The 230,686-nt window shown below is 62.9% G+C and carries 201 protein-coding genes, 1 tRNA gene, 1 other RNA gene, 1 pseudogene and 2 riboswitches (2 of these 206 cut by a window edge); of the genes and pseudogenes, 92 read left to right on the top strand and 112 right to left on the bottom strand.

The window, feature by feature from the left end; translation table 11 throughout:
* On the bottom strand, positions 1-65 hold the 5' portion of the coding sequence (locus EK373_RS17740; protein WP_129645056.1) for a CerR family C-terminal domain-containing protein. The gene continues 655 nt to the left of window position 1, outside the view; 65 of the gene's 720 nt are visible here — the first part of the coding sequence; it begins with the start codon at positions 63-65; the stop codon falls past the left edge of the window.
* A gap of 80 nt (positions 66-145) precedes the next feature.
* On the opposite strand from EK373_RS17740, the gene EK373_RS17735 reads away from it, so the two are divergent.
* The 6 genes from EK373_RS17735 to EK373_RS17710 all read left to right on the top strand — a co-directional run bounded on the left by EK373_RS17735 (position 146) and on the right by EK373_RS17710 (position 7,134).
* A complete protein-coding gene (locus EK373_RS17735; protein WP_129645055.1) occupies positions 146-1,171 on the top strand; it encodes an efflux RND transporter periplasmic adaptor subunit in 1,026 nt (341 codons plus the stop codon).
* The gene (locus EK373_RS17730; RefSeq protein ID WP_129645054.1) at positions 1,168-2,928 is read left to right on the top strand and encodes an ATP-binding cassette domain-containing protein; all 1,761 of its coding nucleotides are present in this window, start codon (positions 1,168-1,170) and stop codon (positions 2,926-2,928) included. The genes EK373_RS17735 and EK373_RS17730 overlap by 4 nt, the downstream gene beginning before the upstream one ends.
* Positions 2,925-4,064, top strand: a complete 1,140-nt coding sequence (locus EK373_RS17725; RefSeq protein ID WP_129645053.1) for an ABC transporter permease — start codon at positions 2,925-2,927, stop codon at positions 4,062-4,064. Before EK373_RS17730 ends, EK373_RS17725 begins: the two co-directional genes overlap by 4 nt.
* Positions 4,061-5,179: an ABC transporter permease gene (locus EK373_RS17720; RefSeq protein ID WP_129645052.1), complete on the top strand. Its 1,119-nt coding sequence runs from the start codon at positions 4,061-4,063 to the stop codon at positions 5,177-5,179. Before EK373_RS17725 ends, EK373_RS17720 begins: the two co-directional genes overlap by 4 nt.
* Before the next feature lie 7 nt (positions 5,180-5,186).
* The gene (locus EK373_RS17715) at positions 5,187-6,623 is read left to right on the top strand and encodes an efflux transporter outer membrane subunit (protein ID WP_129645051.1); all 1,437 of its coding nucleotides are present in this window, start codon (positions 5,187-5,189) and stop codon (positions 6,621-6,623) included.
* A 169-nt stretch (positions 6,624-6,792) separates the two neighbouring features.
* Complete coding sequence (locus EK373_RS17710; RefSeq protein ID WP_129645050.1) at positions 6,793-7,134, top strand: hypothetical protein; 342 nt, start codon at positions 6,793-6,795, stop codon at positions 7,132-7,134.
* Here the strand turns inward: EK373_RS17710 and ggt are convergent, their stop codons facing one another.
* The gene (ggt, locus tag EK373_RS17705; protein ID WP_129645049.1) at positions 7,135-8,865 is read right to left on the bottom strand and encodes a gamma-glutamyltransferase; all 1,731 of its coding nucleotides are present in this window, start codon (positions 8,863-8,865) and stop codon (positions 7,135-7,137) included.
* Positions 8,866-9,059: 194 nt separating this feature from the next.
* On the opposite strand from ggt, the gene EK373_RS17700 reads away from it, so the two are divergent.
* Both EK373_RS17700 and EK373_RS17695 read left to right on the top strand, forming a co-directional pair.
* Positions 9,060-9,686: a LysE family translocator gene (locus tag EK373_RS17700; RefSeq protein WP_129645903.1), complete on the top strand. Its 627-nt coding sequence runs from the start codon at positions 9,060-9,062 to the stop codon at positions 9,684-9,686.
* Positions 9,687-9,762: 76 nt separating this feature from the next.
* On the top strand, positions 9,763-10,461 hold the full coding sequence (locus EK373_RS17695; RefSeq protein ID WP_129645048.1) for a molybdopterin-dependent oxidoreductase: 699 nt from the start codon (positions 9,763-9,765) through the stop codon (positions 10,459-10,461).
* Here the strand turns inward: EK373_RS17695 and EK373_RS17690 are convergent.
* From EK373_RS17690 to EK373_RS17655, 7 genes are all read right to left on the bottom strand, one after another.
* Entirely contained in the window at positions 10,389-11,939 is a 1,551-nt protein-coding gene (locus EK373_RS17690) for a tetratricopeptide repeat-containing sulfotransferase family protein (protein ID WP_129645047.1), read from the bottom strand. The two genes, EK373_RS17695 and EK373_RS17690, sit on opposite strands and share 73 nt — an antisense overlap.
* Before the next feature lie 65 nt (positions 11,940-12,004).
* Complete coding sequence (locus EK373_RS17685; protein WP_129645046.1) at positions 12,005-15,064, bottom strand: TonB-dependent receptor; 3,060 nt, start codon at positions 15,062-15,064, stop codon at positions 12,005-12,007.
* Positions 15,065-15,400: 336 nt separating this feature from the next.
* Positions 15,401-15,814: a hypothetical protein gene (locus EK373_RS17680; protein WP_129645045.1), complete on the bottom strand. Its 414-nt coding sequence runs from the start codon at positions 15,812-15,814 to the stop codon at positions 15,401-15,403.
* A 58-nt stretch (positions 15,815-15,872) separates the two neighbouring features.
* On the bottom strand, positions 15,873-18,413 hold the full coding sequence (locus tag EK373_RS17670; protein WP_198683404.1) for a M36 family metallopeptidase: 2,541 nt from the start codon (positions 18,411-18,413) through the stop codon (positions 15,873-15,875).
* A gap of 152 nt (positions 18,414-18,565) precedes the next feature.
* Positions 18,566-19,045, bottom strand: a complete 480-nt coding sequence (locus EK373_RS17665; RefSeq protein ID WP_198683403.1) for a chemotaxis protein CheW — start codon at positions 19,043-19,045, stop codon at positions 18,566-18,568.
* A gap of 2 nt (positions 19,046-19,047) precedes the next feature.
* Entirely contained in the window at positions 19,048-20,766 is a 1,719-nt protein-coding gene (locus EK373_RS34030) for a methyl-accepting chemotaxis protein (RefSeq protein WP_129645044.1), read from the bottom strand.
* 7 nt (positions 20,767-20,773) lie between these two features.
* Positions 20,774-21,955, bottom strand: a complete 1,182-nt coding sequence (locus EK373_RS17655) for a putative porin (RefSeq protein ID WP_129645043.1) — start codon at positions 21,953-21,955, stop codon at positions 20,774-20,776.
* Between the two features lie 433 nt (positions 21,956-22,388).
* Here EK373_RS17655 and EK373_RS17650 point away from each other — a divergent pair, with 433 nt between their 5' ends.
* Entirely contained in the window at positions 22,389-22,904 is a 516-nt protein-coding gene (locus EK373_RS17650; RefSeq protein WP_129645042.1) for a hypothetical protein, read from the top strand.
* A gap of 8 nt (positions 22,905-22,912) precedes the next feature.
* Here the strand turns inward: EK373_RS17650 and EK373_RS17645 are convergent, their stop codons facing one another.
* Genes EK373_RS17645 through EK373_RS17620 form a run of 6 tightly spaced genes read right to left on the bottom strand, consistent with a single transcriptional unit; the run spans position 22,913 to position 28,800 of the window.
* On the bottom strand, positions 22,913-24,646 hold the full coding sequence (locus tag EK373_RS17645; RefSeq protein WP_129645041.1) for an ABC transporter substrate-binding protein: 1,734 nt from the start codon (positions 24,644-24,646) through the stop codon (positions 22,913-22,915).
* 25 nt (positions 24,647-24,671) lie between these two features.
* The gene (locus EK373_RS17640) at positions 24,672-24,947 is read right to left on the bottom strand and encodes a DUF2160 domain-containing protein (RefSeq protein ID WP_129645901.1); all 276 of its coding nucleotides are present in this window, start codon (positions 24,945-24,947) and stop codon (positions 24,672-24,674) included.
* A gap of 5 nt (positions 24,948-24,952) precedes the next feature.
* A complete protein-coding gene (locus EK373_RS17635) occupies positions 24,953-25,765 on the bottom strand; it encodes a carbohydrate ABC transporter permease (protein ID WP_129645040.1) in 813 nt (270 codons plus the stop codon).
* Complete coding sequence (locus tag EK373_RS17630) at positions 25,762-26,652, bottom strand: carbohydrate ABC transporter permease (protein ID WP_129645039.1); 891 nt, start codon at positions 26,650-26,652, stop codon at positions 25,762-25,764. Before EK373_RS17630 ends, EK373_RS17635 begins: the two co-directional genes overlap by 4 nt.
* Entirely contained in the window at positions 26,649-27,704 is a 1,056-nt protein-coding gene (locus tag EK373_RS17625; RefSeq protein ID WP_129645038.1) for an ABC transporter ATP-binding protein, read from the bottom strand. The genes EK373_RS17630 and EK373_RS17625 overlap by 4 nt, the downstream gene beginning before the upstream one ends.
* Before the next feature lie 4 nt (positions 27,705-27,708).
* Positions 27,709-28,800: an ABC transporter ATP-binding protein gene (locus EK373_RS17620; RefSeq protein ID WP_129645037.1), complete on the bottom strand. Its 1,092-nt coding sequence runs from the start codon at positions 28,798-28,800 to the stop codon at positions 27,709-27,711.
* A gap of 74 nt (positions 28,801-28,874) precedes the next feature.
* Between EK373_RS17620 and EK373_RS17615 the strand changes: the two genes are divergently transcribed.
* From EK373_RS17615 to EK373_RS17590, 6 genes are all read left to right on the top strand, one after another.
* The gene (locus EK373_RS17615; RefSeq protein WP_129645036.1) at positions 28,875-30,938 is read left to right on the top strand and encodes a protein kinase domain-containing protein; all 2,064 of its coding nucleotides are present in this window, start codon (positions 28,875-28,877) and stop codon (positions 30,936-30,938) included.
* 83 nt (positions 30,939-31,021) lie between these two features.
* A complete protein-coding gene (locus EK373_RS17610; RefSeq protein ID WP_129645035.1) occupies positions 31,022-31,393 on the top strand; it encodes a hypothetical protein in 372 nt (123 codons plus the stop codon).
* Between the two features lie 69 nt (positions 31,394-31,462).
* Complete coding sequence (locus EK373_RS17605; RefSeq protein ID WP_129645034.1) at positions 31,463-32,746, top strand: TolC family protein; 1,284 nt, start codon at positions 31,463-31,465, stop codon at positions 32,744-32,746.
* Between the two features lie 9 nt (positions 32,747-32,755).
* Positions 32,756-33,688, top strand: coding sequence for an efflux RND transporter periplasmic adaptor subunit (locus tag EK373_RS17600; RefSeq protein WP_129645033.1), 933 nt, complete (start codon positions 32,756-32,758; stop codon positions 33,686-33,688).
* A 10-nt stretch (positions 33,689-33,698) separates the two neighbouring features.
* On the top strand, positions 33,699-36,848 hold the full coding sequence (locus EK373_RS17595) for a CusA/CzcA family heavy metal efflux RND transporter (protein ID WP_129645032.1): 3,150 nt from the start codon (positions 33,699-33,701) through the stop codon (positions 36,846-36,848).
* Positions 36,849-36,869: 21 nt separating this feature from the next.
* Entirely contained in the window at positions 36,870-37,547 is a 678-nt protein-coding gene (locus tag EK373_RS17590; protein WP_198683402.1) for an exopolysaccharide biosynthesis protein, read from the top strand.
* Here EK373_RS17590 and EK373_RS17585 read toward each other — a convergent pair.
* Positions 37,467-38,804, bottom strand: a complete 1,338-nt coding sequence (locus tag EK373_RS17585; protein WP_129645031.1) for an MFS transporter — start codon at positions 38,802-38,804, stop codon at positions 37,467-37,469. The genes EK373_RS17590 and EK373_RS17585 overlap by 81 nt on opposite strands.
* A gap of 240 nt (positions 38,805-39,044) precedes the next feature.
* Between EK373_RS17585 and EK373_RS17580 the strand changes: the two genes are divergently transcribed.
* Positions 39,045-40,526 carry an FAD-dependent monooxygenase gene (locus EK373_RS17580; protein ID WP_129645030.1) on the top strand — a complete coding sequence of 494 codons (1,482 nt, stop codon included), beginning with the start codon at positions 39,045-39,047 and terminating at the stop codon, positions 40,524-40,526.
* A gap of 76 nt (positions 40,527-40,602) precedes the next feature.
* Entirely contained in the window at positions 40,603-41,730 is a 1,128-nt protein-coding gene (locus tag EK373_RS17575; RefSeq protein WP_129645029.1) for a glycoside hydrolase family 88/105 protein, read from the top strand.
* Between the two features lie 4 nt (positions 41,731-41,734).
* Here the strand turns inward: EK373_RS17575 and EK373_RS17570 are convergent, their stop codons facing one another.
* From EK373_RS17570 to EK373_RS17560, 3 genes are all read right to left on the bottom strand, one after another.
* Positions 41,735-43,819 (bottom strand): PAS domain S-box protein, encoded by a 2,085-nt coding sequence (locus EK373_RS17570; RefSeq protein ID WP_198683401.1) that lies wholly within the window; start codon positions 43,817-43,819, stop codon positions 41,735-41,737.
* Between the two features lie 89 nt (positions 43,820-43,908).
* Entirely contained in the window at positions 43,909-45,126 is a 1,218-nt protein-coding gene (locus tag EK373_RS17565) for a hypothetical protein (RefSeq protein ID WP_129645027.1), read from the bottom strand.
* Positions 45,126-45,785, bottom strand: a complete 660-nt coding sequence (locus EK373_RS17560) for a methylamine utilization protein (RefSeq protein WP_129645026.1) — start codon at positions 45,783-45,785, stop codon at positions 45,126-45,128. Before EK373_RS17560 ends, EK373_RS17565 begins: the two co-directional genes overlap by 1 nt.
* 182 nt (positions 45,786-45,967) lie before the next feature.
* On the opposite strand from EK373_RS17560, the gene EK373_RS17555 reads away from it, so the two are divergent.
* Positions 45,968-46,336, top strand: coding sequence for a LysR family transcriptional regulator (locus tag EK373_RS17555; protein ID WP_129645025.1), 369 nt, complete (start codon positions 45,968-45,970; stop codon positions 46,334-46,336).
* Positions 46,337-46,344: 8 nt separating this feature from the next.
* Here the strand turns inward: EK373_RS17555 and EK373_RS17550 are convergent, their stop codons facing one another.
* The 3 genes from EK373_RS17550 to EK373_RS17540 form a co-directional block, all read right to left on the bottom strand.
* Complete coding sequence (locus EK373_RS17550) at positions 46,345-49,617, bottom strand: amidohydrolase family protein (protein ID WP_129645024.1); 3,273 nt, start codon at positions 49,615-49,617, stop codon at positions 46,345-46,347.
* Positions 49,618-49,625: 8 nt separating this feature from the next.
* Positions 49,626-52,895, bottom strand: a complete 3,270-nt coding sequence (locus EK373_RS17545; protein ID WP_129645023.1) for an amidohydrolase family protein — start codon at positions 52,893-52,895, stop codon at positions 49,626-49,628.
* 113 nt (positions 52,896-53,008) lie between these two features.
* On the bottom strand, positions 53,009-53,446 hold the full coding sequence (locus EK373_RS17540) for a Dabb family protein (RefSeq protein WP_129645022.1): 438 nt from the start codon (positions 53,444-53,446) through the stop codon (positions 53,009-53,011).
* Positions 53,447-53,534: 88 nt separating this feature from the next.
* On the opposite strand from EK373_RS17540, the gene EK373_RS17535 reads away from it, so the two are divergent.
* The 3 genes from EK373_RS17535 to glcF are packed head-to-tail and all read left to right on the top strand — an operon-like array spanning position 53,535 to position 57,350.
* Positions 53,535-55,046, top strand: coding sequence for an FAD-linked oxidase C-terminal domain-containing protein (locus tag EK373_RS17535; protein WP_129645021.1), 1,512 nt, complete (start codon positions 53,535-53,537; stop codon positions 55,044-55,046).
* A complete protein-coding gene (glcE, locus tag EK373_RS17530) occupies positions 55,046-56,122 on the top strand; it encodes a glycolate oxidase subunit GlcE (protein ID WP_129645020.1) in 1,077 nt (358 codons plus the stop codon). The genes EK373_RS17535 and glcE overlap by 1 nt, the downstream gene beginning before the upstream one ends.
* Before the next feature lie 10 nt (positions 56,123-56,132).
* A complete protein-coding gene (glcF, locus tag EK373_RS17525; RefSeq protein WP_129645019.1) occupies positions 56,133-57,350 on the top strand; it encodes a glycolate oxidase subunit GlcF in 1,218 nt (405 codons plus the stop codon).
* 3 nt (positions 57,351-57,353) lie between these two features.
* Here the strand turns inward: glcF and EK373_RS17520 are convergent, their stop codons facing one another.
* From EK373_RS17520 to EK373_RS17495, 6 genes are read right to left on the bottom strand one after another with little or no spacing between them, the layout of a single operon-like run.
* On the bottom strand, positions 57,354-59,516 hold the full coding sequence (locus tag EK373_RS17520) for a malate synthase G (RefSeq protein ID WP_129645018.1): 2,163 nt from the start codon (positions 59,514-59,516) through the stop codon (positions 57,354-57,356).
* Between the two features lie 44 nt (positions 59,517-59,560).
* On the bottom strand, positions 59,561-59,962 hold the full coding sequence (locus EK373_RS17515; protein WP_407676203.1) for a RidA family protein: 402 nt from the start codon (positions 59,960-59,962) through the stop codon (positions 59,561-59,563).
* Positions 59,963-59,964: 2 nt separating this feature from the next.
* Positions 59,965-61,161, bottom strand: a complete 1,197-nt coding sequence (locus tag EK373_RS17510; protein ID WP_129645017.1) for an acyl-CoA dehydrogenase family protein — start codon at positions 61,159-61,161, stop codon at positions 59,965-59,967.
* Positions 61,158-61,982, bottom strand: a complete 825-nt coding sequence (locus EK373_RS17505) for an enoyl-CoA hydratase family protein (protein ID WP_129645016.1) — start codon at positions 61,980-61,982, stop codon at positions 61,158-61,160. The genes EK373_RS17510 and EK373_RS17505 overlap by 4 nt, the downstream gene beginning before the upstream one ends.
* A gap of 13 nt (positions 61,983-61,995) precedes the next feature.
* Positions 61,996-62,778, bottom strand: a complete 783-nt coding sequence (locus EK373_RS17500; RefSeq protein ID WP_129645015.1) for an SDR family NAD(P)-dependent oxidoreductase — start codon at positions 62,776-62,778, stop codon at positions 61,996-61,998.
* A complete protein-coding gene (locus EK373_RS17495) occupies positions 62,775-65,054 on the bottom strand; it encodes a bifunctional salicylyl-CoA 5-hydroxylase/oxidoreductase (RefSeq protein WP_129645014.1) in 2,280 nt (759 codons plus the stop codon). The genes EK373_RS17500 and EK373_RS17495 overlap by 4 nt, the downstream gene beginning before the upstream one ends.
* 83 nt (positions 65,055-65,137) lie before the next feature.
* Here EK373_RS17495 and EK373_RS17490 point away from each other — a divergent pair, with 83 nt between their 5' ends.
* The 3 genes from EK373_RS17490 (at position 65,138) to fdxA (ending at position 66,993) form a co-directional block, all read left to right on the top strand.
* Positions 65,138-65,632 carry a MarR family winged helix-turn-helix transcriptional regulator gene (locus tag EK373_RS17490; RefSeq protein WP_129645013.1) on the top strand — a complete coding sequence of 165 codons (495 nt, stop codon included), beginning with the start codon at positions 65,138-65,140 and terminating at the stop codon, positions 65,630-65,632.
* A gap of 345 nt (positions 65,633-65,977) precedes the next feature.
* Positions 65,978-66,547: an NUDIX hydrolase gene (locus EK373_RS17485; protein ID WP_129645012.1), complete on the top strand. Its 570-nt coding sequence runs from the start codon at positions 65,978-65,980 to the stop codon at positions 66,545-66,547.
* Between the two features lie 122 nt (positions 66,548-66,669).
* Complete coding sequence (gene fdxA, locus EK373_RS17480; protein WP_129645011.1) at positions 66,670-66,993, top strand: ferredoxin FdxA; 324 nt, start codon at positions 66,670-66,672, stop codon at positions 66,991-66,993.
* Between the two features lie 57 nt (positions 66,994-67,050).
* On the opposite strand, the gene EK373_RS17475 is transcribed toward fdxA, so the two are convergent.
* Together EK373_RS17475 and xerD are read right to left on the bottom strand one after the other, a co-directional pair.
* Positions 67,051-67,797: a DsbC family protein gene (locus tag EK373_RS17475; protein ID WP_129645010.1), complete on the bottom strand. Its 747-nt coding sequence runs from the start codon at positions 67,795-67,797 to the stop codon at positions 67,051-67,053.
* A 166-nt stretch (positions 67,798-67,963) separates the two neighbouring features.
* Positions 67,964-68,866, bottom strand: coding sequence for a site-specific tyrosine recombinase XerD (gene xerD, locus EK373_RS17470; protein ID WP_129645009.1), 903 nt, complete (start codon positions 68,864-68,866; stop codon positions 67,964-67,966).
* Between the two features lie 255 nt (positions 68,867-69,121).
* Between xerD and EK373_RS17465 the strand changes: the two genes are divergently transcribed.
* The 4 genes from EK373_RS17465 (at position 69,122) to EK373_RS17445 (ending at position 73,097) form a co-directional block, all read left to right on the top strand.
* On the top strand, positions 69,122-69,919 hold the full coding sequence (locus tag EK373_RS17465; protein WP_129645008.1) for a lysophospholipid acyltransferase family protein: 798 nt from the start codon (positions 69,122-69,124) through the stop codon (positions 69,917-69,919).
* 50 nt (positions 69,920-69,969) lie between these two features.
* Positions 69,970-71,040 carry a Glu/Leu/Phe/Val dehydrogenase dimerization domain-containing protein gene (locus EK373_RS17460; RefSeq protein ID WP_269813690.1) on the top strand — a complete coding sequence of 357 codons (1,071 nt, stop codon included), beginning with the start codon at positions 69,970-69,972 and terminating at the stop codon, positions 71,038-71,040.
* A gap of 167 nt (positions 71,041-71,207) precedes the next feature.
* Positions 71,208-72,386, top strand: coding sequence for an acetyl-CoA C-acyltransferase (locus EK373_RS17455; RefSeq protein WP_129645006.1), 1,179 nt, complete (start codon positions 71,208-71,210; stop codon positions 72,384-72,386).
* Between the two features lie 441 nt (positions 72,387-72,827).
* Positions 72,828-73,097 (top strand): hypothetical protein, encoded by a 270-nt coding sequence (locus EK373_RS17445; RefSeq protein ID WP_129645004.1) that lies wholly within the window; start codon positions 72,828-72,830, stop codon positions 73,095-73,097.
* 3 nt (positions 73,098-73,100) lie between these two features.
* Here the strand turns inward: EK373_RS17445 and EK373_RS17440 are convergent, their stop codons facing one another.
* Positions 73,101-73,910 (bottom strand): FadR/GntR family transcriptional regulator, encoded by an 810-nt coding sequence (locus tag EK373_RS17440; RefSeq protein ID WP_198683399.1) that lies wholly within the window; start codon positions 73,908-73,910, stop codon positions 73,101-73,103.
* 112 nt (positions 73,911-74,022) lie between these two features.
* On the opposite strand from EK373_RS17440, the gene EK373_RS17435 reads away from it, so the two are divergent.
* The 7 genes from EK373_RS17435 to zapE all read left to right on the top strand — a co-directional run bounded on the left by EK373_RS17435 (position 74,023) and on the right by zapE (position 82,662).
* Complete coding sequence (locus tag EK373_RS17435; protein ID WP_129645002.1) at positions 74,023-75,180, top strand: isovaleryl-CoA dehydrogenase; 1,158 nt, start codon at positions 74,023-74,025, stop codon at positions 75,178-75,180.
* A 93-nt stretch (positions 75,181-75,273) separates the two neighbouring features.
* Positions 75,274-76,062, top strand: a complete 789-nt coding sequence (locus tag EK373_RS17430) for an enoyl-CoA hydratase-related protein (protein ID WP_129645001.1) — start codon at positions 75,274-75,276, stop codon at positions 76,060-76,062.
* A gap of 132 nt (positions 76,063-76,194) precedes the next feature.
* Positions 76,195-76,956: an SDR family oxidoreductase gene (locus EK373_RS17425; RefSeq protein WP_129645000.1), complete on the top strand. Its 762-nt coding sequence runs from the start codon at positions 76,195-76,197 to the stop codon at positions 76,954-76,956.
* A gap of 99 nt (positions 76,957-77,055) precedes the next feature.
* On the top strand, positions 77,056-77,823 hold the full coding sequence (locus EK373_RS17420; RefSeq protein WP_129644999.1) for an SDR family NAD(P)-dependent oxidoreductase: 768 nt from the start codon (positions 77,056-77,058) through the stop codon (positions 77,821-77,823).
* Positions 77,824-77,881: 58 nt separating this feature from the next.
* The gene (locus EK373_RS17415; protein WP_129644998.1) at positions 77,882-79,495 is read left to right on the top strand and encodes an electron transfer flavoprotein-ubiquinone oxidoreductase; all 1,614 of its coding nucleotides are present in this window, start codon (positions 77,882-77,884) and stop codon (positions 79,493-79,495) included.
* A gap of 26 nt (positions 79,496-79,521) precedes the next feature.
* On the top strand, positions 79,522-81,477 hold the full coding sequence (locus EK373_RS17410; RefSeq protein WP_129644997.1) for an acetoacetate--CoA ligase: 1,956 nt from the start codon (positions 79,522-79,524) through the stop codon (positions 81,475-81,477).
* A 60-nt stretch (positions 81,478-81,537) separates the two neighbouring features.
* On the top strand, positions 81,538-82,662 hold the full coding sequence (zapE, locus tag EK373_RS17405; protein WP_129644996.1) for a cell division protein ZapE: 1,125 nt from the start codon (positions 81,538-81,540) through the stop codon (positions 82,660-82,662).
* Between the two features lie 77 nt (positions 82,663-82,739).
* On the opposite strand, the gene EK373_RS17400 is transcribed toward zapE, so the two are convergent.
* Positions 82,740-84,158 (bottom strand): tetratricopeptide repeat protein, encoded by a 1,419-nt coding sequence (locus EK373_RS17400; RefSeq protein WP_129644995.1) that lies wholly within the window; start codon positions 84,156-84,158, stop codon positions 82,740-82,742.
* A gap of 84 nt (positions 84,159-84,242) precedes the next feature.
* On the opposite strand from EK373_RS17400, the gene EK373_RS17395 reads away from it, so the two are divergent.
* Positions 84,243-88,169, top strand: a complete 3,927-nt coding sequence (locus EK373_RS17395) for a BTAD domain-containing putative transcriptional regulator (RefSeq protein ID WP_232831183.1) — start codon at positions 84,243-84,245, stop codon at positions 88,167-88,169.
* 40 nt (positions 88,170-88,209) lie between these two features.
* Here EK373_RS17395 and EK373_RS17390 read toward each other — a convergent pair whose 3' ends face one another.
* The 10 genes from EK373_RS17390 to gatC form a co-directional block, all read right to left on the bottom strand.
* Positions 88,210-88,845, bottom strand: a complete 636-nt coding sequence (locus EK373_RS17390; RefSeq protein ID WP_129644993.1) for a 3-oxoacid CoA-transferase subunit B — start codon at positions 88,843-88,845, stop codon at positions 88,210-88,212.
* Between the two features lie 40 nt (positions 88,846-88,885).
* The gene (locus EK373_RS17385; RefSeq protein WP_129644992.1) at positions 88,886-89,602 is read right to left on the bottom strand and encodes a CoA transferase subunit A; all 717 of its coding nucleotides are present in this window, start codon (positions 89,600-89,602) and stop codon (positions 88,886-88,888) included.
* Positions 89,603-89,808: 206 nt separating this feature from the next.
* Entirely contained in the window at positions 89,809-93,528 is a 3,720-nt protein-coding gene (gene metH, locus EK373_RS17380) for a methionine synthase (protein ID WP_129644991.1), read from the bottom strand.
* Between the two features lie 17 nt (positions 93,529-93,545).
* Complete coding sequence (gene metF, locus EK373_RS17375; protein WP_129644990.1) at positions 93,546-94,466, bottom strand: methylenetetrahydrofolate reductase; 921 nt, start codon at positions 94,464-94,466, stop codon at positions 93,546-93,548.
* A 39-nt stretch (positions 94,467-94,505) separates the two neighbouring features.
* Positions 94,506-95,417: an ArsR/SmtB family transcription factor gene (locus EK373_RS17370; RefSeq protein WP_129644989.1), complete on the bottom strand. Its 912-nt coding sequence runs from the start codon at positions 95,415-95,417 to the stop codon at positions 94,506-94,508.
* A 163-nt stretch (positions 95,418-95,580) separates the two neighbouring features.
* On the bottom strand, positions 95,581-96,621 hold the full coding sequence (locus EK373_RS17365) for a zinc-dependent alcohol dehydrogenase family protein (RefSeq protein ID WP_129644988.1): 1,041 nt from the start codon (positions 96,619-96,621) through the stop codon (positions 95,581-95,583).
* 9 nt (positions 96,622-96,630) lie between these two features.
* Positions 96,631-97,557, bottom strand: a complete 927-nt coding sequence (hslO, locus tag EK373_RS17360) for an Hsp33 family molecular chaperone HslO (RefSeq protein WP_129645898.1) — start codon at positions 97,555-97,557, stop codon at positions 96,631-96,633.
* Positions 97,558-97,665: 108 nt separating this feature from the next.
* Positions 97,666-99,117: an Asp-tRNA(Asn)/Glu-tRNA(Gln) amidotransferase subunit GatB gene (gene gatB / locus EK373_RS17355; RefSeq protein ID WP_129645897.1), complete on the bottom strand. Its 1,452-nt coding sequence runs from the start codon at positions 99,115-99,117 to the stop codon at positions 97,666-97,668.
* The gene (gene gatA / locus EK373_RS17350; protein WP_129645896.1) at positions 99,117-100,571 is read right to left on the bottom strand and encodes an Asp-tRNA(Asn)/Glu-tRNA(Gln) amidotransferase subunit GatA; all 1,455 of its coding nucleotides are present in this window, start codon (positions 100,569-100,571) and stop codon (positions 99,117-99,119) included. Before gatA ends, gatB begins: the two co-directional genes overlap by 1 nt.
* Before the next feature lie 12 nt (positions 100,572-100,583).
* Positions 100,584-100,874, bottom strand: a complete 291-nt coding sequence (gene gatC, locus EK373_RS17345) for an Asp-tRNA(Asn)/Glu-tRNA(Gln) amidotransferase subunit GatC (protein WP_129644987.1) — start codon at positions 100,872-100,874, stop codon at positions 100,584-100,586.
* Positions 100,875-101,114: 240 nt separating this feature from the next.
* On the opposite strand from gatC, the gene EK373_RS17340 reads away from it, so the two are divergent.
* The 10 genes from EK373_RS17340 (at position 101,115) to EK373_RS17295 (ending at position 111,316) form a co-directional block, all read left to right on the top strand.
* The gene (locus EK373_RS17340; protein ID WP_116812772.1) at positions 101,115-102,158 is read left to right on the top strand and encodes a rod shape-determining protein; all 1,044 of its coding nucleotides are present in this window, start codon (positions 101,115-101,117) and stop codon (positions 102,156-102,158) included.
* A 109-nt stretch (positions 102,159-102,267) separates the two neighbouring features.
* Positions 102,268-103,293 (top strand): rod shape-determining protein MreC, encoded by a 1,026-nt coding sequence (gene mreC / locus EK373_RS17335; protein ID WP_129644986.1) that lies wholly within the window; start codon positions 102,268-102,270, stop codon positions 103,291-103,293.
* A 40-nt stretch (positions 103,294-103,333) separates the two neighbouring features.
* Positions 103,334-103,813 carry a rod shape-determining protein MreD gene (mreD, locus tag EK373_RS17330; protein ID WP_157994399.1) on the top strand — a complete coding sequence of 160 codons (480 nt, stop codon included), beginning with the start codon at positions 103,334-103,336 and terminating at the stop codon, positions 103,811-103,813.
* A gap of 20 nt (positions 103,814-103,833) precedes the next feature.
* The gene (gene mrdA / locus EK373_RS17325; RefSeq protein ID WP_129644984.1) at positions 103,834-105,795 is read left to right on the top strand and encodes a penicillin-binding protein 2; all 1,962 of its coding nucleotides are present in this window, start codon (positions 103,834-103,836) and stop codon (positions 105,793-105,795) included.
* Positions 105,792-106,931 carry a rod shape-determining protein RodA gene (gene rodA / locus EK373_RS17320; RefSeq protein WP_129644983.1) on the top strand — a complete coding sequence of 380 codons (1,140 nt, stop codon included), beginning with the start codon at positions 105,792-105,794 and terminating at the stop codon, positions 106,929-106,931. Before mrdA ends, rodA begins: the two co-directional genes overlap by 4 nt.
* A 2-nt stretch (positions 106,932-106,933) precedes the next feature.
* A complete protein-coding gene (gene mltB / locus EK373_RS17315) occupies positions 106,934-107,911 on the top strand; it encodes a lytic murein transglycosylase B (protein ID WP_198683397.1) in 978 nt (325 codons plus the stop codon).
* Entirely contained in the window at positions 107,908-108,729 is an 822-nt protein-coding gene (locus EK373_RS17310; RefSeq protein WP_129644982.1) for a septal ring lytic transglycosylase RlpA family protein, read from the top strand. The genes mltB and EK373_RS17310 overlap by 4 nt, the downstream gene beginning before the upstream one ends.
* Positions 108,730-108,869: 140 nt before the next feature.
* Positions 108,870-110,105, top strand: coding sequence for a D-alanyl-D-alanine carboxypeptidase family protein (locus tag EK373_RS17305; RefSeq protein ID WP_129644981.1), 1,236 nt, complete (start codon positions 108,870-108,872; stop codon positions 110,103-110,105).
* 20 nt (positions 110,106-110,125) lie between these two features.
* On the top strand, positions 110,126-110,992 hold the full coding sequence (locus tag EK373_RS17300) for a D-amino acid aminotransferase (protein WP_407676202.1): 867 nt from the start codon (positions 110,126-110,128) through the stop codon (positions 110,990-110,992).
* A gap of 51 nt (positions 110,993-111,043) precedes the next feature.
* Positions 111,044-111,316, top strand: coding sequence for a YbeD family protein (locus tag EK373_RS17295; RefSeq protein ID WP_129644979.1), 273 nt, complete (start codon positions 111,044-111,046; stop codon positions 111,314-111,316).
* Between the two features lie 15 nt (positions 111,317-111,331).
* On the opposite strand, the gene EK373_RS17290 is transcribed toward EK373_RS17295, so the two are convergent.
* The 9 genes from EK373_RS17290 to EK373_RS17250 form a co-directional block, all read right to left on the bottom strand.
* Entirely contained in the window at positions 111,332-112,315 is a 984-nt protein-coding gene (locus EK373_RS17290) for an NADPH:quinone oxidoreductase family protein (RefSeq protein WP_129644978.1), read from the bottom strand.
* Between the two features lie 22 nt (positions 112,316-112,337).
* A complete protein-coding gene (lipB, locus tag EK373_RS17285) occupies positions 112,338-112,994 on the bottom strand; it encodes a lipoyl(octanoyl) transferase LipB (RefSeq protein WP_232831139.1) in 657 nt (218 codons plus the stop codon).
* Between the two features lie 24 nt (positions 112,995-113,018).
* Positions 113,019-114,023: a lipoyl synthase gene (gene lipA, locus EK373_RS17280; protein WP_129644977.1), complete on the bottom strand. Its 1,005-nt coding sequence runs from the start codon at positions 114,021-114,023 to the stop codon at positions 113,019-113,021.
* A gap of 148 nt (positions 114,024-114,171) precedes the next feature.
* The gene (locus EK373_RS17275; protein WP_129644976.1) at positions 114,172-115,431 is read right to left on the bottom strand and encodes a tetratricopeptide repeat protein; all 1,260 of its coding nucleotides are present in this window, start codon (positions 115,429-115,431) and stop codon (positions 114,172-114,174) included.
* A 262-nt stretch (positions 115,432-115,693) separates the two neighbouring features.
* On the bottom strand, positions 115,694-116,122 hold the full coding sequence (locus EK373_RS17270; RefSeq protein ID WP_129644975.1) for an ExbD/TolR family protein: 429 nt from the start codon (positions 116,120-116,122) through the stop codon (positions 115,694-115,696).
* A gap of 31 nt (positions 116,123-116,153) precedes the next feature.
* The gene (locus tag EK373_RS17265; RefSeq protein WP_232831138.1) at positions 116,154-116,597 is read right to left on the bottom strand and encodes an ExbD/TolR family protein; all 444 of its coding nucleotides are present in this window, start codon (positions 116,595-116,597) and stop codon (positions 116,154-116,156) included.
* A gap of 62 nt (positions 116,598-116,659) precedes the next feature.
* Positions 116,660-117,412, bottom strand: a complete 753-nt coding sequence (locus tag EK373_RS17260; RefSeq protein ID WP_129644974.1) for a MotA/TolQ/ExbB proton channel family protein — start codon at positions 117,410-117,412, stop codon at positions 116,660-116,662.
* Between the two features lie 114 nt (positions 117,413-117,526).
* Positions 117,527-118,084, bottom strand: coding sequence for an energy transducer TonB (locus EK373_RS17255; RefSeq protein ID WP_232831137.1), 558 nt, complete (start codon positions 118,082-118,084; stop codon positions 117,527-117,529).
* A 593-nt stretch (positions 118,085-118,677) separates the two neighbouring features.
* Positions 118,678-119,379 carry an energy transducer TonB gene (locus tag EK373_RS17250; RefSeq protein WP_198683396.1) on the bottom strand — a complete coding sequence of 234 codons (702 nt, stop codon included), beginning with the start codon at positions 119,377-119,379 and terminating at the stop codon, positions 118,678-118,680.
* A 123-nt stretch (positions 119,380-119,502) separates the two neighbouring features.
* Here EK373_RS17250 and EK373_RS17245 point away from each other — a divergent pair, with 123 nt between their 5' ends.
* Complete coding sequence (locus EK373_RS17245) at positions 119,503-121,803, top strand: catecholate siderophore receptor Fiu (RefSeq protein WP_129644972.1); 2,301 nt, start codon at positions 119,503-119,505, stop codon at positions 121,801-121,803.
* 22 nt (positions 121,804-121,825) lie between these two features.
* Positions 121,826-122,506 (top strand): Fe2+-dependent dioxygenase, encoded by a 681-nt coding sequence (locus EK373_RS17240; protein WP_129644971.1) that lies wholly within the window; start codon positions 121,826-121,828, stop codon positions 122,504-122,506.
* Here EK373_RS17240 and murU read toward each other — a convergent pair.
* Together murU and EK373_RS17230 are read right to left on the bottom strand one after the other, a co-directional pair.
* Complete coding sequence (gene murU / locus EK373_RS17235) at positions 122,503-123,180, bottom strand: N-acetylmuramate alpha-1-phosphate uridylyltransferase MurU (RefSeq protein ID WP_129644970.1); 678 nt, start codon at positions 123,178-123,180, stop codon at positions 122,503-122,505. The two genes, EK373_RS17240 and murU, sit on opposite strands and share 4 nt — an antisense overlap.
* Before the next feature lie 9 nt (positions 123,181-123,189).
* A complete protein-coding gene (locus EK373_RS17230; RefSeq protein ID WP_198683395.1) occupies positions 123,190-124,248 on the bottom strand; it encodes an aminoglycoside phosphotransferase family protein in 1,059 nt (352 codons plus the stop codon).
* A gap of 131 nt (positions 124,249-124,379) precedes the next feature.
* Here EK373_RS17230 and EK373_RS17225 point away from each other — a divergent pair, with 131 nt between their 5' ends.
* The 7 genes from EK373_RS17225 to EK373_RS17195 all read left to right on the top strand — a co-directional run bounded on the left by EK373_RS17225 (position 124,380) and on the right by EK373_RS17195 (position 131,782).
* On the top strand, positions 124,380-126,719 hold the full coding sequence (locus EK373_RS17225) for an LPS-assembly protein LptD (protein WP_198683394.1): 2,340 nt from the start codon (positions 124,380-124,382) through the stop codon (positions 126,717-126,719).
* A gap of 45 nt (positions 126,720-126,764) precedes the next feature.
* Positions 126,765-128,102 (top strand): peptidylprolyl isomerase, encoded by a 1,338-nt coding sequence (locus EK373_RS17220; RefSeq protein ID WP_129644968.1) that lies wholly within the window; start codon positions 126,765-126,767, stop codon positions 128,100-128,102.
* Complete coding sequence (pdxA, locus tag EK373_RS17215; protein WP_232831136.1) at positions 128,099-129,133, top strand: 4-hydroxythreonine-4-phosphate dehydrogenase PdxA; 1,035 nt, start codon at positions 128,099-128,101, stop codon at positions 129,131-129,133. The genes EK373_RS17220 and pdxA overlap by 4 nt, the downstream gene beginning before the upstream one ends.
* Positions 129,090-129,869, top strand: coding sequence for a 16S rRNA (adenine(1518)-N(6)/adenine(1519)-N(6))-dimethyltransferase RsmA (rsmA, locus tag EK373_RS17210; protein WP_129644967.1), 780 nt, complete (start codon positions 129,090-129,092; stop codon positions 129,867-129,869). Before pdxA ends, rsmA begins: the two co-directional genes overlap by 44 nt.
* 40 nt (positions 129,870-129,909) lie before the next feature.
* The gene (locus EK373_RS17205) at positions 129,910-130,341 is read left to right on the top strand and encodes a universal stress protein (RefSeq protein ID WP_129644966.1); all 432 of its coding nucleotides are present in this window, start codon (positions 129,910-129,912) and stop codon (positions 130,339-130,341) included.
* Positions 130,342-130,475: 134 nt separating this feature from the next.
* Entirely contained in the window at positions 130,476-130,922 is a 447-nt protein-coding gene (apaG, locus tag EK373_RS17200) for a Co2+/Mg2+ efflux protein ApaG (RefSeq protein ID WP_129644965.1), read from the top strand.
* Positions 130,923-130,936: 14 nt separating this feature from the next.
* Positions 130,937-131,782, top strand: a complete 846-nt coding sequence (locus EK373_RS17195) for a symmetrical bis(5'-nucleosyl)-tetraphosphatase (RefSeq protein WP_129644964.1) — start codon at positions 130,937-130,939, stop codon at positions 131,780-131,782.
* An 8-nt stretch (positions 131,783-131,790) separates the two neighbouring features.
* Here EK373_RS17195 and EK373_RS17190 read toward each other — a convergent pair whose 3' ends face one another.
* Complete coding sequence (locus tag EK373_RS17190; RefSeq protein ID WP_129644963.1) at positions 131,791-132,477, bottom strand: hypothetical protein; 687 nt, start codon at positions 132,475-132,477, stop codon at positions 131,791-131,793.
* A gap of 100 nt (positions 132,478-132,577) precedes the next feature.
* Here EK373_RS17190 and EK373_RS17185 point away from each other — a divergent pair, with 100 nt between their 5' ends.
* The 10 genes from EK373_RS17185 (at position 132,578) to glmS (ending at position 142,392) form a co-directional block, all read left to right on the top strand.
* Entirely contained in the window at positions 132,578-133,090 is a 513-nt protein-coding gene (locus tag EK373_RS17185) for a 3-hydroxyanthranilate 3,4-dioxygenase (RefSeq protein WP_129644962.1), read from the top strand.
* Between the two features lie 13 nt (positions 133,091-133,103).
* On the top strand, positions 133,104-133,919 hold the full coding sequence (locus tag EK373_RS17180; protein ID WP_129644961.1) for a cyclase family protein: 816 nt from the start codon (positions 133,104-133,106) through the stop codon (positions 133,917-133,919).
* Complete coding sequence (kynU, locus tag EK373_RS17175) at positions 133,916-135,190, top strand: kynureninase (RefSeq protein ID WP_129644960.1); 1,275 nt, start codon at positions 133,916-133,918, stop codon at positions 135,188-135,190. Before EK373_RS17180 ends, kynU begins: the two co-directional genes overlap by 4 nt.
* Positions 135,187-136,551, top strand: coding sequence for an FAD-dependent oxidoreductase (locus EK373_RS17170; RefSeq protein ID WP_129644959.1), 1,365 nt, complete (start codon positions 135,187-135,189; stop codon positions 136,549-136,551). The genes kynU and EK373_RS17170 overlap by 4 nt, the downstream gene beginning before the upstream one ends.
* A gap of 86 nt (positions 136,552-136,637) precedes the next feature.
* Positions 136,638-137,483: a PhzF family phenazine biosynthesis protein gene (locus EK373_RS17165; RefSeq protein WP_129644958.1), complete on the top strand. Its 846-nt coding sequence runs from the start codon at positions 136,638-136,640 to the stop codon at positions 137,481-137,483.
* Positions 137,484-137,829: 346 nt separating this feature from the next.
* The gene (bcsZ, locus tag EK373_RS17160) at positions 137,830-138,942 is read left to right on the top strand and encodes a cellulose synthase complex periplasmic endoglucanase BcsZ (RefSeq protein ID WP_198683393.1); all 1,113 of its coding nucleotides are present in this window, start codon (positions 137,830-137,832) and stop codon (positions 138,940-138,942) included.
* A gap of 158 nt (positions 138,943-139,100) precedes the next feature.
* Positions 139,101-139,493, top strand: a complete 393-nt coding sequence (locus tag EK373_RS17155; RefSeq protein WP_129644957.1) for a hypothetical protein — start codon at positions 139,101-139,103, stop codon at positions 139,491-139,493.
* A complete protein-coding gene (locus tag EK373_RS17150) occupies positions 139,493-140,194 on the top strand; it encodes a class I SAM-dependent methyltransferase (RefSeq protein ID WP_129644956.1) in 702 nt (233 codons plus the stop codon). Before EK373_RS17155 ends, EK373_RS17150 begins: the two co-directional genes overlap by 1 nt.
* Complete coding sequence (locus EK373_RS17145; protein WP_232831135.1) at positions 140,191-140,547, top strand: hypothetical protein; 357 nt, start codon at positions 140,191-140,193, stop codon at positions 140,545-140,547. Before EK373_RS17150 ends, EK373_RS17145 begins: the two co-directional genes overlap by 4 nt.
* 24 nt (positions 140,548-140,571) lie before the next feature.
* A complete protein-coding gene (gene glmS / locus EK373_RS17140) occupies positions 140,572-142,392 on the top strand; it encodes a glutamine--fructose-6-phosphate transaminase (isomerizing) (protein ID WP_129644955.1) in 1,821 nt (606 codons plus the stop codon).
* A gap of 14 nt (positions 142,393-142,406) precedes the next feature.
* On the opposite strand, the gene EK373_RS17135 is transcribed toward glmS, so the two are convergent.
* The 8 genes from EK373_RS17135 to EK373_RS17100 form a co-directional block, all read right to left on the bottom strand.
* Positions 142,407-143,300 (bottom strand): GGDEF domain-containing protein, encoded by an 894-nt coding sequence (locus EK373_RS17135; RefSeq protein WP_232831181.1) that lies wholly within the window; start codon positions 143,298-143,300, stop codon positions 142,407-142,409.
* Between the two features lie 178 nt (positions 143,301-143,478).
* Complete coding sequence (gene rluF / locus EK373_RS17130; RefSeq protein ID WP_129644953.1) at positions 143,479-144,180, bottom strand: 23S rRNA pseudouridine(2604) synthase RluF; 702 nt, start codon at positions 144,178-144,180, stop codon at positions 143,479-143,481.
* Between the two features lie 14 nt (positions 144,181-144,194).
* Positions 144,195-144,569 (bottom strand): YkgJ family cysteine cluster protein, encoded by a 375-nt coding sequence (locus EK373_RS17125; protein WP_129644952.1) that lies wholly within the window; start codon positions 144,567-144,569, stop codon positions 144,195-144,197.
* Positions 144,566-145,057 carry a type 3 dihydrofolate reductase gene (gene folA / locus EK373_RS17120; RefSeq protein ID WP_129644951.1) on the bottom strand — a complete coding sequence of 164 codons (492 nt, stop codon included), beginning with the start codon at positions 145,055-145,057 and terminating at the stop codon, positions 144,566-144,568. The genes EK373_RS17125 and folA overlap by 4 nt, the downstream gene beginning before the upstream one ends.
* A 3-nt stretch (positions 145,058-145,060) precedes the next feature.
* A complete protein-coding gene (locus tag EK373_RS17115; protein ID WP_232831134.1) occupies positions 145,061-145,591 on the bottom strand; it encodes an SET domain-containing protein in 531 nt (176 codons plus the stop codon).
* Between the two features lie 112 nt (positions 145,592-145,703).
* Positions 145,704-146,498, bottom strand: coding sequence for a thymidylate synthase (gene thyA, locus EK373_RS17110; RefSeq protein WP_129644949.1), 795 nt, complete (start codon positions 146,496-146,498; stop codon positions 145,704-145,706).
* Complete coding sequence (lgt, locus tag EK373_RS17105) at positions 146,495-147,382, bottom strand: prolipoprotein diacylglyceryl transferase (protein WP_129644948.1); 888 nt, start codon at positions 147,380-147,382, stop codon at positions 146,495-146,497. Before lgt ends, thyA begins: the two co-directional genes overlap by 4 nt.
* Positions 147,383-147,431: 49 nt before the next feature.
* Positions 147,432-148,664 carry a class I SAM-dependent rRNA methyltransferase gene (locus EK373_RS17100; protein WP_129644947.1) on the bottom strand — a complete coding sequence of 411 codons (1,233 nt, stop codon included), beginning with the start codon at positions 148,662-148,664 and terminating at the stop codon, positions 147,432-147,434.
* Between the two features lie 18 nt (positions 148,665-148,682).
* Between EK373_RS17100 and EK373_RS17095 the strand changes: the two genes are divergently transcribed.
* Entirely contained in the window at positions 148,683-150,755 is a 2,073-nt protein-coding gene (locus EK373_RS17095) for a thioredoxin domain-containing protein (RefSeq protein WP_129644946.1), read from the top strand.
* Between the two features lie 5 nt (positions 150,756-150,760).
* On the opposite strand, the gene EK373_RS17090 is transcribed toward EK373_RS17095, so the two are convergent.
* The 5 genes from EK373_RS17090 to EK373_RS17070 form a co-directional block, all read right to left on the bottom strand.
* Complete coding sequence (locus EK373_RS17090) at positions 150,761-151,165, bottom strand: TfoX/Sxy family protein (protein ID WP_129644945.1); 405 nt, start codon at positions 151,163-151,165, stop codon at positions 150,761-150,763.
* Between the two features lie 166 nt (positions 151,166-151,331).
* On the bottom strand, positions 151,332-151,781 hold the full coding sequence (locus tag EK373_RS17085; protein WP_129644944.1) for an HIT family protein: 450 nt from the start codon (positions 151,779-151,781) through the stop codon (positions 151,332-151,334).
* Positions 151,778-152,119 carry a DMT family protein gene (locus EK373_RS17080; RefSeq protein WP_129644943.1) on the bottom strand — a complete coding sequence of 114 codons (342 nt, stop codon included), beginning with the start codon at positions 152,117-152,119 and terminating at the stop codon, positions 151,778-151,780. The genes EK373_RS17085 and EK373_RS17080 overlap by 4 nt, the downstream gene beginning before the upstream one ends.
* Complete coding sequence (locus EK373_RS17075; RefSeq protein WP_129644942.1) at positions 152,116-152,829, bottom strand: 2-phosphosulfolactate phosphatase; 714 nt, start codon at positions 152,827-152,829, stop codon at positions 152,116-152,118. Before EK373_RS17075 ends, EK373_RS17080 begins: the two co-directional genes overlap by 4 nt.
* Before the next feature lie 27 nt (positions 152,830-152,856).
* Positions 152,857-154,095: a type III PLP-dependent enzyme gene (locus EK373_RS17070; RefSeq protein ID WP_407676201.1), complete on the bottom strand. Its 1,239-nt coding sequence runs from the start codon at positions 154,093-154,095 to the stop codon at positions 152,857-152,859.
* 296 nt (positions 154,096-154,391) lie between these two features.
* Here EK373_RS17070 and EK373_RS17065 point away from each other — a divergent pair, with 296 nt between their 5' ends.
* Positions 154,392-155,897, top strand: coding sequence for an AAA family ATPase (locus EK373_RS17065; RefSeq protein WP_129644941.1), 1,506 nt, complete (start codon positions 154,392-154,394; stop codon positions 155,895-155,897).
* A gap of 466 nt (positions 155,898-156,363) precedes the next feature.
* Here the strand turns inward: EK373_RS17065 and EK373_RS17060 are convergent, their stop codons facing one another.
* The 7 genes from EK373_RS17060 to gcvT are packed head-to-tail and all read right to left on the bottom strand — an operon-like array spanning position 156,364 to position 165,109.
* Entirely contained in the window at positions 156,364-157,410 is a 1,047-nt protein-coding gene (locus EK373_RS17060) for an L-threonylcarbamoyladenylate synthase (protein WP_129644940.1), read from the bottom strand.
* A 55-nt stretch (positions 157,411-157,465) separates the two neighbouring features.
* Positions 157,466-160,321 (bottom strand): trypsin-like peptidase domain-containing protein, encoded by a 2,856-nt coding sequence (locus tag EK373_RS17055; protein ID WP_129644939.1) that lies wholly within the window; start codon positions 160,319-160,321, stop codon positions 157,466-157,468.
* A 60-nt stretch (positions 160,322-160,381) separates the two neighbouring features.
* Entirely contained in the window at positions 160,382-160,753 is a 372-nt protein-coding gene (locus tag EK373_RS17050; protein WP_129644938.1) for a diacylglycerol kinase, read from the bottom strand.
* A complete protein-coding gene (gcvPB, locus tag EK373_RS17045; protein WP_129645886.1) occupies positions 160,750-162,210 on the bottom strand; it encodes an aminomethyl-transferring glycine dehydrogenase subunit GcvPB in 1,461 nt (486 codons plus the stop codon). Before gcvPB ends, EK373_RS17050 begins: the two co-directional genes overlap by 4 nt.
* Before the next feature lie 2 nt (positions 162,211-162,212).
* Positions 162,213-163,580, bottom strand: coding sequence for an aminomethyl-transferring glycine dehydrogenase subunit GcvPA (gene gcvPA / locus EK373_RS17040; protein WP_129644937.1), 1,368 nt, complete (start codon positions 163,578-163,580; stop codon positions 162,213-162,215).
* 8 nt (positions 163,581-163,588) lie between these two features.
* On the bottom strand, positions 163,589-163,984 hold the full coding sequence (gcvH, locus tag EK373_RS17035; protein WP_129644936.1) for a glycine cleavage system protein GcvH: 396 nt from the start codon (positions 163,982-163,984) through the stop codon (positions 163,589-163,591).
* Positions 163,985-164,026: 42 nt separating this feature from the next.
* A complete protein-coding gene (gene gcvT / locus EK373_RS17030) occupies positions 164,027-165,109 on the bottom strand; it encodes a glycine cleavage system aminomethyltransferase GcvT (protein ID WP_129644935.1) in 1,083 nt (360 codons plus the stop codon).
* A 52-nt stretch (positions 165,110-165,161) separates the two neighbouring features.
* Positions 165,162-165,285, bottom strand: a riboswitch (glycine riboswitch).
* 26 nt (positions 165,286-165,311) lie between these two features.
* A riboswitch (glycine riboswitch) is annotated at positions 165,312-165,399 on the bottom strand.
* Positions 165,400-165,466: 67 nt separating this feature from the next.
* Here gcvT and ispG point away from each other — a divergent pair.
* Genes ispG through EK373_RS17015 form a run of 3 tightly spaced genes read left to right on the top strand, consistent with a single transcriptional unit; the run spans position 165,467 to position 167,485 of the window.
* Positions 165,467-166,693 (top strand): flavodoxin-dependent (E)-4-hydroxy-3-methylbut-2-enyl-diphosphate synthase, encoded by a 1,227-nt coding sequence (gene ispG / locus EK373_RS17025; RefSeq protein ID WP_129644934.1) that lies wholly within the window; start codon positions 165,467-165,469, stop codon positions 166,691-166,693.
* A complete protein-coding gene (locus EK373_RS17020; RefSeq protein WP_129644933.1) occupies positions 166,690-167,028 on the top strand; it encodes a 4a-hydroxytetrahydrobiopterin dehydratase in 339 nt (112 codons plus the stop codon). Before ispG ends, EK373_RS17020 begins: the two co-directional genes overlap by 4 nt.
* A 13-nt stretch (positions 167,029-167,041) precedes the next feature.
* Positions 167,042-167,485: a hypothetical protein gene (locus EK373_RS17015; RefSeq protein WP_129644932.1), complete on the top strand. Its 444-nt coding sequence runs from the start codon at positions 167,042-167,044 to the stop codon at positions 167,483-167,485.
* On the opposite strand, the gene EK373_RS17010 is transcribed toward EK373_RS17015, so the two are convergent.
* The 7 genes from EK373_RS17010 to EK373_RS16980 are packed head-to-tail and all read right to left on the bottom strand — an operon-like array spanning position 167,486 to position 176,120.
* A complete protein-coding gene (locus EK373_RS17010; RefSeq protein ID WP_129644931.1) occupies positions 167,486-168,472 on the bottom strand; it encodes an alpha-L-glutamate ligase-like protein in 987 nt (328 codons plus the stop codon). It lies immediately after the preceding gene.
* The gene (locus tag EK373_RS17005) at positions 168,472-170,004 is read right to left on the bottom strand and encodes an inactive transglutaminase family protein (RefSeq protein ID WP_129644930.1); all 1,533 of its coding nucleotides are present in this window, start codon (positions 170,002-170,004) and stop codon (positions 168,472-168,474) included. The genes EK373_RS17010 and EK373_RS17005 overlap by 1 nt, the downstream gene beginning before the upstream one ends.
* A complete protein-coding gene (locus EK373_RS17000) occupies positions 170,001-171,638 on the bottom strand; it encodes an acyl-CoA dehydrogenase family protein (protein ID WP_129644929.1) in 1,638 nt (545 codons plus the stop codon). Before EK373_RS17000 ends, EK373_RS17005 begins: the two co-directional genes overlap by 4 nt.
* A 39-nt stretch (positions 171,639-171,677) precedes the next feature.
* The gene (locus tag EK373_RS16995) at positions 171,678-172,928 is read right to left on the bottom strand and encodes a UbiH/UbiF/VisC/COQ6 family ubiquinone biosynthesis hydroxylase (RefSeq protein WP_129644928.1); all 1,251 of its coding nucleotides are present in this window, start codon (positions 172,926-172,928) and stop codon (positions 171,678-171,680) included.
* Positions 172,925-174,175, bottom strand: a complete 1,251-nt coding sequence (gene ubiH, locus EK373_RS16990; RefSeq protein ID WP_129644927.1) for a 2-octaprenyl-6-methoxyphenyl hydroxylase — start codon at positions 174,173-174,175, stop codon at positions 172,925-172,927. Before ubiH ends, EK373_RS16995 begins: the two co-directional genes overlap by 4 nt.
* Positions 174,172-175,476: a Xaa-Pro aminopeptidase gene (gene pepP / locus EK373_RS16985; protein ID WP_129644926.1), complete on the bottom strand. Its 1,305-nt coding sequence runs from the start codon at positions 175,474-175,476 to the stop codon at positions 174,172-174,174. Before pepP ends, ubiH begins: the two co-directional genes overlap by 4 nt.
* 20 nt (positions 175,477-175,496) lie before the next feature.
* Positions 175,497-176,120 (bottom strand): UPF0149 family protein, encoded by a 624-nt coding sequence (locus tag EK373_RS16980; protein ID WP_129644925.1) that lies wholly within the window; start codon positions 176,118-176,120, stop codon positions 175,497-175,499.
* Positions 176,121-176,216: 96 nt separating this feature from the next.
* On the opposite strand from EK373_RS16980, the gene EK373_RS16975 reads away from it, so the two are divergent.
* The 6 genes from EK373_RS16975 (at position 176,217) to rpiA (ending at position 179,180) form a co-directional block, all read left to right on the top strand.
* Positions 176,217-176,471 (top strand): TIGR02449 family protein, encoded by a 255-nt coding sequence (locus EK373_RS16975; RefSeq protein ID WP_129644924.1) that lies wholly within the window; start codon positions 176,217-176,219, stop codon positions 176,469-176,471.
* The gene (locus EK373_RS16970; RefSeq protein WP_129644923.1) at positions 176,468-176,779 is read left to right on the top strand and encodes a cell division protein ZapA; all 312 of its coding nucleotides are present in this window, start codon (positions 176,468-176,470) and stop codon (positions 176,777-176,779) included. The genes EK373_RS16975 and EK373_RS16970 overlap by 4 nt, the downstream gene beginning before the upstream one ends.
* A 135-nt stretch (positions 176,780-176,914) precedes the next feature.
* A non-coding RNA gene (gene ssrS, locus EK373_RS16965) (6S RNA) lies at positions 176,915-177,101 on the top strand.
* A gap of 28 nt (positions 177,102-177,129) precedes the next feature.
* Positions 177,130-177,747, top strand: a complete 618-nt coding sequence (locus tag EK373_RS16960; RefSeq protein ID WP_322095828.1) for a 5-formyltetrahydrofolate cyclo-ligase — start codon at positions 177,130-177,132, stop codon at positions 177,745-177,747.
* Positions 177,744-178,205 (top strand): EVE domain-containing protein, encoded by a 462-nt coding sequence (locus EK373_RS16955; RefSeq protein ID WP_129644921.1) that lies wholly within the window; start codon positions 177,744-177,746, stop codon positions 178,203-178,205. The genes EK373_RS16960 and EK373_RS16955 overlap by 4 nt, the downstream gene beginning before the upstream one ends.
* A 321-nt stretch (positions 178,206-178,526) precedes the next feature.
* Complete coding sequence (gene rpiA, locus EK373_RS16950) at positions 178,527-179,180, top strand: ribose-5-phosphate isomerase RpiA (protein ID WP_129644920.1); 654 nt, start codon at positions 178,527-178,529, stop codon at positions 179,178-179,180.
* On the opposite strand, the gene EK373_RS16945 is transcribed toward rpiA, so the two are convergent.
* From EK373_RS16945 to rplM, 4 genes are all read right to left on the bottom strand, one after another.
* A complete protein-coding gene (locus EK373_RS16945) occupies positions 179,167-180,192 on the bottom strand; it encodes a quinone-dependent dihydroorotate dehydrogenase (RefSeq protein WP_129644919.1) in 1,026 nt (341 codons plus the stop codon). The two genes, rpiA and EK373_RS16945, sit on opposite strands and share 14 nt — an antisense overlap.
* Positions 180,193-181,048: 856 nt before the next feature.
* A tRNA-Gln gene (locus tag EK373_RS16940) sits at positions 181,049-181,122 on the bottom strand.
* A 12-nt stretch (positions 181,123-181,134) separates the two neighbouring features.
* The gene (rpsI, locus tag EK373_RS16935) at positions 181,135-181,527 is read right to left on the bottom strand and encodes a 30S ribosomal protein S9 (RefSeq protein WP_129644918.1); all 393 of its coding nucleotides are present in this window, start codon (positions 181,525-181,527) and stop codon (positions 181,135-181,137) included.
* Between the two features lie 22 nt (positions 181,528-181,549).
* Positions 181,550-181,978: a 50S ribosomal protein L13 gene (gene rplM / locus EK373_RS16930; protein ID WP_129644917.1), complete on the bottom strand. Its 429-nt coding sequence runs from the start codon at positions 181,976-181,978 to the stop codon at positions 181,550-181,552.
* A 184-nt stretch (positions 181,979-182,162) separates the two neighbouring features.
* On the opposite strand from rplM, the gene coq7 reads away from it, so the two are divergent.
* Positions 182,163-182,828 carry a 2-polyprenyl-3-methyl-6-methoxy-1,4-benzoquinone monooxygenase gene (gene coq7 / locus EK373_RS16925; protein WP_129644916.1) on the top strand — a complete coding sequence of 222 codons (666 nt, stop codon included), beginning with the start codon at positions 182,163-182,165 and terminating at the stop codon, positions 182,826-182,828.
* Between the two features lie 196 nt (positions 182,829-183,024).
* Positions 183,025-183,659: pseudogene (gene crp / locus EK373_RS16920) on the top strand (cAMP-activated global transcriptional regulator CRP); the annotation flags it as partial.
* Between the two features lie 200 nt (positions 183,660-183,859).
* On the opposite strand, the gene rpe reads toward crp, so the two are convergent.
* Together rpe and djlA are read right to left on the bottom strand one after the other, a co-directional pair.
* The gene (rpe, locus tag EK373_RS16915) at positions 183,860-184,537 is read right to left on the bottom strand and encodes a ribulose-phosphate 3-epimerase (RefSeq protein WP_129644915.1); all 678 of its coding nucleotides are present in this window, start codon (positions 184,535-184,537) and stop codon (positions 183,860-183,862) included.
* A 17-nt stretch (positions 184,538-184,554) separates the two neighbouring features.
* On the bottom strand, positions 184,555-185,379 hold the full coding sequence (gene djlA, locus EK373_RS16910; RefSeq protein WP_129644914.1) for a co-chaperone DjlA: 825 nt from the start codon (positions 185,377-185,379) through the stop codon (positions 184,555-184,557).
* 166 nt (positions 185,380-185,545) lie between these two features.
* Between djlA and EK373_RS16905 the strand changes: the two genes are divergently transcribed.
* The gene (locus EK373_RS16905; protein ID WP_129645885.1) at positions 185,546-186,418 is read left to right on the top strand and encodes a phosphoribosylaminoimidazolesuccinocarboxamide synthase; all 873 of its coding nucleotides are present in this window, start codon (positions 185,546-185,548) and stop codon (positions 186,416-186,418) included.
* A gap of 12 nt (positions 186,419-186,430) precedes the next feature.
* Positions 186,431-187,423 carry a sensor histidine kinase gene (locus EK373_RS16900; RefSeq protein WP_129644913.1) on the top strand — a complete coding sequence of 331 codons (993 nt, stop codon included), beginning with the start codon at positions 186,431-186,433 and terminating at the stop codon, positions 187,421-187,423.
* Here the strand turns inward: EK373_RS16900 and EK373_RS16895 are convergent.
* Complete coding sequence (locus EK373_RS16895; protein ID WP_129644912.1) at positions 187,389-188,207, bottom strand: ABC transporter substrate-binding protein; 819 nt, start codon at positions 188,205-188,207, stop codon at positions 187,389-187,391. The genes EK373_RS16900 and EK373_RS16895 overlap by 35 nt on opposite strands.
* Positions 188,208-188,248: 41 nt before the next feature.
* Here EK373_RS16895 and EK373_RS16890 point away from each other — a divergent pair, with 41 nt between their 5' ends.
* Positions 188,249-189,613 carry a YhjD/YihY/BrkB family envelope integrity protein gene (locus EK373_RS16890; protein WP_129644911.1) on the top strand — a complete coding sequence of 455 codons (1,365 nt, stop codon included), beginning with the start codon at positions 188,249-188,251 and terminating at the stop codon, positions 189,611-189,613.
* A gap of 16 nt (positions 189,614-189,629) precedes the next feature.
* Here the strand turns inward: EK373_RS16890 and pmbA are convergent, their stop codons facing one another.
* Complete coding sequence (gene pmbA / locus EK373_RS16885) at positions 189,630-190,988, bottom strand: metalloprotease PmbA (RefSeq protein WP_129644910.1); 1,359 nt, start codon at positions 190,986-190,988, stop codon at positions 189,630-189,632.
* Between pmbA and yjgA the strand changes: the two genes are divergently transcribed.
* The 4 genes from yjgA (at position 190,980) to EK373_RS16865 (ending at position 194,781) form a co-directional block, all read left to right on the top strand.
* Positions 190,980-191,624, top strand: coding sequence for a ribosome biogenesis factor YjgA (gene yjgA, locus EK373_RS16880; protein ID WP_157994398.1), 645 nt, complete (start codon positions 190,980-190,982; stop codon positions 191,622-191,624). The genes pmbA and yjgA overlap by 9 nt on opposite strands.
* 13 nt (positions 191,625-191,637) lie before the next feature.
* Positions 191,638-192,144, top strand: a complete 507-nt coding sequence (gene purE / locus EK373_RS16875) for a 5-(carboxyamino)imidazole ribonucleotide mutase (protein ID WP_129644908.1) — start codon at positions 191,638-191,640, stop codon at positions 192,142-192,144.
* Entirely contained in the window at positions 192,141-193,223 is a 1,083-nt protein-coding gene (locus EK373_RS16870) for a 5-(carboxyamino)imidazole ribonucleotide synthase (protein WP_129644907.1), read from the top strand. The genes purE and EK373_RS16870 overlap by 4 nt, the downstream gene beginning before the upstream one ends.
* 160 nt (positions 193,224-193,383) lie before the next feature.
* Complete coding sequence (locus tag EK373_RS16865) at positions 193,384-194,781, top strand: AAA family ATPase (RefSeq protein ID WP_129644906.1); 1,398 nt, start codon at positions 193,384-193,386, stop codon at positions 194,779-194,781.
* 10 nt (positions 194,782-194,791) lie between these two features.
* Here EK373_RS16865 and EK373_RS16860 read toward each other — a convergent pair whose 3' ends face one another.
* The 7 genes from EK373_RS16860 to EK373_RS33385 form a co-directional block, all read right to left on the bottom strand.
* Complete coding sequence (locus EK373_RS16860; protein ID WP_129644905.1) at positions 194,792-195,019, bottom strand: hypothetical protein; 228 nt, start codon at positions 195,017-195,019, stop codon at positions 194,792-194,794.
* A gap of 77 nt (positions 195,020-195,096) precedes the next feature.
* The gene (gene tldD, locus EK373_RS16855) at positions 195,097-196,602 is read right to left on the bottom strand and encodes a metalloprotease TldD (protein WP_129644904.1); all 1,506 of its coding nucleotides are present in this window, start codon (positions 196,600-196,602) and stop codon (positions 195,097-195,099) included.
* A 21-nt stretch (positions 196,603-196,623) separates the two neighbouring features.
* Positions 196,624-197,595: a carbon-nitrogen hydrolase family protein gene (locus tag EK373_RS16850; RefSeq protein ID WP_232831131.1), complete on the bottom strand. Its 972-nt coding sequence runs from the start codon at positions 197,593-197,595 to the stop codon at positions 196,624-196,626.
* Entirely contained in the window at positions 197,555-201,535 is a 3,981-nt protein-coding gene (locus tag EK373_RS16845) for a YhdP family protein (RefSeq protein ID WP_129644902.1), read from the bottom strand. The genes EK373_RS16850 and EK373_RS16845 overlap by 41 nt, the downstream gene beginning before the upstream one ends.
* A 24-nt stretch (positions 201,536-201,559) precedes the next feature.
* Positions 201,560-203,044: a ribonuclease G gene (gene rng, locus EK373_RS16840; RefSeq protein WP_129644901.1), complete on the bottom strand. Its 1,485-nt coding sequence runs from the start codon at positions 203,042-203,044 to the stop codon at positions 201,560-201,562.
* Positions 203,041-203,658: a Maf family protein gene (locus tag EK373_RS16835; RefSeq protein ID WP_129644900.1), complete on the bottom strand. Its 618-nt coding sequence runs from the start codon at positions 203,656-203,658 to the stop codon at positions 203,041-203,043. The genes rng and EK373_RS16835 overlap by 4 nt, the downstream gene beginning before the upstream one ends.
* A gap of 50 nt (positions 203,659-203,708) precedes the next feature.
* Entirely contained in the window at positions 203,709-204,653 is a 945-nt protein-coding gene (locus EK373_RS33385) for an O-acetyl-ADP-ribose deacetylase (protein ID WP_198683390.1), read from the bottom strand.
* 180 nt (positions 204,654-204,833) lie between these two features.
* On the opposite strand from EK373_RS33385, the gene EK373_RS16825 reads away from it, so the two are divergent.
* Complete coding sequence (locus EK373_RS16825) at positions 204,834-205,673, top strand: serine/threonine-protein kinase (RefSeq protein WP_157994397.1); 840 nt, start codon at positions 204,834-204,836, stop codon at positions 205,671-205,673.
* A 2-nt stretch (positions 205,674-205,675) separates the two neighbouring features.
* Here EK373_RS16825 and rlmH read toward each other — a convergent pair whose 3' ends face one another.
* Genes rlmH through holA form a run of 4 tightly spaced genes read right to left on the bottom strand, consistent with a single transcriptional unit; the run spans position 205,676 to position 208,396 of the window.
* Positions 205,676-206,146: a 23S rRNA (pseudouridine(1915)-N(3))-methyltransferase RlmH gene (rlmH, locus tag EK373_RS16820; protein WP_129644898.1), complete on the bottom strand. Its 471-nt coding sequence runs from the start codon at positions 206,144-206,146 to the stop codon at positions 205,676-205,678.
* A 21-nt stretch (positions 206,147-206,167) separates the two neighbouring features.
* Entirely contained in the window at positions 206,168-206,704 is a 537-nt protein-coding gene (gene rsfS / locus EK373_RS16815) for a ribosome silencing factor (RefSeq protein WP_129644897.1), read from the bottom strand.
* A 2-nt stretch (positions 206,705-206,706) separates the two neighbouring features.
* Entirely contained in the window at positions 206,707-207,354 is a 648-nt protein-coding gene (nadD, locus tag EK373_RS16810; protein ID WP_116812021.1) for a nicotinate-nucleotide adenylyltransferase, read from the bottom strand.
* 19 nt (positions 207,355-207,373) lie between these two features.
* Positions 207,374-208,396, bottom strand: coding sequence for a DNA polymerase III subunit delta (holA, locus tag EK373_RS16805; protein ID WP_157994396.1), 1,023 nt, complete (start codon positions 208,394-208,396; stop codon positions 207,374-207,376).
* Between the two features lie 328 nt (positions 208,397-208,724).
* On the opposite strand from holA, the gene EK373_RS16800 reads away from it, so the two are divergent.
* Positions 208,725-208,988 (top strand): DUF2946 family protein, encoded by a 264-nt coding sequence (locus EK373_RS16800; RefSeq protein WP_129644895.1) that lies wholly within the window; start codon positions 208,725-208,727, stop codon positions 208,986-208,988.
* A 112-nt stretch (positions 208,989-209,100) separates the two neighbouring features.
* On the top strand, positions 209,101-211,089 hold the full coding sequence (locus tag EK373_RS16795; RefSeq protein WP_129644894.1) for a TonB-dependent receptor: 1,989 nt from the start codon (positions 209,101-209,103) through the stop codon (positions 211,087-211,089).
* 90 nt (positions 211,090-211,179) lie between these two features.
* Here EK373_RS16795 and EK373_RS16790 read toward each other — a convergent pair whose 3' ends face one another.
* A complete protein-coding gene (locus tag EK373_RS16790) occupies positions 211,180-212,802 on the bottom strand; it encodes a methyl-accepting chemotaxis protein (protein WP_129644893.1) in 1,623 nt (540 codons plus the stop codon).
* 207 nt (positions 212,803-213,009) lie between these two features.
* On the opposite strand from EK373_RS16790, the gene EK373_RS16785 reads away from it, so the two are divergent.
* From EK373_RS16785 to EK373_RS16775, 3 genes are read left to right on the top strand one after another with little or no spacing between them, the layout of a single operon-like run.
* Positions 213,010-214,356, top strand: a complete 1,347-nt coding sequence (locus EK373_RS16785; protein ID WP_129644892.1) for a transaminase — start codon at positions 213,010-213,012, stop codon at positions 214,354-214,356.
* Positions 214,353-215,714 carry a glutamine synthetase family protein gene (locus EK373_RS16780; protein WP_129644891.1) on the top strand — a complete coding sequence of 454 codons (1,362 nt, stop codon included), beginning with the start codon at positions 214,353-214,355 and terminating at the stop codon, positions 215,712-215,714. The genes EK373_RS16785 and EK373_RS16780 overlap by 4 nt, the downstream gene beginning before the upstream one ends.
* Before the next feature lie 9 nt (positions 215,715-215,723).
* Positions 215,724-216,638 carry a LysR family transcriptional regulator gene (locus tag EK373_RS16775; protein ID WP_129644890.1) on the top strand — a complete coding sequence of 305 codons (915 nt, stop codon included), beginning with the start codon at positions 215,724-215,726 and terminating at the stop codon, positions 216,636-216,638.
* Here the strand turns inward: EK373_RS16775 and EK373_RS16770 are convergent.
* Positions 216,635-217,543, bottom strand: coding sequence for a DMT family transporter (locus tag EK373_RS16770; protein WP_198683389.1), 909 nt, complete (start codon positions 217,541-217,543; stop codon positions 216,635-216,637). The genes EK373_RS16775 and EK373_RS16770 overlap by 4 nt on opposite strands.
* Before the next feature lie 220 nt (positions 217,544-217,763).
* On the opposite strand from EK373_RS16770, the gene pip reads away from it, so the two are divergent.
* Positions 217,764-218,708, top strand: a complete 945-nt coding sequence (gene pip / locus EK373_RS16765; RefSeq protein WP_198683523.1) for a prolyl aminopeptidase — start codon at positions 217,764-217,766, stop codon at positions 218,706-218,708.
* Here pip and EK373_RS16760 read toward each other — a convergent pair.
* The 10 genes from EK373_RS16760 to EK373_RS16715 form a co-directional block, all read right to left on the bottom strand.
* Positions 218,701-219,195 (bottom strand): hypothetical protein, encoded by a 495-nt coding sequence (locus tag EK373_RS16760; RefSeq protein ID WP_129644887.1) that lies wholly within the window; start codon positions 219,193-219,195, stop codon positions 218,701-218,703. The two genes, pip and EK373_RS16760, sit on opposite strands and share 8 nt — an antisense overlap.
* A gap of 6 nt (positions 219,196-219,201) precedes the next feature.
* Positions 219,202-219,708 (bottom strand): LPS-assembly lipoprotein LptE, encoded by a 507-nt coding sequence (locus tag EK373_RS16755; protein ID WP_157994395.1) that lies wholly within the window; start codon positions 219,706-219,708, stop codon positions 219,202-219,204.
* 71 nt (positions 219,709-219,779) lie between these two features.
* Positions 219,780-220,865 (bottom strand): GGDEF domain-containing response regulator, encoded by a 1,086-nt coding sequence (locus EK373_RS16750; RefSeq protein ID WP_129644885.1) that lies wholly within the window; start codon positions 220,863-220,865, stop codon positions 219,780-219,782.
* A gap of 88 nt (positions 220,866-220,953) precedes the next feature.
* The gene (locus EK373_RS16745) at positions 220,954-221,721 is read right to left on the bottom strand and encodes a class II aldolase/adducin family protein (protein WP_129644884.1); all 768 of its coding nucleotides are present in this window, start codon (positions 221,719-221,721) and stop codon (positions 220,954-220,956) included.
* Positions 221,722-221,781: 60 nt separating this feature from the next.
* Positions 221,782-224,382 carry a leucine--tRNA ligase gene (leuS, locus tag EK373_RS16740; RefSeq protein ID WP_129644883.1) on the bottom strand — a complete coding sequence of 867 codons (2,601 nt, stop codon included), beginning with the start codon at positions 224,380-224,382 and terminating at the stop codon, positions 221,782-221,784.
* Positions 224,383-224,556: 174 nt separating this feature from the next.
* A complete protein-coding gene (locus tag EK373_RS16735; RefSeq protein WP_129644882.1) occupies positions 224,557-226,287 on the bottom strand; it encodes an ATP-binding protein in 1,731 nt (576 codons plus the stop codon).
* A gap of 258 nt (positions 226,288-226,545) precedes the next feature.
* A complete protein-coding gene (locus tag EK373_RS16730) occupies positions 226,546-228,255 on the bottom strand; it encodes a methyl-accepting chemotaxis protein (RefSeq protein ID WP_129644881.1) in 1,710 nt (569 codons plus the stop codon).
* Positions 228,256-228,492: 237 nt separating this feature from the next.
* Positions 228,493-229,395, bottom strand: a complete 903-nt coding sequence (locus EK373_RS16725) for an HDOD domain-containing protein (protein WP_157994394.1) — start codon at positions 229,393-229,395, stop codon at positions 228,493-228,495.
* A gap of 97 nt (positions 229,396-229,492) precedes the next feature.
* A complete protein-coding gene (locus EK373_RS16720; RefSeq protein ID WP_129644879.1) occupies positions 229,493-230,605 on the bottom strand; it encodes a protein-glutamate methylesterase/protein-glutamine glutaminase in 1,113 nt (370 codons plus the stop codon).
* 14 nt (positions 230,606-230,619) lie between these two features.
* Positions 230,620-230,686 carry the 3' portion of a chemoreceptor glutamine deamidase CheD gene (locus tag EK373_RS16715; protein WP_129644878.1) on the bottom strand. The gene runs 566 nt beyond the window's last position, so the window shows 67 of its 633 coding nt (coding positions 567-633); the start codon falls outside the window, past its right edge; its stop codon occupies positions 230,620-230,622.

Raw genomic sequence — 230,686 nt, 5'->3', positions numbered from 1 at the left:
GCCGGCGGGCGTTTGGCTGCGCGCCGTGGCTTGGACGCGGTCTTGTGGGTCTTGCGGGGACGCATGCCGACTCAGGTGGAGTTGAAATTCAAATTTGATTTTGAATAGACTGGCGGCAGTTTGCAACCCTGCTCGGGGACTGGCCGTGTCAAAAAGAACTATCGCCCTCGCCGTCGTCGCTCTGCTGGCGCTCGCCGCGCTCGGCTATTGGGTGTTCGGCGGCAACGACGACGAGTCCCGCATCGTTCTACAGGGCAACGTCGATCTGCGTCAGATCGAACTGCCGTTCAACGACAGCGAGCGCATCGCCGAAGTGCTGGTCGAGGAAGGCTCCAAGGTGAAGGCCGGCCAGGTGCTAGCGCGGCTCGATACCGGCCGACTCCTGCCCCGCGTCGCGCAGGCCGAAGCTCGCGCCGCCGCGCAACGTGAGGTGCTCAGGAAACTTCGCAATGGCGCGCGTCCCGAAGAGATTGCTCAAGCCCGAGCAGCCCTGGCAGCGGCGCAAGCCGAAGCCGCGAATGCCACGAGCCAATTGCAGCGTTTGCGCAGTATCAGCGACGAATCCAAAGGACGCGCCATCAGCCCGCAGGATCTGGAAGCAGCTATCGCGGCGGCACGCATGAGCGAAGCTCAGGCCGAGAGTTCGCGTAAAGCACTCGAGCTGACGCTCGCCGGCCCACGCCAGGAAGAAATCGACCAAGCAAAGGCGCAACTCGATGCGGCCGAAGCCGATCTCGCCCTGCTCAAACGACAACTTGCCGATGCGGAACTGCTCGCGCCGACCGATGGCGTGATTCGCAATCGCCTCATGGAGCCAGGCGAGCTGGCCAACCCGCAGCGGCCGGTGTTCGCGATTGCAATCACCACGCCGAAATGGGTGCGAGCATATCTGTCCGAAGTCGAATTGAGCCGTGTCGCACTGGGCGCACCGGCACGCGTAACCATGGACAGTGCGCCGAACGATCCGCTCGAGGGCAAAGTCGGTTTCATCTCCTCCACGGCGGAGTTCACGCCGAAAACCGTGCAGACCGAGGAGCTGCGCACCAGCCTGGTCTACGAGATTCGCGTCTTCGTCGACGATCCCGACGACCGGCTGCGGCTCGGCATGCCGGCGACGGTGACGATCACGCCCGTTGGCCAGCCAGCGAACACGCGAGAGTCCGGAAGATGAACGCCGCCGACGACTTCATCGTTCGTGGTGACAATCTCACCAAACGATTCGAACGTCCGAAGCTCGACCCGGTCACGGCGCTCAACCGCGTGTCGTTCGGCGCACGACCTGGCGCGTTGATCGCGCTCGTCGGTCCGGACGGCGCAGGCAAGACGACGCTGCTGCGTCTCACAGCGGGACTCATGCGGGCCGATGAAGGCACCCTCACCGTGCTCGGCCTGGACGCCGCGAAACAGCCGCAAGCGATCCAGGATCGCATCAGCTACATGCCTCAGCGCTTCGGTCTCTACGAGGACTTGAGCGTGCAGGAGAATCTCGATCTGTATGCGGACCTCCATGGCGTCGGCCCGGAGCAACGCGCCGAGCGTTATCCACGGCTCATGGAAATGACGGCACTCGCGCCCTTTCTCGACCGGCTCGCCGGCAAGCTCTCCGGCGGCATGAAACAAAAGCTGGGCCTCGCCTGCACGCTGGTGCGCTCGCCGGAGCTGTTGTTGCTGGACGAACCGACCGTCGGTGTCGATCCACTCTCGCGGCGCGAGCTGTGGGACATCGTCAGCGGGCTCGTGGAGAACGAAGGACTGTCCGTGATCGTCAGCACGTCCTATATGGACGAAGCAGAGCGTTGCGCGCACGTCGTGGTGCTGCACGAGGGCAACGTACTGGCGAACGGCACACCGAAAGAGTTGATGTCCCGCGCGACCGGTCATTCGTTCCTGGCGATGTCACAGCGCGAAACTCCCGCGCGCAAACTGCAAGCAGACCTCATCGATCGCCCCGACGTAATCGACGCCGTGCCTCACGGCGGCCAGGTGCGGGTGGTTCTGGGAGATCGCGAGCCGTTGTCGCTGCAGGACGTGACGTTCGAACCGACGCCGCCCATCCTCGAAGACAGCTTGATGATGCTGCTGCGTCACAAGACGGACGAGCAGCCTGCCGCGAACGCGGCGCTGGAGTTGAGCAAGAAGGCTTCACAGGATCATTCCGAGGTCGTCATCGAAGTGCACGACCTGGTGCGCAAGTTCGGCGACTTCACGGCGGTGAACCGGACCAGCTTCGAAGTGAAGCGCGGCGAAGTGTTTGGGCTGCTCGGCCCGAACGGAGCTGGCAAGACGACTACCTTTCGTATGCTGTGTGGCTTGCTGCCAGCAACGTCCGGCACATTGAAAGTGGCCGGCGCTGACCTGCGACGTGCACGCGCCGAGGCGCGACAGAACATCGGCTACGTCGCGCAGAAATTCTCGCTCTATGGCGATATCAGCGTGCTCGAGAACCTGCAGTTCTTCGCCGGCGCCTACGGTTTGCGAAATTCTCGAGCAGCACAACGCATCGAGTGGGCGCTCGACAATTTCGAGCTCAAGGAGCGCGTGACATCCACGGCAGGCTCGCTGCCCGGCGGCTTCCAACGCCGCCTGGCCATGGCCGCCGCCCTGCTGCACGAGCCCGCCATCGTGTTCCTCGACGAGCCGACGAGCGGCGCGGATCCTTTGGCAAGGCGCGAGTTCTGGCGGCGTATCGGCTCGCTCGCCGATCACGGCACGACCATCGTGGTCACCACTCATTTCATGGAAGAAGCCGAGTACTGCGATCGGATCATGATCCAGGACGCGGGCACGATGCTGGCGATCGGCACGCCGGAGGAAGTGCGCAGACAGGCCGGCTCGGGCGGCGAACCTGCGCACTCGATGGAAGACGCCTTCATCGGCATCGTCGAGCAAGCCCGAGAACGGGCGCAGCGACAGGACCACGCGGCATGAGCGACGTTCATCCACCTCGTCTGTCCTGGCGGCGCTTGCGCGCGCTCACGGTGAAAGAAACCCGTCAGCTGCTTCGTGACAAGAGCAACCTGATGGTCGGCCTGTTCCTGCCGTTCGTGCTGATTCTGGTGTTCGGCTACGGCTTGTCGTTCGACATCACCAACGCACCGGTGGCGATCGTCTCGCAGGACACCTCGCCCACTGCCAAGGATGTCGTCTCCGGCTTCCATTTGTCGCCCTACTTCACTGTGACCCAGTTGAATTCCATGGCGGAGGCGCAGAGCTTGATGCGCGCCGGCAAGGTCGAGGCGATCGTCTATCTGCAGTCCGACTTTTCTCGTCGACTGGCTGCGAGCGACGCGACCATCCAGGTGCTAGTCAACGGCGTCGACGCAAACCGGGCGCGCGTGCTCGAAGGGTTTGCGCAAGGCGCGATTGCACAGTGGAGCAACAAACGTGCAGTGTCTGGCGCCAGCATGGCCCCGGCGCCCGCGGTCAGGCTGGAAACGCGCTTGTGGTTCAACGAAGCCAACACCAGCACTCACTTTCTGGTGCCCGGTCTCATCGTGCTGATCATGACGCTGAATGGCGCGCTCTTGACGTCGCTCGTCATGGCCCGCGAATGGGAGCGCGGCACGCTGGAATCGCTGTTCGTCACGCCGATCAATACTGGCGAGCTGATCGCCTCGAAGCTCATTCCCTACTTCGGCGTGGGCCTGGCGGGCCTCACGATGTGCCTGCTCGCGGGCAAGTTCATGTTCTTCGTCCCCATCCGCGGCTCGTTGCTGCTGATCGTGTTGATCTCAATGCTGTACCTGCTGGTGTCGCTGAGCCTGGGCCTGCTGATCTCCGCTGCCACCAAGAATCAATTCCTCGCCTCGCAGATCGCGCTGATCACCAGCTTTCTGCCGGCGCTGATGCTCTCGGGGTTTATTTTCGATCTGCGCAGCGTGCCTGCGATCGTGCGCGCCATCAGCACTGTGCTGCCGCCGACCTACTACGTCGAAGCGCTGCAGACGCTATTTCTCGCCGGTAACGTGCCCGGCCTGCTGATCAAAGACACGGCCGTGCTGCTCACAGCAGCTGTCGTGCTGTTCGTGCTGATCCGGATCAACACAAAGAAGCAACTGGTATGAACGCGACGCTACATCGGATCGCGATCCTGATCCGCAAGGAGCTGATCGCCATCTTGAAAGATCCGCGCAGCCGCCTGGTGCTGGTGATGCCCGTGGTCCTGCAATCGCTGCTGTTTGGCTATGCGGCCACCTTCGATCTGAACGAGGTGCCCTACGCGCTGCTCGACACCGACCGCAGCAATGCCTCGACCCAGTTCGTGACTCTGCTCGACGGCTCGGGCGTATTCGATCGGGTGGCGAACCTGAGCAGCGCGAAGGAAATCGGCGAGACCATCGGCAAGAAACGCGCGTTGCTCGTCATCCATTTGCCCGCCGACTTCGAGCGCAACATCATTTCGGGACGCGGCGGCGTCGTACAGGTCATCGCCGACGGTCGCAACTCGAACACAGGCAACGTTGCCGCCTCGTATGTCACAGCGGCGGTCGATCGTTTCAACGCTCAGTGGAACGAGCTGCGCGGCGGCCCGACACCAGCGCTGCGAATTGAAACGCGCGCCTGGTACAACCCGAATCTGGAAACACGCTGGGCCATGATTCCCAGCCTGATCGGCGCGCTGAGCATGCTTCAGGTGCTGATGCTGTCCGCACTGTCGGTGGCGAGGGAACGCGAACAGGGCACGTTCGATCAACTGCTCGTGACGCCGCTGCGCCCGACGGAGATCATGGTCGGCAAAGCCGTGCCGCCGATCCTGATCGGGCTGGTGCAGTCCTCCATCATTTTCCTGATCGCGCGCTTCTGGTTCGGCATTCCTTTCCAAGGCTCGCTGTTCACGCTGTATTCCGGCCTGCTGCTGTTCACGACCGCGGCGGTCGGCATTGGCCTCGCGCTCTCGGCGTTCTCGAAGACCATGCAGCAGGCGATGCTGTACACGTTCGTCTTGCTGATGCCGATGATGCTGCTGTCGGGCCTGACCTCGGCGATCAGCAACATGCCGCCGGCCATGCAATACCTCACTTATGCCAATCCGCTGCGCTATGCCATCGATCTGGTGCGGCGGGTGTATCTCGAAGGAGCGAGCTTCGGCTATCTGCTCCACGACATGTGGCCGCTGGTGGTCATCGCGTTGGTGACCCTGCCGGCCGCCGTGTGGTTGTTCAGACACCGGCTCGTTTAGGTGCGTCATGCGAAGCAAGATCTGGATCATCCTCAGTTCGGCGCTGTTGAGCGCGTGCGCCGTCGGCCCCGACTTCAAGGAGCCGCAAGCCGACCTGCCGCAACAGTGGCGAGCACCGACGGCGACGAACGCCGCGGTCGAACACGAGTGGTGGAAGCAATTCCAGGATCCGACGCTCGATGATCTCGTCACACGCGCGCTTGCGAACAACGCGCAGGTGCAGATCGCGACGCTGCGAGTCGCGCAGAGTCGCGTAGTCCGTGGCGTCGAGGCGGGTGCGCGCTGGCCAGTATTGAACGCCAGCGCCGTCTATTCACGCGAGCGAACCAGCGAGAACGGCACCGCCACCCGCATGATCGACTTGATCGCCCCGCCAAGCGGTCGCGACCAGATCGTCTCGCTGCTCAGCGAACCCTTCAGTGTCTTCCAGGGCGGTTTCGACGTCGGCTGGGAGCTGGACCTGTGGGGTCGCGTGCGCCGCTCGGTCGAAGCGGCCAACGCCAACGTGCGGCTGAGCGAACAAGATCTGCGCGACGCTCAACTTTCTCTGGTTGGCGAAGTGGTGCGCGGCTATCTCGAATTGCGGGGCGTACAGGATCAGCTGCGCATCGCGAATGCGGACGTAGCCGCCAGCGCGGATCTGGTGGAGCTTACGCAGTATCGAGTCAAGGGCGGTCTCGTCGACGAGCTCGATCTCACCACGCAGCGCGCCCGTCTCGCCGAAGCGAGATCGAACATCCCGCAACTGAGACAACAGGAAACGCAGCTCGTGAGTGCCCTGGCAGTGTTGCTCAACGTGCAGCCCGGCGCTCTCGATGCGCAACTCGTCGCCACGCCGCCGACCTTCTCCGTACCCTCGACGGTGGCCGGCGGCGTGCCTTCAGAAATGGCCAGGCGGCGCCCGGACATTCAACGGGCCGAAGCCCAGTTGCAGGCGGCCACGGCTGAAATCGGCGTCGCCGTCGCGGACTTATATCCTCGCTTCACGCTGACCGGCAGCTTCGTCCAACAATCGCTGCACGGCTCGGATCTCACCGGCTGGGGCTCTCGGCAGTGGTCCATCGGGCCGAGCCTGAGCCTGCCGATCTTCGATGGCGGCCGTCGACGCGCCGCTGTCGAGCTTCGTAAGCTCGATCAACAGCAGGCTGCTGTTACGTATCAGCAAACGGTGTTGCGCGCATGGCATGAGATCGAGAATGCGCTGAGCGGCTACAGCGCCGAGCGAGAGCGCAATAGCGAGCTCGCCACCGCGCTCGCTCAGAGCCGCGACGCGTACGAGATCGCGCGAGTCCGCTACAACCACGGCATGATCAACTATCTTGCCGAGCTCGATGCGCGTCGCACGTTACTGCAAACCGAACGCGCCTTCAGTCAAAGCAACACTCAGCTGGGAACTCAGTGGGTCGCGGTCTATAAAGCGCTCGGCGGCGCCTGGACGCCCTGAGGCCGACATACCGCTTGGGCGTATGAGTACTGACTCGGTGCGGCCAGGGCGCCATTCAGCAGGAGATCGACTGCCGAAGTGACGCGAGCGTGCATCTCGGTCAGGTCGGGACGCCCTCTGCGTCAGCGTCTTTCACTATCCCGCCACGCCCGGCTTTCGAGGGCCGACATTGACGCTGGCCGGAGCGGTGTTTGGTTATCCTCTGCTCGCGTTTGGCTGCGCGTGCACCCTAGCTGCGTCGCTCGAGTGGGAGCGAGCCTTCGGCGCCTGGCGTGTGCCCGGCGCGGGAACGATCGCGATCCTCTCCTATAGTATCTATCTGTCGCACAAGCTGACCTCGCACGCCAACGAGCTGCTGTTCGGCAAGGAGTCGATGAGCGGCGCCGGCGGTTTTGCGCTCTACTTTGTGAGCAGCATCGCGGTCGGCGCGCTGCTCTGGCTGGCAGTCGAGCGACCGTTCCTGCTGCTCAGGGAGCGGATCCTCCAGCCGGGCCGCGCTCCGGATAGTTGATCAATATCCGATCGCCTTGCCGCGCTCGTTGCGCCCATCGCTGGCGCCGAGCCGCTGGCCCGTTGCGAGATCGATCTGGATGCACTCGCCGTCGCCGCCGAGGCCGAAGCTGACCGCGTGTCCGCGAGCTTCGAGCAGCTTGACCGTATCGGGCGAGAAACGATTGCGCTCCATGATGATCCGATCGGGCAACCATTGATGATGAAAGCGCGGCGCATTGACCGCCTGCTGGATGTCGAGCCCGAAGTCGGCGACGCCGATCAGGATGTTCGCGACGGTCGTGATGATGGTCGGGCCGCCCGGCGAGCCCAGCACCAGCCAGAGTTTGCCGTCTTTCAACACGATGGTCGGCGTCATGGCCGACAACGGCCGCTTGTTCGGCCCGACCAGGTTGGCATCGCTTTGGATCAGGCCGAACATGTTGGGCACACCGGCCTTCGCCGAAAAATCGTCCATCTCGTTGTTGAGCAGGAAGCCCAGCGACCCGATCGTCACCTTCGAGCCGTAGCTGCCGTTGAGCGTGGTGGTCACGGCGACTGCGTTGCCGTCTTTGTCGACGACCGAATAGTGAGTCGTCTGCGTCGACTCGGGCGCCGTCTTCACCGGCTTCTTTTTCGCGTACTCGGCGAGTGCTTTGGACACTTGCGGCCGCTCCAGCCGCGTCGACGCGCTGGCACGCTGCGGGTCGATGGAGGCCCGCCACTCGACGGCATATCTCTTATCGGCCAGCTCGATGACCGGCAGCGTGCTGAATTCCGGATCGCCCAGGTACTGCGCGCGATCGTAGAACGCGCGACGGTAGCTCTCTGCGATCAAGTGAATCGCCTCCGCCGAGCCAAAGCCCGCCTTCGCGAGATCGAAGCCTTCGAGGATGTTGAGCGTCTCGACCAGCGCGATACCGCCCGAGGACGGCGGCGGCGCACTGATCACCTCGAGACCTCGATAGCTGCCACGCACCGGCTCGCGCTCGACGACCTCATAGTTTTTCAGATCCTGCACCGTGATCAGACCGCCGCCCTGCTGCATGAACTCGGCGATCTCGCGCGCCATCTTGCCTGTGTAGAACTCATCGGGATTGGCAACGATGCGCTCCAGCGTGCGCGCCAGCTCGGGCTGTTTCAGCACATCGCCCTGATGCCAGCCTTTGCCGTCGTTCTGGAAGATGCGCTTGGAATCCGGGAAATTGGGCATGTGCTTGTCGTTGGTGAGCGCACGCGCCTCGGCCCAATCGAGCTCGAACCCTTCGCGCGCCAGCTTGATCGCCGGCGCGACGACCTGCTGCAGTGTCAGCTTGCCGTACTTCTTTTGCGCGTGAACCATGCCTTTGACCGAGCCGGGCACGCCAATAGCCTTGTAGCCGACCCGGCTGAGCATCGGAACCACATTGCCCTGCGCATCCTGATACATGGTCGCGGAGGCTTTGCCGGGCGCCTTCTCGCGGAAGTCGAGGAAGTGAGTGTCGCCCGAGCTCATGCGAACCAGCATGAAGCCGCCGCCCCCGAGATTGCCCGCGGCCGGATGCACGACAGCGAGCGCAAATCCGGTCGCGACGGCCGCGTCGATTGCGTTCCCGCCCGCCTTCATCATGTCGACGCCGGCCTGCGATGCCAGCTCGTGCACGCTCGCGACCATGCCATGGTCGGCACGCTCGGGCTGCATGCCCGCGCCGGAGCACAACGGCGCGACGATCAGGGTGAAAATAAATACAAAACATCGAGCTTGCAGCTTCATGCGGCGGGCCTGTCTGTCCGAAGGGCCCGCGCATTGTGCGGCAGTCGGCGCGGTAACTGAATACCCTGTTGGATAGCCAGCAGCAGACGCTTATGAATGCCTCACGGCAGGACCTCAACCCTGGCCGATTTGGAGCTGACCGAATTCGGGCAAGATCCTGTCGCGGCGACCCCGTCTTGCCCTATCCTGCGGCCATGTTCGAAACGCACGATCTCATGGTGTTCGTCGTCGCCGGGTTGCTACTCAACGTGACTCCGGGGCCCGATGTTCTGTACATCGCGAGCTGCAGCGTGCGGCAGGGCTGGAAATCGGGCGCGGTCGCTGCTTTTGGCATCACTGCCGGGTGCTTCATACATATCATGGCTGCAGCGTTCGGCTTGTCCGCGCTCTTGATGGCCTCTGCCACCTCTTTCGCTATCCTGAAAATCTGCGGCGCCGCGTATCTGATCTATGTGGGTGTCTCGCTGATGATCCAGCGGCCAGCGACGGCTACCAGCCCCGCAGCTGTGCCGACGCGCGTGCGCAAGGTGTTTCTGCAGGGGTTCTTGACCAACGCACTGAACCCGAAGGTCGCGCTGTTCTTTCTGGCCTTCGTGCCCCAGTTCATCAATAGCGGCGCCACCGAGAAAGCGGCTGCGTTCCTGTTCCTGGGCACGCTCTTCAATTTCAACAGCCTGCTATGGAACCTGCTCGTCGCCTGGTCCGCAGCGCAAGCCAGCGGCAAGCTGCGCAACAGCGGAATGGTCGCATGGATGAACCGCTGCATCGGTGGCCTGTTCGTCGCACTGGGCATCAAGCTGGCTTTCGCAAGATCGGCCTGAGCTGGTTCTGGGCCGTCGTTTCTTTCACCGATTTCTGCAGGTTGAGGAATGAAAACTGCTCACGCAGTATTCAACCATGCAGACTACTTCGGATGACACCGCCCGGCCGCGCCTGCCGCCGGGTCAACGAGTCCGCCCGGACTTCCCTCGATTTGGCATCGTGGCCTTCGCCAGGCAAAAGCTCCCGGCGAGCGGCGTTCGTATCGAAATTCTCGGTGCAATCGAGCACCCCCTCGTCCTGACAGCCGTCGAGCTCGCAACACTGCCGCGCGTAACGCAGCGGGCTGACTTTCATTGCGCTGCCGGCTGGAGTCATCTGTCGCTCGAATGGAGCGGCTTTCGATTCAAGGATGCCTGGGAGCAGCTGATTCTTCCCAAGGCGCGCCCGACCGCGCAGATCGAGCTGGTCGTACTTCGCTGCCAGGATCGCTATCGAACGGCGCTGCCGCTCGCCGATCTGCTGGCCGCCGACGTACTGCTAGCCGATCGACTGAACGGTGAGCCGCTCACCGTCGAGCACGGTGCGCCGATCCGCCTCATCGCTCCCGCGCACTACGGATACAAGAATGCGAAACATCTCAGCCACCTCGAGCTGCGACCGGACGAACATGGTTATCGTGCGCAGGTGCGCCTGTTGGATCACCCTCGTGCCCGGGTAGCACAGGAAGAGCGTGGCCAGTTCCTGCCCGGATGGATACTGCGTCACGCATTTCGTCCATGCATCGAACCGATCGTTCGCGCCATCAAGGCAATCGGCGATAGCCAGCGTTCGTAAGTCGCCCACTTGGGCCGATCGCGGATCTGAATACCGCCGCGCACCTGCACGGCGCTCGCAGTGACGACACCCCGACGCCGTGAGCCGAGCTCCAGCACCGCTGGATCGAACGGCAAACCGCAAAACCCCGTCACGCGTCGCAGTTGTGACTCCGGGTCCGTCAGGAGCTGCGCGTATTCCACGTCGAGTGTTCGGCCGGCAAAACGCGCGCGCCAGTGTCTCATCAAATCGGCGTACCCACGATAGTAGTCCGCCAGCTCGCGAAGGTCATAGCTGTACGGGTTCGCATCAGAAAAGAGCTCACGCAGGTTGGAGAAGCAAGTCTCCATGGGATCACGCACCATGTGCAGAATCTTCGCCTGCGGCAGAGCGTGCGCGATGAAACCGATGTTCAGGAAATTGGCAGGAAGCTTGTCGGTGAAGTATCGCGCCTCGCCCAGTCGCCATCGAACGCCGTCGAGATAGCGCTTGCCCGCAACACCGAGGTCGACGCTGCGCGCTCGCTCGACCAGGGTGGCATCGATCACGCCCTTGCAATGACGATCCGTCGTGTAGCGCATCGCGCTAGTGAAGTCATAGAGCTCGCCGAGTGCAGCGATTTGCGGATGCCCCGCGAGCATCTGCTCCAGTAACGTCGTCCCGGAGCGATGCATGCCCACGATGAAGATCGGCGTTGGACCGCCGTCGCCATGGGCCGTGCCGCTGCCCTCGAACGTCCGCAATACATCGAACAGATGCTGCGTTGTGCGAGGGTCATAGTTCAGACGCGATCGTTTCGCACGACAGCCCTGCATCAACGCCTGCCACGCCTCGTCATATTGCTGCAGGTCGTCGAGCTCCTTGTGAAGCGCGAACGACAGCAACGCAATGTCGTCCGTGGATCGTCCGGGACGCGCAAGTTCTTGCCGGATTGCGTAGACGTGATTGTGCTCGGCAGTCTGGCGCCGCAAGCCTGCTCGCAGCCAATAGCCTTGCGCGATCTCCGGAGCACGGCGGATGGCGCGATTCACATCTCGTTCGGCTTCGTCGAATCGTCCGAGATACGTGAGAATCTGCGTGCGCGCGAGCAGCGTCGTCGGATAGTCGGGATCGGCCCGGCGCGCCTCGTCGAGATAGTCGATCGCGCGCTCCGGAAGATTGAGATAACTCAGCTGCGCCCCGGCGGCGATCAGCAGCGGAATGGACATCCTGGCGGGCGGCCCTGCCCGTTCGATGCACGCCAACAGTTCCGCCCCCCTGTTGAATGTGCGCAAGCGTGGCAGCAGCTCGGTAAGGATCTTCGCATCCGTCGTTCCAGTTCGTGCGGCGGCGAGCGCGAAGTTCTCGGCGCGACGATAATCCCCTCGCAGCGAATGCACATACGACAGTTGCACTAGCGTATGGGGATCGTCCGGCGCCAGCGCGAGAACCTTTTCGTACGCAGCGATCGCTGCGTCCCACTCCCGTCTGCCAGCCAGCGCCTCCGCGCTCGCCAGCATCGAACGCACCTCATGAGAAACGGCCGCCTGACGGCGGCCGTATGAAGCAGATTCGCTCCCGTCGCTCAAAAGTTATAAACCAACGAGAACTGAAACTCGCGCGGCGACTGAAATGCCCGAGGCACGAGATAGGTGCTCACCGGAGCACCGGTCGCGCCATCTTCCGCACGATCGTCCACAGCGACGGCTTCTTGCTTGTTGAAGACGTTGAAAACATCCATTTTCGCGGTCAATCCTTCAGCCCAATGCGGAGTGTAAGCAAAGCTCAGGTCGACCTGATAGGTCCAGGGTAATCGACCCGCCGTGCCCCGTGGCCTCGGCTCCGAAGGACCGGCTTGTCCGCCTGCCGCCGTCGTGCCACAGCGGAAGAAGGAAGAACCGTAGGGATGGATGATGCCGTTATACGGATACAGCACGCCCAGACAGTTCTTCGGTCGTCCCGACTGCACCAGCAGGTTGGTGCCGAGCGCGAATTGATCGGTGAATGAATAGCTGCCGAACACCTTCAGCGAGTGCCGGCGGTCGTTCGGCAGATAACCGTACGAGTCCACGGCCAGCTCTTTGTAATCGAAGTCCTGGGTGACGTTGGTGTCGTCCTGGCCGATGTCGGATTTGACGCCGCCTTCGGTATTGCCTTTGCTGTAAGCAAGCGTGTAGGTGGCCTGCATGAACGTGCGGTCCCAATTGCCGTCCCAGAACAGCTCGAGCGCCTTGTAGGTGCGCCGCGCCTTCGGCGAGAGCAGAGCGCCATCAACTGTCGTCTGCTTCAACGTGCCATCGCCGTAAAGGCCGGTCAGGAAGATCGCGTCCTCGCCGGGGTTGAACATCCGGCAGAATGGAAAGCCGGCGTTCGGCAGCGCAGCCGCGCGCCCGTTGGCGTCGAACCAGAGCCCTTCATCTTCATCGAAGCTGAAACCTTCGCTCGTCAGGATCGCGGTGTAATCGCAATTGTCGTCGATGGCGGCTTTCAGCTCGCGATAGATGGCGCGGGCGCCGATGTTCTGATGATTGGTGATGCGCATCTGCGCACCGAAGATGAATTCATCCTGATACATCGGATCCAGGTTCTTCGATGCAATCGTCTGCGCGTTCTTCGGCGCGCCGAACTCGCCGTTGACGTATCGGAAGGTGCCGAGCGATGTCAGGCCCGTGGGCGCGCCAGTGACGGGATCGACCCCCGTGAACGTGTAATCGTTGCGGGTGAACAGCGAAGCACTCGCGCCGCGAATCGCAACACTAGCGGTCAATGGCAACGCATACCGGCCGGCATTGCCGTACACCTTCATCGATGAGTCGCCTTTCACGTCCCAGGCGAAACCGAGACGCGGCCCGAACTGGTTGTCGATCTCGACGTAGGTCTCGCCCTGGCCGTTCAAGTTCTCGAAGCTGTCCCAGCGCAAGCCGGCCGAGAGCAGGAAATTCTCGGTGATATTCCAGTTGTCCTCGACGTAGAACGCGCGTTGCTTGACCTCGACGCTGGCGCCTTGATTGACGATCTGCTCTCGCACCACATCGCGCCCGCCCGAGGTCGCGTAACGCCACTGACGGCCGCCTTCGATCGACTCGCCCGCCACGGACTCGAAGTCATCGAGGTCGTAGCCGAAGCGCAGCAGGTGTGCGCCCAGCTCCCATTCGGCATCGATGCGCAACTGATTGCGTTCGTCCCTGGCGTCCTCACGCTCGATGTTGCCCAGGTTCGGGAAGGTCGCAGTGATGTTGCAGGTACTCGCGTAAGTACCGGTGGTCGCGCGTCGCGCGGCTGAGCGAGCATCGACGATGACCGGGCAGCCGCTGGCTGGCGTGTCGAGATCGCCGCCGTATGCGACGCGCCGGCCGTCGGCCGTCATGAGGTGCAAACCTCGCGAGTACTCGCCATAGCCATACAACGCGGACACCGTGAACGAATCGCTGATGTAGCTCGTGTACTTGCCCACCAGGTTCGTGCCGCCGTTCTCTTCGTACTGAGTGCCGATCAAGCCGAGCCGATTGGCCGTCCCGAGAGTGTTTAGATAAACCTTGCTGGTGGTCTCTTCCTGGTCGGAGAAGCCAGTCAGCTCGAACGAATTCGCGTCGTTGATGTGCCAGTCGAGCTTTACCAGCCAGCTCGGCCGCTCGGTCTTGTCGTTGGTATTGTTGGCCTGGGTGACATTGCCCCAGCGGTCCTCTTCGTGCTCGCTGTAGCCGATCAACGCAAAGGCGAACAGCTTGTCCGTCACCAGCGCGCCGCTGGCCCAGACATTGGCGGTCCACTCGCCGGTCTCCTCTGCTGCGTTGATGGAGCGCACCGTGCCCAAGCTGCTCGGCTCGAGTGGATTGGAATAGATGGCATTCCTGGTCTTGGCGCGCAGCGATCCCGGCGACCAGTAGATGCTGGAGCCCGATTGGAACTCGTTGGTGCCGCGCTTCGTCGTCTGACTGACGACGCCGCCCAGCGAGCGGCCGAACTCTGCGCCATACCCGCCGGTTTTCACCTGCTGCTCGGCAATCGCCTCGAACGGGATCTTGGAGAAGTTCAGGCCGCGGAACGAGTTCGTCACGTTGAAGCCGTTCACGTAGTACTGATTCTCGGCGACCGAGGATCCGCCGAACGACGGCAACTTACCGTCCGCAAACGCGAAGTCGCCGCGCACGGCGCCGGGAGCCAGCAACGCCGCCGACGTGAGATCGCGCAACACAGGAATCTTCGAGAGTTGATCGGCGGACAGGATGGTGACCGACTCCACCGAGGAAACATCGATCGGATTGACACGCACTCCGGTCACGACGATGTTTTCCATCGTCAGGGTGCCGTCGGACGCCGAGACGAAATTCACCGGCGTACCTGTGCCGGCGCTGACCAGGACGCTGTCGCGGACCACGGTCGTACCGTCTGTATGGCGCAACGTGATTCGGTACCTGCCGGGCGACAGTGCAGGCACGCGATAAGAACCATCGGAGCCCACGGAAATTTCCCGGCGAAATCCTGTCCCTTCACCCTCGACTACGACAGTGTCTCCCGAGGCTGCCTGTCCGAACACGCTGCCGCCCGTGCTTTGGGCCCACGCCGGACTGCTCACAATCAGTGCGGCGGCACTGACCGCGAGCGCATTCCTCACCGCTACCGCGAGTGTGTTTCTCGTCAACATGATCTCCTCCTGAGAGCTGTTGTTTTGAACGTTGTTGCTGATCCCCCATTCTTATTGGCTCGACGTGTGTCGAGCATACAACTGCAATCTGGTCGTTAAAAGCTAAATTGCCGGCGTGATCCGGCTGTATACGGGCTGTAGAAAATCGGAATCGACGCGCGAACTTGGCGCGTTCGCAGGATTTTTTTGCAGCACAGCCACTAAGTCGTTGTCTGGATATTGTTAGTCAACGACGCCTGCGCGATGCTTTGTTGCAACGAGCGCTGCAAATTGGAGCAAATATATCTCGCAAACATTGATCCAAGATTGAGGACTTGGATCCAAAGATTCTGCCGTTTATTTCGAAGTCGACGCTTTCAAGGTGACCCGATACTCGTCGGCGGAAATTTCGCGCGTCGAGACGCGCTCAGGCTCGACCTTCACGACGAACAGCTGAAACTCGCCAACCGTTGCATGCTGGCCCGCCGTGATCTCATGTTGCTCGGCTGCGGCCACATCGATCCGAGTCGACAGTTGCACTTTGACCTCGCCTGCCCACACGCAAGTCAGATCGGTCGGGCAGCGCGAGTCCTCAACCACACGTACAAACTCCACGGTGAGTCCGTGCGGTTCGAACACGGCCTGCTGTCTCGGCGCCAACTGAATTTCCTGATCGAGACTCGCTGCACGAGACGCAGCGGCGCCGCCAGACTTGCAGGCGACGAGCGCGACAGCCAGCAGCAGCGGGACGAGAGCATGATGGTATTTCATAGCGAAAGAATAGCAGCGCGGGCCCGGGTGGGCCCGCGCCTCATTAGGACGACAATGATTACTGTTGCGTGATGCGCACGTCGTCGATGCCCGCTTCGACCAGGCTCGCCGTGCCTGCATCGGCCGCTTCGATCAACAAGCGCACGGTCTGCCCCGCAAACGCATTGAGACTGGCCGAAGCGGTGGCCCATGCGCCATCGACATCGGTTGCCGAGGCGAGCCGCTGGAACACCACGCTGGTTGTGGATGCGCCCACGACGCTGACACGCAGGAAGTCTGCACTGGTTGCATTACTGCCATGGGCAAGATACTGGCTGAACGTCAGTGTCAGCGTGCCCGTGGCCGGCAAGGCGATGGCCGGTGACCGAATCGAAGTGACACCGCCATCGACGTCATTCACACCGGCGCTCGCACCTGCCAGCCGAGCGGTGACGAGATCGTTGCTGCCACTGGTCGTGGCGCCGAGCTGTTTGGTACCGCTGGAAGCAGTCGCCTCCGGGTCGCCTCGTTCCCAGGCTCCGGAGATGGCGGTATCCGTGCCGTTCGGATTCGTCTGCCAACCCAAGCTGGTCTCGAAGGTGTCTTCGAACACGACGGTGCCGCCACCGCCCTGACAAGAGGCCGGAACATTGAAGCCGTTGGTCGGAGCCGTGCTGCCAGAGCCGCCGCTGACTGCGTTTGCGCCGAGACCAAACGCGGCGAAGGCTTCCCACACCCGACACACATCTTCGCCGCCGTAGTTATCCATTGCGGCCTGGATGATGCCGTCGCGCACCTGGGTGAAGGTCGGATTGCACGCGGTGTTCTTCAATCCTTCGTTTACATACAACATCATGCGCTGATTGCCTGCGCCACCCGACGCGTTGTACAGATTGGCACTGAAGCCCCATTGATCGACGAGCTTCCAATACACCTCCCACGCTGCCTGCGCCCACACCGACCCGACGCCGTGTGGCACCGCCATGCCGTTGATGCTCGCATAGGTCCAGGTGTTGACGGCTGGATCGGTGCTGTAACGCTGGGTGCGAATGCCAGCGCCGGTCGTGGCCTGACCTAGCGCATACGTTCCCATGCCACGCGGCGTGGCTCCGGTGTCGCTGGCTCTCGCGGTGTATGCAAGCGCCCACCAATCCGATAGTCCTTCGCCGGGCTGCTGACGATTCGTGAGGCAGTTGACGTTCGACGGTCCGCCGACCAGCCGATTGGATATGCCGTGGCCATACTCGTGCACGACGATGCCCGCATCCAGATCGCCGTCGCGGTCCGGATTGGGGCTGGTCCAGACATACATTTGCATGCGCGGCCGCGAGCCGTCGGCGGGCGTAGCGAAGTTGGCGTTGTTGGTTCCACCGCCGTCTTGCGCCTCCGCTCTTACCGAGTCGTTGCCGGCTCCGCCGCGACCATAGTTGTTGACCTGAAAGTTACCGGCCGCCTCGTCGAACCCATACTGATACTGAACGTCGTGAATGATGTTGTTCCAGTAGAACAAATTGGTCACGGCGCTCGGGCGATACGTGCTCGGCGCTCCCGACAGATTGATCGCGAAGTCGAAATTGAGCGCCGCACCGCCGCTCGGGCTGGAGCCGGAGTCCGGCGAGTTGTTGTTATCCGTATCGGTGTAGGCATGGACATTGTTGCCTTCGGTCGTGGTGAGCTCCGCGCCCGCCGCACCATTCGTGTCGTGCCATCCGAAGGGCGACGCGACGCTGTTCGCAGGATTCACCGCGAGCGTGCGACCGTCGGAAGGAGGCAGCGGGCTGGTGTGCGTCGGGCTCTCCACCGGCTGTGCATACACTCGATATTGATCGGCCACCGTTCCGTCGAAGCGCGTCCAGACCTGACCCGAGTCGGCGTCGACGGTAAAGTCCCAGGTGTGCTGCTGATCGAGCGTATCGATCTGGAAATTCCAAACCAGGCGCGCCTCGCCGCGACGGATCGGCAACAGCATCAAGCGGCCTTTGGGCGGCTTCACCGGCACGCCAACGCCCGAGAACTTCGCTGCCGCATCCACCGCTTCAGCGAGTTTCATCCTGGGACGCAGCGAACGCACCGACTGCGCCAGCCCCGGCAGGAATGAATTGTTCACGCTGATGATGCGGCCGTCCCGATTCACATTGACCTGCAGCTGCGCGTTGTACACCGGGATGCCGGCGTGACGCTGCTGCAAATAAATGTGCGTGGCGCCCGTCACTCGCGAATACACGACATCCGACACTGCATATCCCTGCAGGTCGGAGGGCTCGAGGCCCAGCGCAGCGACGTTGCTGCGAACGAACGCCATCGCCAGATCCATGTGCCGGCCGCCCGCCTTGCCCGTGAGATAGCCGCGCTGGCTGGACAGCGAGCTCACCGCTCCGGTGACCTCGTTGGACTCGACGGTGAGCTCTTCCACATTGGCGACCAATCCCTGAATCGATTCAGGCTGAACGGCATCGCTGGATCGGGAAGCGCTGAAGCCCCGGTTGAGATCGAGCCGCGCATCGAAGTGACGCTCGGCATCCTGCGTCGGTGATATTTCTTGAGCGTTTGCCGGCGCGAACCAGGACAGGCCGCAAGCGACTGACAGCGACGCGACGGTGAATCCTCGGCATCGGTTCATGATGCAACTCCTTCCGTGAGCAAACATTGAGGATGTGGGTCACGCGCGATTCAGCACGTGACGCCAGCTGCTGTCAATCGGGCACGGCCGATGTGAGTTGCAGCCGCGTGACACGTCCCAATGTCACGCGTTTGATTTGTCGACAAGCGGCGCTACGCGGCGAGTGCCACATGCTGGTCGTCGACCAACATGCCGTCGATGTCCAATAGCAGGATCATCCGCTCGCCCAGTGTTGCCAGCGTCGGAACGCTGCGCTGTTCGCCGCCCATGCCGGCAGGCGTCTCGCGAATGTCGCTGGGCTGCAGGTCGCTCACATCGGAGACCGCATCCACGACCAAGCCGAAATCCCGACGCCCGTCACCCACGCGCACCGTGAGAACGATGATCACGGTGGTAGCGGTCGCTTCGGCGCCAGGCAACCCGAGCCGTGCGCGCAGATCGATGATGGGCACGACGGCGCCGCGCAAGTTCAGGACTCCGAGCACGTGTGCCGGGGTTTCCGGCACCGATGTGACCGCCGACCAACCGCGAATCTCTCGAACGCGGAGGATGTCGACACCGAACACCTGCTCACCCAGCTGAAACGTGAGTATCTGCTGATGAGCCGGCGCGACGTTCATATCAGAGCTCATGCTCAGAACTCCTGCCAGGCCGCATCGTGCCCGCTCGCCTTCGCGACCGGCGCTGCCGCAGCCGAATGCTTGTGCGTCGGCTGCGCCTGCTTGGTCGGGCGACGCAACGGTGTCACGGCAGCGTGGCCAGCATGAGTGGCCGGTTTGCTGTGCGCGATAGCCGCTTCGCGAGTTCGGAACTGACCCACCTGCGCCACCAGGCCCTGCGCCTGCTGCTCCAACGCCTTGCTCGCCGCCGACGCCTCTTCGACCAGCGCCGCGTTCTGCTGCGTGGTCGTGTCCATCTGGGACACGGCGTTGTTCACTTGGTCGATACCCTGCGCCTGCTCTTCGCTCGCCGCGGCGATCTCGGCCACGATGTCACTCACGCGCTTCACGGCTTCCATGATGTCGTTCAGTGTGCGGCCCGACTCGTCGACCAGTTCCGAACCGGCCTTGACCTTGTCGACCGAATCGTTGATCAGATCTTTGATCTCCTTGGCGGCCGTGGCGCTGCGCTGAGCGAGGCTGCGCACTTCGCTGGCGACGACTGCAAAGCCGCGGCCCTGCTCGCCGGCGCGAGCCGCTTCCACCGCCGCGTTGAGCGCGAGCAGATTCGTCTGGAACGCAATCTCGTCGATGACGCTGATGATGTCGGCAATCTTGCGGCTCGAGCCGTTGATCTCCTCCATCGCTTGCACGGTCCGCTGCACGACTGCACCGCCCTTTTCGGCATGCGAGCGCGCGTTGGTGGAGAGCTGGTTCGCCTGGCGGGCATTGTCCGCGTTCTGTTTCACGGTCGCGGTCATTTCTTCCATGCTCGAAGCAGTCTCTTCCAGCGCAGCAGCCTGCTCTTGCGTGCGTTGACTCAGATCGTCGTTGCCGCGGGCGATCTGCAGCGTGCCCGTCGACATGGAGGTCGACAGCGACTTAGTCGTCGAGACGATGTCGTGCAGCTTCTCGATGAAGCCGTTGAGCGATGTGGAGATCTCACCGAACTCCGCGCTCAGCTGCGGCAGACGGTAGGTCAGGTCGCCATCGCCGGCGCGCAGGTCTTCGGTCGCGCGCAGCACCTGGCGCAACGGGTTGACGATGCTCCGGGCGATCAGCATCGCCAGCACGATCGACAACGCAATGGCGAGCGCACCGCCTCCCATGAGCACGACATCCAGGGTCTTGCGAGCGGCGGCAGCGGCAGCCGTGCGCTCGTCGAGGAGATCGTCCTCGACATCCACGATCTCAGCAAGCTTGGTGCGCATCGCATCCATGCCCTGCTTGCCATGCGCCTCGCGCTCGAACTGCACCAGCGCGTCCATGGGCTTGGCGCCAGCGTTCACTTCCCGTCGCAGGGCAAACGATGGCTCTACGGCTTTTTGCAGCCAGGACTGCTGCGAGCGCTGCAAATCCTCCAGCCGGCGCTGCTGCGCCTGGTTGTCCGAGGTGAGATCGCGGATCGCATTGAAACCTTCCTCGAACGCCTTCTGGCCGCTCTGGAACGGCTCGAGGAACGAGTCCGTGCCGGTCATCAGGTAACCGCGCTGGCCGGTTTCCATGTTGATCAGCGCCTGCAGGATCCGATCGGCCTGCTGGATCACCTCGTAGGTGTGAATGTTCATATCCTGCGACTGCAGCTGGTTGCCCTGACTGACCTTGGCAGCCGTGATCAGGCCCATCAGGATCGCCACGATGATGCCGAAGGCCACCATCAGTCGCGTGTTGATCTTCAAGTTTGCAAAGCTCATGACGTTCTCAGTAGGTGAAATCGATATCAAGCTGGATCAGGTCGAACGGCTGAGGCGCCGCCGAAGAAATGTTCACTTGGTTGTGCAGGTAAGACAGCGAGCTGCTCCAGCGGCCCGCCGGGTGGTACGAAAGCCGAAAGGCATGGCCGCGCGAGTCCGTGCTGCCGCCGCCGAAATCGCCGTCCATCAATTGGCCGAATAGCGCGTCTTTCTCGATGCGGGTGTAGTGATATCCGACGCGCCAGTGCTTCAGACGCGCAGCGCTCATGGAAACGCCGGCCGCATACGCAGTGTCGTTGGCCGATGCCGCGACGTTGCGCGCGAGGTGCACGAATGCGGTGAGCGAACCGGGATAGCTCTTCATCGTCAGCTCGGAGCTGAGCTCGGCAACATCGAAGTCGGTCAGCAGCTCGCCGCCCGCGTTCAAGCTGTTACCGTAAGGATTGACGCCGTCGAGAAACGGCTTCTGGCCTGCGACGTGAGTGAAGTCGGTGTAGGCGCCAGCAACCGTCAAACGTGTCGGCATGCCCTCGGCGCTCGCAAAACCGAGCTGCAAGCCGCTTTGCCGCGAATCGGCTGCATCCAACCGGGTCTGCAGCCAGAAGTGGTGAGCATTGGCGAACCAGCCCGAGTCGCTGCGATAAGCGCTCGACCAGCCTTCCGGACTGAAATCGCCGCCGATGAACACGCTCTGCGCCGGCTGCCAGTTCGGATAAGCGACCTTTCCGGCAGCCATGCGCAACTCCGGCGCGATGGACCACTGGAGGTATGCGAGGTCAACGCCAACACTTCGTCGCGAGTATCCGCCCGAGAATGTCAAATGTGCAGAGCGCGGGTCGCCCTCGCCCGTCGACAATCTGAGTCCGGTAAGGAGGGTATCGGTGATTTTTGCCTGCACGCCGAACCGAGCTCGAACGCGCTGCCGATCGTTATCCACGTCGCCGACATCGATGCTCTCGGCGCGATAGCGCGCGTCGCCGGAGAAGGCGATATTGCCGACGATCGTTCTGCCTTCGGCAGCGGGAGCCGAAGATTGCGCATCCGGCCCGATCCGTTCCTCCAGCGCCTTTACGCGCTCTCGGAGCGATTGCAGCTCCGCGGCCTGATCTTCGGTCGCTTCGGCAGCGTAGACATTGGACGCAAGACAGACGGCGACCGACGCCGCGATTGCGATAGCTCTACCACACATACTTCTTTCTGCCCAACCGTCTGCCTATGAACCGTACGGGTAGTTCATCGACACTGACCGGTAGCTATTGAGAGAGGCTGCGCTATTTCAGGCGGCGCCTTACGTGGGGAGACGCAGAGGGGTTGATGACTAAGTGGGGTCCCTCCCTGATGTCGAGCCGGGCCGGGCGCCCGGCGTGAAGTGCGTCACGAGTTGGAGTCCACCATACCCATAACGTGCACGCAGAATGCCCTCGTTGGCAGCCTGCACCGAGATGTCCTGCAGACTGCGGCTCGCCACTGGACCATGGCCCAATGCGCGGACACCGCGCAAATGCTTTCAATTCGGCATTGCCGTCGCTGCGCGGAGGCTCATGAGCATGTGCAATTCCATGTCGAACCCAGTGAGACTCAGCATCGCTGCTGTCGCCCTCACGGCGCTTGCCGGTTGCGAAATGACATCGCACCGAGTCGGGCAAAGCGCGACCGTACAGTTCGGGGTCGTGCAAAGCGCCCAGCAAGTGACGCTGGATTCGAACGCCGCGCAAGGAGCGCTCATCGGCGGAACGATCGGCGTGCTGGCGAGCGGAGGCGGCTCACGAGGGCGCGGCGCGGCGACAGGAGCAGTGCTTGGCGGTGCAGCCACAGCCGCCACTCAAGGCAATCGCACCGGCATTCAGTACACGGTGCAAATGTCTGATGGCAGCTCGGTACGCATCGTCAGCGATCAGCGCGAGATCAAGCCCAACGATTGTGTCGCCATCGAGCGGGTCGGCAACAGCGCGAATATCCGTCGCGCCTCCTCGGACTACTGCGATCCAGCCAACGCCGAGGCCATCCGCCAGGTGAGCGATGCGAACAGGTCGGAGGCCGGACACTGCCAGGCCGCGAAGGAGGAGCTCGCGGCGGCAGAGGATGAGCAGGCCGTGGACCTGGCCAGTCGCAAGGTCGAGCTGTTGTGCGACGACTGACTATCTCATCAGCGCGCCTTGCCGCCCTTCCACGCCTGTAACAGCTGCTCGTACGACACCGTTTCGCCCTTGGGCTTTTCGTTCGCGAGCTTCGCCCACGGCGCCGCCTTGTTCGACAGCCATTTGTTGGGGTCCTGCTTCGGATTCAGTTTCGGCGGGCAGTTCTTCATGCCGGCGCGTTCCAGCCGGGCGAGAATACGATCCATCTGATCGGCGAGATTGTCCATCGCCGCCTGCGGCGTGCGTTCGCCGGTGACGGCGGTCGCCACGTTCTGCCACCACAGTTGTGCGAGCTTCGGATAGTCGGGCACGTTGTTGCCCGTCGGCGTCCAGGCGATGCGCGCGGGGCTGCGATAGAACTCGATCAGGCCGCCGTACTTCGCCGCATTCTTCGTGAAATAGTCGTGTCGGATGTCGCTGTCGCGGATGAACGTCAGACCGACGATGGATTTCTTCAGGGACACGGTTTTGGCAGTAACGAATTGCGCATACAGCCACGCCGCCGCGAGACGATTCGGATCGTGGCCGCGAAAGAACGTCCACGAGCCCACATCCTGATAGCCGTTCTGCATGCCGTCCTGCCAATAAGGTCCGTGCGGCGACGGCGCCATGCGCCACTTCGGGGTGCCATCGGCATTCACGACCGGCAGACCTTTCCTGGTCATATCGGCAGTGAATGCCGTGTACCAAAAGATCTGCTGCGCGATCTCGCCTTGTGCCGGCACGGGGCCGGACTCCGAGAACGTCATGCCCATCGATTGCGCCGGGGCGTACTTTTTCATCCAGTCGATGTACTTCGTGAGCGCGTACACGGCGGCTGGTGAATTCGCAGCGCCGCCGCGCGCAACCGAAGCTCCCACTGGCGTGCACTTGTCCGCAGCGACGCGAATGCCCCATTCGTCCACCGGCATGCCGTTGGGAATGCCTTTGTCCGCGGCGCCGGCCATGGACAGCCATGCATCGGTGAAGCGCCAGCCCAGCGAAGGATCCTTCTTGCCGTAGTCCATGTGCCCGTACACGCGCTTGCCATCGAGCTGCTTCACGTCATTGCTGAAGAACTCGGCGATGTCTTCGTACGCGCTCCAGTTCACCGGCACGCCGAGCTCGTAGCCGTATTTCTTCTTGAATCGGTCCTGCAGATCCTTGCGCGCGAACCAATCGGCGCGAAACCAATAGACATTGGCGAACTGTTGATCGGGCAGTTGATACAGCTTGCCGTCGGCGGCAGTCGTGAACTTCCGTCCGATGAAGTCGTTGAGATCGAGCCCGGGATTGGTGAACGCCTTGCCCGTGGTCGCCATGAAATCCGACAGCGGCAGGATCGCCCCGTAACGATAGTGCGTGCCGATCAGATCGGAATCGGTGATCCAGCCGTCGTAGATGGATTTGCCGGATTGCATCGAGGTCTGCAGCTTCTCGACCACGTCGCCTTCCTGGATCAGATCGTGCTTGACCTTGATGCCGGTGATTTCCTCGAAGGCGCGCGCCAGCGTCTTCGCTTCATATTCGTGGGTGGTGATCGTTTCCGAGACCACGCTGATTTCTTTGATGCCTTTCGCGCGCAGCTGATTGGCGGCGCCGATGAACCATTTCAGCTCTGCCAGTTGCTGGTCCTTGCTCAGCGTTGCGGGTTGGAATTCCTGATCGATCCATTTCTTCGCCGCCGCTTCGTCGGCGCCCGAAGCCGCCGTGAAACACAAGGCCACCGCAGAGATCGCAACCCGGAGCACCCGATTATTCATGGTTCCTCGCTAGACTGAACTGCCCTTATCCCCAACGCATCACGCACACGAGACCGACCGCGCCGAGCATCGCGCCCCACCATTGAGTGAGGTCGGTGGCGCCAGTCCACGCCAGATTGATATACGCCGCCAGCAGCAGACCGATGAAGAGACGATCGCCGCGCGTTGTGACCAGCGGCAGCAAACCTTTGCGCGGCACCGTCGGCGAGCGCAGCTCCCAAATCGTCATTCCGATCAGCATCGCTGCGATACAGGCAAAGAAAATCGCCACCGGCGCAGTCCATGCCATCCACGACAGCAGGTCCATCACACCCTCCCCATCGCGAAGCCTTTGGCGATGTAGCGACGAACGAAATAGATGACCAGCGCGCCCGGCACGATCGTCAACACGCCCGCCGCTGCCAGGGTTCCCCAATCCATGCCTGCGGCGGACACCGTGCGAGTCATGGTCGCCGCAATCGGCTTGGCGTCCACGGATGTGAGCGTGCGCGCCAGCAACAGCTCGACCCATGAGAACATGAAACAGAAAAATGCCGTGACGCCGATGCCGGCTTTGATCAACGGCAGCAGAATCCGAACGAAGAATCGCGGGAAGGAATAACCGTCGATATACGCGGTTTCGTCGATCTCGCGCGGCACGCCCGAGATGAAGCCTTCGAGAATCCACACCGCCAGCGGCACATTGAAGACCATGTGCGCCAGGGCCACGGCGATGTGCGTATCGATGAGGCCGAGCGCCGTGTAGAGCTGAAAGAACGGCAGCAGGAACACTGCCGGCGGCGTCATGCGATTGGTGAGCAGCCAGAAGAACAGGTGCTTGTCGCCGAGAAAGGAATAGCGCGAAAACGCGTACGCCGCCGGCAACGCGATCGCCACCGACAGCACGGTGTTGATCGTCACGTAGATGATCGAGTTGATGTAACCGTCGTACCAGGATGGATCGGTCAGAATGCCGACGTAGTTCGCCAGCGAAAGGGATTCAGGAAACCAAGCGAACGCGCCGGTGATGGCCTCATTGCTCCGCAAGCTCATGTGCACGAGCCAGTAGATCGGAGCGAGCGCGAACAACAAGTACAGAACGAGCAGGATCCGGCGGCCCGGAAACGAACGCGCGCTCATGCCGACCTGCCCTGTTGCTCGTCCGCGCCGACGTTCTTCATGAAGTTATAGAGCACGAAACACAGCAGCAGAATGATCAGGAAATACACCAGCGAGAACGCCGCGGCCGGTCCGAGGTCGAACTGCCCCACGGCCTTCTGCGTCAGGTACTGCGAAAGGAAGGTGGTCGCCGTGCCTGGCCCGCCGCCGGTCAACACGAAAGGTTCGGTGTAGATCATGAAGCTGTCCATGAGCCGCAGCAGCACTGCAATCATGAGAACGCTGCGCAGTTTCGGCAGCTGGACATGGCGGAAGACGGCCCATCGCGAAGCTCCATCGATGCGAGCCGCTTGATAGTACGCCTCGGGAATCGCCCGCAGCCCCGCGAATGCAAGCAGTGCGACCAGCGGCGTCCAATGCCATACATCCATGACGAGCACCGTTATCCATGCATCCCAAGGGTCTTGCGCGTAGTTGTAGTCGAAGCCCATCTGCGTCAGCACGTAACCGAGCAAGCCGATGTCGGCGCGCGCGAAGATCTGCCAGATCGTGCCGACCACGTTCCAAGGCACCAGCAAGGGCATCGCAAGCAGGACCAGTACGAGCGACGAGCGCCACCCTTCTCTTGGCATCGATAGCGCCAGCGCGATACCGAGTGGGATTTGAATCGCCAGCACGGCGGCGCTGAAGATGAGCTGTCGGACCAGTGCGCTGTGCAGCTCGGGATCGCGCAACACCTCTTTGTACCATTCCCAACCGACGAACACGCTTTGCGACGGGCTCAGGATGTCCTGCACCGAGTAGTTCACGACGGTCATCAACGGAATCAGCGCCGAGAACGCCACGCTTACCAGCACCGGCAGTACCAACCACCAGGCGCGCTGGTTGACCGGCTTCGCAACGCTCATGCCACTCTCCGGTCGTCGGCGTAGAGCGCGCACTTATCTGGTGGCATGTAAGCGAACGCGGGCCCGATGCCGACCGGTTCGCTCGTGTGCCGAATCTTGCTCCATACCGTGCGCTTGCCGATCTGCAGTTGCACCATCCACTGCGTGCCCTGATCCTGAGCCGAAGTGACGATGGCCGGCACGCGATTCGGACCGGGCAATGAATGCACCTGCAGATACTCCGGGCGAATGCCGATGGCGAGTGTCGCGCCCGGCTCGGGCTGTTGCGTGCTCGACGTACTGATGGGCACACCTTCGATGCGAGGTGGCGCGCCGTCACAAGCGATGAAATTCATTCCCGGGCTGCCGATGAAATGCCCTACGAACCGGTGCGCGGGCGATTCGAACAACGCCTCGGGCGTGCCCACCTGGACAACTTCCCCCTGCGTCATCACGACCACGCGATCGGCGAAGGTCAGCGCCTCGGTCTGGTCGTGCGTGACATAGATGAGCGACAGATTGAGCTGCTGGTGCAACTGCTTGAGCTGGCGTCGCAGCAGCCATTTCACGTGAGGATCGATGACAGTGAGCGGTTCGTCGAAAAGGACTGCAGCGACATCGGGCCGGACCAACCCGCGCCCGAGCGAAATCTTCTGTTTCACATCCGCTGCCAATCCGTGCGCCCGCCTCGGCAGGTCGCTCTGCAGTTCGAGGATCTCGGCGATCTCGTGGACGCGCTTGCGCACCTCGCCTTCCTTCCAGCCGCGATTGCGCAGTGGGAATGCGAGATTGTCGTACACGCTCATCGTGTCGTAGACGACCGGAAACTGGAACACTTGCGCGATATTTCTCTGCTGCGGCTCGAGCGCCGTCACGTCCCGCCCGTCGAACAGAATTTTTCCCTGGGTGGGCGCAATCAATCCGGAAATGATGTTGAGCAGCGTCGTCTTGCCACAGCCCGACGGTCCCAGCAGCGCGTAGGCGCCGCCGTCCGACCACGACAAAGTCATTTGTTTCAGGGCCCAGCTCTGGCCGTAAGCGTGTGCAACGTCGATGAGCTCGATTCGTGCCATAGCTTCAATGAGGCGCGAAGATGAGCTGACCGCTCGCATCGAAGCAATAGATATGACTGGGCTCGACGTGCAAGGTGCAGCGCTCGCCGATAGTCAGTTCGTGCACCCCCGGCAGTTGCGCCACCAGCGACAGGTCGTGGTGCGAAACGTGCACATATGTTTCGGAGCCGCTGATCTCGGCGAGATCGACTCGGCCCGTGATCGACGCCCCGCCCGGCGCCGGACTCGCGGTGAATTGGTGAGCTCTGATGCCAAGAATGACGTCGCCCGATCGCTTGCTCAGTGCCGATAATGCTGGCGGCGCGAGCGGCAGGCGCAGATCGTCTCGGATGATGGCCATACCGCCGCTCAAATCGACCTGCGCCCGAATCTCGTTCAACGGCGGATCGCTGAAGGCCCGGGCGGCCGCGAGCGTCGCAGGTCGCCGGAATATATCCAACGTGTTGCCCTGTTGAACCAGCCGCCCGACATCGAGCACCAGCGTTTCGTCACCCAGCTGCAAGGCCTCCTGCGGTTCCGTCGTCGCATAGACGACGGTGGCTCGGCCGTTGGCAAACAGATTTCGCAGCTCGTTGCGCAAGTCCTCGCGCAGCTTGTAATCGAGATTCGCAAGCGGCTCATCGAGCAGCACCAGCTCTGCATCCTTGGCCAGCGCCCGGGCCAGCGCCACGCGCTGTTGTTGACCGCCTGAGAGCTCGGCGGGCCGACGCTCCAGCAAGGGGGTGAGGCGCAGCGTTTCGGCGATCGCCCCCACTCGTTGCCGGACAGTTGCATCCGGTCGTCCGGCGAGCCGCAAGGGCGAGGCGATATTCTCGAACACGCTGAGCGACGGATAGTTGATGAACTGCTGATACACCATGGCGAGATTGCGCCGGCGGACGGGCACGCCGGTCACATCTTTGCCGTCGACGAGGATGCGCCCGCTCGCGGGTTGCTCGAGCCCGGCCATCAGGCGCATCAGGGTGGTCTTGCCGGCGGATGTCGCGCCTAGCAGCACGGACATGCCGGCTTTTAGCGACAGGCTCATCGGATGCAGCCAGGTCGCCGAGCCAGCTCGATAGCTCACGTCGACCAACTGCAAGGGGGGTCCTGCCATGGGCCGATACTATAACGTCGCGCCGCCAGGGGCAGACTGGAATCCAATCGACGCGGGCGTCGAATACAACACAAATGAGCGCGGAACCGAGCCAGACAACGATCGCCGACGCGTGGACCCAATGGCAAAGCCAGGTCGTCCAGGGGCGCTTTGCTCTGCGCCGTTGCCTGGGCTGGTCGGACCAGGGGGCGGTGTTCCTCACCGAACACAAGGCCAAGAACCTGGCCGAAGCCGCGATCAAGTTCGTCCGGGCGGATGCGCCGCAAGCGCAGCCCCTGCTGGTGAGGTGGCAGGCGGCGGTCAATTTGTCCCATGCACACCTGGTCCAGCTCTTCGAGGTCGGCCGGTGGCAGGTCGCGGGGCAGGACTATTTATTTGTCGTGATGGAATATGGCGATCAGACGCTCGCCGAGATCCTGCGCCGCCGGCCATTGAGCGCCGAGGAAGTGCAGGAGTTGCTGCCTCCGGTCCTGGACGCTCTCACCTTTCTGCACCGACGCCAGCTGGTCCACAGCCAGTTGAAGCCGTCGAACTTTCTGGCGGTCGGCGATCTGCTAAAACTCGCCACCGACACGATTCGGCCGGCCGGCCAGGATCATGGAATATCCACCGCGGGCGATGTCTGGAGCCTGGGCGCGACACTGGTCGAGGCCCTCACGGCGCGACCGCGAATCTCGATCGACCAACAATTCGATGAGGCTTGGTTGCCGGCGGGGTTGCCGGCGACATTGGTGGAGACAGTGCGGCGCTGTTTGAGCCCATCGCCGGCCGAGCGGCCTTCGATCATCGAGCTGAGAGCTGAATATAAACTTGCGCCGCAGGCCGCGCCGGCTTCGAAACCCGAGCCGCAAGTACAGAAGGTGTCGCCGGTAGCGCCGCCGCCTGTGCCGAGTGCACCGCCGGCGGCAGTTTCGCCTCAGCATCCACAGATTGTCTCGCGAGTAGCCTCCCTAACTGAGGCCTTGCCGATCTTCCCGCGAGAGGTCCCGCCTCTTCAGCCTATACAGACCGCTTCGCGAGTGACGGTTTCATTTCACGCGCCACCGAGTGTTTCGCCCGGGATTGCTCCGCCTGCATCTGCAAAGGCTGCGTCGCAGGCAGCTGCGTCATCACAACCTGTATCGAGTCCGCCGCGAGAAGGCACGTCGCCTCAGGCTGCAAGCACGGCTTCGCGAGTAGCTGTTTCATCTCCGCCTGTTTCAAGCGCCCCACGAGACGTCACTCCGCCTCCGCCTGCAAACACGGCTTCGAAGCCAGCTGCGTCATCCCAACCTGTGCCGAGTGCTCCGCGAGACGCCGCTCCGGCTCAGGCTACAAACATTGCTCCGAAGGTGGCTGCACCAGCTCAGCCCACATCGAGTGCCCCGCGAGAGGCCGCTCCGCCTCAGGTTGCAAACATTGCTCCGAGAGTGGCTGACCCGGCACAGTCGCTGCCGAACGCTCAGCGAGCGGTCGATCAGGCTCAGCCTGCAAACATTCCCCCGCGAGTAGTCCCACCAGCTCAGCCTATAGCAACCACTCCGCGAATAGTTCCACCAACTCAACCGGCGCCAGGCACCCCAGTAGCCATCGCGCCACCTCGACCAGCAACAGCCACCTCGCAAGAGGCGGCGCCCACCGAGAATGCGCCCAAGCGACATATATTAGGTATCGCGGCTGGCGCGCTCTTGTTAGCGACCGCTGTATGGATCGGCCTGCAATCTACAAGCGAGTCGCCTGCTCCGTTGCAACAAGCCGCCGTCCCCGCGCCTGTGACGCCGCCGCCGGCACCTGAGAAGGTCGCGGAACCCGAGCCGACACTCTCCGTCGCTGTTTCTCCTCCGCCAGAGCAACCGGCCCCAGCGGCGGCAACCTCTTCCTCCATACTCAAAGACGTCCTGCCGACCGTTCCGCAGAAAATCCGGAGCGAGATTCAAGGCCGCATCTACGTAAGCGTGCGCGTGCTCGTCGACCCGACCGGCAACGTGATCGGCGTGCTCATGGAAAACGCCGGACCGAGCAAATATTTCGCTCGCCTTTCGGAACGGGCCGCGAGGGAATGGCAGTTCGTTCCCGCGGACACCGACGCTGCTCGTGTCTGGGTATTGGAGTTCGAGTACACGCGAGACGGGGCCGCCGTACGGACCCTCGAACAGTAGCCACCCCGGCGTTCGCCCGGGACGAACGTCACAACCGTCATCGCTGTCGTGAGAAACTGCGGTTCCTGAGGCATACTACTGCCATGCTCCGCCACTCCCCCATCGCCCGGCTCCTATGGCTGCTCGCCATAGCATTGCTATTGGTGCGAGTCGGCGAAGCCCACTTGCACCTGTGCCTGGATGGCCAGCAACAGCAGTCCGTAGCCATGCACGTCGAGGACGCGCCCGGCGATCACGAGGCCGGCGGGCACAACGACGTGGATGTAGATCTCTCGGTCTCGCCGTGGGTCAAGAAGATCGGCGTAGATGAACTGCCGATCATCGTGTTTGCGAGTATCCTGCTCGCGTTGCTCCTGCCGATTCTGCAGAGCACGGGCCGTCCGGCTCAGCTGCTCATTCCAAATCTCGCCTCTGCCTTCGACTTGCGTCCGCCGCTGCGCGGGCCGCCGCTCTAAACCTCCGATTCAAAGTCATTTCCTGTGACCTCGCGCGTGCGAACGCACGCGTGCTGTAGGAGGCTTTCGATGTTATTCGCACTTGCGCGCGCCTGTGCTGCGTGCGCCCTATTGTTTGTTGTTTGCTCAGCGGACGCGCAAGCGCAAGCTGAGTCAGTCAATCCGGATGGCGAGCTCACGCTAGCCCGAGCGATCGACGCCGCCATGCGCGGCAATCCCGACTTGCTGGCGAGCGCGTATGAACTCAGCGCGGCGCAAGCGCGAATCGTGCAAGCGGATCTGCGACCCAATCCTGAATTTGGCGTGGAGCTCGAGAACTTCGCTGGCAGCGGCGCGGCACAGAGAATCGATTCGCTGGAGACGACGCTGAGCCTGAGCCAGGTCGTCGAGCTGGGCGGTAAGCGAGGATTGCGTCGCGCCGCCGCCGAGGCGGATCTGGATTTCGTCGACATCGAACAGCGCGCCCGCGAGTTGGACATTCTTTCGGACGTCACCAGTCGATTCATCGATGTGGCCGCCGCCCAGGAACGCGTTCGCTTCGCGATACAGGCAACAGCACTCGCGCAGAGCACACTCGAAGCGATCGGCGCTCGCGTCGAAGCCGGACGATCTCCGGAAGCAGAACGCAGCCGCGCGCGTGTCGCGCTGACGCGGGCTGTCATCGAACAGCGCCAAGCAGAAAGCGAGTTACGCGCAGCGCGCTACGCACTCTCTGCCTCATGGGGTAGCCCCGAGCCCGCATTCACCATGGCCAGAGCGGAGCTGTTCGATCTGCGAGCAGTGGAATCTTTCCAGGCGTTGATGGATCGCCTGGAGGAGTCACCGGACTTCATCCGGTTCGCTTCGGAAGCACGTCTGCGTGCAGCGGAGCTGCGACTGGCGCGAGTCCGGGCTCGGCCGAATCTCACGTTCAGCCTCGGTGTACGACGTTTCGAACAGACCGACGACGCCGCTCTCGTCGCCGGCTTCTCCATGCCTTTGCCGATCTTCGACAAGAACCAAGGCGCGATTCGCGAAGCACAGATCCGCCTCGATCAAACGGACGCGCTACGGAATGCTGCTCGCGTCAAAGCTCGTGCGAGCCTGCTCGCTCTGTATCAGGAGATGAACACCGACCGCGCTCGCGTCGACACATTGCGCAACGAGGCGATGCCCCAAGCGCAACTCGCTCTCGATCAAACACGCAGCGGCTACGACCGAGGCCGCTTTTCTTTCCTGGAGTTGATCACCGTGCAGGAAGAGCTGCTCGCGGTGCAGGCCGCGGCCATCGACGCTGCTGCCGACTTTCATCGCATCCTGGCCGAGATCGAACGTCTCACCAGCGCCGCCCTTACCCGTCCGACTTCACCTTGAGTTGCCATCATGAATCAGAAATCACTATGGGTGCTGGTCCTCGCGCTATGGACCCTCGGCGGTTGCGGAGGCTCTGCCACGGAAGCGCCGTCGACGAAGGCCGAGGCTCATCACGAGCACGGCGAGCCGGGACACGTCGAGCTGACGCCCGAGCAGATTCAAGCGGCCGGAATCGTAGTTGCCGAAGCAGGTCCGGCCACCATCCGCGAGACATTGCCCGTCTATGGCGTCATCGCGCCGAACGCCGAGCGCGTCAGGGACGTGGCTGCACGCTTCCCCGGCGTGATTCTCGCCGTCACCGCGAAGGTCGGCGATGCCGTGCGCGCGGGTGAAACATTGGCCACGGTCGAGAGCAACGAAAGCTTGCAGAGCTACGCCGTCGTCGCACCGCTCAATGGCGTCGTCACTGCACGTCAGGCAAATCCGGGCGAACAGACTGGAGAGAAGGTGCTATTCACCATCGCAGACCTATCGAGCGTGTGGGTCGAGCTTTCCCTGTTCCCGCGCGACATGACAAAGGTGCGCGTCGGGCAAACGGTCCAAGTGGCAAGCAACGACACAGGCCTGAGAGCCGACGGCAAGATCATCTACGTCGCGCCGTTCGGCAGCAGTGCCAACCAAACATTGACGGCGCGCGTGCTGCTCGACAACGCCGATCGACGTTGGGCGCCCGGCCTGTATGTCTCCGCTCGAGTCACGCTGGGCGAAAACCCTGTGCCGCTGGTCGTGCGCAACGAAGCGCTGCAAACGTTGGATAACAGCAATGTTGTGTTCGTCCATGCCAGGCAGGGATTCGAGCCGCGACCGGTACGCATCGGCCGCGCCGACGGTCAATTGAGCGAAGTGACGGAGGGACTGCGGGCAGGCGAACGCTACGCCGCCGCGAACAGTTTCATCCTCAAAGCGGAGCTGGGCAAAGGCTCTGCCGAGCACGACGACTAGGAGCCGCCCGATGATCGACTCAATCCTGCGCTTTGCCATTGCCCGTCGCTGGGTCGTTCTGTTCCTGGTGCTGGTCGCAGCCGCGGGCGGCGTCTGGAATTATCAGCGCCTGCCGATCGATGCGGTGCCCGACATCACCAATGTCCAGGTGCAGATCAATACTCAGGCGCCGGGCTACTCACCGCTCGAAGTCGAGCAGCGCATCACGTACCTGGTCGAGGTCGCCATCGCGGGCCTGCCGCACCTGGAGTACACGCGTTCGCTGTCACGATATGGGTTGTCACAGGTCACCGTCGTCTTCGAGGACGGCACCGATATCTACTTCGCACGCAATCTCATCAACGAACGCTTGCAGCAAGCCAGGAGCCAGCTGCCCGACGGCATCGAGCCCGAGATGGGCCCGATTGCCACGGGGCTGGGGGAGATATTCCTGTACACCGTGCGCGCCGACGCGAATGCGCGCCAGCCCGATGGACGCCCTTACGACGCCACCGCGCTTCGTATGTTGCAAGACTGGGTGATTCGCCCACAGTTGCGACAAGTGCCGGGCGTGACTGAGGTCAATACGATCGGCGGCTTCGAACGGGAGTATCACGTCACTCCCGATCCCGCTCGCCTGCTCGCATTCGGCCTGACGTTCGACGACATCGTCACCGCACTCCAAAAGAACAATGCCAACGTCGGCGCCGGCTATATCGAGCGCAACGGCGAGCAGTATCTGATTCGCTCGCCCGGCCAGGTTGCCGACATTACTTCCATCGAACAGATGGTCGTTACGCGCCGCGGCGGCGTGCCGGTCATGGTTAGAGACGTTGCGGAGGTGGCGTACGGTAAGCAGCTGCGAACCGGCGCGGCAACACGCGACGGTGAGGAAACCGTGTTGGGAACGGCGGTGATGCTGATCGCGGAGAACAGCCGCACGGTGTCGAAGGCGGTCTCGGAAAAACTCGCCGGGATCAATGGAACATTGCCCGAGGGTGTCACTGCGGATCCAGTCTACGATCGCACGGTCCTGGTCGAAAAGACCATCGCCACCGTGCAGAAGAATCTGCTCGAAGGCGCGATCCTGGTCGTCGCAGTCCTGTTGCTGATGCTGGGCAACGTTCGTGCGGCCTTGCTGACGGCTGCGGTCATTCCGCTATCCATGCTGATGCTGGTCACCGGCATGGTGCAGACGAAAGTCAGCGCCAACCTGATGTCGCTCGGCGCGCTCGACTTCGGCTTGATCGTCGATGGCGCCGTGATCATCGTCGAGAACTGCATGCTCCGCCTGGCGCAGCGTCAGCATCATGTCGGACGGTGGTTGGATCTCGATGATCGCCTGCACACCGTGTTCACGGCGACGCGTGAGGTATTCACACCGAGCCTCGTCAGCGTGCTCGTCGTCATTCTCGTCAATCTGCCCATCCTCGCGCTCACTGGCGTCGAAGGAAAGATGTTCCAGCCCATGGCGTTGACCGTGATCATCGCGTTGGTCGCCGCGCTCATTCTGTCGCTCACGTTCGTGCCTGCCGCGGTCGCGCTGTTCCTGACCGGCAAGATCGACGAAAAGGAGAACGCGATCGTGCGGAGCGCGCGTCGCGCTTATGAGCCCATTCTCGATGGCGCGTTGAAGTTCCGCACGTTCATTCTGGCAGGCGCCGTGATCTTTGTCGGTGTCTGCGCATGGCTAGGCTCGCGAATGGGCTCGGAGTTCATACCCAATCTGGATGAGGGAGATCTCGCGGTTCAGGCATTGCGCATTCCTGGCACCAGTCTCACTCAATCGCTGGAAATGCAGTTCCAGCTGGAACGGGCGCTGCAGGAGATGCCGGAGGTCAAGACTTATTTCTCCCGGGTCGGCACCGCCGAAGTGGCGACCGATCCGATGCCGCCGAACATCTCCGACGGTTACGTCATGCTGAAGGAGCGCCGCGATTGGCCGGATCCGGACAAGACCAAGGCCGAGCTGGTGCAGGAGATCGAGCAGAAACTCGACGCGATTCCTGGCAACGCGTTCGAGATCAGTCAGCCCATCCAGCTGCGCTTCAACGAAATGATCTCCGGAGTGCGCTCGGACCTGGGCATCAAGATCTACGGCGACGATCTCGATCGCTTGTTGCGATCCGGTAACGCCATCGCGCGCGTCTTGAACAGCATCGATGGTGCGGAAGGTGTGAAGGTCGAGCAGGTGGCCGGCCTGCCCGTGCTGTCGATCGAACCCAATCGCGCCGCGTTGTATCGCTATGGCCTGAACGTCGCAGCCGTCCAAGACGTGCTTTCTGCTGCGACTGGCGGCGAATCAGCTGGCCAGATCTTCGATGGCGACCAGCGTTTCAATATCGTGGTTCGACTGCCGGAGCATCTGCGTGCGGATATCGCCAATCTGTCCCGGCTACCGATAGCGCTGCCCGAAGGCGGCTACGTGCCGCTCGGCGAAGTCGCTTCGCTCGAACTCGCGCCCGGACCGAATCAGATCAGTCGCGAGAATGGCAAACGTCGCCTGATCGTTTCCGCCAACGTGCGCGGCCGCGACCTCGGTGGCTTCGTCACGGAAGCCAGAGAAAAGATCGCACGACAGATCGAGTTGCCAGCCGGTTACTGGCTCGACTATGGCGGCACATTCGAGCAACTGAAGTCCGCCTCGCAGCGACTCGCGGTGCTCGTGCCCGTGACGCTCGTGATGATTTTCGCGCTGCTGTTGATGACGTTCGGTTCCTCGAAGGACGCCGCATTGGTGTTCAGCGGCGTGCCGCTGGCGCTGACCGGCGGAGTCGTCGCACTGTGGCTTCGAGATATACCGCTATCGATCACTGCCGGCGTCGGCTTTATCACGCTGTCAGGCGTGGCCGTGCTCACCGGCGTAATGATGGTTTCCGCATTCCGCGATCGGCTGGCCGCCGGCGCCCGGCTGGAGGACGCGATCCGAGAAGGCGCGATGATGCGCCTGCGCCCGATCATGATGGTCGCCCTGGTGGCCGCGCTCGGCTTTCTACCAATGGCGTTGAACACGAGCACGGGTGCGGAAGTCCAGCGACCGCTGGCCACCGTCGTCATCGGCGGCATTCTCTCGTCCACGCTGCTGACCCTGCTGGTGCTGCCAGGCCTGTACCGCATGGCGTATCGGCCCGACTCAGCGCGAATTGCGCCTGCGCCAACGCTGCAGGAGTCGCACTCATGAGCCCGCGTCATCCAGTAGACTATGGATTCCAAGTTCCCTGCTACGCCCCACGTTCTCATGGAATCCGCCGCTCCGGAGCGCACGGGCAGTCGCCACTCAGCGCTGTCCGAGCTGCTGTCTCAAGTCGCAGAAGATGAAAGCCGCGAGCGGGTCTCCACCGGAGACCTGCTGGCCATGGCGGGCGATCGCGCGTTTGGCGCATTGATCTTCGTATTCGCGCTGCCGAACCTGGTTCCGACGCCGCCGGGCACGTCCGCCATTCTCGGACTGCCGCTGATCATCCTGTCATTTCAGTTGTTATACGGTCGTCGCACACCCTGGCTACCGAAGGCGATTGCAGCGAGGTCGATTGCTCGCGCAGATCTTGCGTCGGTGGTGCGTCGAACCGCGCCCGTGCTGAAACGAATCGAACGGGTGCTGAAGCCGCGTCTGAGCTGGCTCGTCACCGCTGTTTCGGAGCGCCTGCTCGCCCTGCTGATGCTGATTCTTTCGGTCATCCTGTTCTTGCCCATTCCCCTGGGCAATATCTTCCCGGCCGCGGCGATGTGCATCATTGCGCTCGCGTTGATCGAGCACGATGGGCTGGCAGCATTGTTCGGCGTCTTGATCGGCGCCGGGTCAGTGTTGATTGTCTGGGGCGCCTTGCTCGCCGTGCTCAAGGCGATCCTGCTGGCGCTCGAGCACTTTGCCGGCGTCTGAAATCAACAGCACCGCACCGATCGCAAGCAGCACGGCGATGAACAGCAGGCTTGCGGCGTAGCTGTTCGTATAGGTCTTGGCAAAGCCAATCGCTGCAGGCCCGAGGAAGCCACCGAAGTTTCCGAGCGAATTGATCAGCGCGATGGCGCCCGCAGCCGCGGCGCCCTGCAAGCCTCGACTCGCCAACGCCCAGAACGATGGCAACCCCGAATAGATACCCACAGCCGCCAGACACAGCGCCACGAACGCAACGACGGGCTCGCGGGTCCAGCCACTGACGGTCAGCGCCGCAGCTCCCAGCAGCATCGGCAACGCGACGTGCCACGAGCGCTCTTCGGTCGCATCCGAATGCCTGCCCCACAGCACCAGAGCGATGCACGCCAGTGAATATGGAATCATTGTGAGCAGCCCGACCTGCACGTTGCTCATGCCGCCCAGCGACGCGATGATCTGCGGCAACCAGAAACTGAACCCGTACAAGCCGACGAGAATGCAGAAGTACACCAGTCCATTGCGCCACACACGCGGCAGCATCAGCGCCTCGCGCAAGCTGCTGGCATGACCGTGAGTGGAGCCGGAATGCTCGCGCGCCAACTCGGCCTGCAGCCATCGCTTCTCGTCGTCACCAAGCCACCTGGCATCTGCCGGGCGGTCCGGAAGTACTGCGAGCACCGCGACGCCCAGCACGATCGTCGGGATCGCCTCCAATAGAAACATCCACTGCCAGCCCCTGAGTCCCAGGGCCTCGATGCCGAGCAGCGAGGTCGAGATCGGCGCACCGATGACGCTCGACAGCGGCAGCGCAATCATGAACAAAGCGATGATCCGGGCTCGATGCTGCGAAGGGAACCAGCAGGTCAAGTAGAAAATGATGCCGGGAAAGAAGCCGGCTTCGGCAATGCCGAGCAAGAAGCGTACGGCATAGAAACTCTTCGGCCCCTGTACGAACGCCATCGCCGCCGACAGCACACCCCAGCTGATCATGATGCGGGCAATCCAAATGCGCGCGCCGAAACGCTCGAGCAGCACGTTGCTCGGCACCTCGCACAGGATGTAACCGATGAAGAAGATGCCCGAGCCGATGCCAAAGGCGGCCGCTGAGATGCCCAGATCGACATTCATGGTGAGCGCCGCGAAGCCGACGTTCACCCGGTCAAGGAACGCAAAAAAGTACAGCACGCCCAAGAACGGAATCAGTCGCCACGCGACCCTGCGCAGCGCCGCGCCGCCGATGCTGTTGTCAGCCGGTTGAGTCATCACGTATTTCCACGACTGAGCACGTTACGAGCATTGCTCCGACCGTTCGCATGCGACGTCGGCGTGGTGCAACGGTCGGATGATGAGTTATGTAGCAGGCGATCTCGCTAGCGGCTCGATCGTGATATAGGAATGCGACCTGCTCCCCGGCCACTTTCAGAGTATACGGCACGGGGGGTCTTGCCGTAAGCCCCGGGGCTTGTCCCAGCATCGCCCGCCATGTCCAACCTGGAGGTAGCGATGAGCAAGCATGCAGTGGTGATCGTCGGAGCGGGTCCGACTGGCATGATGCTGGCGGGCGAGCTGGCGCTCGCGGACGTCGATGTTGCAATCGTCGAGCGGCGGCTCACCCCGGAAATCATTGGTTCGCGAGCAGGCGGCCTGCATGCCCGAAGCATCGAGGTGCTAGATCAGCGCGGCATCGCGGAGCGGTTTGTTTCTCAGGGGCAGAAGCACAACGCCGTGCACTTCCATGTCCCACTGGATATCAGCGACGCACCCACTCGTCACAACTATGTGCTCGGGCTGTGGCAGACGCACATCGAGCGCATCATGGCCGAATGGGTCGACGAGCTGAAAGTGCCAATCTACCGCGGACGCGAAGTCATCGGGTTCTCACAAGACGACGGCGGCATCGATGTGGAGCTCTCTGATGGCGAAACACTGCGCAGCCAATATCTGGTCGGCTGCGACGGAGGACGCAGTGTGGTCCGCAAAGCGGCGGCCATCGACTTCCCTGGCTGGGATCCCACGACGAGTTGGTTGATCGCCGAGGCCGACATGCGTGACGAACCCCAATGGGGAATGCGCCAAGACGCCGCGGGCCTGCACGGGATCGGCAAGTTGGAGGATGGCCGAGTCCGCATCGTTCTCACCGAATCACAGCTAAATTCCGCCACCGAGCCGACGCTGGACGATCTGCGCCAGGCGCTCATCGCCGTGTATGGGACCGATTACGGAGTCCACACTCCAACCTGGATCTCCCGATTTACCGATATGACTCGCCAGGCCGCGGCCTATCGCGAGCGACGCGTGCTACTCGCTGGGGACGCCGCGCACGTGCATCCGCCGGTAGGTGGGCAGGGATTGAATATCGGCGTGCAGGACGCGGTGAATCTGGGATGGAAGCTGGCCCAAGTGATCAAACAAACCTCGCCAGCGACCCTTCTGGATACCTATCACGCCGAGCGCCATCCGGTCGCGGCCCGTGCACTCCGTAACACGATGGCGCAAATCGCGCTTCGCCGTACAGACGATCGCGCCAAGGCATTGACCGACCGCGTTTCTGAGCTGCTCCGCATGGACGAGCCGCGCAGACGCCTGGCTGCGGAGATGGCGGGCCTGGACATTCATTACGACTTCGGGCCGGTCGATACTGAGAGGCACCCGCTGCTCGGGCGCCGTATGCCCGATCTCGATCTGGCAACCGCGAAGGGACCACGCCGGCTCTTCACCCTGCTCCACAAGGCCCGAGCGCTGCTTCTCAACCTTGGGGACCCCGGCGGAATCGACATCGTCCCGTGGACCGATCGAGTTCAGATGCTCGACGCCAAGTACGAAGGCGCGTGGGAGCTGCCAGTGCTCGGAGCCGTCCCTGCGCCCAGCGCCGTGTTGATCCGGCCGGACGGCCATGTGGCCTGGGTCGGCGGCTCGAATCAGCCTGGACTTACCGAGGCGCTGATCCGCTGGTTCGGATCGCCCCGCCGGGTGGATTGCATGTAACAATCGCGCCTTGCACGCTTCAACCCAGAGATCTAGAACGCACTTGAGGATGCGCTGAATGAAGGCAGCCGCGCGTATGACCCTCGCCCTCCCCGTCCTGCTCGGCGCGCTGGCGATGATGTTTGCGAGTCTCGCAACAGCGGACACGAAGCCCATCGACGGCGCCGCAACGCTCGCGCTCATGGAAAAAGCCGCCGACTGGCAACTCGCCCATCTCGAGCCGGCGAGCACGATCAAAGTCATGCGTGAGGAAACACGCAATGCCCGCAGCTGGCAGCAGGGCGCTTTCTACGTCGGGCTGACGGCGCTTGCGGAGCGAAGCCAGTCGGAGCGCTTCCGTGCAGCGATCTTGAGCCACGGCCGGAGCCAGAAATGGCGCCTCGGGGACCGGACCTATCACGCCGACGATCACGTCATCGGCCAAAGTTATCTTTGGGCATCGACTCACGGTGCGGGGCCGAAAGCCATCGCGCCCGCGCGGCGCAGGCTTGACGCCATCATCGCCGCGCCGTCGCCAGCCAATCTCGCCGCACACGAAGCAACGCAGTGCTGGGATCGATGGTGCTGGTGTGACGCGCTGTTCATGGCGCCGCCCCTCTGGATCGAGCTGTCGCAGCTCACCAACGACCCACGCTACGCGCAGTTTGCTCACCAGGAGTGGAAGGCAACTCAGGACTATCTCTACGACCGCGACGAACATCTGTTCTACCGCGACAGCCGCTTCTTCGAGCGGCGCGATGAGAAAGGTCGCAAGTTGTTCTGGAGCCGTGGCAATGGCTGGGTATTCGCTGGAATCGCGCGCGTGCTCACATTCCTGCCGAAGGACGATCCGGCGCGACCCGCCTACGAAACGCTGTTCAAACAGATGGCCGCCAAGCTGCAAACATTGCAGAAACCGGACGGCTACTGGCCGAGCTCGCTGCTGGCCCCGGAAAACACGCCGCCCGAATCGAGCGGCACGGGATTCTTCGTCTACGGCCTCGCGTGGGGCATCAACGCCAACTTGTTGGATCGCTACACCTATGAGCCAGCCGTGTTGCGCGGCTGGCAAGCGCTGGAAAAAGCGGTGGATGCAGACGGCCGGCTCGGATGGGTGCAGCAAGTCAGCGATCGACCCGATCAGGTCTTGCAGTCCGATACGCAGTTCTACGGTGTCGGCGCGCTTCTGCTGGCGGGCTCGGCACTGCTCGATTTATATAAGTAGCGGCTCAGGCGTCGAGCAAATGTCGCACGCGCATCGCGAGCTGCGCGCGATTGAATGGCTTGGTCAGCAGCTCGGCGTTGCGCTCCAGCTTGCCCTGCTGAAACATCGCATCCTGCGCATACCCGGTCGTGAACAGCACCGGCAGCTCGGGGCGCATCCGGCGCACTTCCTGAGCCAGCTCGCGGCCACTCATATGAGGCAGGCCCACATCGGTGAGCAGCAAACGGATCTCGGGGTGAGCGGCGATCAGCCGCAGTGCTGACGGCCCATCGGCAGACTGCAGCACCGAAAATCCCAGATCCTGCAAACATTCGATGCTGTAAGCGCGTACATCGTCCTCGTCTTCGACGACGAGCACGGTCTCGCTGGAGTGGCCCCGTGGCACCTCGTCTCCCGGTCGCTCCATTCGCGCTTCCGCCGAAACATCGACGCGGGGCAGATAAATCTTCACCGTCGTGCCTTCGCCAAGCTCGCTCTGCAACTTCACCGTGCCGCCCGACTGCTTCACGAAGCCGAACACCTGGCTCAAGCCCAGTCCGGTGCCCTGCCCGATCGGCTTGGTGGTGAAGAACGGATCGAACGCGCGAGCAATCACTTCTGCTGACATGCCGATGCCCGTGTCCGCCACGCTGATCACTGCGTGCGGCCCAGTCAGCAGGTCTCCCAAGCGCAGGGCCTCATCCTCGCTCACATTCACCAGCTCGGTCGCGATGGTCAACGTTCCTTTGCCGGACATGGCATCGCGCGCATTCACCGCCAGGTTCAACAGCGCACTTTCCATTTGATTGGAGTCCACACTGACCTGACCGACGCCGGCGCTGAGCCGCGACTGCACAGTGATTGCTTCCGGCAAGGTGCGACGGATCAGCTCGAGCAGCGTCGTCACGAGCTGATTGACGCTCGTGGGTTTCGGATTGAGCGGCTGGCGGCGTGCGAACGCGAGCAGCTGATGCGTCAACCCAGCGGCACGCTCGGCGCCTCGGGCCGCATGATCGATCGCACGCTGCAGTCTTTCGTCATTGGCAGGCGAGCGCCGCTGAACTATATCCAGATTTCCAAGGATCACGGTCAGCAGATTGTTGAAGTCGTGCGCGACACCGCCGGTGAGCTGACCGATCGCTTCCATCTTCTGCGCTTGATTGAGCTGCTCCTGCATCAGGCGCCGCTCGGTCATGTCGCGCGTGATCTTGGCATAACCGAGGACTTGGCCATCGGGTCCGTGGATCGGATCGATCAGTACGCTGGCCCAGAAGCGCGAGCCGTCCTTGCGCACGCGCCAGCCCTCGCCTTCGAACTTGCCCTTGGTCGCAACCAAGCTGAGCGAGCGATCCGGCAGGCCGCTGGCGCGATCCTCGATCGTATAGAACTGCGAGAAATGCCGGCCGATGATTTCGTCCGCGGTGTAGCCCTTGATGCGCTCCGCACCGGGATTCCACGAGGAGACATAACCCTTGCGATCGATCATGTAGATCGCACAGTCGGTGACGCCTGCAACCAGCTGCGCGAATTGCCTTTCGGTGCGGTTCAGGTCACGCACCTCCAGTTTCAACCGCTCGTTCGCCTCACACAGTTCGCGCGACACGCGCGCCCGTTCGACCGCCTCCCAACAACGGCCCGCGACCAGTTGCAACAGCTCGACTTCTTCCTGCCGCCACTGCCGCGGCCGATTCTGGTGAACGGCCATGACCGAGCACAGCTGGCCAGCTCTGAGCAGCGGGATGGCAATCCCCGCGCAGACCTGCGCCCGGCGATAGCTGTCGATCTCGCCTTGCGTACGCGGATCCGTCTCCACATCCTCGATGATGAAGGGCTGTCCGGACCGGGCCAGTCGCAGAAACTCGGCGCCGAATTCGTACAGGCGATAATGGCCGACCAGCGACGGCACGCCGTCGCTGTAATCGCCGACGATGTCGAACGTGTTCCGATCGGACGCGACCTCGGCGTAAGCGCACCGGCTCACCTTCATGGACTGGCTGACCAGACGGGCTGCGACCTGCGTGATCTCGGCGGCATCCGTCAGCGGGCGGAGCGCTGCATCGAGTGCGAGCAGAAACTCGTATGGTGCTGTTCTGGGAGGCACTTCTCTCATTGGCGTGCCATATGCCATTTACGTCCCCACCACGCAAGTACACACGACACAATGGCAGGCTCGCCGGCAAGTTCCTTACGGCTCGGCCCTTAGAAGCTGTAGCGGGCTGCGAGCTGCAGCAGCCGCTCGGTCGCTCTGGCGGGCAAGCCGATTTCCGCCCGCTGGCGGAGCGAGCCGGCCAATCGGATGGCCTCGGCCGCCAGTTGCCAGTGGTCATCGAAGCTGAACAGATAGGCCACGGTCCAGGCATCCGCGTCCTGATGGCTATCGAAAAAGCGCGCGCCACGGACGGTCTCGGTGTTCATGCGGTCGTAGCGGGCCGTGTAGCGATGCCGTCCGTACTGTTGGCTCATCAACACGAACCACGACTCGAAATCGACGATGATGAAACCGCGCCCATCGGCACTTGCACCGACCGCGGTGTCGCCCTGCATGTATTGAGCGATGGCGGTGATCTCGAGCGGCAACTCGACTCGCGCACCGAATGAATCGAATCGAGTCAGCCAGGTGGGCTCGCGAGCATCTTCCTCAGCCGTGTCGCCTCGGTTGTCGTAGTGCAGAGCCCGAAGCACGTGGCTGCCGGAAATCCTCGTCTCGACGCCTGCGTAGTATCCATAGCGACCGTCGACCTCGTCGAAGAACTCGATGTTCGGAATGTTCGGGTCCTGCACCAACGGCCGCGGCAGCTCGCCGAACAGCGCGGTCTGCCGGTCGTGAACGCCCCAGCCGCGCTGAAACAACAGAATCCCGGCCGGATCGTTCCAGCCATACGCCGATGCGACGATGCTCACATCGAAGTTGCGCCCCGCCGGCGCACCGAGCGCAGTCAACGATGTTTCCAAACCGATGGTGCGAAACTCTTCGCCCATCCAGGTGTTGATGGCCGACGCGCTGATGCTGTACAGGCTGTCCCAACCGACGCTGCGATTCTCCAGGGAAATCGGCGCGTAGAACGCACCTGCCCGAGTTTTCCAACGCAGCGGACTGGAGGCATACGGACGCCACTCCAGATACGCTTCGGTGAGATCGATGGGATTGCGATCGCCGTCACCGGTCGCTCTCGCGGTAACGCCGTAGCGGACCGTGTCGACGATCTCGCCGGCCGCATCGATCATCACCGCACCGAGCCGCAAGCCGTCGTCGTCGCCACCGAAACGCAACTGACCGGTGCCACCTTCGGTAAACGAATCCAGCGGCGAATCGACCACGACCGCGCGCAGATCGATCTGCGCTGTGATTTCGTGCGCCAGTGCGGACTGACCGAGCATCCACATCGAGACCGCAAGTGCGAGAGACGACAGGCGCATCAGTAGTCTCGCACTCGCTTGTCTTTGATCGGCACAGGCTCGGGCCGCAGTGCGCGTTTTAGTTTGAAAGACGCGCGAGTCGCTTGGTCACCGAGCGCGATGCTCTGAGTGTGCAGCCACTCGTGCGGAGGCAGCAGTGGCGTCCATACCTGCAATTCGTACTCGCCGGCAGGCAGATCGCGCCCTGTCCAGACGCCGTCATCGCCCGTCGTGCCGAACCAGGGCGCATCGGTGACGTAGAGATAACCCACCATGTTGTCGTGGATGTTGCAACCGACCGTCACGATGCCCGGCCGGTCGAACACCACCGGCTCGCGCGGCCTGCCGTGATACAACGCCAGCTCGAAGCGTTTAGGCGGCGAGAACGAATACACCTGGTGCGCAACCGAATCGTTGTTGGCAAACAGCACCGGCGTGCCGGTGTGGATGGCGAGCACATAAGGCGAGAACTGTCGGTCGATCTGGTCCATCTCGGCCATGGCCGGCCGCCCCGGCGCGCTCACCGCTGCCTTCGGTGTTGCCACGACAACTACATTGTGGGCCGGACGACCCTGGACATCACTCACACGGACGGTGAGATCGGCAGCCGACGCTGCCTGGGTGCATAGCGCCAGACCCAGCAGAAGTAGTACTTCAATGTGATGCGACGGCAATCTCACGGGCCGGATTGTGCCCGCGGGCATGAGCGCATGGCATGCCCCACCGCACAAAATCAACGTCGGCAGCCTTGCGCGAGAGGTGACGAATCGGCACCATGCAGCCGACGGATACGCAGCTGTCGGCAACGCTCCGCGAATAATTCATGGAGGCTTCAGCAGTGCCCTACGGGGTGAGGTGATCCGTGCCAACCGCTTCCAGCAGTGCTCCCGCCAGCACTCATGAGACTGCCCAGTCCAGCGACTCCGCCGCCCAGTTGCTGTCGCGGCGAGCCCTTCCGCCCTTCGAGACGTTGCGGGCTTTCGATGCCATCGCCCGCTTCGGCGGTGTGCGTAAGGCGGCGCAGTACTTATGTCGAGACCACGCCGTGGTCAGCCGGCATTTGCGCGCCATCGAAGTCTGGACCGGGACCAAGTTGATTCAAAGAACCCCGGCCGGCAGCGTGCTGACCGAAGACGGCGTCCGTTATCACCGCGACATTGCCAGTGCGCTGGATCTCATCGCCCGCGCCACGGTCGACTTGATCAAGCGCGGCAGTCATTCTCAATCCTGAGCTGGCCGCTACTGCTCGGCCCACGACTTCTCCCAGTCGATGTCGTTCGCCGGGCGGTTCGCTTCCCAGAAGAACTTGCCTCGTGGCTTGTCGTAGTTGCCGATCTCATTCATGGTGTTCGCGTCGTACAGGCGCCCGTTGACCATGGTGTAGCGGACGCTGTTGCTGTTCTGGATATCCTCGAGCGGGTTCTTGTCGAGCACGATGATGTCGGCGAGCTTGCCCGGCTCCAGCGAGCCCAACTGCTGCTCCAACCCGTGCGTGCGAGCGCCATTCAACGTTGCCGAGCGCAGTACGTTCAAATTGCTCATGCCGCCCTGTGCGAGCAGCCACATCTCCCAGTGCAACGCGAGGCCGATCACGTGACCGTGCGAGCCGGCATTGACGATCACGCCTGCGTCATCGAGCTTCTTCACCGAGCGTGACACCGAGCGATAGCCCACGTCCCACAACTCGTCGGCGACCTTGATGGAAGTCATGCCGCGCACGTACGGCGGCGCATAGTGAGGCGTGCTCAGCGGGCTGTAGCCGCTGGTGACCACCTGCACGAACGTGCGCACCTTCGGATCCTCCCACACGCGCTGGTTTTGGTAGATGAAGTTCTCGCCCAGCAACTCGCCATTGAGCATGATCAGCGTCGGCGTGTGCGGCGTCTGCCCGTGCTTGAACAGCTGCACCACGTCATCGTAGTAGTTCGCGACCGGCAGATTGTGCTGCTGATTGGTGTTGCCATCGATCACGGCGGTGAGATCGAGGTAGAAATTGCTCTCGCCTTCCACGTCCACCATGACGCCGGCCTCGCGACCGGCCTTGATGAGCATCTGCCGCTGGCTGCGCATGGGCTGGCGATAGCTTTTCACGATCGTGCCGCCGAGCGCCCGCTTGCGCGCCATGAAATCCCGCGCGTCCTGATAGCTGAGAATCGGCACGTAGCCGCTGTCCACCTTGGCGATGCGGCCGAACGCAATCAGCCCTGACTCGATGGAACGCGGACCGACCATATCGCCGGTCAACGTCATCTCGGTCTGAGTGTAGGAAGGCAACTCCAGACTGTACGGATCGTAGTTGGTCGTCACACCGAAGGCGAGATCGGCGTATCGGGCCGACTGACGTTGCGGCATCAGACCCGAAGATGTGTAGTAGCAGTTGTTGATGTGGCCGTGCATGTCGAACAGGCCTGGCATCACCGTCTTGCCGGCCGCATCGATGATCTTCGCGCCGGACGGCACCGTGACTTCGCCCGCCGCTCCCACGGCGACGATGCGATTGCCCCGCACGACGACGGTCCCGCGCTCGATGACCTGATCGCCCGCCATCGTGATGATGCGTCCGTTGGTGAACGCCACGTGGCCTGCAGGGACATCGACCTGAGCTTCCAGACCCGCCGCGACTCGTTGCAACTGCGGCTTGACCGCCGCGTCGTCCGCGACGGCCGCAGTCACCAATTGATCGCCGACGGCCCAGTGCAAACGCTTCGAATCCGTCGACCACACAACCGCATAACCGCCGATATCGCTCAGCCTCGTCACGCGATTGGCGCTGTCGCTCCCGGTCGTCAGCGTCACAGGCTCGCCAGTCTGGTGATAGCGAGTCACGTAGTACTGCTGACGATGACGGAACGCGATCCAGTTGAGGTCTGGGCTTACTCGCGGCTCGGAGGTGTCGGCATCCAAGGTCTTCGCGTGAACACGCTTATCGAAGCCCTCGAGGTTCACGCTTTCCAGCGCGGCAACCATAGCGTGGTCGATGTAACTCTTGGTCGAGTAATAGATGCGTTGCCCGTCGGGCGAGAACATGGGCGCATCGCCCGGCGGCCCGATGTAGTGAGCTTCACCGCCGCTGGCGTCGATCCAATACAAACCGATTCTGGCCTCGCGACCGCCGAGGCAGCGATCGCCTGCATCGATGTTGAACACGATACGGTTGCCGTCGGGCGAGAAGGAAGGCACGCGCAACACGCCCGCGGTGCTGTAAATGGTCTTCGGCGCGCCGCCTTGCGCGCTCACGATCATCAGCCGACTACCACTCTCATCATTCCAGTCGACATAAGCGATCGTGCGACCGTCGCGTGAGAACGCCGGCTCGAATTCGAACGTACTCGCACGAGTCAAACGCGCGGGTTTGGCATCGTCATGCTTGCGCCACAAGCGGCCGAGCGCATTGAATACGACGACGCGATCGTCGGGCGAATACGCGAGCTGACGAATCGCACGAACCGTTATCGATTTCGGCGCGAGGTCGTGCGTGAAGCGCGGCGGCACGGTGATCTTGTGACGCGAGCGGACGCTGAAAGGAATTTGCTTCGCCGCGCCAGTATCCATGTCGACATTCCAGAGCTTGCCCTTTCCCCAGATCGCGACGTGTCGGTTGTCCGGGAACCAGCCGTACTGCGGGTAATAGCCGTCGATCCAGCTGTAGTCGGCCTGCTCGTCCCGATCCAGACCTGCGAACACGGGCAGTTGCTTGCCGGTGGCAATGTCATAAACAAACAGCACGGTTTGTTCCCGCACGCGGCGGACGAAGGCGATGCGCTGATCGTTCGGCGAGAGTTGCGAAGCGATGGCGCTGCCAAAGCCGCGAATCAGTTGCTTGGTTTCACCGCTGGCAAGGTCTCGACGCATCACGGCGAAGTTGCTGTGATTCGCATCCACATACACGCGCGACGGGCTCGATGGCGTCACCTTCTCCGTGTAGTAGAGATAGCGGCCGTCGCGCGAGAACTGCGGCTCGTTGACCGGCTCGTCATTGTCGGGCGCAGGCACGAGCAATCGCCCACTACCGCCGCGCAAGTCGTAGATGCGGAGCTCGGCAGCGTGATGCTTCTCTTCGGTCGCGAACTGCAGCGCGCCGGCGACCAGCGTGCCGTCGCCGTTCCAGGCGGGCGTGCTCAGCAAGCGGATCGATTCCTTCGTCACTTGTCGGGCGTTGGAGCCATCGGCGCTCGAGACCCAGAAGTTGTCGCTGCCGCCGCCATCGCTGATGTAGAGCAGCTGACGACCATCGGGACTGAAGCGCGGATTGCGCTGCATGGCCGCTCCACCGTGCAGCAGCCTGGCTTCGCCACCGGACGCCGGCATCACATAGATGTCGCCGAGCAGGTCGAACGCGAGCGTCTTGCCGTCAGGGCTGACGGCCACGCTCATCCAGGTGCCTTCGCTGACCTGGAACTCGGCGTCATACGACGGCTGGCCGGTAGCTTCGACGTTCCAAGGGGCTTCGGCGAGCGCGGGCGCCGCGAGGAGGGACAACAGCAATCTGCAGCAGAGATTCGTGGACTTCATTGATTCGCTCACTGCCCGGACCACGACGAGTTCCAATCGATGCCTTTGTAGTCATCCATTTCCCAGTAGAACCGGGTGCGGAGCCGTGGATGGTTGCCGATCTCGTTCATGGTCACCGAGTCGTAGAGCCGGCCATTGAGCAGCGTGTAGCGCACCGAGTTGCTGTTGCGAATGTCCTCCAGGGGATTGCGGTCGAGCACGATCAGGTCGGCGAGCTTGCCGACTTCCAGCGAGCCCAGGTGCTCGTCGAAACCCAGTGTGGTTGCGCCATTCCAGGTCGCCGCGCGCAGGATGCGGTGATTGCTCATGCCTCCCTGTGCGAGCAGCTGCATCTCCCAATGCACCGCCAGCCCGGCTATCTCGCCGTGCGAGCCAACGTTGATGCGAACGCCTGCGTCATCGAGCTTCTTGATGGAGCGTGACACCGAGCGAAAACCGATATCCCAAAGCTCATCTGCTACGTGGATGCTCGTCATATTGCGTGAGTGCACCGGTGCGCCGCCTGGCGTTTCCAGTGCGCTGTAACTCGAAGTCGCCTCCTGCGCAAAGGCCTTGATCTTCGGATCCTCCCAGGCGCGCGACTGTTGGTAGAGAAAGTTCTCGCCGAACAGCTCGCCGAACGAGACCACCAGCGTCGGCGTGTTCGAGCTGGTCGCGTGACTCATGAGCTGGATCACGTCGTCGTAATAATGTGCGACCGGCAGGTTGTGCTCGATGTTGCTGTGGCCGTCGAGCACCATGGAAATGCCGTTATGGAAGTGCCCCTCGCCTTCCACGTCGACCATGATGCCGCTCTCGCGCCCCGCCTTGACCAGCATCTGCCGTTGTTGACGGCCCGGCTGCTTGTAGCTCTTGACGATCCTGCCGCAGAGCGCTTGCTTGCGAAGCAGAGCCTTGTGCGCATCTTCGTACTCGCGCAGCGGGACGTAAGTGAAGTCGGACTTCCCGGCGCGGCCGTAGATGGGATTGCCCGAGCCGATCCATCGCGGTCCGACAGTGATGCCTGCCAGATCCGTCTCGCGGGTCTCGTAATTCGGCAGCTCGCTCGAGTAAGGATCGAAGTTGGTCGTCACGCCGAAGGCCAGCGCAGCGTAGCGAGGACCTTGCTTCCGCGGCATCACGCCGGAGTCGTAGCAGCAATCGATATGACCGTGCATGTCGATCAATCCCGGCATGATCGTTTTGCCGGAGGCGTCGATCACTTGCGCGTCGGCCGGAACCGTGACAGATGCACTCGGACCGACAGCAACGATGCGATTGCCTGCGACGACGACCGTGCCCTGCTCGATCACTTCATCGCCTCTCATGGTAATGATGCGCGCGTTAGTGAAGGCCAGCTTTCCTGTGGGAATGTCAGCCTGCAGTTTCAGGTCGATCTTGGTATAGGGCTGCGGCGCAGGCGTCGATGCCGCATCGGCGACATTTGCGCGATAGAGCGACGCGCCGAGTGTCCAATGCAGCGTCGAAGAGTCGTTCGACCATGTCAGGGAATATCCACCCAGATCGGTCAGTGCTCGCACCGGGACTTCGCTGCTGGCGGCACTGACCGTGAGCGGTGCGCCGAGCTCATGGAACGGCATCACGAAGTACTGCTGTGACTCGCGAAACGCGATCCAACGTAAATCGGGGCTCACGCGCAGCTCCAACGTGTCTGCGTTCAGTGTGTGTGCATGCTCTCGCTTGTCCAAGCCATCGAGTGTCACGCTGACCAACGAGTGCACCAGCTCCCGGTTCACCCGACCGACTTCGACGTAATAGATGCGCTGCCCGTCGGGCGAGAACATCGGCCAATCATCGCCAGCAGCAACGAAGCGACTCTCGCCACTGCGAGCGGGCACGACATAGATGCCCGGCTGCGTGCCATAGCCGCCCATGGCCTTGTCCGCTGCAGCGATCCGATAGACGATGAGCTTGCCGTCGGGCGAAAACGAAGGATTGCGAATGACGCCGCGGCTCGTCGCCACAGCGCGCCCGTTCCGGCCAACGGCGTTCGCGACTTTCAACGTGCTGCCGCGCTCGTCATCCCACTCGACATATGCGAACGAGCGGCCGTCGCGCGAGAACGCCGGATCGAACTCGAAGGCCTCGCTCTTGCTCAACCGTGTCGGCGCAGCTGTAAAAGCAGCCTGGTTCCACAGCCTGCCGAGCGCCGTGAACACCAGACGCTTGCCGTCGACCGATGGCGCAAGCTGTCGTATCGATCGAACGGTGACCGTGTCCGGCGCCGGGTTTTGTTCGAAGTGCGGCGCGCGCACGATGCGATGTCTGGCGTGCACACGGAACGGAATCTCCGTGGCCGTGCTGGCCTGTGTATCGACCTTGTACAGCTTGCCTTTGCCCCAGATCGCGATGTGACGATGGTCGGGGAACCAGTCGAAGCGCGGGTAATAGGCATGCTGCTGCACGAAATCGGCTTGCAGGTCCCGATCCAGCTCATCGAATACCGGCACTTGCGTGCGAGCCGCCACGTCATAGACGAACAGCACCGTCTTTTCCTTGACGCGGCGGACGAACGCGACCTTCTTACCATCGCGCGAGACCTGTGGCGAAGTCGCGCTGCCCCACCCTCCCAACAAATCTTCGGTTGCGCCGGACGCGAGCTCACGGCGCTTGATCACGTAGTTGGGATGGTTGGGATTGATGTAGATGTTCGGCTCGACGATCCGCTGGGTGTAGTAAACGAACCGGCCATCGGGCGTGAAGCTCGGCTCCTGCACGTCGCGTCGATTTGCCGGCATCTCGACCAGCACCGCGCCGCGGCCGCCGTGCAGATCGAACAAACGAATCTCCGATGCCTTCATCAGCGGGAAGGTCGAGTACGCCTGCACGACAGCGATGGATTGGTCTTGCGGCCCCCACGTCGGCGCACCCAGCATGTTGGCGGCGTCATGAGTGATCTGGCGCGCGTTCGAGCCGTCGCCGTTCGAGATCCACGCGTTGTCGAAACCGCTCGCATCGCTCTGATACAGCAGCTTGCTGCCGTCGGCGCTGAAGCTCGGGAAGACTTGCATGGCGGGCCCGCCATGGACACGCCGCGCCTCGCCGCCAGTGGCGGGCAACACATAAATGTCGCCGAGCAAGTCGAAGGCGAGCGTCGCGCCGTCCGGGCTCACATCGACGCTCATCCAGGTGCCTTCGCTGACAGCGAACTCGGCGTCTGCGAAGGGCTGACCGGTATCAGTGACGTCCCAGGCGCCGTCCCCGGCCAGCGCGACCGTGCTCGACAACAAAATACTTCCGGCCAGGCACAGCCGCTCGAGTCGCCGCCGTATTGTCATTCACGCTCCCCACGATCGTCGTCGCCTTCTTATAGCTATTCAGGCGACGGCCTGGGTTGCGTAGCGCGCGCCACAGCGGTGAGACCGGGTCACCACTATGGCGGCACGAGCGATCAGGGCGCGGGCTTCACGTCATAGACGACCACTTTTTCCCAAAGATGCTCGCAATCGGCGACGAATTTTTTGTGGATGGGATGCACCTGGTACGCGTTCTGGCCGGCCACATCGTCGAAAAACAAAATCTCCGAGGCGCTGTAGCTCGCATCGACGACGCCGCGCTGCTCGGTTTCCGCCGGCACGCCGACGTGAATGGCCTTGACGGTCTCGATCCCGCCCAGCGTCCGCAGCCCGGTCAGCAACCGGTTCAGATCTTCCTTGGACTTGGGGTTCTTGAGCCAGAAGAACACGTGATGGACCACCGGCGGAATTGCCGCCTTCGTCGTGCCTCCAGCCCCGCCAGAGGGCGCGGCGGCGGCGGCGTGAGCGGCTACGCCTGCACCTGCCAGCGCTGCAGCGGCGGTCAGGACTTCTCGTCGGCTATGGGTCGTCATGCTCGGCTTCCTTTTGCCTGAGTTAATCGAATTGTCGAGTATAAGCTGGCACAGGCGGTGTGCTCGCCAGTCATTTATCATTCGCGGCATGGACAGCACCACGCACGCCCCTGCACCGCCGGCTCGCTCGCTGCCCGTGGATGCAGACAAGCAGCGCAGCCTGGTCGCCGCACTGCGCACTTTGCTGCCCGACGACGCCGTCCTGTTTCGAGAGGAAGAGACCCGGCCCTATGAATGCGATGGGCTGACGCTGTTTCGTCAGCTGCCCATGGTCGTGGCCCTGCCGGAAACGGAGGACCAGGTCCGCCGCATCCTGCAGCTCTGTCACGAGCACCAGGTGCCCGTCATTCCGCGTGGCGCCGGCACTGGCCTGTCGGGCAGCGCTCTGCCCCACCCTGCGGGGTTGTTGCTCTCGCTGGCCAAGCTGAATCGAATTCTCTCGATCGATCCTCGCGCGCGAACCGCAATGGTGCAGCCTGGCGTCCGCAATCTTGCGATCAGCGAAGCAGCGGCGCGTCATCGTCTTTACTACGCGCCCGATCCGTCCAGTCAGATAGCCTGCACGATCGGCGGCAACGTCGCGGAGAACTCTGGCGGCGTGCACTGTTTGAAATACGGCCTGACCATTCACAACGTTTTGCGCGTGCGCGGCCTGACGATCGAAGGCGAAGTGGTGGAATTTGGGGGCCTGGCGCCGGATGCGCCCGGTCTGGACTTGTTGGCGCTGGTCATCGGCTCGGAAGGCATGCTCGCGGTCGTGACTGAAGTGACAGTGCGACTCGTGCCCGTCGCGCAGACAGCTCGTTGCATCATGGCCAGCTTCGCGGATATCGGCGAGGCCGGCGATGCGGTCGCCGCGTTGATCGCCAACGGCATCATTCCTGCGGGCCTGGAGATGCTGGATCAAGCAGCCAGCCGATTGGTAGAGCCGTTCGCCAACGCAGGCTATGACCTCGACGCCGCCGCCGTGCTGTTGTGCGAATCGGACGGCACGCCGGAAGAAGTCGCCGAGGAAATCGAACGAATGTCGGCGGTGCTGGTGGCCGCGCGCGCCACTCGAATTCAAGTCTCGAACAGCGAAGCCGAGCGCCTGCGCTTCTGGGCCGGACGAAAGAATGCTTTTCCTGCGGCCGGTCGCGCTTCGCCTGCTTATTACTGCATGGATGGCACCATTCCGCGGCGTCGGCTCGGCGAAGTGTTGAAGGCGATTCAAGCGTTGGAGCCGAAGTACGGGCTGCGCTGCCCGAATGTATTCCACGCCGGCGACGGCAACTTGCACCCATTGATCTTGTTCGATGACGCCGATCCGGAATCGGTCGCTCGTGCCGAAGCATTCGGCGCGGAGATCCTGGAGTTGTGCGTGCAAATGGGTGGCACTGTGACCGGCGAGCACGGCGTCGGCGTCGAGAAACTGGATCAGATGTGCTCGCAGTTCGATCGGCCCACGCTCGATGCATTCCTCGGCGTGAAGAGCGCGTTCGATCCTGCGGGCCTGCTGAACCCGGGCAAGGTCGTGCCCACCCTGCACCGCTGCGCCGAATACGGGCGCATGCGCGTGCACGGTGGCAATGTTCGATTTCCAGAATTGCCGCGCTTCTGATGGATCAAGCACTCAGTCAACTGTGCGAAACCGTGCGTGCCGCTGCGGAGGCGCGAACCCCGCTACTCATCCGAGCCGGCGGCACCAAAGATTTCTACGGCAATGAATCTTCCGACGCCGTGCTCGATCCGCGCAGCGTCACGGGCATCGTTGATTACGAGCCAACGGAACTGGTCATCACTGCGCGAGCTGGCACGCCACTCGCCGAGTTGGAGCAATTGTTAGCCAAGAACGGTCAGCTGCTCGCCTTCGAGCCGCCGCACTTCGGCGCCAACGCAACTATCGGTGGTTGTATCGCTGCCGGCCTGGCAGGTCCTCGCCGCGTTTCCTTCGGGCCGACCTATGGCGGCGTTCGTGACTTCGTGCTCGGCGCGAAGTTGGTCGACGGTCGCGGCCAATTGCTGAGCTTCGGCGGGACGGTGATGAAGAACGTCGCGGGTTACGATGTCTCGCGACTGCTGGCCGGCTCCATGGGCATTCTCGGCGTGATCGCCGAAGTATCGATCAAGGTGCTGCCCCGTCCAATGTCACATCACACGCTGTGCTTCGAGATGACCGAAACCGCGGCGATATACAAGCTCAATGAATGGGCAGGGCGACCGCTGCCGCTGTCCGCATCCATGTGGCATGACGGCGCACTCTATTTGCGATTGGCGGGCGCCTCAGCGGCGGTGCGCGCGGCACGTCATCATCTGGGCGGCGAGGAAATCGACAACTATCAGGCAGACGCCTTCTGGACCAGCATTCGCGAGCAGACGCATCCGTTCTTCGGGGACGACGCGCCGCTGTGGCGAGTATCGGTACCTACAACGGCTCCCAGTCTGTCCATGGTCGAGCCGCAGTTGATTGAATGGAATGGCGCGCTTCGATGGATGCGGACCCACCGTTCTGCCGAAGAGGTGCGCGAGTGCGCAGAACAAGCGGGCGGTCATGCGACGTTGTTTCGGAACGGTGATCGCTCGGCAGGTGCGTTCACGCCGCTCACGGCGCCGCTGGCTGCGATTCATCGACGGCTGAAATCGCAATTCGATCCGGCCCATATCTTCAATCGTGGCCGGCTCTATCCGGATCTTTGAGCAGTCGCCCATGAGAACGCAGCTCGCCGATTTCATCAAAGACACGCCCGAAGGCAAGGAGGCCGAGGAGATCGTGCGCCGCTGCGTGCATTGTGGCTTTTGCACGGCCACCTGCCCCACTTATCAGCTGCTCGGCGACGAGCTCGATGGACCGCGCGGCCGGATCTATCTCATGAAGCAGGTGCTCGAAGGCGTCGAGCCCACTCGAAGCACCCAGCTTCACCTGGATCGATGCCTCACCTGCCGCGCCTGTGAGACGACCTGCCCTTCGGGTGTGCAGTACGGCCGGCTGGTGGATATCGGACGCGACATCGTCGAGAAAAAGATCGAGCGTCCGTTCGGCGAGCAAGTGGCGCGGTCAGCGCTGAAGCATGGGTTGACGAGCAAGCTGTTCGGTCCTGCGATGCGCGCTGGCCAGGCCGTGCGCTCGTTCCTTCCCGAATCGATTCGCGCAAAGATTCCGGAACGACGCGACCCTGGCGCGTGGCCACAGCGTTCGCACGCTCGAAAGATGTTGCTGCCGCTGGGCTGCGTGCAGCCCTCGATGTCACCCAGCATCGATGCGGCGACGGCTCGGGTGCTCGATGCACTAGAGATCGAGGCGATCACTCCCGCGGCGAGCTGCTGTGGCGCCATCAAACATCACCTGAACGATCACGATGCGGCGCTGGTTGAAGTCCGCCGTAATATCGATGCGTGGTGGCCACATGTGGAGACCGGCGTCGAAGCCATCGTAATGAACGCGTCGGGCTGTGGCGCGATGGTCAAAGAGTATGCGCATTTGCTACGGCATGATCCGGTGCATGCCGAGAAAGCTCGGCGCATCGTCGCTCTGACAAAGGATCTGGCTGAGCTGCTGCCCCAACATGCGGCGCAGTTGACGAGCAAGCTCCGCGAGAAAGCACCGGAGCGCGTCGTGTTTCATCCGCCCTGCACTTTGCAGCACGGGCAGAAAATTCGCGGCGTCGTGGAGCAACTGCTCACCGCCTTCGGCGCCGAAGTGTTGCCGCTGTCGGAGAGTCACTTGTGTTGCGGCTCGGCGGGCACTTACTCGATCTTGCAGCCCGAGCTGAGTCAACGACTCCGCGATCGCAAGCTCGAAGCGCTGCACGCGCCGCAGCCCGATGTGATTCTCTCGGCCAACATCGGCTGCATCACTCATCTGGCGAATGGCGCACAAGTGCCCGTGCGCCACTGGATCGAATGGCTCGACGCGCGGCTCGCGTAGCGCTCAACCCGCCGCTTTCAATTCGCGACGTCGCTTGTGCAGGATGTACTCGGTGTAGCCGTTCGGCTGCTCGCGACCGAGGAAGATCAAATCGCTCGCCGCCTTGAATGCGATGCTGCCGTTTAGATCGTTGGCCATCGCCCGGTAGCTCGAGTCGCCGGCGTTCTGCGCATCCACGACCGCAGCCATCCGCTGCAATGTTTCTTTGACCCGCTGCTCCGTGCACACGCCATGGAGCAGCCAGTTCGCGACGTGCTGGCTCGAGATGCGCAACGTGGCGCGATCTTCCATCAAGCCGACATCGTGAATGTCCGGCACCTTCGAGCAGCCCACGCCCTGGTCGATCCAGCGCACGACATAGCCGAGAATGCCTTGAATGTTGTTGTCGAGCTCGCTCTGGATCGCTTCGGCCGTGAAGCCCGACTCGGCCAGCGGCGCACGGAGCAGATCGTCGAGGCCCGTCGCTTTGCCTGACTGAAGCTGCCTCTGCAATTCGTTCTGAACTGCCCGCACATCGACTTGGTGATAATGGAGTGCGTGCAGCGTCGCCGCCGTCGGGGATGGCACCCATGCAGTGTTTGCGCCGGCGCGAGGATGGCCCGCCTTCGCGGCCAACATGCCGGCCATCTTGTCCGGCATCGCCCACATACCTTTGCCGATCTGGGCACGACCGCGCAGGCCGGTGTTCAACCCCACCTCGACGTTGCGCTTCTCGTAGGCGACCAGCCAAGGTTGTGTCTTGATAGCGTCCTTGCGCATCACCGGCCCGCCTTGCATGGCGGTGTGAATCTCGTCGCCGGTGCGATCGAGGAAGCCCGTGTTGATGAACACGACGCGATGTTTCACTTTCTCGATGCAGGCGCTCAGGTTCAAGCTGGTGCGACGCTCCTCATCCATCACGCCGATCTTCACTGTGTGCTTGGGGAGCCCGAGCGCTTCTTCCACCCAGCCAAACAGATCGTTGGCCAGCGCGGCCTCCTCCGGACCGTGCATCTTCGGCTTCACCACGTACACCGAGCCAGTGCGGCTGTTTCGGCCGCCGCCACGCAGGTCGTGCAGAGCGATTGCGACCGTAACGAGCGCATCGAGCACCGTCTCGAAAATCTCTTTGCCTTCGTGAAGCACGGCGTCGGTGCGCATGTGATGGCCGACGTTTCGTACCAGCATCAAGCTGCGGCCGGGCAATGTGAGCTCTTTATGGCCCGGCGCGGTGTACACGCGATCCGCGTTCAGCTTGCGGGTCATCGCGCCCTTGCCCTTTGCGAACGTCGCTTGCAGATCGCCGGTCATCAGGCCCAGCCAGTTGCTGTAAACCGCCACCTTTTCGTCTGCATCGACGGCGGCGACCGAGTCTTCGCAGTCCTGAATCGTGGTGATCGCCGACTCCAACACCACGTCCGAGACACCCGCGGCGTCGGTCGCTCCAATCGGGTGTTTACGATCGATGCAGATTTCGACGTGCAGACCGTGATGCCTCAGCAGAATGCCTTGCGGGTCAGCGGCTGCGCCACGCCAGCCTTCAAGCGTTGCAGGAACCGCCAGCGTCGCGCGTGATCCGTCCTTGAGCGTCACGACCAGCTTGTCGCTCTCGATGGAATACCTGGTCGAGTCCTCATGCTTGCCATGAGTGAGCGCCGCGACTTCATCCAAGAACTTGCGCGCGTACCCAATGACCTTCGCGCCGCGATCCGCGTTGTATGGCGAGCCTGCCGGCAACGGCGCTTCCAACGCATCGGTGCCATAGAGCGCATCGTAGAGACTGCCCCAACGGGCGTTCGCGGCATTCAACGCATAACGCGCATTACTCAGTGGCACGACGAGCTGTGGACCGGCGATGTGCGCGATCTCTCTATCGACCTGCTCGGTGTCGACCTGAAATGCGGCGGGCTCGGCAACGAGGTAGCCGATGGACTCGAGAAACTGACGCTGCTGCGACACATCGATGGGCTTACCGCGCTGCTGTTGCCACCAAGCATCGATCTTCGCTTGCAGATCGTCGCGCTTCGCGAGCAGTTGCTCATTGCGAGGTGAGAATTCCTTGACGATGCGCTCCAGGCTGTTCCAGAACGCCTGTTCCTGCACGCCGGTCCCGGTCAGCGCCCGCTGGATGAAACCGTGCAGCACGCCGGCGATTTCCAGACTCCCCACCTTGACTCTTGCGCTCATCGTCGTGTCACTCGCAGCTGCCGACTGCAGGGACTATAACCGGCTCACCCGTCCGGTGCGACAGGGACAACCGCCGTCGCTTCGATTTCCACTTTGGCTTCCGCTTCCATCAGCGCCACGACTTGTACCACCGCCATCGTCGGAAAGTGGCGGCCAATGATCTCGCGATACGCCGCACCGATCTGCGGCAGCTCGGCGCAGTACTCGTCACGACTCGTCACGTACCAGGTAAGTCGAACAATGTGCTCCGGACGCGCATCGGCCTCGTTCAAGACGGCAACGATGTTCTGCAACGTCTGGCGGACCTGGTCGCCGAGTGTTTCGGGAAACTGTTGCCGCTCGTCCCAGCCCACCTGGCCGGCGACAAAAACCTGTCGGCCTTCGGCCGCCATGCCGTTCGAATATCCTTTGGGCCGTGGCCAGCCCGCGGGTTGCAGCACTTGAATGGTCACTTCAAGACCTCGCGCGCAATGATCAGCTTCTGCACTTCGGTCGCGCCTTCGTAAATACGCAGCGCTCGAATGTCGCGGTACAGACGTTCGACAATTTCTCCCTGCACGACGCCTCGACCGCCAAACATCTGCACCGCTCGGTCGATGACGGTCTGCGCACTTTCGGTGGCCGTCATCTTCGCCATGGCAGCGCTCTTGGTCACCGGTTGCCCGGTGTCTCGTTGCCAGGCGGCTCGATAAGTAAGCAAGGCGGCGGCATCGATGGCCGTGGCCATCTCGGCAATCGCAGCTTGCGTGAGTTGGAAATCCGCGAGCGTCTTGCCGAACATCGCTCGCTGCCTCGCGTAAGCAACGGCTTCATCCAATGCTCGGCGCGCGAACCCAAGCGCGGCCGCGGCTACGGATGCACGGAAGATATCCAGCGTCCGCATTGCGATCTTGAATCCGTCACCTTCCTCGCCGATGCGGCGACCGGCGGGGACTCGACAATTTTCGAATCGCAGCGTGCCGAGTGGATGAGGCGCGATGACGTCGATCCGAGCCTCGACGCTGAATCCTGGATCGTTCGGCTCGACCAGGAATGCGGTGATTCCCTGCGCCCCGACGGTGCCGTCTGCCCGCTTCTGGCCAGGCGACGTGCGCGCGAAAACGCAGTACATATCGGCAATGCCGCCGTTCGAGATCCAGGTCTTCGTGCCATTGAGCACGTAGTGATCGCCGTCGAGTCGTGCCGACGTTTGCATCGCTGCGACGTCGGAGCCTGCGTCCGGCTCGGACAGAGCGAACGCTGCGATCGCCGTACCATTGGCGACTCGCGGCAAATATTGACGCTGAAGGCCCGCATCACCGGCCAACGACAGAGCACCGCTGCCGAGTCCTTGCATGGCGAATGCGAAATCAGCGAGCCCATCGTGATAAGCCAGCGTCTCGCGAATCAAACAAATCGCGCGCGAATCGAATTCCTGCAAGGCCCCGCCATGCTCGGCTCGGACGCAGAAGCGCGTGATGTTGCCCTTGCCGAGCGCGGCGACTAACTTTCTGGCCTGCGCGTCGACTTCGGCTCGCGACTCTCCATGCGCGTGGCCGACCGCGTGTTCCGCGCTCCACGACGTCACCAAGTCGGCGAGCGCGCGATGCTCTGAGCCAAAGAACGGCCAGCTGAGTCGCTCGCCCAGATCGAATGGCACGCTCATCGGCCGACGAACTCCGGCCTGCGCTTGTGCGCGAACGCTTCGAAGGCGCGACGGAAGTCCTCGCTCTGCATGCAGATGGCTTGGGCCTGCGCTTCGGCTTCCAGCGCCTGCTCGATACTCATGTTCCATTCCTGGTTCAGCATGTTCTTGGTCATGCTGTGCGCAAACGTCGGCCCGGTTACCAGGGTGCGCGCCAGACGAGTGGCCTCCGGCAGCAATTTGTCCGCGGCGACCAGCTGATTGAAGAACCCCCAGCGCTCGCCCTCTTCTGCCGTCATCGCGCGACCCGTAAACATCAGCTCGGCTGCCCGCCCCTGACCGATGAGGCGCGGCAGAATGGCGCACGCGCCCATGTCACAACCGGCCAGGCCGACGCGAGTGAACAGAAACGCAGTTTTTGCGGCAGGCGTGCCGATGCGAAGATCCGACACCATGGCGATGATTGCGCCGGCGCCTGCACAGACACCATCGACCGCGGCGATTACGATCTGAGGACAACTACGGATCGCCTTGACCAGATCGCCCGTCATACGCGTGAACGTCAGCAGCTCCGGCATGGTCATGCGGGTCAGCGGACCGATGATGTCGTGCACGTCGCCGCCCGAGGAGAAATTGCTGCCTGCGCCGTCGATCACGATGGCCTTGATGTCGTTGTCGTACACGAGCGTGCGAAACAGGTTGCGCAGCTCGGCATACGACTCAAAGGTCAGCGGATTCTTGCGCTCCGGCACGTTGAGCGTCACGTAGCCGATGCTCTCTTCGACCCGCCAGAGGAAATGCTGCGCCTGATACGAGGACAGGTGCAATTGAGTGAATGACATGCGCTCTCCCGATCTACATGACTTCGCCGCCAGCGACGGCGATGCTCTGCCCGGTGATGCTTTCGGTGCCGGGCAGGCACAACCATGCGACGGCGTTGGCCACTTCCTCACTGCGAATCAAGCGGCGCTGGGGATTGTTTGCAACGAGCACCGCCAATGCTTCGGCCTCCGAACGCTGCGTCTTCGCCTGGATGTTGGCGATGGTCTCGCGAACCATGTTCGTGTCCGTGTAGCCCGGGCACACCGCGTTCACCGTGATGTTCTTACCGGCTACTTCCAGCGCCAATGATCGCGTGAGGCCAATCACACCGTGCTTCGCGGCGCTGTACGCGGCAACGTAGGGATACCCTTTCAACCCGGCAGTGCTAGCGACGTTGACGATGCGCCCGAAGTTCCGCTCCAGCATCGATGCTAGAACGTGGCGAATTCCGTAATAGGTACCGGTGAGATTGACCGCCAGCATGGTGTGCCACAGCGCGTCGTCGGTCTTGTGCACGGGCGCGCTCGACGCCTGACCGGCGTTATTCACGAGGATGTCTATCGGACCGAAGCGATTCGCGGCGTCTTCTATCGCGGATCGCATTTGCTCGCTGTTGCTCACGTCGGCAGCCACCCCATGAGCGTCCTGCGTACTCAGCTTTATCGCCGCTTCGACGACGGTTTCGAGTTGACGCCCGAGCAATGTCACTCTAGCCCCCTCGTCCAGAAGGCGCTGAGCGATAGCAACGCCAATCCCGCGGCTCGCGCCGGTGACCAGCGCATGCTTTCCCGAGAGCGGCTGCGTGTTCGTGCTCAAACTGCACCAATCATTTGTGAGGCGCGCGCGAGATTGCGTTCCAGCTGGCTCTTGCCAGAAAGGTAGGCCTTCGGCCAATGCTGTTCGGTCCAGTTCTGCGCCGCCGCCGCGTGCAATGTCCAGGAAGGATCCGCCAGGTGTGGTCGAGCGAGCGCGCACAGGTCGGCGCGGCCCGCGGCGATGATCGAATTCACATGATCTGCTTCGTAGATGTTGCCGACCGCGATGGTCGCGATGTCTACGCTATTACGCAGCAGATCCGAGAACGGCGTTTGATACATGCGACCGTACACCGGCTTCTGCCAAGGCACGGTCTGGCCGGTCGACACGTCGATGAGATCTGCGCCGGCCTCGCGGAGTGCGCGAGCGAACGTCACCAAGTCGGCTTCCGACAGGCCGCCTTCTGCCCAATCGCTGGCGGAGACACGAACGGACATCGGTTTATCCGCGGGCCACACCGCACGACACGCTTTGAAAACGGCCAGCGGGAAGCGCATGCGCTTTTCGATCTGGCCGCCGAACTCGTCATCCCGACGATTCGTCAGAGGTGACAGGAAGCTCGCGAGCAGGTAGCCGTGCGCCATGTGCAACTCGAGCATGTCGAACCCGGCCTGCGCACCAAGCTCCGCTGCGTGGACGAATTGCTGGGCAACTTCTTCCATGTCCTCGCGCGTCATGGCCCGCGGCATCTGACTGATCCCTTCCAGGTACGGCAGCGGCGACGGCGCGATCAGCTCCCAATTGCCCTCGTCCAACGGATGATCCGCACGCTCCCAACCCAACTGCGTCGACCCTTTGCGCCCGGAGTGCCCGAGTTGCAGCGAGAACTTCGCCGCCGAGTGCGCATGCACGAAATCTACAATGCGCTTCCAAGCATCGCGTTGCCGATCATTCCAGAGGCCCGTGCAGCCCGGGCTGATGCGACCGATCGGCGACACGCACGTCATCTCGGTTATCACCAACCCCGCGCCGCCGGCGGCGCGCGAGCCGTAGTGCATGAGATGCCAGTCGCCAGGGACGCCGTCGACGGCTTGATATTGCGCCATCGGCGAGACGACGATTCGGTTCACCAGCTCCATGCCACGCAGCTTGAACGGAAGAAACATCGGCGGCCGCGGCCCCTCAACCCCCGCCCGCTGCGCCAGATCTCGCTCGACATCGTCGACGAAGGCCCCGTCGCGCAGACGAAGGTTGTCGTGACCGATGCGCTGACTGCCGGTGAGCAGGCTATATGCAAACTGCAACGGCTCGAGGTGCACATAGCGAGCGACGTTCTCGAACCACTCCATTCGATTGCGCGCGGCGCTCTGCAGCTTCAATGCTTCAAGGCTGCGCTCAGCCTGATACGACTCGAGGCCCGCTTCGACGTCGGCCTGAGCGACGTGCTTCACGAGTGACGCAGCGTCTTCCATCGCCAGCTTCGTACCGGAGCCAATGCTGAAGTGGGCGGTGTGCGCAGCATCGCCGATCAGCACGATGTTGCCGGTGTGCCAGCGCTTGCACAGCACCCGACTGAAGTTGAGCCACGCCGAACCGCGCAGATGATTGGCGTTGCTCATCAACTTGTGGCCGTCGAGGTAGCGACCGAACAGTTGCTCGCAGAACTCGATGCTCTGCTGAGTACCGAACCGATCGATGCCGTGCGCCTTCCAGGTCTCCTCGCGCGTCTCGACGATCACCGTCGACAGCTCGTCGCTGAATTGGTACGCGTGGATCTGGAACCAGCCGTGCTCGGTGCGCTCGAATGCAAACGTGAACGCCGGAAAACGCTGCCGGGTGCCGAGCCAGATGTAGCGGCACCTGCGCGCGTCGATGTCGGGCTCGAACACCGAGGCGAAGCGCTTGCGGGTGCGGCTGTTGACCCCATCGGCTGCAACGATCAGATCGGCGTCGGCGAATCGGGCCGGATCTTCGATCTCGTGCTGAAAGGTTTGTTTTACACCTAAAGTAGCGGCTCGCTCCTGCAGCTTGTTGAGCAGCAGCTGGCGCGAAATCCCGCAGAACCCGTGCCCTCCGGAGCGCACCCGCTCGCCCTTGAAGTACACGTCGATGTCGTCCCAATGATGGAAGTTGCTGACGATGGCGTCGTGCGATTCGGGATCGGTGGCCCGAAATCCCTGCAGGGTCTGATCGGAAAAAACCACGCCCCAGCCGAACGTGTCGTCCGGGCGATTGCGCTCGTAAACCTCGACGCTGGCGCCGGGCAGCGCCTTCTTGAACAGGATCGCGGCATACAGGCCGGCCGGCCCGCCGCCCACACAAACGATGCGCTTCATGGCATTGCGCCGGTCACCCTAAGATGGCATCCATGGTACGGTTGATATATTTTAGGTGTCAACTAATCTCCCGGAACCTGCCGATGACCACCGCAACCCGCGCCTTTGCCGAGAAACTCGGCGGTTCTCCGCACAGCAGAAAGTCCTTGCGCCTGTGGCTGCGACTGCTCAGCTGCTCCATGATCATCGAACGCCGCATCCGCACCCGACTCGAAGCAGAGTTCGAAACGACTCTGCCCCGCTTCGATGTGATGGCGGCGCTCGAGCGTGAGCCGGATGGGTTGACGATGAGCCAGTTGTCGGCGGCGCTGCTGGTGTCGAATGGCAATGTGACGGGGATCGTGAATCGACTCATCGAGGAGCTGCTGGTCGTGCGGACGTTGGAGTCGGATGATCGCCGGATTGCGACCGTCCGCTTGACCAAGAAGGGAAGAGACGCGTTTCAACGCATGGCGCGTGCGCATGAGCAGTGGGTGGACAAGATGTTTGCTGGGGTGACCGAGTCGCAGATGGAGCAGCTGATGAAACTGCTGGCGTCGGTGCGACACTCGATCGATGAAAACAAGGATCAAGATTGAGATTAAGAGGCCACGTTCCCACCAAAGTCAGATCAGACAGCACGGACGCAAGCTTGAAGCCACTCTCATCCGCCAACGCCGCGTTCCTCAACCGCTTGATCACATCCGCAAGATCCGACCGCCCACGCATCTGCTCGATGCCAGCCAGTAGAGACAGCATCACGAACCAGCTCACTTTCGCCGTGTGAATGTGCCTTCCGCGTCGGAACAGCCTCCTCGAACCGGGGATGCATGAATTCAGTGACGTACACAACCTGATCCGCCCCTGCCTGTAGCCCCGAAGCGTTAGCCAGGACAACGCGCACTGTTGCACCCGGCGCAACGAAAGGGGACCATGCCCGCCTCATGAAGTTTTGCTCCAACTGTGCCAACCCGGTCAGCCTCAGCGTCCCTCCGGGTGACCATCTGCCCCGCTTCATGTGCGCCAATTGCGGCGCCATCCATTACGAAAACCCACGCATCATCGCCGGCTGCGTGATCGAGTTCGAAGGCAAAATCCTGTTGTGCAAACGGGCCATCGAGCCGCGCCGCGGTTTCTGGACCATACCGGCGGGCTTCATGGAAAACGGCGAATCGGTACAGCAGGCGGCGGCCCGCGAGGCGCTGGAGGAGGCGCTGGCCCACGTGCGCATCGGCTCGATGCTGGCCATCGTCAATGTGCTGCGCGCCCACCAGGTGCACATCATGTTTCGCGCCACGCTAACGCAGCCTTCGTTTGGCATTGGGCCGGAGAGCCTGGAATCGCAGCTATACGCCGAAGAGGAGATTCCGTGGCCCGATATCGCCTTCCTGAGCGGGGAGTTTGCCCTGCGGCGCTACCTGGACGACCGGGCCAAAGGCCGGGAACAGCTGCACTTCCGCGATATCGACTGGCAGGACGGCAAACCGGTCATGACCGACGGCCATTCCCAATAGCGCTGGCTCCCCTGGTTATATGCAGATGGCAACCCCGCCTCGCATCCCCGCGCCCCCTTTGGCACAATGCGCAGCCTCAAAGCGGCCGTGCCGCCCGAAGAGATTTTGCGGAGCTGTAGCCGATGACTTTCGTCGTCACTGAAAACTGCATCAAGTGCAAGTACACCGATTGCGTCGAGGTGTGCCCGGTCGATTGTTTCCACGAAGGTCCGAACTTCCTGGTCATCGATCCGGACGAGTGCATCGACTGCACGCTGTGCGAGCCGGAGTGCCCGGCCGAAGCGATTTTCTCGGAAGAGGAGCTGCCGGAGGGGCAGCAGCACTTCAAGCAGCTGAACGCCGAGCTGACCAAGTCGTGGCCGGTGATCACCGAGAAGAAGGCCATGCCCGCCGATGCCAAGGAATGGGACGGCAAGCCGGATAAGTTGAAGCTGCTGGAGCGCTGAGAGCAGCGCTGAATCGAACGCTCACCCGCGCGAGGCGGGTGAGCTGGGAATCCCGCTTTATTCCTTGCCTTCGAGCCGACTGACCATCTGGTCCGGCGCCAGGTAGCCGCCAATGTACTCGCCGGTGTCGGTGAAGATGGCCGGCGTACCGCGCACCCCGAGCTTTTCACCCAACTGGAACTGCTTCGCGACCGGCGTGGCGCACTGAGCCGCCTTCACTGCCTTGCCCGCCTTGGCGTCGGTGATGGCTTTCTTGCGGTCCATCGAGCACCACACCGCTTCCATCTTGGCCCAGTCCTCGGTGCCCGGGCCGGCGCGCGGATACGCCAGATAACGCACCTGCACGCCGCGATCGTTCAGCTGGGCGATTTCGCTGTGGAGCTTCCGGCAGTAACCGCACTCGACGTCGGTGAACACCGTAATGGTGTGCCTCACCTTGGCCGGCTTGAACACGATCATGTCCTTCTCATCGAGCTTGGCGAGCGCCTGCAGGCGGCCCTTTTGGCGGCCGTTCTCGGTGAGATTGGTGCGCGAATCGATCTCGTACATGTCGCCCGCGATGAGGAACTTGCCGTCGCCGCTGATGTAGGCGATCTCGCCCCCCATCTGAACTTCGTAGATGTCCTTCATGGGCGAGGCCCGCACCTCGTCGATCTTCATCTCGGGGAATTTCTTGGCGATCGCCGCGCGGATCGCCGCATCGGCCGCCTTGGCGGGCGCTGCCGGCTCGGCCGCCGCCACGGAAGTGGCCAGCAACGTCGCCAAAGACAAGTTGGCGAACAGACACAACAACAGTTTTTTCATGGGAACTCTCGTGACCCTCGCCGATTCGAGCCTGCGCGGCGGCGCAAGTTCAACGGGAATTCGGCTTGAGGAGGTAAACGGAGTCTACCAGCTGCCAGAGGACCCGCGAGAGTACGTTGGTTCAAGGCCGGGTCGCGGCCGCAGGCCGCGACAAAATCATGCCTTTTCAGCCTCTCGGGTGATGAAGGGCATGCAGCTCCTTCATGCGTTCCCGGGCCACGTGGGTATAGATCTGCGTGGTCGACAGGTCGCTATGCCCCAGCAGCATCTGCACGACGCGCAGGTCGGCGCCATGGTTCAGCAGGTGTGTGGCAAATGCATGGCGCAGTGTATGAGGCGACAACGCCTTCTGCACACCGGCCTTGTGCGCGTAGCGCTTGATGATGTGCCAGAACGCCTGGCGCGTCATGCGATCGCCGCGGCGCGTGGGGAACAGATAGTCGGTCTGGCGCTCCAGCAGGATTTCCAGACGCGCGCCGTTCATGAACTTCTGCAGCCAGGACACGGCTTCCTCGCCCAGCGGAATCAGCCGTTCGCGATCGCCCTTGCCGACGATGCGCAGCACGCCCTGGTTCATGTTCACCTGACTGGATTTCAGGTTCACGAGCTCCGACACGCGCAGGCCGGTGGCGTACAGCACCTCGAGCATGCAGCGGTCGCGATGGCCCAGCGGATCCTCGATCACCGGCGCCTTCAGCAGCGCCTCGACCTCTTCCTCGGTCAGCGACTTCGGCAGCGAGCGGCCGATCTTCGGCATCGCAATCTGCGCGGTCGGATCTTCCTTGATGGCGCCGTCGCGAATCAGGTAACGGTAGAATCGACGAAAGCTGGAGAGCTGGCGGGCGGTGGAGCGCGGACGCGCACCGGCTTCGACCCGGTGGGCGATGAACGCCAGCAGGTCGGCGCGCTTGGCGGCGACGCTCGATGTGCCTCGCGACTGCAGCCAACGATCGAGTGCAGTCAGGTCGGCGCGGTAAGCGGACAGCGTGTTGGGCGACAGACCGCGCTCCATCCACACTGCGTCGAGAAAGCGGTCGATGGCTGCCAACGACGGCGTCGTCTCCGGCATATCGTCGCCTGACCTCGAGTAAACTGATGCTTTGGTTACGCTGCTCATCGCCTTTAGGTGTACGCCGTGATCGCTCACGACAGACCGGTAAATCGATGGCGGCCAGTATGGAGACCGGGTCTGGCGCTGGGCGTGATTACAATCACAGAACCCCGGCGGGGTTTACATAAAAGAGACTTAGTTCACAGAAATCGACCGTTAAACGAAATCCATGCCAGCACAACATAAAATTCCCCGTGACATCTGTGTCGAGTTATGACTGAAGGCTGGCTGCGCGCGCCCTGGACCATTGTCCGGACAGTGCTCGAAATCATCTACGGTTTGTATGCGCTGGCGGTGTTCCTGCTGTTTGGCCTGAGCGCCTTCGTAGCAGTTTTACTGCCTTTCGGGATCAAAACACGTCGGCATATTGCTCACTTTGCCGGCCGTGCATTTTTTGCGGTCGCCGGCTTGCGACTGCGCGTGCTCGACGAGCATTTGTTACCTGGCGGCCCCTGCGTGGTGGTCGCCAATCACGCCAGCTATCTCGATGGCATCGTGCTCAAGGCCGCCCTGCCCGCACGCTTCTCGTTCGTCATCAAAAAAGAGTTCAGCCGCGTGCCGCTCGCCGGTCTGCTGTTGAGGCGCATCGGCTCGGAGTTCGTGGACCGTTTCAACCGCCACGCCGGTGGCATGGATGCGAGACGTCTATTGAAAGCCGCCGACGCCGGCCAGGCGCTCGCGTTCTTTCCCGAAGGCACGTTCCTGGCGGAGCCGGGACTCGGCAAATTTCACAGCGGCGCTTTCACCATTGCGGCGCGCGTCGATCTGCCGGTCGTGCCGCTGGTTCTGAAGGGCACGCGCTACATCCTGCCCTCCGGCCGGTTCCTGCCGCGTCCCGGGCGGATCGACATTCACGTCCTGCCCTCGATTGGCCCGATGCGGGATATGAAGCATTCGGACGCCGTCGTCCACACACGCGATCTGGCGCACGCACGCATCCTGGCGGAATTGGGCGAACCTGATCTGTCGTCGAACGACGGCATCGCCGCGCTGCATTCGAAGCGATCCTAAGTCGCACAACCCCGCCTATAATCATCGCCTGCGGTTTTCGAGGGATGGCGATGAACCTGTTCGAAGCGGTGGGCCGGCTCGGTCACGAGCAAGTGGTGTTCTTTCATCATCGCGAGAGCGGCCTGCGCTGCGTGATCGCGATTCACAACACTGCGCTGGGCCCGGCGCTCGGCGGCCTGCGCATGTGGCCGTACGCAAATGAAGCGGACGCGGTGCGCGATGTGCTGAAGCACTCCGCCGACATGACTCACAAAGCCGCGATCGCCGGCCTCAATCTCGGCGGCGCCAAAGGCGTGCTCATCGGCAATCCCGAAACGGATAAGAGCGAAGCGCTGTTTCGCGCGCTCGGCCGTTTCATTCAATCGCTCGGCGGCCGCTACATCACGACCGAAGATGTGGGCACCAACGCCGAGGACATGGAGCTGATTCGCCAGGAAACGCGCCACGTCGTCGGTGTGCCGCAATTGGTCGGCGGCAGCGGCGATCCATCGCGCTTCACCGCGTTGGGCACGTTGCACGGCATTCGCGCCTGCATGGAATTCAAGCTCGGGCACGCGGACCTGCGACGCACCAGCTTCGCCGTGCAAGGCGCCGGTCAGGTCGGCTATCACCTCGCGAAATCGCTGCGCGCCGCCGGCGCGAAGGTGTTCATCACCGATATCAATGAAGAACGCATCGAGCACGCCGTTGCCGAGTTCGGCGCCGAGGCGGTGCCGATGTCACAGATCTACGATGTCGAGGCGGATGTTTTCTCGCCGTGCGCGCTGAGTGCAGTGATCAACGAGGACACCGTGCCTCGACTGCGTTGTCGCATCGTCGCAGGCGGGGCCAACAATCAGCTCGAATCCGAAGAGCTGGGCACGGAGCTCGACCGTCGCGGCATTCTTTACGCGCCCGACTACGCCATCAACGCCGGCGGCCTGATGAACAGCGCGATCGAGCTGGAGGGATATAACGAGGACCGCGCCTTACGAAGCGTCGCGCGCATCCACGACATCATTAGTCGAATACTCAACCTCGCCGCGCGCAACAACATTCCCACCTGGCAAGCGGCGCGGCGCCTCGCCGAAGAGCGGATTGCGGCGCTCAGCCGCATTAAATTGCCTTACGGCGGCCGATAACGTTCGACTTTTTGCGGGTTGCGGGCGCCTTATTGCACTGCATACAAACTCGGCGTACGCTGGGTACTTGCAAGTAAGTTTAGGAGCCGCCATAAACTGGCGATGCGCTCCTGAGACGATCGTTTCGGTGCCCAATCGCCCTTTACTGACAGCAGTCGAGCATTCCCATGAGCGAACCGGTTTACATCGTTGCCGCCCGCCGCACTCCCATCGGTGCTTTCCAGGGCGCACTCAGTCCGTTGACCTCCCCGCAGCTCGGCGCGGCAGCCGTACAGGCCGCGATCAAGGACTCTGGCTTGTCGGCCGAGCAGATCGACGAAACCATCCTCGGTTGCGTGCTCATGGCCGGCATCGGCCAGGCGCCCGGTCGCCAGGCTGCGCTCGCCGGCGGCGTGCCGCAGAAAGTGCCGGCAACGACCATCAACAAGATGTGCGGCTCCGGCTTGAAGGCCGTGATGATGGCAGCCGATCAGATTCGCGCCGGCTCCGCCAACGTCGTGCTCGCCGGCGGCATCGAGTCGATGACCAACGCGCCTTATCTGATTCCGAAGGCCCGCGGCGGTCTGCGCATGGGTCATTCGGAAATTCTCGATCACATGTTCTTCGACGGTCTGCAGAGCCCGTTCGACGGCAAGATGATGGGCTCGTTCGCCGAGGCCACAGCCGCCAAGTACGGCTTCACTCGTCAGCAGCAGGATGAGTTCGCCGCCGAGTCGGTGCGTCGCGCGCTGGCCGCCGTCGAGAGCACGGCGTTCAACAACGAAATCGCGCCGGTCACGGTGAAAGATCGCAAAGGCGAGCGCGTCGTCGCGAAGGACGAAACGCCGTTCACTTGTGACATCAGCAAGATCCCGAGCCTGAAGCCGGCGTTCGCAAAGGACGGCACCGTCACTGCCGCCAGCTCTTCTTCGATCTCCGACGGCGCCTCTGCCCTGCTCATCGCGAGCGCCAGCGCGGTACGTCAGCACAATCTCAAGCCGCTGGCTCGCATCGTCGGTTACGCCAGCCACGCGCAGGCGCCGGAGTGGTTCACTACCGCGCCGGTCGGTGCGATTCAGTCCGTGCTCGCGAAGACCGGCTGGTCCGCGGGCGATGTCGATTTGTATGAAATCAACGAAGCGTTTGCGGTGGTGGCCATGGCCGCGATCAAAGATGTCGGCCTGGATCACGCCAAGGTCAACGTCAACGGCGGCGCTTGCGCGCTCGGCCACCCGATCGGCGCCACCGGCGCTCGCATCCTCACCACGCTGGTCCACGCGTTGCGTAATCGCAATCTGAAGCGCGGTGTCGCCTCGCTGTGCATCGGCGGCGGCGAAGCGACGGCGCTCGCAGTCGAAATCGTCTAATAACTCGAGTGTGTGTTCGGGGCAACGAATCCTTGCGGGTTCGTTGCCCCGATTTTTTATAAGCGCCATTCCCTAGCAACCAAGCGAGCCCCAGACGCCTTCCACGTTGATAAGTGGAGGCAACTATGCACGCAAGGCCCGGTCCTGTAGGGCTCGCAGGTGGTCATCGCTACCTCAGCCTCGATTCGACGAGACTGACCGAGCGCAAGCTTCGCGAGAGCCAGGAGCGGCTCCACGCCTTCCTGCTCGCGAGCACGACGTCGATGTACTGGAGCGAGATGCGCGAGCTCGACGGCCAGGGCTTCCTGCCCGATACGGCGGTCGCCGAGAACCGACTGGCTGCAATCGGTTGGACCCACTCCAGAGCCGTGCCCATGCTCGATGAGCAAGGGGAGCTCGTCGATGGTTCGGCGCGGCCACGGCCATCACAGAGCGCAACGCATGGAAGCCGCGTTGCGCGCCGGCGAAGAGCGATTCCGTTTGTTATATGAGGCGCAGCACACCGCGCACGTGGTGCTCTCTCCCAACCTTACCATCGAGGCCGTCTCCGAACAGTACTTCGATCTGCGCAAAGCGCGCGGCAGTCTCGGCATACGCGTGATAACCAGCCTCGCCGCTCAACTCAAGGGCACGCTCACAGTCCACTCCGCCCCTCCCGGAACCCGATTCGTCGTGGAGTTTCCGATCAAGGCTGCGGCCCCCATGGCCTGAGGGTTACACCGAAATCGGCGTATCCGGCGATATGCCCGCGACTTCATAGCCGCGCTTGAAGTCACGCACGTGTTTCGACATCCACTTTCTCGCCTCGTCCGCGTTCTTGTCTCTAACAGCATTGATGATGCGTTTCTGCGCATCTGTGATACGAGCTCGGGCCTGAGGGACGGTGTCGATCATTCGAGCCAGTGACGGCGCCAGGCATTGAGCCAGCGACTGCTTCGCCAGCACGAGCACTTGATTGCGCGACGCTGCGCCGAGCTGCTCGAAGAACAGCGCGACGATATTCACCGAGTCGGGATCGCCTTCCGGAGAATCGCGAAACGCCTCGCTGGTCTGCGTGAGCGCGACCAGGTCCGCTTGATTGCGGCGCACCGCCGCCAGTGCCGCGACTTCCGGCTCGATCACCATCATCGCTTCCCAAACATCGACGAACGACACCTCGTGCAACACCAGCGCGTGGCGCATGCCCGAAGCCACTTTCGCCGCTTCCGGCCGGCTGACGATCATCCGCTTTGCGCCCGGCGGCCGCGCCACCAGGCCGGCGTTTTCCAACTGACGCAGCGCCTCGCGCACCGTCGACCGGTGCACGCGAAATTGTTGCGCGAGCTCCAGCTCGGCAGGCAGGACATCGCCCTCTCGCAAAGCCCGCGACAAAATTTTATGTTCGATAGCCGAGGAAACTTTGATGTATGCAGGCGCGCGCTCCACCGGATCGAACAGCGCACCGTTGTCGGCAGTTTCAGGGGCGGCCAGTGCGGCGGCTCCTGCGCGGCGTGGGCGGGCGGCGGATATCGTCTTTTTTTTCATGACCATAGTGGAGACGCGAACGCGGTTATTGACTAAAAGACGGACTGTCGGACAATAGGGCAATTCGTAAGCCGGCGCCATCCGCCGGACCAGCACATGACCGGGGGCCGCCGTGGAAGATTTCGATTTCGGTTTGGGTGAAGATCTGGACGCATTGCGCGCCACGGTAGCGAAGTTTGCGAGCGAACGCATCGCTCCCCTCGCCGCCGATATCGACCGCACCAACAAGTTCCCGCGCGAGCTGTGGCCGGAACTGGGCGAGCTCGGCCTGCTCGGTATCACCGTCGAAGACGAATACGGCGGCAGCGGCCTGGGCTATCTGGCGCACGTCCTCGCGATGGAAGAGATCAGCCGTGCTTCGGCGTCGGTCGGCCTGTCGTATGGCGCGCACTCGAACCTGTGCGTCAACCAGCTCCGTCGTTGGGGCACGCCCGCACAGAAGGAACGCTACCTGCCCCGCCTGATCACCGGCGAGCACCTCGGCGCATTGGCGATGAGCGAGCCCGGCGCCGGCTCCGACGTGGTCGGCATGGGCACGCGCGCCGTGAAGAAAGGCGACAAGTACGTCCTGAACGGCAACAAGATGTGGATCACCAACGGCCCGACCGCCGAGACGCTCGTCGTCTATGCGACGCTCGATCCCGAACTCGGCCCGCGAGGCATCACGGCGTTCATCATCGAACGCGGCATGAAAGGTTTCTCGACCGCACAGAAGCTCGACAAGCTCGGCATGCGCGGCTCCGACACGTGCGAGCTGGTGTTCCAGGATTGCGAAGTGCCCGCCGAAAACGTGCTGCATCAGGAAGGGAAAGGCGTGCAGGTGTTGATGAGCGGTCTGGACTATGAGCGTGTGGTGCTGGCGGGCGGACCGCTCGGCATCATGCGGGCTTGCATGGATGTTGTCATCCCCTACACGCACGAGCGTCGTCAGTTCGGACGAGCCATCGGCACGTTCCAGCTCATGCAGGGCAAGGTCGCCGACATGTACACGACCATGAACGCCTGCCGCGCGTATGTTTATTCCGTCGCCGCCGCCTGCGATCGCGGCAAAGTCACGCGCTTCGACGCGGCCGGCTGCATCCTGCAGGCCTCGGAGAAAGCGACCTGGATGGCGCTGGAAGCGATTCAGGCGCTCGGCGGCAACGGCTATATCAACGATTACTCCACCGGCCGACTGCTGCGCGACGCGAAGCTGTATGAAATCGGCGCCGGCACCAGCGAGATCCGTCGCATGCTGATCGGCCGCGAGATTTTCGAAGCCACCGCCTAAGACCAGGCATGTGTCGCATGTAGTCAGGCATTGCATGCGACCTCTGCCCTAACGTATTTATTCCGCGCCACTAACGGCGCGAGATCTCATGCCATGTCGACCGTCACCACCAGCATCGATTCCCGAGGCGTCGCAACGCTGACCCTCAACCGCCCGGAAAAACACAACGCGCTCGACGGCGCGACCATGGGCGAAATGGTTGCAGCGCTGACCCGGCTCGGCAGCGATCCGAAGGCGCGCGTCGTCGTGCTCACGGGCGCAGGCGCGAGCTTCTGCGCCGGAGCAGACATCGGCCACATGCGCTCGATGTTGAATTTTTCCGAAGAGCAGAACGTCGCCGACGCGCAGGTCCTGGCAAAGCTGCTGCGCAAGCTCGACGAATTCGAGCTGCCCATCATCGCGCGCGTCAATGGCAATACGTTTGGTGGCGGCGTCGGCCTCGTGGCCTGCGCGGACATCGCCATCGGCGCGGCCTCGGCCAAGTTCGCGTTGACTGAAGTGCGACTGGGCATCGTGCCTGCGGCGATCTCTCCTTACGTCGTCGAGGCGATCGGCAGCCGTCAGGCACGACGTTTGTTTCTCACTGCAGCACCCTTCACCGCCGGAGAAGCCAAAGACTTGGGCTTGTTGCATTTCACCGCAGCGCCCGAGCAGCTCGATCAACTCGTCAACGAGCAGATCGATCATTTGCTGCGCGGTGGCCCGCAGGCCGTGCGTGCGGCAAAACAGCTGGTGAAGCGCGTCGCACACTTCCACGATCGCGATGTGCTCGGCGATGAAACGGCGCGTCTGCTGGCGCGCTTGCGCGTCAGCCCCGAGGGCAAGGAAGGTCTGTCGGCCTTTTTAGAACGCCGCAAGGCGGGCTGGGTGCCCCAGGATTGATGGCCACCGTTGTCGTAATGAAACTGGCCTGCGGAATAAGTGCGCCGGCCTGGATTTATCGTGGTTTACCTCTTTGTGCAGCGCAAAATTCGGGGTAACATTCGAGCCCTTTGATCGAGTCTGGGGAAGCCAATGCAGCTGGACGGAAAGCTCGTCGCCATCACCGGCAGCGGTCGCGGCATCGGTCGTGCGATGGCACAGGCATTCGCTCAGAAGCGCGCGAATCTGGCGCTGATCGATCTCAATGCCGAGGACCTCGCACAGACCAAGGCGCTGTGCGAATCCGCTGGCGTCCGTGCCGGGACTTATGTTTGTAACGTCACGAGCGAGCAGGACGTCGAGAGCGCGCTCGATCGGATCGTCAGCGACTTCGGCCGCCTCGATGTGATGATCAACAACGCCGGCATCACCAAGGATGCGCTGCTGGTCAAAGTGCAGGACGGCAAGGTGGTCGGCAAGATGTCCATGGATCAATGGCGTGCCGTCGTCGATGTAAATCTCACAGGCGTATTTCTCGGCGCGCGCGAAGCCGCTGCACGCATGGCCACGCTGGGCAATGGCGGCGTCATCATCAGCACCTCGAGCATTTCCCGCGTCGGCAACATGGGTCAGTCGAACTACTCCGCCACCAAGGCCGGCGTAGTTTCAATGACGGTAGTGTGGGCAAAGGAGCTCGCGCGCTACGGCATCCGCACCGGCGCGATCGCTCCGGGCTTTACGCGCACCGAAATTCTCGACACGATGAAGCCCGAGATGATCGAGCGCGCCGTCAGTGCCGTGCCGCTGCGACGCATGGCGGAACCGGCCGAAATGGCCCACGCCGCTATCTTCATCGCGGAGAACGATTATTTTTCCGGCCGCGTCATCGAAGTCGATGGCGGCCAGAGACTATGACGTCAGGACCGAAACCGGGCGTGTCGACTACCTTGACCGCAACGAATGCGATGGTCGTAAGACCAAGTCGATACGAAGATTTGAGTTAGAGGGGTACACATGAAGTTGAATGAAGTGCGAGCCGTCATCACAGGCGGCGCCTCGGGCCTCGGTCACGCAGTCGCGCAGCGACTGATCGCTGCCGGTGGCAAAGTCACATTGCTCGATGTGAACGAAGCCGCTGGCCAGGCCGCGGCGAAAGCGCTCGGCAGCAGCGCGTTCTTTTCAACCGTGGATGTCACCAATGAAGCCGGCGTAGACGCCGCCGTGGCCAAGGCCAAGAGCGACATGGGCGGCTTGAATCTCGCCGTGAATTGCGCGGGCGTCGCCTGGCCCCGTCGTATCGTCAACAAGGAAGGCGCCATGCCCGGCGACTTCTTCCGCAAGGTGGTCGAGATCAATCTGGTCGGCACGCTGCTGGTCGCGAAGGCCGCCGCCGCGCAGATGGGCACGAACACCCAGAACGAAGAAGGCGAGCGCGGCGTGATCGTGATGACCGCGTCGGTCGCTGCGTTCGACGGCCAGATCGGCCAGGTCGCCTACTCCGCGTCCAAGGCCGGCGTCGTCGGCATGACGCTGCCGATGGCGCGCGATCTTTCGACCGCCGGCATTCGCGTCATGACCATCGCTCCGGGCATCTTCAAGACGCCGATGATGGCGTCGCTGCCGCAGGAAGCGCAGGACTCGCTCGGCAAGCAAGTGCCGTTCCCGCCGCGCCTGGGCCGTCCTGAAGAGTACGCCGCGCTGGTCGCCCACATCTGCGAGAACTCGATGCTGAACGGCGAGGTCATCCGTTTGGACGGTGCGATCCGCATGGCGCCGAAGTAATAAAAGTTACGCTCAACAAAGACGAGACGCGAGCGGACACAGCCCACGAGACTCAGCCATGACCGAACGTGAAGTAATGGAATATGACGTCGTGATCGTCGGCGCCGGCCCTGCGGGGCTGGCCTGCGCGATCCGGCTCAAACAGCTCAAGCCCGATCTGAACATCTGCGTGCTGGAAAAGGCTTCGGCCGTGGGCGCGCACTCGCTGTCGGGCGCAGTGCTGGAATCCGGCCCGCTCGAAGCGCTGCTGCCGAACTGGCGCACCGAGTACACCGGCATGAAAGTGCCGGCGGCCGAGGATGACGTGCGGCTGATGACGCGCACCGGCTCGTTCAAGCTGCCGAACTGGGCGGTGAATCTCTCGCCCATGAACAATCATGGCAATTTCATCATCTCGCTCGGCCAGCTGACGCCCTGGATGGCTGCGCAGGCCGAGGCGCTCGGCGTCGATATCTTCCCGGGCTTTGCGGCCGCAGAAGCGGTGTTCGACGAGAACGGCGCAGTCAAAGGCGTGCGCATCGGCGACATGGGCATCGAGAAGAACGGCGAGCCCGGCCCGAACTACACGCCCGGCGTGGAAATTCACGCCGGCACGACCGTGCTGGCCGAAGGCTCGCGCGGCTCGATGTCCAAACAACTCATCGCCAAATACAACTTGCGCGACGGCGTCGATCCGCCGACGTTCGGCTTGGGCTTCAAGGAACTGTGGCAATTGCCGCCGGGCCGCGTGAAGCCGGGACGCATCGAGCACGCATTCGGCTGGCCGCTCGACACGGCAACGTATGGCGGCAGCTTCCTGTATCACCTCGACAACGATCGCGTGTACGTCGGCTACGTGGTGGGCTTGAACTACAAAGATCCGCGACTGAAGCCGTTCGAGGCGTTCCAGCAGTTCAAGAATCATCCGCGTATCAAGCCGCTGCTCGAAGGCGGCGAGATCCTCGCCGCGGGCGCACGCACGATTGCGGCGGGCGGCTATCAATCCCTGCCGCGCCTCGATATGCCGGGCGCCATGCTGATCGGCGATGCGGGCGGCACGCTCAATGTCTTCAAGATCAAGGGCATTCACCAGGCGATCCGTTCCGGCGCGCTGGCGGCTGAACACCTGGCCGAGCAAGGCAAGACCACGGGGTTCGACGCCCGCTGGCGGAACTCCGCTGGACACCGCGAATTGCACTCGGTGCGCAACTTCAAGCCGGCGTTCAAGCGCGGGCTGTACTTTGCGATGGTCAATGCCGGTATCGAATCGCTGCTGAAGGGCAAGGTGCCGTGGACGCTGCGCAATACCGCAGACTGGTCGTCACTGGAGAAGCTGAGCGACTATGCGTCACCGGATCGCGGCTGGGGCGATCGCACACTGCCACCGCGCGACCGTCTGGCGTCGGTGTTCTTCGCCGGCAACGTGCACGACGAAGCGCAACCGGCGCACCTGAAGGTGCTGGACACGTCGATCTGCGTCACTCGCTGTACCAAGGAATATGGAAACCCTTGCCAGAACTTCTGCCCGGCCGGCGTGTATGAAATGGTCGATGACGGCCAGGGCGGCCGGCGCCTGCAGATCAACGCGGCGAACTGCGTGCACTGCAAGGCCTGCGACATCAAGGACCCGTACGAGATCATCAACTGGACCACGCCCGAGGGTGGTTCCGGCCCGAACTATCAGAATATGTAGTCCAACGTTCGCGGCGGGTGACTGACATGGAACCCGCCGCGAAACCGATCTGGACTCCCTCCCCCGAGCGCATTGGCAAAGCCGCGCTCACCCGCTTCTCACATTACGTGCACGAGCGCTACAAAGCGCCCGTGCACGATTACGCGTCGCTGCACCACTGGTCGGTGGAGTTTCCCGAGCACTTCTGGAACGCGGTGTGGGATTTCTGCGAGATCCGCTGCTCGCAGTCCGCCCAGCAGACCATCGTCGACGGCACTCGCATGCCGGGCACCCAGTGGTTCGTCGGCGCGCTGCTGAACTACGCCGAGAACCTGATCCCGATCGGCGACGATTCGATTGCCATCATCTTCCGCAACGAAAGCGGCGAGCGTCGCGAGCTGACGCGACGTGAGTTGCGCAATGAGGTCGCCCGCGTTGCGGCCGGCTTGCGAGCCGCCGGTGTGAAGCTGGGCGATCGCATCGCCGGCTACCTGCCAAACATTCCCGAAACCATCATCGCGATGCTGGCTGCCACCAGCCTGGGCGCGATCTGGTCGTCATGCTCGCCGGATTTCGGCGCGAGCGCAGTCGTGGATCGGTTTGGACAGATCAAGCCACGCGTTCTGTTTGCCACTGACGGTTATCAGTACGCGGGCAAACGCATCGATTGTCTGCCGACCATCGCCGCCGTGTGCAAGCAGATCTCCAGCATCGAGCGGGTCGTGCTCGTGCCTTACCTGAACGCGGACGCGAAGGCCGATCAGGTACCGCACGGCGTCCTGTTCAAGCTGTTCGGCAAGGCCGGCGCGAAGCTCTCCTTCACGCAGCTGCCGTTTGAGCAGCCGGCGTTCATTCTGTATTCCTCCGGCACGACCGGCGCGCCCAAGTGCATCGTGCACAGCGCCGGCGGCGCCCTGCTCCAGCAGATGAAAGAAAACATTCTGCACTTGGACATGGGCGCCGGGGATCGTTATTTCTATTTCACGACCTGCGGCTGGGTGATGTGGAATGCGCTGGCGAGCGCCCTCGCAACGGGCGCGACGATAGTGCTGTTCGATGGCGCGCCGTTGCAGCCGGATCCGAAAATCCTGTGGCGCCTGGCGGCCGAGGAGCGCGTCACGATATTTGGCACCGGCCCGAGATTCCTGACCACCTGCGAGCAGCAGGGCCTGCGACCGCGCGAGGAGTTCGATCTGAGCGCGCTACGGACCGTGATATCGACCGGCGCGCCGCTCGGCCCGGCGGGTTATCGATACGTCTATCGGGACGTGCACCCCGACGTGCAGCTTTCATCCATTTCCGGCGGCACCGACCTCATGGCGTGCTTCGGCGCTGCCTGCCCGGTGCTACCGGTGTACGAAGGCGAGATTCAGGCACTCGGTTTGGGCATGAACGTCCAGGTGTTCGACGAGGCGGGCAAGCCGCTGATCGGCCAGCAAGGCGAATTGGTGTGCACCCGCCCGTTCCCGTCCGTGCCCGTCGGCTTCTGGGGCGACACGCAGACCGATCGTTTCGTGACCACGTATTTTTCGCGCTATCCGAACGTCTGGTGGCACGGCGACCTGGCGACCGTCACCTCGCGAGGCAGCCTGATCGTGCACGGCCGTTCCGATGCCGTGCTGAATCCCAGCGGCGTGCGCATCGGCACGGCCGAGCTGTATCGCCAGCTGGAGCAGATCGAGGAGGTGGTGGAGTCGGTCGCGATCGCTCAGGAATATCGGGGCGATGTGCGCATCCTGCTGTTCGTCCGGCTCCGCGACGGCTTGACCCTCGATGAATCCCTGCGCGACAAGATCTGCCGGACCATTCGCGACAACACCTCGCCGCGCCACGTGCCGTCCAAGATCATCCAGGCGCCGGACCTGCCCCGAACGCTCAACGGCAAGCTGGTGGAGCTGGCGATCCGCGACGTGGTCCACGGCCGCATGCCCAAAAACCTCGCTGCCCTGGCCAATCCTGAATCGCTGGACTTCTTCAAGCGCCGGCCGGAACTGAAGGACTGAACCGAAAGCCCCGCTCCGGTACTATTGGCGCCGAACAGGACGATTCAAAAAGCTCGAGCAGTGCCCGACCACCCTACGCCCGCGACCACCGTCGCCGCCCTCTACGAAATCGAATGCGCCCGCCTCGGGTATCAGCGCGATCCCGTGCAGGAGCGCGTCGTCGCGCACCTGGACGACTTGCGTCAGCGCCTGCTGGCGCCGCAGCCCCGATCAATAGTGAGGGGCGGCCTGCTCAAGGGCTTGTTGTCCTCGCGCAAGGAACATCAGCTGCACAAAGGCCTCTACATCTGGGGCGGCGTGGGCCGGGGCAAGACCTGGCTGATGGATCTGTTCTATCAATCCCTGCCGTTCAAGGACCGCCAGCGCAGCCATTTCCATCGTTTCATGCAGTCGGTACACGACGAGCTGAAGAAACATCAGGAGCGCGCCGACCCGCTGGAGCTGATCGCGGACAAGATCGCGAGAAAGACCCGCATCATCTGCTTCGACGAGTTCTTCGTCTCCGACATCGCGGATGCGATGCTGCTGGGGACCCTGTTCCGTGCCTTGTTCGATCGTGGCGTCACTCTGGTGGCAACCTCGAACGTGCCGCCCGACGATCTCTACAAAGAAGGTCTGCAGCGCGCGCGCTTTCTGCCGGCGATCAAACTATTGAAAGAGAACACGCAGGTCATCCACGTCGACAGCAAAACGGACTATCGGCTGCGCCTGCTGGAAAAGGCGACGACCTGGTTCGATTCGCACGACGCGAGCACCCCGCCCGCGCTGGTGAAGCTGTTTGAAGCGATGGCTGGCGAGCCTGGCGCCGTCGATGCGACGCTCACTTTGAATCATCGCCGCTTGCACGCGAAGCGCCACGCCGGCGATGTCATCTGGTTCACGTTCAAGGAACTGTGCGACGGCCCGCGCGGCCAGGCGGACTACATCGAAATCGCCCGCTGCTATCACACGGTGTTCATCAGCGACATCCCGTCGCTCGGCGTGGAATCCGAGAACCAGACGCGTCGTTTCATCACGATGGTCGACGAGTTCTATGACCGTGCGGTGAAATTGATCATTTCAGCCGACAAGCCGGTGACGGATCTGTATCACGGCGCAAAGCTGAAATTTGAGTTCGAGCGCACGCGGAGCCGGCTGATCGAGATGCAGTCGCAGGAATATCTGGCGCGACCGCATCAGGCCTGAAACAAACGCCGCGCTCGAGGCTCAGCCATCAGAGGGGGAACTGACGCGAGCCCCGAGCACGGACCCTCAACCAAACTTCAGCCCGACAGCGCCATCGTCCGCTGCGGCATGAACTGCGCCTTGCGGCGCGTTTCCGCACTCTCCATCGCCCGGGCTGCGGCGCCCATGTCACCGCCCAGCTCCATGACACGCGCAGTGAGCTGCCAGTTGGATGGGCTCGACGGCTTCAATTGAGTGCGCTCTGCAATCAGCGCACGCGCGAGCCGGATCTGATCCGAACGCAGCGCCGATTCCACCAAGGTGAGATGAATCAGATCGCGCTGTGCATTACTGCCACCGAAACGGCTCGCAATGGTTCGAATCGGTTGCAGCTGACGCACCACCTCGGAATAGTTGCCCTCGGCAAACGAAACCAGCGCCTGCGCCAGTGGCAGCCCCACATCGCGCGTCATCATGGCGTTGGTATCCGCGCCGCTGCACTTCTGCTCCATCGCGGCGATGGTCCGCCGCGCCAGGTCCATTCGCTGCGCGCCAACGAACGCCATCACCGCGTGCGCATCGTTGAATGCGTAGTAGGCGTGATCGACGAACGGCTCCCAGCAACTGGCCAGCGTACGCCAGCGATCGCCTACATCGATGCCGCGCAACTGCAGACGCCAGAGCATCGCCGACGCGTCGAGCATTTCCAGCGGCACCTGCGAGGGCGCTGGCCGGATCCGGCGGTCATAAAGATCCAACACCTGAGCGACATTGCCCGCGTCCAGATGAAACAACCCAAGGTGCCACCAGTTGTGGAACGCCAGGCCGTTGTCGTCGGCCCAGTCCCGCTCACGCGATGTGAGGAAATCGATGCCCTCGCGGATGCGGCCTTGCATCTCCATCACGTGGGTCACGGCGTGCACACCCCAGGCGTCGATCGGATTGATCTCGAGGGCGCGACGGCCGACGTCTTCGGCGCGAGAGTACAACCCCGTCTCCTCCAGGCCGAACGCATACATTCCGAGGACATAGTTGTAGCCCGGCGCGCTGGTGTCCCATTCGGGCAACACCTGGGCCACGCGATCGCGCAGCATGGTGCTGGAACCGTTGAAGAAATCACCGACGTGGGCAACCTGCAGCGCCAGCAGGTCCCGTGGATATTCCAACAGGATCTCGCCGTAACGGCGCACCGAGCCGGCGAAATCGCCGTGCAACCAGGCTCGCGCCGCGGCAGCATGCGCCCGCTCACGTTCGTTAGCCCGGCGACCCAACGATTCGATGGCTTCGATGCTCTCTGTAAGCAGTGGCGCCACCATGCGGTCGGTCGCCATGATCATCAGCCCGGCGCGCAGACAATGCCCCATGGCGAAGTCCGGATCGCTCTCCAGCGCGGCCTGAATCGTGGCCAACGGGTCGAGCCGGTAGCTCACCGACAGTTCCAGCGCCTGCTCGAACTGCGCCAGCTGTGCGGTGCTGCGGGTGGAAACCGGGCAACCGCGCGAATCTCGAAGCGACATGGGGGCCTCCTCTACGTTGTGGAACATATTTGTAGGCCCCCTGCGTGAGCTGAAAGTCTCGACAGCCGTGAAAAATGCGTGAAAATGGCGACCCTGGCGCTGGATAACAACAACATCGGACCGGGTCTGCCCGTGAGTGAACTGACGCTACAAGTCTTGGGCTCGTTTCATGTCCGCGACGCGAGCGGCGGCGAAGTCCGTATTGCCTCCCGCAAGGGGCGCGCCCTGCTCGCCTATCTGGCCTTGCGTCCCGGTGAATCTCACAGCCGCGACCGGCTCGCAAATCTGCTTTGGGAAGATGCCGACGAAGAACTGGCTCGCACCAGTCTGCGCCAGGCTCTCGCCGCCCTCAGAAAAGCTCTGCCGACGGGCGCGCAGGCGGCACTGCTCGCCGACACCGAATCCGTGGGCGTCGATGCCGGGTTGTTACAAAGTGACATCGTGGCCTTTCGCAACTCTCTCCTCGCCGGCACGCGCACTTCGCTGCAGGAGGCGATCAATCACTACCGCGGCGATTTGTTAGATGGCTTCGACGCGCGCTCGACCGCCTTCGATGAATGGCTGAGCAGCGAACGCGGCGTCTTGCGCAAACAAATGAGCGAAGCCCTGCAGCGCCTTACCGATCTGTGCATGGCCGCCGAGGACAACGACGGAGCATTGACCGCATGCGTCAAGCTCGTCTCTCTGGAGCCGCTCAACGAACCTGCACACCGTCGCATCATGGAACTGCAAGCGAAGCGCAATTCCTATGCAGAAGCCTTACGACAATACCGTGTGTGTCGCGATGTCTTGCGTCGTGAGCTGGATGTGTCGCCCGAAGCGGCCACTGAAAACTTATATCGGGAGTTGATGCGCAAGCGGCGTGCGGCCGTCGCCGAGCCGGCCGATGGCGAATCGTTCATTGATGAGTCGGTCGATGCCACCCCCGCACCGGCCGCACGCCAGGAGCTGCGACCGAGCCTGCGCGACGCGACGATTTTCGTTGCGCGACTCGAAGGCTTGTTGGAAACCGAAGCCCGACTCGACCCCGAAGAAGCGCACCTGCTCTCGAACGAGTTTCAATGTCGCGTGCAGAGCGCGGCACAGGAATTCGGCGGGCTCACCGACCGGCGCGTCGGCTCGAATGTCATGGCCGTCTTCGGTATTCCGCACTCCTATGGCAACGAAGCCGAACGGGCCGCTCGCGCCGCGTTGATGTTACGAGACATGGTGACTGCGAAGCCCTGGCCCGTAGCTTGCGCACTGGCGCTACGCATCGGCATCGCGCAGGGACAAATCCTCTGCGGCAGCGAAGTGTTTCCTCTGAGCGGGCGTCCGACGCACGAAGCGCACACGCTGGCTGCTCAAGCGCAGGACGGCGAGGTCTTGATCTCGGAAGAGATCCGCCAGTCGCTGGGTGAGCGCGTCAGTACTCAGCGCGTCGGCGCGGCGCTGCAGGCGCATTCCGAACCTGTGAGTGCCTGGTCGCTGAATGCCATCGGCGTCGATGGCGCCGCGACGGCCCAGCCATTCGTCGGTCGCCGTCCTGAGCTGGCAATGATTCTTGCCTCGCTCGATCGATGTATGTCTAGCCGCCACGGACGCGCCATCGTCGTGCGGGGCGAAGCGGGCATCGGCAAGACGCGACTGGTCGCTGCGGTCCGTGATGCTGCCATCGAACGCGGCGTCGGCGTTCACTCGGCACAGATTTTCGACTTCGGTCAGTCCCCTGGCCGGCGTCCGATCACGACACTGGCGCTGAGTCTGCTCGGCATTCGGCCCGACGCGCCCGCCGCCGAGCGCAAAGCGGCCGTGCAACGAATGGCGGCGCTGACAGGCGGCAGCATCCATCAAATCATCTTCCTCAGCGATCTGATCGATGCGCCACTGGAGCCGGAACTGGCGGCGCTGGAAAAAGCGATGGAAGTCGCCACTCGTCAGCGTGGCCGGACCCTCGCGCTCGCGCAAATCATCGAAGCGGCCGCCCAGCGCTCGCCGCAACTGCTGATCGTTGAAGACGTGCATTGGGCCGACACCGATGAACTGGCGCGGCTCGGCGAGATTGCGGCGGTGGTCGCCAATTGCCAGATCCTGTTCATCATGACGACGCGTCCCGAAGGCGATCCGATCAGCGCAAGCTGGCGCGCCCGAGCACGCGGCTGCCCGGTGACGACTGTCGACCTCGCCCCGCTGGCCGAAGACGAAGCGCAGGAGCTGGCGGCGCATTACCCGGAGCTGTCGAGCGAAACGATTCAGGAATGCATCGTGCGCGCCGAAGGCTATCCATTGTTTCTGGATCAGCTGCTGCGCTCGGCCAGCGCCGGGCAACACACGCTGCCCGGGTCGGTGCGCTCGTTGGTGCTGTCACGCGCCGACAGTTTGTCGGAGCTAGATCATCGGGCTTTGGAAGCCGCTGCAGTGCTGGGTCAGCGCACCGAGCTGGCGACCGTCCGTCGCATGCTCGAAGACGACAGCTACGAGCCCGAAAAACTCATCGCCACTACCTTGGTTCGCAGCGACGGCGTCGAGGTGGAGTTCGCACACGCGCTGTTTCGTGATGCCATCTATGAGTCGACGTTGAAGTCGCAGCGACGCGCATTGCACCGTGTAGCGGCGGATTGGTATGCGACGCGCGATCTTTCGTTGCACGCCGAGCACCTGGCCGCCGCCGACGACGATGGCGCGGCCGAGGCTTATATCAAAGCGGCCGAAGCCGAGCGCACGGCCCTTCGTTACGAAAGCGCGCTCAACCTGGCCAACAAGGCGAGCGCCGTCGCGCGTGAGCCAATGATGCTTCATCGCACCAGCGTGCTGCTCGGCGAGTTGCTGTTACACCTGGGGCGCACTCACGACGCACTGGCGGCGTATCGCGAAGCATTGGATTTCTCGATCGATCAGACTGGTCACGGCACCGCCTGGTTGGGTATCGCTTCGGCCCTGCGCGTGATGGATCGTCATGAAGAGGCGCTCGATGCACTGGAACGAGCGCAGAGTCTGTTCGCCGAAACGGCGGATGCGCAGACTCGCGCCCGCATGAGCACGCTCCACGGCAATCTTTGTTTTCCGCTCGGACGCTTCGACGATTGTTTGCACGCCCATCAGCAGGCGTATGAGTATGCGCAACAAGCCAACTCCCCGCTCGAGCTCGCGCGCGCCTTGGGTGGGCTCGGCGATGCCTATTACCAGCGCGGCAGCTTGCTGACGGCACGCAAACATTTCGTGCAATGTGTAAAGGAAGCCCGTGAGCACGGCTTGATCGGCGTGTTGCTCGCGAACCTTCCGATGGTCGGCATCACACAGGTGTATTGCGGCGAAGTCGCCGCGGGTCGCGGGAGTCTGCAGGAATGCCTGGAGATCGCGCGCCGCGTCGGAGACCTGCGCAGCGAGCTCATCTCGGTGGTGTGCCTCACCGCCGGTTTGATCCTGCAGGGTAAGAATGAGGAGCGCAGCAAGCTGGCGGCGCAGGCGCTGCAGCTAGCGAAACAACTGGGCGCACGCCGCTTTCATGCCGAGTGTCTGGGAATTCTTGCCAGCTGCATGACGCAGCCGGAAGTTCGCGATGAAGGATTACGGCTGGTCGAGGAAGGTTTGCAGCTCAGCCGCGAAATGGGCATGTCTTACTGCGGGGCTTCGCTGCTCGGAATTCTGGCGAGACTGACGCCAGATCCGGCGCGACGTGCGGCGGCGCTGGCGGAAGGAGAAGCATTGCTGGCCTCAGGCTGTGTGAGCCACAGCTATTTCGAGTTCTACCATCACGCGATGGAAGTGAGCATCGAACAAAGCGCCTGGCCAGCAGCACGCCGTTACGCCAACGATCTGGCCGTGTACACCGCGATCGAGCCTCTGGCGCCGACGAGTTTGCAGAGCGCGCGTGCCCGCCTCTTGGCCGACGTGGGCGAAAACATTATTACGCCGCGAACGCTTTCGGAGCTGGAAACATTGAAACAGCGCTGTCGCCAGATGGATGCGGTGGCGCTCGTTCCCGCCATCGACGCAGCGATCGCGCTGGTCGATCGAGCGCCCACGGCGTAAAAGAAAAGGCCTTCCGACGCGGAAGGCCTTTGTTTGGATCTTACGATTGATACGGCGCGCCAGTCTTCGCCTTCACTTCCTCGGCCGTGACGCCCGGCGCCAGCTCCACGAGCTTGAACGGCGATTTGCGATCCGGGCGCGCGAACACCGCGAGCTCCGTGATCAGCATGTCGACGACGCCCGCGCCGGTCAGCGGCAGATCGCACTTCTGCTTGAACTTCGGCGAGCCGTCCTTGGAGGTGTGTTCCATCACGACCACGACTCGCTTCACGCCGGCCACCAGATCCATCGCGCCGCCCATGCCCTTCACCATCTTGCCGGGCACCATCCAGTTCGCGAGATCGCCAGTCGCGGACACTTCCATGCCGCCGAGGATCGACAGGTCGATGTGACCGCCGCGGATCATTCCGAAGCTGTCGGCCGAAGAGAAGTACGAGGAGATCGGCAGCTCGGTGATGGTCTGCTTGCCGGCGTTGATCAGGTCGGGATCCTCTTCGCCTTCGAACGGGAACGGCCCCATGCCGAGCATGCCGTTCTCCGACTGCAGCACCACTTTCATTCCCTGCGGAATGTAGTTGGCCACCAGCGTCGGAATGCCGATGCCGAGATTCACATAGAAACCGTCTTTCAGTTCACGGGCCGCGCGGGCAGCCATTTGATCGCGAGTCCAGGGCATATGAGTAACCTATGAATTCTGTTGAGTGGGAGGCCGAGCGTCAGGCGGCAGTGCGCTTGCGCACCGTGCGCTGCTCGATGCGCTTGACGTAGTCCGTGCCCTTGACGATTCGCTGCACGAAAATGCCCGGCGTGTGGATCTGATCGGGATCCAGCGTGCCCGCCTCGACCAACTCTTCCACTTCGGCAATCGTGATGCGGCCCGCAGTCGCCATCATTGGATTGAAATTACGCGCGGTCTTGCGATAGATGAGATTGCCTTCGGTATCGCCCTTCCACGCCTTCACGATCGACAGGTCCGCGGTCAGGCCCGTTTCCAGAATGTATGTATCGCCGTTGACGACGCGCGACTCCTTGCCCTCGGCGACCAGGGTGCCCGCGCCCGTGCGCGTATAGAAACCGAAGATGCCCGCGCCGCCGGCGCGAATGCGCTCCGCCAACGTGCCCTGCGGATTGAATTCCAGCTCCAGCTCGCCGGCGAGGTACTGCCGCTCGAACTCCTTGTTCTCGCCGACGTAGGAGGAAATCATTTTCTTGATCTGGCGCGTCTTGAGCAGCATGCCCAAGCCGAAGTCATCGACGCCGGCGTTGTTGGAAACGACGGTCAGCCCTTTCGCCCCCGAGTCGCGCAACGCCAGGATCAGGTTCTCCGGAATGCCGCACAGGCCGAAGCCGCCGGACATGACGGTGAGCCCGTCGCGCACCACCCCCTCGAGAGCCGCGCGGGCGCTCGGATACACCTTCGATGCATTTGTCATAGAAATAGCTCGAGCCAGCGTTGAAACGGACCGGCATTGTACCTGCCGCTTTGCCGCACAGCACTGCTCTGCAGACTTGATGCACCATGCGCCGCGGTGGGACGCGACCCAATGGCTGATTTTTGCGGCAAAAGGCCGCCCCTCGCCGGTTCCGCCGCCCGGATTGCCCGGGCGGCGGCGAGGTTATAACTGGATGACGTCCGCGCTCAGGCCGCGTTGGCGTCCGAATCCGGGTCGTAGCCCAGGTTCGGCGATAGCCAGCGCTGCGCTTCCTCCAGCGAGATCTTCTTGCGCGCCGCGTAGTTCTGCACCTGATCGAAATCGATCTTGCCGACCGCAAAGTAATGCGAGCCGGGGTGCGACAGGTACCAGCCGCTCACGGCCGCGGTCGGGTACATCGCGAACGACTCGGTGAGCTTCATGCCCGCGTTCGCTTCCGGATCCAGCAGCTTCCACAGCGTCGCCTTCTCGGTGTGATCCGGGCAGGCCGGATAGCCCGGCGCCGGCCGAATGCCGCGATACTCTTCCTTGATCAGCTGATCGTTGGTGAAGCGCTCCTCGGGCGCATACCCCCAGAATTCGCGGCGTACACGCTCGTGCATGCGTTCGGCGAACGCTTCGGCGAAGCGGTCCGCCAGCGCCTTGAGCATGATGCTCGAATAGTCGTCGTGCGCCTTGGCGAAACGCTCCAGGTGCGGCTCGATGCCGATGCCGCCAGTCACCGCGAACGCTCCGATGTAGTCGCAGCGGCCAGAGGACTTCGGCGCGATGTAATCCGACAGCGCATCGTGCGACTGGCCCGCCGGCTTGCCCTTTTGCTGGCGCAGGAAGTGCAGCTTCGTGAGCACGCGGGTACGCGACTCGTCCGTGTAGATCTCAACGTCGTCATCGTCGACGCTGTTCGCCGGGAACAAGCCGATGACGCCACGCGCGGTGAGCCAGCGCTCACGCACGATTTGTTTCAACATACGGCGGGCATCGGCGTACAGATTGCTGACCTGCTCGCCGACCACGGGATCCGTGAGAATGTCCGGGAACTTGCCGCCGAATTCCCACGCATTGAAGAACGGCATCCAGTCGATGTAACGGGTCAGGTCTTCGAGCGAGAAGTCATCGAACGTACGGATGCCGAGGAACTTCGGCACCGGCGGCGCATACGAGTCCCAACCGCCGTTGAATTTGTTCGCTCGCGCTTGCGCAATCGTCAGCTGCGGCGCTTTGATCTTTTTGCCGGCGTGCTGCTCGCGTCGAACCGCATGCTCGGCCTTCGTCTTCTCCACGAAGTCACGACGCAACGCCGCCGTGACCAACTGCTGACAGACGCCGACCGAGCGCGACGCGTCCTTCACGTACACGACCGGTCCTTTGTACTGGGGATCGATCTTCACCGACGTGTGCGCCGGCGACGTGGTCGCACCGCCGATCAGCAGCGGCTGCTCGAAGCCTTGACGCTGCATCTCGCGCGCCACGTGGACCATCTCGTCCAGCGACGGCGTGATCAAGCCCGACAGACCGATCATGTCCGCGTTCTCGCGGCGAGCCGTCTCGAGGATGCGCTCGGCCGGAACCATCACGCCCAGATCGATGACCTCGAAGTTGTTGCACTGGAGCACGACGCCGACGATGTTCTTGCCGATGTCGTGCACGTCGCCCTTCACCGTCGCGAGAATGATCTTGCCGTTGGTCTTGGAGACGGCCCCCGACTTGGCCTTCTCTTCCTCGATGAACGGAATCAGGTGCGCGACTGCCTTCTTCATGACGCGCGCCGACTTCACGACCTGCGGCAGGAACATCTTGCCGCTGCCGAACAGGTCGCCGACGACGTTCATGCCGTCCATCAGCGGGCCTTCGATGACGTGCAGCGGCCGCTCTGCCTTCTGCCGCGCCTCCTCCGTATCGACGACGATGAACTCGTCGATGCCTTTGACCAGCGCGTGCTCCAGTCGCTTTTCCACCGGCAGATTACGCCACGCCAGATCTTCGGCCTTCTTCGCGCCGACTTCGCCCTTGAAGCGCGCAGCGATTTCCAGCAGGCGCTCGGTTGCGTCCGACCGGCGATTCAAAATCACGTCTTCGACGCGCTCGCGCAGCTCGGGATTGATGTCCTCGTAGATGGCCAGCTGACCGGCATTGACGATGCCCATCGTCATGCCGTTCTTGATAGCGTGATACAGGAACACCGAGTGCATCGCCTCGCGCACCGGGTCGTTGCCGCGGAACGAGAAGGAAACGTTGCTCACGCCGCCGCTGATATGAGCGTGCGGACAGGTCTTTCTGATCTCGGCGGTGGCTTCGATGAAGTCGACCGAGTAGTTGTTGTGCTCCTCGATGCCGGTTGCCACCGCGAAGATGTTCGGATCGAAGATGATGTCTTCGGGCGGGAAACCGACTTTCTCTGTCAGCACCTTGTACGAGCGCTGGCAGATCTCGACCTTGCGCTTGACCGTGTCGGCCTGGCCGGTCTCGTCGAACGCCATCACGACCACAGCGGCACCATACGCACGCACTTTCTTCGCGTGCTCGATGAACGCCGCCTCGCCTTCCTTCAAGCTGATGGAGTTGACGATGCCCTTGCCTTGAATGCGCTTCAGACCCGCCTCGATCACCGACCACTTGGACGAGTCGATCATGATGGGCACGCGCGAAATGTCCGGCTCGGACGCGATGAGATTCAGGAAGCGCACCATCGCGGCTTCCGAGTCCAGCATGCCTTCGTCCATGTTGATGTCGATGACCTGCGCGCCGCTCGCCACCTGCTGACGGGCGATATCGAGCGCGGCGTTGTAATCGTCCGCTTCGATGAGCTTGCGGAACTTCGCCGAGCCCGTGACGTTGGTGCGCTCACCGACATTCACGAACAAGCTGTCAGGCCCGATGTTCAACGGCTCGAGACCGGACAAGCGAGCGCGTTTCTCCAGCACGGGTGGCTTGCGCGGCTTGACGCCCTCCACCGCTTCGCGAATGTGCTTGATGTGATCGGGCGTCGTGCCACAGCAGCCGCCGACGATGTTCACGAAGCCGCTGGTTGCGAACTCCTTGACGAGTTCGGCCGTCTCGCACGCGTGCTCGTCGTACTCACCGAAAGCATTCGGCAAGCCGGCGTTCGGGTACGCACTGACGTAACAATCGGCAATGCGAGACATCTCTTCGATGTACGGACGCAGCTGCTTCGCGCCGAGCGCACAGTTCAGGCCGACAGCGAGCGGTTTTGCATGGCTCACGGAGTTCCAGAACGCTTCGGTCGTCTGACCGGACAGCGTGCGGCCCGACGCGTCGGTGATCGTGCCGGAAATGATGATGGGAATGTCGATCCCCGCCTCATCGATCGCCTGGCGCGCGGCGTAGATCGCGGCCTTCGCGTTGAGCGTGTCGAAGATGGTCTCGATCAGCAGGATGTCGACGCCAGCTTCGATCAACGCACGCGCGCCGATCAGGTAAGTGTCCGACAGCTGGTCGAAGTCGATATTCCGGAACGCCGGGTCATTGACGTTCGGCGAGAGCGAGGCGGTGCGGTTCGTCGGCCCCAACGCGCCGGCGACGAACTTCACCTCACCGGTCTTGGCGAAATATTCATCCGCCGCTTCGCGCGCCACTTTGGCGCCGGCCAGATTGATCTCGCGCACCAGGTGTTCCATCTGGTAATCGGCCTGCGAGGAATAGTTCGCCGTGAACGTGTTGGTCTCGACGATGTCCGCGCCCGATTCCATATATTTGGTGTGAATGGCCTTGATGATCTCCGGCCGCGTCAGCACCAGGACGTCGCTGTTGCCTTTCAAATCGCACGGCCAGTCCTTGAACCGTTCGCCGCGATAATCCGCCTCGGTGAGCTTGTAGCCCTGAATCATGGTGCCCATGCCGCCGTCGAGCATCACGATGCGCTCGGTCAACAGGCGCCGCAGGGTGGCAATTCGTTCAATGCGATTCATATCTGTATTCCCTTCGCTCAACCCGCAGCCGCCTGCGCCAACACCGGCCGCACGCCGAGCGCATGACAAATGGCATAGCTCATCTCGGCCCGGTTCAAGGTGTAGAAATGGAACTCTTCGACGCCGTGCTTCTGCAGTTCCTGCACTTGCTCGATCGCGACCGCCGCGGCGATCAGGCGACGCGTATCTGCATCGTCATCGAGACCGTCGAAACGATGACTCAGCCAATCAGGCACGCTCGCGCCACAGCGCTGCGCCATGCGCAACATCTGCGGGAAGCGCGTGATGGGAAGAATGCCCGGCACGATGCTGGCTTTGATGCCCGCAGCCGCACACTGGTCTCGAAACTTCAGAAACAATCCGGTATCGAAGAAGAACTGCGTGATCGCGCGATCCGCACCGGCGTCGATTTTCGACTTGAGATTCGTCAGCTCGAACGCCGCGCTCGGCGACTCGGGATGCGGCTCGGGATAGGTCGCGACCGAGATCTCGAAATTGGCAACCGACTTCAAGCCTTTCACCAGGTCGACGGCGTATGCGAACCCTTCCGGATGCGGGACGTACTTCGTCGTGCCCTGCGGCGGATCGCCGCGCAACGCCACGATGTGACGAATGCCGTTGGCCCAGTAGTCACGCGCGATATCCAGAATTTCTTCGCGGGGCGCGCCGATGCAGGTCAGATGCGGAGCGGCCGTCAGCGACGTGTTCTTCTGGATCTTGGTAACGATGTTGTGTGTGCGTGCGCGCGTCGAGCCGTCGGCGCCGTAGGTCACGGACACGAACCGAGGCTGCAACGGAGCCAGCCGTTCGACTGACTCCCACAGCGTCTTTTCCATCGCCTCATCCTTAGGCGGAAAGAACTCGAACGACACCGTGGGACGGCCGCGCAGTTTGCTCAGGCTGTTGCCGATCTGGTCCTTGAGCTTCTCGACTGACATGTTTCTTTCCTCAGTTCCTTTCGATAAGGAGGCGCGGCCTCATGCCGCCGCCGTGCTGCGCGCCACGCGCCGGCCGATTGCCACCAGCAGATGCCCTGCTTCGGTGTCGACGGGGCGTACGCGGGAAACTTCCAACCCTGCCTTGGCAAACCAGTCGCGCAGAGTGGAGATGGGATTGGCGGAAAACGCTGAGCTCAGCGAGTCGAAGTCTTCGATGATTACGGCGCGACCGCCGTGCTTGAGCGTTCGTGTGATTTCAGCAAGCGCCACGAGCGGTCGATCCGCACCTGCCAGCACTCGCTCGGCGACGACGGTATCGAACAGCGGCGCAGCGAATGGCAGGTCATACATGTCGCCTCGCTGCAGCTCGCAGTGGCTCAGCCCCGCGCCGTGTACTTTGGTTCTTGCGAGGCGCAGCGCTTCACTTGAGATATCTACGCCGACCGCACGCGTTGCTTTCGCGCCGAGGAGCTGGAGCATGTGGCCCGAGCCCGTACCCACATCGAGCAGCGCGCCGATCGGCTCGCTCGCCAGTTCCTCGAGAACGGTGGCATCTACCACATCAGACGCCTTCTCGAGCGACTCTCCCTCAGCGAGATGATCCGCCGCGAGGCGACCCCGCTCGGCGATGACCTCCTCCATACGGCGGCGGTCGCGGCGGAGAACGTCATCTTGTTCATCGACCAATGCGAGCAGCTGCCAGACGGTGTCTCGCGCCTCACCCGAGGCCGGAGCGCGGTAGTACACCCACAGCTGCTCACGAAATCGATCCAGCAATCCAGCGTCGCAGAGCAGCTTCAAGTGCCGGGAGACGCGCGGCTGGCTCTGCCCGATCACCTCGCAGATCTCACCCACCGTCAGCTCCGCCCGCGCCAATAGCGCAAGCAGCCGCAACCGAGTGGGCTCGGCAGTAGCTCGTAGCGCGGAGACGGCGGCTAGAAAGCTCGGCATTCCGATGTCAGTGACTTAAGGATATAAAGATATCTTTATATGGACGGGCGACACTATACGTGAGGCTCAGGGGCGCTGTCACTGCTAGCGGCACGATCCGTGAGGCAGCTCACGAGCCCTTGAGGGCTAATTCCTTACTAAACAATGGTCTAACTTCGGACGGTCAGTGCGTGAAGTCGTTGATCACTGTGATGCCAGTGCCGCGAAAAGAGTCCATAGCGGCGAGCACGGCGGGCGCCGCGGCCAGGGGGATGGTCTTTTCGACGAGGAGCTGTGGCTGCACGCGGCCGGTGAGTATGAGGTCGAGCATGGCGCCGTAGCGATGGGCCTGCATGCCGTGGCTGCCCATCACCTGCAATTCCTTGGCGATCACCAGTCCCATCGGCACCGGTGGGTCCGCATGCGCCCCGAGCATCAGCCCGACTTGGACGTGGCGGCCTTGCGGCCGCAGGCACGCGATCGAGTTGTAGCAGGTGACGCGGTTGCCGAGCGCATCCATCGAGACGTGCGCGCCGCCGCGGGTGTGCTCGAGGATTTCGGCTTTGACGTCGGCATTTGCGAGCACGCCCACCTCAGCACCGAGGCGTTTGGCGAAGTCGAGTTTCGTTTGATCGATATCGACCGCGATCACCCGCGCGCCCATGGCATTCGCGATCATGATGGCGGACAGCCCCACTCCTCCGCAGCCGTGAATCGCCACCCACTCCCCCGGCTGCACCCGCGCCTGATCGACAATGGCCCGGAATGACGTCGCGAACCGGCAGCCCAGGCTGGCCGCGGTCACGAAGCCGATGGAGTCGGGAAGTTTGACGAGATTGATGTCCGCGTAGTCGATCGCCACGAACTCCGCGAACGAGCCCCAAGCTGTGAAGCCTGGCTGAAATTGCACAGCGCAGATTTGCTGCTGGCCTTTCGCGCATTGTTCACAGCGACCACAGCCACTCACGAACGGGACGGTGACTCGATCGCCCACTTTGAAGCGCGTGACATCCGCGCCGGCTGCGGCGACGACGCCGGCTAGTTCATGGCCAGGTATGTGAGGAAGTCGGATGTCCGCGTCGTGCCCGATCCAGCCGTGCCAGTCGCTACGACAGATCCCGGATGCCTCGACTTTGATAACCACGCCGCCCGCCGCCGGAGCGGGATCGCGAACGTCAACGCAGTTGAGCGCGCCACCGAATGTTTCGAAGAGGACGGCTTTCACGAGACGGCGTCAGTGCCTTCGCTCCGGCGCGTCAGTCGTCGGCGTCGCTGCGTGGGCGAACAACTGCTCCACATCGACCGAATCGAATCGATACGCCCGATTGCAGAAATCACAGCGCACTTCGACGTGGCCCTGCTCGGCCAACACCGAGCGCACTTCTTGCGCGCCGAGCGCCTTGAGCATGCCGACAACACGTTCGCGAGAGCAGCGGCACTTGAAGAAGACCGGCGCCGATTCGAACAAGCGCACATCGTCTTCCGCGAACAAGCGACGCAGAATGTTTCGATCGCTCAGCGTCTGCAGCTCTTCGGGCTTCAACGTGTCACCGAGCAACTGCACCCGGTTCCACGCATCCTCGATCTCCGCCCGATTCATTTCATGCGCGCGCGAGCCGACAGTGCGTGATTTCACAGAGTCATCCGACAGCCTCTGCAACAACAACCCCGACGCGCCGTGCTCATCCGCGTGCAGCCACAACCGCGTCGGCAGCTGCTCGGACGTTTCGAAGTAATTGCGCAAGCAATCCGACAGCCGCTCGCCATTCAACGGCACGATGCCTTGATAGCGCTGGGACAAATCCTCGTTCTCGACCGTAACTGTCAAGCTGCCTTCGCCCGACAACGACGCGAGGTCCGGCCGAAAGTCTGCATCCTTGTAACGAGCGACCGCCCTCACGCCCAACGCATCCGAGCACTGCGCCAGCATCAGGTGCATCGGCCCCTGCCCCTTGAGCTGCAAACTCAGCATGCCATCGAATTTCAACGTGGCCGCGAGCAGCACCGAAGCCGCGACCGCCTCACCGAGCGTGTCGCGAATGACGGGGGGATATTCGCGATGCTCGAGCAATGCGCGCCACGATGCGTCGAGATGGACGATGTGGCCGCGAATCGGATAGTGCTCGAACAGGAATCTGTGCAGGCAATCGCGATCGTGCATGACAGGTGTAGTGGCCGGGGTGACAGGAAGGCGGATGATGTTACTCATCCGCCGTTACATTAGCCCGTCAGTTTCTTTTTCAATAGCCCGGCTTGTTTCCAAATGACCTTATCCGGCCAGCTTCTTTTTCAGTAAATCGTTGACCTGCGCCGGATTGGCCTTGCCGCCGGTGACCTTCATCACCTGGCCGACAAAGAATCCGAACAGCTTGTCCTTGCCCGACCGATAGTCGGCCAGCTGCTTGGGATTGGCCGCCATGACCTCGTCGATGGTCTTTTCGATGGCGCCCGTGTCAGTGATTTGCTTCAGGCCCTTCGCCTCGATGATGGCGTCGGCATCTTTGCCTTCCGCCCACATCGACTCGAACACTTCCTTGGCGATCTTGCCGGAGATCGTCTCATCGGCGATTCGCGCCAACAGGCCTGCGAGGCGCGCCGCGTCGATCTTCGACTCGGTAACTTCGACACCGTCCTTGTTGAGCGCAGCCGACAGCTCGCCCATCGTCCAGTTCGCGGCGAGCTTTTCGTTGCCTTCGAGATTCTGCGACTTCAACGCGGCGAGGACGCCCTCGTAGTAGTCGCCCATCTCGCGGCTTGCAGTGAGCACACCCGCGTCATACGCGGACAGGCCGAACTTCTCGATGTAACGAGCCGCTTTCTGATCCGGCAGCTCCGGCAGCGTGGTGCGCACGCTCTCGATGAAGTCCTGCTCGATCACCACCGGCAGCAAGTCCGGATCCGGGAAGTAACGATAGTCGTTGGCCTCTTCCTTGGAGCGCAGCGAGCGCGTCTCGCCCTTGTCCGGATCGAACAGGCGGGTCTCCTGCTTGATCTTGCGGCCGGCCTCGATCTCTTCGATCTGGCGCGCGACTTCGTAATTGATCGCCTTCTCGATGTAGCGGAACGAGTTCAGGTTCTTGATCTCGCAACGCGTGCCGAACTTCTCCTGGCCGATCGGGCGCACCGAGACGTTGGCGTCACAGCGGAACGAGCCTTCCTGCATGTTGCCGTCGCAGATCTCCAGGTAGCGCACCAGCGTGTGAATCTTCTTCAGGTACGCGACCGCTTCCTTCGCCGAGCGCATGTCCGGCTCGGAGACGATTTCCAGCAACGGCGTGCCGGCGCGATTCAAGTCGATGCCCGAGGCGCCGTGAAAGTCCTCGTGCAGCGACTTGCCCGCATCCTCTTCGAGGTGCGCGCGCGTGATGCCGACGACTTTGATGGTGCCGTCCTCGAGCAGGATCTGCATCTTGCCCTTCTCGACCACCGGCTTCTCGTACTGGCTGATCTGATAGCCCTTCGGCAGGTCGGGATAGAAATAATTTTTGCGCGCAAAGATGGAACGCGGCGAAATTTGCGCGCCGATCGCCAGACCGAACTTCACAGCCATGCGCACTGCTTCGCGGTTCAATACGGGCAGCACGCCGGGATAGCCCAGATCGACCAGGTTCGCCTGTGCGTTCGGCGCGGCGCCATACGCGGTGGCGGCACTGGAGAAGATCTTGCTGCGCGTTGCCAGCTGCGCGTGAATTTCCAAACCGATGACGGTTTCCCAGCTCATCATTCGTAACCCTTCGGAATATCCCGGTGCCACAGCGTCTCGTTCTGATAGCCGTGCGCGACGTTGAGCAATTTAGCCTCGGCGAAGTGCGGACCGATGATCTGCAATCCGACTGGCAGGCCACCGACGGAGCCGCAAGGAATCGACAAGGCCGGCAGGCCCGCGAGATTGGCGCCGATGGTGTAGATGTCGTTCAAGTACATGGTGATGGGATCGTCGACCTTGGCGCCGATGTCGAACGCCGGCGTCGGCGACGTGGGGCCCATCAACACGTCCACTTGCTGGAAGGCACGCGCGAAATCGTCGGTGATCAAGCGGCGAACCTTCTGCGCGCGCAGGTAATACGCGTCGTAGTAGCCAGCCGAGAGCACGTATGTGCCGGTCATGATGCGACGCTTGACCTCGGCGCCGAAGCCTTCGCCGCGCGAGCGCTTGTAAAGATCCACCAGATCCTTCGGGTTCTCGCAGCGATAACCGAAGCGCACGCCATCGAAGCGTGACAGGTTCGACGAGCACTCCGCCGGCGCGACCACATAATAGGTAGGCACGGACAGCGGCAGGTTCGGCAGGCTCACTTCGATGAGTTGCGCGCCGAGCCGTTCATACACTTGCAGCGCTTCGCGAATCAGCTTGCCGGTCGATTCTTCCAAGCCGCCTTCGAAGAACTCCTTGAGCAGACCGATCTTCAAGCCCTGCAGCGGCTGATCGAGCGCCGCGACGTAGTCGGGCACCGGCATGTCGACGCTGGTCGAATCGCGCGGATCGAAGCCCGCCATGTCACGCAGGACCAGCGCCGCATCCTTCGCGGTATAGGTGAGCGTGCCGGCCTGATCGAGGCTGGAGGCGAATGCGATCATTCCGTAGCGGGATACGCGCCCATACGTGGGCTTCAAGCCCGTCAAACCGGTGAGCGCCGCGGGCTGACGGATCGAGCCGCCCGTGTCGGTGGCAGTGGCTACCGGCGCCAGTCGAGCAGCAACCGCTGCAGCCGAGCCGCCTGAAGAACCGCCCGGTACCTTTTTCAGATCCCAGGGATTCTTCACCGGCCCGTAGTAGCTGGTCTCATTGGAGGAGCCCATCGCGAACTCGTCCATGTTGGCCTTGCCCAGCATGACGACGCCAGATTGCGACAGCTTCTCGACGATGGTCGCGTCGTACGGCGCGACGAAGTTGGCCAGCATGCGCGAGCCGCAAGTGGTCAATACACCGTCGGTGCAGAAGATATCTTTGTGAATCAGCGGCAGACCGGCCAATGCGCCCGCCTCGCCCGAGGCGAGCAGCTCGTCAGCTCGTTGCGCCGCGGCCAGCGCCTGCTCGGTAGTTACCGTGATCAAGGCGTTCAGCGTCGGGTTCAAGCGCTCGATTCGCGCCAGGAAGTGCTTGGTGAGCTCGACGCTGGAAAAGCGGCGCGCCCGCAGTCCCTCGTTCAGCTCGGCCAGCGTCAGGTGATGCAATTCAGTCATGGCTTACTCGATCACTTTGGGCACGAGATACAGATCCGCTTCGACGCGCGGGGCATTGCGCTGATATTTGCCGTGCTGGTCGCTGTCCAGCACTTCATCCGGCCGCATCCGCTGCACCTGGCCGGCGAGCGGGTGCGCCATCGGCTCGACCGACGCAGTGTCGGCGGCGTTGAGCTGTGCGACGAAGTCGAAGATCTTCGACAGGCTGTCCACGTACACCGGCACCTGTTCCTCGGTCAGCGCGAGGCGCGCCAGGTGTGCGATGTTTTTCACATCGTGATCGGTAAGACTCATAAACCGAATATTTCCGCTGGAAAGTCAGATGAGAATTTGCAGGCAGTGAGACCGCACACCCGCCGCGCAGTCAGGCGGTGGAGTAATGAGGAGCAAAAAAGACCGCAAAAATCCCTGGAAAAATGCGGCGTAATCATACACCTGAAAGCTTGTGCTATGTGAAACCCGTTGCTAGAGTACCGCAACTTTTTTGCCCCCCTTCCTTCGCGCCTCGACCCGTTCGCTCGACGCACAACAACCATGTTTAAAAACCTCCGCGGGTATTTCTCCAACGACCTGTCGATCGATCTGGGCACGGCTAACACGCTCATCTATGTCCGCGGCAAGGGCATCGTGCTGAACGAGCCTTCGGTGGTCGCGATCCGTGAAGAGCCGGGCCGCGCCGGCAAGAAGATCGAGGCGGTCGGTCAGGAAGCGAAGAACATGCTGGGCCGCACGCCCGGTCACATCACCGCGATTCGCCCGATGAAGGACGGCGTGATCGCCGACTTCACCGTCACCGAGAAGATGCTGCAGTACTTCATCGAGAAGGTGCACGGCAATCGCCTGATGCGTCCCAGCCCGCGCGTGCTGATCTGCGTGCCGTACGGCTCGACGCAAGTGGAACGTCGCGCGATTCAGGAATCGGCCGAAGGCGCCGGCGCCCGCTGGGTGCGACTGATCGAAGAGCCGATGGCTGCCGCGGTCGGCGCCGGTCTGCCTGTGCACGAAGCCCGCGGTTCGATGGTGCTCGACATCGGCGGCGGCACTTCCGAAGTCGCGGTCATCTCGCTCAACGGCATCGTGTACGCATCGTCGGTGCGCATCGGCGGCGACCGCTTCGACGACGCCATCATTAATTACGTGCGCCGTAACTACGGCATCCTGATCGGCGAGGCCACCGCCGAGAAGATCAAGATCGAGATCGGCTCGGCCTATCCCGGCCAGCAGGTCAACGAGATTTCAGTCAAAGGCCGGAACCTGTCCGAGGGCGTGCCACGTTCGTTCACGCTCAATTCGAACGAAATCCTCGAAGCGTTGCAGGAACCGCTGGCCGGCATCGTCGGCGCGGTCAAGGTCGCGCTCGAACAGACGCCGCCCGAACTGGGCGCGGACGTGGCGGAACGCGGCATCGTGCTCACGGGCGGCGGCGCCCTGCTGCGCGATATCGACAAGCTGCTGATGGAAGAAACCGGCCTGCCGGTAGTGGTATCCGAAGACCCGCTCACCTGCGTGGCCCGCGGCGGCGGCCGCATGCTGGAGCTGATCGACGAGCACGGCCCGGCGCTATTCAATCTGGAATAGCAGTTCCGGCGAACTATGAAGTCGTCGGCAGTTACGGGTTAGCGGTTGGTGTAAGACACCCGTGGTTTTGCTAACCGTCCATCGCTAACGGCAAACCACTTTCCCACCTATGGTGACTCTCAGCTCCGACAGCCGGAACATCATTGGCCGAGGCCCGCCGCTCGGCGCCGGCTTGTTTTTTCTTGGGCTGGTGTCGGTCGGCATCATGATGCTCGACCAGCGCAGCGACTATCTGAACACCGTGCGCCAGTGGCTCGGAGCCGCAGCCTCGCCGGTTTACGCCGTCGTGCAGACGCCCGGCCAGGCGTGGGAGTGGCTGACCGGCAGTTTCGCCGACCGCAACCGGCTCAAAACCGAGAACGCCGAGCTTTCCGAACAGCTGCGCGAGGCCCGGGTCAAGCTGCTGCAGTTCGATTCCTTGCGCGAAGAGAATGTTCGCCTGCGGGCCGTGCGCGAGGCGTCGGCCGGCGTCGGCGGGCGCACCATGATCGCCGAGATCATGCGGGTCGACGTCGATCCGTTCCGGCACCGCGTGCGAATCAACAAGGGCAGCGACGACGGCGTGTTCAGGACTCAGCCGGTGCTGGACGCGTTCGGCATCGTCGGCCAGGTCGTGCAAGTGGACAAATACTCCTCCACGATCATTTTGATCAGCGACTCCGGGCACTCCATTCCCGTGCAGGTGAACCGCAATGGCATCCGCTCGATCGCGGAGGGCGCCGGCGATCTGGGCAAGCTCAGCCTGCCATACCTGACCGTTGAATCGGATGTGAAGACCGGCGACCTGCTGGTGTCCTCCGGTCTCGATGGCATCTTCCCGGCGGGTTATCCGGTCGCCAAGGTGAGCAAGGTGGAGCGCAATCCGGCCGATACGTTCGCGCTGGTGGAGGCCAAGCCGCTGGCCCAGCTCGATCGCGATCGCGAGGTGCTGTTGCTGTGGGCGGAACCGCCGTCCCAGGTAGCAGCCCCGGCCGCGAAGCCCAGCAAGCCGGCGGCTACAGAATCCAAGCCCGCGGCCGAAACATCGAGTGCGCCGCCTGCCCCCGCGACTCCGTCTGCCGCCCCTCGAGAGCCGGCCGAGACGTTGCCGCCGGGAGCTCAGCCGCTGCCGCAGTCACAACCGCCCCAGGATTAAATGACGCCCCTCTCTGTAGCCAGGGCCCGGACGAGCCATCGTGAGTGACGGTCGTATCAGTCGCGCGCGCGTCACCTTCACGGTGATCCTCGCGATCATTTTCGCAGTGCTGCCCTTGCCCGAGCCGCTCGACGCGGCCCGGCCCGACCTGCTGTTGTTGCTGGTGATTTACTGGTCGCTGAGCGCACCACGCATCGCCGGTCTGCTGTTCGCCTGGTTCTGCGGGCTGGCCATCGACGTGCTCAAAGGCATCATCCTCGGGCAGCACGCGCTGGCGTTCCTTGTAGTAGCTTACTTTACGCACAAGTTTCAGCTGCGTATCCGTATCTTTCCGCTCTCCCAGCAGACGCTCACCGTGTTTGCATTTCTGTTCCTGTATCAGTTCATCGTGTTCTGGCTGGATGGCATCGTCGGCCAGCCGGTCACCACCTGGATGCGCTGGATGCCGGTGATCAGCGGTGCAATTCTTTGGCCCATCCTGGTCGCCGGCCTGGACACCTGGAATCGGCGGAACCGCTAATGTCCGCCTCGAGTTAGCGAATGGCTCGCTCCGTCCGCATCAAAGATCATCACGCCGAAAGCCAGCTGTTCGAGCAGCGGGCGGTCGTCGCGGCCGTGCTCATGGTGATCGCCATGGGCCTGGTGATCTCGCGCCTGGTGTGGCTGCAGGTCGTCAAATACGACTACTTTGCCGACCTCTCGCAAGGCAACCGGATCCGCATCGAGCCGATCCCGCCGAACCGCGGCCTGATCCTGGATCGCAACGGTCTGCCGCTTGCGACCAACGCGCCCTCCTACCAACTGGAATTGACCAAGGAACAGGTCGCCGACGTCGACGCCACACTGGCCGGCATCGCCGAGATCGGGCTGATCGACAAGGAGAACATCCCCACGATCAAGCGCGACCTGCGCGGCCGTCGCAGCTTCGACGCCGTGCCCATCAAGCTGCAGCTCACCGAAGTCGAGCTGGCGCGCTTCGCGGCCCGTCGCCATCAGTTTCCCGGAGTCGAGATTCGCCCGCGCCTGACGCGTTATTACCCGTTGGCGGAAAGCAGCGTGCACGCGATCGGTTATGTGGGCGCGATCAGCGAAGACGACAAGAAACGCCTGAACCTGGACGACTACGCCGGCACCACGCTGACCGGCAAGAACGGCGTCGAGTACGCGTACGAGGATCAGCTGCACGGCCGGGCGGGCTTCCAGCAATTGCTGGTGAATGCACAGGGCCGCAGCGTCGAGCGCATCGGCAACGAAGCCGCCAAGCTCGAGCGCAAGGAGCCGGTCGCCGGCAACGACCTGTTCCTGACGATCGACATGCGCGTTCAGCAGGCGGCGGAAGAAGCGCTGCGCGGCCAGCGCGCCTCGGCGGTCGCCATCGATCCTGCGAACGGCGACATCCTCGCGTTCGTCAGCACGCCGGCGTTCGATCCGAATCTGTTCGCTCGCGGCCTGACGCGTCCGGAGTATCTGGCGCTGACCGAAGATCCGGACCGGCCCATGTACGACCGCGTGATTCGCGGCGTGTATCCGCCCGGCTCGACCGTGAAGCCGATGATGGCGATGGCCGCACTCGAATATGGAATGGTGACGCCCGCCGACAGCGTTTTCTGCCGTGGCGCCTATCGCATGCCGGGCGTCAGCAGACCATGGCGCGACTGGAAACCCGGCGGCCACGGCCACGTCGATATGCGCAAGGCCATCGCCACTTCCTGCGACGTGTACTTCTACGACATCGCCAACCAGATGGGCGTGGATCGCATCCACGACTACCTCGCGCAGTTCGGCATGGGCACGATCACCGGCATCGATATTCCTGGCGAGAAGATCGGCTTGCTGCCCTCCACGGCATGGAAAAAGAAAGCATTCCGTCGCAAGGAAGCGCAGATGTGGTTCCCCGGCGATACGATCAGTATCGGCATCGGCCAGGGCTATATGAACGCGACGCCGCTGCAGCTGGCGCACGCCACCGCCACCATCGCCGGGCGCGGTCAGCGTTTCAAACCGAGATTGGTGCGCGCCGTGCGCAATGTGACGACTGGTCAGGTCACGGAGCTGAAGCCGTCACCTCTGCCCTCGCCGCATGTCAATGATCCCGGCGCGTGGGACGTTGCGATTGGCGGCATGTATGACGTCGCGAATGCTCCTTACGGCACTGCTCGTGGCGCAACCGCCAACGCGCTCTACAAGATCGCGGGCAAGAGCGGCACGGCGCAGGTGTTCACCGTCGCCGCCAACGAAAAGATGCGTAAACCCGGCGAGCTCGCCGAACATCTGCGTGACCACGCTTTGTTCATTGCGTTCGCTCCCGCCGACGCGCCGCGCATTGCAGTCGCGGTAGTCGTCGAAAACGCTCCGGCCGGCGGCTCGGGCTTCGCTGCCCCGATCGCCCGTCGAATTCTCGATACCTATTTGCTGACGCCGGAACAGCTGGCGGAGCAGGACGCGAAACGCAAGCCAACGCCACCGCCGCCGCCAGCGCCGCGACCAGGAGAGACCGAATGAGCCTGGACGCGATCGACAGCTCGCGCACTCAGCGCACCCTGACCGGCACGGCGCAGCTGCTGCTGGCGCTGCATCTCGACGGCCCGTTGTTCATCGCGCTGTGCATGGTCGGCGCGGTCGGCAGCATCGTGCTGTTCAGCGCGTCGGGCAGCAGCCTCGATATGCTCGAAGCGCAGTTGATGCGTTTCGCACTGGGCTTGATCGCGATGATCATGCTCGCTCAAGTGCCGCCGCGGATCATTCGTAATGCCGCACCGGTTGCTTACGTGATCGGCTTGATCATGCTGTTGCTGGTGATGTTTACCGGCGATATCGCCATGGGCGCGCAACGCTGGCTCGATCTGGGATTCGTACGTTTTCAGCCGTCGGAGCTCATGAAACTCGCGGTGCCCTTGGCCTGCGCATGGTTTCTCCACGAGCGGCCGCTGCCGCCCAGCCTCACCTCGTTGCTCGTCGTTGGGCTGGGGATCGGCATCCCGACCTTGCTCATCGCCGAACAGCCCGACCTCGGCACCGCGCTGCTGGTCGCTGCCGGCGGCGGCATGGTGGTGCTGCTGGCCGGCCTGCAAATTCGCTACATCCTTTCGGTGGTCGGCCTCCTCGTGCCGGTGGCGGTGGTGGCGTGGCACTTCCTGCTCCACGACTATCAAAAGCAACGGGTGCTCACCTTCCTCGACCCGCAAAGCGATCCGCTCGGCTCGGGCTACCACATCATCCAGTCGCAGATCGCGATCGGCTCGGGCGGCGTGTTCGGCAAGGGCTATCTCAATGGCAGCCAGGCGCAGCTGGAATTCCTGCCGGAGCGCTCCACCGACTTCATCTTCGCCGTGGTCGGCGAGGAATGGGGCCTGATCGGCCTGGTGACCGTGATTCTGCTGTTCATGTTTGTAATCGGCCGGGCGCTGTACCTGTCCGCGACCGCGCACGACACGTTCTCACGGCTCGCCTCGGGCAGCCTGGCGCTGACGTTCTGCGTGTATGTTTTCGTCAATACCGGTATGGTCACCGGCCTGCTGCCGGTGGTGGGCGTGCCGCTGCCCTTCGTCAGCTATGGCGGAACTGCAATGGTGACCCTCATGGCCGGTTTCGGTATTCTCATGTCTCTGTGCGCAAAGCGGAAACTGGTGAGTCGTTGAGATTGAATCTGCTATCCCTTACTCCGCTGCTCCTGTCTGCGGTCGCAGTGCCTGCGCAGGCCTTCGACATCAAGCGCCCCGAAGTGCGCTCCTTCATCGACACCATGACGCACGAGCACGGCTTCGAGAAAGCCCAGCTCGAGGCGCTGTTGAAGACCGCCGAGACCAAACAACCGATTCTCGACGCCATCAGCCGGCCCGCCGAGCGCGTCGTGCCGTGGTGGGAATATCGCGAGCGTTTCCTGACCGAGAAGCGCATCAATCAAGGCGCGGACTTCTGGCTCGGCCACGGCGAAAAGCTCAAGCAGATCCCCGATCCGCAGCTCGCCGACGTCGTGGTCGGCATCCTCGGCGTCGAGACTTCGTTCGGTCGCATCACCGGGCGCTACAAAGTGCTCGATGCGCTGGTGACGCTGGGCTTCGATTACCCGCCGCGTGGTGAATTCTTCCTCGGCGAGCTGCAGGAATTCCTGTTGTTGTCGCGCGAGGAGAAAGTCGATCCAGCAAGCGTGCTGGGCTCGTATGCGGGCGCCATGGGCGCGGCGCAGTTCATCTCCTCCAGCTACCGCAAATGGGCTGTGGACGGCGATGGCGACGGCCATCGCGACCTGTGGCACAGCTGGGACGACGTGATCGGCTCGATCGCGAATTACCTGGTCCAGAACGGCTGGATGAACGGCCAGCCGGTGGCGGTCGAGGCGACCCTGGAGGACCACGACCTGTCGCGATTCGACATCAAGTTGGCTTTGAACGAGACCGTGCAATCATTACGCGAGAAGGGCGTGAAGTTCGACACCGAGCTGCCGCCGGACACGCCTGCCATGCTGGTCGTCGGCCAGGGCAAGGACGGTCCGCTGTACCGGGTCGGATTCAATAACTTCTACGCCATCACGCGGTACAACCGCAGTCCGATGTATGCCATGGCGGTACACGACTTGGGCGAGGCGATTCAGAACTATATGAGGGATACCGAGAGATGAGGACGCGGACCTGGCGATCCGCAACGTCGAACTGGTTTTCTCTCGCATTGGCCCTGGTCGTCGCCGGCTGTTCGGCGCCGTCCGTGATTCAGCCGCCCAAACACCCGCCGTTGCCGCCGCCCTCGCCCATCCCGGCGGACATAGAAAACATTCCCGATCCCGTGCCCCGCGCCGAGCCCAAGTCGGCTCGCGGCAATCCGCCGTTCTACACCGTGCTCGGCAAGCGCTATTACGTGCTCAACAGTGCCGACGGCTATGTGGAGCGAGGCGTCGCGTCCTGGTACGGCCCGGGCTTTCATGCCGCCAGCACTTCCAATGGCGAGCGCTACGACATGTACGCAATGACCGGCGCGCATAAAACCCTGCCGCTGCCGGCGTATGTACAAGTCACAAACCTGAGCAACGGCAAGCACGTCGTGGTGCGCCTCAACGATCGCGGCCCCTTCAAGGAAGGTCGCATCATCGATCTTTCTTACACGGCCGCGGCCAAGCTCGACATGATCAAGGCCGGGACGACGTTCGTCGAAGTGCGCGCGCTCACGCCGATGCAAAAAGCCTCGCCGCCGCCGGCGCCGCCCGCGACGTCCGACTTGTATGTACAGGCCGGCGCGTTCGGCACCGAAGCAAACGCCTCCAAGCTGCTCGGACAGCTGCGCTCCAAGGGCGTCGACAACGCCTTCGTGCGCGAAGACCAGGTGGAGGGAAAGACGCTGTACCGCGTGCGCATCGGCCCGATTCCCAGCGTCAACGAATTCGATAAAGTGGTGAAGCGGCTGCGCATGCTGGGCTTCCCCGACGCACGCCTCGCCGCCAATTGATTCAGCGCCACCGCGGCGCCGTGCTCCGACACCGCTCGGGCACGCGAATGCCACAATTCACGCTTACTGTCGCTTAACTATTTTCTGGGGGGCGCGATCGGTAGAATCCGCCCCGCCTCGTCACCCACGCGAACTTCACCATGCCTGCAAGCAAGCCTGCCTTCCTGCTGAAATTCACTGCAACGTCAGTTCTGGCGCTGGCGCTGGTCGCGTGTTCAGATTCCGAGCAGCCCGCGGCCGAGCGCACCCTCGCGGCACCGCTGCCCGATGTCGCCGCGAGCACCGCGCCCGCCGGCATCAAGCCGCCGCCGATTCCGGCGCCGCCGCAGGTGCAGGCCAAAGGTTATATCCTGCTGGACTACGTCAGCGGCCAGACGCTCGCCGCCACCAACGATAACGAGCGCCTCGAGCCCGCCAGCCTCACCAAGCTGATGTCGGCTTACGCGGTGTTTCATGCGCTCAAGGATGGCCGCATCAAGATGACGGACATGGTGACGATCAGCCCGCACGCGCGTTCTCAGGACGGCTCGCGCATGTTCGTGGACGTGGGCACGCAGGTGAGCGTGGAGAATCTGATCCAGGGCATGATCGTGCAGTCGGGCAACGACGCCACCGTGGCGCTCGCCGAATTCGTCGCCGGCAGCGAGCCAGTGTTCGTCGATCTGATGAATCAGTACGCCCAGCAGATCGGCATGGTGAGCACGCGCTTCCAGAACAGCCCCGGCATGCCGCATCCGGAGCACTACACCACGGCTCACGATATTGCGCTGCTGTCGCGTGCGCTGATCAAGGACTATCCCGAGTACTACAAGTTCTACTCGCAGCGCCAGTTCACCTGGAACAAGATCACGCAGCCGAATCGCAATGGCCTGCTCGATCGCGATCCGACCGTCGACGGCCTGAAGACCGGCCACACCGAATCGGCCGGCTACTGCCTCGTCTCCTCCGCGCGCCGTGAAGGCATGCGCCTGGTGTCGGTCGTGATGGGCTCGCCCTCGGTGCGTGCTCGTGAAGACGCCAGCTCCGCGCTGCTCAATTACGGCTTCAACTTCTATCAAACGCGCCAGCTGTATCCGAACAAGTCGCCGGTGATGACCGTGAAGGTCTGGAAGGGCGAAGCAGCCGAAGTGCCGCTCAGCGTCGTCGAAGATATCTACACCACGATCCCGCGCGGCCAGGAAAACATGCTGAGCGCGGCCGCCGATGTGCCGGATCCGCTGTTCGCGCCGCTGTCGCCGGGCAAGGCCGCCGGTCAGCTGCGCATCACGTTGGGTGACAAGGTCATCGGCACCTATCCGTTGCACCCGACCGTGGAAGTGCCCGAAGCTGGCTTCTTCGGTCGTCTCGCCGACGATATGAAGCTCTGGTTGAAGTAATCCACGCCATGCCCGAGCCGCTGCCGCAGTGCTACCTCAACGGCGAGTACGTAGCACTGCGCGATGCTCGAATCTCGCCGCTCGACCGGGGTTTCCTGTTCGGCGATAGCGTGTATGAAGTGCTGCCGGTATTCGGCGGGCGGATGTTTCTTTTCCGCGAGCACTTCGACCGCCTGGCCCGCAGCCTGCGTGAGATTCGTCTCGAGAATCCGCATACGCACGAGCAGTGGCGCGGCATCCTCGAGCAGTTGATCGCCCGGAACGGCGGCAGCAATTGTTATGTTTACGTGCAGGTGAGCCGCGGCATGGAGTACGGCCGCAATCACGCTTTTCCCGCCGTGGTGAAGCCGACTGTGTTTGCGATGGCTTCGCCTCTACCCGTATTCACCGATGCACAGCGTGCGGCCGGTATGTCGGCGATCACAGTGGAAGACTTTCGCTGGGGTCGATGTGACATCAAGAGCACGGCGCTGCTCGCCAACGTGCTGATGAAGCAGCAAGCCGCGGACGCGGGCGTCAACGAGGCGATCATCGTGCGCGACGGTCAGGTCATGGAAGGCGCGTCGACGAGCGTGTTCGTCATCAAGAACGGTGTGCTCGCGACGCCGCCGAACAGTCACAGCATCCTGCCAGGCACGACCCGCGACGCGGCGCTGTCGCTGGCGACGAATTTCATGCCGGTGGAAATTCGCAGTGTCTCCCTCGACGAACTGCGCGCTGCCGACGAAGTCTGGATCTCCGCCGCGACCCGAGATGTGTTGCCCGTGACGCGCATCGACGGCGCCCCGATCGGCACAGGGCGCCCAGGCCCGGCGTGGCTTCGCATGGCCGATGCCTTCGCCCAACTCCGCCAGCAACTGGCCGGCACCCCGACCTACACGCCCTGAGCGGCGAATTGCGGCTTGACTTAGCGCCGCCCTGGCCGCATATCGAGCCCCATGACCGATACCAGCAAAGACACCCTGTTCGAGTTTCCCTGCGACTTTCCGCTGAAAGTCATGGGCCGCAAGACGGATGACTTCCGCAGCATCGTGCTCGGGATCGTGCAGAAGCACGCCGGCCCGATCGAGCCGTCCAATATCGAAGAACGGCCTAGCAGCAGTGGGAGCTATCTGAGCCTCACCTGCACGTTCACTGCGCAGAGCAAGGCACAGTTGGATGAGTTGTATCGGGAGCTCACCGCGCACGAGCGGGTAATGGTGGTGCTGTAAGCGCCCAATCTTCCTCTATTCCGCAGCGACGCGAATGACGACCTTCCCTGTCGAGCGCCGCGTATTCAGGACATCCAGCGCTTCGGTGAAGCGATCCAAGCCGTCGAGCTCGGTCACGTGCGGTTTGATCTTGCCGCTTTCGAACAGATCGAACAGCGCTTTCAGATTCGACGCGTGCACTGCCGGCTCTTTGCGCGTGTGAGCACCCCAGAACACGCCGACGAGTGAGCAGCCCTTCAGCAACGGCAGATTCAGCGGGATCGCGGGAATCTTCCCGCCGGCAAAGCCGATGACGAGATAACGGCCGTTCCAGGCCATCGCACGAACGACTTGCTCCGCGAAGTCCGCACCCACCGGGTCGTACGCGACGTCGATGCCGCGATCGCCGGTGAACTCCATCACCTTCGCTTTGATCGTGTCCTGCGTGTAATTGAAAGCGGCGTCCGCGCCGTGGCGCTTCGCCAGCTCCAGTTTCTCCGGCGTGCTCGCCGCGGCCAGCACTCGAGCACCGAGCGCCTTGCCGATCTCGATCGCAGTCAGACCGACGCCACCTGCCGCCCCGAGCACCAGCAATGTTTCTCCCGGCTGAATGTTTGCTCGCTGCACGAGTGCGTGATACGTCGTGCCGTAGTTGACGAGAAAGCCCGCGGCGGCAGCCATGCTCATCGAGCCAGGCAGCGGAATCAGCGCATGAGCGGCAGCGACACATTCCTCGGCGAGCCCGCCCTGCCCGGCCATCGCCAGCACTCTCGCGCCCGGCTTGAACTCCGTAACATCGGCAGCGACCTCAGTGATCACGCCGGCAACTTCATTGCCCGGCGTGTAGGGCGCCTCGGGCTTGACCTGATATTTGCCCGCAACCATCAGCGCATCGGGAAAGCCGAATCCGACCGCGTGCACGCGTATGCGAACGTGTCCCGGCTTGAGCGCCGGCGCGGCAATGTCTTTTACGGAAAGATCGGGAGGCGGACCGTAGCTACTGAGAACGACTGCGCGCATGTGAATCCCCGGCGATGAAGCATCAGCTGACATCCTGCGTCAGCCGCAACGATGCAAGCAGCCGCGGCGCTAACGCATCCGCAACTTCCTGCACACTTGCGTTCACGCCCAGCGAGCGCAGATCGGTTACTTCCAGGCCGCGATAGCCGCAGGGATTGATGCGCTGGAACGGCTGGAGATCCATCGCAACATTGAACGCGAGGCCATGATAGCTGCTGCCGCGGCGGATCCGCAGCCCGATGCTGGCAACTTTGCGTCCGTTTACATACACACCCGGCGCGTCGCGCTTCGCGACCGCCTCGATGTTCCACGATGCGAGCAGATCGATGATGGCGTTCTCCAATGCCATCACCAATTGACGCACGCCAAGACCTGCTCTTCTCACATCGAGCAACGGATAGACCACGAGCTGTCCCGGCCCGTGGTACGTCACCTGTCCGCCGCGATCGATCTGCACTACGGGAATATCGCCGGGCGCGAGCAGATGCTCGGGCGCAGCGTTCATGCCGAGCGTGAATACTGGTGGGTGCTCGAGAAACCAGATCTGGTCGGGAGTGCTGGCGTCGCGCTCGTTGGTGAACGTTTGCATCGCGCGCCAGGTGGGCTCGTACTCGACGGAGCCGAGCCAACGGATGAGCGATTGAGCGTTGCTCGTCAGGAGTTGGTCAGCGGCGGCCACGAGTCTTCACTAACTCCCAACCTCTCAACCACTGACCGCCGGCTTCAATCCAGCATTGTTTCTTTCCAGCGCGCGCTCGGCGCGATAGCTCGATCGCACCAGCGGACCGGACACGCACTCGAGGAAGCCTTTCGCCAGCGCCCACTCGCGATATTTCTCGAACTCCGCCGGCGTCACCCAGCGCTCGATGGCGAGGTGATTCGGGGTGGGACGCAAATACTGGCCGAGCGTGAGAATGTCCACGCCGACAGCGCGCATGTCATCCATCGCCGTGGCGATCTCTTCGTCGGTCTCGCCGAGGCCGAGCATCAGGCTGGTCTTGGTCAGCACGTCCGGGCGGAACTGTTTGGCGTGACCGAGTACCGCCAATGTTTGTTCGTAACTGGCGCGCGGATCGCGCACCGGATGAGTGAGGCGACGCACGGTCTCGACGTTCTGGGCGAACACTTCGAGGCCGCTGGCAACCACGGTCTCTACGTCGGCCATGACGCCCTGGAAGTCCGGTGTCAGTGCTTCGACAGCGGTGTTCGGATTGAGACGCTTGATCTCACGAACGCTCGCGGCGAAATGCGCGGCGCCGCCGTCGGGCAGATCGTCGCGATTCACCGAGGTGAGCACGACGTACTTCAGCTTCATCAGCTGCACGGTGCGGGCGCTATTGGCCGGCTCTTCGGCATCGAGCCAGCCATGAGGGTTGCCGGTGTCCACCGCGCAGAAGCGGCAGGCGCGCGTGCAAACGGCGCCCATGAGCATGATGGTGGCGGTGCCGGCATTCCAGCACTCACCGATGTTCGGGCATTTGGCTTCTTCGCAGACCGTCGCGAGCCGATGTTCTTTCACCGTGCTCTTGACCGAGTCGAAACCGCGGCCGGCGGGCATAGGCGCACGCAGCCAGGTGGGCTTGCGGCCAAACTCTACCGGGGCCGCCTGGGCCGACGCTTTGATCCCGTCCTTGATCGCGCTGAAGCCCTGCGGCGTACGGTACTTGTCGCCGCTGCGGATGATGGGGATGCCTTTGAATTCGGTCACTTCAGGCTCGCTGGAGGAAAGCCCTGGATGAGGGCTCGCGGGGTGGAATTCTAGCCCAAAACGCAAAAGCCCGGCTTTCGCCGGGCTTTTCAATCAGATCAGTGCCCGGCCGAGGCCGGGCTTCTTCGACATTACGTCAACTGATCGATCAGGCGGAGTGAGTGCGGATGACCCACAGCTCGCCCAGGTCCTTGAACTTGTTGCCGGCCTTCTTGAAGGCCTCGCGAGCCTGGTCCTTCTGGCCCTTCTTCAGGTACGCCATGCCGAGGCTGATCTGCGCCTCGTCGATATCGGTCACGCCACCCTTGGCAATGCCCTTCTCGAGCGCTGCGATGGCCTTGTCGGTCTCGCCGTAGCTCAGATAGGCCTGACCCAGGCCGACCAGCACCTGGCCGGTGCCAGCCTTGTCAGCTTCGGTCTGCTGCTGAGCCAAGGTCTTGCGGTCGAGGTTGGCCTGGTCCGTCGCGCTCTTCAGCAGACGGTCGTAGCGGCCCTGCTCGGTCTTATCGGTGCTCTTCAGCACGCCCGAGTCCATACCCTTCTGCACGATGGCCTGCGCTTCGCCAGGAACGCCGGCGTCGATCGCCAGCTGCGCCATTTCGACGTAGTCGCCCTTGTCCTTCAGCACGCCCACTTCGTTCATCAGGCGGTAGTAGCCGAGGCTGATGCGGTCACCGCCTTCCTTGCGGCGATAGATGTCGAGCAAATTTTCCCAGTATTCGGGTTTCGGATAGTAGCGAACCATCTTCTTGAGCGCGTCGCCGATGCCGTCCTTGTCCTGCGGCTGCATCTTGAAGTACGAGCTCATGACGATCTGGATCCAGTTCTCGTCGGGCTTGCGACCAGCCTTCTCGGCATTGTTGACCACGCCTCGCATGGTCTCGGCGGCGCCCTTGAAGTCGTTCAGCAGGTACTGCGACTGACCGAGCAGGATGCCCATGTCCTCGGTGTTCGGATGCTTCTCCAGCCACTTCTTGGACCACTGCGCGGCCTTGTTGTAATCCTTCTGCTGGAAGTACAGCTGGGCGACGGTCTTGGTGCGATCGTCGACCTGGTCGGCCGGCATCATGCCGGAGTTCAGCATGCGCTCGAACACCGGTGCGGCTTCGCCGAACTTCTTCTGCTGGATCAGCACGAAGCCCATGAATTCGTCGATCTGGTAGGCCTCGAACGGGGTCTTCTTCTCGACCGCGGCGGCCTTCTTGATTTCGGTGAGCGCCGTGTCCCACTGCTTCTTCTGCATGGCCTCCTGGGCGGCCTTGAGCGGCACGGCGACGGCCTTGGTGGTGATCTTGTTCTGCTGCTTCTCCTCGGCGGCGTGCGCCGCGGGAGCCAACAAGGTCACCGCGGGAACCACAGCTCCCATGGCGAGAGAAATCGCGACGGCAATACTACGTACTCGAGTCATATGGTTTCCCGATCTATAACAAAGGGCGCGAATCGACCCACTCACTCAATTCGTTCAATCGTTCGAGACGGTGCTTGCGCAACCATTCGTCTTTATGACCTCGGTGCGGGTCATAAATTCGCCGGCCGGCATCCCTAACGGCCCTCAAGCTACCGAAAGTGTGAGTCGTTGACTACAAACGGTCGGCGGCGGGAATTGTTTCCCGCCGCCTTCAAGAGCTTGTCCGACGGCAGCACAGCGGGCTGAACACCCGCTGAACCCATTATTCACCCATGAATTGTTCGTTGCCGACGAAGCCGATGCGCTGCATGCCGCTGCGCTGGGCCAGCGCCAGCACCTTGGCCACCGTATCGTAGTTCGCGCGACGCTCTGGGCGCACGTGCAGCTCGGGCTGCGGGTTCTTGGCCGCTTCGACGCGGAAGTAACCTTCCAGCTGATCCAGCTGCACCAGCGAACCGTTCCACACCACGCTGCCGTCCCAATCGATGTCGATGCGGATCGGCTCCATCTGCACGTCGGTGGGCGGTGGGTTGGACTTGGACTGCGGCATGTCCAGCTTCACCGCGTGCGTCATCACCGGCAGGGTGATGATGAACATGATCAGCAGCACCAACATGACGTCGATCAACGGCGTCGTGTTGATGTCCATCATGGGTTCGTCTGCACCGCCGCCGCCTACACTCATTGCCATGGCAAATACCTCTTCTAAGTAGCGCGGGGGGTTACTGCGAACTCGCGCCCGGCTCGGTGATGAACCCGACCTTCTGAATACCGGCGCGCTGCGCGGTCAGAATCACCCGGCCCACGTACTCGTAGCGAGTCTGCTGGTCGGCGCGGACGTGCACTTCGGGTTGCGGCTTCAACACCGCAGCGGTCTTCAGACGCTCGAGCAAGGCATTGGTGTCGGGCACCAGGCTCTGGCCCCAGTACATCTGGCCATCCTTGTTCACCGAAATATTGATGTTTTCCGGCGCGGTCTTGGTCGCCTCGTTACGCACCTTCGGCAACTCGACCGGGACGGTGTGCGTGATCACCGGGATGGTGATCATGAACACGATCAGCAGCACCAACATGACGTCGACCAGCGGCGTCGTGTTGATTTCGGACATGGCCTTCTCGTCGTTGTCCGACGCAGGCGGAGCAAACATGCCTTCAAATGAACTCATTACAACGTGCTCCGATTAAGAAAGGCCCCGGACCTGGATATTCAGGACCGGGGCCGTTCACATTACTTGCGGGTCACCGCAGCGGCGGGGGCAGCGGCCGGAGCACGGCCAGCGGTCGGCAGCGGACCGGTCTCGACGCGGGCGCCGCTGACCAGGTAGGCGTGCAGGTCGGAAGCGAAGTAACGCAGCTTCTCGATCAGGTCCTTGTTACGACCCAGCAGCCAGTTGTAGCCCCACACGGCCGGCACGGCGACGAACAGACCGATGGCGGTCATGATCAACGCTTCGCCGATCGGACCGGCAGTCTTGTCGAGCGAGGCCTGGCCGGCGAGGGAGATCTGGATCAGCGCGTTGTAGATGCCCCACACCGTACCGAACAGACCGACGAACGGAGCCGTCGAACCGGTGGTGGCGAGCACCGACAGACCGGTGTTCAGACGCTTGCTGATGGAGTCGACCGTGCGGTACAGCGACGCGGTGATCCACTCGTGCAGCGGGATCTGATCGGTCAGGCGGCCTTCGTGATGCTGGGCGGCGCGCAGGCCGTCTTCCACCATCATGCGGAACGCATTGTCCTTACCGGTGAGCTTGGCGGCGCCATCGCGGATGTTGCCGGCAGTCCAGAAGCCCTTCTCGACTTCCTTGTACTGCTTGAACAGGCGGCGCTGGTCCCAGGCCTTGGTGAGAATGATGTACCAGGAGGCCAACGACAGGATCACCATGATGATCAATGTGCCGTGCGCGACGACCCCACCCTGCTCCCAGAGTGCTTGTAGGCCGAAGGGGTTTTCGACGTTTTCGGTGTTCGGAGCCATGGAACGATGTCCTCTACGATTAAATCAATGACCTTGAGTCAGTTGGGTGGAGTTCTACTTGCCGTCTAGCCGGGCCCGCTCACCGCAGGCCCTTTGTCACGCGTTACCCGCGCCTCAGTCCGTGAGTTTGAATGTGACGGCGAACTGCCCCCACATCGGAACCGGTTTGCCATTCTCGGTGCCCGGCACCAGGCGCCAGGACCGTTTCACTTCGCGCACCGCCGCCTCGTCCAGACGGGGGAAGCCGCTCGACTGCTTCACTCGGGCTTCGCCGACGCGACCGTTCTCGAGCACATAGACCTCGAGGATGACCGTGCCCGCTTCGCCGGCACGGCGCGAAGAAGGTGGATATTCAGGCTGGGTCAGCGGCCGACGCGAGTCCGACTTCGGCGCCGTGCGCGCAACAGGCGCTGGCTGCGCGACCGGCGGCGGCGGCGCCGTCGGCTTGACGTTGGTGGTCTGCTGGATCGCGTTGGTCGGCGGCGCGTCCGGCGTGATCGCGATGTCGATCTCCGGCGGCGGCACGAACGGCGGCGGCGTTTCGATCTTCGGCGGCGGCGGCGGCGGCGGCTCTTCCTGCTTCGGCGCCTCTTCGATCATGCGGGTCTCGATGGGACCCAGGACGACGTCGATGATCTGATGGGAAAGACCGGAGTTCAGCAGCCAGAACATCCCGATATGCAATCCGATAATGATCGCGAGAACGAGACCGCGGCGGGTGAAAAACGAACTGTCCGTGGCTGGTGCGTAGGGCATGCTTTGCAGCTCAACAAAAATAAGACACGGGGCTCAAGGTTCAACCCCGCATGATTAGTGCGCAACCGTTAGTGGTCGTTCGATGCGTATGCTCATACGGCATACAACCCCCGTTTCTGCCCGGCCTTCGCGCCCGCGTCCCGTCCGGGAGGGCCGGAATAAGTCCGTAAATTCCGTATTGACGCGTTGTCCTACAGACCGCAGAAACGGCGGGCAAGGTATAAAGTTTCTGCGAGGAAGGCAAGCACTCCGAAACAGAATCTACCTACTTGTAAACTAACTTTGCTGATAAGAAACGCGACCCCAAATCCCCCGCGCACCATTGACGTGCTAGCTACCGAAGGCGTTGCAGCACTACTGTGCATACACGTCCGGTCACCGGACCGCGGGCCGATCGACTCATGGGCAACGATTACCGTAGTCGATTGTTCCACCCGATCATGAACGAGTGGAGCGGCTGTCACATTGCTGGTACGACAGCAAATACAGACAGCGCGCGGGGCGAATAGTTACGCCGAGCCCCGATTTAAAGCGAATTCGATCGGGATCAACACCAGCGCCCGGCGTGGCTCGCCGTCTTCCACATAGGGCCGGAAGGCCGCGCGTAACACGGCATCGCGCGCGGCATCGTCCAGTCGCGCATGGCCGCTGGACGTTTCTATTTCGATGCTGCTCGCTGCGCCCCGCTCGTCGATCACCACTCGCAGGACTACCAGTCCCTGTTCTCTCATGCGCCGTGACTGAGGTGGATATCGGGGTGAAGGCTCGCGGACATATTCAACCGTCGACACCAGCTTCGGTGTGCTCCGGTCCTCGGCTTGCGTGGCGGGCGGCGGTGCCGCCTGTACAGGAACAGTGATGGCGCGTGAAGCGGCCGGAGCATCGGTCGGAATCTCGATCACCGGCAGGTCGGGCACCGACACGATCGGTTGCGGCGTTACCACGCTCACTTGCGGCAGCTCGTGCCGTGGGGTGGGTTCAGGCTGAGATACGAAGATCGCGGTCAGCGGCACTTGCGCAACAGCCTGCTGGATCCGAGGCGCGATAGTGACCGCCAAATAGAGTCCGATCGCGTGCACGGCGAGGATCGTTGCGCCCACGCACAGGCGCTGCGAATGGTTTTCAGCGAACACGGGCGGCATCTCGCGCTCGACAACTTTCATATCTAAGGGAACAGCAGCGATGATGCCCGGGTGGATGCTCGGTTGCAAATGAGAAGCCTTCTCACCTAAAGTCGCGGCCACAAAACGACGTAGCCCGCTTCCGTCGGCGCCCTCGGGCGCCGCAGTCGCCAGCCAGAAATCACAACCTTTGTTAAGGGAGATCTCCGGCTTATGCGCGACTCGAACCCAGGCACGCGCGGCTGCACGCTCGCGGCCGCCATTTTCACTGTGTTACAGGCGTCGGCCCTGCACGCGGCCGAGGAGCAGCCGCAATCGATGCGGAAGATCTCGGTGGAGAGCACCGAGGAAGCCGCCAAGGTGGATGAAGTGAGCTCGCCCAAGTTCACGCAGCCGCTGCTCGATACGCCGCAGACGATTGCTGTCATAAGCAGCAAAGTGCTTCAACAGCAGCAGAGCACCACGCTCAGCCAGGCGCTGCGGAACACCCCGGGCGTGACGTTCCTGTTGGGCGAGAATGGCAATACCGCGACCGGCGATTCCATTTTCATGCGCGGCTTCGATACCCAGGGCAGCATCTTCATCGACGGCATCCGCGACCTCGGCACGATCTCGCGCGATACCTTCAACACCGAACAGGTGGAAGTCGCCAAGGGCCCGTCGGGTCCCGATAACGGCCGTGGAGCCGCGTCCGGTTACATCAACCTCGCGACCAAGGTGCCGCAGGCGGACAACTTCTCGCGCAGCACTGTCAGCTATGGCACGGCCGAGAACAGCCGCATCACCGGTGACCTGAATCATTACTTCGACAGCGCCGGCGCCGCGTTCCGCCTGAACGCGATGGTTCAGGACGGCGGTGTCGATGGCCGCGATCATGTGGAGCGGAACAGCTGGGCGGTCGCTCCTTCGCTCGCGCTCGGCCTCAACAGCGACACGCGCGCTTATTTCTATCTGCTGCACACGAAACAGGACAATCGCCCCGACGGCGGCGTGCCGACCATCGGCCTGGACGGCTTCTTCAACGCCGCGTTCGCGCCCGGCGGCGCCAACTCCGGCCTGCAGCCGGCGAAAGTCGATCGCGAGAACTTCTATGGCGCGCTCAGCGATTTCGATGATGTCGAAGGCACGATGTTCACCGCGCGCGTCGAGCACGACTTCAACGACAACCTGCGTCTGCGCAACACCTCGCGCTATGGCAAGTCCGAGCAGTCCTATCTGCTCACCGGTGTAAACGCGATCACGGCGACGGCGCCCGATCCCGGTGCATGGACCGTGTCGCGCTCGCGCCAGATCAAGTTCCAGGAAAACACGGTGCTCACCAATCAGACCAATCTGACGGCGACGTTTCAGACCGGCGCGCTCGAGCACTCGCTGACCAGCGGCCTGGAATTCATTTACGAGAAGCAGCTCAACCCGACTTACATCGGTCAGGGCACGATGGCGCCGGCCGGCTCGGCGGCGAACGCGAATCTGGCGAATCTCTACAACCCGAATCCGCGCGATCCGATCACCGGGCGCAACCTGGTGCGCAACGGTGTCTACACGAAGGGCGACACGACCACCTTCGGCGCTTATCTGTTCGATACGATCTCGTTCGCGGAACGCTGGGAAGTCACCGGCGGCATTCGCCTCGATGACTACACGACGCAATTCGAGAGCGCGACGCTGTCGACGGCCGACAACCAACCGACGCTTCCGGTCGGCACGCTCGTGCCAACCAATCTCGAGTCATCCGACACCTTGTTCGCGTACAAGGTCGGCGTGCTCTACAAGCCGCGCGAAAACGGCAGCGTCTATCTGTCGTACGCCACCTCGCAGCAGCCTCCGGGCGGCAACAACTTCACCTTGAGCACGGCGACCACCGGTAACAACGCGGTCAACAATCCGAACGTCGACCCGCAGAAGTCGAACAATGTCGAGCTCGGCACCAAGTGGGACTTGAACGATGGCGCATTCGCGGTCACCGGCGCGATCTTCCGCAGCGAGAACGAGAACGACCTCGTGCAGAACGATCCCACCGATCCGTCGGCCATTCAGCAACTCGGCAAGAAGCGCGTGCAAGGCATCGAGCTGGGCGTGGTCGGTCGCGTGACCGATGCGTGGGAGCTCAGCGCGGGCATCGCCAAGCTGGACACTGAAGTTCTCGAAGGCACGGCGATCCAGAACGGCGCGCAGATCAACTGGTCGCCCGAGCTCACGTTCACCAGTTGGACGACCTATCAGCTGCCGTTCGGCCTGACGCTCGGCGCAGGCGTGCGCTACGTGGACACGGTGTTCCGTCAAATCAACAACAACAGCGCGCCGGGGGCGAACCCGCCGAACACGCCGCAAGCGCCGGACTACTGGGTGGTGGATGCCATGCTCTCGTATGTCATCGGCGAGCATCTCACGGTCCAGCTCAACGGCTACAATCTGGCCGACGAGTTGTACGTGGCCAGCCTCAACAATGGCGGCTCGCGCTATTCGCCCGGGGCGCCCCGCTCGGCCTTGCTGAGCTTCAGCGTCGACTTCTAGGACGCAATCGAGTGCACGCCGCATGATCCTTCGCATCGCCAGGCTGCTCAGCACCGAGCAGGTGAACGAATGTCGGCGTGCCCTCGACGCAGCGGAATGGCTCGACGGCAAGGCGACCGTCGGCGAGCAAGGCGCACTGGTGAAGAACAATCGCCAGCTCGCCGAAAACTCGCCGGTGGCGCGCCGTCTGGGTGAAATGATCCTGACGGCGCTGTCGCGCAATTCGCGGTTCTTCTCGGCGGCGCTGCCGTTGCGTACGGTGCCGCCGCTGTTCAATCGATACGAAGGCGGCGAGCACTACGGCGCGCACATCGATGGCGCGGTCCGCGGCATTCCGGGCACGTCCTATTTTTTGCGCACCGATCTGTCATCTACCTTGTTTCTAAGCGAGCCGTCCGAGTACGAAGGCGGCGAGCTGGTGATCATGGGGACGCACGGCGAGCAGCAAATCAAATTGCCGGCGGGCGACTTGATCGTGTATCGCTCCGGCAGTCTGCACCGAGTCAATCCCGTGACTCGCGGCCAGCGCACCTGTTCGTTCTTCTGGACGCAGAGCATGGTACCCGACGATCGTCATCGCGAGCTGCTGTTCCAGCTGGACACCACCATTCAAGAGATCCGCGGGCGCTTCGGCGAATCGGATCAGAGCGTCGCGCTCACCGGGCACTATCACAATCTGCTGCGGATGTGGAGCCAGCTCTAAGCGGAGCGATCCCGATCGATCTGCTGCAGCTGTTGGGGCGTGCCGACGTTGTGCCACTCGCCGCGGTACAGCTCGCCACTGACCCTACCCTTGCGAATCCAGTCGAACATCAACGGCGCGAGTGGAAATTTTCCAGCCTGGCAGCCGGCAAAGAACTCCGGCCGCATCACGCCGATGTTCGCGTACGTGTAACGATCGCCACTGTCGGTGAGGCGCCCATCGACCAAACCGAAATCGCCGCGCGCGTGAAAGTCAGGATTCGGCACGACGACGAAATGCGCAACGTCGGTGCGCGACAGCTTTGCTCCGACGTCGCCGAGTGGATACTCGGTCCACACATCGCCGCTGACGACCACGAACGGGTCCGTGCCCGACGGGCCAGCGAGCAACGGCAGGGCTTTGAACACACCGCCGCCGGTTTCCAGAGCAGCGTCGCCTTCGTCACTGTAATGAATGCGCACGCCGAATTGCGAGCCATCGCCGATCGCCGCACGGATCTGCGGCCCCAGCCACGCCAGATTGATGACGATCTCTCGCATCCCGGCCGCGGCCAGCGCCTCGATGTGATATTGGATCATCGGCTTGCCAGCCACGGTCAGCAGCGGCTTGGGAGTGCGGTCCGTGAGCGGACGCATGCGCTCACCACGTCCGGCCGCGAGAATCATCGCGCGCATGGTGATGTCCTATAGCTTTGCCATCGCGGGGACGATGCGCTGTTCGATGAAAGTTGCCAGGAACTCCAGGTCGCTGTAGTTCTTGACCACCTGACGGACATAACTCAGCGTGCGCGGCAGATCCTTCAAGTATCCCGACTTGCCATCGCGGTGATACAGACGCGCGAAGATGCCGAGCACCTTCAGCTGGCGTTGCAAGCCCATCAGATCGAACCAGCGCTGGAACTGCGCGGGATTCGCGCCCACGTCGACACCGCTACGCTGCGCGGTGTCCCGGAAATATTTGATCCAGGCATGGATGCGCTCGATTGGCCAGGCTACATAGCTATCACGCAACAGTGACACCAGGTCGTAAGTGACCGGACCCAGCACCGCGTCCTGAAAATCCAGAATGCCCGGGTTGGCGCCATGCCCACCTTGGTCGTGGCTCACGCCATCGGTGACCATGAGATTGCGCGAGTGATAGTCGCGATGAACGAACACTCGCGGCTGCTGCAAGACTTCGGCGACCAGGGTGTCGAAGGTCCGGGCGATCCCCGCGAGCTCGGCCTCGGTCAACTGCAGGCCGAGATGCTTGCCGCAGAACCATTCAGGAAACAGCCCCATCTCACGGCGCAAGAGCGCATCGTCATAGGGCGGCAACTGCGCGGCGTGTTGACCCGCTCGCGCCTGAATAGCGACCAATGCGTCAATGGCGTCGCGATACAGCTGCTCGGCATCGGCGCCGGCGTCCAGATCGGCAAGATAGGTCCGCGAGCCCAGGTCGGTGTTCAGCAGGAAGCCCTTCGCATCGTCCAGGTGCAGCACCTGCGGCGCGTTGACCCCGACGTCCACCAGCATGGCCGAGACGCGGATGTAAGGACCCATGTCCTCTTTGCCCGGCGGGGCATCCATCGCAATCCAGGTTTGCCCCTGGCGCGAAACACGGAAATAGCGGCGGAAGCTGGCGTCGGCGGACGCCGTCGTCACCACGAAATCGCGCGCGCCGAACAGGCCGGCGAGCCATTGCTCGAGCTGTTGCAGCCGGAGGTCGGGTGCGGAAGAACCATCGTGTGAAGGTGACGACACGCGAAACGCTGCTCCAAAAAAGGTTGTGAAACGTAAATAGGCGGCCAGCGAAGAACGACGCTCATTATAATCGCCACCCGATGCACCGAACTGCGACACCCCTAACAAGCCTTTCAATTGCAATCGCCGCAGTGCTGGCCGCAGCGTCGCTTTCGGGCGCGGCCTCCGCGGCCGAGCGTGAGGCGAACCCTGCAAAGACTGCAGAGCCGGCGTCCGAAAACGAAGCACCCAAGTGCCCGGCGCCGAATCGGGAAGCGACCGGAACGAGCCAGCGCCGCGAGGCCAAGCCGCGCGCGGAGCTGCCTCAAGAGGTCGAGTTCGAAGCCGACGGCGTCGAAGGCACGCGCGAGGGTGAGTTGAAGCTCACCGGCAAGGTCGAAATCCGTCAGGGCGAACGTCGCATCCACACCCGCGACGCCACCTACAATCCGCAGGATGAGAGCTTTCAGGTCGATCAGGGCGTCGAGTACGACGACGGCCAGGTCACGGTGCGCGGCGAAGGCGCACACATCGATCGTCAGGGCGGCGCGGTCTTCGAAGGCGCTCAGTTCGAGCTGGCGGATCGTAATGCGCGCGGCTCGGCCGATCGTATCCGGGCGACTACCGAGGGCACGCTGTCGCTGGACCGGGTCAGGTACACGACCTGCCCGCTCGGCAACGAAGATTGGATGCTGACGGCATCCGACATCGACATCAGCCAACGCGCCGGCCTCGGCATCGGCCGCGGCGTGCGGCTGGACTTCAAGGGCGTGCCGCTGCTGTACACGCCGTTCATTTCCTTTCCGGTCGGCAACGAGCGCAAGTCGGGCTTCCTGTTTCCGACCATCGGCACCTCCTCGCGCAGCGGCTATTCGCTGGAAGTGCCTTGGTACTGGAACATCGCGGAAAACTACGACGCGACCCTCGCGCCCATCTACTACAGCAAGCGCGGCCTGAAGCTCGACACCGAGTTTCGCTACCTGAACGCGGCCGGCGCCGGTCAGCTGGACGTGCAGTACCTGCCCGACGATCGCGAGTTCGGCGAGGAGCGCAGCCTGGTCCATTTCGTGGATCAATCCGATTTCACGCAGCGCCTGCGGCTGAACATCGATGCAGCCAATGCCAGCGACGACCAATGGTTCGAAGACTTCGGGCTCGGGCCCGAAGGCACCAGCGTCACCTATCTGAACCGCTCCGCCAGCCTCACTTATCTCGACGACCGCTGGCTCGCGATCCTGCACGCGCAGAACTTTCAGACCATCGACTTCGCCACCGAGAACCGCATGCCTATCCCGCCGGCGCAGCGTCCATACACGATGCTGCCGCAGATGGCGGTGCGCGCGAATTTTCCGGATCAGCCGTTCGGCCTCACCTACGCCATGGATTTCGAGCTGGCCAACTTCCAGCACAACGTCGAGGGGCTGGATACCGGCTGGCGCGCCGACTTCGCGCCCGAGATCCGCATGCCGCTCAGAGGCGCCGGTGTTTATATAGAGCCGTCGGCGAGCTGGCGCTACACGCGCTACAAGCTGAGCGAAGAAGGCGCCGGCTTCGATGATGGCGACGATACATTCACGCGCTCGGCGCCGGTGCTGAGCGTCGATGGCGGCATGGTGTTCGAGCGCCTGTTCGGCTCGCGCAAACAACGGCTCAGCACCATCGAGCCGCGCTTCATGTATTTGTATGTTCCCTATCGCAACCAGGACGACCTGCCGGTGTTCGACACCGAGCTCGCCGATCTGAATCTGGTGCAGTTGTTCCGCACCAACCGTTACGTGGGCGCGGATCGGCTCGGCGATGCGAATCAGCTGGCGATCGGCTTCACCTCGCGCTGGCTGGATGCCGACACCGGCGAGCAATACATCGCTGCGACCGTCGGCCAGGCGTATTACTTCGATCGGCCCCGCGTGACGTTGCCGGGAGAAACGGTGGACGACCCGGAGACGTCCGACATCGTCGCCGAGATCGATCTGCGTGCCTACGGCAATTGGAATATCCGCGGCGGCATTCAATGGGACCCGGGCGAAACACGCTCCGAGCGCGGCCAGCTTCAGCTGCAATACCGGCCCGAATACGACCGGGTGATGAATCTCGGCTATCGCTTCCGGCGCGACCGCCTCGAGCAGGTCGACGGCTCGGTCGCCTGGCCGATCAGCAAGCAATGGAGCGTGTACGCCCGCATGGTGTATTCGCTGGAAGACAACGCCATCGACGACACCGCGCCGGTGGATCCGACGCTGCCACCCGACACCGTCGCCCGGCGCAACGAAAAGGGCGTGATCGACCAGTTCGCCGGCCTCGAGTACCGCTCCTGCTGCTGGCGCTTCCGGGTCGTGGGCCGTCGGTATGTGAGCGATCGCACCGGCGACCTGGACACCAGCGTGCTGTTCCAGCTCGAACTTAACGGGCTGTCCAATGTCGGAGTGGGTGCGAATACTTTTCTGGAGCGGTCGATTCGGGGATACTCCGTCGATCCTCCCGAGGATGAATGACGCCTCGCCTCAGAGGCCGCCCCAGTGGCCCAACCCTGGTTACGCATGAAACTGCTCCCTACTTCCAAAGTTACCAACGCGATCCGTGGCTGCCTGCTCGGCCTGAGCCTGCTCGGGCTGGCCGGAGGCGCCCTGGCCCAGACCCGCGAGCTGTCCAGCAACGGCGTGCTGCTCGATCGCATCGCTGCCGTCGTCAATGACGGCGTCGTGCTGAACTCGCAGCTCGAAGAGCAGACCGAAGAGATCACCGCCCGGCTGCGTCAGCAAAATACCGAACTGCCGCCGCGCAATGTCCTGCGCCAGCAGATTCTGGAGCGCCTGGTGGTCGAGGAAATCCAGATGCAGCGGGCCAACAAGCTCGGCATTCAGGTTTCCGACGAAATGCTGAACGGCGCGCTCGACGACGTGGCCAAGCGCAACAACATCGGCTTCGCCGAGCTGCCCCAGGCTCTCGCCCAGCAGGGCATCGACTACCGCACGTTCCGCGATGAGATCCGCCGGCAGATGACTTTGCAGATGCTCCGTCAGCGCGACGTGATCGGCCGCATCAACATTTCCCCGCGCGAGCTGGAGCAGTTCATGACTCGCCAGCAGGCCGCGCCCGACAAGAACGCCGAATACAACGTTTCGCACATTCTGATTTCCGTGCCGGTGAGCGCGTCGCCCGAGCAGATCGAAGCGCGTGAGAAGCGCGCCAGGGAAGTCTTCGACAAGGCCAGCGGCGGCGACGACTTCGCACAACTCGCGGTCACCTACTCGGACAGCAGCACGAATATCGAAGGCGGCTCGCTTGGCTGGCGCCGCGGTACGCAGCTGCCATCCATTCTCGCCGACACCATTCCCACGATGAAGCCGGGCCAAACGTCCGAGCCCATCCGCACGCCCAGCGGTTTCCACATCTTCCGCTTGAATGAAGTGCGCGGTGGCGTGCAGCAGTCGGTGGTGGCGCAGGTTCACGCACGTCACATCCTGCTGCGGACCAACGAGCTCGAAGACGACCAGACGGTCGAGCAGAAGCTCGCCGGCATTCGCACTCGGGTCATCGACGGCAAGGAAGATTTCGCCGCGATCGCCGCGGTGACTTCGCAGGATCCAGGCTCGGCCGCCGACGGCGGCGATCTGGGCTGGGCCGGTCCCGGTAGCTTTGTCCCGGAGTTCGAGAAACAGATCGACGCGTTGAAAGAGAACGAGATCTCGAAGCCGTTCAAGACTCAATACGGCTGGCACATCGTGCAGTTGCTCGGTCGCCGTCAGCACGATTCGACCGACGATCTGAAACGTCAGCGCGCGTTCGCCGAGTTGCGCGAGTCCAAGGCTGAAGAAGAAACCGAGCTCTGGCTGCGTCGCCTGCGCGACGAAGCATTCGTGGAATACAGGATGTGAACTCGCCGGCTCGGGCGCGCATACCGCGGCTCATCGTAACTTCGGGTGAGCCGGCCGGCATCGGGCCCGATCTGTGTCTCGCCATCGCCGCCCGCGATTGGCCCTGCGATGTGGTCGTCGCCGCCGATATCGAACTGCTGCAGCGACGCGCTCAGCAGCTGCGACTCAGCATCCGACTCCTTCCTTATGTCAGCAGCACCGTCGTGCCGGCTCATCAACCGGGATCGTTGCGTGTGTTGCACGTTCCGACCGCCGCGCCTGTCGAACCAGGCAAGCTGAACGTTGCGAACGCGCGTTATGTGCTGAACCTGCTCGATGCCGCCGCGCAAGGCTGCCTCACGGGCGAGTTCGATGCGATGGTCACCGCTCCCGTTCAGAAAAGCGTGATCAACGATGCAGGCGTGCCGTTCTCCGGACACACTGAATATCTCGCCGAGCACACCGGCGGCTCTCATCCAGTGATGATGCTGGCCACCGAGCACCTGCGCGTCGCGCTGGTCACCACGCATTTGCCGCTGCTCGAAGTGAGCGCGGCGATCACCGATGAAACATTGACGCGCGTCATTCGCATCCTCGATCACGATCTGCGCACTCGCTTCGACATCGCGCAGCCGCGCCTGCTGGTGCTGGGGTTGAATCCTCACGCCGGCGAGTCGGGCCATCTGGGACGCGAAGAAATCGAAGTGATCGAGCCGACGCTGCAACGGCTGCGCGCGGAAGGACTGCACCTCATCGGTCCTGCGCCCGCGGACACCGCTTTCACACCTCACATGCTCGATCAGGCCGACGCCGTGCTCGCGATGTTTCACGACCAGGGCTTGCCGGTGATCAAATATGCCGGCTTCGGCGATTGTGTGAACATCACGCTCGGCCTGCCTATCGTGCGCACCTCCGTCGATCACGGCACCGCGCTGGCTCTGGCCGGCAGCGGCAAGGCCGACGCCAGCAGCCTGATAGCGGCGATGCAAATAGCGCTGCAAATGACCCATGCACCAACCTCGCAAGCGATTCGGCCAGCACTTCCTGCATGACCCCGGCGTGATCGGGCGCATCGTCGCCGCGATCGCGCCCCAGCCGCAGGATCGTATGGTCGAGATCGGGCCGGGCCTGGGCGCGCTCACGCTGCCTTTGCTGGCCCGCCTGAACGAGTTGCACGCCGTCGAGATCGACCGCGATGCGATCCGCCATTTGCACCAGATCACCCAGAACGACCCGCGGCTGCACATCCATTCCGCCGATGTCCTGAAGTTCACGTTCGCTCATATATATGAAGGCGAGCGGCTGAGAGTGGTCGGCAATCTGCCCTATAACATTTCCACGCCGCTGCTGTTTCACCTGATCGAACAGCGCGAGCGCATCCTCGACATGCACTTCATGCTGCAAAAAGAGGTGGTCGACCGCATGGCAGCGGCGCCCGGCTCGGAGCATTACGGCCGGCTCACGGTGATGCTGTCGCCCTGGGTGCGGGTGGAATCGCTTTTCGATATCGGCCCCGGCGCATTCCGGCCGCCGCCGAAAGTCGTCTCGACTGTGGTGCGGCTGACACCGCACGAACAGCCCCTGCCGATCGGCGATCCCCGTCATTTCGCGACAGTCGTCGGCGCCGCGTTCTCCCAGCGGCGCAAAACCCTGCGCAATTCGCTCAAACCTTTCCTCGACGCCGACGATATAACTGCGGCCGGCATCGATCCGGGCCTGCGGGCCGAGGTGCTGTCGCCCGCTGAATTCGTTGCGCTGAGCAGCCGGCTGAGCGCCAAGCTCCTATAATCGATTCACTTCGCGTCGAACGCACTTCGAGGGGACTGCAATGCGCGACTACAAGAACATTCTGCTCGTGGTCGACCTGTCCGACGACAGTCAGATCATCGGCGAGCGTGCCAAGGCCATCGCCGCCTGTTATCAGTCCGAGATCACGCTGCTGCACGTGGTCGAATACGTGCCGGTCGAGCCCATGGGCGAAGCCCTGTTGCCGACGGTTCAGATCGAAGGCGAGCTGGTCGAGCGAGCCAAGCTGCGACTGGCGGAGCTGGCGAAGAAGCTGTCGTTGTCGAACAGCCGGCAGCTGGTCGAGACCGGCGGCATCAAGGCCGAGATCATTCGCACCGCGCAGCGTCTTCACAGCGATCTCATCGTGCTCGGCAGCCGCGAGCGGCACGGCCTCGCCATCCTGCTGAACTTCACCGAAGACACGATCCTGCACGCAGCGCCTTGCGACGTGCTGGCGGTACGGCTGCACTAGCAGACATAAGCCTCAGCAGCTCCTGCACTCCATGTGCCCGCTGCGCTCGGGCATCCCTGCCCGGCATGATTTTTCCGGCAAGATCTGGCCCCGAGACTGCTAGAATCGTTGCGGCTCAAGCCAGTCATCCGGATATGACAGATACCACGCCCCCAAAAGGTCGCGCCTCCGCCAGCCATTCGGACCGCGATGCCCCGCCCGCCCCCGATGCGATCCACAAGATTCGCGTCGACGTGAGCGCCAATTACGTGGGCGAGCAGTCCAAGCCGGACGAAGGCCACTATGCCTTTTCCTACACCATCACGATCCGCAACGAAGGCCAGGTGCCGGCGCGCCTGCTGACGCGTCATTGGGTGATCACCGACGCCAACGGCAAGGTGAAAGAAGTGCGCGGCGAAGGCGTGGTCGGCGAACAGCCGTATCTGTTGCCGGGCCAGGGCTTCCGTTACTCCAGCGGTGCGGTGCTCGAAACGCCGGTCGGCGCCATGCAGGGCAGTTATCAGATGCTGGCGGACGACGGCGCTCATTTCGATGCGCCGATCGCGCCGTTCACCTTGGCCATGCCAGGGTTGCTGCACTAAGCGCCGCCGCCCGCATGGCCGTCTACGCCATCGGCGATATTCAGGGTTGTGACCAAGAATTTTCCCAGCTGCTGACCCAGCTGAACTTCTCTGCGTCGCGCGACACGCTCTGGCTGGTCGGCGATCTGGTCAATCGCGGGCCCCGCTCGCTCGAAGTGTTACGACGCGTGAAGGCGCTGGGCAGCTCCGCCATCAGCGTGCTCGGCAATCACGATCTGCACCTGCTCGCATTGGCGCTGTCGCCCACCGAGCCGGTGAAGTCCAAAGACACGCTCAAGGAAATTCTCGACGCGCCCGACCGCGACGAATTGCTCGACTGGCTGCGGCATCGGCCGATGCTTCATCACGATGCCCGGCTCGGCTACACGATGGTTCACGCCGGACTGCCGCCGCAGTGGGATCTGGCGCTGGCGCAAGCCTGCGCGCGCGAGCTCGAAGAAACATTGCGGGATGAGCAGAGCTGTCGCGAGTTGTTCGCCCACATGTATGGCGACAAGCCGGATCGCTGGTCGGACGATCTGCAGGGCCACGAGCGGCTGCGTTTCATCACGAACTGCCTTACGCGCTTACGCTTCTGTCGCGCCGACGGCAGCCTCGATTTGAAGTTCAAGGGCGAAGTGAAGGACGCACCCAAACATCTCCTGCCGTGGTTCCGGGTGCCCGAGCGACGCTCGCGCGATATCCGCATCGTCTGCGGCCACTGGTCGGCGTTGGGTTATCACGACGCCGATGGCGTGCTCGCGATCGACACGGGCTGCGTCTGGGGCGAGAAACTCTGCGCCGTGCGTCTCGATCAGTTCCCGCCCGAGCCGGTGCTCGTGCCCTGCTCGTCCTCTGGGCTGAGCGTCGGCAGCGAGTAACACCGCCGCTACGTGCCCTTGTCTTCCGCAGCGTCGGGCTTCGGAATTTCCACCAGTGCATCGACTTCCAGGCGCGGCTGTCCCAAGGTCAGCTGATTCGGCGAGCACTGCACGTCGTCGCGCACCGTGCGTACCGCGAGCTTGGGCAGCACTTTTTTCTGTATTTCATCGATCAGCTCGCAATCGCCGGGCTGCAGATCCAGGCGCCCCCGCGTCAACGAGACGCGGCGCCATTGGGCAGGAAACTGCTCGAGGCTGTCGAGCGGGTGCTCGCTCTTCTTGCCTCGAACGCGCTGAGCCAGCTCGCGCACACTCTTGTTCTTATCGCGCTCGGCGAGCGCTTCCGGTGTGGCCTCGACGGGGCTGATGACTTGCATGACTACGCGGGGCATGCGAGCCACCGAGTACGGACAATCCGCCGACCGCGCCTTCACCCGCGCGTGCACGCCAAGCTCGCGCAAGATGCGCTCGAGCTTTGCTTCCAGGCTGGTGCAGGAATAGAAGGTGGTGAAGCTTTGAAAATAGAACGCGATTTCCTGGTGCTTCCAGATGGCCTGCACCGGATCGGCGGCGGCCACCTGCGCATCGGGCGCCGCTGCCGCAGCCGTCTGATCCTCGGCCGCCCCGGCCGCCGGCAAGCTGAATAGCAGCGTCAGCCACAATATTGGCGCTGAAGTTACGCATTGACGCGACATGAGCGGTGTCCTCCGCATGGCTCACAAGCATGGTCCGCGCCCGCCCCTTTCGCAAGCGAGGCCCGCCCGCCTGTATACTGGACACCCGCGGAGGACCAGCATGAGCCCGCTCAAAGCCTTCAATTTTCGCGACTGGATCGACAAGCACCGCGAATACCTCAAACCCCCGGTGAACAACCGGCTGGTGTTCCGCGAGTCCGAATTCATCATCATGGTGGTCGGCGGCCCGAATTCGCGCACCGATTATCACGAGGATCCAGGCGAGGAATTCTTCTATCAGCTCGAAGGCGACATGACCCTGCGCACGATGCAGGAGGGCGCCCGCGTCGATATTCCGATCCACGAGGGCGAGATCCTGCTGCTGCCCGCGCGCGTTCCGCATTCTCCGCAACGTTATGCAAACACGGTGGGCCTGGTGATCGAGCGCAAGCGGCGGCCCGAGGAACAGGACGGTTTCCTGTGGTTCTGCGAACACTGCTCCTACCCGCTGCACGCCGAATACTTGCACGTCAGCGACATCGAGAAGCAGCTGCCGCCGGTGTTCGAGCGCTTTTACGGTTCCCTGGAGATGCGCACCTGTCAGGCTTGCGGCGCAGTCGCGCACAAGCGTTGATCGATGACGTTCGATGCGTGACCTGGCCCCTGCTTCCAATGCGCTTGCTGTCGAGATTGCCGGCCGACGCTGGCGGGTGTCATCCGACGGTCACGACATTTCCATCCCGCTGCGCTTCAACGACGCTCAGCCGACTTTCTTCGGCGCGCCGGCCGCGAGCGCAGAACCGATAACGGCCGGCTCGTTCGTCGGCGACGTGCGGCACGGCGGCAGCTGCAATTGTTCCGTTCACACGCTTGCGCCTCACTGCAACGGCACGCACACCGAGTGTGTCGGTCACATCACTCAGGAGCGTTTGAGTGTGCGCGATCTCGCGATCCGGCACTTGAGCGCTGCATTGCTGATCTCCGTGACGCCCGAGGAGTCAGCGGAGATGGCTGGCGACCGTGTGATCTCAGTGGCTACGCTGCGCGAAGCAATTGGCCAGGCGACCTTGAGCGACTATCAGGCGCTGGTGGTGAGAACGTTGCCGAACGATTCATCCAAGCTCACCTGTAACTACGATGCTGGGCCCATGCCGCCGTATTTCAGCGTCGAAGCCATGCGCCACATCGTCGACCACGGCATCGATACGTTGGTGGTGGATCTGCCTTCCATCGATCGCGCGCAGGATGGCGGCAAGCTCGCAGCTCACCGGGTTTTCTGGGGCATGCCGGCGGGCAGCACGTCCGCGGCAACCGCCACACGCCAGCACGCCACCATCACGGAGATGGCCTTCATCGACGGCGCCGTCGCCGATGGCCCCTACCTGCTGAACTTGCAGGTCGCTCCCTTCGTCATCGACGCCGCGCCGAGCCGGCCTATTTTGTTACCTCTGTCACCCGCATGAACGTTTCCGTCGAGCGCAGCTTCGCCGAACAGCAGGATGCCGCCGATTCACTGGCGCCGCTGCGTGCCGAGTTCTTCATTCCACAACGCGAGCATGGCGGCGACAGCATCTATCTATGTGGCCACTCGCTTGGGCTGCAGCCCCGCGGCGTCGCGCGAGTGCTCAATGAAGAATTGCAGCATTGGGCCGAGCTCGCAGTCGAAGGCCATTTCGCATCGTCGCGTCCATGGCTGCCGTATCACGAACAGCTGACGGGTTCGCTGGCCAGGCTGGCCGGCGCGCAGCCGCTCGAAGTGGTCGCGATGAACTCGCTGACGGTGAACCTGCATCTGATGTTCACCAGCTTCTATCGTCCGCGTCCCGGACGAGAGGCCATCCTCGTCGAGCAGCAGGCCTTCCCGTCGGATCAGTACGCTGTCGCCTCGCAGATCAAGTATCACGGCTTCGATCCGAAGACGGCGCTGATCGAGATCGCTCCACGTGCAGGCGAAAGCATCCTGCGCACCGAAGACATTTGTTCGTTGATCGAGCGCGAAGGTCAGCGCATCGCCACGGTGATGTTGCCGGGAGTGCAGTACTTGACGGGGCAGCGTTTCGACATCGAAGCGATCACGCGCTGTGCCCGGGGCCAGGGATGCACGGTCGGTTTCGATCTCGCGCACGCCATCGGCAACGTGCCATTGAAACTGCACGACTGGAACGTCGATTTCGCCGTGTGGTGCAGTTACAAATATTTGAACGCCGGGCCCGGCGCAATCGGCGGCTGTTTCGTGCACGAGCGTCATGCGCGCTCAGTGGACCTGCCTCGCTTCGCGGGCTGGTGGGGCCACGACAAGCAGAGCCGGTTTCAGATGCCCGCTTCATTCCAGCCCATTGCGGGCGCGGAAGGCTGGCAGCTTTCGAATCCTCCCATTCTCGCCGCCGCGCCGCTGCTGGCCTCGTTGCCGCTCTTCGATAAGGCGGGCATGGACCGGTTGCGAGCGAAATCGCTGCACTTGACGGCCTATCTGCAAGCGCTGCTTCAGGCTCGCTTGTCGAAGGCGCTGGCGGTCACGACCCCGAGCGATCCCGAAGCGCGCGGCTGCCAGTTGTCCATCCGGTTGCACCGTTCAGCTGCCGAGGCTCGCGCCGCCTTCGACGCCCTCGCCTCACAAGGGGTGTTCTGCGACTGGCGCGAACCCGACATCATTCGCGTCGCCCCGGTGCCGCTCTACAATTCGTTCCTCGATGTGTGGCAATTCGTCGCCGCGCTGGAGCAGGCGCTGCAATGAGCGATGACAGACGTGACGAACCGATAACCGTTGTCGGCGCGGGGCTGGCAGGCACGCTGCTTTCCATCATCCTGGCTCGCCGCGGTCACCGCGTGCGCCTGTATGAACGCCAGGACGACATGCGACGCGTGCTCATCGATGCCGGCCGCTCCATCAATCTCGCCCTCGCGGCCCGCGGCATTCGAGCACTCGAGCTCGCCGGAGTCATGGAACACGTGACACCCGAGCTGGTGCCGCTGCCCGGCCGCATGCTGCACGACCTGAGCGGCGCGCTGACCTTTGTGCCTTATGGCCAGCGTCCGGAGGAAGTCATTTATTCCGTGTCACGGCCCGGCTTGAATTGCATTCTGCTCGATGCCGCCGAGCGAGCAGGCGTCGAGCTGTTGTTCCGCCATCCCGCGATCGGTGCGGACTTCGCGCGCAAGCAAGTGAAGTTCCAGGATCCCGCCGGTCAACCGCACGACATTCCGATGGAGCGCGTGTTTGCGACAGATGGCGCCGGCTCGGTATTGCGCCGCACCCTGGTGGATCAGCTCGGCATTGCGTGCACCGAAGACCTGCTCAAGCACGGCTACAAGGAACTCACGTTGCCGCCGTGGCCCAACGGTCAGCCGCGTATCGACAAGCACGCCTTGCACATCTGGCCCCGCGGCGGCTTCATGCTCATCGCGCTCCCGAATATCGACGGCAGCTTCACGGTCACGTTGTTTCTGCCGCTCAATGGGCCGGACAGTTTCGAGACGCTGACGACGCCGGCCAGCATCGAAACATTCTTCGGCAGGCACTTCCCCGATGTGAAACAGCTGATGCCGGAGCTGGCGGCGGAGTTTCTTCAGCACCCGACCGGCATCATGGGCACCGTGCGTTGCCAGCAATGGTCGTTCGAGGATCGACTGTTGCTGGTCGGCGATGCGGCGCACGCCATCACGCCGTTCCATGGCCAGGGCATGAACTGTTGTTTCGAGGACTGCCGCGAGTTGGACACTTTGCTGACGGGAAGTGACGACTGGGCACGCAGCTTCCGCGAGTTCGAAACATGGCGTCGACCGAATACCAACGCCATCGCCGACATGGCGATCGAGAACTATCTCGAAATGCGCGACACGGTGCGCGATCCGAAGTTCCACTTGCACAAGGCGCTGTCGCTCGAGCTGGAGCGTCGCCATCCGACGCGCTTCGTGCCCCGGTATTCGATGGTCATGTTCCGTGACAACATCCCCTACTCCGTCGCCTATGAACGCGGCCGCATTCAAAGTGAGATCTTGTCCACGCTGACACAGCAAGCCGACTCGCTCGCCACGGTGGACTATGACGCGGCCGCGAACATGATCGAAGCGAAGCTGCCGCCCTTGCCGAACTGATCTGTGCCGGCGTTCGCTCGCCGGACTGTGCATTTACCCGAGCCGCTGCTGCGTTTACAACAGCGGCATCGGTCATGGGATGGGTCATGGGCACTCTGAATTTCCGCATCGTCAATGTCTTCACGTTCAACGGCGGCACGCTCACCGGCAATCCGTTGTGTGTCTTCGAGGACGCCCGCGGCCTGGACACCGAAACCATGCAGGCGCTTGCGCGCCAGTTCAATTTATCTGAAACGACGTTCATCCAGCCTTCCAGCTCGGCCAACGCGCACGTGCGCATCTTCACGCCCAGCTATGAAATGCCGTTCGCCGGCCATCCCACGCTCGGCACTGCATTTGTTTGTCGCGCGCTGGGGCTGGGCAGCGATCGTCTGCGGCTGGAAATGAAGGCGGGCATTATTCCGGTCGAAGCCCAAGGCAATCGCTGGACGCTGCAGGCCAATCAACCGACGTGGCGCGCATGCGAGGCGCCGCGCGAAGCATTGGCGGCCATGCTCGGGCTCGAAACCGGCGACATCGGCGAGCAGCCGCTCTGGATCAAGGCCGGCAAGGAACAACTCGTCATTCCCTTGACCAGCGAGGCCGCGGTCCGGCGCGCCATGCCCCGGCCCGATCTGTTCGGCGCCGTAAAGAGCGAGGATGGCCACAGCATGGCTTATATCTTCGCCCCGCCGGCAAACGGCCGCACCTTGGCGCGCTTCTTCTTCCCGGACGGGCCCGCGATCCTCGAGGATCCCGCCACCGGCTCGGCAACCGCCAACTTCGGCGGCTGGTGGCTTGCCACGAATCAGCCCCTGCCCTGTCAGCTGCAAATATCACAAGGCGAGTACGTCGCGCGGCCGTCGACGCTCTACCTCCAGGTGGACGCACAACGACGCATCCTGGTCAGCGGCGACGTGATCGAAATCGCGCGCGGCACGCTGCAGTTGTAACAACGACAGCGAGGTTTTTGCCGCCATCTACGATCTCTTCCGGATTGGCAACCGCTTGCGCAGTCCCTAAGGTCCTGCCAAGGATTTCGGTAGCGCCTGGGAGCGTAGATGGCCGACACCGCGGTTCGCCGACGCCAAATTACCCCTGATCCTCCGCGATCTTGTGATCGTGCGCGGCGACACCGTACAGAGTTTCCAGGGTGACTCGGCCACTTTGTGGGCTCACTATCGTTATGGAACGATCGTGGATCCATCTGTGGCAGCACGTGGTGCTATTCATGGTCGTGACTTTGGCGGTCGTCGCCGACGGCTCGCAGTGACCGCCCGGTGCCTCTTGGGGGTGCTCGTGTTAAGCACTTCACTACTACTTGCCGACAGCGCCTTGGGCGCTGGCGTGAAATGCGAGGCGTGGCCGGCCTGGCAGCGCTTCAAGCTGCTGTACATGAGTCACGACGGCCGCATCGTCGACGCCAGCACCGAGGCCCAGATCACCACATCGGAAGGCCAGTCCTATGCATTGTTCTTCTCGCTGGTCAGCAACGACCGCGAGGCCTTCGACCGAGCCCTGCGTTGGACCCACAGCAATCTCTCCGGCAGCCAGCTGGACAAGAACTTGCCGGCGTGGAAATGGGGCCGCGCTGACGAAAGTTCCTGGCGCGTGCTCGATGGCAACTCGGCGAGCGATGCCGACCTCTGGATTGCCTACACGCTCGGCGAAGCGGCGCGGCTGTGGAAAGAGCAACGCTATTCCAGCCTGGGCGCCGAGATCGCAAGAAACATTCTGCGCCGGGCGGTGGCGACCGTGCCGGGCCTGGGTACGGTGCTGCTGCCCGGGCCGCAGGGCTTTGTTACAGACGACAGCTGGCGACTGAATCCCAGCTATGTACCGCTATCAGTGCTCCGCGGACTCGAAAGGCAGACCAAGGAACCACTCTGGGGCGAAATCATCCGGTCCTCGGAGCAAGTCATCCTCGGCGCTGCGCCCAAAGGTTTCGCGGCCGACTGGGTCGAATTCACACGCAATGGTTTCATCGCCGATCGTCGCAGCCGGGGCGTCGGCAGTTACGACGCGATTCGCGTATATCTCTGGGCCGGCATGTTGCCGGCATCCGATCCCGTACGCGACAAGATCGTCGACGTCTTGAAGCCGGCGCTGGAGAGCGTCGCCAAGCGCACCGCTCCAGTTGAAATCGTCGACACCCAAACACTGGAAACGCGCGGCGATGGCCCGCCTGGTTTTTCGGCGGCGTTGTTGCCGATGCTGGCCAACGCCAGAATGACCGCCGCCCTTCAGTCCCATCGGCAGCGAGCCGCCGAGGGCTCGTTACAGAACAATCGAAGTTATTACAGCGACGCACTCTCGCTGTTCGGGCTCGGCTGGCTGGAGCAGCGCTATCGTTTCAATCGCTCCGGCCTGTTGAGCGTGCGCTGGACTCCTGCGTGCGATCGACCGCACTAGCGATCGCCGGCAGAATAGCGACGCGCGCGCTGTTTCGGGGCAGGGCCTCTTTCCGCAACGTGCTGGAATTTCAAAGCCCCGCCCGCATACGGGAACCATCCAAGGCCGCGGGACATCTATCCCTCGATACCCACCACTATGAGCCCGGGTAACTCAGCATGACGTCGCGCTCTTCTGGTGCAGCCCTCGCCTCGCATTACGAGGACATGCCGCTGTCACTGGTGCTGTTCCGCTATCTGTGGCCGTTCTGGCTGTTCAAGGACGCCAGCCGCGGCGATCGCATGACGCGTGCCGCCGCTTACCGCCACAACCGCAGTATGCGAATCTATCTGCCGGGCTATCTGATGAAATGGATGTTCAATTGCGTCACCACGTTCGGCATCACGGCGGGTTTCGGCTCGCTCTCGACAGCGCAGGCGGCGAGCACCGAGCGCTCGCTCGATGTGTTCGCCATCATTGCCGCCGGCTGGGGCATCGTTTTCGCGTGCAGCGTCTGCGTGCTGTTCATCACCAGTTACATCTATTTCTATTTGAGCCGCAACGACGCTTGATGCGCTCACTGCTCGCCGCCCTGCTGCTGGTCGGCAGCGGCCTGGCTTGCGCCGCTGCTCCTGAACGCTACGAAACACGCGCCGCGCACGATCCCGACGGCATCGGCAAGTTCTATCTGGGCCGCGAAATCGCACACGTCATGGGGCCAGGCGGTGTGCCGTGGCTGGAACGAGCGCAGCGTGAGAGCGAAGAACGTCCGCAGCTGACCGTCGCTGCGCTGGAAATCAAACCGGGCCAGACCGTCGCCGACCTGGGCGCCGGTTCTGGTTATTACAGTTTTCGGGTTGCACCGCTGGTCGGTGAGCGAGGCAGCGTGCTCGCGATCGACGTCGAACCGCGCATGCTGAGGGTTATTTCCGAGCGTGCCCGACGCGACGGCGTGAAGAACATCACCACCGTGCTGGGCACGCCCAGCGATCCGAATCTGGAACCGAACAGCGTCGACCTGTTGTTCATGGTCGACGTCTACCACGAGCTCGAGTACCCCTTCGAAGTGATGACGAAAGTGCGCGAGGCGCTGAAGCCGGGCGGGCGGGTCGCGCTGATCGAATATCGCGCCGAGGATCCGGCGGTGATGATCAAGCCGGTCCACAAGATGACCGAGCAGCAGATCATCAAGGAGCTGACCGCGGCCGGCTTCCGCCACCAGAAAACCATTCGCACCCTCCCCCTCCAGCACCTCGTCCTGTTCCAGAAATGACGCTATCCTTGCCCGAAATCGGGCAGGATCGTTGGGAAATGACGCACGAGCCGGCAGACTTCGCCTCCGCATCGAATCCAAAGGGGGCGCAGGACGACATGGGAGAGCTGGTGGACTACCTGGCCCGCTCCAGCCGCCTGACTCCCCAGGAAGCGGCCCGACTGGTCAACGAAGTGCTGGCATTCATGAGCGAGATGCCCGAGGACTTCGTCCGCCGCCGCCACCTCGCCCTGCAGGCCCAGGGCCTTTCGAACCGAGCGATCTATCTGCAGATCAGCGACGAGCTGGCGGCGCGACGCTTCCGCGCGCCCGAGTACAGCGAGCGACAGATCCGCAGAATCATTTACGGCTGAGCGTTTACCAGGGCGGAATTCATCATGTGCGGCATCGTCGGTTATATCGGCAAGCGCGAAGCGGCGCCGATCCTCGTTGAAGGTCTGCGACGGTTGGAATATCGCGGCTACGACTCGGCAGGCATCGCCTGTGCGCGCAACGACAAGCTCACCATCTTCAAGAGCAAAGGAAAAGTTCGTGACCTGGAGCGCGCGCTGCCGGAACGGCTGAAAGGAACGACCGGCATCGCCCATACGCGCTGGGCCACGCACGGCGAGCCCAGCGATCGGAACGCGCATCCGCATACCGACACTCACGAACGTTTCGCCATCGTTCACAACGGCATTGTCGAAAACGCCGCGCAGCTGCGCTCGAAGCTTCAAGCCAGCGGCGTGACGTTTCGCTCAGAGACCGATTCGGAGGTGCTGGCGCATCTGATCGGCGCCATGCCTGCCGACACGCTCGAAGGGCGCGTGCGCGGCGCTTTGCGCCTCATTACCGGCACGTATGGACTGGCCGTGATCGATGCCGAGCGACCTGAGACCATCGTGGTCGCACGCAACGGCAGCCCCGTCGTGCTCGGCATCGGAGAGCGTGAAATGTTCATTGCCTCCGACCCCTCCGCGCTGGTGCGACATACGCAAAGCGTCGTGCACCTGGACGATGGCGAAGTCGCAGTGGTTCGCGCCGACGGCTTCGAGACCTCGACGCTCGATGGCGGCGCGACCGCCAAGAAGCCCTCGACGATTCCCTTTACCGACCAATCGTTCGACAAGGAAGGCTACTCGCACTACATGCGCAAGGAGATTGCCGAGCAGCCGGAATCGATCCGCCGCACTTTGAGCGGGCGGCTCGACACCCGCTTCCAGACAACTCACATCGGCGGCCTGGAAATGGCAGCGCGCGAGCTGCTGGAAATCCGCCGCGTCAAAATTCTCGGTTGCGGCTCGGCGTACATCGCAGGCTGCTTCGGCGCGCACCTGATCGAGCAAATGGCTCGCGTGCCGGCGCATGCGGAGCCCGCCTCCGAGTTTCGATATCGCAATCCGGTGATCGAGCAGGACACGCTGTACATCGCGGTCAGCCAGTCCGGAGAGACGTTCGACACGCTCGCCGCTGTCCAGGAAGTGAAGCGTAAAGGCGGCCGTGTCCTGGGCATCGTCAATGTCGTCGGCAGCACCATCGCTCGCGAATGCGGCCGTGGCATTTATTTGCACTCCGGCCCCGAGGTCGCGGTCGTTTCGACCAAGACCTTCACCTCCACGGCCGTCGCGTTTGCGCTGCTCGCCATCCACCTCGGCCGTATTCGCGACATGTCCACCGCGCACGGCTCGCGCCTGCTCAAGGCGCTGGAAGCATTACCCTCACAGGTGGAAGAAATACTGGCGATGGAGCCGCAGATCGCGAAACTGGCGCAGGAACTAGCGTCTCACGAAAGCGCCTATTTCGTCGGCCGCGCCGCCGGCTATCCGGTCGCGATGGAAGGAGCCTTGAAGCTGAAAGAGATCAGCTACATCCACGCCGAGGCCTACCCGGCTTCCGAACTGAAACACGGCCCGCTCGCCCTCATCAGTCCGGAAACGCCGACCGTGGTCATCATGCCCCGCGACGATTTGTTCTCGAAGAACATCTCCACTCTCGAAGAAATCCGCGCTCGCAGCGGCCCGATCTACGCCATCACCCACCGGGGCGAGCCCTTGCCCGTTCAGATCAATGGCATTCTCGAAGTGCCAAAGTCCGAGCCCGAGCTGGACCCGCTGCTGTTGAATATTCCTTTACAGCTGCTGGCGTATCACGTTGCGCTGGCCAAGGACCGGAATATCGATCAGCCAAGGAACCTGGCCAAGTCGGTGACGGTGGAGTGATCGCCTGAGCCGACTCAGGAACAGACTTTATTTCTTCCGGTGCGCTTCGCTTTATAGAGCATCTCGTCCGCGGTCTTGTACAGATCGGCCGATGACATGCTCTCTTGCAGCGAGCCCACGCCGACGGAGATCGTGACGCGGATGTTCTTGTCCTCGGCGACGAACGCGTGCGCTTCGACGAGCGAGCGCAGTTCCTCGCCGATCTTGGCGGCGTTGCGAAGTGAGGTCTCGGGCAGGATCACGCAGAACTCTTCGCCGCCGTATCGACCCAATCGATCGCTGGGACGCAGGCGCCGTTGCAGGATGCCGGCAAGGCCGCGCAGCACCGAATCGCCGGTGAGGTGACCGTGCGTATCGTTGACGCTCTTGAAATGGTCGATATCCAGCATCAGCACCGACAGCTCGCGACCATGACGGCGTGCGCGTGGAATCTCTTCTTCCAACAGCAAATCCAGCCGCTTGCGGTTGGCGAGATCGGTCAGGCCGTCGGTCACGGCCATGCGATGAATGATCTCGTGGTACTGCAGCTCGATGTCCGAGCCGGACAGATATTTGAAAATCGTGTCGCCGATCTTCAGGCGATCGCCCCGCTGCAACTGACGCTCGCGGACGGTGTGGACGTCATCGTTGATGAAGGTGCCGTTGGTGGACACCAGGTCGACGACGAACAGATTGCCGCCACGCTGCTCGAGGCGGGCGTGCCGGCGGGAGACGCAGTCGCTCGGCAGGACGATGTCGTTGTCACGTCCGCGCCCGACCGTGGTCTCGGACTTGTCGAGGACATAACGTCGGCCCAGGTCGGCCTGCACGGGCGCATGGATGACGACCAGGCACGCCTCCCCCGGCCGCCTGACGCGCAGCTCATCGAGCCCCGTGACCCGGGTTTGTACGTCGTAATCGTGGTCCACGGCGCGCAAGATACTGTGCGGCGCGAGGAAACGTCTAGCCGACCCGCATGGGTACATGGATGTACCCCACCGCCGTCCGGCGGCGAGCGAGAGGCAAAAGTCGCGCCTTTTGCCGGTTCGCACGAGGGTCGTGGCAGGATGCCCGATCCCGAGTTTTTTATGTTCCGACTGGCGGCCGCTAAAAATTGAATCCGGGCTTATGGGGCAGCAATCCGCGCACTTCGCTGTCCTTCAGCTCGCGCCACTGCCCCACTTTGAGACCGTCCAATGTCAAATTGATGATCCGCACGCGTTGCAGGCGCAACACTTTGTAGCCGAAGAACGAGCACATCCGCCGGATCTGCCGGTTCAAGCCCTGGGTCAGCACGATCCGGAAGGTCGCCGGCGCCACGCGTGTGACTTTACAGGGCCGCGTGACGGTGCCGAGGATCCGCACCCCGCTCGCCATGCCGTTGAGAAAGATCTCAGTCACGGGCCGGTCGACCGTTACGACATATTCCTTTTCGTGGGCGTTCTCGACCCGCAGGATCTCGTTGACGATGTCGCCGTTATTGGTCAGCAGGATCAGTCCTTCGGACTCCTTGTCCAGCCGGCCGATCGGAAAGATCCGCTCGCGGTAGTTGACGAAGTCGGTGATGTTTCCGGGAATCTCACGATCAGTGGTGCAGATGACGCCGACCGGCTTGTTGAGCGCGATATAGACGTGCTTCTGCTCGCCGCCGACCGGCTGGCCATCGACGCAAACAACGTCGCCTTCGTTGACCTTGGTGCCCAGCGTCGCGACCGCGCCGTTGATGGTGACCCGGCCCGCTTCGATGCGGGCATCAGCCTCGCGCCGCGAGCACAGCCCTGTCTCGCTGATGTACTTATTCAGCCTCACTACGAATCAAAACATCACGCAGATGGAATGAACTCGTCGTCGCCCTGGTGCTCACGCTCGAACTTCAGAAATTCGTGATAGCCGCAGCGATTGCCGTACGGATACTTGCGACAGACGTTCGGGCGGGCTTCATACACGGTGCAGCGGCGCTCGTCCGTATCGAAGAAGCGGCAGATGGTTTTGTAGATGTGATCTTTCTGGTGCCGCAGGATCTGCTCGTCCACTTCCTTGGTCTTGTAGTTGTAGGTGAACTTCTTTTTGGCCTCGGCCTGCGACAAACCGAAATGCCTGGCGAGCCGCGCGATGTCGTGCTCGCTCACCGCAATGCGCGAGTGGCTGCAGCAATACCCGGGACAGGTCGCACAGTTGTAACGCATCTTGGTGCTCATGGACCGACTCTCTCCAGCGTGCTGAAGGTGAAAGCGTGCGCGTGGCGCTCGTCGGCCGGATGATACTCCTTCGCGACCTCGCGCCACTCGTGTTCCGGCAGCTTGGGAAACACTACGTCGCCTGCGACATTCGCATGCACGCGCGTGAGATGGATGACCCGAACCTGTGGCAGCACTTGCCGATAGATATCCGCGCCGCCGACGATCACGATCTCCGGCGCCGGCTGCGCAGCGGCGATCGCCTCGTCGATGGAAGTCACAACGGTGCAGCCTGGAATCTCCAGCCCGGGCTGGCGTGAGATCACGACGTTCAAGCGCCCCGGCAAGGGCCGGCCGATCGAGTCGTAGGTCTTCCGCCCCATCACGATGGGCTTGCCCAGGCTGAGCGCCTTGAAGCGTTTCAAATCCTCGGGCAGCCGCCACGGCAGCTGATTACCGCTGCCGATGACGCCGTTGTCGGCCACTGCGACGATGATGGAAAGCACCATGCCTCAGCGCTTCTTGGCCTTCTTCTTGGCCTTTTTCTTATCGACCTCGCGCTTGTCGGTCGGCTCCTTGTCCAGCATGGTGCCGCGACATTTCTTCGCGCCGCAACGGCAGGCGTACAACGCCAGCTCGGCCGGATCGTCGGTGCTCTCCCAGGTGAGCTGATAGTCGTAACCCAGTTCTTCGCCCGGCTTGATGTTGCGAATGGCGTCGATGAACACGCGGCTGTTCTCGATCACTGTTTCGCAATTCGGCGCGCAGCTGTGATTGATGAAGCGCGCGTCATTGCCGTCGACGCCGGCATCGATCACGGTGCGATTGCTGGCGATGAACAGGAAGGTATGGCCGTCGTCATCGCCCTTCTTCTCGTAACGAGAGTCGGCTTCGCCGTGCGAGATACGCTCGCCGAGATATTCGAGGACGCGCGTGCCCTTCTTGATGGGCGCGATCGCATACACGCCACGACCGTGGATCGCGGAATTGCGGGCTTCGACCAGCGGCGAAGCCGCCAGCGACACCGCTCGTTTCTTGGGCAAGGGGCGGCGCGGCTTGGGCCGTGGCGCCGACTTCTTTTGAGAGCGAGTGGTTTTACCGGACGAGCGAGTCTTATTGCGCGACTGAGTGCGACGGTTCTGCTTGGCCATTTAATTAGACGGCGATGGGCGCTTTGATGGACGGATGGGCCTGGTAGTCGACGACCTGAAAGTCTTCGTACTCGTATTCGAAGATCGACGGCGGCTTGCGCTTGATCACGAGCTTCGGCAGTGGCAACGGCTCGCGCTCCAGCTGCTGGTCGGCCTGCTTCAGGTGGTTCAGATACAGATGCGTGTCGCCGCCGGTCCAGATGAATTCGCCGGGCTCGAGATCGCACTGCTGCGCGAACATGTGCGTCAGCAGCGCATACGAGGCGATATTGAACGGCACACCGAGGAACACATCGGCGCTGCGTTGATACAGCTGGCACGACAGCTTGCCCTCGCCCACCCAGAACTGGAACAGCGCATGGCAGGGCGTGAGCGACATCTGCTCCAGCTCGCCGACGTTCCAGGCGTTGACGATGATGCGGCGTGAATCGGGATTGCGGCGGATCAGGTCGAGCGTGCGGCTGATCTGGTCGATGGTCTTGCCGTCCGGGCCGGGCCACGAGCGCCACTGCTTGCCGTAGATCGGGCCGAGCTCGCCGTTCTCATCGGCCCACTCGTCCCAGATCGACACGCCGTGGTCGTGCAGATATTTGACGTTGGTGTCGCCCTTGAGGAACCACAGCAACTCATAAATGATGGACTTGAGGTGCAGCTTCTTGGTCGTGACCAGCGGGAAGCCTTGCGACAGATCGAAGCGCGCCTGATAGCCGAACACCGACAGCGTGCCGGTCCCGGTGCGATCGGTCTTGCGCAGGCCGTGCTCGCGGACGTGCCGGAGCATCTCCAGGTACTGCTTCATGACGCGGTCGCGAGCTGCTTGGCGCCATAGTTGCCGCTGGCCTGCTGGCTGCGATACGCCCACGCCATCAGGATGACGCCGAGCAGGATCATCGGCAGCGACAGGATCTGGCCCATGGTCACCCAGTCGAACAGCAGGTAGCCCCGATTCGCATCCGGCACCCGCACGAATTCCACCAGGAAGCGAAACGTGCCGTACAGGATCAGAAACAGCCCGGACGGCGCCAGGCGCGGCCGCGGCTTGCGAGTGAACAGCCAGAGCACGATGAACAGCACCAGCCCTTCGAGCACGCCTTCATAGAGCTGCGAGGCGTGCACGTGTAACACACACGGATCGACGCCGAAGCGCTGGCACAGGTTTTCGGCCTCGGCCCGCTGCACGGGATAGAGCGGCGCAGGATCGACGATGAAACCCCAAGGCACATCGGTGGGCTTGCCCCACAACTCGCCATTGATGAAGTTGCCGATGCGGCCGGCAAAGATGCCGATGCCCGGTAACGGCGCGAGGAAGTCGAGCACGTCGGCAAAACGGCGCTGCCGCTGGCGGGCGAATAGCACCACCGCGAGAACCACGCCGATCAGGCCGCCATGGAACGACATGCCGCCTTCCCAGATGCGGACGATGGTGAGCGGGTCCGCGATCACCTGCTCGCCCCCGTAGAACAGGATCCAGCCCAGGCGCCCGCCGAGTATCACGCCAATGGCCGCGAAGAAAATCAGATCGTCGACTTCGGCTGCCTGCCAGGTCGAGTCAGCGCGGGCCGCCCGCCGGCGCGCCAGCCACCACCCTGCCGCGAAGCCAATGACATACATGAGCCCATACCAGCGCACGGCCAGCGGGCCCACCGAGAAGATGATCGGATCGATCGCGGGGTAGGGAATCATGATCGGTGCGAGTATACCAATGCCCTGACTTCGCCCGCCCGGGCAGCTTTCAGTCGGTCACGACCCGGCAGAAATACGCCTTCAGGTAGCGCGTTTCCGGAATCGCCGGGTGCAGCGGATGATCGGGCGCCTGGCCGCCGACTTCCACCACCTGCGCGAAACGGCCGAGATGACGCGCGCCTCGCTGAATGGCGGTCAGCAAGTGCTCCGGCTCCAGGTGGTACGAGCAGGAGCACGACACCAGGAAGCCGTCGCGATCCAGCAACTGCATGGCGAGCTGGTTGAGCCGCTTGTACGCCGCCTCGCCTTTGGGCACATCTTTCTTGCGCTTGATGAACGCCGGCGGATCGATCACCACTACATCGAAGCGGCGGCCTTCGGCGTGCAGCTTCTCCATCACATCGAACGCATCGCCCTTGATCACCGAGGGCTTCAGGCCGTTGCCGGCCGCACTCGCCTGCAACTGCTCCAGAGCCGATGCCGAGGAATCCACGCAGGTGACCTCGGTCGCGCCCGCCTTGAGCGCGCCCAATCCCCAGGCGCCGAGATAACTGAAAACGTCGAGCACGCGCGCGCCGCCGACGTATTTGCGCAGGGCCAGGCGATTGGCGGCCTGATCGAAGAACCAGCCGGTTTTTTGCCCGCCGCCGAGCGGCACCTGGAAGCCGACACCGCCCTCTTCCACGAGCACGGACTCCGGCGCCTCGCCGAACACGGTCTCGACGTAATGCGACAAGCCTTCCAGATCGCGCACGCCAGCGTCGTTCTTCCACACCAGCGCCGTGGGATTGATGACCTTTTTCACCGCCGCTTCGATTTCTGGCCGCAAGGCCTCCATACCCGCCGTGGCGATCTGGCCGACGATCACGTCGCCAAATCTATCCAGCACCAGGCCTGGCAACGCATCGGATTCGCCATACACCAGTCGGTAGAACGGTTTGTCGTAGAGCGCCTGGCGCAATGACTGCGCCACCTGCAGGCGGTGCACGAACAGCGATTTGCCCGGCGGGTGCTGGGCGCTGCGCCCCAGGATTCGCGCGCTGATCAGCGACCGTGGATTCACATAGGCGTAGCCCATGAATTTGTCGCGATCGGAAACCACACGGCACAGCGCGCCCGGCTGAAAAGCCGTCAGCGGCGTGCGCGCAGTGTCCACTTCGTTGGAAAACACCCACAGGTGGCCAGCGGCTAGACGACGGTCCTCGCCACGCTTCAAGCGCAACTCGGGCAGCTCGGCGGGCGTAGAGAACGCGGGGGTCGGTGTATCGGGGGAGTTGTTCATTTAAAGTGGGCGCATTCTATGCACGAATCAACACATCGCAACCGTCTCGCGCAGGAGACGAGCCCGTACCTGCTGCAACACGCCGCCAACCCGGTCGACTGGCACCCCTGGGGCGCCGAGGCCCTGGAGCTGGCCCGCCGCGAAAACAAGCCGATTTTACTGTCGATCGGCTACTCCGCGTGCCATTGGTGCCACGTCATGGCGCACGAATCCTTCGAGGATCCGGCCAGCGCGGCGGTGATGAACGAGCTGTTCGTGAACATCAAAGTGGACCGCGAGGAGCGGCCCGACCTGGATCGCATTTACCAGATCGCGCAACAGATGCTGACCCAGCGCGGCGGCGGCTGGCCGCTCACGATGTTTCTATCGCCGACGGATCAGCGGCCGTTCTTCGGCGGCACCTATTTTCCCAAGGAAGCCCGCCATGGCCTGCCCGCCTTCACCGACTTGTTACAACGAGTCGCCGCGTTCTATAGCGAACGCCGTGCCGACATTGCCCAGCAGAGCGAGGCGCTACAACAAGCCTTCGACCAGCTGCACGCAGCGCCGGCGTCGGGCGACACGGCATTGACATTGGCGCCGGCACACGCGGCTCGCGAGCAGCTGGCTGGCGCGTTCGATCCGGAATTCGGCGGCTTCGGCGGCGCGCCGAAGTTCCCGCACCCAACCAACATCGAGTTCCTGTTACGACAGTGGCGCGCGACGGCCGGCGCCGAAGAACCTGATCTGCACTCGCTCTACATGGCGACGCTGACGCTCAAGCGCATGGCCGACGGCGGCATCTACGATCAACTGGGCGGCGGCTTCGCACGCTACAGTGTCGATGCTTACTGGATGATCCCGCACTTCGAAAAAATGCTGTACGACAACGGACAGCTGCTGCGTGTTTATGCGCACGCCGCGCTGGCGACCGGCGAACCGTTGTTCAGCCGCATCGCGAGCGAGACGGCCGATTGGATGATTCGTGACATGCGCTCTTCCGAAGGCGCCTATTGGTCGGCGCTCGATGCCGATTCCGAAGGTCACGAAGGTAAGTTCTACGTGTGGCAACCAGACGAAGTGTCGCGCGTGCTCGGTGCGGATGACTATGCCGTTTTCGCGCCCCACTTCGGCCTCGACCGCCCGGCGAACTTCGAAGGCCAGGACTGGCATCTGCACGTGTTCCGGTCGGAAGACGACATCGCCGCGGAGCTCGGCATCGAGCCCGCCGAAGTCACAAAACGCCTGGAGCGTGCGCGTCGCGCGCTGCTGGAAGTGCGCAACCGCCGTGTCTGGCCGGGACGCGATGAGAAGGTGCTGACTTCGTGGAATGGCCTCGCGATCAGTGGGCTCGCCGTTGCGGCTCGCGCCTTACGTCGGCCCGACCTGGCCGATGCAGCAGCTCGCGCCATCGATTTCATTCGTCAGCAATGCTGGCGCGATGGGCGTTTGCTCGCGACGTACAAGGATGGGCGGGCGCGCTTCGCGGCTTATCTCGACGATTACGCATTCCTGCTCGACGGCGTGCTGGAACTGATGCAAACCTGCTGGCGCAGCGAGGACCTGGCGTTCGCGACCGAGCTGGCCGAAGCGCTGCTGGCGCATTTCGAGGATCGCGAGGCCGGCGGTTTCTTTTTCACGGCCGACGATCACGAGCAGCTCATGCATCGCTCCCGATCGTTCAGTGACGAAGCGGTGCCCGCAGGTAACGCCATCGCGGCGCAGGCACTCACCAGGCTCGGCCTCTTGCTGGGTGAAACGCGATACCTCGATGCAGCGGCAAAGACGCTGCGCGCCGCTTGGCCCGCCTTGCAGCACTATCCTCATGCGCACACGGCTTTGCTCGTTGCTCTGGAAGAACATCTGGAACCGCCGGAAATCGTCATCGTGCGCGGCGAGCGAACCGAGGCCGAGAGCTGGCGTGACGAGTTGTCGAGAGTCTATGCGCCGCGGCGACTGGTGTTCGCTATTGCAGCGGATGCTGTCGGATTGCCGACCGCAATCTCGGATAAGAAACCTCTGGCGGAGACCGCGGCTTATGTGTGTCGCGGGATGACCTGCTCGGCGCCGGTGCGCTCGCTGTCTTCTCTGGTGGCGCTGACTCGCAGCTGACCCGGCTATTTCTGTTGTTTCGCGCGCTTCTTCGCCTGCTTCATGTGGCGGGAGCGCTCGATGCCCGCCATTTGTTTGGCGCGCGCCGACTCGATCGCCGCATTGAGTGCGCGCTCGCCCCAGATTTTCAGCTGTTCGGCGTCGTTGACGATCTCCTGCGGCACTTCGTGATGATCGGTAGTGAGATCGAACGCATTCGGATACGGCTTGAACTGCTGCATGCCCCGCGCGACATAATCGTCGAGGTTGCTCTTATCGGTGTGCAGATACAGTTTCTCGCCCATCACGATGGCGAGCAGACGGTCGTCGATGAACACACCGACGCCACCGAAAATCGCACGACTGGAAATGCGCCCGAGCGGCGCGAATTGTTCTGCGACGTAACTGGCCAGGCTCGACTTGACCCGCATATCGAGCTACTCACTCTTCGAAGAATGCTTCCAAGCAACGCAGAGTTTACATCGCGAGCCCCGAGTGTAAACCCGAGATCGTCACCAGGCGGCGACACTGTGCGCCAGTCGACAGGGACTTGCTGGGAAATCCGCCAAAAACGCGCGGGAAAGCACGCAGGAAAAATTATACGGCCGCGCCGAGCCGGACCAGGTGCTGGCGAATTAAGTCACGCAACTGCGCGTGCACCTGGACGTCGAACGCGGGCGCTCGCTGCCAGTCATAGCCCCAAGGATTCGCGGTGCGCATCGGCTCCGGCTCATCGACGAAGCGCGGATGCACGTGAGCGTGCAGCGCCGGCTCCACGTTTCCGAAGATCGCGTAATTGATACGCAATGCACCGGTGGCCGCCAGCACAGCGTCGCCCAGCAGGCCGAGCTCGGAGAGGAACAAATCGCGGTCGGCACGCGCCAGTGCGTTCAAGTGCGGGACCACGGGATCGGGTAACAGCAGACAGTAGCCCGTCAGCACCTGCTTCTGTCCCATCACCGCCCAGCCCGAGCGCAGGCGTGCGACCACGGTGGGATCGTTGCCGGCACGGCAGCCTTCGACCAGGCGATGAATGGCGGTGCTCATTTGCGAAATACGAAATAAACCGCACCCAGCATACACAGCGCCGCCCACAGGTAGTCGAGCTTGATCGGCTGGCGCATGTACAACATCACGAACGGCACGAACACCGTCAGCGTGATCACTTCCTGCAGGATTTTCAGCTGCGGCAAGGTCATGACCGTGTAACCGATGCGGTTCGCCGGCACCTGCAACAAATATTCGAACAGCGCGATGCCCCAGCTGACCAGCGCCGCGACGATCCACGGCTTTTGATTCAGCTCCTTCAGGTGCGCATACCAGGCGAACGTCATGAACACGTTCGATAGCGTCAGCAAGATGATGGTGCGGAGAACCGGGCTCATACGATTTCGATAGGGGGTTTGGGCACGTCGATCTTGCGCAGGCGCGGCGGTGACACGCCGGTCTCCAGCTGTAACACGAAATCGAACTCATCGACCCGCGTACACAGATCGAAATCACGCTCGGGCGCCCAATCGCAGGCGGGATCGAAGAACTTCTCCGCGCTCGACGCCTTGCGCAACCGCTCGCGAATGCCCATCGCGGTCATCGGCTCGCCCAGCAGACGAGAGCGCAGCAGCTCGGCGCACAGGTCGTCTTCGTCGCAGTTCTCGCGCGCCTCGTGCCCCATGCGCACCAGCGTGACGATCGAGGGCTGACGGGCCTGGATGTAACGGACGATCGCGCCCGCATTCACCAGCGCACCGGTGAGCACCTCGTCGGCCTGCCTGGCGTTGGTGAGGCCCTGGGTTCCGGCGTGCGTGGTGTGGATGAGGGTGCGTCCGGCGACATCGAGCTTCTCGAGGTCGGCGGGCGAATTGCCGCAGTCGAAACCGGGTAACGGGCGCGCGTGACGCTCGCCGATCAGAAACCAGTCCGGATGCTCACGCTTCAGTTGGCGCGCGTAGTCGACTTCAGCGACAGGAATGACGGCCGCCGCGCCGCGTGAGAACGCGTACGCGGCGACCGAGAAGGCACGAAACACATCAATGACGACCACGATGCCTTCGGCGCTCTGCGCGCCCGCGACGTGGTCTGCGACCTTAACCTGCAAGCGGCGACCTCATTCAGGCCGCCGCGCTCAGGCAGCGCGGCCTCGACCGCCGGCAGCCTTGCGCTGCAGGCGAACCACACGCCGCGCGTCGGCGGTCTCGTTCATCACGACGACCTTGGCGCGCTTGAAGAAGTTGAAGTCGGTGGCGCTGGCCCAGGTGTAGGCGCCCATCATGCGGCCCACGACCAGATCGCCCATCTCCAGCTCCGGCAGCATGATGCACTCGTCGATCACGTCGATGGAGTCGCAAGTCGGACCCGAGAGCACGCTCTCGTGCAGTTCCCCGCCTTCGCGCAGCACCGACACCGGATACTTGGCGTGGTCGAACATCTGACCGCTGTACGAGCCGTACAGACCGTCGTCCAGGTAGTACCACCAGCGACCGTCACGCTTGGCCTTGCCCATCACCGACGACACGGCGATGGCGGCAGGCGCGGCGATGAAGCGGCCCGGCTCGGCGATCACACGGACGTGCGGCGGCAGCTTGGCGAGCGCGGCACGGATCGGACGGCAGAACTCGTCGATCGGCGTCACGTCTTCGTTGTAAGCCACCGGGTAACCGCCACCGATGTCGAGCACGTCGAGCGACGGCAGGCCCGCCAGCACGGCTTCCGCCATGATGTTGGTGCACGCCTGTACAGCTTCGACGTACTTCGCCGGGTCGGTCGCCTGCGAGCCGACATGGAACGACAGACCTTTCACGCGCACGCCGAGGCGGCGCGCCTGTTCGATCAGCCCAAGCACGTCGCCAGGCGCGCAGCCGAACTTCTTCGACAGGTCGACGACGGCGTTCGGGCTACGGAACGACACGCGGATCAGCAGCTCGGCACGCTTGCGATAGCGCACGAACTTCTTCAGCTCGTCGGGATTGTCCGCGACGAACGTCGTGACGCCGTAGCGGAGCGCGTCGCGGATGTCGCTGTCGCGCTTGATCGGGTGAGTGTGGATGCAGCGGCTCGGGGCAATGCCCTGCTGCTTCACCAGCTCGACTTCGCCGGTGGTGGCGAGGTCGAAATATGCACCTTCATCGCGCAAGCACGCGACGACCGCAGCGTGCGGCAGCGGCTTGAGCGCGTAGTGAAGATCGACGCCAGGCAGCGCGGCCTTGAGGGCGCGGTACTGGCGGCGCACCTGCTCGCAGTCCACCACCAGCAGCGGCGAACCGAAACGGGCGACCAGCGCACGGATTTCGGTCTCCGTCAGCGTGGTGGAATCGAAGGCGTGGGCCGGAGAAACGGCGAGTGACTGCTTGGCTGCGCGGGGCAACACCTGTTGGGCACCTCTCAAAAAGCTGCGAACACTTAACCAACCAACAAGAGCGACAGATTTCGTGAACGTCTGAAGCTCTCACAAGTTCTGGTCGAGCGGCACTGCAGCTTACGCGTGGTGCTCTCTTACACAGGCCGGCGCGAAATTTAGCAAAAATGTCCGGCGATGCAAGAAGCGCGTCACAGTTTTTATCCCCGTGGACGAAAAAAATTCTGGCGCGCGAACTACAGCACGGGCTCGGGAGCGCTCTCGCTGCTCTCTTTACGTAAGGAATGCGGAGTTAGATTCACCACATGACAGCCACAACAACGACGACGGACACGCGCAGAGAGCTGGAAGCACTGCTGAAAAGCCGCGTGCCGCTCATCGTCATCGAGACGCGCGACGAGCCGCGCGCAGTCGCTCTGCTCTCCTCGCTGGCGCCGAAGCTCGCCGCCGCCGCGCACACGCCGGTGTTCCAGTGGACTGTCACGGAAGGTTTGCGCCGGCTCGACATTAGTTTGGGCGGCGCGCAGCAACACAATGCCGAGCCGACCGCGGTGCTGAAATCGATACGCTCGACGCCGACCGGCGGCGTGTACGTCCTGCTCGACTTCCATCCGTTTCTCGCCGATCCGGTGAACGTGCGACTGCTGAAGGACGTCTGCCAGGACTACGATCGCCTCGCTCGCACCGTCGTGCTGATCAGCCACGAAGTTCAGGTGCCGCGCGAGCTCGACCACTTCTGCGCTCGATTCAACCTCGCGTTTCCGGACCGCGCCGAGCGCCACGCGATCGTCGAACGGGTCGCGTCCGAGTGGACACAAACTTACGGTTCACGTGTAAAGACCGATCGCAAGTCGCTGGAACTGCTCGTGGAAAATCTCGGCGGACTTTCCACCGGCGACACCGAGCGACTGGCGCGCAAAGTGATTTTCGACGACGGCGCGCTGAAGCCGGAAGATCTGCCCGCGGTCATGCAGGCGAAGTATGAATTGCTAAACCGTGGCGGCGTGCTCGCGTACGAGTACGACACTGCGCAGTTCGCCGATCTCGGCGGCATGACGCGGCTGAAGGAATGGCTCCGCGTGCGGAAGCCCGCCTTCGACGGCAGCGCGCCTCAGCTCGAAGCGCCCAAAGGCATGCTCCTGCTCGGCGTGCAGGGCTGCGGCAAGAGTGTCGCGGCAAAATGTGCGGCCGGCATTTATGGCGTGCCTCTGCTCCGGCTGGACTTCGCCGCCATCCACAACAAGTACATCGGCGAGTCGGAGCGCAATTTGCGCGAGTCGTTGGCCACGGCAGAAACGATGGCGCCGTGCGTGCTGTGGATCGACGAGATCGAGAAAGGCGTCTCCGTCGGCGACGGCGACAACGGCACCTCTCGCCGGCTGCTCGGCACGTTCCTCACCTGGCTCGCGGAGAAGAAGTCGCGCGTGTTCGTGGTGGCGACGGCAAACGACATCTCTTCGCTGCCGCCCGAGCTGGTGCGAAAGGGACGGCTGGACGAGATCTTCTTCGTCGACCTGCCGAGCGCCGCCATCCGCGAAGACATCCTGCGCATCCACTCGAAGAAGCGCAGCCTCACCCTCGCCGACAACCACGTGCGGCAACTGGCCACGGCCTGCGAAGGATTCTCGGGCGCGGAGATCGAACAGGCCGTTGTGTCGGCCGTGTACGCCGCTCACTCGAGCGGCACACCCGCCACCGCCCCGCACGTCCTCCAGGAGATCCGCGCCACTCGCCCGCTCTCGGTCACGATGGCGGAGAAGATTTCAGAGCTGCGGGAGTGGGCAGCAGAGCGCACCGTCCCTGCTGACTAGCACTTCCCGTTCAGAGAAAAAGTTTTGCAGAGACGAGGACCGCACCCCGATCACGCGCTAGCCACATCGACGGGCAGCGCTCGGGTTAAGCACAGGGAACCCGCCCTCTTCGCCTGGCAGCCCGCACGCCGTCATCCTCGCGCTCGTCTCTGCGCGCGCCCAGCGAAGCGCAGGCGCCCGCTAGAGCGCACCAGACGCGAAGCGCCCCGCTCAATGCTCACCAACGCGGCCCGCGCTACAAAGCATCGAGTCGCGCATCTTCGAGCTGGGGAAAGGTGGGGTCTCGGGAAGTTCGCAACCGCGGTGACTCGGTCACCGCCGCCATTCGAGCAAGCCGTTGCACGTTGCCAGTACCGATGAGGACGCGCGTTGCAGCTCGCAGCGCGTTAGCGCGCACCGAGCGACACTGACCGTGAAGCGGCCACTGACTAAATCGTGCGGCAGCCATCGCGAAAGCGCAACGGCGTCAGCCGGGAGGCCCACCCTCTTCGCCGAAGTCGGCGACCCAGGCAGCGATGTCCTGGTCGTAAGTGACGATGTTCTCGGCGCTGGCCGAGCGGCGGAGACGATCGCGCACGGCGTCCCACTTCTCACCTTCGGGGACTTCCTCGACGAGGATGATCTTCGCCGACGCCTTATCGAGCGTGCGCAAATTCGCGTAAAGGTTGCGCGCGTAAATATCCGGCCGGATGCCGGCGTTGATCCATGTCATGAAAGGGTTCGCCCGTTCCGGCGGGCGCTGTGCCAGCACCGCGACCTTCTCATGATTCTGCGTGAACTCGTTCATCACCGTCTCGAGCCGGCGGCTCGGCACGACGTTGACCGGCGTCGCCGGCGAGTAGTGCCGCGACGTCGAGCCCGGCACGCGCGGCGTGTTCGGATTCGGGCCGATCTGGATCGTCGGCACGACGGCCTTCAGCTGCGACAGGCTGATGCTCCCCGGCCGCAACACCCGCGGACCGTCGGCGAGACAGCTGATGATCGTCGACTCGAGACCGACCTTGCAGTCACCGCCATCGAGGACGAATTTCAGCTCGTCGCCAAACTCCTCGCGCACATGTTCCGCGCGCGTCGGACTCACGTGGCCATATTTGTTCGCCGATGGCGCAGCGATGCCGCCGCCAAACGCATTGAGCAGCTGCTGCGCGACCGGATGATTCGGCACGCGAATCGCGACCGTGTCCTGCCCGCCGGTAATCACATCGTTGACCGCCGGCGCTCGCTTCGCGACCAGCGTGAGCGGGCCCGGCCAGAACGCATCGGCGAGCTTTTTCGCTTCCGGCGTCATATCTCGCACCCAGCGTTGCAAATAACGCGGATGATCGATGTGCACGATCACCGGATGCGTCGACGGCCGACCTTTGAGCCGGAAAATCTTACGCACCGCGTCCGGGTTGTTGGCATTCGCGCCCAGGCCGTACACCGTCTCGGTAGGAAATGCCACGAGCTCGCCGGCGCGCAGCGCTTCGACGGCCTCCTGGATCTCCTGTTGTAGAACTCGTCCTATAGCCATGGGAGCGATGATAGCAAGTAGGGCTCCAGCCGTTCGTCGCGCACGACGGACGGTCTCATTCGAGCGCCGTCCGGGCCCAGCCCTGCGGGGTCCGGCGCAGCTCGTAGGTCGGCCAGAAACGCTTGTCGAGCTTCAGTGTCATGACTTCGACCGATCCATTCCACGTCACCGTCCGCAGCCTGAGTGAGCTGCGGTCTTCGCGCCCGCTCACCGCCTGGATGAACTGATCCAAATCGGCGACAGGTTTGCCGTCGACCTCGACGATGCGCCGGCCGGCCCACAGCTGATAACGCGTCGCCGGCGAGCCGTACGAGAAATACGCGACGAACACGCCATCCGGATCGATGCCACGCTGCGCAGCCAGCGCACGGTGCGGCTTCTGCAGCACTGCGCCCGCCCACACCACGATGCGATCCAGATCGCGGCCGCCGAGCGCCACGGTCGGCACCTCGATGACCTGCACACCTTTGTCACGCCAGACGGTGACTCGCACCGACGGCTTCTGCACGCTTCGCTCCACTTCCCGGAAGCGATTCACGATCGCGCCATCGATATCCAGAATCAGATCGCCCGAGCGCAGTAGGCCGTCTGCCGGCGAGCCGCCGACCGTGCGCACCACGCTCAGCACCTGACGGCGCTCGGGGCTGTGTTGTTCCAAACGGCGGATCCAGTCGTCCGGCAAATCCTGTTTGCGCGCGACCGACAGCGGCACCGGCTGCAGCTCCGCCTCGAGGGAATGTAGCGCACGACCATCGCGCAGTAACGGCAACATCTCCTGCAACAGCTCGGCCGAGATGCCGCGATTCTCCTGCGCAGTCTCACGACCGGCCTCGTACGCGAAGCTGGCCCACGTGGCGATCACGGCGCCGCTCTTGTCCACCAGCACGCCGTCGTAGTCCGCCGGTCCGTTGACCAAAGAAATGGTTTCCAGATTGGAGTCCCGGAACTGCAGCGTGCGCGACAGCGGGAATCCCACGGGGTCTACCGAAGCGACCGTGGCCGAGCGCGATTGCACCTTGCCATCGGCACGCATGCCGACCGCCCACACTTCCTGGCCCGGCAGCACGTCCACCGATTTCAACGTGGCGGCCTTGGCGGGGGTGGCGCCGACCAATTTCGGGTCATAAGAAATCGCGGCGATATTGTGCAAAGGATGAATGTATTCGACACGGCCGGGCACTTCGATCGAGCCCGCGAACGTGATCCGCACATCGCCCAACGGTGACGGCACAGTATTACGGTCGACGATCACCAGGCCGCGCTCGGCATCCACGATCAGGCCCGTGCCGTAATAGCTGCGCTCGGTGATGCCCGACACCGAATACGGCATATCGAAATTCACCAGCACCAGCGACGGCGCAAGCTTGTTGATCAACGGGTCGGAGGTTTTCGCAAACGTCGTCGTGGCGGGCTCCGGCGTCTTCGCCAGGCCATCCGTGCCCCAGGCGGTGCACGGCCAGGACCCCTGCATGTCATCCCGTTTGCACACTCGGGCCGGGAACCAGCGGCGATCCATGCGCACGCTGCGCCACTGCGCGGTCTTCGGGTCGTCGATGGTGAAGAAGCGCACCGTCACGCGCTCGCCGTCGCCGAGCTTCGACAGCACATCTTCCAGATCGCCCAGGCCGCCGATGTCCTTGCTGCCGGCCTCGCTGATAACGGCGCCACGGGGCACGCCGGCGGCGCCGAGGATGTAACCCGGATTCGCGACATACACGCCTTTGATGGGAACATTGATGTGACGCGCCTGCTGCCAGGACAGGTTGTGAACGATCGCGTCACCGAACTCCAGGAACTCGTCCGGCATCACTTCATACAGGTCCTGGATGGGCAGCTCGCGCTCGAACTGCTGCCCGCCGCGCTCGATGGAGAGCTTCACGGTCTTGCCGACGTTGTCGTCGAGCGTGCTCGCCAGCAGCGAGAAATCGGCGGTGAGCTGGCCGTTGATGCGCACCAGAACGTCGCCCGGCTCGAGCACGTCCTCGGCAGCCGAGCCCCGCTGCACTTCCGACACGACCAGCATGCCGACGCTGTTCGGAAACTTCTTGCGCACCTCGATCTCGGACTCGTTGCGCAGCCCGAGGCGACGCACTTCGTCGAACGGCGTGTAACCGAACACCGTCTGCAGCGTGCCGCGCGCGACCGGCTTGTTCTTCTGAATCGCCTCGAGCGCGCGCGTCACTCGATCCAGCGGCAGATAGAAACTCGATGCCGCTGCGTTACTGCCGCCCGCGTTGAGCGCCAGCACGCGACCGTCGATGTCGATCACCGGCGAGCCGGACGAGCCGCCGGAGGTGCTCGAGGCGGCCTGGTAATAAAACGTGTTGAAGTCGTTGTACTTGCCGAGGCCGTAGTTCGGCGCCTCGCGATCCAGGCGTGCGAGCGTGCCGGCGAGAATCGACAGTTGTTCGCCGGCATCGTTGCCGATGACCCGGATTTCTCTGCCGACCTGGGCGCCCTGCGGGTGCAGCTTCAACTCGGTGGGCTTGATGAAGCGCAGCTTGGACGGGTCGTAACGATAGAAGCCGAAGTCGTGCACCGGATCGCGATACACCGGATACAACGTGACTTCCTCGCGGTTCAGGAACACCGCGGTGGCCGTCACCGGGCCGGGCGTCACGACGTGACGATTGGTGAGGATCAGGCCGCGCTGGGCGTCGACCACGAAGCCGGTCGCCTGACTCGACATATTCCATTCGGTGTCGAAGGCCCTGGCCAGGTCGACCTGAATGGTGACCACGCCGCTGGCGACGCGTTCCAGCGTGCGGGTCCAGCGTGAGTCCTCGACATCGGGGACCGGCACCGCGGCCGGCGGCACCGGCGAAGCGCTCGGCGCCGATCCGGGCGCCTGGGAGTGAGAAGGCAGGCAGGCAAGCAGCAGCAGTCCGGCAACGGCAAAAGTTCTATGCATGAGTGAACCGCGTTCGAGGCTGTTGGGAAGCCGCGACCGGAGGTCACTCGAGGCGGGCCGTCAGCCCAGCAGCAGGAACCCCCAGATCACGACCAGGACGCCGAAGGATAGCAGCACGGCGGTCGAGCCGACGTCTTTGGCCAGGCCGGACAGCTCGTGGCGCTCCAGGCCAATGCGATCGACCACGGTTTCGATGCCCGTGTTGAGCAGCTCCACGATCAGCACCAGCAGTACCGAGCTGACCAACAAGGCCTTTTCCACCGGCGTTCTACCCAGATAGCTCCCCAGCGGCAGCAACACCACCGCCAGGGCCACTTCCTGCCTGAACGCCGCTTCGCTACGGAACGCGCCCCGGAAACCCTTCCATGAATTGACGAAGGCGAGCAACAGCCGGCGCATGCCGGCGAGCTTGGGGCGCTCTATCGTTGTCATTCAGTGTTTCTCATTCCGTACGTCAGATCGAGTTGCTTGGCGGCGCGCACGTCGTCGAGACGCCGAACCGGCAAAGTATAAGGAGCACCCTTGACCTTGGCCGCGTCCTGTTCGGCCTCGGCCTGAATCGCGATCAGTGCATCGACGAAGGCATCCAGTTCCTCCTTGGCCTCGGTCTCGGTCGGCTCGATCAGCAGGCACTCCGGCACCAGCAATGGAAAGTACGTGGTCGGCGCATGGAAGCCGTAATCGAGCAGGCGCTTGGCAAAGTCCATCGCATTCACGCCCAGCTCCTTGGCCTGGCGTTTCATGGTGATGATGAACTCGTGGCTGGCGCGCCGCTCCGGATAGGCCGCATCGAAGCCCGCCTTCTTCAAGCGCGCCAGCAGATAGTTGGCGTTGAGCGCCGAGAATTCCGCAACTCGGTGCATGCCTTCGCGGCCGAGCATGCGCATGTAAACATACGCACGCAGCAGCACGCCGGCGTTGCCCATGAACGCGGACAGGCGGCCGATGGTCTGCGGCACATCCTTCTCGTCCAGCCAGCGATAGTTGTCCCCTTCCTTGCCCACGGTCGGAATGGGCAGGAACGGCAGCAACCGCTGACCGACGCCGACCGCACCCGAACCCGGACCGCCGCCGCCGTGCGGCGTCGAGAAGGTCTTGTGCAGGTTCATGTGGATCACGTCGAAGCCCATGTCGCCGGGACGCACCTTGCCCAGAATCGCGTTGAGATTGGCGCCGTCGTAATACAGCAGGCCGCCGGCGTCGTGCACGAGCTTGGCGACCTCTTGAATGCGACGTTCGAACACACCCAGCGTCGACGGATTGGTCAGCATGATGCCGGCCGTCTTCGGCCCGAGCGCCGCCTTGAGCGCATCGATGTCGATGTCGCCATTGGACAGCGATGGGATTTCGACCACCGTGCAACCGCACATGGTCGCGGTCGCGGGGTTGGTGCCGTGCGCGGCGTCGGGAACGATGATTTCAGTGCGTTCCAAATCGTTGCGTGCGCGGTGATACGCACGAATCATCGCAACGCCTGCGAATTCGCCCTGTGCGCCGGCCATCGGCGTGAGCGACACGCCTTTCATGCCAGTGACTTCCTTCAACATCTCCTGCAATTCATACAAGCAGGAGAGGAAGCCCTGGCTGACCGAGTTGGGCGCCAGCGGGTGACGGCCGAGAAATTCGGGCAGCATCGCGAATGCATTACACGCACGCGGGTTGTACTTCATCGTGCACGAGCCCAGCGGGTAGAAGTGCGTGTCGATCGAGAAGTTCAACTGCGACAGACGCGTGAAATGACGCACGGCCTGCAGCTCGGACACTTCCGGCAGCGCTGCGCGTTTGCGACGCCGAAACTTCTCCGGCACCTCGGCGGATGCGCCTTGCGGATACTGGCCGACGGCGCTGCGCCCGGAGCGCGAATGTTTGAAGATCAACGGTTCAGTGATGCTCACGGCTTGCGCTCCAGGACGGCGGCCAACGCAGAGGCATACGCATCCAGGTCCGCATCGGTGCGCATTTCCGTTGCACACACCAGCAGCGCGTTGCCCAGCTCGGGATAGAGTTTCGACAAATCCAATCCACCGACGATATTGCGTTTGGCCAAGGCGTCGAGCACATCGCTCACCTTGACCGGCAGCTGTAACACAGCTTCATGAAAACGGTAACCGTCGAACACGACTTTCACGCCAGGAATGCGCGTGAGCTTCTCGACCAGCTTGGCCGCCTGCCGTTGCGAAGTCGCCGCCACCGATTCCAGGCCCGCCGCGCCCAGCAGCGACATGTGAATCGTCGCCGCCGTCACCAGCAGGCCCTGGTTGGTACAAATGTTCGACGTCGCCTTGCTGCGGCGGATGTGCTGTTCGCGCGCCTGCAGAGTCAGCGTGAAGCCCTGCTTGCCGTCGAGGTCGACGGTGCGGCCGATGATTCGGCCCGGCATCTGCCGCACATGTTCCATGCGCGTGGTCATGAAGCCGAAGTACGGACCGCCCGAAGACAACGGGACGCCGAGCGGCTGACCGTCGCCGACCACGATGTCGACGCCCTTCGAACCCCACTCGCCCGGCGGCTTGAACAACGCCAGCGACAACGGGTTCACGACCGCGATGACCAGCGCGTTATTGGCGTGCGCCCAATCGGTGATCGCATCGACATCTTCCATCTGGCCGAAGAAATTCGGCTGCTGGATCACGACGGCGGTGAGATCCTCACCCTTGAGCGCTTCGAGTTTCGAGAACTGCAGCGTGCCCTTGCCCGCTTCGTACGGCAGCACGGTGAAGCTGAGGTTCTGACCCTCCACGACCGCGCGCGACACGGAGAGGTAAGTCGGATTCAACGTCGACGGCACGACGATGCGAGCCGACTTCGACTTGCGATGCGCGCGCACCGCCATCAAACAAGCTTCGGCGAGCGCCGATGCGCCGTCGTAGAGCGACGCATTCGAGACTTCCATGCCCGTCAGGCTGCTCATCATGGTCTGGTATTCGTACAACAGCTGCAGCGTGCCCTGGCTCGCTTCCGCCTGATACGGCGTGTACGCGCTGTAGAACTCGCCACGCGTGACGATCGCCCAGACTGCGGCGGGAATGTGATGCTCGTAAGCGCCGGCGCCCAGGAAATTCAGCGGGCGACCGTCCTGGTTCGCGCGCGCCTGCATCAGGCGCCCGACTTCCATTTCGCTCAGTGCATCAGGAATCGCGGCGAGCGATTTGATCCGCAGCGCCGCCGGGATTTCGTCGAACAGCGCATCGATGCTGGGCGCGCCGATGGCAGCCAGCATTTCGCCGATCTCGGTTTCGGTATGAGGGATGAACGGCATGGCGGCACTCAGTGGGCGGCGTCAGCGACGACCTTTTCGTAGGCCTTGGCGTCGAGCAGCTGTTGCAGCTCGCCGTTGTTGCTCGGCTTGATCTTGAACAACCAGCCGGCGCCGTACGGATCGCTGTTGACCAGCTCGGGCGAACCGCTCAGCGCGTCGTTTGCGGCAACCACTTCACCGGACACCGGGCTGTAAACGTCGGAAGCGGCCTTGACCGATTCGACCACGGCCGCAGCGCCGCCCTTGGTCAGCGACTTGCCCACTTCCGGCACTTCGACGAACACCAGGTCGCCAAGCGCGCCCTGGGCATGATCGGAAATACCGATGGTGACCGTGCCGTCGCTTTCGACGCGCGCCCACTCGTGAGAGTCGAGATATTTCAGGTCGGCAGGAATGTTCGACATGGGATGTCCTCGAGGAAACGAAATCGGGGGTAAAAAAACGAATCAGGAAACGAGGGGCTTGCCGTTGCGCACGAACGGATATTTCACGACGCGCGCCGGCAACAGCTTGCCGCGGATATCGACCTCGACGCGATCGCCCGTCGCCACCGGCACACGGGCAAAGCCAATGGATTTCTCCATGGTCGGCGAGAACGTGCCGCTGGTGAGCTCGCCGTCGCCCGCTGGCGTGACGACGCGCTGATGACCGCGCAGCACACCGCGATCGTCGAGAATCAGACCGACGAGCTTGCGCTTCAGGCCCGCTGCACGTTGCGCTTCGAGCGCGGCACGGCCGACGAAATCACGCTCGGGGGGATCGAATGCGACGGTCCAGGTCAGACCGGATTCGAGCGGCGACAACTTCTCATCCATGTCGTTGCCGTACAGATTCATGCCTGCTTCGAGCCGCAGTGTGTCGCGCGCACCGAGGCCGCACTGAGCAACGCCGGCGGCTTTCAGATCGCTCCAGAACTTCGGCGCTTCGCCCACCGGCAACATGACCTCCCAGCCGTCTTCGCCGGTGTAGCCGGTGCGAGCAATGAAATATTGGCCAAGCTCACGCCCCACGAACGTCTTCAATTGCAGCGCTTCGTCGGCGTACTTGCCGATCAATGTCGCTGCCTTCGCGCGCGCGTTCGGCCCTTGCACCGCGATCATCGCCAGATCGGTGCGCGGCTTGATGTCGACGCCGAACTTATCGGAGAAGCGTTTCAACCAGGCGATGTCTTTATCGCGCGTGCCGGCGTTCACGACCACGCGGAACCAGGACTCGTTGATGAAATAGACGATGAGATCGTCCACGACTCCGCCCTGCTCGTTCAGCATGCAGCTGTACAGCGCCTTGCCCGAGTCCTTCAGTTTGGCGACGTCGTTGGCGAGCAGATAACGCAGGTAGTCACGGACGCGCGCGCCGGTGACATCGGCGATGAGCATGTGGGAAACGTCGAACATGCCGGCGTCGCGACGGACGGCGTGGTGTTCTTCGATCTGGGAGCCGTAGTTGACCGGCATGTCCCAGCCGCCGAAATCGACCATACGGGCGCCAGCGGCGACATGGGTGTCGAACAAGGGAGTCTTGAGGCCCATCGAATGCTCCGGGATTGCCAGTGTAAAGGTCAGCGCGAACGCAGCCGCGTTCTACGCCCCCTCTGTCCTGTGACCTGAGAGATCCGGTGCCACTTGCAGTAGCGCACCTCTCCCCTTCGGTGAACTGCCGACGAGCGCCGCGGCGCGAATCGCAGTTTCTCTCCAGAGCCCGCCGAGTGGCGGGCGGAGCTCCGCCCTGTCCACTTGCACGCCGTTCATTTGCCTGAGCGTTTCCGGGCGGTTGCGCCTTCGGCGGCGGGGTCGATCCCGCTCTCTCCGGCCGTGCCTTGCGATGGGTGCGCGTATGGTAGCCGAAGCCAGCGATTCGTGTGCGAGGCGTTACAATAACGCCCATCTATGCGCCCAACCCGACGTCACTCCATTCCCGTTCGCATCGGCTCGGTCACTGTGGGCGGTCCCGCCCCGGTCGTCGTGCAATCGATGACCAACACCGACACCGCCGATATCGACTCCACGACCCAGCAGATCAAAGCCTTGGCTCGCGCCGGCTCCGAGCTGGTGCGCGTCACAGTCAATACCGACGAAGCCGCCGCGGCCGTACCCCACGTGCGCGACCGGCTCGCACAGATGGGCATTCACGTGCCCATCGTCGGCGACTTTCACTTCAACGGTCATAAGCTGCTCAAGGCGCACCCGGCCTGCGCCGAAGCGCTGGCCAAATACCGTATCAACCCAGGCAATGTCGGCCGGGGCAGCAAGCGCGACCCGCAGTTCGCCGAAATGATCGAAGTCGCGATCCGCAACGACAAACCGGTGCGCATCGGCGTGAACTGGGGCAGCCTGGATCAGGACCTGCTGACGCGGTTGATGGACGAGAACTCCAGGTCGGCCCAGCCGATGGACGCCCGCGATGTCACGCGCGAGGCCCTGGTCGTCTCGGCTTTGGAATCGGCGAAGCGCGCCGAGGAGCTGGGGCTGGGCTCCAATCGCATCCTGATTTCGTGCAAGGTCAGCGGCGTGCAGGATCTGATCGCCGTGTATCGCAACCTGGCGAAACGCTGCGACTACGCGCTGCACCTCGGCCTGACCGAAGCTGGCATGGGGTCGAAAGGTATCGTCGCTTCCACCGCCGGCATGGCCGTGCTGTTACAGGAAGGCATCGGCGACACGATTCGAGTGTCGTTGACGCCTGAGCCCGGCGGCGATCGCACCCAGGAAGTCATCGTGGCGCAGGAGATCCTGCAAACCATGGGACTGCGTTCGTTCATGCCCATGGTGGTCGCGTGCCCTGGCTGTGGCCGCACCACTTCGACGTATTTCCAGGAACTGGCGCAAAAGATCCAATCTCACATTCGCCACCAGATGCCAGAATGGCGCAAGCAATACGTCGGCGTCGAAGACATGACGGTCGCCGTGATGGGCTGCGTAGTCAACGGTCCGGGCGAGAGCAAACACGCCAACATCGGCATCAGCCTGCCCGGCACCGGCGAGCGCCCGGTCGCGCCGGTTTATGTGGACGGCGAGAAAGGCCCGACCCTCAAGGGCGAGCACATCGCTGAAGAATTCCAGTCGCTGGTCGAGGACTACATCGCCAGGACCTACGCGCGGAGGGAAACAGCATGACCTCACTCGCCGAACAACGCTGCAAGCCTTGCGAAGGCGGCGTCGCGCCGCTGACGCTCGATGAAGCGCAAGCGCTGATGAAACAGGTGAGCGGCGACTGGAAGCTCGCCGCCGACGGCAAGAGCCTCCGCGCGGAATGGAAGTTCCGTAATTTCTATCACACGATGAGCTTCGTAAACGCGGTGGCCCACATCGCCAATGCCGAAGATCACCATCCCGATATGGAAGTCGGCTATGGCTATTGCCGCATGAACTTCAACACTCACGCCATCGGCGGTCTGTCGCAGAACGATTTCATCTGCGCCGCCAAGGTGGATGCGTTACCCCGCACCTAGCCGGAGAACTCACATGCGCCGCGCTACGTTAGGTCGACTCGTTCAGCACCTGCGTATTTGGTCAGTCTGTTTCGCCGCCCTGCTCTACGTCACCCCCGCCGCGGCCGTCTCGGTAACCGCGCTGACCTATGATCCGGGCAAGGATCAGCTGGTCATGACCATCGCCTACCGTGGCACGAATCCGGATCATCAATTCAGGGTCGCATGGGATGCCTGCAGGCAGCTCGATGATGAGCGCATGCAGATTCTCGGACTGTTGGTGGATAGTCAGCCCGATGACCTGGCCCGCGAGGAATTCACCACGCCGCTGCACATCGATCTGCGGGATTTCAGCTGCCGACCGTCGAAGGTGACGATCAGAACGTCGGCGGGATTCTTTGCCTCGGTGGATGTGCCGGCGGCAAGGACCAAGGGGTCTCCGCTCCAGCCTAGTACCGATCCGCGCAACGCTCCTTAGCTAGGCGACACTCGCCACCGCTTCCGTAGCGAGCACCGGACCGACGGGATGGCGAAATTCGTGCTGAGCGAAGGCAATGCGCTCGGCGGCGGCAGCGGAGAAGTTGGCGCGCTCGTCGCAGATTTTCAAACGACGTAACAACCCCTGCCGATTGGCGATCTGGATCGCCAGCCCCGGCCGCGCATTCAACTCGAGCACCAACGGTCCCAGGTCGCGATCGAGCACGATATCGACGCCGATATAGCCCATGCCGGTCAGCTCGTAGCACCGCGCCGAAATATCCAGAATCACATCCCAGTCCGGAATCTTCAGCCCTGAGATCGCATGCGTGGTATCCGGGTGATGCGTGACGACCTGTGTCCCGACCACGCCATCCAAGGTGACGCCGCTGGCGAGATCGATGCCCGCGCCCACCGCGCCCTGGTGCAAATTCGCTTTGCCGTGCGACGCGCGTGTCGGCAGACGCACCATCGACATGATCGGGAAGCCGCGATACACGATCACTCGGATATCCGGCACGCCCAGATAACTGATGCGCTCGAACAGCGGCGAGAAGCGCACCATGTATTCGACGATGACCACATCCTGCACGCCGCCCAGACTGAACTGCCCGTTGATGGCGTTGGAAAGGTGGTGATACAGGAAATCGTCATCGAGCAGCGTGCCGCTGATGGTTCGATAACGCTGCGAGCTGCGGCCGGAGATGACGACGATGCCGTCCCCCGCGCTGCCGTGCGCTGGCTTGAGCGCGAACTCCGGATGGTCCTTGACGATCTCCGGCAGCCGCCGGATGTCATGCTGAGTCTCGATGACGCCGTACAACTGCGGAACCGCGATGCCGGCCGCCAGCGCCAGCCGTTTGGTTTTCAGCTTGTCATCGACCAGCGGATACAGCCGCCGCGGATTGAAACGCAGGATGTAATCGCCGTTGCGCTTGTTGAGCCCAAGCACGCCCTCGTCGGACAACCCTCGGTAGCGGCCAAACATCAGGGTTCGCTCCGCGATGGCGTCAGCGCCTTGAAGCGGCGCAACTCGAGCAATCGATAGCCGGTGTAACGACCGGCCAGCAGCGACATCGCGATCACCAGCAGCAACAGTTCCGGGAACACGAAGATCAAGTGTTCCAGCCACGCGATGCCCATGATGACGTAGGCGACCGCAGCCACCAGCAAGCTGCCGATGCCTTCCTGGATGGCCTCCGACGCGCCGCGCTCCTCCCACACGATCGACATGCGCTCGATCGTCATCGACAGGATGACCATCGGGAACAGCGCGATCGACAGGCCCGGCTGCAGCTCCAGTTTCTGACTCAGCACGCTGATGCCAGCCATCAACAGCACCACCACGGTGAGCACAGTGGTCAAACGCGGCACCAGCAGCAGCCGCAGCTTTTCCAGATAGAACCGGATCAGCAGTCCCAGCGAGACGATGATGGCAAACAGCACGATGCCCCACAGCAGCCGCGTCTCGCGAAACGCCAGCGCCACCAGCACCGGCATGAACGTGCCGAACGTCTTCACGCCGATGAAGTTACGCAGCAGCATGATCACCAGTGCGCCGATCGGAATCATCATCAGCACCGCGTACACCGCCTGGGTCGCAATCGGCAACGCAAACAGCGAGAAGTCCATGGCGTGCGAGCCGGTCAACTCGGCCCGGCGCTCGGCCACCACCATCGAATCCAGCAGGTTTTGCTGAACCGCGAGCGTCACATCCAGATTACTGCCGCCTTCGAGGCTGGCGATCGCTTCGTCGCCGCGCCACCAGATCAGGAAGTCCGGCGGCAAGCCCTGCTCCAGCGTCTTGGGATCGAAGTACAACCATTGCACGCCGTCGTGCACTTCCAGCAGCTGTTGGGACTGCACCGGCCCCGCCACGTTGCGCAGCTGAATGCCGTGCGCGATGCGTGCGGGAATCGAAGCGCCGGCCAGGAAGATGGTGGCCAGCTCGGCTGCGTCCGCCGGCGCACTGCCCCGGCTCATGAACAAACTGACGTACGGATCGCGTTCGGCGTGATTGATGTGACGAAGCAGCTCGGTCGTGAAGCTCGCGACATCGGCCGACTGCCGCCGCACTTCGGCGATCAATCCTTCCATGGCGATGCGCGACGGCTCGTCCAGCACCGGCTGTTCGGGAAACGGCGGCGTCGTGTCCTCGGCGATGCGGCTGGCATCGCGATACACCTGCGCTCGGTAGTACAGCGTCTGCGGGCCGGTCGCCTGGCGCAGCGTCCATTGAGATTCGCGTCCCGCCGGGGCGGACCGCGTGGCATGCCCGAAGCCGCGCGAAATGAAGTTCTCGTCCAGGATGGAAAAGCCGGGCGTCAGGTTGGGAATGCGCAACGTCGCTTTGACCGCCGCCGGACCCGGATCGAAGCGCACCGCCGCCTCAATGGTCCAGACGCGCGTCTGTTCCTGCGGCTGCAGCGGAAAGCCGAGCACTTGCGACTTGTACGCGAACAGCGCCAAGCCCATCAGCGCCAGCACCGCTGACAGCACATAGATGTGACGATTGTTCATTCGATCAGGCGGGCGGAATCTTCGCTATTGATATCGACCAGCAAATCCAAGGGCGCAGCGGCGAACCGGCAGGCCGCGGCTGCATCGCCAGCTTCGACCAGCAACGCCAGCTCCAGCGCGCGTCCCAGAGTCATCGCCAGCCGGCGGGCGTGGGCCTGCAGGCGGCGCGGGTCGTCATTGTGACTCAACCAGCTGAACACATGTTCGACGGCGGCAAGCGCCTGCTGGCCTGCCTCGGCCAGGCGACCTTCAGTATGGGCTGAGATACCTTGCTGGATTCGTTGTCGCAATGCCGGCAATCCGACGCTGAGCTCTCCACGCAGTACGGTATCCAACGCCAGCACGTTCGTGGTGCCTTCCCAGATCGGCAACACCTGCGTGTCACGTAACAGCAGCGGCAGACCGGTATCTTCTACATAACCGGCGCCCCCAAACGCTTCTATGCACTCGCTCACGACATGGACGGCTTGTTTGGCGGTCAGCAGCTTGGCGATCGGCGTGATTACCCGGAGCAATGCTTTCTGAGCATCATCGATCTCGCCCGCCTCTTGCCGGCCCATCAACTCGACCAGTTCGAAGGCCAGCAGGAACGCACCCCGCGTTTCCGCTTCCAGCCCCGCGAGGGTATCGACGTGTAACGGCAACTCCTCGAGCTTTGCACCGAAGGCGCGCCGCTGACGGGCATAAGCACGGGCCAACGCGAGCGCGCGACGCATGAAGCTGACCGACGTCACGCTGTTCCAGGCGCGGGTCACCGTCAGCATGGGCTCAATGTTTCGAGTGCCATGGCGGGTGTCGCCCACCAGCACGGCGCGCGCACCGTCCAACGTGAGCTCGGCGGTCGGAACCTTGCGAGTCCCCAATTTATCCTTGAGGCGCTCGACGCGGATGCCGTTCAAGGCGCCATCGTCGTTGTGAGTCTCGACGTAGAACATGGCGAGACCGCTGCCGCCAGGACCGTTGCCCTCGGGCCGGGCGAGCGTCAGCGCCATTTGTGACGTAATCGCCGAGGTGAACCACTTCTTGCCATACAGCCGCCATTGGCCCGACTCATCGCGCACGGCTTGCGTGAGCGAGGCGCCCACGTCGGAGCCGCCGGTCGCTTCGGTCATCCATTGACCGCTGGTCCAAGCCTCTGAAGGGTCACGGTGCGTCAAGCGTGTGACGGCGCGATCGATCAGCGCCTGGTTGCCCGACACTGTCAGCGTGCGGGCGGCGCCATCGGTCATGGCCAACGGACAGGTATAAACATCCGATGAGGGATGGAACAAATAAACGGCGGCAAACTGATGGATGCGGGAGTAGCGGCCGTGACGGCGCTCATACGGAATCGCGATGAGCCCCTGAGTGGCCGCGATCTCAGCGGCGCGACGCCACAGCGGCGACACTTCGATGCGATCGATGCGATTACCCCAGGCATCCCACTGCGTCAGCGTCGGCTCGTTGAGCCGGTCCTGCAGCTGCAGTCGATACAACTCACCGCCGGCCAGCTCGCCGAGCTCGGTGAGCGACGGCTCGATCTGCGCCAGCATCTCGGCCGGCAGGCGCCGCTGCAAATAGGCACGCAAAAAGGGATCGTCGCCATACTGGTTGCCCAGCTGCGGCGGGGATTGGATGAAGAGCGTGCTTTGCATCCCCCGGTCCACCCCTTAGTGACATTGCGCCCGTGCAGTTTAACGATGCGAGCGAACCAGCGCTGGCGCCGCGCCTCGAATTCCGAGCGCGCGCCCCATCAAGAAACGTTTCGCGAGCCCGTGCCCGTCGAGAATGCTCAAGCCGGTGCGACGCGCCCAGCCGAGAGTATCGGCACGGCTGCCAAACAGCTTGTTCAATCCATCGACCAGACCTAACGCCACCGCATTCTCGCTCTTGCGCCAGCGCTCGTAACGACGCAGGACGCGGCGCTCGCCAATGAATGCGGGAGCCAGGCCGCCATCCAGCTCCTCGGCCAGCACCTCGACCAACGCGGCGCCATCGAGGAACCCGAGGTTCACGCCCTGCCCTGCCAGCGGGTGAATGGCGTGAGCCGCATCGCCGACCAGGACGAATCGCTCGCGGCAATAGTCTTTGGCGTGGGTGAGTCGCAGAGGAAATTGCCCGCGAGGTCCGGCCAGCTCGACGTTGCCGAGCGTGCCGTCGAGCGCCAGCGTCAACTCTTTCGCGACTTGCTCTGGTGCTTCTCCCACCAGGCGCTCGGCATGTTCGGGCGTGGTCGTCCACACGATGGAGCTGCGCCCGTCGGCGAGCGGCAGGAATGCGATCGGTCCATCCGGCAGGAATCGTTGCCACGCCGTTCGGGCATGGGGACGCTCGGTGCGAACGTGGGTGACGAAGGCGCGTTGGTCGTATTCCCAGCCTCGCGTCTCGATGCCGGCGAGCTTGCGGCTCAACGAACCCGAGCCATCCGATCCCACGATCAGCGCGGCGTCGATGCGACGACCGTCGCTCAGGATCGCCGTGGCCCGATCCTCCTCGAACTCGAGCCCGCTCAGCTCACCTCGTAGCAACGTCACACGATTGCGAAAGGCGGCGCAGTCATAGATCGACCACAGCACGCGGCGGTTCTCGACGATATATCCAAGATTGGGCTCACCCGATTCGCCGGCGGAGAAGTGAATCGACCCCGGACCGCGCGGCTTGCCGGCAGCGTCCCAGACGCTCATGTCGTCGTACGCACAAACGTGTTGACGCGGTATCAGCTGCCACGCCCCGATCTCGCTCAGGATGCGCTCTGAAGCGCGTGAGATCGCGGATACGCGCAGATCGATATCGTCTACTGCATCGGGCGGCGGCAGCGCTGGCGGGTTCGATTCCAACACGGCGATGCGCAGGTCGGCGAAGCGACGATCGGCAGCGGCCAACGCAGCGACGCAGGCGCCGACCATGCCGCCGCCGATGACCAGAATGTGAAAGCCGTTCTTCATTTCAGCGGCGCGCCTCGCGCCAGACGTGGCACCCGACCCGCAGCCCCCAACGACAACTGCGATAACGCATCTTTCGCCGCCGGCATGAGATCGAACGCCAGCATGCCCGCATTACGTAGCAACTTGACCGGACCGAGCGGCTGAGAGAACACCCTCACCAATCCGTCGGTGAAGCGCACGATGTTGCTGCGATCGGCGGCCCGCCATTCGCGATAGCGCTGCAGCCACATGCCGTCGCCCGCATCGAACTCGCCTGCTCCTTGCGCGAGCCCATCCGCCAGCACCTCGGCGAGGCTCACTGCGTCTCGCAGGCCGAGGTTGAATCCTTGTCCTGCGATTGGATGGAGCGTCTGCGCGGCATTACCGACGATAGCGAGGCGCTCGGCGACGTATTCGTCGGAACGCGTCAACGACAGGGGATACAACTGCCGCTGCCCCACTCGCGTAAAGCGACCGAGGCGGAAACCGAACGTGTCCTGCAAGCGCGCCAGGAATTCAGCATCGTTCAGCAGCGTCATTTCTTTGGCGGTGTCGGGACGGAAGGTCCACACCACGCCCAACCGCCCTTCGGTCAACGGCAGCAGCGCCAACGGGCCCGCATCGGTGAAACGCTCGTATGCGACGTGATCGTGGAAGTGCTGTGAGAGCACGTTGCTGACCAGCGCGACCTGCTCGTAGTCCCAAGTGCTCGAGCCGATGCCGGCCGATTGCCGCACGGTGGAACGAGCACCGTCGGCGGCGATCGCGAGCTTCGCTTGCACGATGCGCACGCCACCCGCCATCGCGCATTCAATACGCTGGCTGTGCTGTTGCAATTGCATCGACTGCACTTTGGCCGGCGCGAGCACATTGATTGAGGGCTCGGCCTGCAGCCGGCGCCACAGAGCCGCGCCCATGATCCGATTCACGACGACGTAGCCCAGCGCACTCAGGCCCTGTTCCTTCGCATCGATGCGCGTGAAGCCGAAGCGCCCTTGATCGGAAACGTGAATGCGACGGATCGCAGTGGCCTCGCGCTCGATCAGCGGCCAGACCCCGAGCGCTTCGAAAATGCGGCGACTGCCGTTCGATATCGCGGTACTGCGATCGTCGAAGCTCGGTTGATCGACAGCGCCGAAGGGCGCCGCCTCGATCAGTGCGACTTTGAGCTGCAACTGGGCCAGCGCGAGCGCCAGGCTGGCGCCGACCAATCCGCCGCCAGCGATGGCGACATCGACGACTAGAGGCGTGGCGTCCGGGTCACTCATGCATTCATCAGCTTTTCGATGCCATCGGCGTCTTTGACCAGCCCGGCCGTCAGCACTTCGTTGCCGTCCTTGGTCACCACCACGTCATCCTCGATGCGCACGCCGATATTCCACCAACGCTTCGGCACGCCCTTGAGGCCGGCCGGAATATAAATCCCCGGCTCGACCGTCATGGCCATGCCGGGCTCGAGCACGCGCCATTGATCGCCGATCTTGTAGTCGCCGACATCGTGCACATCCATGCCCAGCCAATGACCGGTCCGGTGCATGTAGAAGCGGCGATAAGCGCCCTCCTTGATCAGGTTCGGCACCTTGCCTTTCAGCAAGCCGAGTTTTACGAGCCCCTGGGTGATGGCTTTCACCGCCGCCTCGTGCGGCTCGTTCCAATGATTGCCGGGTTTGGTCTTGTCGATCGCGGCGTGCTGCGCCTCCAATACGACTTCATACACGGCCCGCTGCTCGGGCGTGAAACGGCCGCCCACTGGGAAAGTGCGCGTGATATCGGAGGCATACAGCCGGTATTCGCAGCCGGCGTCGATCAACAGCAGATCGCCATCGCGCAACTCTTCGGAGTTCTCGTGATAGTGCAGGATGCACGTGTTGGCGCCGCCGCCGACGATGGGGTGATACGAGATATCCGCATCGTTCATCTTGAACTCGTGCAGCAGCTCGGCCATCACCTGGTATTCCTTGCGGCCCGGTTCGACGAACTGCATCGCGCGCTTGTGGGCAGCAACCGCGATTCGGGCCGACTCGCGCATGGCGTCCAACTCGGGGCGCGATTTGTACAAGCGCATGTCGTGGAGCAAGTGATCCAGCGCCACGAATTCCTGCGGAGGATGCACGCCGGTGCGCGCCTGCGTCTTGAGCGAGTTGACCCAGCCGATCACGCGTTGATCGAACTCCTGGTGCAGGCCCATCGTGTAGTAAACACGCGAGCAGTGCTCCATCAGTCCCGGAAGGATGTCGTCGATGTCGTTGATGGGGAACGCATCGTCAGCGCCGTAGTCGCGCACCGCGCCTTCCGGTCCGGCGCGTCTGCCATCCCATGTCTCGCGAGTTGGATCGCGCTCGCGCGTGAACAGCACATATTCGGCATGGGCGCGTCCCGGTATCAGCACGGCCACCGATTCGGGCTCGCCAAAGCCGGTCAGATAGAAGAAATCGCTATCGGGCCGATAGTGATAGCTGACGTCGCTGTTGCGCGTCTTTTCGGGAACCGCGGGCAGGATGGCGATGGCGCCGCGGCCCATCATCTTCATGAGCTGCCGGCGCCGGCGGGCGAATTCGTCTTTGCGCATGTTCTACGCTGGTGGGTTGATCAGTGCAGGGTGCCCGGATCGCTGTCGTCATCCGGATCGGCAGGCTCGCCGCCTTCGTCGCCCACATCGATGCGGTGGGCAGCGACGGGAATCAGTTCGTCGTGGATCAATTGCACGCCCACGCGCACGTATTCGACTACTTCGGCGTAGGCTTCTTCTTCGCTCTCGTTGCCGTCGCCGTCGAGCTCGACGCTGGCGCGGCCGATGTGCGTGAGGTCGTTGAGAATTTCGTTGACGTTGCCGGGCAGCTCTTCCTGCTTCACGGCCCGCTTGCCGACTTGACCGGTGCCGAATCCATACAGGAAGCCCTGGCACCACTGCGAGAGGCCACCGGCGCGCGTCGCCAGTGAAATATCGTCATCCGGCAGCAGCGCTTCGAATTCCAGGTCCTCGCCGCGCAGCGCATTGAGCGTGTCGGCGTACAACAGACGCAGTGGCTGCTGGCTCTGTTCGTCGTCGCGCTGCTCGGCATCCGGAATAATTTCTTCCAGCCAGCGTTCCATCGGATAGTCGGGCGACGTGCACAACGCGCCGACCAGACAACCGTGGGCTTCCGCGGCCGGCACCGACGAGCCCAGTCCTTCCAGGACGCGGGCGACTTCAGCGAATGTGACTTGCAACATCCCGCCTATCTTAGCACTGTGCCTCCCGGACGATTGATTTGACGGATTTCGGGCGCTGGTTTGACCGGTCGGGGAGCGGGCCGCATAATCGACCGCATGAATCCTTTATCGTCCACTGGCAGTACCGGGTCGTCCCGGGCGAGTGTCGATCAAGAGCTGAAACAGCTCGAACGACGCGTGGATGAGCTGGTCGCGCTGCTCTCCCAGTTGCAGGAAGAGAACCGCGCCCTGCGCCAGCGACAGGACTCGATGATGACGGAGCGCGCCACGCTGCTACAGAAGAATGAGCAGGTGCGCGCCCGGGTCGAAGCGATGATTGGCCGCCTGAAGGCGATGGAGCACAACGCATGAGCGACCGTATGGTCCGTGTCAGTGTGCGAATCCTGGAAAAGGAGTACCAGGTTGCCTGCCTGCCCGAAGAGCGCTCCGAGCTGCTCGACTCGGCGGAATTTCTCAACGGCAAGATGCGCGACATCCGCGACGCCGGCAATATCGTCGGCCTGGACCGGATCGCGGTGATGGCGGCGCTCAACCTGGCGCACGAGCTGCTCAAGCGCAATCGTAACGACGCCATCGAGAGCGAAGTCAGCGAGCGCGTCCGCGAGATGCGCGAGCGTGTCGAATCGGCGCTGAGCCGAGGACAACAATTGCCGTTGTAGGCATTGAAGCCCCGGTATCCACCCTGATATCGGGCACGGTGAGTCTCTCGCTCGGTGGGTCAATCGAAGCTTGGGATGAACTTGGGACTGCGGATGCGCGTTACGGACGCAGACTCGTAAATGGTTTTGTTATGGCGCTGCCTGCGGTGTTCGACGTGTGTCGGGTTACCTCTCGACCCTAACGTTAATACCCCAGGGATTCGGTTTCGTGGTAGCCGTGTGCAAGTCCGTCTCGAACGGAAAGCCTTAGCTATCATGGCTGCGTCCCACCTATTGCTCCGTGTCGAGAGCAATGGCTCATGACGGCACAGGCGGGTAGCGCCTCCTCTCTCTCTTCCGCATCGACGGCACTGCTGGAACGCCAGCAGCTGCGCCGGCAGATGCGGCAACTCCGTCGCGCGCTCTCACCCTCTGTACGCGACGAAGCCCATCGACGATTCGCCCGTCTGTTGAACGGGACGCATCGCTTGCGTCCTGGGTCTCGTATCGCGGTGTATTTCGCCTACGGTCACGAGGCCGATCTGCACTATGTGATCGACGTCGCACGTCGCCGCGGCTGCCTGCTGTACTTACCAGTCATCACCGACTTCCGTCATAGCCGCATGCGCTTCGTGCGTTATCGAACCGATAGCGTGATGCGCGTAAACCGGTACGGCATCGCCGAACCCGATCGGCGTCATACCGCAGCCATTCCGGTGCGCAAACTCGACCTGATACTGCTGCCGCTGGTCGCATTCGACGAGCGCGGCTGGCGTCTCGGCAGCGGCGCGGGCTTCTACGATCGCAGTCTGCATCACCTGCGCGCAGGACGCCGATGGCGCCGGCCGAAGCTCATCGGCGTTGGCTACGAGTGCCAGCGCGTCGCTCGTCTGCAACCCGATCGCTGGGATGTGCCGCTGGATGGGATGCTGACTGAACGCGGTCTGCGATACTTCACACATCACGCTCATTCCACGGAGTCGTCATGAACTACTGGTTGATGAAGTCCGAGCCTTCGGTGTTCGGTATCGAGCAGCTCGCGAAGGCCAAGAACAGCACCACCGGTTGGGATGGCGTGCGCAATTTCCAGGCGCGCAACTACCTCAAGGAGATGCGCAAGGGCGACCTGGTGTTCTTCTATCACTCGAGCTGCGAAATCCCTGGAATCGCCGGCGTTGCCGCCGTACAACGCGAGGCGTATCCCGACCCCACGCAGTTCGACAAGAAGAACGATCACTACGATGCCGACAGCGATCCGGAGCAGCCGCGCTGGTACATGGTCGATGTGAAGCTCGTCAGGAAATTCGACAGGGTCATCGCACTCGATGAGCTGCGTAAGCACGCCGACGGCAAGCTCAAGGACATGATCGTGCTCAAGCGCGGCAATCGACTGTCGATCACGCCGGTCACCAAGAGCGAATGGAGCTTCATCGAGTCGCTCGAATGAGCGTCGCACACTGCACCGATGCGTCGCCGATGCGCCTCGCGATGAGAACGGGCACAACAAAATTGCACGCGCCTCTTGCTTGCCATTTTTAATTTATGTATATACTGCGCCCGGACTAACTCGACATGGAGATCTAGTATCATGGCAACGAAAGCAAAGAAGTCTGCGAAGAAGAAAGGCGGCAAGAAGAAGGCTGCCAAGAAGAAGTAAGTTCTTCTGAGTAGATGACGATGAAGACTGTGCCCGCGAAAGCGGGCACAGTCGTTTCCGGACCCTGGAAAAATAGGCTTTTCCGAATACCTCGCCTGCGTGCCGCACACCATGAACGCCGATCAACTGAAGCAGCAAGCCGCCCTCGCCGCCCTCGCCCACGTCGAGGAGGACTCGATCCTCGGCATCGGAACCGGGTCGACGGTGGATCTCTTTATCGATGCGATGGCTGCGCAAAAGCTGCGCATTCGAGGCGCAGTCTCCAGTTCGGAGCGCTCGACGACGCGCTTACGCCGGCACGGCATCGATGTGCTCGACCTCAATACCGCAGGCGAGCTCGACCTCTACATCGATGGCGCCGACGAGTCGGATCCTCACCGACGGCTGATCAAGGGCGGCGGCGGCGCACTGACCCGCGAGAAGATCGTCGCCGCCGCATCGCGGCGCTTCATCTGCATCGCCGATGAATCCAAGCTGGTGAATGTGCTCGGCAAGTTTCCGCTGCCGGTCGAGGTGATTCCGATGGCGCGCTCGTATGTCGCCCGCCAGTTGGTTGCTTTGGGGGGACAACCGGTCTATCGAGAAGGCTTCGTCACCGACAACGGCAATCAGATCCTCGACGTGCACGGTCTGTCGATCGTCGACCCGGTGACGATGGAGAGCGAGCTCAATCAGCTCGCCGGCGTGGTGACCGTTGGCCTGTTCGCACGCCGCCCCGCGGATCTCGTGATCCTGGGCTCGCCAGCGGGCGTTAAGACTTTCTGACGGCGGTCAGGATCTCTGTGACCAACTTCGGACCGCGATAAATAAGGCCGGTGTAGATCTGAATCAGATCTGCACCTGCCTGCAAGGCAGCAACCGCCGCCGCACCTGAATCGATTCCTCCCACCGCGATCAACGGCACGTCCTTGCCCAGATGCTCACGCAGGACCGGGATGGACTGCAGCGCCAGTGCGCGAATCGGCGCACCGCTCAATCCACCTTGCTGCTCGCTATTCGGCACACCCTTCACCACATCGCGCGTGATCGTGGTGTTGGTGGCGATCATGCCGTCGATGCGCAACTCGCGAACCAGTCGCGCGATCGCGGCAAGATCGTCACTCGACAGATCGGGTGACACCTTCACCAATATCGGCAGCTGCTTGCCGGAGCTTGAGGTCAACTGCACGCGAGCTTCGAGGAGCGCATCGAGGATGGGACGCAACTGATCGACCTGCTGCAGCTGGCGCAGGTTGGTCGTGTTCGGTGACGAAACGTTGACGGTTACGTAGTCGGCGTGAGGGGCGACGACGCGAAAACATTCGACGTAATTTCGCGCGGCATCTTCGAGGGGAGTCGTCGCGTTCTTGCCGATGTTGATCCCGCACGGTCCTTTGAACTTGCGCTGCGCCAGTCGCTGCGCGATCACCTCGGCCCCTTCATTCGGGAAGCCCATGCGGTTGATGAGCGCGCTCGCTTCGGGGAGTCGAAACAAACGCGGCTTCGCGTTACCGGCTTGCGGCTGTGCTGTGACGGTGCCTGCTTCGATAAAACCAAAACCGAGTGCACCGAGTGCATCGATGTGCCTGGCGTTCTTGTCGAGACCGGCGGCGAGACCGACGCGGTTCGGGAAGCGAAGGCCCATGAGCGTGACGCCCTCTTCCGGCCTCGACTCATGCGCGCCGAGCATGCCGAGTGAGTTTGCCAGCTCGAGCATGGAGAAGGTCACTTCATGCGCTCGCTCACCTTCCAGCGAGAAGAGGAACGGACGGATGAGTGGGTAGAGGGAGTTGATCATCTTTGTTCGGCTTCGGCTTAGTTGATGGGCGCGGCGCGATTATCGAAGCTCGGTGGCTTGCGGAGAAGAGGCGTGGTGGCTCGCATCGCCAGGGGTGGGGTATCTCCTTCCGGCACCGGGCGCCGGCCGGAGCGCACTGCGCTCCTCGCCGCACGTCCATGATGAGCCCTGCTGTTTCGGCCCCGTCCCTGTGCCGAAAAGCTGCCGGAAGGAGATACCCCACTCCTGACGCTGCCGAAAGGTAAGAGCGAAATCAGACCACGCGAACTTCGTTCGCTGCTATCGCGCTCTAACGAGCGTCGGCGTTTCTCGCTGTCGCTTGTAACGGGGGGTGAATTTGGCGTCCGCTCGGAATTTGCCAACCCTTCGTTCCGAGAAATGTCGACTGCCACAGCACTAGGCAACTCTCATCCGAACTGAGCGCCTCTGCTCCGATCAAGCGGAGGGCGTCCGCACCGGACACCTCCGAGCGAGCGGCGGAGTAGAACTTCAAATTACTGCTGCGTTAGAAGTGGGCATCACATCTGGCACCCCGAGAAAGCTCAGCTGCCAAAGCAACGCTGTAGGCAGCGCCTGGGGGAGGGATGTTCTCCCCGGCAACTGGATCAAACAGGGACGTTTTTCCAGTAGCAGCTACAGGGCAAGTACAGCAAAGTCGCGCGCGTTAGCGCGAGCGAAGCGATGCGACGGCGTGCGTCGCGGTGCCGGGGAGGACATCCCTCCCCCAGGCGCTGCCCGCCACCGAGCGAAACGCCACCACTCCGAAATCCACAACGCCGAAAAGCAAAAAGGCCCGCCAAGGAAACACTGGCAGGCCCAGAAACGAACAAGCCCGCCGAAGGCGGGCTTGCTGTGTTGGTTGGGGGACTAGGATTCGAACCTAGGTTGACGGAGTCAGAGTCCGTAGTCCTACCGCTAGACGATCCCCCAGCAATCGAACGATTAGCGCTTCGAGAACTGAGTTCCGCGACGGGCCTTGCGGAAACCGACCTTCTTACGCTCGACTTCGCGGGCGTCGCGGGTCACGTAACCGGCGTCGCGCAGGGTCTTGCGCAGCGTCTCGTCGTACTCCATCAAGGCACGGGTCAGGCCATGGCGAATCGCGCCGGCCTGGCCGGTGATGCCGCCACCCTTGACCGTCACTTCCACATCGAAAGTGTTGTCCATGTTCACGGCTTCCAGCGGCTGACGGACGATCATGCGCGCGGTCTTGCGGCCGAAGAACTCATCCAGCGTGCGGTCGTTCACGCGGATGTTGCCGGTGCCCTTGCGCAGGAACACGCGGGCGGTGGAGGTCTTGCGGCGGCCGGTGCCGTAGTTGGTCTGGGTGGCCATGTCTGAATGCGTACCTTAAGAATTAAATCTCGAGCGCCTTCGGCTGCTGCGCGGTGTGCGGGTGCTTGTCGCCCGCGAACACGTGCAGCTTCTTGAACATCTTCCGACCGAGCGGGTTCTTCGGGAGCATGCCCTTGACCGCGAACTCGATGGCGCGCTCGGGGTGCTTGTCGAGCAGCTTTTCCAAGCTGGTGCTCTTCAAGTTACCCATGTAGCCGGTGTGCTGATGATAGAACTTGTCCGTCAGCTTGCGACCGGTCACGCGGATCTTGCCCGCGTTGACGATGACGATGTGGTCGCCGGTGTCGCAGTTGGGCGTGTAAGCCGCCTTGTGCTTGCCGCGCAGACGCGAGGCGACCTGCGAAGCCAGGCGGCCCAGGGTCTTGCCGGTCGCGTCGACCACATACCAGTCACGACGGACCGTTTGCGCATTGGCGAAGACGGTACTCATTGAAATCTCCGGGAAAACTCATGCGCCCCTGCCAGCCAGGGGGCGAAAAGGCCGGCAAGTCTAATGGACGACCGAGGTCAATGCAAACGCAAGTCAAGCGTTGGATTTGGGAAGGAATCCCCTAGCTCACCCCGGGACTGCCCGGGGCCCGGCCGGCGCAGAGGGACATATATAATGAATCCCCATGGAATTCTCGAGCTCCAACGGCCGTCGTTACACCCTCCTCGACCGCCTGCTGACCCCGGCCGACCAGACCCTTCGCACCCTGTTCGCGAGCCATGTGGCGGGCCGGCCGAATCCGGCCGAAAACCAGCCCGAAACGCCCGAAATTGCCGACAACCCGGCGACGCGCCGCCACGTGGCCGCGCTGATGCGGATCAATCATTCGGGGGAAGTTGCCGCTCAGGCGCTCTATCAGGGCCAGGCGTTCGCTTCACGAGCCGATGCAACCAGGGCTTCGCTGATGGAAGCGGCGCGCGAGGAGACTGACCATCTCGCCTGGTGTGCGGAGCGCATCCGACAGTTGGGAGGCCGGACCAGCGTGCTGAATCCGCTCTGGTATGCGGGCTCTTTCACGATCGGTGCCCTCGCCGGCCTGGCGGGCGACAAGGTCAGCCTGGGCTTCGTCGCCGAGACGGAGCGCCAGGTGGTCGAGCATCTGGGCGGACATTTGCAACGATTGCCGGCAGAGGATGTGCGCACGCGGGCCATCATCCAGCAAATGAGCGCCGACGAAGAACGTCATGGACGCAATGCTGAACTGGCCGGCGGCGCCGATCTGCCGGGGCCGGTTCGGGCGTTGATGAAGCTCACCGCCAAAGTCATGACGCGAACGGCGTACTGGCTGTGAAATGTGAGCCGATCGACACATTGGGGCTGAACGACATTGGGTCGGGCCGTCAAATAGTCGACGTAAAGTTTTGCCGTGCAAGCAAAAGCTTGCGATGTTGGGTCATACTGTATTAAAAGGCGCGGCAAGACATATTGTCGTCAAGTCATCCCACTAAAGTCATTTAGTTACAAGCACAAGGCGAATAGGGGCGGGTATGGAAGAGGGCGCAAGGCCATTGAGCGATATTCCGGCGATCAACCGGTTCCTGAGCTACTGCCGGATTCGCACGGTGCCCTCCAAGACCGTCGTCATCCATGCCGGCGACCTGCCCGATGTGCTGTATTACATCGTCAGCGGCTCGGTCGAAGTCATGATCGAAGACGAGGAAGGCAACGAGATGGTGCTCGCCTACCTCAACAAAGGTCAGTTCTTCGGTGAAATGGGCCTGTTCTACGAACAGCCCACCCGCAGCGCCTGGGTCCGCACGCGGCAGCAGTGCGAGCTCGCCGAAATGACCTATCCCCGCTTCCGTCAGCTCGCGGCCGAAAGCCCGGGCCTGGTGTTCGAGCTCGCCACGCAGCTCGCCACCCGCCTCGATCGCACCAATCGCAAGCTCGGCGATCTCGCGTTCGTCGATGTCACCGGTCGGGTCGCACACGCCATCATGGATCTTGCAGCGAGCCCGATGCGATGACTCATCCGGAAGGCATGCAGATCAAGGTCAGCCGCCAGGAGCTGTCGCGTCTGGTCGGTTGCTCGCGTGAGATGGCCGGCCGTGTGTTGAAGGTGCTGGAAGACCAGGGCCTGCTGCGCGCGACGGGCAAGACCATCGTCGTGTTCGGCGCTCGTCCGAAGATGAAGACCAAGCCGCCGCTGGCAGCTGCTGCGGGCCGCGCTGGCGCCGCTACGGCGGGCACGACTCCCGCCAATCGTCGCACCGACGATGACGACGACGATGATGACGATGACTTCGACGACGAGGACGAGGAATAAACCGAAAGGGCCGCGCAAGCGGCCCTTTCGTCGTCAGGCGTCAGCTTGGCCGTTAGTTATTTCGCTGCGGCGGCAATCGCCGCCTTCATATCGCTGATCGTTTTGCGGTAATCCTTCGAGCCGAAAATGGCCGAGCCCGCGACGAAGGTATCGGCGCCTGCGGCGGCGATCTCTCCGATGTTATCGACCTTCACTCCCCCATCGATCTGCAGCCGAATGTCACGGCCGCTCGCTGCGATCATCTCGCGCGTTTTCTTGAGCTTCGTAAGCGCGGATGGAATGAACTTCTGCCCGCCGAAGCCGGGGTTCACCGACATCAGCAGAATCATGTCGACCTTGTCGAGCACGTAGTCGAGCACATTCAACGGCGTCGCGGGATTGAGCACGATGCCGGGATGGCAGCCATGCTCGCGAATCAACCCGATGGTGCGATCGATATGCTCGCTCGCTTCGGGGTGAAAGCTGATCCAGGAGGCGCCGGCGGCCGCGAAGTCGGGAATGATTCGATCGACCGGCTTTACCATCAAGTGCACATCGATGGGCGCCGTGATGCCGTGCTTGCGCAATGCCTCGCACACCAGCGGCCCGATGGTGAGATTGGGCACATAGTGATTGTCCATCACGTCGAAGTGGATGGTGTCGGCGCCGGCGTCGAGCACCGCTTTCACTTCTTCGCCGAGGCGGGCGAAGTCGGCGGACAGAATGGACGGAGCGATCCAGGGTTGGTTGGGCATGAGAGGAACCTCGTGATCTATCGCATCGCGCGCGCTTCACGCAGCACTTCGTAGGCGGCACGCACTTGCCGGGTTTTCTCCTCGGCAACTTTCATCATCGACTCCGGCAGGCCGCGCGCTACCAGCTTGTCGGGATGATTCTGATTCATCAAGCGGCGATATGCCTTCGTGACTTCGGCATCGGACGCATCGCTCGTGACGCCGAGCACTTCGTACGCCTGCGCGACTCGATCGACTTTGGGGCGCGCTTCGTACGGCTGGCGGGAGGACTGCTGCATCCGCAGTAGCGCCTCCATCTGCACGACCTCGTAAGCCGACACGCCCAATGACGCCGCAACGCGCGCCATCACTTGTCGCGCCGCTGGAGCGAAGCTGCCGCTCCACAACGCGGTCTGAAGTTGAATCTGTATGAACATGCGCAGGACGTCGGGGCGGCCGCTCAGCATTCGACGCAGGCTGCGCAGCGTCGCCTCCAGCGGAAACTCTTTCTCCTTGCCCTGCGTGAACAATTGAATGGCGAACTCGACTTCCCGTTCGCCGAGCCGGAACTCGGCCATGATGGCGCGCGCCGCGCGAATCTCATTTTCGGAAACGTGACCGTCGGCCTTCGCCATGTGCCCCATGACCTGGAACGTGGCGCGGAAGAAAGCCTCCTGCACGCCCATGCCGGACATCTGAGCGGCGGCGGCATCGTCTTCGTCATTGCTGCCGAAGCGGCCTGCGAGCCCGTTTTCGGCCTGCACGTCGAACAAATGGCCGATGAAGGTGCCGAGCAATGCGCCGAACGGACCCGCAGTCACCACGCCAATCAGCGCGCCCAGTGCTTTACCTTGCCAGATCATCGACGCCTTGAAGCCCTCGTCACCCGCTGCGACAATCGCTGGGCCGAAAATGGCCCACGCGCGGTATGGTACCAGCCTCGTGCTGCACCACCATTCGCCCGACGGTTAACAGTGTTTTTCCTTTCAATTTTCATCGAGTAAACCAGTGACCCAGCCCTCCCCGCCCATGCTCGAGTCGCGTCTGAGCGGCCTCAAGCGCATCCACCAGGGCAAGGTCCGCGACATCTACGCCATCGACGACCAACAGATGCTGATCGTCACCACCGACCGCCTGAGCGCGTTCGACGTGGTGCTGCCCGATCCGATTCCCGGCAAGGGTGCAGTGCTGACCAAGATCTCGCGCTTCTGGTTCGAGCGCACCAAGCACATCGTGCCCAATCACATCCTGGACACGCCGCTGGAAAGCGTGGTGAAGGATCCGGCGGAGCGTGCGTCGATTGCCGATCGCAGCATGATCGTGAAGCGCCTCAAGGCGCTGCCCATCGAAGCGGTGGTGCGCGGCTACCTGATCGGCTCGGGTTGGAAGGATTACCAGCAAAACGGCGCCGTCTGCGGCATCCAGCTCCCGCCAGGATTGCGGCAGGCCGATCGCCTGGCCGAGCCCTTGTTCACGCCGGCGACCAAGGCCGAGCTCGGCGAGCACGATGAGAACATCGATTATGACCGCATGGTCGCAATCATCGGCCGCGGCCTCGCCGAACAAGTGCGAGCCACTGCGCTCGCGTTGTATCGCTTTGCTGCCGAATATGCGCTCACCCGCGGCATCATCATCGCCGACACCAAGTTCGAGTTCGGCGTCGACGAAGCCGGCCACCTGACGCTGATCGACGAAGCGCTGACGCCCGATTCGTCCCGTTTCTGGCCGACCGATACGTATCGGCCCGGCACCAGCCCACCGAGCTTCGACAAACAATTCGTGCGCGACTATCTGGAAACACTGGTGTGGGACAAGCGCCCGCCCGGACCCAAGCTGCCGGCTGAGGTCATCCAGAAGACCGGCGAGAAGTACGCCGAAGCACTGCGCCGTCTGACCGGATAACTCGCCGCGCGCATGCCAAGAACGATCGCACTGATCTATCTGGCGGCTGGCATCCTCTGGATATTCGTGACCGATCGCTGGCTGGCGTGGCTGGACCTGGATCCCGAAACGCTGCAGCTCTTGCACACCAGCAAGGGCTGGCTCGCCATCCTCGGCTCCGCGGTCCTGCTGTACATCCTGCTCCGTCGACACAAACGGCGCGACGATGCTGCCGTCTCCGCGCTGCTCGAATCCCAGCGCGAAGTGCAGCAGATGAATGCCGAGCTGGAAAAGCGTGTGGTCGAGCGCACGCGTCAGCTGCAGGCGGCGAATCGCGAGCTGGAGTCGTTTGCTTACGCCGTCTCTCACGACCTGCGCGCACCGCTGCGCAGCCTGTCGGGCTTCAGTCAGATCCTTCAGGAAACCGCCGCCGAACAGCTGGATGAAAAGTCGCTGCACTATCTGCGGCGCATTCACGATGCGAGTCAGCGCATGTCGAGCCTCATCGAGGCGCTGCTTGGCTTGTCGCGCATCAGTACGGCGGAGCTGGCCATTCGGCCGGTCAATCTCACCCAAGTCTGTATAGACGCCGCGGCAGCGCTGCGAGAGAAACATCCGAGTCACAACGTGCAACTCGACATCGCACCCAACATGCACGTCGAAGGCGATGCGCGATTGCTCCGTATTGCCATGGACTGTTTGCTCGGGAACGCCTGGAAATTCACGATCAAGGCCGAACAGCCAGCCGTGACCGTCGGCGTGCAAACCGGCGTCACCGGCGGTCACATCTACTTCGTACGTGACAACGGCGTCGGCTTCGACATGGCTTATGCGAACAAACTGTTCGTGCCGTTCCAGCGGCTGCACCCGGACGCGGAATTCCAGGGCAGCGGCATCGGGCTGGTGACCGCCCAGCGCGTCATCGCACGCCACGGCGGGCGCATCTGGGCCGAGGCCCAGGTGAACGAAGGCGCGACGTTTTATTTCACCATCAACGCGCCGCTCGGCTCGCCTGCCACGCCTTGAAGATGTTGTGAATCTCGGCAATGCCGTCGGTCAGCGCCGCCGGCCCGGGCTGCAAAATAATCGATGACTTGATCTCGTGCAGCTGCGCGTCGGCGACCGCCGGCACTTCGCCCCAGCCTTCGCGTGCAGCCACGCTCTTGGGCTGAAATTTCTTGCCGCACCAGGACCCCAGAATGATATCGGGCGCGCGCCGCACGACCTCCTGCGGATCGGCGATGATGCGATTCTTGGCCAGCGACTGACGGGAGTTGTCGTCGAAACAATCGTCGCCGCCGGCGACGCCGATCAGTTCCGACACCCAGCGGATCCCCGAAATCATCGGCTCGTCCCATTCCTCGAAGTAAACGCGCGGCCGGGTCGTGAACTGCGCCGCCGATGCGCGGATGCTGTCCAGATTCGCTGCGAGCCTCGCGCACAGCTGCGCCGCCTTGGCCTCGCAACCGATCATGCCGCCGAGGATGCCGATCATGCCGAAGATGCCGGCGATGTCGCGGTGATTGAAAATGTGAACGTTCAGCCCGTGGCGCACCAGGTCGGCGGCGATGTCGGCCTGCAGGTCGGAGAAGCCGAGCACCAGATCGGGCTCGAGTTCGCGGATCCGATCGACTTTGGCGCTGGTGAACGCCGACACCTTGGGCTTCTCCTTGCGGGCGCGCGGCGGCCGCACCGTGAAGCCAGAAATACCTACGATGCGCCAGTCCTCTTCCAGCAGGTACAGCGTTTCAGTGGTCTCCTCGGTGAGGCAGACGATGCGGGAAGGAAAGTTGCCAGAGGCGTAATTCATAAACTTGCTCGGTCGGCGCACGCGTGTCAGGCTGCGCTCGCATGATCGCGCCGCTGCTAGCTCGCCTGGAACAATGGCTGTTCGAGCCGCCGGAATCCATCATCGGCCGGCCGTTGTGGAAACTTACGCGCATCCTGCGCTATCCCTATGCGCTGATGCGCGATATCGCCCGAGGCGAGCTCACCCTTCGCGGCATGAGCCTGGTGTACACGACGCTGCTGTCGATCGTGCCCATCATCGCCCTGTCCTTCTCGGTGCTCAAAGGCCTGGGCTATCACCGCGAGCTCGAGCCGGTACTGTACAGCTTCCTGGAGCCGCTCGGCGACCGCGCCTACGAGATCACTCAACAGGTGATGTCGTTCGTCGACAACGTGCGCGGCGGCGTACTCGGCTCGCTCGGCTTGATCTTCCTGCTCTACACGTTGATCTCGACCGTGCAGAAGGTCGAGGAAAGCTTCAATTTCGTGTGGCGCGTCGAGCAGCCCCGCAGCATCGGGCGTCGCTTCAGCGAGTATCTGAGCGTCATGGTGGTCGGGCCGGCCGTCATCGTCGCGGCATTGGGATTGATCGCAACGCTCGGCAGCACCACGTTCGTGGAAACGCTCTCGCACTACCGGCCGTTCGACACCATGCTGCTGATCCTGGGGCGTATCACGCCCTATCTGCTGGTCTCGGCCGTGTTCACGTTCATGTACGGCTTCGTGCCGAACACGAAGGTGCGGTTGCGTGCGGCGCTGATTGGCGGCGCGTCTGCCGGAGCCGCATGGGCTTTCAGCGGCATGGTGATGGCGCAGTTCGTCGCCAGCACGACCACCACCATGGTCATCTACGCCGGCTTCGCCTTCGTCATCGTGGCGCTCATCTGGCTGTATGTTTCCTGGCTCATCCTGCTGCTCGGCGCGCAGCTGGCGTTCTATGTGCAGAACCCGCAGTACCTGCGCCCAGGACGCGAAGTGATCGCGCTGAATTCGAGCATGCGCGAGCGGGTCGCGCTGTCCATCATGTATCTCATCGTCTGCGACTACCAAACCGCAAAGCACAGCTGGACGACGAATCGCCTCGCCGAACATCTGGATCTGCCGGGCGCCGCGCTCACGCCACTCCTGGATGCGCTCGAACATCGCAAGCTGCTGCTGGTCGCGGAAGACGACAGCTGGGTGCCGGCGCGCGACCCGCACACGATCGAACTGGGCGACGTGCTGGATGCCGTGCGTCACGACATCGCCGGCCCGCGCCTCAGCAAGTGCAGAGATGTCGCACCGGCAGTGGAAGCGGCGCGGATTGCAGAGCAGGCGCTACAGAACAGCTTGAAGGGCAAGACGGTGGCGCAGTTGGTCGAACAGACCAGCGTCGTGCACCACACGCATGGCCATCACATACCCGGTCAGCACGCATCCAATCAATGAGACTTGATCTTCGCGACTACTCGCCCGCGATCGTCATCTTCTCCAGCAGCACCGAACCGGTCCGAATGCCGCCGCGCGCATCGACGTCGCTGCCGATGGCAACGATTTCCCGATACATGTCCTTGAGGTTGCCGGCGATGGTGATCTCGTTCACCGGATATTGAATCTCGCCGTTCTCGATCCAGAAGCCCGCGGCGCCGCGCGAATAGTCGCCGGTCACGCCGTTGATGCCCTGGCCCATCAGCTCGGTCACCATCAGGCCTCGGTTCATCTTCTTCAGCAGCGCCTGGAAATCATCGGCGCCGTGCGACACGATGAGATTGTGCACGCCACCGGCATTGCCCGTGGTGCGCAGGCCGAGCTTGCGCGCCGAGTAGGTGCTCAGGATGTACCCGGTGAGCACGCCATCCTTGATCAACTCGCGATCGCGCGTAACCACGCCTTCGCTATCGAACGGCGAGCTGGCGAGCGCCTTGGGAATATGCGGCCGCTCCGAAATCTGCAGCCACGATGGAAAGATTTGCTGACCGGCAGCGTCGAGCAGGAACGACGCGCGGCGATACTGGCTGCCGCCGCGAATTGCACCGAGAAAATGACCCATGAGCCCACGAGCCAGCTCGGGAACGAACAACACGGGTGCGGTCAGCGTCGACAGCTTCTTCGCGTTCAAACGACGCAGTGCGCGCGCCGCTGCCGTCTTGCCGATCGATTCCCCATCTTCGAGCTCGCGCCAATCGCGCACTGAGCTGTACCAGTAGTCCCGCTGCATCTCGCCATCCTCTTGAGCGACGACGACACAGCTCAGGCTATGAATGCTGCTGGGAAAGCCGGCGAGGAATCCCAGCGAATTGCCGAACACGCGCAGGCCTGTATGACTCGACAGCGTCGCGCCTTCGGAATTGCCGATACGCTTGTCAGCCTTGAGCGCCGCCGCCTCGCAAGCGACCGCGAGATCGCGCGCCGCATCGGGCTCGATGCCCCACGGATGTGACAACTGCAGATCCGGAATCTCAGTGGCGAGATCTTCGCGATCGGGCAAGCCCGCGCACTCATCTTCCGCCGTGAATCCAGCAATGCTGAATGCTTTCGCGACGGTCTCGCGAATTGCTTGCGGCCGCAGGTCGGCGGTGCTCGCCGTCCCCTTGCGCTTGCCACGATAGACGGTGATGCCCATGCCGCGATCGCGTTGATACTCGAGCGTCTCGACTTCGCCGAGGCGCGCGGTGACCGACAGCCCGGTGTCGACGCTGACGCCGACCTCGGATTCGGTGGCGCCGAGCTTGCGCCCCTCCTCGATCGCAAGGGCAACCAGGTCCTGCAGGTCCTGTTGCGAGTGGCTGAGCTGGGTGGATGAAGTGCTGGGAACTTGGGCCATGGCTTGATTGTATCAGTGCGCCTGTCGCCTCCGGCGCTAGTACCAGCCGACTTGCATGGTCGCCGCCATGCCCGCATCCTTGCGCCCCCAGAAACGGCCTGTCCTGACATGACCGACGACGCCGACCAAGACGGCTCCTACGACGAGCGCCCCAGTAAAAGCGCGCGCAAGCGGCAGAGCGACGACCTGCAAGCGCTGGGCGAGGCGTTGATCGAGCTGTCGGATAGCGAGCTGGACGCCCTGCCCCTGCCCGAACAACTGCGCGACGCCGTGCTGCTGGCTCGTCGGATCACCGCCCATGGTGGCCTGTACCGGCAGAAACAGTACATCGGCAAGCTGATGCGCAAGATCGACGCCGAGCCCATCAGAGAGGCGCTCGAAGCCAGGCGCGACCGGGAACGGGTCGAAGCGATCCGTTTTCATCGCATCGAGCAATGGCGCGACCGGTTATTGCGCGAAGGCGGCGAAGGCGTAGTCGCTCTGGCCGCCGAGTTTCCTCACATCGACAGCAAAGCCATCGGCAAACTGACCGAGCGGGCGCGCAAGGAACAGCAGCAGTCAGCGCAGAAGGTCACGCCCGCCGGTCGCGAGCTGTTCCGTGTCTTACGCGACGCCCTGTCGAACACAGCCCCCTGATACAATCCCCCTTATGAAACCGTTAGTTGGCATCATCATGGGCTCGAAGTCCGATTGGGAGACTTTGCAGCCTGCCGCGGACACTCTGCAGCGCCTGGGAATCGCATTCGAGACGCGTGTGGTCTCGGCCCATCGCACACCGGACTTGCTGTTCGAGTACGCCGAAACGGCGCGCGAGCGCGGTCTGGAAGTCATCATCGCCGGCGCCGGTGGCGCTGCCCATTTGCCGGGCATGACCGCCGCCAAGACCAGCCTGCCCGTGTTGGGCGTGCCGGTGCAGTCGAAGATGCTCAGTGGCATCGATTCGTTGCTGTCCATCGTGCAGATGCCCGCCGGCATTCCGGTGGGCACACTCGCGATCGGTCAGGCCGGCGCGACCAATGCGGCGCTGTTCGCCGCCTCCATCCTCGCCAACAAATACGAGCCGGTGCGTACCGCCCTCGACAAGTTCCGGACAGACCAGACCGCGACCGTGCTGGCCAATCCCGATCCGTCCATCACCTCCATTTCCCGGCCATGAAAATCGGCATTATCGGTGCGGGCCAGCTGGGACGCATGCTGGCCCTGGCGGGCTATCCGCTCGGCCTGCGTTTCGTGTTCCTGGATCAGAGCAGCGACGCGCCCGGCGGCCAGGTCGGCCGCATCATTCCGGGTGCCTTCGACGATGCGGCGAAGCTCGCGGAGCTGGCCGATGAAGTCGATGTCGTGACCTTCGACGTCGAGAACGTGCCGGTTGCGGCGGTCGAGCCAGTCGCGGCCAAGAAACCTTTCCTGCCGCCGGTGCAAGCACTCGGTGCGTCGCAGGACCGGTTGCACGAGAAAACATTGTTCCGGCAGCTGAAGATTCCGACGCCGGAGTTCATGGCCGTCGACTCGATCGAAGACCTGCGCGCCGCCGTTGAAAACATCGGCCTGCCCGGCGTGCTCAAGACTCGCCGTCTCGGCTATGACGGCCGCGGCCAGTTCTATTTGAAGAAGCCCGCCGACATCGAAACTGCCTGGCAGACGCTCGGCACCGTGCCGTTGATCTACGAAGGCTTCGTCGATTTCTCGCGCGAGGTTTCCATCATCGGCGTGCGCAGCACGCGCGGAGAAACTTTGTTTTATCCGCTCTCGGCGAACACACATTCGCAGGGTATTTTGCGTTACTCAATCGCGCCGTATCGCAATGCCTCTTTGCAGAAGCAGGCGGAAACATACATGCGCCGGCTGTTGAAACATCTCGACTACGCCGGGGTGCTCACCATCGAGTTCTTCGTGCGCGGCGGCAAGCTGATCGCCAACGAGATGGCGCCGCGCGTGCACAACTCCGGGCACTGGACCATCGAGGGTGCGCAGACCAGTCAATTCGAAAATCATGTGCGCGCCATTCTGGGATTGCCGCTCGGAAGTACGCGTCCGAACGGTCACTCGGCGATGATGAACTTCATCGGTAGCATTCCCGAGCTCGGGAACATTCTGCAGGTGTCGGGCGTACACTTTCACAGCTACGGGAAAGAACCTCGGCCCAACCGCAAGCTCGGACATTGCACCATCAACGCCCCATCGCCGACCGCCAGGGACAGGGCATTGCAGCAGTTGCTCCGGCTGAAGATGTAGCTCCAGCGGGAACCGGCGCATCGCCAGATTCTGGTGAATCGAGCCGGTGTTTTTGTGTCCGGCGCCGGTTCTTGCGTAAACTTGCACCGCCTCGATCGCGGGCTTCCGGGGCACCTCCCCACCAAGCCCTCGACAGGCCACGGACCAGATACCCAACCGCATGTATCTAGAACTGTTCAAGCTGCACGAATTGCCTTTCCGGCTCACCCCGGACCCGCAGTTCCTGTACCTGTCCAAGCACCATGCGCGCGCCAAGGCGTACATGGAGTCGACCATCTGGTTCACCGATGGCTTCGTCGTCATCACCGGCGAGATCGGCTCCGGCAAGACCACCCTGATCGAGACCTTCCTGAAGGAGCTGGAGAAGGATGTGGTGGTCGCACAGATCAATCAGACCCAGGTCACCGCGATCGAATTCCTGCAGAGCGTGCTGGTGCAGTTCGGCTTTTCGCCGTTCAAGATGAAGAAGGCCGAGTTGCTCTCGACCCTGAACGAGTTCCTGGTCGAGCAATACGCCAACGGCCGCCGCGTGCTGCTGATCGTCGACGAAGCGCAGAATCTTTCACATAAGGTGCTGGAAGAGATCCGCATGCTCTCGGGCGTGGAGACCACCAAGGAGAAGGTCCTGCGCATCATTCTCGCCGGCCAGCCGGAGCTGAACGACAAGCTCAACGGCCCTGGCCTGGTGCAGCTGGCGCAACGTATCCGCCTGCGCTTCCATCTGACCGCGCTGTCCAAGACCGATATGGCCGCCTACATCCAGCATCGCCTGGAAGTGGCGGGCTCGCAGGGCCGGCAGATTTTCGATCCGGAAACATTCCCGTTGATCTACCGCTACACCGGCGGCGTGCCACGTCTCGTGAACACACTCGCCGATACCTCGATGATGGCGGCATTCGCACAGGATCGGCCCTCCGTGACGGTCGACGATGTGAAAGCGGCAGTCGAAGAACTGCAGTGGGTCGAATACGCCGAGCGTTCCGTTAAGTTACAGGCACTGCACGGCATGCCGGGCAGCATGAATGGCGGCATGCACGGGGGCATGAACGGCGGTGAAGAACCGAGCACCGGTTCGCGCCGCATCGTGCTCGGCCGCATCCTGGTCGGCTTCAACGGCCAGACCATCGCCGAGCGCGAGCTCACGCCGGGACGGTTCATCATCGGCCGCACGCCCGACAACGATCTGCAGATCGACAGCAAATACATCAGCCGTCATCACGCGCAGATCATCACTTCGATTCACACCTCGGTGCTCGAAGACCTGAACAGCACCAACGGCATTTACGTGCGCTCCAAACGCGTCCGCCGCCGCATGCTGAACGACGGCGACGTCGTGCAGATCGGTCAGCACGAGATCATGTATTTCGACGAGCGCACCAACCGCAGCCGCACGCAGTTCCACGAAATGGACGACGACGCTGCGCCCTTGCACGACGGCCCGGATCGCGGTCACGCGGCGACGCTGGCGCAGGAAGGCGGCTCGCTGGCGGAACACGCCGAGCGTGAAGAGGACGAAGAGGAAGAGCAGCGGGCAAATGAGCTCGGGGGCGGCCGCTAGGCCACGGCCCTCAGATCTTGTCGTCGAGCGAGCGACTGTCGTACTCGGCCTGCTTGGTTCGATAGTCCTTCCGGCGCAGCCATAACACCAGCCCGCCCATCAGGCTGAGCGCGCCCACGCCAAGAAATATGCTGGGCCAGATTTCCGTCTCGATCAGCCACGCCCCGGCCAACAGACCGGCGCCTGCCAGCATGTACAGGTAGGGCAGCAGCTCGTAGATGGGACGAGAAATCCACATAAGGAAAAGGTCACGGCCAGCGACCGCGACATCCTAGCAGCGCGGCCACTGTCCGGGGAAACGGCAGACCGAAAGGACTAGGCTGCGGTACCGCCCACGGTCAAACCATCGACTCGCAGGGTCGGTTGACCGACACCCACCGGGATGTCCTGCCCTTCCTTGCCGCAAGTGCCGACGCCCTCGTCCAGCTTCAGATCGTTGCCGACCATGGACACGCGGCGCATGACCTCGGGGCCATTGCCGATCAGCGTGGCGCCGCGCACCGGCGCGCCCAGCTTGCCGTTCTCGATCAGGTAAGCCTCGCTGGCGGAGAACACGAACTTGCCGGAAGTGATATCCACCTGGCCGCCGCCGAAGTTGCGGCAATACAAGCCCTTCTGCACCGAGCCGATGATTTCCTGCGGGTCGTGCTTGCCAGCCAGCATGTATGTATTGGTCATACGCGGCATGGTCATGTGCGCGAACGATTCGCGACGACCATTGCCGGTCGGCGCGACGCCCATCAGCCGCGCGTTCAGCTTGTCCTGCATGTAACCGCGCAGGATGCCGTTCTCGATGAGTGTCGTGCACTGGGTCGGCACACCTTCGTCATCGATGTTCAGCGAGCCACGACGCGAGCCGAGCGTGCCGTCGTCCACGATGGTGCAAAGCTCGGAAGCCACTTGTTCGCCGATGCGACCGGAGAACGCCGAAGTGCCCTTGCGATTGAAGTCGCCTTCCAGACCGTGACCCACGGCCTCGTGCAACAACACGCCGGGCCAGCCCGGGCCGAGCACCACAGTCATCGTGCCCGCCGGCGCAGGGATCGCGTCGACATTCACCAGTGCGCTGCGCACCGCTTCGTGCACCAGCTCTTTCCAACGATCTTTTTCCAGAAATTTGGCAAAGCCGTAGCGGCCGCCCGTGCCCGCATAGCCCTGTTCGCGTCGACCGTCTTTCTCGACGATCACAGAAACATTCATGCGCACCAGCGGACGCACGTCGGCAGCGACGGTGCCGTCGCTCGCCATCACCAGCACGACCTCGTGCGCACCGGACAGGCTCGCCATCACCTGCGTGACACGCGGATCGATACGACGCGCCTCGCGATCGACGCGCTCGAGCAATTGCACTTTGTCGGTGTCGCTCAAGCCCTCGAGCGGATCGAACGGCAGATACAACTGATGACCCGAGGTCGAGCGCCAGGCCTGCATGGATTTGTTTGCACCGCTGCGCGCAATGGCGCGCGCCGCCATCGAAGCTTCGGTGAGCGCCGGCAAGACGATCTCATCGGAATATGCGAAGCCGGTCTTCTCGCCCGCGAGCGCGCGCACGCCGACGCCCTGCTCGATGCTATGAGAGCCGTCTTTGACGATGCCGTCTTCCAGCGACCACGACTCCTCGCGGCTCAGCTGAAAATACAAATCGGCGTAATCGACGCTGTAGCCCATGACGCTGCCGAGCACGCCGGCGATGCGGCTTTCATCCAGCCCCGACGGCGCGAGGATGGCCTGGCGCGCCACATCCAGCGGCTGCGAAGCGTCGAACGCCTTGGGCAACTCGAGATGCAGACGGTCGTGAACGGCAGTGGTCGTAGTGCTCATGCGCGTGGCGAGTCCTCGTAATCAATCCGCGGAGACTAAAGATGGCGGCGCGATTGTAAAACGCCGATGCGACAGGGCCGGGAAACGTTCGCGGAGTTCTTGTTGCACAGTGCGGTCGATTTCCGCCACTGCAAGGCCGGGGCCGGCGTCGGTAACGCGAGAGATGACCTGGCCCCAGGGATCCGCAATGAGCGAGTCTCCCCAGGTCTCCCGCCCATTCGGATGAATACCACTTTGCGCTGGGGCCAGGACGTAGCAGAGATTCTCGACTGCTCGGGCGCGGATCAACAATTCCCAATGAGCCTTACCTGTGGGTGCGGTAAACGCTGAAGGCAGGCTAAGGATTTCCGCCCCCTGCTCCGAGAGTACGCGGAACAGCTCGGGAAAGCGCACGTCGTAGCAGACCGCCATGCCAATTCTGCCAAACGGCGTGGGCACGACCGTCGGCTGACTGCCTGGAGCGACGGTGGCAGATTCCCGATAGCGCTCGTCGCGCTGAGGCGCGTCGCGGTTCGGAATGCCTACATCGAACAAATGTATCTTGTCGTAGCGCCCCAGGGCACGGCCGTGATCATCGAATACCAGCGATGCGGACGCGACGCGCTCGGGCTCGCTGTCGACGCGCAGCGGAATCGTGCCGCCGATGATCCACAAGCCCAACTCGCGCGCGCAGTGGCCCAGAAACGCCTGGATGGGCCCCTCGCCCGGAGTCTCGGCCACCTCTACTTTGTCGACCTCCTTGCGGCCCATGATGGCAAAGTTTTCAGGCAGCGCCGCGAGCATCACGCCTTCTGCACGCGCACGCTCCAACAGGGTGCGCGCGGTCGCGAGATTGGCTTCGACCTCGGGCGCTGAGGTCATTTGCAGTACAGCAGCGCGAATGGGAGTCCGGCAAAGGTCGCGCCTTTTGCCGGGCTCATCAAAAGGGCCTTGGCCGCTTTCGATCATAGGATTAGTTGTCACCCGTGACTTCCGCCTTGGCGTCTGCCGCATCGACCCGTTCCACCACTGGGGCATCCCAGGGTCCGGTGATTCGATAGTAGCCGCGGGTGATGCCCTTGAGGGGCTCCTTGAAGACTTGCGAGAACAGCAACACCGCCGCGCCCACGACCGGACCGCCAGCCAGCGCACCCGCCACTGGCAACGATGCACCGAGATTTCCTGTCACGACCGCAGTTTGGTCGTAGTCGCGCGAGCCCAGGCCGGTGCGGCCCGCGATGCCGATTTCTGCGGCCGGACCTCGCAACAGCAGATTGTTCGTGAATGCATTGCCGTCGCGTAATTCGAAATCGCCATGGATCGTGTCGAACGCCAGGCCTTTCTCCGTGAGATCGCTGAAGTCGAGCGCGAGGCGGCGCGGTAATGCGCCCACGCTGAACAATCCGAGCACGCGGCCTGCGCCCGGTTGCAAATTCACAATCTGCCCGGTCTCCGCCTCGATGCGAATGGCGCCCGACGCGTGCTCGAGAATGTTGCTGTCGTAACCGCCATTCCACGCCAGGTCCGCTTTGATCGCGCCACGCTTGGCTTCCAGGAACGGCGTGTAGTTCAGCGCTTTGAGCGTTGCCGCGACATCCTTGCTTTCGATGGAGGCGTTCAATGTCGAACGCGGTCCATCGACAGTGGTGAACCACTGCCCCTGCGCTTCCGCGCGCACCGATTCGGCGAGAATGGTTGCGTTGTCGAAGCGAATGCCTTGCGGAACTCGCGTCGCCTTCAAGTCAACCGCGCCAACGGCGCGAGTGCCGAGAAGCATGTTGGCCACATAGATCTGCATGTTCGGCAGATTGCGTGGATCCAGCGCGTCATCGTCATCCTTCGCAGCGCCTTCCTGAACCGGCGCTTTGTTGATGACCAGTCGTTCCATCGTCGCGCGCAACGGCTGCGATCCCGTGAACGACTCGGGAATCAACACCTGGCCCGCGGCGTTATCGCCGCTCACATCGACGCGCCAGCCGCTCTGAGTCGACTGCAGCACGCCACGCAGATCGGCGAAGCGATAGCCGAAAATTTGAAAGTCGGCGACGCGCACGTTCGCGGCCTGAAGATAGTCCGACAGCTTCGGACCATCGTCGTCGCGGGCCGCGGCACTGGCATTCGGCTGCGTGCCACGCAGTGCCAGCCAGTCATCCAGCACGAAACGTTGCACATTGCCTTCGATGCGGAGGCCGCGATGACCGGGCAGCGCCGGCGCCACGGCATCGGCCCGCACACCGCCGCGATCCAGCGTCCAGCCGGCGTCGGACTGACGCATCCGAATCAACGCCCGCACATCGCCGTAAGCGGTGCGCGACAGGATCTGCTCGTCGTCTATTTCCAAAGCCACCTGTAACGGCCGCTCATCCGCGACGCCCTTGCCCAGCGGCTGCGGCAGCGTCACACCGAGGCCACGCAGGTTGGAGTCGATCTTGATGTGGCGACGTTGGGCGGCTTCGCTAGCGCCGCTCGCGATCGGCATGCTCACGTGATAGTCGGTGTCACCAGCGAGCTTCACCGTCGCGGGCAACGAGAACAACGAATGCAGCTCGGTGGCCTGCGCGTGACCTTGCGCATCGAGCTGTGCAGCGGTGGCGCTCTGCTGATCGATCTTCACGGTGAGCGGGCCGCCGAGGAATCGGCCTTTCAAGTCAGCTGCGGCGATCAAAGTGTTCTTGACTCTCAGCTCACCGGTCAGCGCCTGCACCGGCGCCGAGACTTTCTGCATCGTCACTGTCGCATCGGCAAAGCGTGCAACGACATCGATCTTGCGATCGTCGAGTCGCTTCAACGGCAGATCCAAACGCACGTCCGCTGTCATCGCTCCGCGCCCGCCCAAGCGCGCGAATGTTTCACCGAGGCGTGGGCCGATCGGGCTATTGCGCAGGAACGACAGTCCGCCATCCAGATCGCCCGCAGCCGCCGCCTTGATCGACAGCTCGTTCTGCCTGAAATCGGGAATCTCGGCCGTCGCCTCGTTCATGCGCAGATTGCCGACCATCGCAGACGTCGCGTGCACGCGCATGCCTTGATTCCGGAACTCGACCTCAGCCATCAGCTCGCGCGCCGGCTGCCAGCCTTCCTGATAATCGAACAGCGCGTTCTCGACCTGCGCGCGCGCCAGGAATGTTCCCTCGTTCTTACGGAACGGAAACTGGCGCATCGGTCCCTTGTATGTGAACTCGGCAGTGGCAATGCGACCGTCGAGCAATGCTCGATCGAACCATTCGAGCGTCTTCGGCCCAAGCTTGTCGCCCGGCAGATATTTATAGGTCGAGCCGATCTTCAGATCCTGGCCCTGCGCGAATAGATCCAACACCGGCGATGTGCCATCGCTGGGAAGGGTCAGGTGCATGCGCGCGACGGCACGACCGTCGTCGCCCTGCACTTTCAGCTGATCGGTGCTTACGATCAGCCCCGCGTCATTGCGCTCCCACGACACCACGCCGTCGGCAGAGGCTGCGGCCAGCACGCTACGAAACGTTCGCGGCAGATTGAACTCGATGTCCTTGCTCGCCAGGTGCAGCTGGCCGGCGTGATCGTTGGCGTCGAGCCTGCCGCTGATGCCGGTGAGCCCCGGCGTTCGCAACACCGGCGCGAACCCCACGTTTTCCAGCTTTGTTTCAACCGAATATTTGACGGGCGCGTCGGGAGCGGTGCGCGCCAACGAGAACTTCACATCCGTCAATGTACCGGTGGTCTGCATCGCACGTACACGCGCAAGCGCTTCGCTTTCCGGAAAATAGACGAGCCAGGGCCAGACGTTGCCGAGCACGATCCGATCTGCTTCGCCGCTGACGTTGAGCACGCCCTGACCGTTGCGCGACCAGCGCGCCGCGATTTTCTTGGCTTGCCACGACGAGTCGGTGCGAGTTGCGTCGATGTCCGAGAGCGCGACGCTCCACTGATTACCCGCTTTCTGCGCATTCAATGCGAATGCCAGTCGAGAGTAGCTCAAGATTTGCGGCGCAGGCGGCGTGGGCTGCGGTTCTACAACCGGGGGTTCTGTCTCAATGGGATGCTTGGGGGTGCGCTTCGGCGCATCGTCCGGCACAGGCGGCACCAGCGGCTCGGCTGTCGGCAGCGGAATCGTCCACACCGGCAACTCCGTCGTGAGCTGGCCAACGTCGACTGCTGCTGACAGTTGCAGCAGCTCCGCGCCTTTCAATGTGCCGCTCACACGGATGGCGCCATGACCGCTCTCTGGCGCCGGCCACGCATCGGGCAACAAATCGGCCCAGCCCGCCAGATCCAGCCTGGCTCCTTGCACATTGAATGTGGAGAGCAGCGCAGCGGAATCTTCGAGCGCACCTTCAGCCGTCGCCGAGAACTTCAGTTCCTCGCCCAAGGTCTTTGGCAACGAAGCCGTACCGCTCAATTCCATCGAATCCGTGCTGCGCGCGAGGTCGAAGCTCACACCCGACAGCGACCAAGGTCCCCGCCCCGTGATGGCGTCGCGAAAACTGACCACGGCGTCGTGCACGACGAAGCGGCCGGTCGGCAACTGCTCCAAGGCTATCGGCTTGATGTCGCGCTCGGGCAGCGCGCTCTGACCCAGCAATTGAATCTTGCCTTCGCGCGTGCGGATCAGCGCGATCTCAGGCGCCTCGAGTGCGAAGCGCCCGCCCGTCAAACGGCGATTGACGATGGACGTCCACAGATCGAAGCCGACGCTGCCCCTTCGGGCTACGAATAGCGTGCGCGTCCGATCGGGTGTGCGCACAACGGCGTCATCGAACACCAGCTCCGGCCCGTAGAAACGCAAGCGCGCACTCAAGGTTCGGAATTCGACGATCAGGCCGCTGCGCTCGCCGATCCAGTCCTGCAGCTGTACTCGATATTCCGGCACGCGTCCGACGATGAAACCGAACGTGGCGAACAACAGGCCCACGAGCATGGCCAGCACCACGAGCGTGCCGAGCAGCCATTTAACAACTTTGCGTGGACTCAACGACATTACCGGACGGCATCACACTGACGATCACATCAACACCACATCGTACTGATCCTGCTGGTACAGCGCTTCGGTCTGAAGACGGATGGGCTTGCCGGTGTGCACTTCCAGCTCGGCCAGCGCCGCCGACTCCTCATCGAGCAGCCGCTCGATCACATCCTGGTGCGCGAGCACCATCAGTTCCTGGAACTGGAACTGGCGCGACTGTCGCAGAATCTCTCGGAAGATCTCGTAACAAACTGTTTCCGTCGTCTTGACGAAGCCGCGACCCTCGCACGTTGGACACGCCGAGCACAGCATATGTTCAAGGCTCTCGCGCGTGCGCTTGCGCGTCATCTCGACCAGGCCGAGCGGCGACACGGACGAAATGTGATTCTTCGCATGATCGGCGGCCAGCGACTTCTCCAGCGCCTGCAGCACCTGCTTGCGATGCTCCTCTTCTTCCATGTCGATGAAGTCGATGATGATGATGCCGCCCAGGTTGCGCAGGCGCAGCTGGCGCGCGATCGCGACCGCCGCTTCCAGATTGGTCCGGAAAATCGTCTCTTCGAGCGAGCGCTGGCCCACATACGCGCCGGTGTTCACATCGATGGTGGTCATCGATTCGGTCTGGTCGAAGATCAGATGCCCGCCACTCTTCAACGGCACTTTGCGCTCCAGCGATTTCTGGATTTCGTCCTCGACGCCGTACAGATCGAAAATCGGCCGCTCGCCCTTGTAGAGCTCGATGCGCTCGGTCATCTCCGGCATGAAGGTGCGCGCGAATTCGATCATGCGCTGATGCGTCTCGGGCTGATCCACTCCGACGTGTTCGATGCCGGTCGACACCACATCCCGCATGACGCGCACCGGCAACGGCAGATCCTCGTGCACCAGGTTGCCCGGCCGCGTGCTGGCCGCTTTCTCGCTGAGCACGCTCCACAATTTCTGCAGGAACATCATGTCGGCGCGCAACGCGTCTGGCGTCGCGCCCTCAGCAGCAGTACGCACGATATAACCGCCGGGTTCATCGGGCCGCACGAACAGGCTCGCGGCTTCGCGCAGACGCTGCCGCTCAGCCTCATCTTCGATGCGCGCCGAGATTCCGATGCCACGCCCCTTGGGCATGTACACCAGGTAGCGCGACGGAATCGTGATGAACGTCGTCAGGCGCGCGCCCTTGGTACCTAGCGGGTCCTTCAGCACCTGGACCAATATTTCGCCACCTTCGCTGACTAGTGTCTGAATATCCGGCGTACGCCCCTCGTCGACCGGCTGATCGGGGCTGCCGTTTTCGCCCACCGCCGGGTGCACGATGTCCGACGCGTGTAAGAACGCGGTGCGCTCCAGGCCAATGTCGACGAACGCCGCCTGCATGCCCGGCAGCACGCGCGACACCCGTCCCTTGTAAATGTTGCTGATGAGGCCGCGCTTGTTGGCCCGTTCCAGGAAGATCTCCTGCAGCACGCCGTTTTCGACCAGGGCGGCGCGCGCCTCGCGCGGGCTGATGTTGATGAGGATCTCGGCCGTCATCCTTGAACCTCACTGGCGACAACCTGGTGCGCAGCCAACAATTCGGCGGTTTCGAACAACGGCAACCCCATGATGCCGGAGTAACTGCCGGCGATATGACGGATGAACACGGCGCCGCGCCCCTGAACGGCATACCCGCCCGCCTTATCGGCCGGCTCGCCGCTGCGCCAGTACGCCCGCATTTCCGCCGGTGTCAGCTCGCGAAAAGTCACATCGCTGATGCTCAGGCGCACTTCGCTGCCGCGAGCGCTGCGGACGGCGACGGCGGTGTGCACCTGGTGCGTCCGCCCGGACAACAGCTGGAGCATGCGGACACAGTCGTCTTCGTTGGCTGGCTTGCCGAGGATGCTGCGGTCGACGACGACCGTCGTATCCGAACCGAGCACCGGCAACCGCTGCTCCTGAGGGAGGTGGTCCCAGAGCGTGTCGGCCTTCAGGGCGGCGAGCCTTGTGACATATTTTTCCGGCGCCTCGGCCCCGGCCACGGACTCATCGACGGCCACCGGGGCGACGCGGTGCGCGACCCCGATCTGGGTCAGCAGGGCGCTCCGGCGAGGGGACGCCGAGGCCAAGTAGATCAACGGCTTGGCGGATGAAGTTGCAGGTACTGACATGCGCCGAAGGATACAGGATGAGCTACCTCCTGTACCTCGGCTGGTGCCGGTTAAAACTGCTGGTTCGCCAGGAACACGTCCAGATCGGCGTCCGAGAAGAACACCAGCGACACCCGCTCGATCGCATCGGCCTGCACCAGGGCTTGCGTAATCGCAGTGGATGCCACCGCTGCTGCCTCGTCCTTCGGGTAGCCATAGGCGCCGGTGGAAATTGCCGGAAACGCCACCGAGCCGAGTGCATGATTCGCCGCCAGCGCAAGGGATTTCTTGTAACAGGACGCGAGCAGCGTATCGGGCTGCTGATCCCGCCCCCACACCGGACCGACGGTATGGATCACGTAACGCGCCGGCAGATTGCCTGCCGTCGTCAGCACCGCCTCACCAGCCGGCAGGCCGCGCGGATAGCAGGTTTCCCGCAGCTCCTGACAGGCCCGCAGGATTTCCTGACCGCCGCGCCGATGGATGGCGCCATCGACGCCGCCCCCGCCCAGCAAGGACGAATTGGCCGCATTCACGACCGCATCGACCTTCAGGCCGGTGATGTCGCCGGTCCGCACCTCGACCCGGCCGTTCAAGAATTCGTAACTCATGCTGGCCTCCGGGCGGTCCTGCCCACGCACCCAGCGCAGGGCCGCGGCGGGCTCCTCGAACATGCGCAACTTTATGTCAGCGCCGACCGCTTCGCTGATCAGGATCAGCACGTGGGCGGCGGCGGCGAGGTTGCCGGGCTTGAAAATTGCGGCCCAGCGCACTTCGCAGGGGACCGCGATGTGCACCAGGTAGTCGCGAAAGCGCTGGATTTCGCTGTAGTCCCAGTTGCCGTACGCCTCGCGGTAGTCGGCGATGGTGTGCATGCCCGGGACATATTCCGGATCGGCGCGTGCCTGATTCAGCAACTCCATCAACGATTCCGCCGTCAACTCGCCCCAGACTTTGAGTCTAATGAGGTTCGCGCTGGCATCGATCGAGTAACTGGACTCCATGACTATCGCCATACCTTCGATCCCATCCTGGCCAATGCCGTGGCCGGTTCCTATCATAACCTCGGCACGTTCGTTTGCGACTGCTGCAGCGGCAACGAAGGCGCTGAGGGATTCAACTTAGGATGTTCTATACATTGCTGCAACCGATGTCGAGTCAACCGTTCGAATTAGAGGATGTGGGTAGGGTCAAGGATGCGCCCCGAGGATAGAAAAACACCCGTCGGCCGGCAGCGCGCGGCGTTTCCGACCATTGCCGGCTATCGTTTCCTGCAAACCATCGCACGCTCGCCGAAGTCCGAAGTGCACGTGGCGTTGTCGGTGGAGCTAGGCCACAACGTGGCCGTCAAGGTGCTGCGCACCGGTCCGCTGTCGAGCGTCGAAGCCGGCGAAGAAGAGCGCTTCGAGCGCGAGCGCGAACTGCTGATGCGCATCAAACATCCGGCCATCGTCGATGTTTACGACTGGGGACACGGCGAGGACTTTCGTTACATCGTCACCGAGTATTTCCCCGGCGGCAGCCTCGAGCTGCGCATCCGCAACTTGATGACAGCGAAAGACAGCGTGGATATTTTTCTGCAGATCGCCGCCGCTCTGCAGGTCGTGCACGCCGCGAACCTGTGTCATCGCGACCTGAAGCCCGCCAACGTGATGATGCGGCCCGACGGGCGCATCGTGCTCATCGACTTCGGCCTGGCCAAACATCTGGGCACGTCGCACACCAATGTCGGCGAAATTCGCGGCTCGCCCTACTACATCAGCCCGGAGCAGGCCGAGGGCGCTGCGGTCGATCAACGCAGCGACATCTACAGCCTGGGTATCATGTTTTATGAAATGCTTACCGGACAGCGGCCGTTCAAAGGCACGTCGGTGATCGGGATCATACAAGCACATCGCAATGACCCGATTCCGGTGCTGCCGGAGCCGTTCAGTCGATTCCAACGGCTGATCGATGGGATGCTGGCTAAAGAGCCCGCTGAGAGATTTCCCACCGTTGCTTCTGCGGTTGCGGAGATGGCGCGGCTCAAGGTTTGAAGCTACGCGCGGTGGTATGGATGACCCTTGATGATCATCACCGCGCGATACAACGCCTCAGCAACAACAACGCGAGCCAGCGCGTGCGGCAAGGTCAGCGCCGATAGCGACCACTTGAACTCAGCTCTCGCATCGACCTCGGGCGCCAGGCCTTCCGGCCCGCCGATGCAGAAGACAACGTCACGACCGTCACGCGCGCGCTGCTGTAAAAACTGCGCGAGCTGTTCGCTGGAAATGTTCTTGCCGCCGACCTGCATGGCCACGACGTAAGCGCCCTGCGGGATGGCAGCGAGCATCTTCTCGCCTTCTTTGGCGATAGCTTGCGCCGGCGGGCTGGACCCGGCGCGCTGGCCGAGCGCGATTTCTTTTAGTTCGAGCTTGTAATCGCGCGTGAATCGGCCGGCGTATTCCTCGAAACCCGCGTTGACCCAGTCAGGCAGCTTGGTTCCTGCTGCTACTACGATCAACCGCATGAGTGGTTCATGGACCTGCGATCAGGCACTCTGCTCGGCCGCTTCGCGGCGCGCGGCGCTCACGTCCCACAGGCTTTCGAGCCGATAGAACTCGCGCACCTTCGGCAGCATGATGTGGACGATTACGTCGCCCATGTCGACCAGCACCCACTCGCCGTCGCGCTCGCCTTCCACGCCCATCGGCCGGAAGCCCGCCTTCTTGGCGTGCTCGACCACCCGATCGGCAATCGAACGCACGTGACGGTCGGAGTTGCCGCTGGCGATGATCATGGTGTCGGTGATGTCGGTGAGCTTGTTCACCGCCAGCACCTTCACGTTGACGGCCTTCATCTCATCGAGCGCGTGCTCCACGACCGAAACCACGGGCTGCTGCTTCGGAGCCGTGACCGCGGGCGCCTTGCTAGCAGCGGCCTTCTTTTTCGCGGCCGGCGCCGGCCCCTTGCTCGCGAGCTTCTTTCGGGCGGTGCTCAGCCGGGTCACATTGGTAGGCGCTTTGGAAGAAGCCTTCTTCTTGGCGCCGGTACTGGGTCGGGAAGTTTTCGCTCGCTTGACGGCCATGCTCACCTCTTGGGTTGCGACTTGTAACAGCCGGTCTGCTCGATGATCGCCCGAACCGAATCGGGCATCAGATAGCGCGGGTCGCGGCCCATCGCGATCAACTTGCGCACTTCAGTGGACGAGATTTCCAGCTGCGTTACTGCGTGAATGTAAATGCACCCGGCGCGCTGCTCGTGCAGATCGTTGATGCGGCCCGTGCCGCGATCGACCAACAGCTCGCCCAACGGCCCCATGCTCGGCGCGCGCCAGCCCGGGCGGTGGGCCACGACCAGGTGCGCCAGCTCCAGCAGTTCACGCCACTGGTGCCATTTCGGCAAGCCTAAAAATGCGTCCATGCCGACGATCAGGCACAGCGAGTGGTCGGGAAAGTCCGCTCGCAAGGTCCGCATGGTGTCGACCGAATAAGACAATCCCTCGCGGCGGATCTCGCGATCGTCGACGGTGAAGCCCGGCTGGCCCTCGGTCGCAGCCTTGACCATGGCGAGGCGCTGCTCGGCGTCCGCCACCGTGGTATCACGGTGCGGCGGCGTGCCGGCCGGCATGAAGCGCATTTCGTTCAAGCGCAGCGCTTGCAGCAATTCAAAGGCGGTGCGCAGATGACCGAAATGAATCGGATCGAAGGTGCCGCCGAAAATACCGATCGTCGTCATGCGGGGAAGGTCATGAAAGTCAGGCGGCGGTCGCGAGTCGAACGCCGGCGAGCCCGGCCACCAGGCGCTCGAATTCCAGCCAGGGGTCGCTGCGGATCACACCTTTGATCATGCGATCGGCGCGCTCGGCGCTGAGCAGCAGCTCGCGCACCGTCTTCGGCTTCAGCCGTGACAACGCATGTTTCATGGCCGGCTGACGATTGCGCCACACATAGAGTGCGTTCATGGCGCTGTCGGGGCTCTGGCCTCGACGCATCATGTGCTGGCAACGTGCGATCCACTGCAAATCCTTGTTGAGCGCCCACAGCACGATGGGCGGCTCGACATCCTCGCCGCGCAATCCTTCCAGGACGCGCAAGGCTCGCGCTGCATTTCCTTTCATCGCCGCGTCACCGAGCTGCAAAACGTCGAAGCGCGCACTGTCAGCGACCGCATCGACGATGGTGTCCGCGGTGACCGGGCCTGGCGGTAGCAACAACGCCAGCTTTTCGACTTCCTGGTGCGCGGCCAGCAGATTGCCCTCGACGCGCTCGGCCAGCAGCGACGCCGCTTCGGCATCGGCTTTGAGATTCTGTTTGGCGAGCCGATCGCGGATCCACGCCGGCAAACGCGCCAGCTCGAGCGGCCAGATCTGCACGACCACGCCGTGCTTTTCGATGGCGCTTACCCAACGCGAGCCCGTCACGCGGCCGTCCATTTTGCCGGTGACGATCAGCACAAGATTGTCTGGGGAAGGCTCGGTCGCCAGTTCGATGATGGCGTCCGCGCCCTGTTCGCCCGGGGTCGGATTGGTCATCCGGATCTCGATGATCTTGCGGTCGGCGAACAACGACATCGCTTTGCTGTTGGAGAGCAGCGCCTGCCAGTCGAAGCCGCGCTCGACCACGTGCAATTCGCGCTCGGTGAAACCCTGGCTGCGGGCACGCGCCCGCACGGCATCAGCCGCTTCATTGACCAACAGGGGCTCGTCGCCGGAGATCAGATAGATCGACGAGAGCTGCCGCGACAGGCTGGCCCCGAGGTTATCGCCTGACAGCTTCACAGCGGGGCGCCGGAGCACCGGCTTGAAGTTGCGGCGGACACGGAGGGAACGGTCAAAAACACTCGCGCCAAAATTGCTTGCGCCAAAATGAATTAGGTGAGGACGGCGACCTGATTGCGACGCTCGGATTATGGCCCAAGGCGGTCGGCCAGCGCCAGTTGGCCGGCCCACAGCTCAGGTTTTCGCCAGGATCGCGGCGTATTGTGCTTGGCAAGAGACAGGTCCTCCGCTAGCTTACGCGATTGAGGCGCTTCCCGGCCCTCAGGTTTCGACCGGCGCTATGTCCATTTTCCATCTGGCAAGAAATCCCTCGACATGGGTGCGAGCAATGCTCGTCACTCTGTTGCTGGCGTTTGCCGTGGACTCGGTCGCGCACGTCGTCCATCGCCACGACGATACGGTCAAAACATTCGGCGTTCACGGCCCGGCCTGCGGCTACTGTGCCGCCTTCGACGGGCTGATCGATGCCCCGAAACAGAGCTACGCGGCGGTTACCGCCGTCACTGTCACTTCTTATGTAGCACCCGTCGCTGAAGTTTCTGTTTCCTTCCGCCCCGCCGTCGCCGCGCAACCCCGCGCGCCGCCTCGATAACTCGCAGTCCGTTGCCCTCCCTCACGGAAGCGTGAGGTCGTTGCTCGTGCGCTGAAGTCCACCAATCGGACCGGCGCGCGAGGTCGCTGCAGTTATTCAGGAATGTTTTGTCATGCGTCGTTCTCAATTGTTGCGCGTGGGTGTGGCCGCGTTGCTGGTCAGTCATGCCGCTTTGTCTCAGGAAACCAAAACCGAGGAAGTCGTCGTCACCTCCTCGGCCTTGCGTGAAAACCCCCTCGATGTCGCGCAACCGACCACGGTCGTCGGCGGTGACGAACTGCGCCGGCAGATCGCTGGCAGTCTCGGCGAGACGTTGTCGAGCGAGCTGGGTGTCAGCTCCACCTACTTCGGCCCGAGCGCCAGCCGGCCGGTGATTCGCGGCCTCAGTGGCGATCGTGTGCAGGTCCTGCAAGACGGCCTGGCGTCGCTGGATGTTTCCAGTCTCAGCCAGGATCACGCCGTCACTCTGGAATCGGTGGTGTCGCAGCAGATCGAAATCATCAAAGGTCCGGCTGCGCTTCTGTATGGCAGCGGCGCGTCGGGCGGATTGGTGAATGTCGTCAGCACCCGCGTGCCGACGCAAGTCCCAACGAAGGCGATCACCGGCGCGGCAGAAGTTCGTGGCGACACCGCCAGTGAAGAACGCACCGGCGCTGTCAGCCTCGACGGCGGCGCGGGCAACTTCGCCTTCCACGCCGATTACTTCGATCGCGAAACCGATGATGTCGAGATCCCGGGCTTCACGCAGTCCGATGCCCTGCGTCGTCAGCTGATCGAAGCCGGCGAAGAACCGGACGGTGTCCGCGGCCACATTCCGAACACGGCAGGTGAAGCGAGCGGTGGCGCGGTCGGCGGCTCGTATATCGGGCAGAACGCGCTCGGCGGCTTGTCGTATAGCCGATACGAAACGACGTACGGCATCCCAGGCGAAGAAGAAGCCTTCATCGACATGAAGCAGGACCGCTTCGACGGCAAAGCCGAGCTCGATCTCGAAGGCGTATTCAACAAGCTGCGCCTGACGGGTGCGTACAACGATTACACCCACACCGAGTTCGAAGCGCCTGGCGAGCCCGGCACCGTATTCAACCAGGACGCCTACGAGCTGCGCTTCACCGCCGATCATGCATTCGGCTCTGGCTGGCGCGGCACGACGGGCCTGCAATACGTCGATGTGGACTTCGAGGCCATCGGCGATGAAGCCTTCGTGCCGAGCTCGAAGACCAAGACGCTGAGCCTGTTCGCCTTCGAAGAACGTCACTTCGATGACTTTACGGTCGAGCTGGGCGCGCGAGCCGAGCAGCAGAAGATCGACGTCGAAGCTGAATTGCCCAATTACGACGAGACTGCCGTCAGCCTGTCTGCCGGCGGCGTATGGGATTTCGCGGAAGATCATGCCGTCGCGCTGAACCTGACGCGCACTCAGCGCAATCCGCAGGCCGCCGAGCTGTACGCCAACGGCCCGCATATCGCCGCGCAGCGCTTCGAGGTCGGCGATGCCAACCTGGATCAGGAAACATCGGTGACGGCCGATCTGTCGCTACGTCACACGGGCGACGGCATCAACTGGACCTTGAGCGCCTACTACAACGACTACACCGATTACATCTATGCCTCCCCGACGGGTGACATCGAGGATGAGCTGCCGGTGTATGTCTATCTTCAGAACGGCGCGAAGTTCCACGGCTTCGAAGCCGAGTTGAACGTGCCGCTGATCGATGATGGCAACCGTCATTTGGGCCTGCGCCTCGCGTCGGACTATGTCCGTGGCAAACTCGATAACGGCGAAGACCTGCCGCAAATCCCGCCTCTGCGCTTCGGCGCAGGCGTGCACTACGACCAGGACGCGTGGCACATCGGTGCGCAAGCGTTCTACTACGACAAGCAGGACAAGGTAGCGACGAACGAACTGCCGACCGACAGTTTCACGCTAGCCGAAGTGGATGCGAGCTATCGAGTGCCGGTGGGAGCGACGAGCGTGTTCTTGTTCCTCCGCGGAACGAACCTGCTCGATGAGGACGCGCGGCAGCACGCTTCGCCGCTGAAGGACATCGCTCCGTTGGCTGGACGCTCCTGGCACATCGGAGCGCGGGCGGAGTTCTAGAAAAGCGTTAGCTGCACCACCGAGGATGAAGAGAAGAGGCCTCGGTGGTCCGCATCGCCAGGGCGATGCCGAACCACCGAGGCCGCCCTCTTACGCCGCGCGCGAATACGACTCGTGATGATCGACGCCAACCTGGCTCGAATACGAGGGCATGCTCTGGGCCGCATGCGTCTGCGCCCCAAACCGGAAGAACGACACCAACTCCTGCAATCGCTGCGCCTGCGCTTGCATCGACTTCGCAGCCGCAGCGGATTCTTCCACCAGAGCAGCATTCTGCTGTGTGGCTGTGTCCATGTTCGAGATGGCGTGATTGATTTGATCGATGCCGGTCGACTGCTCGGAGGTTGCGGCGGCGATTTCGGCGACGATGTTCGTCACCTTTACGACCCCGTTGACGATATCCGCCAGCGATTTGCCTGAATTACCGACCAGCTGCGAACCCGCGTCGACCTTGCCGACGGAATCGCTGATCAAACTCTTGATCTCGCGCGCCGCGGTGGCGCTGCGCTGAGCAAGGCTGCGCACTTCGCCGGCGACGACTGCGAAGCCACGACCCTGCTCACCAGCACGCGCGGCCTCGACCGCTGCGTTCAACGCCAGCAAGTTGGTCTGGAACGCGATCTCATCGATCACACCGATGATGTCTTCGATACGCTTGCTCGAAGAAGTGATCTCGCCCATCGCGCCGACAGCGCGCTGAACCGCCACGCCACCTTGGTCCGCCTGAGTACGCGTGCTGGTAGCAATCTGGTTAGCGTGCTTCGCGTTGTCCGCGTTCTGCTTCACCGTCGCGGCCATCTCCTCGATGCTCGCGGCTGTTTCTTCCAGCGCGGCGGCCTGTTCCTGCGTGCGCTCGCTCAAGTCATCACTGCCCTGCGACAGCTGACGCGCGGCGCGGTCCACTTCGGCGGCGCTTTCGCTCACCTGGGTCATGGTCTCCATCAACTTGGAATCCATGTCTGTCAGGCTGCGCAACAGCGCTGAAATCTCGTCATTGCCGGTGACGGCAACTTGATTGCCCAGCTCACCGCGACTCACGCGACGGGCCAGGTCTTCGGCGCGGGCCAGGCCGTTGGAAATATGCCTGGTCAGCAGCCACGCGAACCAGCTCGCCACCGCCAGCGCCGCGATGAAGCAGCCAAGCATGACATTGCGATCGCGATTCAACTCTTGCTGGGCCTGGACGATCGTTTCCGCCGCCGCCTGCTCGCGAGCCTTCGCCAACTGCTCGGTCGTCACGTCCATGCGGTCGATGACCGGCTCGATCGCTTCGATACGCACCTTGGTGGCCGCGTCGTACTCGCCGGCCAGCAGCAGCTCGATTTCTTTCTTGCCGGCGTCGACGATGGCGGCGCGCTGCGACTTCACCTCATCGAGCAGGCGACGCTCCTGCTCGCTCAGCGGATACTGGCCGAAGAGCTCGGTCAGCTCGTTGATGCGGCCGCGGTTCTCTTTCACCATGTCGTAGTTCGTCTTGGTGAACGCGGGGTCGCGATGCACGTAACCCTCCAGGCGATACTGCTGACTCTGCAGCGAGCGCTGGTAGATCTCGTTGATCTGCGTGATCGGCACCAGGTTCTCGGCGTGCAACTGCTGCATGCGGCGAGAGCTGGAATTGAAGGCGCTGAGCGCGACACCGCACACCACCAGCATGGCGACAGCCAGCACGCCCAGATTCACGTACATCCGGGTTCTGATCGTAAGCATCGACATGGAACTTCTGCTTGCCTGTGTTGAAAACGGGGGCGTCCCGCGAGTAAACGCCGGCCGTGGCAAGATGCGGGATATGTCCGACTTATCGGCCGCAGCCGTCGCGAATGCAGCGTCCCGACCTCGATTCAGGGAACGCCTGAGCCGACGCTGATCGATGGTCTATGATTTGCACCAGCCACTTAGTGCATCTTCCCAGGGGAAAACACTTTGTCCGTTCTTAGTGCGTCCGCCGCACCTCTGTTGGAGCGCGAGCAGCGCCGCTTCATCGAAGAGCATCCGGAAACGATCCGTCGCGACAAGGCTTTGCGCGCGCATTGGCTGAATGGCGTGCCCATGCACTGGATGACGGATTGGCAGTTGCCCGCACCTCTGATCGTGCGTGCCGCCTCCGGATCGAGCTTCGTGGATGTGGATGGCCGGACCTATGCCGACTTCTGTCTCGGCGATACCGGCGCCATGTTCGGCCACTCGCCACCCGCAGTCGCGAATGCGCTGAAAGATCAAGTGGCCCACGGCTTCACCTGTATGTTGCCGATGGAGCAAACCGCACGGGCCGGTGAGCTATTGACTGAACGCTTCGGCCTGCCCTATTGGCAGATCACTCAAACAGCCACAGATGCCAATCGCGCTGTCCTGCGCTGGGCTCGCGCGTTGACCGAGCGCAAGCTCATCCTCGTATTTGATGGCTGCTATCACGGCTCGCTCGAAGACACGTTGGTGCGACTCGCCGGGGGCAGAGTCGTCGCACGGCCCGGGCAGATCGGCCAGGTCGCCGACTTCGCCTCGTACGCACGTGTGGTCGAGTTCAACGATCTCGCCGCACTCGAGGCGGCGCTCGCCGATGGTCAGGTCGCATGCTTGCTCGCCGAGCCGGTGATGACGAATGCCGGCATGGTGCTGCCCCAGCAAGGCTTTTGGGCCGAAGTTCGCAAGCTCTGCACGCGCCATGGAACGCTGCTCGCCATCGACGAAACCCACACGCTCAGCAGCGGCCCGCGCGGGCACGCGCATCGGCTGGGACTCACACCGGACTTTCTGATTGCTGGCAAAGCGATTGCCGGCGGCATGCCGACAGCGGTTTATGGCTTTACGGCCGAGCTGGCGAAGCGGATGGAACGTCTGCTCGAGACCAAGCCCGCCGGACATTCAGGCATGGGCACGACGCTAGCGGCGAATGCGCTCGCGACCGCCGCGCTGGTCGCGTGTTTGCAGGACGTCATGACGAATGAAGCCTACGCACACATGTTGAATCACGCGGCCACGCTTGCTGAGGGTTTGCGGATGCGCATCGCCAAGCGAAGCTTGCCCTGGCACGTAACCACGGTCGGCGCGCGCAGCGAGCTGGTCTTTACACCAACATCGCCGCGAAACGCACGCGAGTCATTGACGGCTGCGTCGCCGATGCTCGAACGTCTGTTACATCTCTACCTGCTGAATCGTGGCGTGCTCGTCACGCCCTTCCACAACATGATGCTGGTGAGCCCGGTGACCACAGCCGAACAGGTGCAGGCGCTGCTCGACCACTTCGATGAGTTCTTGCACGAATTGTCATGAGCGTCGCCAACAACGAAGCCCGCCAGTTTCTCGACGCGAATCCCGACGTCGAAGCCATCGAACTGCTGATTACAGACCCCGGTGGCGTGCCCAGAGGCAAGCTGATCGCACGCGAGGAACTGCTCTCGCTTTACAACGAGGGCCGCTGCGTCGCCGGCTCGATCCTCGGTCTCGATGTCACCGGTGAAGATGTGGAGGAGACCGGGCTCGTTTGGTCGGTCGGCGATGCCGATCGTATCTGCCGTCCGGTGCCTGGCACGCTGGTGCGAGCGGGTTGGATGTCTCGCCCCGGTGCGCAAGTACTCATGAGCATGTACGAAGCTGACGGTCGGCCGTGCACTGCCGATCCAAGACATGCATTGGCGCGCTCCGTACGACGATTGCAGCAGATCGGATTGCGAGCCGTCGTTGCGGCAGAGATCGAATTTTATTTGGTCTCGAGAGACGCGCAGGGAAAGCTCGTGCCCGCGCCGGGACTGTTGTCACAACGCTCGCCGCAGCGGCTCGACTCATACGGGCTGGGCAAGCTGCACGATATGGCGCCGTTGTTCGACGACATCTACGCAGGCGCCCGCGTGCAAGGGCTGCCGTTACGAACGCTCATGTCGGAATATGCGCCGGGCCAATATGAGATCACGCTGCTCCATCGCGACGACGCCCTGCGCGCCATCGACGATGCGATCCTGTTCAAGCGCCTGATTCGCGCCACTGCGCTGAAACATGGCCTCACCGCCTGCTTCATGGCAAAACCTTTCGCGGAACAGGCTGGCAGTGGAATGCACATGCACGTCAGCGTGCAGGACGAGAACGGCGACAATGCATTCGCCGCCGACGATCCCGCCGGCACGCCGCTGCTACGCCATGCCATCGGCGGACTGCAAAGGACCATGGCGGAGAGCATGCTCATCTTCGCGCCCAACGCGAACTCGTATCGGCGCTTCCGCCATCAAAGTTACGCGCCGATGGCGCCGACCTGGGGCATCAACAATCGCTCCGTCAGCCTGCGCGTGCCGGCCGGTGCAGCGTCGAGTCGACACGTCGAGCATCGGGTCAGCGGGGCGGATGCGAATCCTTACCTTGTCGCAGCAATTGTGCTCGCCGGCGTACATGCGGGCATCACGGCCAAGCTCGATCCGGGTCCGCCCATCACTGGAAATGGCTATGAAAGCGGCATTACAGCCTCGTTGCCGCGGGATTGGCTGGGTGCCATCAAAGCCGCCGAAGGCTCGACGTTCCTGCGCGAAGCGCTGGGGGACGAGTTCCTGCGTGCATACGTCGCGATCAAGACCCAGGAATGGGACAAGTACAACGCGCTGGTGCCGGCGACAGACCACGACTGGTACCTCGATAGCGTATAAACTGCGCCGATGCGTTTCGATCTGACCGACCTGAAGCTGTTCCTGCACGTTGTCGAAGCCGGCAGCATCACCGCCGGCGCGGAGCGCATGCACCTGGCCGTGGCGGCCGCCAGCACCCGAATCCGCAACATGGAAATCGAGCTGGGCACGCCATTGCTGAACCGCGAGCGCCAGGGCGTTCACCCGACGCCCGCCGGCCGCACATTGGTGCACCATGCCCGGCAGATGTTGCAACAAGCGGAGCGCATGCGCGCCGAGCTGGGCGAGTACGCCGACGGCCTGAAGGGACATGTACGGCTGCTCTCCAACACCAACGCACTGACTGAGTTCCTGCCCGAGCCGCTCAGTAATTTCCTGACATCGCATCCCCAGGTGAACATCGACCTGGAAGAGCGCTTGAGCGATGAGATCGTCGCCGCCATTGCCGACGGCAAAGCCGATATCGGCATCGTCGCGGGCACCGAAGACGTGACCGGACTGGAAGTATTTCCGTTCCGTGTGGACCGTTTTGTGCTGGTCACGACGCCGACTCACCCGCTCGCCGAAAAGAAAAAAATCGCGTTCGCCGAGGCGCTGGACAGCGACTTCGTCGGGCTGGATCGCGCCAGCTCGCTGCAACGGTTTCTTTCCGACAAAGCCGAGCGCATCGGCCGCCGGCTCAAGCTTCGCGTGCAGCTGCGCAGCTTCGACGCGGTGTGCCGCATGGTCGAAGGTAATGTCGGCATCGGTGTCGTGCCGGAGACCACCGCCGCTCGCGCCATGCGCACGATGAAGCTGCACGTGATCGAGCTGAGCGATGACTGGGCGCCACGCAATCTGATGATCTGCGTGCGCAGCCTGCGGGATCTGCCGATCTACGCGCAGGACCTGGTGAAGTCGCTCGCGCAGCCGCTCGATATGGAAATGTGGGTCGCGAAGGCCTAAGCCGTCACCGCTACCGGCCGCTCCGATCGGCTGGTGATCCAGACCCCGAGCATCACCACCAGGCCGCCGATGATGGCGCGCGTCGATAACGGCTCGCCCAGCACCACCACGCCGGTGAGCACGCCGACGATGGGAATCAAGTTGGTGTAGACGCCGACCTCGCTCGCGTCGAGATGGCGTAACGACGCGTTGTACAGCAGATAAGCCATGCCGGAAGCGACGACGCCGAGATAAAGCAGCTCCACCCACCCGATCAGCGGCAATGGCGGCAACCCCTCGCCCGCAAGTTTCGCCGTGACGATTTCATAGCCGGCCAGCGGCGACAACAACAACGCACCAGCGCCGGTGACGGCCGTCGTGATCACCAGGGCGTCGAAACCAGCGACGCGTTTCGCCAGCGCGGTATACAACCCCCAGCACACCACCGAAGCAAACATCAATGAATTGCCGAATAAGCTCGACTGAGCGCCGTCCGAGCCGCTGCCCGAGAACACGATCAGTACACCCCCGACCGATAGCGCGATGCCCAGCCAGCGCAGCGAAGAAGCACGCTCACGCAGCCACAGCACCGCGACCAGCGCCGTCATCGCCGGAATGGACGCCTGAACCAACGCCCCCTGTGATGCCGACACGTGCACCATCGCCATGTTGAACACCAGGTAATACAGCGCCACGCCGATCAGGCCCATCGACCAGATGGCGCCCCACGGCAACCGAACTCCGGGCGTCTTTCGGGATAGCGCAAACGGCAACAACACCAGGGTGCCCACCGCGACGCGCACGAATGCCAGCGTGAATGGCGGCCAGAGAGTAATCAGCTCCTTGGTCACCATGAAAGTACTGCCCCACACCGTCATGGTGAGCAGCAGCAGGAGCATGGAGCGGGTGTGGTTCGCTAACGGCATACCGCCCATTGTCGCACGGGCAGCGCTTCCCTATATCCCCGAGACAGCCGAGAATTCATCTTTCTAAAGTTGGTCTCACGGAGCTCTAATGGCTACGAAGAAGCGGAAAACGACGCGTCGCTCGGCTCGCCCCGCCCCCGCCAGCAAACAACGCAATCACGCCCGGCACGCCGTGCTCGCCAAGCGCAAGCGCCCGGCCAAGGCCAAGACCGCTGCTGGCTTGCGCACTTTGTATCCAGCCATCAAGCCCAACAAATCCGGCCTGCTGCGCGTCTCGGACACGCACGAGATCTATTACGAGGAATGCGGCAATCCCAGGGGCAAGCCCGCGGTCTTCGTACACGGCGGTCCGGGCGCCGGTTGTGATGATCGCGCCCGCAGCTTCTTCGACCCCGACGCCTATCGCATCATTCTGTTCGATCAGCGCGGCTGCGGCAGGAGCAAGCCGCACGCCAGCCTCGAGGCCAACACCACCTGGGACCTGGTCGAGGACATGGAAAAGCTGCGCAAGCACCTGGGGATCGAGCAGTGGCTGGTGTTTGGCGGTTCCTGGGGTTCGACGCTGGGCCTGGCTTATTCGCAGACTCATCCTGAACGCGTCAGCGAGATCGTGCTGAGAGGCATCTTTACGCTGTCGCAGTTCGAGCTGCGCTGGTTCTATTTCGAAGGCGGCGCCAGCGCGCTGTTCCCGGATCATTGGCAGAACTACGTCGCGGCCATCCCGCCCGCCGAGCGCGGCGACATGATCAAGGCGTTCTACAAGCGCCTGACCAGCGAAGATCGCGACACGCGAGTGAAGGCCGCACGCGCCTGGTCGATTTGGGAAGCTGCGACCAGCTATCTGCACGTGAACGAAGATCAGCTGCACAAATGGGGCGAAGAGGATTTCGCGGTCGCCGTCGCGCGCATCGAATGTCACTACTTCATCAATCGCGGCTTCCTGGAAACCGAAGACCAGCTGATCCGCAACGTGGAGCGCATTCGTCACATTCCAGCGGTGATCGTGCAGGGCCGGTACGACGTGGTGTGCCCGATGCAGACCGCGTGGAAGCTGCACCAGGCGTGGCCGGAAGCGGAGTTCCATGTCGTGCCCGACGCCGGGCATTCGGCGTTCGAGCCCGGCAATACGCATCAGCTGATTTCGGCGACCGATCGATTCAGATAGTTCTTCTGCGCCAGGTCGGCCGCGCGTCGTTATCGATGACGCCGCGGCCGATCAGCCAGGCTCGCGCATCCTCGGCGTCCTGTTCGAACCACGCACGCGCGGAGCCGAGCCGGAACGTGTAGCCCCACGCGTCCATGTCATGGAACATGCGCTCGCGCCCGACGCCGGGCAGCTCGCCCGCCAGCACGATCTGTAAATAACAAACGCCGTTTTCTTCGTCGTAGTCGCCACCCGCGTCCTTGTGCAACTGCTCGCGACGCTCCTCGTCCATGCAGATGAAATGACCGGCTTCGTGCAGCAGCGAGTGCAGCGGCGTATCGGCGCGCCAATAGATCTTCGAGCCAACCAGGCCCGCTTCGCTGTCGCCCCAGTAAGAACCGGGAATGGTTTCATCGACGCCGAGCGCGATGCACTCCATTCCGTAGCGCTCGAGCAGGCCGGTCACGACATCGACACCGACGTCAGTGACTTTCAAGACGTCAGCCATAGGACCCTAGAGCGCCGCGAGACGCCTTACGACCTGACCCGCGAGGTCGCGAGCCAGCGCTTCACGCAGAATCGATTGTTCCTTCTGTTTCGCGAGCACGGCCGTTTCGTCGTAGCTGTAGTCGCGGGTGAGCTCGAGCTTCTCCGGCGCGATCAGCTCCTCGGTGCGGCCATTCACCGAGTATTCGATGGTGTAGAACACCTCGTATTCCTCGGGCGTGTTGCGACCGGACACGGTCAGCACGCGCTGTCCGCTCTCATCCTTGATGATCTTCAGGACCGCAGTGGCTTCATTTTCGTTGTTGGTCAGACGCGCGCCGGACGCCTCCAGACTCTCACGCAACGCCCGGTTGAAATCGGTGTAGCGATCCTGGGTGTCGACATAAGTCGTCGCCATGACCGGCGACAGTTTGGTCGTGCCCTGCAGGCGCCAGCCGCAGCCCGCCAGCAGAGAAGCCAGGCAGATGGAAAGCAGCAACCAGCGGGAACGACGGAAGGAGGCGGAAGGCGTCACAGATGACACTCGCGAGAGCGAAACAGGGCCGCCATGTTCGCGGGCGCCGCCCTCGCGGTCAATGTTTGGAGTCAGCGGACGGCGGTAAACGGCTGGGTGGCGCGCATCGCGGCCGGACTTTTCAGCACGCACTCGCTGTCTACTACATAGCCGTGACGGCAGACGATGCCGGCGTGCGTGGCCACGCTGCGCTGAACGGCGGCCAGTTGTTCGTTCCCTGAATGACCCGGACAACCCCGGCAATGCTCGGCCACCTTGAGCATTTCAGCCGCCTCGACCGGAGCGCTGTCGTTGCCGTCCCGCTCCAGCCCAGCGACGCCATAGCTGAAGACCAGCGGTATGGAAACGCTGCTGGCATAGCGGCTCAACGTCGCCATCATGCGCTCTTTGATCAGCGGCACTTCGGTAATGTTGGCCTCGGGAAACACTACCGCGAATACAGCGCCCACCGGCGCTTCCATGCGGCCGATCCAATCGACGTGCGCGCGGACCGAGGCGTCTATCGCCTGGACCACGCCCTTCAAAGTGGTCGCATCCGGCGCGCAATCGTCCGCAGGCGCGCCTTCTACGCGCACGCCCAACGTCAGCACCGCCAGCTGGCGACCGTAGCGCTGCCCACGACGGATTTCGGACAGCAGCCGGGTCTGCAATTCGCTGGGCGAGAACGCGCCGGACTCGACATCGATGCTCACCGACTGCTCCATCACCGCTTCCTGCGCCTCTCGCAGCGAGCGACGCAACGCCAGCGTGTTGAACGCGGCGTAGATGCGGGCGAACAACTCGGGATCGGAAACTCGCTTGGTGAGGTAGTCGTCGACGCCGGCGACGTAGCCCTGCTCGAAGTCAGTGCTCGCATCGCGCATGGTCAGCATGATGATGTAAGTATCTTCGGCCCCGCGCTCGCGCAGCGTCTGGGTCAGCGCCAGGCCATCCATCACCGGCATGTGCCAGTCGGTGACCACCAGCGGATACCACTGGCGGTCGAGCGCATCCAGCGCCTCCTGGCCATTGGCTGCGTGCTCGACCTCGAAGCCCGCGGCCCTCAGCCGCCGCGTGATCAGCTCGCGATCCTGTTCGTCGTCATCGACTACCAGGATCCGTGACGGCAACGCCCGCTGCAGCACCGACAGCCGCGTCGCCATGACACCCGCTTTCATCCGTATGTCTCTCGAAACCGTACAAAATTTGCACTACCCGCGTTGCTTTATCATTCACGAGTGCGGGTGGCAACCGCGGTTTGTACGTTTACTCCCGATAACCGGGGTCGATGCGGTCCATTTTTCTCAACAGCGCCGGCCAGACCAGTCCGGTGCCGGCGCCGCGCGTCACCTGCTTCACGTACTCGGGCACCGTGGCGAGAACCGATTCTGGGATAGCGAGCAACGGCCCGCCGGCCTGGGCCATGATCTGGATCTCACAAGCGCGCTGCAGGCTGTACATCGTCATGAAGGCATCGGAGATGGTGCGGCCGACGGTGAGCAAGCCGTGGTTGCGCAGGATCATGTGCCGTGTGTGGCCCAGATCCGCCTGCAACCGGCCCTTCTCTTCCTGGTTGAGCGCAATACCTTCGTAATCGTGATACGACAGGCTGAGCAGAATAAACGTCGACTGTTGTGAGATCGGCAACAAACCGCCGCGCTGCGCCGAGACTGCGATGCCCGCCATCGTATGAAGATGCAGCACACAGCCGGCGTCCTCGCGCACCTCGTGAATGGCGCTGTGAATCGTGTAGCCGGCGGGATTGATTTCGTACGGGCTCGGCAATGTTTTATTGCCGGCGAGGTCGACACGCACCAGGTTGGATGCGGTGACCTCTTCGAACATCAAGCCATAGGGATTGATGAGAAAGTCATGAGTGCCCGGCACGCGCGCCGAGATGTGAGTGAAGACCAGATCGTCCCAACCGAAATGCGCGATGAGACGATAACAGGCCGCCAGATCCACTCGCGTCGCCCATTCCTCGGCCGACACCTGAGCACGCACGTCCGCGACGGCACGTTCTGCAGCTGACATATGAAATCCCCCGGTGAGTCCTCACCGGAGGCTAACGCCGCTGCAGCAGGCCGGGCAAGTCTATACCACGACGTTTACGAGCTTGCCCTTCACCACGATCACTTTCCGGACCGGCTTGCCTTCGATCCACTTCTGCACAGTGGAGTCGGCCAGGGCTGCCGTGCGGATCTGCTCTTCGGTGGCGCTCGCTTCGAGCGTGATCTGGCTGCGCAATTTGCCGTTGACCTGGATCACCACGTCGATCGAGTCGCGCACCAGCGCGGCCGCATCCGGCTGCGGCCACGGATGATCGATCAGCGCATCGGTGTGGCCGAGCGCCTGCCACAGCACGTGCCCGGCATGCGGCACGATGGGCGACAGCATTTGCACGACGAACTCGAGCGCTTCCTGTCGCACGGCGCGGCCCTGCGGCGACTGGTCCTCGAACTTCGACAGCGTATTCATGAATTCCATCACCGCGGCGATCGCAGTGTTGAACACGCGACGGCGACCGATGTCGTCTGTCACCTTCTGCAATGTGCTGTGCGCAGCGCGCCGCACGTTGCGTTGCTCGTCGGTTAATTCGCCCGCTACCTTCGGGCTCACCAGGCCGGCCGTGACATGCTCGTGCACCATGCGCCACAAGCGGCGCATGAAACGCGACGCGCCTTCGACGCCGTCGTCGGACCATTCCAACGTATCTTCCGGCGGCGCCTTGAACATCATGAACAAGCGCACGCTGTCCGCACCGTACTGTTCGACCAGCTTGGTCGGATCGACGCCGTTGTTCTTCGACTTCGACATGGTGCGCATGCCTTCCCACTCGACCGGCTTGCCGTCCGAGTTCAAGGTCGCGCCGACGCGCGCACCCTTCGCGTCGACCTGCACGGTCACATCGATCGGATTGAAATATTCGATCGCGCCTTCGCCGCTGCGGCGGGAATAGATGTCGTTGAGCACCATGCCCTGCGTGAGCAGGTTCTGGAACGGCTCCTGCACTTTCACCAGCCCCATGTCGTGCATGACCCGCGTCCAGAAACGCGCATACAGCAAGTGCAGGATCGCGTGCTCGATGCCGCCGATGTATTGATTCACCGGCGACCAGTAGTTGGCGCGCTCATCGACCATCGCCTTGTCGTTCTTGGCCGAGGCGAAGCGCAGGAAGTACCACGACGAGTCGACGAACGTATCCATCGTGTCCGTCTCGCGGCGCGCGGGGCCGCCGCACTTCGGACATTTGCAGTCGAGGAACGACGGCGTCTTGTTGAGCGGATTGCCGCTGCCATCGGGCACCAGGCCTTCGGGCAACACCACCGGCAAGTCTGCTTCGGGCACCGGCACGACATCGCACTTCGGGCAATGAATCAGCGGAATCGGGCAGCCCCAGTAACGCTGACGCGAAATGCCCCAATCGCGCAGACGCCACTGCACGTGCTTTTCGCCCCAGCCCTTGGCCTCGAGGTCGGCGGCGATGGCGTCGATGGCCTTTCGATAATCGAGGCCGTCGTACTTGCCGGAATGAATCAGCGTGCCGTACTCGCCGTACCAGCCGTGCCATTCCTTATCGGTGAACGCCGGCTCCGCTCCCGCTACCTCGATCACTTGTTTGATGGGCAGGCCGTATTTCAACGAGAATGCGAAGTCCCGCTCGTCGTGCGCGGGCACGCCCATCACCGCGCCTTCGCCGTAAGTCATGAGCACATAGTTGCCAACCCACACCGGCACCTGTTCGCCGGTGAGCGGATGCTGGACGAACAAGCCCGTCGGCATGCCCTTCTTTTCCATCTGCGCGATCTCGGCTTCCTGCTCGGTGCCGAGTTTGCACTCTTCGATGAATGCGGCGAGCTGGGGATTCGACTGCGCGGCGTACGTTGCCAGCGGATGCTCGGCGGCGACGGCAACAAATGTCACACCCATGATGGTGTCGGCGCGCGTGGTGAACACGCTCAGCAAACGTTGCTCGCCCTGCAATTCATACGGGAAGCTCAGCCGCACGCCTTCGCTGCGGCCGATCCAGTTGGCTTGCATGGCGCGCACGCGCTCGGGCCAGCCGGGCATATCGTTCAGTGCATCGAGCAGATCCTGCGCGTAATCGGTGATGCGCAGGTAATACATCGGAATCTCGCGCTTCTCGACCAGCGCGCCGGTGCGCCAGCCGCGGCCGTCGATCACCTGCTCGTTCGCGAGCACGGTCTGATCGATGGGATCCCAGTTCACGACGCCGGTCTTGCGATAGGCGATGCCTTTTTCGAGCATCTTCAGGAACAGCCACTGGTTCCAGCGGTAGTACTCGGGCTGGCACGTGGCCAGCTCGCGATCCCAGTCGAGCGCGAAGCCCAGCGACTGCAGCTGGCGCTTCATGTAGGCGATGTTCTCGTAAGTCCACTTGGCCGGCGGCACGCGGTTCTTCATGGCCGCGTTCTCGGCCGGCAGACCGAAGGCGTCCCAACCCATGGGTTGCAGCACGCTATAGCCCTGCATGCGCAGGAACCGGGTGATCACGTCGCCGATGGTGTAGTTGCGCACGTGCCCCATGTGCAGCCGGCCGCTGGGGTACGGGAACATGCACAGGCAGTAATAGCTGGGCCGGCTGGGATCTTCCTTGACGGCGAAGGCCCGGCGATCGGTCCAAAAAGCCTGCGCCTCGGCCTCCACGGCGGAGGGATCGTATTGGGACTGCATGAGTAGCGGTTGGCGGTTAGCGGTTGGCGGTTGGCGGTTGGTTCGGAGGCAACCCGGCAAAACCGATGTCGCTTCCAACCAACTGCCGCTGAATTCGGGGCGGCAAGGATATCAGAGGCCGGACCAGAGCTACCCCGCCCTCCGAACTAACCGCCAACCGCTAACCGCTTCTCTTCACTCCATCCCGCGCAGGGTAAACCGGAACTCCGCGCCCCGGCCGGGGCTGGCTTCGGCCCAGATCGTGCCACCGTGCCGCTCGACGATGCGGTTGACGGTCGCCAGGCCGATGCCGGTGCCCTCGAATTCGTCCTGTCGGTGCAGCCGCTGGAACACGCCGAACAGCTTGCGCGCATAGCGCATGTCGAAGCCGACGCCGTTGTCCCGCACGTAGATATATCGCTCGCCCGGCGTGGCGGTGGTGCCGGTATCGCCCTCGCTGACGACGCCCGAGCCGATCTCGATCACCGGCTTGGCCCGCGGCCGCGAATATTTCACCGCGTTGCCGATCAGGTTCGCGAACACCTGCTGCATCAACTCCGGGTCGCAGCTCGCTGCCGGTAACGGATTCAGGCGCCACTCGATCTCGCGACCCTGCGCGTCCTGGCTGGCTCGGTCGACCGCATGTTTCACCAGGTTGTCGAGCGAGCACGGCTCACGCCGCATCTCGACATGGCTGACTCGCGACAGGGCCAGCAAGCCATCGATCAGCGCACTCATCTCCTTCGCGCCGCGCTGAATCTGTTCCATGTGAATGGTCGGCTCGCGCGCGCCCGGCGGACCCTTGTGCTCACGAAGCATCTGCACGTGCGCATGAATCAGCCGCAACGGTGCTCGCAGGTCGTGCGCGACCGAATAGGAAAACGCCTCGAGCTCGCGATTGGCGATTTCCAGCTCGGCGGTGCGCTCCGCCACGCGCTTTTCCAGATCCTGATTCAGCCGCCGGATCTCGCTTTCCATTTCGGCGCGCCGGTCGATCTCATCCTGCAGCGCCTGGTGCTGGAGCGCGTTCTCGTAAGCAACGGCAACCTGGGCCGCGATGGCGCGCGCCACCGCGAGATCTTCCTCGGTGAAGCCCGGCAGGCCGATGCGATTCAGCACACACAGATAACCATAGGGCTTGGTGACCGACGCGATCGGCACGCCCAGCATGGAAACAAAATCGCCGCGCTGAGGTGCGCCGTCGTCGGCAATCGACTCATCCGGCGACATGGGATAGAGCGCCGAGCCGCCGCTCTCCAGGGACTGCACCAGATCGCGATACATGCGCGAGGACAGCAGACGCTCCATCTCCTCGCCGGACAGGCCACTGGAGGTGGTGACCTGCCGAGAGCCGTCATCGCTCACGATCACGAGTTGCGCTACCTGCGCCAGCAGAATGTCGCGGGCGGCATCGCACGTCGATTCGAGAATCACGGCCGGATCGGTCTGGCCGAATACGCGGCGGCTGAATGTCACCAGCGCGCTCAATCGCTCCTGCGCGCCGCCATTCTCGGCCAGGGCTGGCGGGACGCTCGGGGTAGCCGGCGGCTTGGTCGCCAGCGCGGCGTTCACGGTCTCGCGAACGATTTCCAGATCGTAGGGTTTGGACAGCGTGCTCCGGACGCCCAGCGAGCGAGCCATCTCGCGCACCTCGCGCTCGTGGTACGACGCCGAACAGAAAATGACCGGCGTGCCGGACATGCTTTCGTCCTGGCGCAGCTTGCGCACCAGTTCGTAACCGTCCATGCGCGGCATGACGATGTCTGTGATCAGCAGGTCGGGATGCTCGGTGCGCAATAAATGCAGCGCCTCGATACCGTCGGCCGCTTGCAACAGGTCATAGTCGCCATCCGACAGCGACAACATGAGCAGCTCACGCGCCTCGGCGTCGTCTTCCGCGACCAGTATTTTTCCGCCCTTCGCCACGTCCCGTTCCCCGTGGCCAGACTTGTGCGGCCATCGTTGAAATGAAAATCGCCACAAGCTGGCTTTCCTTGCCAACGAACGCAATCAGTACGTTTCACTGCACAACCGCGTTCCTAATGTAAACCTCTTCTACGCGGATAGGGCAATCCCTCAATGGTTTCGAAACGTGAGCGTGTTCACTTTGCAGTCGGGTGTCCCAGAGCGTTCTACTTCCGGCCGGCCGGTCGACTACAACGCAACCGGAAGACCCGGCCCTGGTCAGAACTCTTGCCAGGCACTGTCGTCGCCGCTGGCCTTGGCCATGGGGGCCGATGCTGGGGCGGGGCGAGCCGTGGGCCTGGCCGCTGAACGTTTTGCAATGGGGCGCACCGAGGCGCTCTTCTTTGTCGTTATGACAGTACCCGACTGAACCGCCGCGGAGCTGTGCGTCGTGCGGAAGAACGAAATCTCCTCCACCAGCTGCTGAGCCTGCTGCTCCATGGACTTGGCCGCCGAAGCCGCCTCTTCCACCAGCGCCGCGTTCTGCTGGGTGGTGTCGTCCATCTGTGTGACAGCATTGTTGACCTGATCGATGCCCTGCGCCTGCTCCTCGCTGGCGGCGGCGATCTCGGCGACGATGTCGCTGACCTTCTTGACGCTCTCCATGATTTCGCCGAGCACCTTGCCGGACTCGTCGACCAGCGCGCTGCCGCTGCGCACCTTCTCCACCGAGTCGCCGATGAGATCCTTGATCTCCTTGGCCGCGGTGGCACTGCGCTGAGCAAGGCTGCGAACTTCGCTCGCGACCACCGCAAAGCCGCGGCCCTGCTCGCCGGCGCGCGCCGCTTCGACAGCCGCGTTCAGCGCCAGCAGGTTGGTCTGGAACGCGATCTCGTCGATCACACTGATGATGTCGGCGATCTTGCGGCTGGAGTTGTTGATCTCCTCCATCGCGCTCACGGCACGCGATACCACTTCGCCGCCGCGCTCGGCCTGGCCGCGGGCGCCGCTGGCGAGCTGATTCGCCTGCCGCGCGTTGTCGGCGTTCTGTTTCACCGTCGCCGTCATTTCTTCCATGCTCGACGCAGTTTCTTCCAGCGCCGATGCTTGTTCCTGCGTACGCTGCGAAAGATCGTCGTTGCCGCGCGAGAGCTGTGACGCCGCGCCGCCAACTGCGTCGGACGCACTGCGCACGCTGCCGACGATTTCGTGGAGCTTTTCATCCATGCGCTTGAGCGTACCCAGCATCACGCCGAATTCGTCGCGCCGCGTGGTATCGATACGATGACCGAGATGACCGTCGGCGATCTGCCCGGCGACATTCATCGCCGTGCTCAGACCGGACATGATGGCGCGCATCAGGAACAGCGCGAACACACCGGCCAGCGCCAGCGCGATGACCATCGAGCCGATCGCAATGGCGCGGCTGGTATGGAACTCGTCCTGTGCCGCGGCCAACGAGGCTTCGGCGCGTTTGAACTGATGTTGAGACGCGTCATCCAGCGCGGCATTCAGCACGCCAAACGCCGGATCCAACTGGTCGACGATCAACTTGGCGGCGAGCTCGTCGTCGTTGGCTGCGATTGCTGCATTGATCTGCCCGATGGAGCGCTCCAGGCCGTCGTGCGCCGCTTTCACCTTGGCGAATTTAGCCTGGCCTTCGGGCGTGATCTGCGTGTCGCCAAACTCCTTGAGCAAGCGGTTCGCGGTCGCGTCGAGCTCCTTGACCTCCGCCTGGATCCTGCTGACCGCGACCGGATCGTCGGCCAGTACCTCGAGCGAAATCATCGCCTGCCGGTCCAGCTCCTTGGCCTTGAGCTCGCCGAGCTGCGCGGCGCCGACGACGCGCCGGCTGAACATTTGCTCCAGGTCGTCGACGATGGCGTTCATGCCATACAAGCCGAGCGAGCCGACGATGAGCATCGACAAAGCCAGCACCACCAGTGTGCTGATAATACGCGCGCGAATAGTGAGGGAGCCGAAGTTCATACCAATCTACCAATGAGTGCCAGTCATTGGCTCTATCGACGCTCAGCGGCCGACAATGAATCTCGGAATTTACGAATCAGGGCGCACCGAGCGCGGGGCTGCGAGTCGGTCCGACGGGCTGTTCAGCACACCCGAGAGATGCCGTGCTGGGCAGTGATGCTTGAATGCAGGGACGCGCAGGACCGGCCCAGTTCGTTCGAACGGACACGCGCGTCGTGCGCGCAAAATTGGTTTGGGTCAGTCGCCGAGCGCCGTGCGCAGCGCGCTGATCTCTTCGGCGCAATCGCGCATCACGTGCACGCACTTCTGATTGTCCAGGCCCAGCCGCCAGAACGATTTCACGCCCTGCATGTTGAGCTCGAGATCGGCCTCGTGGCCGAAGAAGCCGGCCATCATCACGGCGACCGTCAGCACGTCGGTCACGTCGCGCTCGTCGTTGATGCGCTCGATGTTCTCGTGCTCGCCGATCGCTTCGGCGATGTGATCCGGAAAACCCCAATTCTCGACGATGGCCTTGCCGACGTTGGCGTGCCAGTCGCGCAGCAACTGTTGCAGCGTCGACTCTTCCTTGAAGAATGGATGCTTGTAGGCGCGAGCGAGAATATAGATCTTGCCCACGTTGTGCAGCAGCCCAGCGAGCATGGACTCATCGGCATTCACGCTGGTGCGCGACGCGACTGCATAAGCGAGCGCAGCCACAGTGGTCGCTTCCTGCCACAGCGTCTCCAGCTCCTTGGAGATATGTCTCAGCTCGCTGGCCTTGCGCAACTGAGCAATGGCGAATGACACCGCCGCGGTGCGCACGTTATTGTGACCGATGCGATTCACCGCCGTCTTCAGATCGGAGACCGCGCGACCGCTGCGATTCAACGCGGCCGAATTGGCGAGTGTGAAAACGCGCGCCGCGAGCCCGGCTTCGGAGCCGACCACCCGGGCGATCTGATCGTTGGCAACGGCCTCGTCGGCCAGCACCTTGCGCACCCGCACGGCCACGTCCGGAAACGACGGCAGCTCCACCTTGCCGGTGGAGACTTCCTGAGCCAGCTCGCCCACGAACGCGAATGCTGCTGCGGTGTGATCGGTAACCGCAGTCATTTGCGCCTGTTGCGCGGCCTGATAGGCATTCTGAGGAGTGCTCATGATCGCGAACTCTACTGCGACGTACATCTCACGATCTGCGGCGCGGTTGGCATTTCTGAACACCGCTGTACATATTTCCCGCCGGGAACAGGAATTATCAGCCGTGCGCCGCCTTGCTGTTGGGCTGATCCGCCGTCAGGTGCAGCACCTCGCTGGCGACCCGATGTAGAGGCAACACGTGCTGGGCGCTGCCCAGTTTCACGGCAGCGCCCGGCATGCCCCAGACCACGCTGGTCGCCTCGTCCTGCGCAATGGTCGGCGCACCCGCTTCGAGCATTTCTTTGAGGCCGCGGGCGCCGTCGTCGCCCATGCCGGTGAGAATCACGCCCACGGCGTTCGGGCCAACGTTCTGCGCGACCGAGCGGAACATTACGTCCACGCTGGGCCGATGACGATTCACGTGCGGGCCGCTGCTGAGCTTGCAGCGATAGCGTGCACCGTCGCGCTCGATCAACAAATGTTGATCGCCAGGCGCGATGTAGACGTGGCCGGGAAGAATGTATTGACCGTCGGCGGCCTCGCACACCGACATGGGCGAGCAACGGTTCATGCGCTCGGCGAACGGTTTGCTGAAAGCTGCCGGAATGTGCTGAGAGATAACCACGGCTGGCGCATCCGGCGGCAGCGCTTCGAGCACTTCGCGAATGGCCTCGGTGCCGCCCGTCGACGCACCGATTGCAATGATTCGATCGGTCGTGCGCAGGAATCGTTTGCCGCTGCCAGCAGGCAGCACAGCATCGGCGCTGCGTCGCTGTTCGGCGTGCAACGCCACGTGCACCGTCGGTTTCGACGCTGACACCCGCGCATTCACGCGCGCCTTGGAAGCGACCTTCACTTTCGCGATCAGCTCGTCGGCGTATTTCTCCAGGCTGCCGGCCAGGTCGACCTTCGGCTTGGTGACGAAATCGATCGCACCGAGCTCCAGCGCGCGCAAAGTGACATCGGCGCCCTTTGCAGTCAGCGACGACACCATCACGACCGGCATCGGCCGCAGCCGCATCAGGTTCTCGAGGAACGTGACACCGTCCATCCTCGGCATTTCCACGTCGAGCGTGATGACGTCCGGATTGAGCTGTTTGATCTTCTCGCGCGCCGCGTACGGATCGGTAGCGGTGCCGACGATCTCGATCTCGCGATCCTTGCTGAGCATTTCGCTCAGCAGTTTGCGCACCAGCGCAGAGTCGTCGACGATCAGCAGTTTGATGGCCATGATCAGGTCTGCCCTCAGAACAGATCGATCTCGCCGGCCACTGGCGTCTTCTCCAGGCCTTTGAGGAATTGCTGTTCTTGC

The sequence above is a fragment of the Peristeroidobacter agariperforans genome (assembly GCF_004138335.1).
Taxonomy (GTDB): Bacteria; Pseudomonadota; Gammaproteobacteria; order Steroidobacterales; family Steroidobacteraceae; genus Steroidobacter; species Steroidobacter agariperforans.
Note: the sequence above shows the minus strand (reverse complement) of the source record. Positions and strands in the feature narration are given on the sequence as shown.

Excerpts from the sequence above, each read along its gene's own strand:
- EK373_RS17575 (WP_129645029.1), top strand. The coding sequence starts at position 40,603 with ATGACCCTCGCCCTCCCCGTCCTGCTCGGCGCGCTGGCGATGATGTTT.
- EK373_RS17485 (WP_129645012.1), top strand. The coding sequence starts at position 65,978 with ATGAAGTTTTGCTCCAACTGTGCCAACCCGGTCAGCCTCAGCGTCCCT.
- EK373_RS17415 (WP_129644998.1), top strand. The coding sequence starts at position 77,882 with ATGACCGAACGTGAAGTAATGGAATATGACGTCGTGATCGTCGGCGCC.
- EK373_RS17050 (WP_129644938.1), bottom strand. The coding sequence starts at position 160,753 with ATGACAACGATAGAGCGCCCCAAGCTCGCCGGCATGCGCCGGCTGTTG.
- EK373_RS16795 (WP_129644894.1), top strand. The coding sequence starts at position 209,101 with ATGCGTCGTTCTCAATTGTTGCGCGTGGGTGTGGCCGCGTTGCTGGTC.
- EK373_RS34030 (WP_129645044.1), bottom strand. The coding sequence starts at position 20,766 with ATGAGCTTTGCAAACTTGAAGATCAACACGCGACTGATGGTGGCCTTC.
- EK373_RS17000 (WP_129644929.1), bottom strand. The coding sequence starts at position 171,638 with ATGCAAAGCACGCTCTTCATCCAATCCCCGCCGCAGCTGGGCAACCAG.
- EK373_RS17665 (WP_198683403.1), bottom strand. The coding sequence starts at position 19,045 with ATGAGCTCTGATATGAACGTCGCGCCGGCTCATCAGCAGATACTCACG.
- EK373_RS17565 (WP_129645027.1), bottom strand. The coding sequence starts at position 45,126 with ATGCGCCTGTCGTCTCTCGCACTTGCGGTCTCGATGTGGATGCTCGGT.
- thyA (WP_129644949.1), bottom strand. The coding sequence starts at position 146,498 with ATGAAGCAGTACCTGGAGATGCTCCGGCACGTCCGCGAGCACGGCCTG.
- EK373_RS16760 (WP_129644887.1), bottom strand. The coding sequence starts at position 219,195 with ATGGCTGACGTCTTGAAAGTCACTGACGTCGGTGTCGATGTCGTGACC.
- EK373_RS17635 (WP_129645040.1), bottom strand. The coding sequence starts at position 25,765 with ATGAGCGCGCGTTCGTTTCCGGGCCGCCGGATCCTGCTCGTTCTGTAC.
- EK373_RS17185 (WP_129644962.1), top strand. The coding sequence starts at position 132,578 with ATGAGCCCGCTCAAAGCCTTCAATTTTCGCGACTGGATCGACAAGCAC.
- glcF (WP_129645019.1), top strand. The coding sequence starts at position 56,133 with ATGAGAACGCAGCTCGCCGATTTCATCAAAGACACGCCCGAAGGCAAG.
- EK373_RS16845 (WP_129644902.1), bottom strand. The coding sequence starts at position 201,535 with ATGTCGTTGAGTCCACGCAAAGTTGTTAAATGGCTGCTCGGCACGCTC.
- EK373_RS17065 (WP_129644941.1), top strand. The coding sequence starts at position 154,392 with ATGACAGCCACAACAACGACGACGGACACGCGCAGAGAGCTGGAAGCA.
- EK373_RS17430 (WP_129645001.1), top strand. The coding sequence starts at position 75,274 with ATGTCGACCGTCACCACCAGCATCGATTCCCGAGGCGTCGCAACGCTG.
- EK373_RS17400 (WP_129644995.1), bottom strand. The coding sequence starts at position 84,158 with ATGTCGCTTCGAGATTCGCGCGGTTGCCCGGTTTCCACCCGCAGCACC.
- gcvPA (WP_129644937.1), bottom strand. The coding sequence starts at position 163,580 with ATGCCGTTCATCCCTCATACCGAAACCGAGATCGGCGAAATGCTGGCT.
- EK373_RS33385 (WP_198683390.1), bottom strand. The coding sequence starts at position 204,653 with ATGGCGATAGTCATGGAGTCCAGTTACTCGATCGATGCCAGCGCGAAC.
- EK373_RS17290 (WP_129644978.1), bottom strand. The coding sequence starts at position 112,315 with ATGCGCGCAGTCGTTCTCAGTAGCTACGGTCCGCCTCCCGATCTTTCC.
- EK373_RS16860 (WP_129644905.1), bottom strand. The coding sequence starts at position 195,019 with ATGTGGATTTCTCGTCCCATCTACGAGCTGCTGCCCTACCTGTACATG.
- EK373_RS17630 (WP_129645039.1), bottom strand. The coding sequence starts at position 26,652 with ATGAGCGTTGCGAAGCCGGTCAACCAGCGCGCCTGGTGGTTGGTACTG.
- nadD (WP_116812021.1), bottom strand. The coding sequence starts at position 207,354 with ATGACGACGATCGGTATTTTCGGCGGCACCTTCGATCCGATTCATTTC.
- EK373_RS17520 (WP_129645018.1), bottom strand. The coding sequence starts at position 59,516 with ATGAGCGCAAGAGTCAAGGTGGGGAGTCTGGAAATCGCCGGCGTGCTG.
- EK373_RS17385 (WP_129644992.1), bottom strand. The coding sequence starts at position 89,602 with ATGACAAATGCATCGAAGGTGTATCCGAGCGCCCGCGCGGCTCTCGAG.
- EK373_RS16945 (WP_129644919.1), bottom strand. The coding sequence starts at position 180,192 with ATGATCAACTCCCTCTACCCACTCATCCGTCCGTTCCTCTTCTCGCTG.
- EK373_RS17610 (WP_129645035.1), top strand. The coding sequence starts at position 31,022 with ATGCTCCGCCACTCCCCCATCGCCCGGCTCCTATGGCTGCTCGCCATA.
- EK373_RS17340 (WP_116812772.1), top strand. The coding sequence starts at position 101,115 with ATGTTTAAAAACCTCCGCGGGTATTTCTCCAACGACCTGTCGATCGAT.
- EK373_RS17620 (WP_129645037.1), bottom strand. The coding sequence starts at position 28,800 with ATGGCAGGACCCCCCTTGCAGTTGGTCGACGTGAGCTATCGAGCTGGC.
- EK373_RS17055 (WP_129644939.1), bottom strand. The coding sequence starts at position 160,321 with ATGCATAGAACTTTTGCCGTTGCCGGACTGCTGCTGCTTGCCTGCCTG.
- metF (WP_129644990.1), bottom strand. The coding sequence starts at position 94,466 with ATGTCAGTCGAGAAGCTCAAGGACCAGATCGGCAACAGCCTGAGCAAA.
- EK373_RS17700 (WP_129645903.1), top strand. The coding sequence starts at position 9,060 with ATGTTCGAAACGCACGATCTCATGGTGTTCGTCGTCGCCGGGTTGCTA.
- rpiA (WP_129644920.1), top strand. The coding sequence starts at position 178,527 with ATGAACGCCGATCAACTGAAGCAGCAAGCCGCCCTCGCCGCCCTCGCC.
- EK373_RS17020 (WP_129644933.1), top strand. The coding sequence starts at position 166,690 with ATGACCTCACTCGCCGAACAACGCTGCAAGCCTTGCGAAGGCGGCGTC.
- EK373_RS17685 (WP_129645046.1), bottom strand. The coding sequence starts at position 15,064 with ATGTTGACGAGAAACACACTCGCGGTAGCGGTGAGGAATGCGCTCGCG.
- EK373_RS17060 (WP_129644940.1), bottom strand. The coding sequence starts at position 157,410 with ATGGCTATAGGACGAGTTCTACAACAGGAGATCCAGGAGGCCGTCGAA.
- EK373_RS16905 (WP_129645885.1), top strand. The coding sequence starts at position 185,546 with ATGCTCGAGTCGCGTCTGAGCGGCCTCAAGCGCATCCACCAGGGCAAG.
- gatB (WP_129645897.1), bottom strand. The coding sequence starts at position 99,117 with ATGAGCTGGGAAACCGTCATCGGTTTGGAAATTCACGCGCAGCTGGCA.
- coq7 (WP_129644916.1), top strand. The coding sequence starts at position 182,163 with ATGGAATTCTCGAGCTCCAACGGCCGTCGTTACACCCTCCTCGACCGC.
- EK373_RS17695 (WP_129645048.1), top strand. The coding sequence starts at position 9,763 with ATGCAGACTACTTCGGATGACACCGCCCGGCCGCGCCTGCCGCCGGGT.
- gcvH (WP_129644936.1), bottom strand. The coding sequence starts at position 163,984 with ATGTCGAACATTCCTGCCGACCTGAAATATCTCGACTCTCACGAGTGG.
- EK373_RS17240 (WP_129644971.1), top strand. The coding sequence starts at position 121,826 with ATGATCCTTCGCATCGCCAGGCTGCTCAGCACCGAGCAGGTGAACGAA.
- EK373_RS16780 (WP_129644891.1), top strand. The coding sequence starts at position 214,353 with ATGAGCGTCGCCAACAACGAAGCCCGCCAGTTTCTCGACGCGAATCCC.
- EK373_RS17460 (WP_269813690.1), top strand. The coding sequence starts at position 69,970 with ATGAACCTGTTCGAAGCGGTGGGCCGGCTCGGTCACGAGCAAGTGGTG.
- EK373_RS17125 (WP_129644952.1), bottom strand. The coding sequence starts at position 144,569 with ATGAGCACCAAGATGCGTTACAACTGTGCGACCTGTCCCGGGTATTGC.
- EK373_RS17155 (WP_129644957.1), top strand. The coding sequence starts at position 139,101 with ATGACGTCGCGCTCTTCTGGTGCAGCCCTCGCCTCGCATTACGAGGAC.
- EK373_RS17145 (WP_232831135.1), top strand. The coding sequence starts at position 140,191 with ATGACGCTATCCTTGCCCGAAATCGGGCAGGATCGTTGGGAAATGACG.
- EK373_RS17370 (WP_129644989.1), bottom strand. The coding sequence starts at position 95,417 with ATGCCGAGCTTTCTAGCCGCCGTCTCCGCGCTACGAGCTACTGCCGAG.
- EK373_RS17690 (WP_129645047.1), bottom strand. The coding sequence starts at position 11,939 with ATGCTGGCGAGCGCGGAGGCGCTGGCTGGCAGACGGGAGTGGGACGCA.
- EK373_RS17390 (WP_129644993.1), bottom strand. The coding sequence starts at position 88,845 with ATGCCCTGGACTCGCGATCAAATGGCTGCCCGCGCGGCCCGTGAACTG.
- EK373_RS17015 (WP_129644932.1), top strand. The coding sequence starts at position 167,042 with ATGCGCCGCGCTACGTTAGGTCGACTCGTTCAGCACCTGCGTATTTGG.
- glcE (WP_129645020.1), top strand. The coding sequence starts at position 55,046 with ATGGATCAAGCACTCAGTCAACTGTGCGAAACCGTGCGTGCCGCTGCG.
- EK373_RS17455 (WP_129645006.1), top strand. The coding sequence starts at position 71,208 with ATGAGCGAACCGGTTTACATCGTTGCCGCCCGCCGCACTCCCATCGGT.
- tldD (WP_129644904.1), bottom strand. The coding sequence starts at position 196,602 with ATGAGCACTACGACCACTGCCGTTCACGACCGTCTGCATCTCGAGTTG.
- rpe (WP_129644915.1), bottom strand. The coding sequence starts at position 184,537 with ATGCCCAACCAACCCTGGATCGCTCCGTCCATTCTGTCCGCCGACTTC.
- EK373_RS17410 (WP_129644997.1), top strand. The coding sequence starts at position 79,522 with ATGGAACCCGCCGCGAAACCGATCTGGACTCCCTCCCCCGAGCGCATT.
- EK373_RS16870 (WP_129644907.1), top strand. The coding sequence starts at position 192,141 with ATGAAAATCGGCATTATCGGTGCGGGCCAGCTGGGACGCATGCTGGCC.
- EK373_RS17600 (WP_129645033.1), top strand. The coding sequence starts at position 32,756 with ATGAATCAGAAATCACTATGGGTGCTGGTCCTCGCGCTATGGACCCTC.
- EK373_RS16770 (WP_198683389.1), bottom strand. The coding sequence starts at position 217,543 with ATGCCGTTAGCGAACCACACCCGCTCCATGCTCCTGCTGCTGCTCACC.
- EK373_RS16850 (WP_232831131.1), bottom strand. The coding sequence starts at position 197,595 with ATGCGGCAGACGCCAAGGCGGAAGTCACGGGTGACAACTAATCCTATG.
- EK373_RS17650 (WP_129645042.1), top strand. The coding sequence starts at position 22,389 with ATGACATCGCACCGAGTCGGGCAAAGCGCGACCGTACAGTTCGGGGTC.
- EK373_RS17595 (WP_129645032.1), top strand. The coding sequence starts at position 33,699 with ATGATCGACTCAATCCTGCGCTTTGCCATTGCCCGTCGCTGGGTCGTT.
- rlmH (WP_129644898.1), bottom strand. The coding sequence starts at position 206,146 with ATGCGGTTGATCGTAGTAGCAGCAGGAACCAAGCTGCCTGACTGGGTC.
- EK373_RS16775 (WP_129644890.1), top strand. The coding sequence starts at position 215,724 with ATGCGTTTCGATCTGACCGACCTGAAGCTGTTCCTGCACGTTGTCGAA.
- EK373_RS16975 (WP_129644924.1), top strand. The coding sequence starts at position 176,217 with ATGAATCCTTTATCGTCCACTGGCAGTACCGGGTCGTCCCGGGCGAGT.
- EK373_RS17535 (WP_129645021.1), top strand. The coding sequence starts at position 53,535 with ATGGACAGCACCACGCACGCCCCTGCACCGCCGGCTCGCTCGCTGCCC.
- EK373_RS17245 (WP_129644972.1), top strand. The coding sequence starts at position 119,503 with ATGCGCGACTCGAACCCAGGCACGCGCGGCTGCACGCTCGCGGCCGCC.
- EK373_RS17625 (WP_129645038.1), bottom strand. The coding sequence starts at position 27,704 with ATGGCACGAATCGAGCTCATCGACGTTGCACACGCTTACGGCCAGAGC.
- EK373_RS17720 (WP_129645052.1), top strand. The coding sequence starts at position 4,061 with ATGAACGCGACGCTACATCGGATCGCGATCCTGATCCGCAAGGAGCTG.
- EK373_RS17585 (WP_129645031.1), bottom strand. The coding sequence starts at position 38,804 with ATGACTCAACCGGCTGACAACAGCATCGGCGGCGCGGCGCTGCGCAGG.
- EK373_RS16900 (WP_129644913.1), top strand. The coding sequence starts at position 186,431 with ATGCCAAGAACGATCGCACTGATCTATCTGGCGGCTGGCATCCTCTGG.
- pmbA (WP_129644910.1), bottom strand. The coding sequence starts at position 190,988 with ATGGCCCAAGTTCCCAGCACTTCATCCACCCAGCTCAGCCACTCGCAA.
- EK373_RS16970 (WP_129644923.1), top strand. The coding sequence starts at position 176,468 with ATGAGCGACCGTATGGTCCGTGTCAGTGTGCGAATCCTGGAAAAGGAG.
- ggt (WP_129645049.1), bottom strand. The coding sequence starts at position 8,865 with ATGAAGCTGCAAGCTCGATGTTTTGTATTTATTTTCACCCTGATCGTC.
- EK373_RS17425 (WP_129645000.1), top strand. The coding sequence starts at position 76,195 with ATGCAGCTGGACGGAAAGCTCGTCGCCATCACCGGCAGCGGTCGCGGC.
- EK373_RS17465 (WP_129645008.1), top strand. The coding sequence starts at position 69,122 with ATGACTGAAGGCTGGCTGCGCGCGCCCTGGACCATTGTCCGGACAGTG.
- ubiH (WP_129644927.1), bottom strand. The coding sequence starts at position 174,175 with ATGAGTGACCCGGACGCCACGCCTCTAGTCGTCGATGTCGCCATCGCT.
- EK373_RS17270 (WP_129644975.1), bottom strand. The coding sequence starts at position 116,122 with ATGGCAATGAGTGTAGGCGGCGGCGGTGCAGACGAACCCATGATGGAC.
- EK373_RS17080 (WP_129644943.1), bottom strand. The coding sequence starts at position 152,119 with ATGAGCCCGGTTCTCCGCACCATCATCTTGCTGACGCTATCGAACGTG.
- EK373_RS17295 (WP_129644979.1), top strand. The coding sequence starts at position 111,044 with ATGACCGATACCAGCAAAGACACCCTGTTCGAGTTTCCCTGCGACTTT.
- EK373_RS17090 (WP_129644945.1), bottom strand. The coding sequence starts at position 151,165 with ATGCGGGTCAAGTCGAGCCTGGCCAGTTACGTCGCAGAACAATTCGCG.
- glmS (WP_129644955.1), top strand. The coding sequence starts at position 140,572 with ATGTGCGGCATCGTCGGTTATATCGGCAAGCGCGAAGCGGCGCCGATC.
- EK373_RS17395 (WP_232831183.1), top strand. The coding sequence starts at position 84,243 with ATGGCGACCCTGGCGCTGGATAACAACAACATCGGACCGGGTCTGCCC.
- leuS (WP_129644883.1), bottom strand. The coding sequence starts at position 224,382 with ATGCAGTCCCAATACGATCCCTCCGCCGTGGAGGCCGAGGCGCAGGCT.
- EK373_RS16745 (WP_129644884.1), bottom strand. The coding sequence starts at position 221,721 with ATGTCAGCTGCAGAACGTGCCGTCGCGGACGTGCGTGCTCAGGTGTCG.
- EK373_RS17495 (WP_129645014.1), bottom strand. The coding sequence starts at position 65,054 with ATGAAGCGCATCGTTTGTGTGGGCGGCGGGCCGGCCGGCCTGTATGCC.
- EK373_RS16980 (WP_129644925.1), bottom strand. The coding sequence starts at position 176,120 with ATGTTGCAAGTCACATTCGCTGAAGTCGCCCGCGTCCTGGAAGGACTG.
- EK373_RS17265 (WP_232831138.1), bottom strand. The coding sequence starts at position 116,597 with ATGAGTTCATTTGAAGGCATGTTTGCTCCGCCTGCGTCGGACAACGAC.
- EK373_RS16995 (WP_129644928.1), bottom strand. The coding sequence starts at position 172,928 with ATGAAGAACGGCTTTCACATTCTGGTCATCGGCGGCGGCATGGTCGGC.
- rplM (WP_129644917.1), bottom strand. The coding sequence starts at position 181,978 with ATGAGTACCGTCTTCGCCAATGCGCAAACGGTCCGTCGTGACTGGTAT.
- EK373_RS17580 (WP_129645030.1), top strand. The coding sequence starts at position 39,045 with ATGAGCAAGCATGCAGTGGTGATCGTCGGAGCGGGTCCGACTGGCATG.
- EK373_RS16730 (WP_129644881.1), bottom strand. The coding sequence starts at position 228,255 with ATGAACTTCGGCTCCCTCACTATTCGCGCGCGTATTATCAGCACACTG.
- EK373_RS17615 (WP_129645036.1), top strand. The coding sequence starts at position 28,875 with ATGAGCGCGGAACCGAGCCAGACAACGATCGCCGACGCGTGGACCCAA.
- mrdA (WP_129644984.1), top strand. The coding sequence starts at position 103,834 with ATGGCTCGCTCCGTCCGCATCAAAGATCATCACGCCGAAAGCCAGCTG.
- EK373_RS17655 (WP_129645043.1), bottom strand. The coding sequence starts at position 21,955 with ATGTGTGGTAGAGCTATCGCAATCGCGGCGTCGGTCGCCGTCTGTCTT.
- EK373_RS16825 (WP_157994397.1), top strand. The coding sequence starts at position 204,834 with ATGCGCCCCGAGGATAGAAAAACACCCGTCGGCCGGCAGCGCGCGGCG.
- EK373_RS16750 (WP_129644885.1), bottom strand. The coding sequence starts at position 220,865 with ATGAAAGCGGGTGTCATGGCGACGCGGCTGTCGGTGCTGCAGCGGGCG.
- djlA (WP_129644914.1), bottom strand. The coding sequence starts at position 185,379 with ATGATCTGGCAAGGTAAAGCACTGGGCGCGCTGATTGGCGTGGTGACT.
- EK373_RS17670 (WP_198683404.1), bottom strand. The coding sequence starts at position 18,413 with ATGAACCGATGCCGAGGATTCACCGTCGCGTCGCTGTCAGTCGCTTGC.
- EK373_RS16890 (WP_129644911.1), top strand. The coding sequence starts at position 188,249 with ATGATCGCGCCGCTGCTAGCTCGCCTGGAACAATGGCTGTTCGAGCCG.
- EK373_RS17190 (WP_129644963.1), bottom strand. The coding sequence starts at position 132,477 with ATGTCGCGTCAATGCGTAACTTCAGCGCCAATATTGTGGCTGACGCTG.
- EK373_RS16865 (WP_129644906.1), top strand. The coding sequence starts at position 193,384 with ATGTATCTAGAACTGTTCAAGCTGCACGAATTGCCTTTCCGGCTCACC.
- EK373_RS17510 (WP_129645017.1), bottom strand. The coding sequence starts at position 61,161 with ATGAGCGTGCCATTCGATCTGGGCGAGCGACTCAGCTGGCCGTTCTTT.
- lgt (WP_129644948.1), bottom strand. The coding sequence starts at position 147,382 with ATGATTCCCTACCCCGCGATCGATCCGATCATCTTCTCGGTGGGCCCG.
- EK373_RS17255 (WP_232831137.1), bottom strand. The coding sequence starts at position 118,084 with ATGTTCTGGCTGCTGAACTCCGGTCTTTCCCATCAGATCATCGACGTC.
- EK373_RS17275 (WP_129644976.1), bottom strand. The coding sequence starts at position 115,431 with ATGACTCGAGTACGTAGTATTGCCGTCGCGATTTCTCTCGCCATGGGA.
- EK373_RS17550 (WP_129645024.1), bottom strand. The coding sequence starts at position 49,617 with ATGAAGTCCACGAATCTCTGCTGCAGATTGCTGTTGTCCCTCCTCGCG.
- apaG (WP_129644965.1), top strand. The coding sequence starts at position 130,476 with ATGACAGATACCACGCCCCCAAAAGGTCGCGCCTCCGCCAGCCATTCG.
- rng (WP_129644901.1), bottom strand. The coding sequence starts at position 203,044 with ATGACGGCCGAGATCCTCATCAACATCAGCCCGCGCGAGGCGCGCGCC.
- EK373_RS16895 (WP_129644912.1), bottom strand. The coding sequence starts at position 188,207 with ATGAATTACGCCTCTGGCAACTTTCCTTCCCGCATCGTCTGCCTCACC.
- gatC (WP_129644987.1), bottom strand. The coding sequence starts at position 100,874 with ATGAGTCTTACCGATCACGATGTGAAAAACATCGCACACCTGGCGCGC.
- EK373_RS17715 (WP_129645051.1), top strand. The coding sequence starts at position 5,187 with ATGCGAAGCAAGATCTGGATCATCCTCAGTTCGGCGCTGTTGAGCGCG.
- EK373_RS17590 (WP_198683402.1), top strand. The coding sequence starts at position 36,870 with ATGGATTCCAAGTTCCCTGCTACGCCCCACGTTCTCATGGAATCCGCC.
- EK373_RS17170 (WP_129644959.1), top strand. The coding sequence starts at position 135,187 with ATGAGCGATGACAGACGTGACGAACCGATAACCGTTGTCGGCGCGGGG.
- EK373_RS16955 (WP_129644921.1), top strand. The coding sequence starts at position 177,744 with ATGAACTACTGGTTGATGAAGTCCGAGCCTTCGGTGTTCGGTATCGAG.
- pepP (WP_129644926.1), bottom strand. The coding sequence starts at position 175,476 with ATGCGCAAAGACGAATTCGCCCGCCGGCGCCGGCAGCTCATGAAGATG.
- gcvT (WP_129644935.1), bottom strand. The coding sequence starts at position 165,109 with ATGGGCCTCAAGACTCCCTTGTTCGACACCCATGTCGCCGCTGGCGCC.
- EK373_RS17680 (WP_129645045.1), bottom strand. The coding sequence starts at position 15,814 with ATGAAATACCATCATGCTCTCGTCCCGCTGCTGCTGGCTGTCGCGCTC.
- EK373_RS17505 (WP_129645016.1), bottom strand. The coding sequence starts at position 61,982 with ATGTCATTCACTCAATTGCACCTGTCCTCGTATCAGGCGCAGCATTTC.
- EK373_RS17150 (WP_129644956.1), top strand. The coding sequence starts at position 139,493 with ATGCGCTCACTGCTCGCCGCCCTGCTGCTGGTCGGCAGCGGCCTGGCT.
- EK373_RS17490 (WP_129645013.1), top strand. The coding sequence starts at position 65,138 with ATGACCACCGCAACCCGCGCCTTTGCCGAGAAACTCGGCGGTTCTCCG.
- folA (WP_129644951.1), bottom strand. The coding sequence starts at position 145,057 with ATGGTGCTTTCCATCATCGTCGCAGTGGCCGACAACGGCGTCATCGGC.
- EK373_RS17205 (WP_129644966.1), top strand. The coding sequence starts at position 129,910 with ATGCGCGACTACAAGAACATTCTGCTCGTGGTCGACCTGTCCGACGAC.
- purE (WP_129644908.1), top strand. The coding sequence starts at position 191,638 with ATGAAACCGTTAGTTGGCATCATCATGGGCTCGAAGTCCGATTGGGAG.
- EK373_RS16725 (WP_157994394.1), bottom strand. The coding sequence starts at position 229,395 with ATGAGCACTCCTCAGAATGCCTATCAGGCCGCGCAACAGGCGCAAATG.
- EK373_RS17420 (WP_129644999.1), top strand. The coding sequence starts at position 77,056 with ATGAAGTTGAATGAAGTGCGAGCCGTCATCACAGGCGGCGCCTCGGGC.
- EK373_RS17100 (WP_129644947.1), bottom strand. The coding sequence starts at position 148,664 with ATGAACAACTCCCCCGATACACCGACCCCCGCGTTCTCTACGCCCGCC.
- rsfS (WP_129644897.1), bottom strand. The coding sequence starts at position 206,704 with ATGGCCGTCAAGCGAGCGAAAACTTCCCGACCCAGTACCGGCGCCAAG.
- hslO (WP_129645898.1), bottom strand. The coding sequence starts at position 97,557 with ATGCACGATCGCGATTGCCTGCACAGATTCCTGTTCGAGCACTATCCG.
- metH (WP_129644991.1), bottom strand. The coding sequence starts at position 93,528 with ATGAATCGCATTGAACGAATTGCCACCCTGCGGCGCCTGTTGACCGAG.
- mreC (WP_129644986.1), top strand. The coding sequence starts at position 102,268 with ATGGTGACTCTCAGCTCCGACAGCCGGAACATCATTGGCCGAGGCCCG.
- EK373_RS17570 (WP_198683401.1), bottom strand. The coding sequence starts at position 43,819 with ATGAGAGAAGTGCCTCCCAGAACAGCACCATACGAGTTTCTGCTCGCA.
- EK373_RS16835 (WP_129644900.1), bottom strand. The coding sequence starts at position 203,658 with ATGTCAGTACCTGCAACTTCATCCGCCAAGCCGTTGATCTACTTGGCC.
- EK373_RS17095 (WP_129644946.1), top strand. The coding sequence starts at position 148,683 with ATGCACGAATCAACACATCGCAACCGTCTCGCGCAGGAGACGAGCCCG.
- rsmA (WP_129644967.1), top strand. The coding sequence starts at position 129,090 with ATGCACCAACCTCGCAAGCGATTCGGCCAGCACTTCCTGCATGACCCC.
- EK373_RS17725 (WP_129645053.1), top strand. The coding sequence starts at position 2,925 with ATGAGCGACGTTCATCCACCTCGTCTGTCCTGGCGGCGCTTGCGCGCG.
- EK373_RS17445 (WP_129645004.1), top strand. The coding sequence starts at position 72,828 with ATGGAAGCCGCGTTGCGCGCCGGCGAAGAGCGATTCCGTTTGTTATAT.
- EK373_RS17195 (WP_129644964.1), top strand. The coding sequence starts at position 130,937 with ATGGCCGTCTACGCCATCGGCGATATTCAGGGTTGTGACCAAGAATTT.
- EK373_RS17730 (WP_129645054.1), top strand. The coding sequence starts at position 1,168 with ATGAACGCCGCCGACGACTTCATCGTTCGTGGTGACAATCTCACCAAA.
- EK373_RS17545 (WP_129645023.1), bottom strand. The coding sequence starts at position 52,895 with ATGACAATACGGCGGCGACTCGAGCGGCTGTGCCTGGCCGGAAGTATT.
- EK373_RS17010 (WP_129644931.1), bottom strand. The coding sequence starts at position 168,472 with ATGTTTGGCCGCTACCGAGGGTTGTCCGACGAGGGCGTGCTTGGGCTC.
- EK373_RS17305 (WP_129644981.1), top strand. The coding sequence starts at position 108,870 with ATGCCTGCAAGCAAGCCTGCCTTCCTGCTGAAATTCACTGCAACGTCA.
- xerD (WP_129645009.1), bottom strand. The coding sequence starts at position 68,866 with ATGCCGGAGACGACGCCGTCGTTGGCAGCCATCGACCGCTTTCTCGAC.
- EK373_RS17540 (WP_129645022.1), bottom strand. The coding sequence starts at position 53,446 with ATGACGACCCATAGCCGACGAGAAGTCCTGACCGCCGCTGCAGCGCTG.
- EK373_RS17605 (WP_129645034.1), top strand. The coding sequence starts at position 31,463 with ATGTTATTCGCACTTGCGCGCGCCTGTGCTGCGTGCGCCCTATTGTTT.
- murU (WP_129644970.1), bottom strand. The coding sequence starts at position 123,180 with ATGCGCGCGATGATTCTCGCGGCCGGACGTGGTGAGCGCATGCGTCCG.
- EK373_RS17180 (WP_129644961.1), top strand. The coding sequence starts at position 133,104 with ATGCGTGACCTGGCCCCTGCTTCCAATGCGCTTGCTGTCGAGATTGCC.
- EK373_RS17085 (WP_129644944.1), bottom strand. The coding sequence starts at position 151,781 with ATGAGCACCGCCATTCATCGCCTGGTCGAAGGCTGCCGTGCCGGCAAC.
- EK373_RS17165 (WP_129644958.1), top strand. The coding sequence starts at position 136,638 with ATGGGCACTCTGAATTTCCGCATCGTCAATGTCTTCACGTTCAACGGC.
- rpsI (WP_129644918.1), bottom strand. The coding sequence starts at position 181,527 with ATGGCCACCCAGACCAACTACGGCACCGGCCGCCGCAAGACCTCCACC.
- EK373_RS16800 (WP_129644895.1), top strand. The coding sequence starts at position 208,725 with ATGCTCGTCACTCTGTTGCTGGCGTTTGCCGTGGACTCGGTCGCGCAC.
- EK373_RS16720 (WP_129644879.1), bottom strand. The coding sequence starts at position 230,605 with ATGGCCATCAAACTGCTGATCGTCGACGACTCTGCGCTGGTGCGCAAA.
- EK373_RS17475 (WP_129645010.1), bottom strand. The coding sequence starts at position 67,797 with ATGAAAAAACTGTTGTTGTGTCTGTTCGCCAACTTGTCTTTGGCGACG.
- EK373_RS17260 (WP_129644974.1), bottom strand. The coding sequence starts at position 117,412 with ATGGCTCCGAACACCGAAAACGTCGAAAACCCCTTCGGCCTACAAGCA.
- kynU (WP_129644960.1), top strand. The coding sequence starts at position 133,916 with ATGAACGTTTCCGTCGAGCGCAGCTTCGCCGAACAGCAGGATGCCGCC.
- rodA (WP_129644983.1), top strand. The coding sequence starts at position 105,792 with ATGAGCCTGGACGCGATCGACAGCTCGCGCACTCAGCGCACCCTGACC.
- EK373_RS17005 (WP_129644930.1), bottom strand. The coding sequence starts at position 170,004 with ATGAACAATCGTCACATCTATGTGCTGTCAGCGGTGCTGGCGCTGATG.
- ispG (WP_129644934.1), top strand. The coding sequence starts at position 165,467 with ATGCGCCCAACCCGACGTCACTCCATTCCCGTTCGCATCGGCTCGGTC.
- EK373_RS17220 (WP_129644968.1), top strand. The coding sequence starts at position 126,765 with ATGAAACTGCTCCCTACTTCCAAAGTTACCAACGCGATCCGTGGCTGC.
- EK373_RS17440 (WP_198683399.1), bottom strand. The coding sequence starts at position 73,910 with ATGAAAAAAAAGACGATATCCGCCGCCCGCCCACGCCGCGCAGGAGCC.
- EK373_RS16790 (WP_129644893.1), bottom strand. The coding sequence starts at position 212,802 with ATGTCGATGCTTACGATCAGAACCCGGATGTACGTGAATCTGGGCGTG.
- EK373_RS17645 (WP_129645041.1), bottom strand. The coding sequence starts at position 24,646 with ATGAATAATCGGGTGCTCCGGGTTGCGATCTCTGCGGTGGCCTTGTGT.
- fdxA (WP_129645011.1), top strand. The coding sequence starts at position 66,670 with ATGACTTTCGTCGTCACTGAAAACTGCATCAAGTGCAAGTACACCGAT.
- EK373_RS17310 (WP_129644982.1), top strand. The coding sequence starts at position 107,908 with ATGAGGACGCGGACCTGGCGATCCGCAACGTCGAACTGGTTTTCTCTC.